Raw genomic sequence first — 230,686 nt, 5'->3', positions numbered from 1 at the left:
CCCATACACCTTATTACGGTACAGTTGATGCTACGCCTTTATGGTTAATGCTGTATGGCGAGTACTACAGTTGGACAAATGACCACGAAACCTTAGAACAGCTTTGGCCAAATGCTTTAGCCGCAATGGAATGGATTGACCGCAACTTGCAAGCAACTGGCTATTTGAGTTACTATCGCAAATCTAAACGCGGTTTAGCTAACCAAGGTTGGAAGGACTCTGGCGACTGTATTGTTGACCGTAAGGGAGATTTGGCTAACGGGGCGATCGCTTTGTGCGAAGTCCAAGCTTATGTTTATTCTGCTAAAATCCGTTTGGCTGAAATCGCCAGAATGAAGAAGCGGTTAGATTTAGCAGACCGTTGGCAAGAAGAAGCCAAAAATCTGAAGTTGCGGTTTAATCGTGACTTTTGGATGGAAGACCAAGATTTTTGTGCCTTGGCTTTAGATGGTGATGGCAAACAAGTAGATAGTATTACATCTAACCCTGGGCATTGTTTGCATTTGGGCATCTTTACCCCAGAAAAAGCCTACAGTGTGGCGGAAAGGTTACGCGCACCGGATATGTATAATGGTTGGGGCATTCGGACTTTAAGCAGTTTATCGCCTGCATACAATCCAATGGGTTATCACATTGGTTCGGTGTGGCCTCATGATAACTCTTTAACTGCGACGGGTCTGCGATCGCTCGGTTTAATCGATCAAGCCTTGGAACTTTTTCAAGGTATACTCGACATGACTAATCAGCAACCTTATCAACGTCCTCCAGAACTGTTTTGCGGCTACGAACGCAATGGCGACAATGCCCCTGTACAATATCCCGTGGCTTGTACACCCCAAGCTTGGGCTACGGGTAGCGTGTTTCAACTGCTACAAATGATTGTCAATTTAGTTCCAGACGCGCAAAATAACTGCCTACGAATTATCGACCCTGCTTTACCAGAGTCGATTAATCATCTGTCTTTCCACAATTTACGAGTCGGTACAACTATTCTGGATTTGGAGTTTGAGCGTTCTGGTAATACTACTGCCTGCCGCGTAGCAAAAAAAACGCGGCAATCTCCGCGTAGTTATTGAAGCTTAATCAAACAATATGAAGTATCAATGAGGCTAGGGGTTAGAGGTTCAAGGTTGGAGGCTAGAGGTTAGAAGCCCAAATTTCATACTTTTGTGTGGCTTTAGCTATAACTGTCTAGCCCATAGTCCCTAGCCCCTAGCCCCTACTTTTCATGATTTTCACTCTTTTGTCCTGGAGAAGCTTCATAAATTGCATCTAGTTGTTGTCTAGCGTCTTCAACATTAATAGAACGCATAACTAATAATGGTTCTTTAATGATATTGCCATCGCTATCTAATAATTCTGGATGGGGTACTGATTTTCTGCCTGAACGATAATTTCGATTTGCTGAAGGTGTGGCTGGATAATTTCGCTCTCTGTCAATAAAACTAAACATAACTAAGTTGCGAATTAAGTTTGCCACTGCAATGCAAGCCAAAATCGTAAAAGCAAGAATATAAAGTAGGTGCAACATAATACGGGTTTCCTCCAGGGCAGCAAGTTTAAAAACCTTATACTGAAAAGCTTCGCTGAGGTTGGGAATCGCAGCGGGTGTAAATGTTTAACGCACTTATGATGCGCTTATATGATTAATATGAAAAATTTGTCAAGGCTATTCAATTAACGGTAGCATAGGATACATTATTTGTTAATAAAAATTTTATTAAGTATTTTATAGTATCTATGCAAACTATGTGATGTGTCATCCACACCAACTAGTCGCTACGACTTTTCTTTTTCTTGATGAAAGCGCATCCCTACATTCCAACATTCCGTAACCAATTGATGCCAAGGCGCTAAGGTTGTCATATCCAATCCGACTTGTTTATCAGTGGCTGCAAATAGCATTTTTGCTGTGTTTAGTTCTGTTTGTGCTTGCTTGACTCGTAACAGCAGGTCAGATTGTTCTTGATGACTCATAAATGAGAGTTGCTCAGTTTCTAAAAGGTGGCGCGATCGCCCAAACCAATAGTCAAAGTCTTCTAACAAAGGCTCTAAGACCGTTTTCAGCAACTCAGTCCCTGGTAAATTTGAGTCTTGCATAGATATGAAGGATACTTCTATTTTTCTTATTAATATTAACGTTTTTTTACAAAACTTAACGTTATTATATGCTATGTCCTCAGAAAGATTGTTAAATAAATCTGTCATAATAGTTACGAAAAGCAAATCTTCATAAAAAAACACAGTAATTTAACCTAAAAAAAATTCAGGCTAAAGACTGTAGACATAAGAAAACACAGTCGGCAAGCTAAGATCAAGTTTCATACTTCAGACTTCACACTTCATACAATGCTAGAGTGCATCCAGGACAGCTAAAAATCTGTCAAGCTGAAATATAACCAGATGTTATATTTGGGTAAGTTTTTCAGCATTTTAACTAATAAATTACTTTTTGCAATTACTTCGCCAATGGTTCAGCAGCCAATGTCGCCTAATCAAAATCTGCATCAAGCAGAACAACCAGAAAAAATCTATTTACCCCGTACCAGCGAATCAGAGACTTTAAAAAAGATTCGCCACACAACTTCTCATGTGATGGCAATGGCAGTGCAGAAGCTGTTTCCCAAGGCGCAAGTTACAATAGGCCCCTGGATAGAAAATGGATTTTATTACGATTTCGACAGTCCAGAGCCATTTACTGACAAAGACCTCAAAGCCATCCAAAAAGAGATGGCGAAGATTATTAATCGCAAATTGCCAGTAGTTAGAGAAGAAGTCAGCCGGGAAGAAGCCGAACGCCGCATTAAAGAAATCAACGAACCTTATAAATTAGAAATCCTGGCAGATTTAAAAGAACCCATTACTATTTATCACTTGGGTGATCAATGGTGGGATTTGTGCGCCGGGCCTCATGTGGAAAATACTCAAGAATTAAACCCGAAAGCCATTGATTTAGAAAGCGTTGCGGGTGCATATTGGCGCGGGGATGAAACCAAAGCGCAACTACAGCGCATTTACGGTACTGCGTGGGAAACTCCAGAACAACTAGCTGAGTACAAGCGCCGCAAAGAAGAAGCACAGCGCCGCGACCATCGCAAACTCGGCAAAGAATTGGGTTTATTTATCTTCTCTGACTTAGTAGGGCCGGGTTTACCTTTGTGGACTCCCAAAGGCACTTTATTGCGGAGTATCTTAGAAGACTTCCTCAAGCAAGAACAGCTGAAGCGTGGCTATTTACCTGTGGTTACTCCCCACATTGCGAGGGTAGATTTATTTAAAACTTCCGGCCACTGGCAAAAGTATAAGGAAGATATGTTTCCTTTGATGGCTGAGGATGAAGCCGCAGCAGCACTTGAGCAAGGCTTTGTCATGAAGCCAATGAACTGCCCCTTCCACATCCAAATATATAAGAGCGAGTTACGTTCTTATCGAGAACTACCGATGCGTTTGGCAGAATTCGGTACTGTCTACCGCTACGAACAATCAGGGGAATTAGGCGGTTTAACCAGAGTGCGCGGCTTTACTGTGGATGACTCGCACTTGTTTGTCACCCCAGAACAGCTAGACGCAGAATTCCTCAACGTAGTGGATTTGATTTTATCAGTGTTCAATAAACTGCAATTGAAGAACTTCAAAGCCAGACTGAGTTTCCGTGATCCTGCGAGTGATAAATATATTGGTTCCGATGAAGCTTGGGAAAAAGCTCAAGGTGCGATTCGCCGCGCTGTGGAACAATTAGGAATGGATCATTTTGAAGGTATTGGCGAAGCTGCATTTTACGGGCCAAAACTCGACTTTATCTTCCAAGATGCGTTGGAGAGAGAATGGCAACTAGGAACTGTGCAAGTTGACTACAACTTACCAGAACGCTTTGATTTGGAATACGTCGCTGAAGATGGTTCGCGCAAACGTCCTGTGATGATTCACCGCGCACCTTTCGGTTCCTTAGAACGGCTGATTGGCATATTAATTGAAGAGTATGCAGGCGATTTCCCCTTGTGGTTAGCACCTGTACAAGTGCGATTGCTATCTGTGAGTGATGCACAGCTAGACTTTGCGAAATCTGTAGTAGCCAAAATGCAGGCTTTGGGTATCCGTGCGGAAGTTGACACCAGTGGCGATCGCTTGGGTAAATTAATCCGCAACGCCGAGAAAGATAAAATACCTGTAATGGCAGTGGTAGGTGCAAAGGAAGTAGAAACCAACTCCTTAAGCATCCGCACCCGCGCTTCTGGGGAATTAGGCGCAATTTCTGTACATGAAGTGGTACAGAAATTGCAAGATGCGATCGCTAATTTCGATAACTTCTAATAAAAACTAGGCTGGGTCACACCCAGCCAAAAAACTAATATTAAATATTCAGTCTATGAGTACCACAAAAGATAAAGTTAAATCTCTTTTGCAGCAACTACCAGATGATTGCTCAATTGAAGATATTCAATACCATTTGTATGTCATAGAGAAAGTTATGCGAGGATTAGAAGTAGCCAAAACAGAAGGCACTATTACTCAAGTAGAAGCGGAAGAACGGTTGAGTAAATGGCTTATCAAGTAGTTTGGTCTTCCACAGCTTTTGTGCTGATGGGATTTGCTTGAAAACCTATTTTTACCAAAATAAAATATATCTTATGGTACAGTTCTATGATATGTCCAATTCTGTTCAGCATTTTACTGCTCAAAAAAATCTAATTCACGAGCTATTCAAGCAGGATGACTGGCTAAAACTCTGCAAAAAAGAGCCAAATTATCCAGCAGTAAAAAGGTATAAAATTTGTGAACAGATAATTGCACAAGAGGGAATTATTAAATTCCCTGAAAATAGAAATATTATTCCAGAACTTACTTCTATCTTGCTTGATAACTATATATTTTCAAAAGTTAGTGATGGTAATCCAGCAAGTTTCTCTCTAGGAAATTTTGCTAATTATGGCGATGCCAAGGTAAGACAGCAAATTGCATCTCAGTTAAAGAAGACAAATGGTTTTCAGAGCTTAATGACAGAACTTTCTTTTGGAGCTTGGTTTTTAAGTAAGAAAGGGTTTCAAATAACTGCTACAGAAGATGAAGGTCTGGCCGACTTTAAAATAGATATATATAACCACCCTATTTCTATAGCTGTGGAATGCAAGCATATTGATACAAATACCAATGATACGAGATATCAAGAGGTAATTAAAAAAGCAAATAAACAAATTAAAAACTGGAAAACTCATTTATCAACAGAAGCAATATATGGAATTGTTTTTATTGATGTGTCTAATAAATTTAGATATATAAATAGTGACTTTGGTAAGCTTTTATATTCCTTAAAAGAACTTACTAATAAAATACAAAGTATAATTAGAAGAGATTGTTCATCTGTAAATGGAGTCTTACTCATTTGCGACTCATTTCAAATGAGTAATGAACCTGGAGATACTTCATCTACTAGCTTTTGCTTTGCCAGAAGTGGAATATTTATCAGACATTTGAATCCTGTTCAACCTTTACCTGATTATCTTGCTGAACCTTTTGAAAAGCAATGGGGATATCAGACTGGGTACAAGGTAAATTGGAAGCATAGAGAATTCATGGCTACCAACTAATAACTGTGATAGGCGATACTTTCGCAAATTCCTGATCCGCAGTTACCAGTTTTGCATTTGTTTGAATTGCCATTGCTGCGACGATCGCATCTGGTAGTTTTAGACGATATTGCTGTCGAAGTTGAATAATTCGCTGAATTAACACTGTATCACCAGCCATTAAACTAACAACTTCAACTCTTTGAAGAAATTGCTGAAAAACTTGGATATCGCTAGGACTCAACCCAGAAAATGCCAGAAATTCAAGTTGACTAATAATCGAAATGCCTATCCAATCAGCATTTTGTAAAAGTTGCAGTAGTTGTGAATTACCTTGTAGGAGTGCGATGATCGCATTGGTATCCAACAAATAGCGATTACCATTCATCTCTCAACACTTTTTGCATTGCTAGTGCATCTCCCTGCCAAACTAATTTACCAGCAAGATCGGAAAAATCATAATTAGATTTCTGTGTGCTGTCTGATGTAACTGGACTTAGCACAACCACAATATTTACCTGTCCAGGCGATAGCTGTGTTGGGATGTCAAGATGCAAATGCCCAGATGCATCAATAATTGTCGTCAGTTGCAGAACTTCCATATATATCCCATATATACCCCATATATACCCCATATATATCCCAAATGAGGTTAGCCAATGAACAAATCAACCAGTTACATGGGATGCTGGTTGATTGGTTAGGTGAGTATTTTCAGATGTCTGTTATTTCTTCTGTTACGGTTAAGGTTCCCGCTACAACTGCTAATCTGGGGCCTGGTTTTGATTGCATCGGTGCAGCTTTGAGGCTTTGTAACCAGTTTAAGTTTACACGCATAGATAAAGGCGGTTTAACTATTCGTGTCACTGGTGCAGAAGCAGAACGAGTGCAAACTGATGAAAGTAATTTACTTTATCAGGCGTTTTTGAAGTTATATCAACATATAGATCAGACACCGCCGCCTGTGAAAATCGAGATTGATTTAGGTGTACCACTGGCGCGGGGTTTGGGTAGTTCAGCGACAGCAATTGTCGGTGGTTTGGTTGCAGCAAATCAACTAGCGGGTGAACCTCTATCTCAGGTGCAGGTGATGGAGATTGCGATCGCAATGGAAGGACATCCTGATAATGTAGTTCCGGCATTAATTGGGGGATGTCGTCTAGCTGCTACTAGTGAAACTGGTTGGGAAATTTGTGATGTGCCTTGGCATGAAAATATCATCCCAGTAGTAGCAATTCCAGATTTTGAGTTGTCTACCTCAGAAGCGCGGCGTGTTTTACCCACCGAATTTAGCCGTGCAGATGCAATTTTCAATACTGCCCATTTAGGGTTATTGTTACGCGGCTTGGAAACTGGAAACCCAAAATGGCTAAAAGCAGCTTTACAAGATAAGTTGCATCAGCCTTATCGTAAAGCTTTGATTCCTGGTTACGATGCTGTGAATGCGGCGGCGGTGGCGGCTGGCGCTTATGGCATGGTGATTAGTGGTGCAGGGCCGACACTGTTGGCTTTATCTGATGTGGCACATTCCCAAGCTGTAGAGTTGGCAATGGTTTCAGCCTGGAAAGCGGCAGGAATTGATGCCGAGGTGCGATCGCTTGCTTTAGACACCAAAGGCGCAACATATAAAACAGAGGCTAGAGACTAGGGACTAGAATTTTTACTCAAAACTCAACACTTTAACTATGGAGCAGATTCAAGCCGAGATAGCAGCCATCAAATCTCAAATTCAAGTTCTTCAGCAAGAACGGGCTGCTCTCAATATTAATAATGAGATATCTGGCGATAATACACCTTCAGCGATTGTTGAAGCTTACCGCCGCCAAGCAAGAGAAAATCCGCAATTATCTGCTGAACTTAAAGGTATAGATGATGCGATCGCTGCTTTGACAAACCAGCTACAACAAAAACAAGCCCAATTGGCACGCTGGCAAGTTGAATCTAAACAACTTACAATCCAGCAGCAACTAGAAGAAGCGAAAAAAGTAGCACAGGTTCACGCCGATCGCGTTAACGAACTAGCGGCGGAATTAGCCGATGAAATCCGCCAGTTAAAAGCCACTGCTGATTATCTCAGTCCTTTATATTGGCAGGTTTATTACAAACCTTTCATCACCGGATTCAAAACTATCTCCGTTCCCTATGTCCGTTCTGATGGGGAAGTTTGGACGATTGTCAACCGTATTGTTTAGCGCGTGACTCAATATCTTTAGGGTAAACTTTCCCTTGAGGCAGATAATTTATTAAGAAGTGTAACGGTGGTATAAGCCACCGTTTTTGTTGACGTTACAAAACTTTATATCTAGAATGGACTAGCCATCTAATTCTATGAGTATTTATTCCTGATTCTGGGCAGAATAGGAGAAGTGATGAGTATATATTCTCAGCGAAACCCAAAATTTAATATTTCCAGAGATAAATAACGTTTACAAAAGTAACGATTCCTTAATATAATGTAATTAAAAGCGAAAACAAAAAACGATTGTCAGAAGTGATGAATGCTATGGAATTTCCTTGGCTAACTGCCATAATTGCCTTGCCCTTGGTGGCTGCCCTAGCCATCCCCATAATTCCAGACAAAGAAGGAAAAACAGTCCGTTGGTATGGTTTAGGTGTAGCGATCGCGGACTTTTCCTTAATGATTTACGCCTTTTGGAGCAGCTACGACTTCCAAAGTTCAACTTACCAATTCGTCGAAAAATACTCCTGGGTTCCCCAAATCGGTTTAAATTGGTCTGTAGCAGTTGACGGCTTATCGATGCCCCTCATCTTGTTAACAGGCTTAATCAACACCCTCGCAATCTTCGCGGCTTGGAAAGTAACCAACAAGCCGCGATTGTTTTATGGGTTGATGTTGGTGATGTACAGCGCCCAGTTGGGTGTGTTTCTTGCCCAAGACTTGCTCTTGTTCTTCCTGATGTGGGAAATCGAGCTAGTTCCTGTATACCTGCTAATTTCCATTTGGGGTGGTGCTAAACGCCGTTACGCTGCTACCAAATTTATTCTCTATACTGCTGCTGCTTCCATATTTATTCTTGTAGCCGGTTTTGCGATGGCGTTCTCTGGTGACACCTTCACCTTTGACATCGCATCTCTGGGAATGAAACAATATCCTAAAGCTTTTGAATTATTAGTTTACGCTGCTTTATTAATTGCCTTTGGTGTGAAGTTGCCAATCTTTCCCTTACACACCTGGCTACCCGATGCTCATGGTGAAGCATCTGCACCTGGTTCTATGATTTTGGCTGGCGTGTTGTTGAAGATGGGTGGTTATGCCTTAATTCGCTTCAACATCGAAATGTTACCTAACGCTCATGTTTACTTTGCTCCAGTTTTAGCAATCTTAGGTGTCGTTAATATTGTCTACGGTGCTTGTTGCGCCTTTGCTCAAACCAACCTCAAACGCCGCTTGGCTTACTCTTCTATCGCCCACATGGGGTTTGTGCTGATTGGTTTAGCTTCTTACACAGAAGTGGGTATCAGTGGAGCCGTGTTACAAATGGTTTCCCACGGTTTGATTGCTGCTAGTTTATTCTTCTTATCTGGTGTAACTTACGAACGCACCCACACCTTAATGATGGATAAAATGGGTGGCATTGGTAAGGTAATGCCAAGAACCTTCGCTTTGTATACTGCTGGTGCAATGGCTTCTCTGGCTTTACCTGGGATGAGTGGTTTCGTAGGCGAATTGATGGTTTTCCTCGGTATCGCTACCAGTGATGTTTACAGTTCCAGCTTCAAGATTGTAGTTGTACTACTTTCCGCAGTCGGTGTGATTTTGACACCAATCTACTTGCTGTCTATGCTGCGCCAAGTATTCTACGGCAAACAAAGCGAAGAGTTACATCTAGATGCTGTAGTTCCTGATGTTAAACCTCGTGAGTTGTTTATCACTGCTTCTCTGCTACTTCCCATCATCGGTATCGGTTTGTATCCCAAACTAGCAACGCAGACTTATGACGTGAAAACCGTAGAAATTGCTACTCACGCTCGCCAAGTTCTACCAGTTGTAGCTCGTCAACAACCAGCAAGCCTTTACTCTCAAATTTTTACTGCCCCAACTTTAGCTAATGCTCAAGTGGACAGTTTAGTTAATATTTCAAAGTAAAAATAGATTCTCAACAAGGGTGCTGAAAGTAAATTCTAATATGAGGGGAATATGGGGGTGATTACCAAATCACCCCTTAAATTTTTTTGAATTTATATTAGGACTCATATAGCAGTCCTAGTTGATATGTGAACAAGAAAGATAAGGGAGACAAGGAAGACAAGGGAGAGGTGTTTATAAATCAATACAGTTCAGTTAAGGCGATTTTTATTTCTTCTGTTCCCTGTTCCCTTCCTTCACAGAAGAACTTTTTTTGACTTTTGACTTTTGCCTTGTTGTACTAGTTCTATAGGCGATTTTTGCTGGGGATAACAATCATGGCGAAATAAGGTACTTCCGCCGGATTAACTTCATCTAAGGGGACAATTTTCTGCTGTGTCATAGTTGCACGCTCAATATATAATGCTCGTGATGCTAGTCCTAATTGATGCAAGATGTTTCGTACTTTGGTAAAGTGACGGCCTAGTTTCATGATTGCGGCGGCATCGGTGGTTAGCAGTTGGGTAATGAGTTCTTCGGCTGGGAGTGGGGCTGGTAAAACGGTGAGAATATCGTTGTAGTAGGTGAAGGGTACACCTAAAGCTACAGGACAAGCCATGAGAGAGGAAACACCAGGAACAACTTCTGTGTGGTAGTGCTGAGATAGGCGTGTGTATACATACATGAATGAGCCGTAGAAAAACGGATCGCCTTCACACAGTACAACGACATCACGTCCAGCCGCGAGGTGTTGGGCAATTGGCTCAACTTCTTGGTCGTAAATGGCTTTGGCTTTTTCTGGTTCTAAGGCGCGGGGGAGGTGAAAGGCGACTTCGATTTGGTTGCCTGTTAAATATTGGGAAACGATCGCCCGCGCTATACTCTCTTTATCGGTGGCTGATTGATAGGCAATTACAGGTGCAGCCTGCAACAGCCGCAGTGCTTTAATAGTTAACAGTTCGGGGTCGCCAGGGCCTACACCAACTCCATACAGACGGCCTTTGGTTGTCATGATTATTCTTCCTCCGTTGCCAAGGCGTTAACTGCGGCGGCGGCGATCGCACTACCACCCCGCCGACCATATAATGTCATAAATGGTACATTCCGGCTATCTGCTGCTAAGGCGGCTTTTGATTCTGCTGCACCCACAAATCCCACAGGGAAACCCAAAATCACCGCCGGTTTCGGCGCTCCTTCGTCTAGCATTTCGAGTAACCTAAATAGGGCGGTGGGTGCATTACCAATGGCTACGACTGAGTTTTCTAGATGCGATTGCCATAATTCTAAAGCTGCGGCTGACCTTGTATTACCAAGTTTTTGGGCGAGTTTTGGGACTTCGGGATAATTCAAGGTGCAGATAACTTCGTTATTGGCTGGTAGTCGCCGCCTAGTAACTCCCTCCGCCACCATCCGACAATCACATAAAATTGGTGCGCCGGCTTTGAGTGCGGCGCGTGCTGATTGTACTGCTGTGGGTGAATATCCCAATTCAGTCACAATATCCGTCATTCCACAGGCATGAATTAGACGTACAGCAACTTTTGCTACATCTAGCGGCAGTGCATCTAAGTTAGCTTCTGAGCGAATGATGGAAAAAGAATTACGGTAGATTTCGTTAGCGTTGCGGATATAGTCGGACATTTTCAATTAACAACCACAGATGAACGCAGATGAACACAGATGTTGGGAATCTTAAATAACTGTTTTAGTTGGGTAGTCTCGTATCGATTGACAAATTCGGTAAAAGATTCGTCATGGTGCAGGCGATGATTTTTATACACTGTGAGCATTTGTTCTATCCGTGCAGGTAATTCTGTAAAACTTACGTTTTGATAGATTTGGCGACCGAATTTTTCGTGACTATCATGATCGCCGACGTAAATGTGATAGGTTTCTATGTTGCGATCGCTCACACCCAGTAAAGTGATGTCACCTTGATGATGTTGGGCGCAAGATTTTGCACAGCCGCTCAGGTGAATGTTAATCGGGCGATTTAGCTGAACACGATTTTTGAAATAATCGGCTAATGCTAAAGCATGACCTTTAGTATCGGTAGCTGAAGCCGCACAACCGCGTTTACCAGAACAAGCAACTAATGAACTTTTAATATTAGTGACGGTGAAATCTAAGCCTAAGTCTGCTATTTCATTTTCAACATCAATAACGCACCCTTGGGGAATATCAGTGATGAGTAAATTTTGCCAAGGTGTGAGTCTGGTGGTTCCATTACCATATTTGGCGGCTAAATCACCCAAACGCCGCAACTGCTGACTTTCTAACCGACCAAGCGGTAAGACTACACCAATATAAAATAAATTTTCCTGGCGTTGGGGATGAGTACCAATATGCCAGAAACCTACTTCTTTTGTTGCTGGGGAAGGTTGAGAACGCTGCAAAGTAAAAGTTAAACGCTGTTCAACTTGCTGAAGATAATTTTCATATCCCAAACTGTTGATAACTTCTTGTAAGCGTGGCTTGCGCTTAAGTTGAACATCAGTATGTTGTAAATAAATATCTGCTAAAGCTGCCAAAACAGACAAACATTGTTCTGGTAACAAGATAATTCCTGTATCAATGGGTGGTTTGCTTTTGATGAAACTTAGATATAAGCGGAAGTAAACTTGAGTGTCGCTTAACTCAGCCCTCAACAGGATATCATTGAGGCGATCGCTTACCGAAACTTTACCGCCGCCATCAAAGCAAACACTAAACTTAGCCGAGAGTGCTGATAGTTCCGAATGTTCTGCTAAATAAGCATCCCAGCTTTGAACGAAAGGACGAGTGTCGATTAATTCTTCAGGATCGATACCTGCTGTCGGACTGGTCATAATATTACGGATGTGGTCTATAGCGGAATTGTGAGAGCCTATACCCAAATCCTGTAGCTGTTGTAAAACTTCGCTGCTGATACCTTTGCTAATTTCTCTGATTTGCAGGTTAGCGCGATTCGTGACATCCACATAACCACCACCGTACATATCTGCGATCGCTGCGATCGCCTGACATTGTTTACTATTAAGTATCCCACCAGGTATTCTCAGGCGAGATAAAATTCCATCTTGGGCAGATGTAGCGTAGAATAACCCCGGACAGGCTGTAAATCCCGAAACCAACTTCTCAACTCCTTCTCTGTGCAACGCAGAGAGTAGATCATCATGATGTCTTATAGACACACCCGGAGTTGGCATTCTGACTTGGGATTTCCCTTCACAGCTGCGGCACAGTCCCGGAATTTCACCGGAGTTTCCCAACTCCAAGTCTTAGTAATTTACCATGAGACCGTCTTCGCTATGCTCTAGGCTTCACATTTTTTTTCATCAATGATTGGTGAATTAACAGATACTTGGCTTTTTGAGGACTTGGGGTATCTGAGTCATACAATTTGCGTACATCAAATATGATTGCATAAACTGTACTGCTATCAAATATTGCTCTTCAAGTTGGGAAAACTAACTTTAGTGAAAGTGTAATCTACTACGCCGCTAAAGGAGATACGAATGAGTACATTTACCATTCAAGCTAATCAACTTCCTATTCACAAAGTATTTAGTGATGATTTTATTTTTACGATTCCTCTATATCAGCGTCCCTATGCTTGGACAACGGAACAAGCAGGAGAACTTTTTGAAGATTTAATCAGTGCTTTGGGAGATGGTGACGAGAAGATTGATGATATTAATCCATACTTTTTAGGTAGTATTGTACTTATTAAAGGAGATACAACAGATGCTAAAGTCATTGATGGTCAACAGCGTTTGACTACAATTACTTTACTATTAGCTGCTTTAAGAGCATCGGTTAGTAAAGAATATAAACATATATTAACTAAATATCTATACCAAGAAGATCCTTTTGAACCAGAAAATAATATTTATAGGTTGACTTTACGTGAAAAAGATACACCATTCTTTAAAGAATATATTCAATCTGAAAGTGGTCTTGAAAAATTGAATGTTTTGATTGATAGCAAACTATCGGATAGTTGTAAAAATCTAAAGCAAAATGTCTTGCTTTTTCTAGATAAGCTGAAAATTATCCCAGAATTTCAACTTCTTCGCTTTATTCAGTTTCTTATTAAACGTTGCTTTATAGTATTAGTGTCAACCCCAGATATTGAATCTGGTTATCGAATATTTTCAGTGTTGAATAATCGAGGTCTTGATTTATCACATGCTGATATTTTAAAAGCAGAGATTATTGGAAAAATCCCCTCAGAATATCAGGATAAATATAGTGAGAAATGGGAAAATGTAGAGGAAAGATTGGGGCGTGATACATTCAAAAGTCTCTTTTCTCACATTAGAATGATTCATAGTAAATTAAAACTACGTGAAAGCATACTCAAAGAGTTTAAGAGAGATGTTCATCCATCACCTACAGAATACCCTCAGCAGTTTATTGATAAGATTTTACTGCCTTTAGCTGATGCTTTTTATGATATCCAGCATCAAGTTTACGAAGGAAGTTTATGGACAGATGAAATTAATATATTATTCCAATGGTTGCAATTAATTGACAATTCCGATTGGATACCACCAGCTATTTTTTATTTATCGCAAAATTATCATAATCCTGAATTGTTATTCCGATTCTTTTCAGATTTAGATAGGCTGGCTTCTTGTTTAATGATTCAGCGTGCTAATATCAATGAACGTATTGAACGTTATAGCAAGTTACTACATGCTATTGATAATCGAGAAGATTTGGATACACCAGACTCACCATTACAATTGACTTATAAAGAAAAAGAAAATATCCTCAAAATTCTAAATGGCGACCTTTATTTAATCAAGAAAATCAGAAGTTATGTTTTGCTGCGCTTAGATTCTGCCCTTGCCGAAGGAAAGCCTGCTTATACTTTTTCTAATATTACAGTTGAACACGTACTACCACAAAATCCATCTGCTGATAGTGAGTGGTTAACCTTGTTTCCTACTCAGGAAGATAAGGAAAAATATGTACATCGGTTAGGTAATTTAGTTTTATTATCTTCTGGTAAAAATAGCATGGCTCAAAACTTTGATTTCGAGACTAAAAAGCAGAAATATTTTACGACTAAGAAAGGTATTTGTAATTTTGCACTCACTACACAAGTGTTGATGGAAAAAGAATGGACATCTGAAATTATTGAAAAAAGGCAAAAAGTTTTAATTGACAAGTTGAAAGAACTTTGGCGTTTATAAGATTAGGACTTACGCAAAGCACCTCTCAAACTCTTATTTCTCTGTGAACTCTGCGCTTCTGTGGTTAGTTTTTCCTTAGCCTGTGCGTAAGTCCTGAATATTAGGTTTTAGTAATGCGATCGCTTCAGTATTGGTGCGTTAGGAACTCGGATATATTTGTGATGAATTACTCACAACCTGCACCTAACACACCCTGAGAGAATTTGGCTATTCTCCTAAATAAATACCTAAACCGCGAGCAGTTTGAACCAAAGTATCTTCGGGATTGACGGCTTTGTACTGTGCGATCGCTTCTTCGATGGGTACGGTGATCACTTGGCGATTTTGCCAAGCAACCATGTGATCATATTTACCTTCCTCAATCAAATTGACTGCGGCTACCCCAAAAGCAGAGGCGACTAATCGATCTAAAGGTGAAGCTGTACCACCGCGTTGGATGTGTCCTAAGACGGTGACTCGTGTTTCTGCGCCGATGCGATCGCTAATTTGGTCGGCTAGATATTCCCCAATTCCCCCATATCGTGATTGACCCAAGCGATTAGTTAAGGTGCGAGTTTCCCCTTCTTGAGTCCGCACCGCTTCAGAAACAATCACTAAACAATAGTTTTTGCCATCTTCTTGACGGTTTTTAATGTGATAGCAGATATCATCCATACTGTAGAGGATTTCAGGAATTAAAATCACATCTGCACCCCCAGCAATTCCCGCAGCTAAGGCGATGTGTCCCGCATCACGACCCATGACTTCTAAAATCATGACTCGACTATGGGAAGCGGCGGTGAAATGTAATTTATCTAATGCTTCAGTCGCAATATTAACGGCTGTATCAAAGCCAATGGCGTGTTCAGTAATACCGATATCATTATCAATGGTTTTTGGGATACCGACTAAGTTGATCCCGCCTTGTTGTGCGAGGCGACGCAGAATCGCTAAACTACCATCCCCACCAATGCCAATCAACGCATCTAAACCTAATTGATGATAGCCTGCAATGATTTCTGATGAGCGATCGCAAAAACTACCATCAGGCATAGGAAAAGCAAAAGGATCACCTTTATTAGTAGTGCCTAACATTGTGCCACCAGAAGTTAATAACGGATCAACTTGCTCAATTTCTAATTTAGTAACTTGTGGTGGCTGTGCCATTAATCCTAGAGTTGCTTGTCGAATGCCTAAGACTTCCCAACCTTTACCACTAGCACAATGAACAACCGCTCTGATGACTGCATTCAAACCAGAGCAATCTCCGCCACTGGTAAGAATGCCTATACGCTTACTTTTACCCATATTTTTGAACACTGCAAACGTGAAATAATTTCACTCACTACCAGAGTTAGCTAACACTTGAAAAATCTGATTAAATGCTATGATTTGGTTGATTTCAGCCCAAAATCACACCATAAAATTGATAACAGCAAAGTTTTACTGTCATCTGACTAGAAGCTCAATCTCAAAGTATAGTTTTGATTATTTCATTACTTTCAAAGTCTAGAATGATTTGTGTATGCACTATTTTCTCTAAACAAAAATTCATTCTTTGTTGTATTTTATAATTTAATGTTGCGAATTTTAACTATTGCCAACTTATGTCTTAATACTTGATTTTGTGTAACAATCCAGGAGTCTGAATATGGGAAAAAGAGCGCGTCTACGATTTTACCTTGCCTCTCGGTAATTCCTGTCTACTATGAAACTCCCTAGTGCTTCACCTTCTTATTTTGCCAACGGTATTGTGATTGTCTTGTATTATCTTGCAGTTTTATTCATAAATAAAATCAAATTTCTATAGTTTTTATTTGTAGAGTCTGATACTATATCTCTAAGTGCTGTTCGATGAACTATAGACGTTCTTGCATATATAAAAAACGACAAAAAACAGTATTTAAATACTATTTTTGCAGGTAACTAAATAACTTAAGAGGTATGAATTAGCGATTTAAATTCATGCCTAATCTGATGTGCAGTGACTTGTTATTTGTCGCCATACCAAATTACTTTCATCAATAGGTGTAAAGCCTGAACTTTCTAGCCTTCAGTCGAGAAGCAGCACAAGAAAATTCTAGGCTTGAAGAACACAAATTGTTGCAAATGCGGGTAAGGCGAATGTGGATGACACTAATATATTTCCACTAAATTTAATTTTTCACTGTACAACAAGATTTTGGTGAAAAGAATCCGAAATTATACAATTTGTATGTGAATTTAGTGACATTGCAACAGAGATGGGATGCACACCTTATGCCAAAATATAGCGTTAATGAAGTTTTAGAAATTATCAAAAATCTGACAGTTGAAGAAAAATTGGAATTGCAACAGTCTCTACCTAGCGTGTTAGGAAATATGTTGACTGCTGCTAAACCAGCAGAGTCTCATTCTCAGAATCTTGAGGGGATTAATATTGGGAATGGTAACTCTGGTATTGCCTTTAATCAACTACAAGCAGACCGGGGAAGTAATATCAATCAAAGTCAGAATGAGTTGAAAATTCATAATGCTGAGGTACAAGAAGCACTGAAATTACTAGAAAAATTAAAACAGGATATTAATACAAATAATGCTTTAAACTCGATTGAAAAGAAAACTTTAGAAGTGCCACTACAAACAATTGAAGGAGAATTGAAGAAACCAAAGCCAGATAAAAACTTAGTAGAACAAGGTATGGAAGCCTTGAAAAAAGGTTTAGTAGGGGTTGCTGAACTAGCTGATCCTGTGATGAAACTAGCTCCTTTAGTTGCTAAGGTGTGGGTAGGTCTATGAACCGTGAACCTACTAATAATCAGTATGAAACGAAGCAAAATATTAGTAATATTTCAATCGGTGACAGTAATGTTGTCACTTTTAATCAAACTCAGATTTTGCAAGTTTCTGTTGCTGAAATTAAAACCCGTGAATTTAGAGCGACTTCACCCTACAAAGGCTTAAAGAAATTTGAGCCTGAAGATAAAGACATTTTTTTTTGGTCGTGACCAGTTTCTCACAGGTATAGTCAATAAACTAGAACAAACCAATTTAATTTTGCTTTTAGGCGCGTCTGGGAGTGGCAAATCATCAGTAGTGCGTGCTGGTTTAATTCCCTGGCTATCACAAAAATGGGGAACAAAATTGGTCAATCTGACTTTTACGCCAGATATTGATCCTTTTGAAGCTTTCTATGCAAGTTTGCTGAGTAAATATAAACAATCAGTAGCCCAAATTGCGCGAGAGGCTCAAACTGACACCTTAACGGAAGTAGTCAATAGGCTCAAGCAGCCTGATGATTACTGGTTTATTTTAATTGACCAGTTTGAAGAATTATTTACGACAACTCAGCCAGAAAAGCGGAATAAGTTTATCTCTAGCTTATTGCAGTTAAGTAAAATTAACGTTTCTAACGTCAAAATTATGGCAACTATGCGGGCTGATTTTCTAGACAGATTCAGCCCTTATCCTGCCTTAGTCAAAGCTACAGATAACCATCGTCCTATAATTGCAGAGATGCAACAAGATGAGTTGCGTTTGGCAATTGAACAACCTGCGGCTCATCATGGGGTAGTGTTGGAAACGGGCTTGGTAGAGGAAATCATTAAAGATGTTCAAGGACAAGCTGGATATCTACCTTTATTACAGTACACACTCAATCTCTTGTGGGAGACGGAAGTTAAAACCGGCAGTATTAATGACCGGACTTTAAATTTGAATACTTACCGGATGTTAGGCGGTGTGAGAGGGGCGCTGCAAGAACATATAGATAAAATCTATGGTGCGTTTTCTCAACCAGAACAATTAGCAACTCAGAAAATTTTCCTCAAATTGGTAGATATTGGTGGAGATTCGGAATCAAGTAGCGATTGGAAGCCAGTTCGCAGACGGGCTAATCGTTTTGAGTTTAGCGAGGAACTAGAGCAAAGTGTATTGAGAAAGTTGATCGATGAAAATCTATTGGTAAGCAATGCACCTCAAGAGACGTTACACGATCGCCTACCACCAGCGCCAGTATCTACAGTAGAAATTGCCCATGAAATCTTGTTAACATCCTGGACAACACTCAACACCTGGATTGAAGAAAATCGTCAGGCGATCGCACTTTTTAACCGACTTAATGATGATGTTGCACGCTGGCAGACTTTGAAAAATGACGATGAACTGTGGAGTGGATCAAAGTTAGCAAAGGTTGTAGAACTGCGACAAAACCCAGCTTTGAACCCAGCATTGGGTAAATTTAGTAAGAAAACTGCCGAGTTTATTGATGCTAGTGTCAAAAGACGCGATCGTCAACGTCGCCGCAGCATGATTGCACTCTCAGCTTTTTCTACGGTAGTGTCATTATTCGCAATTTTTGCCGGGATTCAGTACTATAGAGCCGAAACAGGACAAATTTCTGCTATCAATCAAACTGCCGAAGCCCGTTTGACTGCTAATAAAGCTAAGTTTGATGCTCTATTAAGCGGTTTAGATGCTGCCAAACGCTATCAATCGCTGATTTTAAGCAACACTAATCCACAATTGCAAACAGAAATCAAAGCCCAGTTAGGGGAAGCAATCTACTGGACAAGAGAACGCAACCGTCTGCAAGGACATCAAAGTAATGTTCAAAGTGTGAGTTATAGCCCAGATGGCCAAATAATTGCCACCGCCAGCTACGATAACACAATCAAGCTCTGGCAAGCAGACGGTAAACTGATCAAAACTCTAGAAGGGCATACCCAACCCGTCAGGAGTGTCAGTTTTAGCCCCAAGGGAGATATGCTGGCTTCAGCCAAGCGTGATGGCACAGTCGAACTTTGGGATCGCAATGGTAATCTACTCAATACGATTAATGCTCATAAAAGCTTGGTTTTGAGTGTAAACTTCAGCCCGGATGGCAAAACAATTGCGACTGGAAGCAAGGATAAAACAGCCAAACTATGGCGTATTGACGGTACAGAGATTAATACCTTCAAGGGACATCGCTCATGGGTGATGCAGGTAATTTTTAATCCTAAAACTTATCAGATTGTTACTACTAGCGGTGACAAGACTATTAAATTGTGGCAACAAGACGGCAAACCACCGCAAACCCTGACTAAACATACTGACACTGTGATGAGTGCAGCTTTCAGCCCAGATGGGAAAATGTTAGCAACTGCCAGCCTAGACAAAACGGTTAAACTTTGGAGTTCAGATGGGAAACTGCTCAAAACCTTTCCCCATCCAGAACAACTATATAGTGTCAGCTTCAGTAAAGATGGACAGATCGCCTCTGGTAGTGTTGATGGAAATGTCAGGCTGTGGACGCAAGATGGCAAACTATTAGATACCTGGGCAGCTCATGATGGCAGAATTCATAGCTTGACCTTTAGCCCTGATGGACAAACTCTCGCAACAACTGGTAGCGATAACATTACCAAGCTCTGGCAAGTCCATCGCCAGTGGCTGACTGTTCTGAATGGACATCAAAATGCGGCGACTATTGTCAATTTCCGCCCTGATGGGAAGCAAGTAGTAAGTGCTGGTATTGGTGATTTGCTTTACTTCTGGAGTCCAAAGGGTAATTTACTCTTTACCCGCAAAACAAATCAACGCAGTGTGTATGGTGTCAGTTTCAGCCCAGATGGCCAAACCATAGCCTCTGCTGGTGATGACAATACTATCCGAATCTGGGATGCCAAAGGGAAAGAATTAAGAATATTACGAGGTCATAAAGATAGCGTTAATAATGTCAGCTTCAGCCCAGATGGGCAGAAAATCGCCTCTGCTAGCTATGATAAAACAGCTAAACTTTGGAGCCGAGAAGGTCAACAACTAAAAACTTTCACAGGCCACAAGGGCAGAGTTTTAGGTGTCAGCTTTAGCCCAGATGGGCAGAAAATCGCTACTAGCAGTGATGATCAGACAGTGAAACTGTGGGGAATTGATGGTAAAGAACTGAGAACTTTAAAGGGACACACAGACCGAGTTTGGAATGTCAAATTTAGCCCAGATGGAAAAACCATCGCCTCTGCTAGTGCGGACGGGACAATCAAACTGTGGAGTTTAGAGGGAGAACTGATCAAAACCCTACATGGACACACGGCGGCGGTTCTTGATGTTAGCTTCAGTCCAGATGGAAAAGCGATGATCGCTTCTGCTAGTAGTGACAAAACTATCAAACTTTGGCGGGCAGATGGAACTTTAATCACAACTTTGATGGGACATCAGTCGGAAGTCAACGCTGTGAATTTCAGCCCCAATGGAAAATTTTTAGCCTCTGCTGGAAAAGACAAATTGGTATTGCTTTGGAATGTATCTGATTTAAGTTTGCAGGGGTTGTTAAAACAAGGATGTCAACAGATACATGATTACCTCAAAACTCACCCAGAAGTTTCACACAACTTCTGTAATTAAACTCAATTTTGTTTTTTATAAGGAGAAAGAAAATGACAAAGAAAGGAACAGGCTGGATTCCTGATTACCCCGATGTTAGAGACTTCACATTAGATAATGATGAAATTCAAAGTTTATCGGAAAAAATTCAAACTCAAGGCTCTAATGCTGATGTTGAGAGCCTAGCTAACACTCTGCGTGAAGCGTTAAAAAATTATTGCACAGCAACAAGAAAAGATTACTGCACAGCAACAAAAGAAGAATGAAGATGATAATAACAAGATAAATACACTAATAGATCAGCTTTCAGGCAAACTTCATTTTGTAAACGTAGAACTGAATAATGTTCTAAAAGTGGGAATGTCCGACTCAGAAGTTTTACTGATAAAAAATTATTTACAACGCATTATTTCCACATGGAAATTATTTCAACCAACTACTGAAGAATCAAATAAACCAACAACAACAGATACAAAAAATGATGAACAGACAAATACTAAATCCAAATATGAAGTCAACTATAAACCAACAATAAACGACACAAGATTTGATGAAAATACTCGTCAAGCTGTTATCAAAATATTTCAATTTCTACAACTAAAACATGATTGTTCTCAAGATCAACAACATGATGGTTTTATAGATAAATATGATATGGAACTTTTAAAGTTATTGGCATCAGGTGCAGACCTTGCTCGTGATATAGAACCATTTAAGAAATTAATTAAAGAAAATGTTGAATTTTATGAAGGCGAAATTAAAGGAAAATTTTGTCAGCAATGTGACTGTTGTTTTAAAAAAAATGGAAATATTTCTAGCAATTGCCTAGTACTTTTTCTTGAAAAAATAAATGAATTTGATATACCAGATTATCCTGTAATAAAGGTTCAAACATACCAAGGAATTTTATGTGTATTCTTATACAGAATGCTGGAGAATATAGAAATCTTAATTTTATTTTTGAATGATATAATTACATCTGAAAATGATATAAAAAAACTAAAATATGAAGATTTTAATAGAAGCATCCAAGAAATTGGGATTTTAATTTCAGGGATTCTTGCAAACAAAAGTCACTTGGTAAAATTTATAAGCTCATTCACTGAAAGCTTAGAAATTCCAGATTTCTCTTTTAAAGATTATGAATTGACAGAATTAACTGAGATAACCAAAAGTAATATTTTAACCTTAGAATCTTTTGGATTTAGTAAGGAGTTATCGGATAAATATTCTACTATTTTAGACATAGAAATCAGAGAAATACTGACAAAAGAAGATTCAGAGATCAAACCAATACTGAAAAAAGAATTACCACAAATCCTCAGCAGGCTTAAATATTTAATGGGATTGCTGTATACAGTTTGTCCACCAAGAATCCCAGAATCTCTATTCCGAAAAACAGAAATATCTATATCGACACCAATTCCGAATATAGTGAATAAATTATTGATCAATAAATTATATGAGCTACAGCCAAAAAATACAGTAGATAATTCATCAGCTAATAAAGAAGAGATAAATCTTTTCTTGCAGGAGAATAATGATAACCAAGCTTTACCATTATTAAATGGGTTAGATGAAATTTTACTGCAAGTATTAATGCCATTAGGTCAATATAATAATTTAAGTAAAGCCGTGGAAGATGGAATAGTTAAAATTCAGTCTTTCTTAAGCAAGAACACAGAAAATTCAGAAAAAAGCAAGAACAAGAAAAATTCAGAAGACAATATCAGAGAAATAATTCGAGAAACGATGCGGAAATATAATGTCACAATAGCCCAAGATTATAGCTTGATAAATGAAATATATTGGCAAGGATGGAAGTCTGAAAATTTTAATGAAAAAAATTGCTTATATCTTGATAGAAATTAAATCTATCTTGAAAAGTAGCAAGAGAGATAGCACGATTCAAGACTCTCCAGAAACCCAAAATTTACTGACGAATAATACTACAACTCCTAGTAATCCCCTAAAAAATAAACCCCTGAAAAAACCTTTATTTAAAATTAGTACTTCGTCACTCGAAGAGGAAAATATTCCACAAAACAATCCTGTTAATACCAGTGAAGAGCTTTCAGGAAAATTAAATAATAGTTTGTTGTTTCCGATTGGTAGCAGTCTCCTTCAGAAAATTAAAACAGAGATAGACCAGCCAAAAAAAGCAAAAACAAATGAAACAAAAAATAAACCAAGTAATGAGCAAAGCGTATTTTTATTCTTACCAGAATTTGTAGATTTAAGCTATTGGTGTTCTCCTGTGGAGGATCAAGGTTCCTTAAATTCTTGTACAGCCCATGCGGGAATTGCCTTAATAGAGTATGCACAAAAAAAGAGTAGTGGTAACTATACAGATGCTTCTCCTTTGTTTCTCTACCAAGTTACCCGTAACTTGATGCAACGAGAAGGCGATTCAGGAGCTTCTGTAAGAGATACAATGAAGGCGATGGTTGCATTTGGAGTTTGCCCAGAAGAGTACTGGCCTTACAATGAAGATAAGTTTAATGAAGAACCAACATCTTTTTGTTATTCCTTTGCTGAAAACTACAAAACAATCAAATATTTCCGCCTAGACTATGGTCAAATCTCTAAATATGCACTCCTCTCGCAAGTCAAATTGCTGCTAGTTTCTGAAATTCCTTGTATATTTGGATTCACCCTTTATAATTCTGTCTACGATGAGGTGAATTTCAGTAGAGGACATATCCCTTTGCCCAGCAAACGAGATAAAGTCATTGGTGGTCATACTGTAGTTGCAGTTGGCTATCATGACCGCAAGATTATCGAAAATGAGGATGGTGAGCGATTTGAAGGAGCTTTGCTAATTCGTAACTCTTGGGGAAATCGTTGGGGTCAAGGTGGTTACGGTTGGATGCCTTATGATTACATCACTAGAGGACTTACAGCTGATTGGTGGTCACTCCTCAAAGCAGAATGGTTAGCAACTGGCCGTTTCGGCGCAAGCGCAAGTGCTTGGAACGCAAATAAAGGAAATGGAGATGGGAATAATACGGGAGATGATCAGCCAAAAGATGAGGAATCTAACTAAGCATACTTCCACCAACTTTTGAATAACTCCAATACTTACCCACAAAGGTTGTCTGTTGGAAATGGGTGTAACACTAATTCTATAAGAGGTTGTATATACACTCCTCAGACTGGAACTGAGGGGTTTATTGCCATTTTATTTTTATACTAACTACAGCAGAGAAAATTCAGATTTTAATAAACATTTATCAAGTTTCTCAAAAGTGTTTGACTTGCAACTTTCAAATGGCAGATTGTTGGTTAAACTTTAAACGCTATTATTGAAATTTATTAAATCTATTATGCACTGGTTATTATCTGGGCCGTTGAGTGTAGAAAAATTAACGGTGAAGATTGCGGGTTTACCTGCATCGTTACAAGGTAAGAAGTTGGTGCAGATGTCAGATTTTCATTATGATGGTGCGGGTTTATCGGATGAGATGTTGGAGGAAGCGATCGCTCTTAGCAACCAAATCAAACCAGATTTAGTCATCTTAACAGGTGATTATGTTACCACAAGTCCCCAGCCAATTCATGACTTAGTTTTAAAACTCAAACAATTGCAAACTCAAGCAGGTATTTATGCTGTCCTGGGTAATCATGATATCTATTACCGCTACTCAAAAACAGAAATTACCAAGGCTTTAACTAAAATTGGCGTGCATGTTTTATGGAATGAAGTCGTTTATCCCTTTGGGAATGAATTAGCATTAGTCGGACTCGCGGATAGGTATTCACCAGAGTTCAACCCTGCACCTGTAATGGAGCAGTTAAACCCAAATATACCCCGCATTGTGCTATCCCATAACCCCGACACGGCGGAAATATTACAAGCTTGGCGGGTAGATTTGCAATTATCTGGTCATACTCATGGTGGTCAAATAGTCATTCCGGGACTAGGGGCGGTGGTTGCTTATCGTAAAAACATACTGCAACTCATACCCTCCAAAATCCGGCGTTGCTTTCCCTTATTACGCCGAGATAACTTTGTCCTCCGTCATTGGGAATGGGCGCAGGGTTTACATCGTGTAGGAAGGAATCTGCTATATGTCAACCGTGGTTTAGGAACTTATTCTCCCGGAAGGCTATTTTGTCCGCCAGAAGTAACAGTTATTACCTTACAAAGAGAATAAGTTATGGTGTCAAGAATTCAGAAGTCAGGAGTCAGAATACAGTATAAATTATTTGCAAGTAACAGAACAGAATCTTTCATTTATTGATTCTGGATTCTGGCTTCTGTATTCTGTATTATTCTATATTTTTTACAATTTCTTAAGATGGATTTTGATATTTGATAAGCTGTAAACGCTACTATGAGGAGTGTTTTTGGCGCTATGCACTGGTTGTTTACGGGACGTTTAAGTGTAGATAAAATCACGGTTAAGATTGCCGAACTTCCACAATCTTTAGAAGGGATAAAATTAGTACAATTATCAGATTTTCACTATGATGGGATGCGACTTTCAGAAGAAATGTTGCAAGAAGCGATCGCAGTTACCAATGAAGTAGAACCTGATTTAATAGTGTTAACTGGTGATTATGTCACTGATGATCCTTCCCCAATTCATCAACTTGTGATGCGACTGAAACATTTACAAAGTCGCTGTGGTGTCTATGCTGTACTCGGCAATCATGACATACACTACAATCATTCCCAAGCAGAAGTTACAAATGCTTTTACTAGTATCGGCGTTCATGTTCTATGGAATGAAATCGCCTATCCTTTTGGCGAAGAATTACCAGTTGTCGGTTTAGCTGATTATTGGTCGCGGGAGTTTAATCCTATACCAGTTATGAAGCAACTCGACCCATTAACACCGCGCATAGTTTTATCTCATAATCCAGATACTGCCAAAATCTTAGAACAGTGGCGAGTTGATTTACAGTTATCTGGTCATACGCATGGTGGTCACATTGTTATTCCTGGTTTTGGCCCTGCGGTGTTTTATTATAAAAAGTTACTCAAACAATTACCAAAAAAAACTCCGGCGTTGGGTTCCATTTTTATTTGGTGATTGCTCGAAAGTCGTGAGATATTGGGAATGGGCGCAAGGATTTCACAAAGTCGCCAATAATCAGTTATACGTTAATCGTGGCTTAGGAACTTACAGACCAGGACGCTTATTTTGTCCACCTGAAGTTACGGTGATTACTTTAATGAAGTCTGAAGTGTGAAGTATGAAGTATGAAATATTAGTTTGTGAGTTTTTAGTCTGGGAATATTTGTGCTGAAAACTATTAACCGCCTAAGTTACGACCGATGAATGTCTGTAACTTGAGGCGGTTGATCAAATATAAGGGTCGTCCGAAAAGACTGAAAAAATTGAAAAAACAGAAGAATTAACTCAAATAAGGTGGACAAATGCAATCGTTACTCTCAAACTTCTTTCAGCATCCTTGATTCTAATAGGCAGGCATTTCTGGCTGTATGTTTAAAAACCTCCAACAAAATCAATCAATAGACTTAAGGCGAAAACACTTCCATAGGATGCCATGTTTGATTTGCGATCGCTCATTTAGATTTTAGAGCGGGAGGTACAAGCTCTAATCTCAAGTTGTTAACTTCACTTAAACTTAACCTTTCTGTACCTTGACCTTAATCTAGCACGCTGTAATTTTCCGTGGTATACCTATTTACTAAATTTGAATACCGTTAATGTGTCGCAATAGTATAGGAAATTTTCTTAAGCATCGTGAGGCTTTTTAATCACATTTATATTAAGTTTATTTAAGTATTGGCGACTGGAAGTCACCGCTACACAAACAAAACCCACCTGCGTGGGTTCAATCGAAAATTATTTGATAGCAATCCATTGAGTCACAGGAGCCATTGCTCGCCATCCCAGAAATTTACCAATGGGTTCTGCTCGTTGAATGGCGATGCGGGTAAAACTGCCGCCGACTTTTTCATACCATTGAAATAAGGTTTGCTCGCCTTCGATGGTGACAACGTTTGCAACTAAACGACCGCCAGGGGGTAGTGCTGACCAGCAAATATCAAACAATCCGGCTGCTGTCACGCCACCACCAATAAAAATCGCGTCTGGTGTAGGTAAGTTTTGCAAAGCTGGTGGTGATTTCCCTGAAATAATTTCTAGGTTTGGCGTACCCAAAGCGGCGGCGTTATCGGCAATATATTGCAGTCTAGATGAATTTTGTTCAATGGCGATCGCTCGACATCGGGGATGAGTCCGCATCCATTCAATGGAAATAGAACCGCAACCCGCACCAATATCCCATAAAAGTTCCCCTGGGAGGGGTGCTAAAGTTGATAAAGTAACTGCCCTTACTTCTCGTTTGGTTAATTGTCCGTCATGGTGAAAAGCATGATCCGGCAATCCTGGTAATCTGGGTAAGGCTGTAACTCCAATCTCAGCAATACATTCAACGGCGATGGTATTTAAGTCAGCAATTTCTGTTTCATCCCAAGCGGCGGCTGTATTCGCAATCATCCGTTCGTGAATGCCACCTAGACGTTCTAGAACAATCATTTTACTCTGACCATAGCCCCGATTTTTGAGGATTTCTGCGACAATTTGCGGTGTTTCCTTCCCGGCGCTCAAAATTAATAACTTGGCTTGGGGATAAATATAAGCCTGAAGTAAATTTGCAGGACGACCACATAAACTTAAAGTTTCTACCTCAGTTAATGACCATCCCAGTCTGGCGCAGGCGAGGCTAAAGGCTGAAGGTGCGGGAATGATTGTGATTTCCGAGATCGGAATATGTCGAGTTAAGGTCACACCCACGCCGTAACACATAGGATCGCCACTGGCTAGAATGCAGATTTGCTGACCACGACGGCTGATAATTTCGGCGACTGATGCACTAAAAGGAGAAGTCCAAGGAATTTTTTGGCGCTGATCATCACTGGGAAGCATCGCCAAATGCCGATCGCCTCCCATAATAACTTCAGCTTGGGCAATTATAGAACGGGCGATCGCACTTAAACCCTGTAATCCATCTTCGCCAATACCTATAATAGAAAGCCATTTCAATGTTTTATTCACCTGAATCTTCACCGTAACGAGAAAACCTAAAAAAATCTTCTTCTCTAGTACAACGCGGCGTAAATAAAGATACCATTTCAAGTTAATTAAAAGCTTGTGATATGAGCTTTTTGACTTTTGACTTTTGACTTCCGCGTAGCGGTACTAGCCTCTATTTTCCAACTTCTTACACAAAAGAATACACAAAGTCACTGCCACACAGGCGACTTCTGCTAACAAAAATGCAGCGACGGATGTTATACCAATTTGCTTCATTAATAATGAAACGATCGCAGTTCCGCCAGCACTTCCACCCAAATATAAACCTATACCCAAGCCAGCCTGAGTTGCGGGTAGTTTTCCCAGTACTAAGGGAATTATGCTCATTAAGATGAAACTTAAACTAACACCGAAAGCGAGAATTAAAGCGATCGCCAGAATCGAACTATCATTTAATACTGTTAACCCCATCAAGCCTGTCATTGTTCCGACACCCAGCAACATCGACTTGTTTGCACCTAAATCTGCTGTCCAGTCGCCTAAAGGTACAGATGCGATCGCGGAAACTAACAGTATTTCCGAAGCAATCAATTCTACTGAAAGTCCTGTTAGCTGAGTTTGCAACTTTTGGGGAAAAATCCCAAATAACAAGTTCATTTCAAATCCTGTCGCTAAACCGATGATAAAAATTAGGACTAATAATATAGAGGGTGCAGTAGCCGATTTATCTGGATGAATTGCGGGAATCAAAGTATGTTTGGGAGTGAATAATTGCAGAATATATGCGCCCAAAACTAAAGCGATCGCACCTAACATGAAGGTAATCGACGCACCCATACTATCAAGTAAGGTGTGTAATAACGGTGCGATCGCTCCCACTGTACCAAATATCAGTACTAAGATGGCATTAACTTGCGGTAATTCTGTTGTCGGGACAAACTGAGTTAAAAGTGCGATCGTCGGGCCGCGAAAAATAATCATCGCCATCACCCAAGCTGTCATCAGTACGGGAATTATCCACCGCATACCTGTGGGTAAATTGTGGTTAGCCAACAACGAAACACTGACAAAAATCACACCAGCTAACAGCACTCCCGTACTAATCATCGGTAAGCGACTACCCAAACGTTGCTGGAGGCGATCGGAAATTCCCCCATTCAAAGGTTCAATCACTGCAACAATTAACCCTTGCACAATTCCCAGCCAACCCGCTAATTCAACCAATTCTAAATTTTGCAATATCCTTGGTTGATAAAAAGTGTATGCCATCCAACAGAGGATGATAGCTACTAATAAAGCAGCTAATCCCCAAACTTGTCGCCATAATATTTCCCGGTTAGTGTTGCAAGAGTTAACCATGATTCTGCCTTATACCCGTGGAGTGATTTTAAGACAAATTCTTCAATATAAATCGCATTTAAAGTTGCACAATTTAGAAAATATAAAATCATTATTTTGTACAATTTATCACATTTAACTTAATTGATTTTAGGTGTGTATGAGAGAAAATACTAATAACAATCCTGCTAAAAATAAACCTTAAATCACCTACTCAATCTAGCAGTTATGGCAGTCTAGAGAATAATTGTGTTATTTACTGCACAAAGCCGCCATCCAAATTTTCATTAAAATCTTGAAAAATAGTAACTTTCAGCATAATTTCAACACTTTTGTATTTTCCACCAATTTACCACATTAAATAATTTATCTTATCTAGCTGAGTATATAATCAATTACGTAAACAGTTAGTTAGTTTGCATCAATCAAAGAAATCTCATGTTAATTTAAATGCAGGTAGAGAATTATTGATAAGTTATATTAATGACATAATGACGATTGATTTAGTTATTTATTATTTAACCCAGCACCCAACTTCTCTATATGGGTAAGGATACAATGTGACAAAGTTAAATTTTTTTATTTTTTCACTCAGTATGTTTAGAATGTGTTAGGCGTAAGCCATAACGCGCCAAAAGCTTTGCAGTAGATGTGTTACGCTGTTGCCAACACATCCTACGTGTATTTCAAACATTAAATATATATAAATAATAGAGATGCAATTAATTGCATCTCTACATAATGATGGAATACCAAATCGATATGAACAAGCATATAATTAGCCTGCAAAGGTGGTCACTGACCTTGTCGGAGAGCAGGCTTTGTTTGTATAGTCCCAGACTGGAAGTCTGAGGGGTTTATATGCTTTACTATCTCCCAACAAGAACTGATTTTTCAGGCTGTTCCTGTGAATTAATTCCTGATTTTAGCTGCTGACAAAGTTCGTCTAATTCCGAATCTCTTTGCTCAATAATCTGTTGTGCTAATGTTATCAATCGAGCAATATTTTCTGGACTAGTATCATCCATATTGTCATTAGCTTTAGTTAACTGTCGTTGAAAACGATAGTATTGTTTAGGATAACCGTCAGCTTGTGGTAACATCTGCTCTAATTGACAAGCTACCGACTCACTACTACCATCCAAGGTAATATTCAGCAACGGCTGTACCCACTGAACCAAACCCCAATCTACAGCTTGATCGTAATTATATCGGCGATTCAGAGAGCCTGTACCTAATGAAACTACGAGAATATCATTGATAGTCAGAGGTTGTTTGTCTGGTTTTTGTGGGTCAGGTCTAGCAGAAGAAATTAAAGCTTCCATAATTGCCAAAGATGTAGGATTATTGGCAAATACGCCACCATCCACCAAGGCATAGTAACCGCCATTTGTCGGGTCGGCTGTGTCAATTTTATAAGGTTTGAAATAAGTTGGTGCAGCAGAAGTAGCCATTCCTGCTTGCTTCATGGTGTAACCATCACAAACTTTGCGGAAGTTTTCACCTAATTTTTGATCTTTGACATTATTGACAAAGAAAACTGGCATCCGCAATTCAATATCATAACTAGTAATAAACAAGTCAGTTAGTGCTTTCTTGAGGAAAGTATCTTGCAAATATTCTGTTAAAACTTCGTCTCTGCCTTTAGAAGAATATTTTGCCTTTAAAATATCATCAATTTTGAGACTTTTTGCTAGTGGAGATTCGGCAAAAATCCGCTTTCCTTCTTTGCGATAGATATCAATTAAATCGACCGCCTTAAAATGTGGTTGGTTGGGATTGCTAGGATGTGGCTTAGTTAAAGCAGCAGATAAAATCCCTCCTGTGGAGGTTCCAGCAATTAAATTAAATAGCTGACAAATCGGTTTACCTGTACGTTTTTCAATTTCCGCCAGAATAATTCCGGGGATGATACCGCGAATACCACCACCATCAATCGACAATATTTTGTAGCGATAAGCCATGTAATCTCCTTTTTTGGCTGTTGTTTGCGAAATCAACTAGCCAACTAGCTGTAGATGTCTCCCATAATATAGTTGTTATAAATACTATGCGTTCAGTATTATTACTAAGTATTCACATAAAAACAGAGACCTGAATTATTCAATAATCCAAGTCTCTATTTTTGATTTTGTTAATTCAGTTTTATCGGCCAGAGCATCATAAATTCAGGCAAAAATCTCAAATTATTCTGCCCGCTGTTATAAGTTACAGTGTTAAAGATTGGGCGTTAGTTTCAATCAACTTAGCCAAGTCTTGCAGGAAGGCGGCGGCGTGAGCGCCGTAAATAATACGGTGGTCACATGTGATATTCACCTGCATTTGTTGGCGTACTCCAAATAAACCATCAGAAGTAGCAACTAGTTGGGGACGAGCCGCACCGATCGCCAGAATTGAACCTTGTCCTGGTGGTAAAATGGCATCAAAAGTATCGACACCAAACATCCCCAAATTAGACAGGGTAAAAGTCCCACTGTTGTATTCATCTGGTTGTAATTGTTTGGCGCGAGCGCGGTCTACTAAAGATTTCCAATTGCGTGAGAGAGAATAAATATCTACCATGTCTGCATTCCGCAATACAGGTGTTATCAATCCTCCGTCATCCATTGCCACAGCCACAGAAATATTAATATCAGAATGGTAGACGATTCCTTGATCGGAGTAGCTGGCGTTGATTAATGGATGTTTTTGCAATGTGACTGCAACAGCTTTCGCTAGTAGTGCAGTCATGGTCACGCCTTTTGATTTAATTTGTTTGTAAAGCTTATCTAAACCATCGGTGGTAATTGTATAGCCGACACGGAAAACAGGTACAGCTAAACTCGCAACCATACCCCGCACTACAGCATTTTGCAGAGTAGTGAAAGGTACGACTTGACCAGAAACTGCGCTGCTGACGGCGGCGGGAACTGGTGCGGGTGCTGCTGGTACTGGTGCTGGTGGTTGAATTGGCGCAACAGTTGGTGCAGGGGTGACGGGGGCTGCTGGTTTAGCCTTACCCACTACAGCTTCCACATCTTCAGCCACAATGCGACCGTAAGGGCCACTACCTTTAAGGCTAGTTAAATCAACTTTTAATTCTTTCGCTAACTTGCGGGCGCGGGGGGAAGCGACGAGTCTACCTTCTTTGTGGTTCGAGCCGTTACCGTTTTGAGCGGCTGTGGTGGGTGCGCCGACAGATGCTGTCGCTGGTACTTTTTCAGGTGCAGGAGTTGTCGCCGCAGTGCTACCAGAGTTACCTAAAGATTTTGCGGCTTCAATTTCCGCTTCAGTTTCAGCTACATAAGCGATCGCACTACCTACAGCCGCAGTGCCACCAGCATCTACAATGATGTGAGCTAGATAACCTTCATAAAAGGTTTCTACATCCATGTCTGCCTTATCTGACTCGACAACCACCACTGTCTCGCCCTTTTCCACTTTATCCCCTGGCGATTTTACCCAAGAAACAATTTTACCTTCGGTCATGGTGGAACTAAGCGCCGGCATGAATATTTCGTGAATGCTCATATATGGTGGTTTCAGAATCGATAAATAATTTATGGACTTTAACAGCTTTTGCCAGATCGAATTGTATCTTGGCTAGAGAGTTTTAGACTTTCTATTTTATGTCACCGCGCAGTCAACAATATCTGGGCGACACTGAAAATTATTAATTCTCGCCTATTGTTGCAGCTTACAGCCGAGGTTTAGGACACAGAGCCGGGTTGCACCAAGGGGCTGGATTTGCACACCAATGAGGGAGTCGAGGCTTACCAATTCCCCCTGCACCCTACCCCCTACCCCTTTTCCTCTTATTCGTTTAAACTTAGGCTTAACGTATAAATACTATATTTTTTTTAAGAGCTGGGCATCTGATAACTGTTGACTGTCCACTGTTAAAATTCATCGGCTTGGATAATCATCGTAAAGACCTTCTTCTTCTGGTGCGTAGCCGTTCAAAAAAGCATCATGGCTAAGGATAGATTCGGGTGGTTCTGCTTTTTGTTGAATAGTGATTACCCAGCGTCCCGCAGCGACATTTTCAAGTACTGATTCTGGGAGATTCAGTTTTTCCCCTGGTTGAAGTTCAATTTCATAAATCAGCTTAATCAATTGACCATTTATCATTTTTGTTAGCTATAGCCTCTTTAGAAATTATTTTAATTTATTTTTCTGATTTCCACTTTGTTATTGATTAGGTGTCACAAATATTTTAATTGCTCAGTAGTTATCCTTGAATCAATGCTTGAAAGCGTTTATCATGTCGAATATTATCAAAAACAGAGTTAGTTTTTGCGCTTTCTCGATATTTGTCATGACTGAGATATTGTCCTAATTTCTAAAACCAATCAACTTCAATAAACCTTTCCAGACCTGAGTTAATTTATTCCATCCCAATTTTTGCCGTATATTCGCAAGAAGTTTCTTCTTCTGAGCCTCAGCAAAATCAGGATTAATTTTAATAGCTTTATTGACACTAGCAATTCCTTCTTTCCAACGACCTAATCTTATTAATGCAACACCACGGTATACCCAAGCTAGATAGTTATCAGGTTTAATTTCTAAGGCTTTGTCATAAGATGCGATCGCTTCTTCATAGCGTCCTAGATTCTCTAGTGCATTCCCCCGGAAGTTCCAAGCTAGGTGGTAATCAGGTTTAATTTCTAAAGCTGTTTCATAAGATGCGATCGCTTCTTTATAGCGCCCTAAATTTGTGAGCGCATACCCCTGGAAATTCCAAATATCGTGGTCATCAGGTTTAATTTCCAAAGCTTTGTCGTAGGATGCAATTGCTTCTTCATAGCGTCCTAAATCATCTAGCGCATACCCCCGGAAGTTCCAAGCTAGGTGGTAATCAGGTTTAATTTCTAAAGCTTTGTTGTAGGATGTGATTGCTTCTTCATAACGTCCTAAATTTCTGAGCGCATTCCCTCGTAAGTTCCAAGCTAAGTGATAATCAGGTTTAATTTCTAAAGCTTTGTTGTAGGATGTGATTGCTTCTTCATAGCGTCCTAAATTTCTGAGCGCATTCCCCCGGAAGTTCCAAATATCGTGATCATCAGGTTTAATTTCTAAAGCTTTGTCGTAGGATGTGATTGCTTCTTCATAACGTCCTAAATTATCTAGCGCATTCCCCCGATTGTACCAAGCTAGGTGGTCATCAGGTTTAATTTCTAAGGCTTTATCGTAGGATGCGATCGCTTCTTCATAGCGTCCTAAATCATCTAGCGCCTTCCCTCCGGAAGTTCCAAACATCGTGGTAATCAGGTTTAATTTCTAAAGCTTTATCGTAGGATGCGATCGCTTCTTCATTACGTCCTAGATTATCTAGCGCATTCCCCCGGAAGTTCCAAGCGTAATGGTCATCAGGTTTAATTTCTAAGGCTGTGTTGTATGAGGCGATTGCTTCTTCATAGCGTCCTAAATTTCTGAGCACAATCCCCCGAAAGTTCCAAACATTGTGGTCATCAGGTTTAATTTCTAAAGCTTTGTTGTATGAGGTGATTGCTTCTTCATAGCATTCTAAATCATATAGTACAATCCCCCGATTGTGCCAAGCTGCGTGGGAATCAGGTTGAATTTCTAAAGCTTTGTCGTAGGATGTGATTGCTTCTTTCATAGCGTCCTAAATTCCTGAGCGCAATCCCCCGATTGTGCCAAGCTGCGTGGGAATCAGGTTGAATTTCTAAAGCTTTGTCGTAGGATGCGATCGCTTCTTTGTAACCTTTTCCAGCAAAATGCAAATTTCCCAGGTTAAACAGTAAATCACATTGTCGTTCAGATGTTTGATTGTCTTCTGCAATTAATTCTTGAATTCTGAGTATTTCTTTAGTTCTTTCTTCTGGGGACAGAATGAGATATCTATTATAATCTCCCTCCTGAATAACCCGTAATGACTCTTGTTCTAAAGTTTCTGAATCTATAGGAAATTCAAACAAACCAGAACGCCAATCAAAGAAGTCTGGCGCACGTTGAAGAAAATATTTAATTGCAAATATTGGTAGCAAGAATACAAAACAGATATTAAAGTTATCCTTTAACCGTTCTCGTTGTTGGTTCAGGTTAATTAAAACAGGCGGTACACCTTTCCAACTGTATGTATAAATATCTTTACTCTGCCAACCATGTAAGCTTTTACATTCTTCATACTCATAAAATGAATGCTCTAAACCTGTAATAAATAAAATATTGATTTCTGCTTTATTATCTAAATTATCAATAATTTCATATAAATTATTTACCGCTTGCTGGAGTCGTAAAACTTGAATATTTTTATTACTAATATCTGCTTTTACCTTGGTAATTAACTGCTCACCCCCAGCCGGAGAGCAACGCACAAATAATAAACCAAATCCTTCTGTAAAATTAAGTGTACGCACTAAGGCTTGATATTCTTCTTCTGCTTGTGATGGTAAATCCTGATCCCAATCAGTTAGTTCTAGCGACATAATCTTAACCGTAACAGAACGTTTTAGATCCCCCCAACCCCCCTTAAAAAGGGGGGCTATTTTTCTGTTTACCCCCTTTTTAAGGGGGTCGCCGTAGGCGGGGGGATCTTGCAGCAATTACTATGGTGTTGTATTTATCTATGCGGGATACAATCGATTAAAGGTATCTTGAAATTCTTTAATTCCCTTAATCAGAGGATGAATATCATACCAAACTTGACTTTCTCCATCTCCATTTAAATAACGATATTCTAAAATACAGCGATTAAATAATAAATCTCGATACAGTGAATCATTTACTATCTCTTTAGAATAATGCACAGTTGCCAGTGCTTCCCATTGATTAGAAAAAAACTGTATTGCGATAAGTATTCCTCAACTCGCTCACAGAACGCAGTAAGGCTCTAGTCGGAATGGGTAAAGTGTTAGTGTATTTAATCGCCTCCTTCATTAATAATAATGAATTTCTCACATGACCTCCACTCATTAAGCATAGTCTTTCTAACGCTCCTCGCTCTTCAAACATATCGACGATAGATAAACTAGGGTCTATCAAATTCAGGCGTTTTTGTAAAATTTCTGTAACTTTATTAATACCCCGTTGATATGGTTGATTATCAGGTGTTTGCACCATAATCATGGGCAGAATATGGGTATTACCATAGGTGTTAGAGAGGTCGGCGGCGCGATTAGAATATAGTAAAGAAATTGGTACTGTATACAGCAAATGACAATCTAAAGCTTGGAGTTGTTCACTACGATCTAGAAAAATTTGGTCGTGATTAGTGCGTCCATCTTCTTGCGGTATGGGTACAATTCGGTCTAAGTTATCAGCAATTAATACTAGTTGAGAATATCCTTCAGGTAAGTGTTTTTTAGCATCTTGAATAAACTCATTTAACGCCGCAATTAAAGTAACTGTATGGGGGTTAATCTGTTCTCGAATTTTTTGGCGTTGAGTTGGTTCTGTTCGTAAATTTGCTGTTAATTTGGCAAATTGGGAAATTTGAGCTTCGATACTTAAACTTTCTAAAGATACTTTAGTGAGTGCTAAATCTTTTAAATCTTGCCAACGTTCTTGTAACCAATTCAATAAAACAGTTGGGGAAGTGCTATCTTTTAATGCTTCTACTAAGTGGCGGGTACAAGCTAATAAAATATCAGTATATTGAGCATCTTCTGGATCAATATCTTCTTCATCGGCGGGAAAATAAACTACAAAGCAACCTTCGTCATCTAAAAATTTCTGTAAACGCAGCAATTCTGTAGATTTCCCCGCACCGCGATGACCTGCATACAGTTGCGAGGTCATTCTATCTGAGTATAAAATCTCTCTGCCGATTTCTACTAATATATCGCCGTCGCCCCGCACTTCTGAACAATCAACATAAGCCGGATCACCTGCTGGTAGAGGGCGGAATGGGTCAAAAACATTGTATATCCGCTTTAAAAGCGCAAAATTCGAGGTCATAAAGATGAGTCGCTGAATTTAGCGTCATATTATCGCAAATTTACGGAGATAGGTAGGTTTAGGAACTTTCAGTAGCAATAAAAGTCTATATTAATTGCTTTTTGACAGCACATAGCCCCGACGAATGGAATTCGCACGCCAGTTGCTTCAGTCGTTTGGCGCAAAATGTGTATATATGTTTATATTCTGCATCTACCCTACACTTGTATCAGAATTTTGTTCTTAGCGAAGTGTAAAGGATCAATGGTTTAACTTGAATTTAAAATTCAGAATTAACAATTAGTTCTGTAGGAAATTTTTGTAAGCTTATGCTTTCAGGAAAATGGAAGTTTCTGCGGATTTTATTACTCAGTATTTTTATTACTGCTGCTACTAGTGTTTATATCAGTCAACATCAACCTCCGGCAACAGTTGTCAATACTGAAACTCCCGAAAAATCCCAATTTTCAGTGATACAACATGCTGAAAATCATCTGGTTTATCCAGAACGAGTTAACTATCAATCTATACCATTAACAAGTTTAAATTCGTCTCTGCAAGGGAGTGACCCCAAAACTCTGGCGTTAAATGCAATTGAAGATGTCGGGGAAGAAAAAGGAACTCGTAAGGTAGAAGTGATTTATCCGCAAAATAATCAAGCGTTAGTGACGATTACACATATTCCCCAAAACAGTGCTTCTGTGACGGCGATTAAATATCGGGTGGAAATGAATACTTTTGGCCGATCGCTTTTAGTTAGTTCCCCGCCTGTCTGGGAAATTATCTGGGCTGGCTCCCAGATACAATGTAAACCTGGGAGCCACCAAAGTAAAAGTCTGAAGTGTGAAATATGAAGTATAAAATTTTCAGATTTCATACTTCATACTTCACACTTTATTAGATGTCTCCGCGAATATCTTCAATAATGCCGTCACGGATGACAATTTCAACTTGCATTTTGCTGATTAAGTTATCACCTTTTTCGACACGGAAAAATCCTTCCATTTGAAATTGGTTAACTTCTTGATCTAACTCCAGCAGTTGTACTTGCTGAAGGTTTTGCAGCATTTGATTTTTTTGCTCTAGGAATTCGCTTTTCTTTTGATTAACTTGCAGTTGGATGTTGTCGATTTGTTGCAGAGTTTGGGGGCTAGGTGGTTGGATACTTTGCTTTTGAATCGCTGCGATCGCTCTTTGTCCTTCGAGGTCTAGTTGCTGCAATTGCTGATCAAGTTGATTGATCTGGGCTTGCAATTGTTGTTGTACTTCTTCTTTCCACAAAGGAGTTACAATCACTTTGACATTGACGATGCGCTTCAAAAGTAGTTGGGGGTTGGAAAGATCCATATTTCGCGTTCACTCTATAAAGTTTGTATTGGAAATTATCAACAAAGAATTCAGGAAGGTCAGTAGCCAGAAATCAGAATGTAACTGTTTTTCATCAATTCTGAATTCTGAATTCTTGATTCTGAATTCTGCTTTATCAGGCAAACATTTCGTTAATCAGGTCGCGGTAGCGTTCTGCAACAATGTGTCGCCGGATTTTTAGTGTTTGGGTCATCAAGCCATTTTCAATAGAAAACGGTTCTAGAATCAGCCTGAATGGCCCAATGCGATCGTCTAAACGATAACCTGGACGATTCTGAACTTCCCGATTCAATTCTTGGCGAAACAAATCCTGGATTATTTTACTCTCTAGGTCAACAGATGTGCTGGGTTCAGAGTTTTGTTCTGGTAGACGTAGTTGCACGTTCTGATTCTCAGCCCATTTTGCTAAGGCTTCAAGGTTGGGGACAATTAAAGCACCAATACTGCGCTGATCTTGCCCTACTAGCATGATTTGGTCAACATAAGGCGATCGCAAACACGCATCTTCAATTGGCTGTGGTTCGATGTTTTCCCCGTTGGTCAAGACAATTGTATCTTTGGCTCTGCCAGTCAGTACCAAGTCATTTTCTGGTGTGACCCAACCCAAATCACCGCTATCAAACCAACCTTCAGTATCGATCACTTTGGCAGTTGCTTCCGGGTTTTGGTAATAGCCTTGCATGATTTGCGGCCCTTTCAACAGCACTAAACCTCGTTTTCCTTTTGGGAGAGGCTGGCGATTTTCAGGATCTACAATTTTTACTTCTGTTCCTGGAATTGGTTGACCGGATGAACCACGGAAATTTCGCCAAGGACGACGGGCATTAGTCACGGGAGAAGTTTCGGTTAAACCGTAACCTTGTAAAATGTCTACACCAATAATTTCAAAAAAGTTATCAATGTGCCTTGGTAATGCACCACCACCACTAATTACATGCTTGATCTGTCCGCCTGTGGCTTCTCTTACCTTGGCATAAACTATCTTTTCTCCTAAAATATGCAACGGCAACAAGGCCAATGCTTGAATTTTAGCCAAAGTTCTTTCCAATCCTGAAGCCTGAATATGATCTAAACACAATCCTTGGGCAATGCGTTGCGCTTTGATATACTTTTCGCTCATCTCTACTAAGAAGTTAATCAGGCGTTGCTTGTTGGCTGGTTGTTCTCGAAACTGCTTCTGCACACCTTCATAAATCGATTCCCACAACCGGGGGACAGCAATCATATAATTTGGTTTAAATTCTCTCAAGTCGCGTTTAACAGAACGCAAGTTTGTGTAAACTTGGGTGCAACCTTGTGATAATAAAAAGTATTCACCACTACGTTCGTAGCTGTGCCAGGTTGGCAAAATACTCAAAACAACATCGCCTGGGTGTGGTTGGACTATTGCTCGCAAATATTTCACCTGGTGCATTAAATTGCTGTGGGACAGCATCACACCTTTGGGTTTACCTGTGGTTCCAGATGTATAAATTAAAGTTGCCAAGTCATCGGCAGACTGTTGCGGCCGCACTAAGGTATGATTTGCCCCAATTTCTTGTAGCTGGTTGAAATTCAGGATTTTCAGTGCGTCGTCTGTTGGTGGTGTTTCGTCGGAAAGTAAAATTACCAAGCGAATCGGCAAGTCATTTAGGCGTTCTCTTAATTTACCGAGAGTTTTTAAATCTTCAACTACCAAAACTGTACTGCCACTGTTGGCAATAATAAACAGCAGTTCTTCTTTTTCGGCTTGAGAACTACGCACTGCATCCACACCGCCAGCCGTAATAATACCTTGGTCAGCAATGAACCAGCGAGGACTGTTATCAGCAATTAAGGAAATGCGATCGCCTGCTTTGACTTCTAAGGCTTGCAAACCTGCTGCAAATTGTTGAATTTGTTCTGCTAATTGAGTATATGTAACGACTGTTTCTGGTTTGGAATGGGGATTTCGCAACGCCACAATATTACCAAATTCTTTTGCAGCTAAAGGCCAAATCTCCGAGAGTAAATTTACTTTTGAGTAATCTACAGAACCTTGTAATGCCAGCCTTTCTCTCTCACTGATGTTAGATAATATGGAAGATGCAGGTTGGGTCTTGGACATAACACATTACCTAAAGTGTAGTAATTTTTGAGTTCTAGTTTATTCTGCTATTCACACTACAATACTCTCCTAAATTCCTACATCGCCGATTGTGTCAGTTATTTCGTAAGGTCAACGATTGTATTGATAAAAATTTATGTTAGAGTGAAGTTATATAAACTTTAAGCAATACATTCACCAACAATTGCTTAATTTTTGATGGCAAACATCAAAAACAGTGACCACCTAACTTTTCAATGGGGGTGATTACCTATAGATTTCACAGATGCAATATGCCTCACGCTGATCAATTGCATTGCTTGTTTGGCATTTCCTAAGTTTCTGTCTGGGATTCTAGCTAAAATCAGGTCTAATCAAGCATCTACAACAGCGCCCACATCAACAAAAGCTACAGTTACAATTACTAGTTTCCCTTATTGTACGGTTTATGCAATAACAGGCAGCCAATATTGTAAATTCAGTCCTCATTTTTGTTCCAGATGTTCTAGTTATTAATTAATCTCTGCACCATAAGACTTAGAACCCCAATTTCTGTTAGAAATTGGGGTTCTAAAACGTAAGAATTCAGCACACAGAAGTCAGAAGTCAGAATTTAAGAGTAATTCAATATATTTTGAGTACTATTTATTTTTATTTACATAGTTTGGTTTTATTGCATACTCTAATTTTCTAGCGTCCAATCTTCAAATCTCAACCCAGGTACACGGCAAAAATCACGTTGATTCCTGGTTACTAAAATAGCATTGTTAGCAATTACAATTGCCACAATTCGTAAGTCTTGTGTACCAATCCGAACTTTCTGCTGCAAAAATTGGGTGTAGTAATTAGCGGCTGCTTGAGTAAATGAAATTAACTGAATACTATGAAAATAATTGTAGGTAGCTTGTAGCCTGGCATAAGCAATAACTAGTTTATCTACAGAATCAGTTTGTCTAATTACATTAAATCTACCGCGAACTTGTTCTTCAAATGTAATAATTGTCACAGCTACATCAGCAGAAGAAACTTGACTAATTCGCTTGCTGATCTGAGGATGTCCATTTTGAAAAAGAGAGACAGAATCCGTATCTAATATCCACAAACTCACACTTATTTATCCTGTTCTGCATTGATTATGCTGTAATGTTCTGCCATCTCATCATCCAGTTCTTTACGATATTCATCAATATAGGTCAACACTTCATCAAACATAGGATCATCCTTAAACATTCCAGCAAATTTCATCCAAGGATGTTCTGATGTAGAGGTTTCTATTTCTTGAGTAACTATTTCGATATTTTTTTAAGCGTTTATTTACAAGTTCCTGTAAATTATATAGTGCATCTTCCTTGGTAGCTGCAAATACTTGACAGTCTGGTAAACCCCAAACAGTTGCTTGATATCCATCATTTTTTGCTTCAACTAATACCGAATAATTCAGTTTTGACAAGTTATTTGCTTCATTTTTGATTAAATTAGTACTCATAAAAGTTTCCTGAATTATTTAGACTGGCGTGAGTTTTTTTATTTTTTATTTTACAGTATTAGAACAGCGTAGGCACAAAGCTATTCACCGTGGGATATTCAGTATAGAAAAAAAATTTACAAAACTAAATATTGAACTAGCTTATGGAAATGAGAAGAAAATCAAAAGGACTAATGTAGTTCATTTGACAAAATATGTTTCACACTAGATAAATAGCAAACAAAATTTTGCAAAAAGGGGCATATACATGAGCTTTACAGATGGTTTATTGCTGACACTGGTAAATACTGTGGCTTGTTTGATGTTGCCAAAGCTGTTGTCTGTGATTTTGACTGACAAAACTGAAGCTAAAGTAGCGACTCAACCTGTGTCTAGTTCGGAAATTTCCTAAAATCCTGATTGCTGCTGTCGGGCGATCGCTCTGGAGAGAAACATGGAATAATATCTGTTGAGTTGGTGCGATCGCTAAAAATTTATTTACGCTTTTCTTGTCGCCATTTTTCTTTGACTAAGCGAATTTCATCAAAAGTATAAGCTGTACCCAGTTGTTCTTTCAGGGGTGTGAGAGGAATATCACCGAGAACTTCTAGCACTTGCCATATTTTTTGGTGATGTTCTAAAGGTACTATTTGATATAAGTCTACAGGCTGATTTTTCTCGATTAATCTTGCTAAATGACCAACAATTGTAGCTGGGCTAAGTTTGCGATGTTTGGCAATTTCAGCGACACTTAAACCTTGTTGATGTAAATGCAGTGTTTGTAATTCAGTCCCCGAAATTAAGCTGACTGAAGGTAGCACCTCAACATCAGAACTAACTGAATTTTTCGCATCACGGTAAGACCGAATTTCAGCTAAGAATTTTTCGCCATATTGGGCAAGTTTATGACTCCCTACACCAGACAACTTGCCAAATTCAACTAAGGTTTTAGGCTGTACCTGTGCCATCAATTTTAATGTCGAGTCATGAAAGATGACATAAGGTGGAACAGATTGTTCATCAGCCAATTGCTTACGCAGCGATCGCAACTTATATAATAGTTCTTCAGTCTCAGCAGCTTTGGGACTATCTTCGATTAAACTTAATTTTTGGGTTGCAGACACAGCAATTTCGACTTTGCGCTGTCGTCGCATCACTTCCCAACTGTGGGCGTTTAATTTTAAAACAGAGTAACCATCACTAGTTTGTTCAAGTAAACCTTGATGTAATAGCGATCGCCCTAACATTCGCCATTCTTCCACACTTCTATCTTTACCAATACCATAAGTAGATAATTTGTCGTGTTCGTATTGGGTAATCTTCTGATTTTTTGCCCCCCGCAACACATCAATAATATGTAGCATTCCAAATCTTTCTTTGCAACGCGCCACACAAGATAAAAACTTCATCGCTTCAATTGTCCAATCTTCCACAGGTTTGGGATGACGACAATTGTCACAGTTAGCGCAATTTCCCAGAAACCTTTCGCCAAAATAACTGAGTTGAATTGTCCGCCGACAATCTGTCCCCTCAGCATAATCAATCATTTGTCGCAGTTGTTGTTTAGCAATCAACTGTTCTTGAGCATCGGTTTTTTGATTAATACTCCATTCAATAGTTTTAATATCACCAAAACTAAAAAAGATTGTACAGCGTGATGGTTCACCATCTCTCCCCGCCCGCCCAGATTCTTGATAGTAGCTTTCTAAATTGCGGGGAATATCAAAATGAATTACTAGCCGGACATCGGGTTTATTAATTCCCATCCCAAAAGCAATAGTCGCCACCATCACCCGCGCATCATCTCGAATAAATCGCGTTTGATTATTGCTGCGTTCTTCGTCAGTTAATCCCGCATGATAAGGCAAAACTGAAACTTTATCATTTTGCAGTTTAAACGTTAATTCATCAACTTTTTTTGCGAGTTAAACAATAAACAATGCTGCGCCTTCAGTTTCTCGAATTAATTCTAATAATTCTGCGTAAGCATATTTAGTTTTAGGGCGGACTTCGTAATAAAGATTTTGGCGATTAAAACTCGCAATGTGAATACTAGGTTGCCTTAAACCAATTTGTTGAATGATATCAGAACGCACACGTTCGGTAGCTGTGGCGGTTAGCGCAATTGTCGGGACATTGGGATAACGCGATCGCAATGAGCGCAACTGACGGTATTCTGGACGAAAATCATGTCCCCACTCCGAAACACAGTGCGCTTCATCAATGGCAAAGGTAGAAATCCCGACTTGGTGATGTACTAAATCGAGAAAAGGCAAAAACCTTTCACTCATCAGCCGTTCCGGGGCGACATAGAGTAATCTTACCTTACCGTTAAGAATGGCTTCTTCCCGCGATCGCACCTGATAAGGATTCAAACTACTATTGAGAAACGTGGCGCTAATATTATTATTTCGCAGTGCTTCCACTTGGTCTTGCATCAACGCAATTAACGGCGATACCACCACCGTCAATCCCTTTTTGATCAACGCTGGTAACTGAAAACACAAAGACTTACCGCCACCAGTGGGCATAACTACCAGCAAATCTCGATTTTGTAGCGCATCTTCGATAATTTTTCGCTGTCCAGGACGGAAATTATCATAACCGAAGTGATATTTTAGCGCCTGTTCGAGATTGGGATACTGAAGCATAGCGATCGCTTTTTTTGGCTGCATTCTGCGTAGGTAGTAGATAACAAGATTATAAAAGCATAAAATCCTGTCTGTGGTGTGAATTAAAATATGTACAGGCATGACCCCAGCAAAACCTTACTAGGAGAAATCAAATTATGGTCAGTAGCCTGACAGAACTTTTAAACGAGCCAGAGTTATCTCAAATTGATGACCCAGAGGAAAAATTTACCACTACTGGCGTAAGCTGGCAAATGTATGAAGCATTACTAGCCAAACTAGAAGATAACTCTCATTACCGTATCACTTATATAGATGGAATATTAGAAATTGTGTCACCGTCTATCAGGCATGAAAATATAAAAAAAAACGTTTAGCTATTTTAATAGAACGCTATCTCTACTTAAAGCGAATCCGCTTCAGCCCAATGGGAAGTTCCACTGTTAAAAAACAACTCAAACAAGCTGGAGTTGAACCTGATGAATGCTACGCCATTGGTGAGAAAAAAAATATTCCAGACTTAGCTATAGAGGTAAATATTACGAGTGGTAGCCTGGATAAGTTAAAAATTTACCAACGTTTAGGAGTAGCCGAGGTTTGGACTTGGCAATTTAATCAACTCAAACTTTATCATTTACGCGAAGAAACACCATCGCAGTTTTTAGATACCCACGGTTACGAACAAATTACTGCAAGTGAAATATTACCTGAACTCAATATTGCTTTATTAGAACAATGCGTTCAGATTTCTGATGATATCGAAGCCATTGACCAATTTGAACAAGATGCGTAAGTTCTAATTAAAGATTGATTATTCGCGGTTTTTCACTTTTACGTGAGACAAAAATATTTCAGTGCGATCGCTTCGCATCAATCCTGATTCTTTCATGAATAAAATAAAGATGTACTCATAACTGAGGAACGGGATATCAATCATGCTAAATTACAATCCATTAGCTTGTTTGCCTTCATCTGAGGAATTACCAGACTCTGACGATACCCCCGTGGATAATGAATTACAAGATTTAATTCCCGGTTTACTCAAAGTCCTTTTGGCGATGGCTTGGCCAGAACGCATGGATTGGTTTTTTGGCGTAGATATGGGTATTTATTATGATCCAGATTTACCAGCGATCGTCCCAGATGGATTCCTGAGTCTGGGCGTAGAGAGATTTTATGATCAAAACCTCCGCCCCAGTTATGTGCTTTGGGAAGAGAAGAAACTACCATTATTAGTTCTGGAAGTAGTATCTCAGACATATCGTGGTGAATACTCAACTAAAAAAGCAGAGTACGCCAAGTTAGGGATTTTGTATTACGTGGTTTACAACCCATTTCGCCGCCGCAAGCCACGGTTAGAAGTTTATAAATTAGTTAATCATGCTTATGAATTACATGATGGTAATCCAGTTTGGCTACCAGAAATTGGTTTAGGAATTGGTATAGAACAGGGGACTTATCTTGGTATTCCCCGCGAGTGGATGTATTGGTATAACCAAGAAGGACAAAGGCTTTTAACACCAGAAGAACAAGCACAGCAAGCTCAACAACAAGCACAGCAAGCTCAACAACAAGCGCAACAAGCACAGCAACAAGCGCAATTATTACGAGAAAGATTAAGATCGCTCGGCGTAGATCCTGATTCTCTCACCTAAATTGCCGTCAAGATTCATCAACGAAGCTCAAAGATTCATTAATGGAGTTCAAAGACTCATTCACGAGTATTAAACACTCTCCTGCGAATATCAAACACTCGCCCACGAGTATTAAACACTCTCCCGCGAATATCAAAGACTCGTCCACGAGTATCAAAGACTCATTCACGAATATCAAACACTCTCCCGCGAATATCAAACACTCTCCCGCGAGTATCAAACACTCTCGCATGAGTATTAAACACTCGTCCACGAAGATAAAACACTCATTCACGAGTATCAAAAACTCATTACAGCAACTTCCATTTACTCAAACCACACACTCACCTTCCTCTCTGCGCCTCCGCGCCTTTGCGTGAGACAAAAATCTTCAAGAATTCCCCATCACCCTCTCAAGAATCGCCCGCACACTTTCAGCATCCGGTGACTGTAGTCGCTGCAAAATCTCTAAAGCTGGTTGCAAATAGGATATCGCTTTAGTGTATTCACCCTGCTGTTCTGCCAAACCTCCTAACCACCCCAGAGTAATTGCTTTGCCTTGGACATTACCAATGCGTTCAGTAATTTCCAAAGACCGATTGAAAAGTGCGATCGCTTCATCCACTTCCCCTTTGTTGGCGTAGATATATCCCAGTTCGTGCAAAGCTGCCGCTTTGCCTTGGACATTACCAATGCGTTCATTTATTTCCAAAGACTGATTGAAAAATGCGATCGCTTAATCCACTTCCCCTTTGTTGGCGTAGAGATTTCCCCGATTGTTCAACGTCGCCGCTTTGCCTTGGGCATCACCAACGCCTTCAAATATTTGCAAAGACTGATTAAAAAGTGCGATCGCTTCCTCCACTTCCCCTTTATTGGCGTAGATATATCCCAGTTGGTACAACGTCGTCGCTTTGCCTTGGACATCACCAATGCGTTCAATCTATTTCCAACGACTGATTGTAGAAGGCTATCGCTTGTTCTACTTCCCCTTTATTAGCGTAGATATATCCCAGTTGGTACAACGTCGTCGCTTTGCCTTGGACATTCACCAATGCGTTCAATTATTTCCAAAGACTGATTGTAGAGTGCGATCGCTTCATCCACTTCCCCTTTGTTGGCGTAGATATTCCAGACAGTGCAACGTCGCCGCTTTGCCTTGAACATTACCAATGCGTTCAGTTATTTCCAAAGACTGATTGAAAACTGTGATCGCTTAATCCACTTCCCCTTTGTTAGCGTAGATCATTCCCAGTTGGTGCAACGTCGCTGCTTTGCCTCGGACATCACCAATACGTTCAAATATTTCCAAAGACTGATTGAAAAGTGCGATCGCTTCATCCACTTCCCCTTTGTCGGCGTAAATATCTGCCAGATTGTACAACGTCACCGCTTTGCCGGTACAGCAGGCAGGAGGGAAGAGGAAGGCAGGGGGCAGGGGGCAGGGGGTAGGGGAGAAGGAATTTCTCAGTCCCTATCACCGCCGAAGCCCAAGAAGCAGCGTCAAGCTTATTTTCCTAACCCGAAGGTGCGGGCAACTCATGTGTGGGGAAAATTGACGAAGCGGTATCCTTTTTTTGAACAACAAAGTGCCGCAGATTGTGGTGCAGCTTGCTTGGTGATGGTGAGTCGCTATTGGGGTAAGCGTTTAAGTATTAATCGACTGCGAGAGTTAGCGAATGTGAGTCGTGGTGGTGCTTCCCTGAGAGGTTTGACAGCTGCTGCTGAGAGTGTGGGTTTTGCGACTCGTCCGGTGAAAGCGAGTTTAGATAAACTGGCACAACAAACTCTACCTGCGATCGCCCATTGGGAAGGTAAGCATTACGTAGTTGTTTATGAGATTACCAAAAAAAGGGTAATTATTGGTGATCCGGCGATCGGGCAACGCACTCTGACAGTCGGCGAATTTAAAGCTGGATGGACTGGTTACGCTTTATTACTCCAACCCACAACTTTACTCAAAGAAACTGAAGAAGAAAATCTGCAATTTTGGCAGTTTTTTGATTTAGTTAAACCCCATTGGCGAGTGCTGTTAGAAGTGTTCACTGCTTCGGTATTTATTCAGGTATTTGGATTAGTGACACCTTTATTTACGCAGTTACTTTTAGATAGAGTCATTGTTCAAGGAAGCAACCTGACATTAAATGCTGTGGGTTTAGGGTTACTGATTTTTGGATTATTCCGCGTTGCTATCAATGGACTGCGACAATATCTTTTAGACCACACAGCCAATCGGATTAGCTTATCTTTATTGGTAGGATTTATCAAACATACCTTTCGTTTACCTCTGGCATTTTTTGAATCACGTTATGTTGGTGATATTGTTTCTCGCGTCCAAGAAAATCAAAAAATTCAGCGTTTTTTGACTGGAGAAGCTTTATCAATCACTTTAGACTTACTGACAGTATTTATTTATGTCGGGTTGATGTTTTGGTACAGCCCATCAATGGCTTTACTCAGCTTATGTATTGTCCCACCGTTTATGCTGTTGGCGCTGGTGGCTACACCTTTTCTCCGCCGCATTAGTCGTGAAGTATTTACCGCCACTGCCAACGAAAACAGTTATTTAATTCAATCTCTCACGGGGATTCGTTCAATTCGCTCGATGTCCATTGAGCAAACAGTTCGTTGGCATTGGGAAGAACTCTTGAATAATTTGATTAAAAAGACATTTAGCGGGCAAATTGTCGGCAATCAACTGCAAATTTTTAGTGCCACAATTGAAACCGTGGTTAGTACAGGTTTATTGTGGTTTGGGGCATCATTGGTAATTCAACATCAACTGACAATCGGGCAATTAGTAGCTTTTAATATGCTTTTGGGTAATATTATTCGCCCTTTTCAAAGATTGGTGGTGTTGTGGAATCAAGTACAAGAAGTAATGATTGCGACTGAGCGCATTAATGATGTTTTAGAAGCCGAACCAGAAGAAGATTTACAACACCATCCCCGGCAGACTTTATCCAGATTGCAAGGACATATTAAGTTTGAAAATGTCACCTTTCGCTATCATCCAGATAGTGATATTAATGTCTTAGAAAATCTCAGTTTTGAAATTAAACCCCAACAAACCGTGGCTGTAGTAGGGCGGAGTGGTTCGGGCAAAACTACCTTATCTAAATTGATTTTGGGGTTATATCCGCCGACAGATGGTAAAGTTTTAGTTGACGCTCACGATGTGACTAGTATATCTTTGCGATCGCTGCGTTCTCAAATTGGAGTTGTTGATCAAGACACCTTTTTATTCGGCGGGACAATCCGCGAAAATATCAGCATTGCTCACCCCGAAGCTAACTTAGAAGAAATTATCCAAGCGGCGCGTTTAGCAGGTGCAGATGACTTCATTAAACAGTTACCAATGGGTTACGAAACTCAAATTGGTGAAGGTGGCGGCATGTTATCTGGTGGACAGCGACAAAGAATTGCGATCGCTCGTGCTTTATTAGGTAATCCGCGTTTATTATTATTAGATGAAGCCACCAGTCACCTCGACGCTGAATCTGAACGCATCATTCAAAATAACCTGACAACCATCCTCAAAGGACGCACAAGTTTAATCATTGCTCATCGCCTTTCCACCGTGCGTCACGCAGACTTAATTCTGGTATTAGATCGCGGCTTATTAGTTGAAAGTGGCACTCACGACGAATTAATTGCCAGAAAAGGTCATTATTTTTATCTCAACCAGCAACAACTGGCGCAAACATAGGACTTATCTCTTGTTCAGTGAAAGACTGATCATGAAGTCTGTAGGGGTATAGCGGTGTAAGGGGTTAGGGGTATAAGGGAAAGAATAAAAACGACCATGAAATAGTTATAAATTAGTACTCTTCTCCTACACCCCACACCCCTATACCCCTACACCCAATCTAAACAAATCCTGACCTTTATAAGTCCTAAATCAAATTGAGCATCTGGGAAATTTGCACATGAACAGTTAACAGTCAACAGTAAACTGTTGAATTACCTATGCCAAATTCTTATTCCGATTTCTCATCCATACTTACTCAACCACAGCAAAATGAACTTCGCCAGTTTGATGATTCTGATGTAGTTGTCGATGAATCAATCAAGACAACTGAAATTAATGATTGGTATTACGGTACAGAAGAACTTTTAGATGCTTTACCCAAGCTCTGGACACGTTCAATGTTGTACTTGCTAGTCGCCTTTGCAGCCATTGTGATCCCTTGGACAATGCTCGCTAAAGTAGACGAAACAGGCTCTGCTAGAGGACGTTTAGAACCCAAAGGTGCAACGCAAAAATTGGGCGTTCCGGTTACAGGTGCAGTCAAAGCCGTCAATGTCCAAGAAGGCGCGACGGTGAAAGCTGGACAGGTTTTGATGCAGTTAGACTCGGATGTGTTGCAAACAGATTTGCAACAAACACAAACGAAACTAGAAGGGTTAAACACTCGGCTATCACAGTTGGAATTACTCAAAAATCAACTGATGCTGGCGATTAACATTCAAGAACAACAAAACCAAGCCCAAGCCTTAGAAAAAGTTGCCCAAGTTAACCAAGCACAACAAAATCTCGATGCTAAAATCAGCAGCTATAACCTGCAAAGACTAGAAAAACTCGCCACTGTAGAACAGGCTAGACAGAAAATTAATTCCACACGGATTGACCAAAAATTAGCTCACAGTCGTTTTAATCGAGATGTATCAGAAGTTGACCGCTATCGTCAACTTTTAAACGAAGGTGCGATCGCGCAAGTTAAAGTAGTGGAATTAGAAAAAATTGCCGAAGAAAGTCAACGCTTGCGAGAACAAGCAAGCGCCGAACTCACACAATCAGAATTAAGTTTAAAGGAGGAAGTTACCCGCTATCAATCCATTATGAGTCAAGCTTGGGCAGATATTCAGCAAGCCAAACTGCGCCTAGAAGAACAGCAAAGTAGCTATCAAGGCGTAGTGCAAGCCGGGAGACTGGCGCTGCTGAAAAGCCAAGAACAACTCAAAGATATGCAGAACCAAATTACTACCCTGCAATCAGAAATTGCCCAAACCAAGAGTCAGATTACCTCACTCAAACTGCAATTACAGCAGCGTGTAGTGCGATCGCCAATTGATGGCACAATCTTTGAATTACCAGTCACCAAACCAGGCCCCGTAGTCGAAGCCGGACAAATCGTCGCCCAAATAGCACCTAAGAATAGTGAGTTGATTATCAAAGCCCAAATGCCCAGTCAACAAAGTGGCTTCTTGAAAGTCGGTATGCCTGTCAAAGTCAAATTTGATGCTTATCCCTTCCAAGATTATGGAGTTGTCCAAGGGCGCGTTCATTGGATTTCACCTAGCTCGAAAATCCAAACTGATAGCGAAGGCAAAGCCACTATCGAAACCTATGAATTGGATATTGTCTTAGATAAAAACTATATCCAAGCTGGTGATAAACGCATTATCTTAACACCTGGTCAAACAGCAAATGCTGAAGTAATTATTCGTCAGCGTCGTGTCATCGACTTTATCTTAGATCCATTTAAGAAATTGCAAAAAGGCGGATTAGAACTGTAATGATTATGGCTCCTTTGTTTTGAAATGTGAATAAAAGGGATAAGGGAGATAAGGAAAACAAGGGAGACAAGGCAGAGAGGATTTAGTATTGCTATAAAATCATGTATCTTGATTTTTAATAGGGTAGGCTTTGATAGTCTGCCCTAATTTTACTTTTCATTTTATGTGTGACATTTAGATACCCGACTTCTTCAAGAAGTCGGGTATCTGAATTTTTATGTCTAACAGAAAATATTAATTAGCAGGCGAAACTTCCACTAGATAGAGATAAGAAATACTCTTGCTAGCCAACATATATAGATATGCGATTAACTTCGATACGCCCCATAAAACACTAATCAGAATTAGTGGAGGAATTAATTATGGCAAAGCTATTAAATATTGCTGTGGAAGACATTATTGAATACATCAAATTGTCTTGTCAAGTTCCTAGTATATTAGATGCGATCGCCACTCAGAAAATTATTGCTGAAACAGTCGAAAAACTTGGAATTACCGTCGAAGTTGAAGAACTACAACAAGCCGCAGATAGTATGCGTTTGGCCAATAAACTCCTCAGAGCGGAAGACACTTGGGCTTGGCTAGAAAGATATCATCTTTCTTTAGATGATTTTGAAGAAATCGCTAAAGCCAATATTTTATCTACAAAATTAGCGAATCATTTATTTGCTGAAAAAGTCGAGCCTTATTTTTATGCTCGTCAATTTGAATATTATGCCGCAGCAATTTATGAAGTCATTTTTGATGATGAAGACTTAGCATTAGAGATATTTTATGCACTGCAAGAAGATGAAATCAGTTTTCAAGAAATTGCCCGTCAATATATCGAAAATCCTGAAATTCGTCGGGCTGGAGGTTATCAAGGAATCCGCACCCGCGCCGACTTAAGACCAGAAATCGCTGCTGCTGTGTTTGCTGCGACTCCGCCACAAATTATTAAGCCAATTGTCACACCCAAAGGAGTGCATATAATTGCTGTTGAGGAGATTATTCAACCGCAATTAAATGAGCAACTACGTCTGCAAATTATCGGAGAGTTTTTTAGCAACTGGTTACAACAACAAATTGCTAATTTAGAAATAGTGACAAAGCTCCCAAATAATTCTCCAACATCCCAAAATTTACCAAGACCTGCTTAATTATGAAATTTTTAAATCCCCGAGTTTTCAAAGAATTCGGGGATTTCTTGAAGAGTGTTATTAGAGGATGTATGAAAACTTTCTGGTGTTGTATTTAAGAATAATAGATCCTCCTAAAAAGGGGGGCTTGAAGAAAATTACCCCCTTTTTAAGGCTAGGGGGGATCTAGAGAAATATTTAATTTTTCTCAGACATCATCTTAGAATTACGCTAAAGAGAAAGGTGTATATATATCCGCAGAATTAGCATTTAAATAAGGGCGTTGTAATTCCACTTGGAATAGGGAAAATTGTTCGAGAATTGCTGTGAGGCGATGGGCTGGTGTTTCATCACCTTGCTCCCAAGCATCCAGCAAACCATTAGCGATAATTTGACAACGATGTGTCCCAAAACTTTCTTGTTCAGCAAATCTGCGGTTTGGTTCTTCTGCGATCGCTAACCCCGGTGCCATAAACTTAGTAAATAAAGGTACTTCCGGTTGAAAATAAGACTGACATTCGACATACACCCTCTCTAACACTGGATGAACTGCCTCATAATCTTTTTTATCAAAGTAAAATACTGCGGAATCGTAACGTTCGTAATCGGAAGGATTGTATAAGGCTTTCAATGAGAAAGGAATCTCTAGAAAATTGAGTTGCGTAGTCAAAGTCTGCATAACTGCAACCGCACCTTCGGGAGTGACATTAAAGTAAACACGCACCAATCTTTCTCGATTTGTGGCAGTTCCAGCGTTCGCCACCGCCATATAAAATCCATTCTGTACCAAATTTTTAGGCATTTTGATTGCAACATACTTACCCACAGTAGCAGATTGATGCTGGGGTAATAAATGACGACTGCGTTCAATATGCAGAGTTAAACCATCTTTTTGAACTGCCAAAGTATGATCAAGGTTTTCTTTGACTACCTGCCAATTGTAATACCAATAGCCATCGCCTTGATTGCTTTCGTGTAGGCGATCGTAAAAAGCCACATCCACACCAAGCAAAGTATTATTTTCCAAATTCTGATTTAAAGCTACAGTGTTAGTCTCTGTATTAGCAGCCAGAGAACTTTTTAAAGAGCCATTGTAATAAATGCCATAAAGAAAACCTCGCAATTGCATACTCAAGAATTTCTTTTTTAACGTCGCAGGTAATTGCTGAAAGCGGGAAATTGCTGATTCTGGCAGTTGCAATGGTTTGTAATTTGGATGCTTAATACAATAATCAGACTCAATTTCAATCTGAGAAATAATATCTTGTAGCGATGTCTGCAATGACTCAGGCATTTCTGCAAGTTGAGTGGCGACGGAATCTAGCATTTGCATAAAAGCTTACCTGTAATTGAAGAATTCAGAAGTCAGAATTCGGGAGTTAGGAAGCAGTTTTGATGAAGAAGTTTACAACCATGAATCAAAAAAGTATTTAACCTACTCCCCACTCCCTACTCCCAACTTCCCTTATTTCTCTAGAGATGGCTAATTCTGATATATGCTTGACGGTAAAAGTTCTAAAGCTTCTACACCAAAAATTGTTTTCATTGATGCTTGGGGACTACATAGCAAACTCTTAGCGACTTGTAGCATACAAATTCCAACATTTCCAAAAGTTTTTTCATGCTGGAGTCCGGCTTGAATGGCGATAATTAAAGCTAAACCGCAAAATTGCACAACTCTTTCTAAGAAATCTGGACGACGCTGCAAAATTTCTGGGAAATAAGCTAAATAAGTTGACATCAGCGCCGCAATCGAAGGCTGAAGTAATTCTAAGGGTGTTGTAGCAAGGCGTAATGACTCTTCAATAGCCATTGACTTACTAGTTGTCATACTATACAACCAAAATTGCAAATAGCTGGAAATCAGCATTCCTAAATCATGAGCTGGATCTCCCCAAGCTCCGCGTTCCCAGTCAATCAAACGAATTATACTTTCACCAGCGAAAGAGTTATTTGCAACAGCTTCTTCCCAATTTAAAGATAAAAGTAGATTGTTCAGTTTTAGGTCATGATGAGTCAGACAATAGCGGGTGTAAGAACGGCTCAATTCTGCGATCGCCTGCCCCAAACTATCGTAACGTTGATATAAGGCAAAAAATTTCAATCCCTCACTTGGAACTATGCCAAAAATTTCTGGGGTAATTCTATCTAGTCCTAAATTTAGATTGGGATTTTTGAGTGGCGATACTTGCTCGGTTTTTTGAAAGAATGCTTCATATTCTGGATGGTCAATTGTAGCACGATGAAGTGATGCCAAAGTTGCACCAATCACTTTCGCAATCTCAGTAGGAAAGACATTTTCTTTGAGATAGAAATCAGCCAAATCTCGATAGTTAGTCAAATAATTAAAAGCAATGATGGAATTTTCTCCATCAAAATGCACCGCTTCTGAACAATAAGCGTGAAGATGATTAATTTCTGGAAAAGTTTGTAAGAACTGATGCACTCTCCATTCGTCAACAAATTCTCCAGCCGTTTTTCCTTCTCGATTCAGGCGCTCTTGTTTCACTAAAAGTTGCCGATTATCGGGTAAAGTCACTAACAAGTTAAAGTTTTTCGCTGGTTTTAACTCAATCTTTGTTAATGACTGTTCTGCTTGAGAACAAAGTCCAACTGTAAGCAAGTATTCCAATACATTTTGAGAGCTTAATAAAAATGCCATAGTCTTAGATGTGGAGAGTTTTTGCAAAGATTAACTATGATTTCTATGATCACCGTCTCAATTGTGATGCAACAATTAAAATAACTTAAACACCGAATAGGTAGATTTAGGATGAGGAATTTTGAAGGATTTTGCTATTGATGAAATACTGTAGATTGCATAAGTAGATAGGACAAAATTCAAGAATATATAAGCAAAATTCAGAAGTTGCTGCAATTCCGATTCCCCACCATATATAAATAGAGAATCTAGTTCATTTACTTCAGTCAGGTAGCTGTCTAAGTCAAGAGGACTTAAATCAGTAATGATAATCTTGGCCATTTCATCATTCCCAGAACAGATATAGCTGACTCTCTTGGATTTGATTTTTACGTTCCAATCCATGAGAGCCATCTAGCAGAGTAGTAAAATAAACTTATTAGTAATCAGACTTACTAAATGATTTAGCTAGGCTAAAAATATGCTGAATAGCATAGACATCCACAAATCCCTCAATCAGTTTATTAAATACACTGATATAGGAATCAGAGCCATAACCGTAGTCATAAGAATTAGGGTTATTTCCACCGTATGCAGCACTCATGTCAACATCACTCAAATCATTAAGAAAGCTTTCAGAATCGTGGAATAGTTGAGAACCAGCAACATTTAGTTCCGAAAGAGTGATATTAGCCATAATTTTGTCCTCAAAGACTTGGTTGGAATCAGGTTTATTTTTAGGTAATGAAGCTGAACTGCACTTCATTGTTAGAGTGCTGACTCATATTAATTCTCTGTGATGTGGTATTTTATTTCAGCCTTCAGTTGGAGAAATACAGCCTGCATACCTACATGAATACCTGATAGTATCAAATGCAGGCTGATACATTACATTTTTACAGAGAATTAGTATTTAACTACAAAGCTATTAGTAGTAGCCGCCGTGGCTGAAGGATTTAGCTATGCCATAGACATGTTGAATAGCATAGACATCAACAAATCCTTCAATCAATTTATTGAATCCGTAAAAGTCGCTAATATAACTATTGGAGTTACTATCAGCACCATGTGCAGCGATCGCATCAACTTCGCTTAGTTCATTGAGAAAGCTTTCAGAATCTTGGAACAATTGAGAACCAACAGCATTTAATTCTGAAAGAGTGATATTCGCCATGATTTTATCCTCAAAAGCGATAATTTGTGCTGGGATTTAAGCTATCTTTCACATAAGAGAGAAAGATAGCTTAGTAGTAAATTACAAAGCTATTACTAGGCAGCAGAGATATAGTTGCCACCGTGGCTGAAGGATTTAGCTATGCCATAGATATGTTGGATAGCATAGACACCAACAAATCCTTCAATCAATTTATTGAATCCGTAAAAGTCGCTAACATAACTATTGGAGTTACTATCAGCACCATGTGTAGCGATCGCATCAACTTCGCTTAGTTCATTGAGAAAGCTTTCAGAATCTTGGAACAATTGAGAACCAGCAGCATTTAATTCTGAAAGAGTGATATTTGCCATGATTTTATCCTCAAAAGCTTGCTGACATTTGATAATTTGTGCCGGGATTTAAGCTATCTTTCGCTTAACTATAATGCGAAAGATAGCTTAGTAGTAAATTACAACGCTATTAGTAGGCAGAGTTACTGTAGCCGCCGTGGCTGAAGGATTTAGCTATGCCATAGACATGTTGAATAGCATAAACATCAACAAATCCTTCAATCAATTTATTGAATCCGTAAAAGTCGCTAATATAACTATTAGAGTTACTATCAGCACCATGTGTAGCGATCGCATCAACTTCGCTTAGTTCATTGAGAAAGCTTTCAGAATCTTGGAACAATTGAGAACCAGCAGCATTTAATTCCGAAAGAGTGATATTTGCCATGATTTTATCCTCAAAAGCTTACTGACATTTGATAATTTGTGCCGGGATTTAAGCTATCTTTCGCTTAACTATAATGCGAAAGATAGCTTAGTAGTAAATTACAGAAAGATAGCTTAGTAGTAAATTACAAAGCTATTAATAGGCGGAGACACCGTAGCCGCCGTGGCTGAAGGATTTAGCTATGCCATAGACATGTTGAATAGCATAAACATCAACAAATCCTTCAATCAACTTATTTAATCCAAAGCCGTCGTAACCATAGCCATAGCCATAGCCAGAACCACCAGCGATCGCATCAACATCGCTGAGGTCATTCAAAAAGCTTTCGGAATCTTGGAACAATTGAGAACCAGCAGCATTTAATTCCGAAAGAGTGATATTAGCCATTATTTACTCCTAATACAGTTGCTTGTCGTCAAGTAGTTTTTGCAGGCAATTAAGCTTTGTTTGGCTTAACTGTTACTGCCATTTTTATTTAGGCAAACTGTAAAAGTCAACGCTGAAAATGCCATTCAAAAGACATAAATAAATGTCTTACGTCTATTAAGAATATTAGTGAGATATATTGGCTTGTCTGAAATAGGAATAATTTGCATAGCAAGTCATAATTCAAAAATTATAAATGCTAAAGCCTGCTGTATTGCTCTTGAATTATATTTCGATAAATAATTAAAACCTGCTTAGAATGGTAGTAAATGATTTATCAACAAAAAATCCCCAACTTATCAAATAAGTTGGGGATATACAGCAGTTTGTATATTTATAGAGACTTTATATGTAACATCTCTACATGATTTTGGGTTTTAAGCTTGTGCTTCATTTACCCACAATACGCTGTAAGTCTATCAATTTTTTATCAATGCGCTAATTATTGAAACAGAAAATCGTGCGCTTTCAGACTAATACAAGTCATAGCACACGATCATCAAGAATAAATGAGCTACTAGCATGTTGATATCAATTCACCCAAAATCAATAATCAGTGTAGTAACCTCCATACCGTGATCTTTGACCATAGCGGTTGTTAGGTTGTTGTTGTTGTTGTTGCAAGTTAGAAATTGTTTGTTCTAGTTCTACTGACACATCCCGCAGAATACTATTAATATTTTGCTGCGTTTTTATGAGGTCGTTCGTGTCAATTGTGATAAAACTTGAGCTTGCACCTGCTTCCACCTTTGTGGCTTCTCCAGCAGTTAGTTCAGTAATATACTGTTCATCACTACTAGGATAAAGGTCTGAGATAGTTATCCTTGCCATTTCTTTACCTCCACAAATCTGGTGATATTAATTAACGCTGCACAACATCTAAAATGTCTCTCTTATATTCTGTATACACATTAAAAAAATTCAAGATTTTTGAGCTGATTTTTTAGACACAATTCAAGGAGTTCCGTCTATAAAAGCTCAAAATTAATTGTGGTGTAAGTTGTTAAGTCTAGAGTATAGCAGTCCTGTTTGGTATGTGAACAAGGAAGACAAGGTAGACAAAGGGACAAAAAAGAGAGATGTTTATTTAAACACCTACCCATCCGCGCGATCGCCAAAACTGCCAAAATTAATTCAACACCAAATTTGTAACACCCTACCTTGTAATTCTTGCCCCAACCAAGGTGTATTACTCGAAAGTGTATGTAAATTTTTCCTTTCTATTTTCCATGTTTGCGAAGGATCAAACAAAGTTAATTCAGCCTTTTGATTAGCCGTCAATGTACTTAATTCCTGTGCCAAACATTTTGCGGGATTAGTGCTTAAAGCTTGCCACAATTCTAAAGCTGTAAATTCTCCAGTTACCACCAGATTTTGCCACAACAAAGGTAGAGCTAATTCTAAACCAACTGCTCCTGCTGGTGCTTCGGCAAAAGCCTGGACTTTTTCTTCATAAGTATAAGCTGCGTGGTCGATCGCGATCGCATCAATTACCCCCGTGCGGACACCCTCACGCAAAGCTTTTAAATCGCTAGGATTACCCAAAGGCGGAGCTAAATGCAAACTGGTATCGTAACTTTGAATAGATGTAGTGTCCAATAACAAGTGCATCCAAGTAGTGCTGGCGGTGATGGGTAAACCAGCAGCCTTAGCAGCCGCGATTAATTCCACACTCCGCGCCGTAGAGACACGCATAATATGAACTTGCAAATTACCAGTCGCCGCCACTAATTCTAACAAAGAGGCGATCGCAGTTGTTTCGGCACTGGCAGGAACTGGTGGTAAACCAAAACGCAACGCATCTACCCCTTCACGCATGACCCCATTAGAGGTAAGCTGGCGATCGCAAGGCCAAAAAGCTACAGGTTTACCCAACGGCTGTACATATTCCAGCACTCGCCGCACCAACCCCAAATTATCCAACGGATGACTATCAGTAAAACCCACCACTCCCGCAGCCGCCAAATCAGCCAACTCCGTCATCTGCTTTCCCGCCACATCTAAAGTAACTGCACCCCAAATATTAAGCAGGGGAGCAGAGGAGCAGGGGAGCAGGGGAGATGCGCTTCTCATCTTCTGCAACTGCGCCACCAGCGCCGGATGATCAATAGCTGGAGATGTATCCGGTAAAATTCCAATTCTGGTAAAGCCGCCAGCCGCAGCCGCTTGCAACAAAGAAGATAAAGTTTCTCTGTCTTCAAACCCTGGTTCGCCAGAGTGACTATATAAATCTACTAACCCAGTTCCTAAAACTAATCCCTGACAGTCTCTAACTTGAGTATCAGTACCAATTTCCGAAATTTGTGCAGCTACAGCTTGAATATGACCATCAGCTATCAAAACATCTGCTATTTGGTCAGTGCCAGCAACCGGATCAATTACTCGTACTTGTTGTAAAAGTTCAGTCATAAAAATCATACTTTGGGAGTGACAAGTCAGGAGTTAAGAGTTATGAGTATTTAGGTTTGACTATTCACACCTAATTTATTACCTCAATTCTGACTCTTGACTCCTCCCTGTTTTATAATGCTCCAGCTGCGGTTTTATCGAGAACACCACCACCCAAATGAGCCGTGATATTCATTGCTTGTAATACCGGAAAACCATCGAGTCCATTAGGATAGTCAATTACGCTAACTGCGCCATTACCTTGGCGGAAATTCCAAAAGTTTTCTGCGGTTAAACCGAGAATATGACAAAGCAAGGTTTTATTAGTCGCATCGTGAGCCACTACTAATCCCGTTTTGAGTTGATTATCTAATGCGGTTTGCACAATAGATTGCCACGCAACAACGCTACGTTCCCACACCTGTTGTAGATTCTCACCTTCTGGCATTTGTACCTCAGCCGGCACAGTCCGCCAACGGTGTAATTCTCCCGGAAATTCTTGTTCAATTTCCTTCTCTAATTTCCCTTCCCAAAGGCCATGACTAATTTCTCGCAAACCATCTTGCAGGTCTAACTCAATGCTGGGATGCTGACTTAATATAATCTCGGCTGTTTCTTTCGGACGTTGCATAGAACTACTCACAGCAAAGTCAATGGCTACATCCTTGAGAAATTCTCCTGCTTTTTGAGCTTGATTTCTGCCATTGTCATTTAAAGGAACATCAATTTGTCCTTGAAATCTGGTTTGACGGTTCCACTCTGTCTCGCCATGACGCACCAATAACAACCGCACTCCTCGGTGATGTGGACGCAATGAAGGTAAAGCCTCCCCCATGTGCTGCGTCTGGTTCATCGATTCTAGTTGGACTGGTTCACCCAAACCGCCAGCGAAATTCAATACAGTCACACCACAGTTAGATTGCTGAATAGAATGATAACGACTGGGAGGAATACCCAATGCAGTGCTAATCAAGGCGCGATTAATCCCGTTATGCCCAACTATTAAAATCGTTTTACCTTGATGCTGTGGCAAAGTTGCTTGCCAAAATTGCTGTGCTTGTTCGTACAAAGCTAGAACTGGAAAATGCTCTCTTGTTCCCTCAGCATCTTGAATTTGCATCACCAATTGGTGAGGATTTTCATGCCAAATGCGATAGTCTTCAGCAAACTTCTGCTCAACATCAGCAGTTAACATCGTCTCCCACAAGGGCAAATCAATTTCCAATAACTTATCCGAAGTTTGGACAGCAGCAGACTCTTGAGTATTGGCTAACTCACTTTGAATAATCTCGGCTGTGAGTTTAGCTCGTTGCAGAGGACTGCAATAAATTGCCTGAAATGAAATATTGCTGAGGGCTTTGCCTACTTTACTGGCATCATTACGACCTTTTTCTGTTAATTTTGACGCATCTGTGCGCCCTTGAATACGCCGCTCGGCGTTGTAGCTACTTTGACCGTGACGTACAATGATGACACGAGTCATCGGCTTTGCCCTCCTCTATCTAAAGGATTAATTTTACTCTAAAGTGTTGGCAGAATAATCTTTTTAGATAGATTGGATACTGTCAAGTGTCCATATAAAATTCCTGTATTGAGTCATCCTTAAGATAGCTGATGGTTCTATCTCTAGGTGGTCGTATCCCAATATCAAGCCAAAATATGCTGGAAACTAAGGGAAGTTTCTCAGCAATGCAAAATATTCAATCATGGGAAAACCCACAATCAATCATGAAAAAGAAGTATCCCGACTTTCTTTTTAAGTTAGATGGACATTAATATGCAAACAGAAACAGACGCAAGAACCTTAGTACCATCGCTTCACGCAATTGGTAACACTATTCGTTTGACAGGCTGGATTACTTTTTGGGTACAACTAGGACTGGCTGTGGTTTCTGGGATAGCTGTGTTGTTTGCTTCAACTGGGCGTGGCTTTGCTGACCAACCAAATGCAGGTTTGGGAGTTGGGATATTTTGGGCAATCTGTGGGATTGTAGCTTTATTATTTAGCGTATACTGGGACTTTCGCTATACTCGCCTTGGTAAAAGATTAGAAAATCCGAATCATGCTTTACACCCTAGTAAGGCAGATACAATCGCCGCTATCAGATTAGGCATAATTGTTAGTTTAGTCGGAATACTATTAACTCTTTTAGGTGCTGGCTCTACTTTAGGCGTTTTAGTCGCCAAATCTATCTCCCAACCACCAGGGGTAGCAATTACAGACCCCAATAAAATTATTCGGGCGTTAGATGTGTTTGTCGCCGTAGCTAATATTAACGGGATTACTGCTCACTTTGTTGGTGCGATCGCTTCTTTGTGGTTGTTAGAAAGGGTACATAAGCATTAGAGCGGAGGAAAGGAATCAAGTCAAAAGTTAAAAGTTAAAAGTCAAAAATTCTCTAACTTTGTAGGGTGAAGGTATTCACAACCCTTACACCCTTCCCCACAACTTTTATTGCCGATTAATCCGAATCAATTCCGTTAAGATGCTATCTAAGCTGCCATTAACTTGAATTTTTTCAATCTTCTCAGCAATTCGCTCTAATACTTCTAATTCTTTCAACCGCAATGCAACCGGGTTATCTTCCATAACTCTGGCAGTATTTAACATACTACGAGTTGCAGCAGTTTCTTCTCGCCGACGCACTACGTTAGCTTGGGCGGCTTTTTCCGCTTCTACTACTTTGCTCAAGATGGTTTTAATTTCTCCAGGCAGGATAATATCTTTTACCCCTACTGAATCAACTTCAATTCCATAGTCGGCGGTTTTTTGACGGATGTATTCAAAAATACTTCTATCAATTGCGCCTTTATCTTCTAGTAACGCATCTAAGGTTCTTTCGCCAACTGCACCACGCAAAGCAAACTGAGCTTCTTTATATAAGTAACCAACAATATCTGACAAACCATTTTTGGCTCTCAGAGGGTCGATGATGCGGAAACCAGCAGTTAAATTCAAGCGCAATGGTACTTTGTCTTTAGACAAAATGTCTTGACCAGAAACTTCTAGAGTTTGCTGACGCAGGTCAAAGACTTCGGTTTGCAGAGAACGCCCGAATAGCCACCAGACGTGCTTTCCTGGTTGCAGTTGAGTTTGAAACTCTTGATTGATGTACAGTAACCCAAGGTGTTGTGGGGGTACTTCGCAGATATGCAAAAAGCTGCGGCTCAACGCCAGAGTTTCTGGTAAACCTGAAACTAACTCAGCAATTAAACGCGGTGGTAATGTCGCCTCGGTGTTGATGTCAATGATTTCTATTTCTACACCTTGCCAAAATAGTTTGCGGCTACATGGCTTGAGGATAGAAATTACTTTACCTTGATAACGTGCGATCGCTATTTGTTGATTCTGCAACTGCACTACCTCACAATAAGCCGCCACAAACTCAGGATGTCGCTCAATCAGCACATCCTCTAAAGGAAAATCAGGATTTGGCAAAATGCGGCTGAGAGTCCGCACCGTCACATCTCTATCAACAGCCCAGAAAGCATACTCCCCAGGTTCTAGCGGCTGTACAAAGTTATTCTGCACATACAGCAAACCAACCTCATACTCAGAAATCAGAAATTTCTTGATTCCGTTCAAAGCAATTCCGCGTAATTGTTGAACAAACTCCGCCGGTAACACTAAACTTTGATTCAAGTTAAACAGATGAGTTTCTACCTCAATAAAACCACGCCAAAAAGCCCGGAGTTGATTAGGCGGAATGCTCACCCAATTCTGCCCCCAGTGGACTAAAGCCGCTTGACCAAAACCAGTTCTCACAATTACAAGATGTTCCTGTAACTCAGAACTATGATTTCGCAGCAATAGTTCTAGGTTGTCAATCTTAGCTTCTGGTTGGTTGAGGTCATAGGTTTTAATTTGCCAATGCTTACCAAAATAAGTGTAAGTACCGGGCTGCAAAATTTTCTTAAAATCACTGCGGTGATATAAGATACCAATTTCGTTAGGTTTGATATAAAAAGTTTTCCACATAGTAATTTGCATAGATAACTGAGCGAGTTTTCGCCCCTGTAGCAGATTGAATAAAAACATTTAGTAGTTCAACTTGTGTGTTGATGTATAAAATTGCCTAGAACACACTTGGATTGAGCTAATAAGTTTTTAACATTTGTAGTATATATACTACATTGTAATTTTAAACTCCGCAAATGTAATAATGACTTAATGCAAAACTCAGCACTTTTCTAGGGAGATTGATCGGTGATTGTTAAACCTACACAAAATGGTTGGGAAGTAATTTATCATCGCGCTCATGCTTTACTTGCAGCACAGTTAGCAGGACAGTGGCGGCGGAAAAATGCACCACCAAGGTTATATGAAACATTAGCTGCAATTTCTCATCATGATGATTTAGAAAAAGAGTGGGAAGAAGATAACCTGACAGAAGCTGGCGCACCAATGGATTTTATGTTGAATCCAGAAATTGATGTGGAGAAGTTAGCTAATCTAGTAAAAAATGCTCACTATCGGGGACGTTGGGTAACTCTGTTAATTTCTAAGCACCTGTGTCGGATAAATCAGGCTAAACGAGGTAAGTCGCCAGAATTAGACAAGTTTTTAGACGAACAAGTAAAAAACCAAGAACATTGGCGTAAAGAGTTAGGGATTACGGAAGATGAGGTGGATGCAGCTTACGCATTTATGCAATGGTGCGATCGCTTATCTCTAATTCTCTGTCAGCAAGAATTACCTGCTGATGAACGGTTTTTAGAAATTAGCAAAGGGCCTGATGGTCAACGTTATGACATTATGCAGCGCAGCGATTCTTTAGTCACTGTCCAACCCTGGCCGTTTGAAGACGAAAAATTCACAGTCAATGTCGAAGCTTGTGAATTATCCCAAGTCAAGTTTGCCAGTCCCGCTAAACTGATTCAAGCCCTCCAAGAAGCGCCAATCAAAGTACTAGAGTGGACTTTTGTCGCTAGTTAAACCCATCAATCAATACAAATGAAAAAGCGTCCGGGAGTGTTGCCGTGTTTCCACCCCAGACGCTCTTTCTTTTCAACTTGCTCCTCACACACAACTATAAAATAGCATTTGTTTTTTGAATTAGTAAATCTGTTGTGTGACAGTTTTACGCATTGCACAAAGTATGCTAGAATATACGCCCCAAATAAAAAGCGCCTGATGGTGTTGCCGTGTTTCCACCCCAGGCGCTTTTTATTTTCAACTTGCTCCTCACACACAACTAGAAGTTATCACTTGTTTTTGGAAATGACAAGTATATTATGTAACACTTTATTAAGTCTTTAAATTACCGACCTTCGGTCAAGGGAACAGGAGACGGGGCAAACTTCTCCTGCCGGAGACGCTAGGCGAACGACAAGCTCAGTGACCACAGGGAACAGATAAATCAATCACAAAAGCTGTTTTTTACCTGTTCCCTCGACCACAAGCGGTTTTGAAGCCCCGAATTTTCAGCCGATTGTGTTGGGCAAAGACTGAAATCCCTTTTTCTATTGCCTGCTGCCTGTTCCCGGTTAGCCGTAATTTATGCAATTGATACACATACAACCTAAATATTTAGATAAGATATAACTCAGGATGGTTGTCTACCAACAATAAAAATTTTATGTCTTAGAGACAGGTGACTGCCAAGGATTAATCGCAGTATGTCAAAAATCCAGCTCTTCTATTTGCAGCGTTACTTTGTTTCTGTGTTCTCGGTGTTAATGGCGCTGCTACTAGGCTTAACGCTGGATAACCTTTTAAAATTGGAAGTCTCGCCAATTTTTTTTTTGTTGCTGTAGTCTTTAGTAGTTGGTATGGGGGATTAGTTTCTGGCTTATGGGCCACCGTTTTGGCGGTTGTCGTCAATAACTACTTTTTCATTTCGCCCATCTATTCTTTACTACCCAAAACCAGGGCTGATGTATTACAGCTAATTGTGTTTGGGTTCACAGCTCTATTTATTAGTTCTTTAAATTCAGAGTTATATATTGCCAAGCAGAAATCTGAGTCTAAGTTGGCAAAATTGAAGGTGAACTATCGCCGTCTGTTGGAGACTGCTTATGAAGGGATATGGATATTTGACCAAGATGGACAGACAGAATCTGTTAATTCCCGACTAGCTGCAATGCTTGGTTATAGTGTAGAGCAGATGAGCGATCGCTCAATTTTCGATTTTTTAGAGCATGATGCTCAAACTGAAATTCGGCAATGGCTAGAACAAAATCAGCTACAGCACCAGGAAACAAAACGACAATTTGAACTTTGTTTACACCGCCAAGACGCAGCAGAACTTTGGGTGATTGCTTCTCTTAGCTCAATTTTAGATGAGCAAGGAAAATTCTCTGGTATGGTTGCAATGCTAACTGATATTACCGAGCGCAAGTATTCCGAGGCGATTTTAGCGCAAGAACAAGCCAAGCGCGATCGCGAAGGACAATTGCTGCGTGCCATGCTCGATATTTTGCCTGTAGGAGTTGTAATTTCTGATGCTAAGGGCAAATTTATCGAAGTTAATCCAGCTATCAAAATGATTTGGGGAGAAAATGCCCCTTTTTTGGACGACCCCAGTCAATACCATGAATATAAAGGATGGTGGGCAGATACAGGTAAACCAATTGCCGCCCACGAATGGACACTAGCTAGAGTTTTAGCTACAGGTGAGACAGTCATTGGGGAAGAAATTGATATTGAAAGTTTTGATGGACAACGCAAAACCATTCTCAATTCTGTTATACCCATCCGCGATGAAACTGGAGCAATTATTCATGCTGTCGCCGTGAATGTAGACATTACCGAACGTAAGCATTCCGAAGCCAAATTGCGCCAAAGTGAAGCACTTGCCAAAGCCAGGGCTGAAGAACTGGAAACCATCATGGAAACTGTACCGGCCGCAGTTTGGATTGCTCAAGATCCCCAATGTCATCAAATGACGGTCAACCGTAGTGCTTATAAATTAATGCGCCTACAACCAGGCTCAATTATGACAGCAACTCCGGCGAGTGGAGAATATCCTTTTCCCTTTAAAATTCAAAAAAATGGTCAAGATGTCCCCCTCAATGAATTACCAATGCAGCAAGCTGGTTTAACTGGTGAGGAGATGGAGGGAGAATTTGAATTTGTTTTTAGTGAAGATGATGTGCAATTTATTTACGGTAAAGCAGCACCCTTGCGTGATTCTGCGGGTAAGATCAGGGGTGTCGTCGGAGCCTTTTTAGATGTAACTGAACGTAAGCGCAATGAAGAAGCATTAAGGCAAAAGCAAGAATGGTTAGATTTAGCCCAAGCTGTGGGTAAAATTGGCAGCTTTGAGTGGCATATCCCTAGTAATGTTAATATTTGGTCAAAAGAATTAGAAGCCATTTACGGTTTACAACCCGGTGAATTTGGTCAAACTTACGAAGACTGGAAAAAATGGGTTCATCCGGATGATTTAGATCAAGCACACGCATATATACTCAATGCCTTAAAAACAGGCGAGTTCTTCACAGACTTTCGCGTGATTTGGCAGGATGGCAGCATCCATTGGCTTCATGCCAGAGCGAAAGTTTACTATGATCGCGAAGGTAAACCTTTACGGATGGTGGGAGTTAATGTTGATATTAGCGATCGCAAACAAGCCGAAGAAGCTCTCCAGCAAAGTGAGTCACGGTTGCGGCAGCTATTACAATCAAGTATCATCGGCATTATTGAAGCCGAACCAGACAAAATTACCTTTGCCAATGATGCCTTTTTACAGATGCTTGGTTACACCCAAGAAGATGTATTAGCAGGTAAACTGCGCTGGCAAGACATGACACCACCAGAATATAAAGAACTTGATCAAGCCAAGGTAGAAGAAGTATTTGTTTCTGGTGTTTGTACTCCATTTGAGAAAGAATATATCCGCAAGGATGGCTCCCGTGTGCCGATTTTATTAGGTGCGACTCTATTAACGCGCAGTCCATTTAGATGGGTTTGTTTTGTGCTTGACCTCAGTAAACGTAAGCAAACCGAAGCAGCCTTGCAACAAAGCGAATTGATGTTTCGCACATTGGCTGACACAATGGCGCAAATGTTTTGGATTACCCGACCAGATGGCTACCATGAGTATTTTAATCAACGTTGGTATGACTACACAGGCACAACGTTAGAACAAACCCAAGGTGAAGGCTGGTTAAATATTTTACATCCTGATGATGTGCAATTTACTATCGACATCTGGCTAGATTGCTTGCAGACAGGGAAAAAGTATGAGATTGAATATCGTCTGCGTCGCGCTGCGGATGGCGAATATCGCTGGCATTTAGGATTAGCATTTCCATTAAGAAATCCAGATGGACAGATTATCAAATGGTTTGGTTCATGTACTGATATTCATGAACAAAAAATGATGGTAGAAGAACGGGCGCAGGCTTTAGAACGAGAACGTGCAGCCAGAATAGAACTCGAAACAGCCAACCGGATGAAAGATGACTTTTTAGCAATAGTTTCTCATGAATTGCGATCGCCACTAAATCCGATTCTTGGTTGGACAAAACTGCTCAAAAGCCGCCGATTAGATGCAGCCAAGACCATCCAAGCCCTAGATACTATCGAGCGCAATGCTAAATTACAAGCAAGATTAATTGAAGATTTACTTGATGTTTCACGGATTCTGCGCGGTAAGCTGAGTTTGAATATCTGCACAGTTGACTTAGTAAGCTGCTTAGAAGCTGCACTAGACACTGTGCGTTTAGCCGCCGAAAGCAAATCAATTCAGCTACAAACAGATTTTGCCGTGAGTGCGGTAAAAGTAGCAGGTGATCCCAACCGCCTACAACAAATCATTTGGAACCTACTCACCAATGCCGTGAAGTTTACACCAGAAGGCGGTAGAGTGGAAGTCCGACTAAAAACAGTTGGTAGTTCTGCCGAAATTCAAGTTACAGATACAGGCAAAGGTATTAGTGCAGAGTTTCTGCCATTCGTTTTTGACCGCTTCCGCCAAGCCGATGAGGTCACAACCAGAAAATTTGGTGGACTAGGATTAGGATTAGCAATTGTGCGTCATCTTGTGGAACTCCACGGTGGTACTGTGCAAGTCACAAGTCCCGGAGAAAACTTAGGCGCAACTTTTATCGTGCAGTTACCATTAATTGTGGCTGCGGCTGAAACATTGCCCAACTATCCTTTAATTGAAAATGTCCCAAATCTTCAAGGTGTGCAGATAGTCATCGTAGATGATGATCTTGATACGTTGAATTTACTAACTTTTATTTTGGAACAGTATGGTGCGACAGTCCAAGCGGTAAACTCAGCCCCAGATGCACTACAAGCGATCGCTCAAACAAAACCAGATTTACTGTTGAGTGATATTGGTATGCCCACAATGGATGGCTATATGCTGATTGAACAGGTAAGAAAGACTACTCCTGCCAGTATATTACCTGCGATCGCTTTAACTGCTTTTGCCGGTGAGGCTAACGCCCAAAAAATTATCTCCGCAGGCTTTCAGCGACATCTCACCAAACCCATCGAACCAGCAGAATTAGCAGTAGTCATAGCCAGTTTGATTTATAGCAGGTGACAGAGAGATGATTCAATCTTCGTTGAGCCAACGTAAAATACTAGTTTTGCTATCTACTAAACCTTTGTATATCAGTGACTCTGGTGACATCGATTCAATTGCAGCGCATAACTTACCCCGTAATAGCGGATCTTGTTTCAGCAAAGTGCAGTCTCTAAAATAAGTACGAATAGTAAACAAAGCGGCTTGATACTGTGGTATTCCCCAAATAACTTGTCGTTCAATTCGTAAATAAAGCTGGGGATGCTGGGGATCAAAGCTTCTACCTTGCCACTGATTAACCAATACACCAACTGGTGGTTCAGGATGATGATTCAGGCGCATATCAGTACTTAAACCCCAAGCAAAGCGCACCATTGGTTGACGGTTAATCATAGTATGAACGATCGCATCTGCACGGCGATTAATTTTTTCCATACCCGCCACAGGTGTATGTATGCTGGCAAAATCTTGACCAATTTTTTTCTTCGGCTGACCAATGGTTGGGGTAACATAAATGAACTGCACTCAGCCAATTACCACCATCTTTACCACAGCAAATAACTGTAAAATCTTCTTGTACTTGGGCGGCTAAAGCATCAAGACTAGAAGTGTAAGCTGGAACCTGTGAACTACCTTCAACTTTTTGTAACTGCCAGTCTGCATCTAAATAAAGTATTTCTTGGGTAAGTTGGCTATAAAATCTCCAGGTATTGGCGGTTAATTGTTCATAGCTAAAGTATTGAGGATGTTCTTGAGTGAGGCGTTCAATAATTAAACGAGCGATCGCACCTGCCACAGCCTTAGAATAATTGTGAGTCTGGTAATATTTGCTCAACCGTTCTGCACGAGCTAACAGTTTAGCCTGACGGTAATCAGCAAAATTCTCATCAATTTGAAATACTTGCTTATCAGCTTGACCATTACCAAAACACGAGCCAAGCAGCGTCATCCCTGGCTTGACTTCGTAGCGCCCATTCATCAGAGGGAAGTAGCAAGCCGGACTATTTACAGCCGCGACTTTCTGCATTTCCACAAGCCACTGATTTCAAAAAGTGCCATGTATTCTTGATGGTTACATAAAATCAGGATAAATACTAAAAAGCGTCTGGGAGTGTTGCCGTGTTTCCACCCCAGACGCTCTTTAATTTCAACTTGCTCCTCACACAACTAGAGAATAACACCACCGTTAAATAAGGGCAAGTGTTATGAGTGACACTTTGATAACTGCACTATCTGGATTGAGTTAGCACCCAAAATTTTTGGTTGTGATTGGGTGTAACATTACACCCTTGCACCCTTAAACCCTTACACCCAATCTCCACAAATAACCTTTGTGCATCAATCCTTATTAATGTAAAAAAGTGCCTTACTCCTGTCAAAACCATTACTAAACCCAGTTCATTAGCTGCTTTGATAGAATCTTGGTCGCGCAAACTACCTCCTGGTTGGACAATGGCAGTAATTCCGGCGGCGGCGGCGGCTCTGATAGTATCATCAAAGGGGAAAAATCCGTCACTAGCGAGAGTTGCGCCTTTCGCTTTGTCACCAGCTTGTTCGAGAGCAATTTTAGCAGAACCAACGCGGTTCATTTGACCTGCACCAACACCAAGAGTAGTGCGATCGCTTGTGAGTACAATGGCATTAGATTTAACATGCTTGCAGACTTTCCATGCAAACAGCAATTCGCCTAACTGGTCAGGGGTAGGTTGCACTTCTGTTACCACTTGCCATTTACTTGTATCAGCCACAATATCATCCGCAGCTTGTACTAAGAAACCGCCAGCAATTTGTTTAACTAAAGTTTTCGGGCCACTACTCAAATCTGCTAATGTCAAAACCCGTAAATTGGTTTTCTTCGAGAGTATTTTTTGTGCTTCTGCGTCACAGTCAGGCGCAACCACACATTCTAAAAATGTTTTAGTTAACTCGCTGGCTGTCGCTGCATCAATGGAACGGTTTAAAGCCACAATTCCCCCAAAGGCGGAAGTCGAATCGGCATTAAAAGCTTTTTGATAAGCTTCGACAATGGTATCGCCCAAAGCTGTACCGCAGGGATTAGTATGTTTAATGATGGTTGCGGCTGGTGTGTCGGTAAACTCAGCAATAATTCGCCGTGCTGCTTCTAAGTCAACTAAGTTATTGTAGCTGAGTTCCTTACCTTGGAGTTTTTTGGCGGCTGCCCATCCTGTGGGTGTAGCGCCAGTTTGATACCAAGCCGCACTTTGATGGGGGTTCTCGCCGTAACGCAGAGATTGTAATTCTGTACCACTGAGGGTATGTTTTGGTGTACCTGCAAGATAAGATGCGATCGCCTGATCATAACTCGCCGTATGTAAAAATCCTTTTAAGGCTGCTTTTTGGCGAAATTCTAAGGAAGCTTCACCATTATTTTGCCGTAACTCTTGCAGATATTCATCATACTGCGCCGGATCACATAATACCGTCAGATGAGCAAAATTCTTGGATGATGCCCGCAACATCGCCGGGCCACCAATATCAATTTGTTCCACAGCTTCAGCTAATGTCACCCCAGGTTTACCAATAGTCTCCTCAAACGGGTAAAGATTGACTACCACCAAATCAATTGGGCGAATTTGGTTATTTTCTAAATCTGTAATATCTTGAGGAACGTCCCGCCGTGCCAAAATTCCGCCATGAATGCGCGGATGTAGCGTTTTTACCCTTCCACCCAAAATTTCCGGCGAACCAGTGTAATCAGAAACCTTCGTTACTGGTATTCCCGCATCCTTGAGGGCTTTAGCTGTTCCCCCACTGCTGATGATATCAAATGCAAATTCTTCTACCAAGCTACGAGCTAGGTCAATTAAACCAGTTTTGTTAGATACACTCAGCAGTGCTAGACGCGCCATGTCTCAATTCCTCAGATGCGAAAGACCCCAATTTTTGCATAACCCTTGGTTCACTTCAAGATCATAAAAAAATAAGTCCATCTCTATTGACGAAGAAAGGCAGAGGGCAGAAGGGAAAAAAATGCTTGTTGGGTTCAAGCCCCGCCCTTTGTGGGTGGCTTTCTCCTCCTTCTACCTCTTGCCTCCTGTCTTCTGCCTTCGCTTGACTTTGAAAATTCTTGGTTTTGAGCCTACGTGGGTAGGCTTCGTTTATTTAGCCGCGATTGTAATCGTCTGCTGCAAGCTAGATAAATCCTATCGAAATGAAGAGGGCAGAATCAAGTTTCATCAGCCATTCTAGAAATAAACCTAAAAACAACCTCAGATGTAAAAAATTATGACTATCTCTTTGAATCACACTATAGTTCCTGCTCATGACAAACAAGCATCTGCCCAGTTCTTTGCTGATATTTTTGGTTTAAAAGTTGAACCTGCTGGTCATTTTGCTGCGGTGCGAGTGAATGACACATTAACACTCGATTTTGATGACAGAAACTCTTTTGAATCTCATCATTATGCTTTTCATGTTAGTGATGAGGAATTTGACACCATCTTTGCTAGAGTCAAACAAGCTGGTTTGGAGTATACTAGTGACCCTATGCACCAACACAAAGGCGAAATTAATCATCGCCAAGGTGGGCGCGGTTTTTATTTCTATGACCCAAATGGACATAACCTAGAACTATTGACTCGTGATTGAAGAAGGCAGGAGTTGAAAGGCAGGAGGCAGGAGGAAAAAGGGATGAGGGTTTTAAGCTAATTCATTTTCTTTACATAGTTTGGTTTATTTGTGCCTATCTACTGAGCTTTTTTTCCTAAAGCGATCGCCATCGAACCAGCGACTACCAACACTGCACCAATCGTACCAGTCAGGGTGATATTTTCTGCGGGAATCAATCCAGGTATTAATATTGCTACTAACTCAACAGCAATTAAGGTCACAATCGGCGCTAAAGTCAACACAGCACTGACGCGGGATGCTTCCCAATGTTCTAATGATTCGGCAAAGGCACCATAAGCAATTAAAGTATTAAAAGCACAAAAAAATTAACATCCCTAGCTGTAAATTATTTAATTTTAAAAGAGTGTCTGGTTTTGCCAAAGGTGTCAATAATAAAGCCGCACCGCCATAAATCATCATCATGATATGGGGCGAAGATAATGATTGTAATAACTGCTTTTGTGCTAAAGCGTAAATAGCCCAAACTGCTGCACCTAAAACTATCAAACCACTACCAAAAATATATGTGCTGTGTGCGGTAATTAAATTAGTGATTTGGTCGCGGAAAAATATTATATAACCACAAATTAATACACCAACCCCAAGCCATTGGTTGAGTGTGTAACGTTCGTGAAAAATCACTAACCCACCCAAGCCTAATAACAAAGTTGCTAATTGAATTAATACTTCTGCGTTGGCTGGAGATGTTAACGCCAAACCCTGCATGAAAAAGAAGTAATTAGCTCCTAACATAATTGTAGCGATCGCCAATAACTTCCAAGTCTGAGAACGCCATTGACGTAACTTTGGTAACTCGCCACGCGTTCCTAAATATACACTTAGTAACACAAATGACAGTAAAAACCGAAACCAAATCACCGTATAGACATCAAGTGCTTGCAGTGTTATCGCCAGCGCGATTGGTAAAATTCCCCACAATAAAACAGCCAGTAGAGATAATGCCAGCCCTAAACGCCAGCGGCCAGAGTTTTGATGTAATGACATGCAGTTAAGGTATGAAAAATTTTCTAACAGAAAATCCAAAAGATAGAAGTATAAAGTAGTATGTATATCTTATTGACGAAAGTACTGAATTAAAGCTAAATTTCAGGCAGTAATAATTTATTTTTAGGTTTAACAGTTATTATTTATCAGGAAATTTATATTTTTGAAAATTATTCGCCAAAATTGTGTAATTTTTACCAATATCTTGATTTTTCTGGTGACACAATCATACTTACTATTGATTCGCTAAGGAACTGTTAGGAACAATACTCTACAACTAGATAATAATCCAAAAAACTGAAGCCAAAAGTCTGTTTGTAAATTTCAGACAACTCCAGGTCTTTTTAGGTTGCTTTTACTGATGGCAGCCAAAAATTTCATTTGTCAAAATTAAAAATTAACTCGTAAATCTTATCAGGGCGGAACTAAATGAATAAAGTAACTTTTTATGTAATTTTGTTGCACGGATTCTTATTAGGGATAGCAACTGCCAATGCTGAGTCGCCACGTAGTTACAAAGACACAAAAGCTGTACGTGTTAACCAGATTGCAGAAGTTACGCCTAACAAAAATAGCACAAACCCTGCCTGGAAAAAACTACCATCACCGCAAGTTTGGGTGATTAATCAAGATAAAAAAGTCGAAAGTCAGCCTTTTACTTGGGTAGTTAACAACCTCAAACAAGCAGACAAACAGCCATTTTTAGAAGTTGCTAAACCCAGCAATCAACAAGAAAAAAAGCCGACTTCACAGGCAAAACCAGCAACTAAGGATGATTTACAAGCCTTTGATGAAGTAGTTAAAGATACAGAAAAAAAAGAGGGATTATTCACCATCTATCGCAGTACCAAAAAGAATAAAATTTATCTGGAAATTAAACCAGAACAATTAAATAATAATTTCTTAGCTACAGCCACCCTGGAATCGGGAATTGGCGAACGTGGTATTTACAGTGGTATACCTTTGCAAGATTTTTTGTTTTATTGGCAGAGGGTGGATGACAAATTACACTTTGTGGTGCGTAATGTTAATTTTCGCACGCGGGAAGGAGATCCCCAAGCGCGATCGCTTGCCCGGTCATTTAGCGATTCGATTCTCTACATGCTACCCATCAAAAGCATTCATCCCCAACGCAAAACTATCCTTGTTGACTTGAGTGATTTGCTACTTTCTGACTTAGCAGGATTATCAGCGAGTTTGGGTGTGACTGCCACCACAGACCAATCATACTTCGGTAATGCCAAAGCTTTTCCCTACAACATCGAAATTGAGTCAGTATTAAATTTTTCTAGTAGTGCAAGTAGCATTCGAGATAATCAACGGCTGAATTTCGCCTCTCTGGCTGATGACCGTGGCTTTACCTTGCGTGTCCATTACAGTCTCTCACAATTACCTAATAATAATTACCGCCCACGTTTAGCAGATGAACGAGTTGGTTATTTCATCACCGCTTACCAAGATTTAACCAAAGATAGTGGCGATCCTTTTGTGCGTTATATTAATCGCTGGAATTTAGAAAAAGCCGACCCCACAGCCGCGATTTCCCGCCCCAAAAAACCGATTGTTTTCTGGATTGATAATGCAGTTCCTTTAGAATACCGTGATGCCATTCAAGAAGGCATCTTAATGTGGAATCAAGCCTTCCTCAAAGCCGGATTTAAAGATGCCATTGAAGCCAAACAAATGCCAGATAACGCCACTTGGGACCCGGCAGATATTCGCTACAACACAATTCGCTGGATAAACACCGTCGATGGTTATTTTGCAATGGGGCCATCCCGTGTTAACCCCCTCACCGGAGAAATTTTAGATGCAGATATTTTAGTTGATGCGAGTTTTGTGCGGGCATTAAAAAGTGAATATCGCAAAATTGTCCAACCGAACCAAAACCAAAATCGCACATCTTTATCAGCTTGGATGCAAAATCGCTTTCTTTGTGGTGGCGAAAATTCCCAGCCTAAAGAAAATGGCTTACTCCGCAATTTATCAAAACTCGCTGGGGAATATGATTTGTGTTATGGCATGGAAGCCGCTAATCAATTTGCCTTTGGTTCTTTGGCAATGACACTGTTAAAAGATGGTACACCCAGCCAAGACCAACAAAAAGAATATATCAATCAATATTTACGGTTAATTATTGCCCACGAAGTTGGTCATACACTGGGTTTGCGCCATAACTTTCGCGGTAGTACCCTGCTACCACCCCAGGAGATGAACAATAAAGATGTCACCCACCGTAAAGGTTTGACAGCTTCGGTGATGGATTATATTCCCCCGAATATTGCACCCCAAGGCACAAAGCAGGGCGATTATTTTCCGAGTGCAGTGGGGGCTTATGATGAATGGGCAATTCAATATGGTTATATTTCCACTAAGGCCAGTACTCCTATTGCCGAAAAACCATTGTTGCAAGAAATTGCCAACCAATCCTCTAAACCAGAGTTGAGTTATTCCACAGACGAAGATGTTTATGACCTCGACCCCACCGCCGATGCTTGGGACAACAGTAATAACGTACTGGTTTATGCCCAATGGCAGTTAGATAATTCGCGGCTGATGTGGGAACGTCTCAACCGGGGTTATCCGACGGCTGGGGAAAGCTACAGCGATGTCAGTGAACGCTTTAGTACAGTGTTGGGTAATTATTTTCAGCAAATTTATTATGTTAGTAAATACATTGGGGGACAGTCTTTTTACCGCATCAAAGGTGCTGATGTGGACTCTAGTAAACTGAGTGGACAAAATCGTTTACCATTTCAACCAGTCCCCGTAGAAGAACAAAGGCAAGCTTTAAAAACCCTGCAAAAGTATGTGTTTGCCGAAGATGCCTTAAAATTTTCTCCAGACTTATTGAATAAATTAGCACCTTCACGTTGGCGGCATTGGGGCAGCTATCCCCGCGTAGGACGTTTAGATTATCCGATTCATGAGTTGGTTTTATTCTTGCAGAGTGCGGTTTTACGCGATTTACTTTCAAGCGATCGCCTCTACCGCCTCAAAGATTTGGAACTCAAAGCTCAATCAGGACAAGCACTGACATTACCTGAATTATTTGACACTTTGCAATCAGGGATTTGGACAGAAATCCTCAAACCCCAAAAATCTGCTTTGCAAATCTCCAGTATGCGACGAGGTTTGCAACGAGAATACCTCGATATCTTAATTGGGATGGTGTTGCGGAAAGATAATGTCCCAGAAGATGCGCGGACTTTAGCTTGGTACAAACTCAAGCAATTAGATGAAAAACTCGCGCAGGTAAGCTCTCAAGATGAATATAGCAAAGCCCATATTCTTGAAACACGCGATCGCATTGAAAAAGCCTTGAATGCACCATTGCAAGGAAATTAACTAGGGGCTGAGGTACAAAGGTTAGTTGTTGAGATTGGGTGTAAGGGGATAAGGGTGTAGGGTGTAAGTAAGCAAAACCCTTACACCCCTATACCTTGCACCCTTCATGAATGATCATTCTTTCACCTGACACGATATGATATGTCATTTCCTCCTGAAATAGTTCAGACTGGAAGATAAATTCCAGTACAGACAACAATCTATGACAATTGCGGTCTCACCCAAGTACAACTTCCTGCCTCGCTTTTACAAACTGGCCAGCATTAGTATGCTATCTAACATGATGGTTCCCTTAGCCGGTTTGGTAGATATTGCCTTTTTGGGACACTTGGCAGACATCCGTCACTTGGCAGGAGTGATTTTAGCAACAATTATTTTTGACTACCTTTATCGGGTGTTGAAATTCCTGCGTTCTAGTGTGAATGCGCTGACTGCACAAGCTGTTGGACTTGATGACCACAAAGCCGTACTCTTGGCGGGGATACGCAGTGGCTTGATTGCTTTGGGAATTGGCTTATTAATTTTGTTGTTACAATACCCCTTACAAAAAATTGGCTTTACAATTCTGAGCGGTTCCCCAGAAATTGAAATTGCTGGGGCTGATTATTTTCAAGCCAGAATTTGGGGATCGCCAGCCGTATTGCTGAATTTTGTCTTAATTGGCTGGTTTATGGGGCAAGAAAAGAATAGCGTCGTCCTCGCTATGTCGGTGATTGGTAATGGCTCGAATGTGGTGCTGGACTATTTGATGATTTCGCTTTGGGGTTGGGAAAGTATGGGGGCTGGACTAGCCACAGCCATCAGTCAATATCTGGCATTATTAACAGGCATTATCTATGCCAGCTTTACTATTCCCTGGCAAACATTACCCGCAGCTTTCCAAGAAGTTTTTGATTGGGTGGCTCTCAAAGATACGGTGGCGCTGAAAAGTAATATTCTCATCCGCTTTGTTGTGCTGATTTCCACCTATGCCATCTTCACTAACTTGAGTGCAGCAATGGGAACGGAAATCTTAGCCGAGAACGGTTTGCTCTTACAAATTGCTTTATTAAGTCAGTTCACAGTCCAAGGTGTGGGAATGACAACTCAAACCCTGACTGGTAACTTTTACAGCAAAGGTGCAAAAGAACAAATGAGTGCATTACTGACTGTCTCTGTATTGACCAGTTTAGTGATTGCTTTGGGTTTTGCTGTTGTTTCAGTGCTGTTTCCAGATACAGTTTTTGGGCTATTAACTAATCACGCCGAAGTCAACAAACATATCAGTACTTATACAATTTGGTTGCTACCATTGTTGGGATTAACCGCCATTGCCTTTATGTTAGAAGGTTATTTTATTGGTTTAAAAGAAGGCGCTACCTTACGCAATGCAGTCTTAATTGCTTTTAGTTGTGGCTTTGTACCTGTAGCGATCGCCGCTTGGTATATTCACAATAACTCCTTACTGTGGATGTCGCTGGTAGCTTATATGGCAATTAATCTGACAGTTTTGGCTGTCCAAATACCCCGGACACTTGGTAGCTCAACTCTCGACAATCAACAACCCCTACCATCTAGTTAGTTGAAGTAGAGAACTGCACTCACACATACCACTAATATTAAAAACAATTCTTACTTTTGCCTTTTGCCTTTTGCCATAAATCATGACTCCAGTAGATATTCTCATTCTTTCTAATGGCCCTGGAGAAATCACAACCTGGGTGCGTCCAGTCGTCAAAGCATTACGCCAACAACTAGGAGATGACCGTTCTTTAGTCAGAATTTCTGTAGTTTTATCACCTTGTCCTAATGCTAGTGGCAAAGAAGCAGCGATCGCTCTATCTTACCCAGAAGTTGATCGAGTTCAAGGAGTAGAACATTTTTGGCAATTTTTACTCTGGGGAAAAACATCTGACAATTGGGACTGGAGAAGCCACGGCGTTGTCGTTTTCCTCGGTGGGGATCAGATTTTCCCGGTGATTATTGGCAAAAAACTCGGGTATTATACCGTAGTTTACGCCGAATGGGAAGCCCGTTGGCATAATTTAATCGACCGCTTCGGCGTAATGAAACCACAAGTCGCCCAAAAAGTCTCCCCCAAATACGCTCATAAATTCACAGTCGTCGGCGACTTAATGCTAGAAGCCCAAACCTCACTTCCCACTCCCAACTCCCAACTCCCCACTCAGCACTCAGTACTTATCGGTATTCTCCCCGGTTCAAAAGCTGCAAAACTCACCCAGGGAGTCCCTTTAACTTTAGCTATTGCTGAATATATCCACGCCCAACTACCCCAAACCAAGTTTATTATTCCAGTTGCACCAACTTTAGATTTACAAACCTTAGCCAGCTTTGCTGATCCCCAAAAAAATTCTTTTGTCGAAACTTTTAAATTTTCTGGCGGTTCTTTAATAATTCCAGAACAAAACCATGAGTACCCGCTACTGAAAACCAACCAAGGATTAAACGTCGAACTACATCAAGAAAATCCTGCATACAGCATCTTGTCACAATGTAGTATCTGCTTAACTACAGTCGGCGCAAACACAGCCGAACTTGGTTCTTTAGGTGTACCAATGATTGTGTTATTGCCGACTCAACAGCTTGACGCTATGCGTTCTTGGGATGGTTTGCCAGGATTATTAGCAAATTTGCCAGGAGTTGGAACAACATTTGCCAAATTAATTAACTGGCTATTTCTGCGACGCAAGGGTTTATTAGCCTGGCCAAACATCTGGGCGCAGTCAGAAATAGTTCCAGAATTAGTAGGGAAACTCCAAGCAAAAGAAGTTGGCGAAATGGTCTTAGACTTGTTAAATCATCCTGAAAAGTTAGCACAAATGCGTCACAAACTAAGACAAGTTCGCGGCGAAAGTGGCGCAGCCGAAAAAATCGCTCAAATTGTCTGTGAGGAAATTGATTGAAGACTTCAGAAGCCAGAATTTAGGAGTCAAACAATTTTGGATTTTAGAGATTGGATTTACCCGATAGATACATCAGTGTTGCTGATTAAGGGGATGAATTTTGTTTCGTTTACTATCAATGAACTATGGGGACTATGTTAAAACCCGCGCAGGCGGGTTTAGTTTATATAGCCCCAGACTTCAGTCTGAGGGCTACGTGCTGAAATTGAATGCACTCTTGTGATTTAACTAGAAAAAATTTTGATTCGAGAGAGTGTTTGTTTTAAGATTTTTGGTAGCCAGAAAAGATAATCATATACTTGTTGAGCTTGACTGTACAAAGAAAATAATTTTGTTTCACTCAATAAAGTATATGGTTGAATTATTTGTAACAAAACTGAAAATTTATCTGTTGTTTTAGTTTGAGTTACACCACTAACATTATAAGATTGCAAATGTGGTGGTAAGCGCCAATTAATTGTATTATCTGGCTGGTGTATTACAGGCTCAACATTTCCCCGCCATGCAACTCCCATAATTTGCATAGTTTGATAAACCATTGTCTGCCAACCTTTAGCTTTCAAATAATCTAATCCTTTGCCGACATCAGGAGCAGTCAAATCATGAAATAAAATGAGAGCATCTGCTTCGGCAAATTGTTCGCAAATTATTGCATCATCCAGTGGTGCTGGCGCTTCATGATGACCATCGATAAATATTAATGACCATTTTCGATGCAATTTATTAGCTGTTTCTGCTACTGTTTGGGGGCTATATCCAGGGATGAGATTTACAGATTCTTTCACACCTGCTTGCTTGAGTGAATCTGTCACACTTTCATAAAATAGTTGTTCAGATAACATCGGATCAATGACATCTAGTTCTACTCCACCTAAAGCTAAATGACAAGCTGACCAACCCATCCAACAGCCTATTTCTAAAGCTTTTTTACCTTGAAATTTTAAGGCGGTGTTGTAGAGAATATGTGCTTCATCACGGCTGACAAATCCCACATCAGACCGACGCTGATCAACATACCAGTATGAGGAATATCTCGTCGTAAATATAGCCAAGAAGAATCATATTTATTTCCTAAAACCATGTTAGGAAAATATAAATCTGGCTGAATAGTTTCAAGCCCTGGTGATACATAATCCCCTTGGGGAAATGAAGTAGATTGAATATCGTTGACCGTTATTTTGTTCATTTAGTATTCTCATTTCATATTTGAACTTATCCAGCTTTTACTGCTTTTAGTCGAGAATAATTTTCTCAACCAGCATAGTTAAGAGACAAAATCAGGCTGCGATCGCATAATTTCCAATTTCGTCTCACAGCAGGATGAGTCACATAGGTAAATTCCCTGAGATCCCATCAAAGTCAGAATTCTCAAGCACCACCTGAAAATACCAAATTTCCCAAATTAACGGTTCGATTTTTAAGCTTGACTAAAGAAATGAGCTAAAAATTAATCTGACTGGCCATCCCGTCGCCCTAGTTCATAAATCCCAGAACCAATACAAGCCAGTATCCCCATACTAATTGCCCAACTGCGACCTAAACTGATTTCTACCCCCCAGTTACATAAACTACCTATCACCAAAAACGGCACAATGCTAAATAGTGAGGCGTAAAAAGCGTTTTGGGATTCTCTGGCTTTACGAGTTTTTTCAAATTCCGTCTGACTAGTGTACAGCGATCGCTCGGCAAAATTAAACCAACGATTCAACTGCTCAATTACCCATTCACTACAGGGGAAAAAACCTAAGTACAATGCTAAAGACCACAGACTAGCGCCAGCGATCGCAACGGTATCAATTTCAAACGAGAAAGGCAATATATCAGTCAACATGGCTTGGGTGCGTCCTGCAAATGGTCATCTTGGCCTTTTTTCAAGCTCCATCGACCTATTCAGCAATTTTAAGCATAAATGCTTGCACGATTTCAACTATCTAGAGCAGAAAGTCACCCTTCACAGCACAAGGGAAACACTCAGCCAGCAATAATTTTCTAGATTCCTGATTATTGGGTATTACTTAAGTATATACATAAGTATGGCTATAGTTGCCATAACTGTAAACTGTCATTGTCGATGATACGGCAACTAAGCGCATATTGTAAAAAATTATATTTATCAATTAAAAAAATCTGCAAAATAATGACTCGCAAGTATTTTTTTTAATAGCAAAATCTGATAACATAAACGGGGCATTCCAAAGGCTGATACCCTGAATATATATGCAATGTTAGAAAATAAATTATACAAAACCATGTTGTTTATTCATAAAATAACATAAAAAAAGATAGGAAAAAACCTGATATTCTTGTAAAAATTAAGGGCTAAAAAATAGCTATTTTCTTAATAAATTAGAGATAATACTGTGTAAATAAGGAATCAAATAATGGCTCAAAGACCAAAAAAAGTATTGCTTTCTGGAGCGACATTATTAGTATTGGGTTTGAGTGTTGTTGGTATTAGCACTTTCGGGTCAAATGTCGAAACAGTTACAGCCAGAGAAGTACAACAAAGAACAGCAGCTAGAAACAATGGTTGGTTAGCGGCTTCTTTCCCCGTGGAAAACTTTCAAGCATACACATCTCCCTTTGGTTATCGCCGTTCTGCGACTGGTGGGGCGAATTGGGAATTTCACGGAGGCTTAGATATAGCCGCGCCACAGGGCAGTTATATTCGGAATTGGTGGGTAGGTACAGTAGTCAAAGTAGGCGATCGCACTGCTTGCGGAACTCACATAGTCATAAAATCTGGTGAGTGGGAACATACCTACTGTCACATGGAAGGCCATGTCGAAACTGCTTATGGTCGGCGCTATTTAATCGACAGAGCTGGCGGAATTCAAATTTGGGAAGGTCAAGTTATTCCTACCGGAGTCAGAATTGGCCGCGTTGGAATGACAGGACGCACCACCGGGCCGCACCTCCACTGGGGCTTGAAATATGCCAAGAACTATGTAGACCCAGCATTGGTGCTAAGAGAAATGTTTACTCAGCAACAAATTGCTAGCAGAGAATCAAGAATCGTCATTCAAGAGTCCAAAAATCAGCGTGACTCTGGTTATTGAAATACTTTTGAGAATTGGTGATGCGATGGCGTAACCGCCCAGCGTAGCTGATCGCTCTTACTGTATCAGTGTAAGGGAAAGAGGGGGCGATCGCATAATCACATAACTTGACGGCTGGCATCATTCATATCTTCTAATGATTTGGGTTTACCTTGATATTTTAAGCAGCCTGCAACATCTTTGAATGTAGTTTTTGCAAAAGGCTTCTTGGGTTTGAAAAGAATCCCATCACCCATATTAATTACTATTAATTCCTGTCCAATTTTCCAGCCAGATGCTTTTAGTAATTATTCCTGAATAATTACTTTTCCTTCATTTGTTAACTTGGTTATTGCCATATATCGCCACAATAAATTTAATGATTATCAATGGAAAATCTGTTGGCACTTTACTTTTATTTTCACATTTTTTTATACCTCAATTGTGCCTATTTTGCACCTGAAGATTAAAATCGAGGTTCATCTTTCACACAAGCAAAGTCTACTAAGGCAGACTTCAAAACTATTAGTTTTATGTTAGTTCGAGTAGGCAGTTTTCATACCAGTGAGGTATATTCCTCTAGCCTAAGCGCCTCTGTTGCCTATCTACTTGTACTGTAATCAACAAAAAAAACGCTGTATACATATTTTTACAGTACTAATGGCTCATAAAATTAAGGATTAATCAGCAACGATATTTTTAATAATTTATTTATCTCTCTTTGGCTTTTCTTAAACATTACAAGTTGATAGTAAACAAAACTTAATAATACAGAAATTATTGTAAACAAAAGTGATGCAAATTGATGGGCAGAAGGTATTAAATCCAGAGATAATACTAAAAACGTAAGAGCAAGAAGAACCATTAATTTTGACAGAGCATTGATGACAAAAGCTGCTTCGGCTTCAGGGGAGAATTCACATAAGAAGACTCCGGCGGAATCAACCTGAAGGTAATTTTGTCGCAGCAAAAGATAGATGAAATCGCAAAAAGTTAACAGAGAGTTTAGACTTGTATGGCTAATAGCAGTGCAATGACCGCATCGTTACGTTTAAGTGAAAAGATGCCCTTTCCCCTCAAACGTTTAGCAGATTTAGCTTATAACTATTGGTGGAGTTGGAGTAGCGATCGCATATCCTTATTTCAAACCATTGATCCCCAAGAATGGGAACGTTGTGGGCATAACCCAGTGGCAATTTTAGAGTCAGCAAGTTACGAACGTCTGACTCAGTTGGCAGAAGATCCCCTTTACCTGAAGCAGATTTCTGCCTTAGTCCGAGAATTTGACCAGTACATGGCACAGCAAGATACTTGGGTGAATCGTGTTGCACCGCAAGTTTCGGCTGAACATCCCATTGCTTATTTTTGCGCCGAATTTGGCATCCATGAATCCCTACCTGTTTACTCTGGTGGCTTGGGTATTTTAGCCGGGGATCATCTGAAATCATCATCCGATTTGGGTGTGCCGATGGTGGGTGTGGGTTTACTGTATCGCCAAGGTTACTTTCGCCAACGCTTAAACCGCCACGGTTGGCAAGAAGATTACTATCTGGATAACCCCTTCCACAAAATGCCCCTAGAGTTAATTAAAAACGAGCAAGGGGAACCCCTCACCATCCAGATAGAAATTCGCCAACGCCAAGTGCAAGTGCAAATTTGGCGAGTGCAAGTCGGGCGTGTAACCCTATATTTACTAGATAGCGATCGCCCAGACAACGATCCCGTTGACCGTTGGTTAACAGGCCACTTGTATGGTGGTAACTTAGAAACCCGCATCGCCCAAGAAGTCGTCTTAGGTATTGGTGGAGTCAGGGCTTTAACCGCCTTGGGAATCAAACCCTCCGTACATCACCTCAACGAAGGACACGCCGCCTTTTGTACCCTAGAAATTGCCCGTCAAGAAATTGAACGTACCGGAAAATCCTTCTACGACATAGAAACCAAGGTGCGGCAAACTTGTGTCTTCACCACCCACACCCCTGTTCCCGCCGGTCATGATGTCTTCTCCCCCGACTTAATTGACTCTTATTTTGCCCAGTACTGGCCGCAATTGGGACTATCCCGCGAACAATTTCTAGCCTTGGGTGCTAGACGACTGGGTGATCCTTGGGAACCCTTTGGCATGACCGTTTTAGCATTGCGAATGTGTCGTGCTTGCAACGGCGTAAGTGAATTACACGGCAAAGTATCTCGCAAAATGTGGACTGTTCTCTACCCACAACATAACGAAGATACAGTCCCAATTGGTTATATTACCAACGGCGTTCATGCACCCACCTGGACTGCACCTTTACTCGCAGACTTGTATGACCAATATTTAGGTAAAGATTGGAAAACTCGCGCCATCGATCCCCAGATGTGGGCGAAAGTTGACGACATTCCCAACGAAGAACTCTGGGCAAGACATCAAATTCTCAAAGAAAGACTGATTGCCTACACTCGTTATAAAGTCAAAAAGTCAAGAGAACAGCGCGGTGAAGATTATCAAAATATTCAAGCCGTTGATAGTTTACTCGACCCGAATGTATTAACCATTGGCTTTGCGCGGCGCTTCAGCCCTTATAAACGTGGTGATTTAATTTTACGCGATGCTGAACGGGCTGTGAAGATTTTTGCTAATGCTCAACATCCAGTCCAGATTATCTTTGCAGGCAAAGCACACCCAGCCGATGAAGAAGGTAAACGTATTATTCAACGTTTGATGGAGTGGTGTCGTAGTTCCGGCATTATTCACCGTGTTGCCTTTATTGAAGATTACGACATTTACACCGGACAAAAACTCGTCCAAGGCGTTGATGTTTGGTTAAATAACCCCCGTCGTCCCCTAGAAGCATCCGGGACAAGCGGTCAAAAAGTCTGTTTTAATGGCGGTTTGAATTGCAGCGTCCTTGATGGTTGGTGGTGTGAAGGCTACCAAGCTGACGCAAATGGCAAAGGAATTAACGGTTGGGCTATTGGTGAAGATGCTCACACAAGCGATCAAGAATTGCAAGACCGCATAGATTCTCAGTCACTGTATCAGCTTTTAGAATCAGAGATTGTTCCCCTATACTACGATCAAGACAATCAAGGTATCCCTCATGGCTGGATACAGATGATGAAAGCATCCATTAAGACAAATGCACCACTGTTCAATACAGATCGCATGATTGCTGACTACGTTTCTCAGGTGTATGTCCCAGAAATTGCTACCCGTGTTGAACCAATTTTGGCGAAGGTTCTGTTTTAAAGTCTTAAAAGAATTGTAATTTTCCTGGTTCAATAGAGGGGTGGGCTATCCACCCCTTTTTTTTATGGAAAAATGTTTTAAATCATGAAAATTTGGCAAGCTGATTTTTATCGGAGTTCGCAACAAGATATATCTGAAAAAATTGTATGGGAGTTGTTGATTTGTAATGCAAATCGCAGTTTTGAGTATACAGCTACCTGTTTGCAGTCAGAAGCAAATTCCAATTGGCTGACTACTCAAATTCAACAAGCCGCAGGTGCAGAATTACCAGATGTCATTCAAGTTTTTCGTCCCCAGTCGTTGAGTTTAATCGAAACAGCCGGACGCAATTTAGGTATTGCAGTAGAAGCAAGCCGCCGGACTTTAGCATTAAAACAGTGGTTAAAAGAAAGACATTCTGATTTTAGTTTGGAAAAACCTGCACCCTTACCATTACCGGAAAATCTCTGGGGTGAACAGTGGCGCTTTGCGACTTTAGCGGCTGGTGATTTAGAAATAGAATTTAGCGATCGCCCCATTCCGATTTTATCTATGCCAGAATTTCTTAAACCGATAAATCTGGGTTTAGCTTCCACAATACCCGTTCCTGGTGTGGTAATTTATGGTGGCAGACAATCTATGCGTTTAGCACGTTGGTTAGCCACAACACATCCTGTAGCCTTAAATTACATCCCAGGTGCGCCCGATGGCTTAATTTTAGAAGCGGGTTTAGTTGATAGATGGGTATTAGCCACCTTTGAAGATGCAGAAGTCGCCGCCGCCGCAAAAATTTATCAACAACGCCAACAACAAAGCCAAGGATTGCACTTTTTATTAATTCAACCCGATGATTCTGGGATGACTTACAGTGGTTTTTGGTTATTACAAACCGAGTAGGAAATTATTTTTATGGCTCAAACTATACAAGCTAACTCCTCTCCCTTGTCTCCCTTGTCCACCTTGTCTCCCTTATCCCCAGATAACTGAAAACTCCAACCCCTCACCCCTTCACCCGCGCCTGCTTAACCATCGCAATTAGAGTTTGATGAGCATCTTCCGCATCAGCCAAAGTATGGTCAAATTTGATACGCACTGGCATAGATTCTTCATTAACTTGCGCGGTTAAATCCATTCCCTGTGAATCAATTGCTAACATTTGGGCTGATGTAGCCTCAGTTACATCACCAAAAATCTTGGCATACAAAAGTACAGCATCAGCATGATCTTCGTTCATGTGATTGCAGATACGTGAGCTAATTTCAGGAGAAAATTGTTCAGACATTGGGCAAACTAAAATTAAGATTACAGCCTAAATTTTAAGTTAGCGTGTGTAAGTAAATTGATGATTTTTGGTGCAGATAAAACTTTAAATAAAATTTAAATTTACTCAAGTAATATTTATCTTTATTTACGGAATAACCTGCGGTTATAGTGTAGCAAAAATATTAAACTAATTTCATTTCAACTAAATGCAGATGAGCAGAACTAGGAAACGTCGCATAGTTATTGGGGATGTGCATGGTCATTATGAAGGCTTGATGACTCTGTTAGAGGCGATCGCACCCACATCAGATGATCAAGTTTATTTTCTCGGCGACTTAATTGATCGTGGCCCCCACAGCTACCATGTCGTGAATTTTGTCCGACAGAGCAATTATCCCTGTCTGCTAGGTAATCACGAGCAGATGCTATTGAATATTCTCACCCAAAAAAAATATTCCCGCCCCAGCTATGCAAGCTTGGTTGTATAGCGGTGGACAAGCCACTCTCAGCAGTTACCAAGCATCTACTATTCCCCAAGACCATTTAGAGTGGTTTCAGTCTCTACCCACCTATTTAGATTTGGGCGATATTTGGTTAACTCATGCCGGATTAGACCCGAATCTGCCCCTAGCCGAACAAACTGCCGAGCAGTTCTGCTGGATTAGAGATGAATTTCACGGCATGGAAAAGCCTTATTTTCCTGATAAACTCATTATTGTTGGGCATACTATAACTTTTACTTTACCAAACGTCCCGCCGGGTAAACTAGCCGAAGGTAGAGGATGGCTAGATATCGATACCGGAGCTTATCATCCCCGTAGTGGTTGGTTAACTGGATTTGATGTTACCAATCATTTAATTTATCAAGTGAATGTATTTCAAAATACCCAGCGTACATTACTGCTAGAAGATGGGGTGGTGACAGTAGAGCCTTCCCAAATCAAAGCTCGCCGCCAACCGCAGCGAGCATAGGTTTTGGTTGTAGTTTGGCACAGTGAAATCAAACTAAAGTAATGGTCGAATTCTAGCTCGATAAGCAGCATTATCTAGACCGTCACGCCCACTACTGGGTTGAGCATTAATTGCACGTTTAAGATTAGTGATGCGATCGCTAGTAGCTGGGTGCGTACTCAAGAAAGTTGGCCCAGAACCACTTTTGAGTAGCTTTTGCATAAAGGAAACCATACCAGATTGAGCATAACCGGCTCTTGTTAAAGTTCTTAAACCTCTTCTATCTGCATCAAACTCATCTTGACGACTGCGAGGACGGTTGAGGGCTAAGTCCACACCAATAGCCACAGCTTGATTACGGTCTAAACCTGCTACTGTAGCTAATCCACTCGCCACAGCCCTTTGCTGCATTTGTTTAACTAAGTGTTTCCCGCCTATGTGACCAATTTCATGAGCCATCACACTGGCTAGTTCCGCTTCATTGTCGGCTGTTTTGAGTAAACCCGTGTTGATATAAACAAAACCGCCAGTAGTGGCAAAAGCATTCACAGAATTATCTTCTACTACCTGAAAGGTAAAAGGAAGATTGGGGCGATCGCTATTGGCGGCTAATCTTTGACCAACTTCCTGCACATAACGATTCACCGCTTCATTCCTGTACAGACGAATTTCCCCATTCTTGAGTTCATCATTCATCTGTTTGCCAAGTTCTACTTCTTGGTTAGCGGATATATTAGACAGCTGAAGTATTTGCGCTCCTTGGAATAACAGTGGTAATAAATCTACAGCCCGTCCAGGTGAGGGTGTACTCAGACACAAACTGAGGGCGACCACCACCGAAATTATTGGATATAACCAACTACGCCGCCAACGACGATAATTTGCCGTAAAACCTTTCCAAGCCATCATAAGCATTTCTGATAGTAATTGCGGGACAAGCGAAAATCACAGGACAAAATACAAGACGGATTTACTGCGCTTGAAGTTGCATTTTCATCTTATGACTACGGATGCGATCGCCCATATTATCCCTAGAAGGATTTATCTGAATGAGATGTGAAGGATGTGCCGACTTTATGCCGATTTTTTCAACTCGTGATACACTGTCGCCAGACTAAAAGACCTAGCCATCTTTTAGTCAGACCTCAGTCGGGAAATTGTCATGTTCCTGATAAAGTTTGTTGCTACAATCAAATACTTTGTTTGTATTTAGGAAAAGTTTTTATGGCTATTTTTGATTCCAAAGGTCGCTTGTTCGGTAAAGTCAATATTCTAGATTTAGGCGCTGCACTCGTAATTCTGCTAGTTATAGTGGGAATCTTCTTTTTTCCGGGAACTTCTGGTTCCGTCGCTCAAGTTGGTTCAAAAACCGTACCCATTGAGGTAGACTTAGCCGTGCGGGGTTTGAATGTGCGTGACCCAGAACGCTTATTTGACAATGGATTTAAAAAAAGGCGGTAAAACTAACGTTATTATCCGCAATCAGCCTTACGGTCAAATTGGGATTAAATCTGTGCAATTGCTACCAAGAACCATAACTGCGACTCAACCAGATGGTTCTGTCAAAGAATTACCAGACCCCAGAAGTAATAATTTCAGTACAGATATGCTGTTAACCCTGGAAGGTAAAGCGCAAGTCACCGAAAATGGCCCAGTTTTAGGTAACAGCAAAGTCAAAATTGGTATGCCTTTTGAGCTAGAAGGTTATAACTATAACTTCAATGCCACTGTAATTGATGTCCGTGTAGAAAATAAATAATCGAAGTGTGAAATTATTTCCAGTGCTGAGTGCTGAGTGCTGAGTAGTTAAAGGCATCTCCACTTATAGCGTTAGTCAGATATGTTAGGACAGTGTGAAAGCTTGAATGCAAGGGATAGTAAGACTTTTCCTCCTGCCTTCTGCCTTCTGCTATATTAGCGCCACAGGCGCTATCCTAACTCAGCACTCAGCACTTTCAACTCAGCACTCTTCATTAGCCATTGATTAAAGGCAAAAACTGGCGAATTAATCCAATGGTGACGGCTGGTAATTCTAACTGTGGTGTTAATCCCACATCTTCTAATTGTTGAAACACACGAATTGCTTGGGGGTTTTTCTCTGCCAAACGACGACCAATTTCGGGGCCAGTAAATTGGGATTTCTGCCCCCAAATAATCGCAGTCGGAGTGGTCAGCTTTTCAATGTCAAGGGATAAATCAAAACACAAATCACCCCGCACAAAAGAGAGTGCAGCATATTCCGCATTAGGCTGTTGGGCAGATTGAAGATAAGCCTCAATAATTTCTTGATAGACTCGATTAGCCTGGGCAAATTGTCTCTGCTCTAAAAAACTGCGAATGCCTGCTTCTGTCGCTACACCAGTACTGTACAGCAAGCGGTCAATTATCGGTACGCTGACTAACTGAGCAAAAAAAACTGCGGGAGTAGTCTTCGCCAAAATCAGATAGTCCGGCTGGTGTGGTAAGAATTAAAGACTTGAATAATTCAGGATGAGCGATCGCTACTCGAATTGTCAACGCGGCAGTCAAAGAAGAAGCAATCACCGTGACTGCTTCTGTACAAGTTTGCTGCAAAAATTCCTGAATCATCGTTAAATAATCTTCAATCTGGTAGTTTCGCACTGGATGTTCTGATTTACCCCATCCAATTAAATCTGGTGCAAGAATGCGATATTCACTAGCAAAAGCTGGGTAAACCTTCGACCACTCATAAGCCGAAGATCCACCACCAAAACCATGTAGAAATACTAAAGTTTCCTTTGCTCCTTGGGCGATCGCACTACCTTGCCAAAGCGACCCCGCAGTAGTGTAATATACTATTCTCCCTAGAGAAGTTGTAATTGAGCTTTGTTCAAATCCCTGTGGTTGAAACATAATATATATGCCGTTCATTTCGTATGTGTTCAAGCCGCAAATTCTTTGGTTGAGACTGTCATGAGTAATTTGTCTTCACAAATGACCAATGACCAAAAATTAATTTTATGCGTGCTTATGCAATCTAGATGTGTGTTAGCTAAGTAATTGCTGTTAGCAATCTCTTCACCCCAAACACGCTGTACTTATAGGGGATTTCCCGGTAATTATCCATTGCTATTTTTAGCAAACCCGCAATTTTCCCACCTCTAGCCTCCGCCAGATTAAGGGGATGTAAAATCACTGGCTTACGTGTAAAGATTCAGTGATTTTTTTGTCTCTAAATTGCAGGGTATTTGCCTGGAAATACAGTTAAGCAAGGCTTTTGCAAAGTAGCCTGTATTACTTTGATCATATAAAAGGCATTAGTTTTTTATGGTAATCTATCAGAAAACTCACGTAAAGTTTTGAGCGTCCAGAATAGTTGAAATACCTAAGATTAGCAACGATTCTGGATTTAGGAAAAACAGCTTTAGATATAATTACTTATCTAAATCGTTCTCTAGGTAATGGTAAGGCGGGGCGTTGTGGTAAAGCAGGCTACTCTTCAATCGGATAAAGCACCAGCGTTGGTAGATTTTAAAGACGTATTAGAAAACTGTGATGTGCATATAGCATCTGCTTGGCGGGGACAGTTGGCAGACACTCTAGAAACCTCCAAAGTAGGTGTTCCTATTTGTGTATGTTTAAACTTAGAAGATTTAAAGTGTTTTGAATCGGTCGAAACACAATATGAACGCTGGGGTGTCGTTTTCCGTAATTCAATCGCCATACAACCTTCTAACCCCGCATTTCCTAGCCATTCTGGTCTCATAGTATTAATGGGTTCGCCCAAAGGCGGGTTTCTGGAAGCTAGTTTTGTACATCCAGTCAACTATGTTAGTGCTTATGTAACTAGTTCCCAACGGCTGGTAATGTCTGCTTATGATAGCGATCGCCAACTGCTTAGTCAAACCGTACTTCCTGGCGCTAATCTCGCTAACTCTGATTCAGCAGTACCTCCCAACATCTTATTGTCTGTGACAGCCAGCAATATTCACTCTGTTACCTTCTGTGCTTTTGACGGTCAATTCACCATTGACGACTTTCGTTTTTGTATTTAAGAGCAGTCCCAAAGACTATCAAAAATGAGTAATATTAACTTCATCATGCACCTAATCCCTGGTAAAAGATATATTAGAAAATCTCGTCAACAAAATTAGGTAAATACTGTGGCAAAGGCTTCGTTTTCTTTGCAGCAACTAATTAACCAGATACCCAACTGGTCGCTTCCAGCATTGTCGCCAGGAAGTTCCAAGCAGCAAAATTTCAAGCCTTTTTCTGGTTCTGGAAGTGTTCTCGGCTTCCTGACAATAGTCGTGGCAATGCTTTTATGGAACTGGAAACTGCTATTAGCTTTGATAGTTGGTGTGGGAGTAATGTTAATTACCTACTCCACCCAACAATGGAACTGGCAACAACGTTGGGTAGAAATTCAAAAATTCCTCAACGGGCCAAATCGTCGGTTAGTTTTAGCTGTTGCTATTGGTGGTCTGGCAACTATTAGCACTTATATGGCGGCTGCTATTTGGGTTGACTCTCATAGCCCTTGGATAGCAACTGGTACAATTTTGCAAGGTTTGGGAACTTTATTAACTGTAGTTTTGCTACTTTGGCAACTTCTCAGCCGTAATCGCAATCAAGAACAAGATACCTTTGAGCAATTGTTACTCAATTTAACAGAATCAGATCCCTTAAAGCGGTTGCTGGCTATACGTCGAATTACCAAATTTATCACGCGCCAGCCAGTGAATGCGGCGTTACAGCAAGAAGTCATCCAATGTTTGCAACTGCTTTTAACTAAAGAAGAAGAAGTCATCATTCGAGAGGCAGCATTTGAGAGTTTACAAATTTTAGACAAGCTATCGAATCTACCATCCAGCACAGCCACTCCCCTTAAACCAGTCAAGTTAAAAGTCCAAACTCAAAAATCTCAAATTTTGAACTATTAACTTATTTCCGATACAATCTGCCATTACAGACTTGTACCACAGGATGATTGCAACGCCGCACAAGTTGTTCGTCGTGAGTAGTCACAATCACTGTAGCCCCAAAAGAATTTAACTTTTGCAAAATTTGGATGACTTGCCAAGAATTATCGGGGTCGAGGTTTCCTGTGGGTTCATCAGCCAAAATTAATGGCGGTGTTCCCACAATGGCGCGTGCAACACTCACCCGTTGTTGTTCTCCCCCCGAAAGTTGATCAGGAAAACAGTTAGCTTTGGAAAGTAAACCCACTAGCTTTAACGTCGGTTCTAAACGTCTTTGAATTTCTTTGCGAGTGAAACCTTGTGCTTGCAGTACAAATGTCACATTCTCTGCTACAGTTCTTTGGGGAATCAGTTTGTAATCTTGAAATACAATGCCAATGCGTCGCCGCAACAGTGATAAGCGATCGCCCCGCAAATCTGTTACATTGCAATCATTGACAATCACCTCTCCCTGAGTAGCCAATTCTTCGCCATACAAGAGTTTCAACAGTGTTGATTTACCCGAACCGCTAGGGCCTGTAATCAACAAAAATTCTTTCTGTTTCACCTCTAAACTCACATCCAACAATCCATGACAGCCATTGTTGTAAGTTTTAGTTACAGAGCGTAACTGCACAATGGGAGCATTACTACTACTTTGTGGGGAAGATGTACTATCCTTTGCAGGAATATGCTGATCAGTTTTAACAACAGTTCTCATTGGCAGAATATATACACTTGCTTAGAACTAAACACCCGAAGAACTTCAATTTAAGATTCTCTTAAAAATAAGGATTCCCAGGACAGCCCCAGGAATCTCAAATTCAAAAGCAAAAATTAAATTTTTTGGAAGTTTTCAGTACTATCCGCAAGTCATCAGTTATGGAGTGTGAGTAGGGAGTAGAGAATAGTGGATGTTTATTTTCTCCCAACTCCCGACTCCCAATTCCCAACTCCCTATTCCCTAGACCGCACTTTTGGCTGTCAAGCGGTAAACAAATGCTTTCACGGCAAATTCTGGCAAAGCTAACATCCGTCGCCAACGCCAAGGTTCTTTATATAAGCGATATAGCCATTCCAAGTTATTATTGCCTAACCAAGCAGGAGCGCGGGTTTTGCTTCCTGACCAAATATCAAAACTACCACCAACACCAATCCAAATTGCTTGGGGACATAAATGACGGTTTTGGGCAATCCATAATTCTTGACGTGGTACTCCCAACCCGACCAAAATAACTTGAGGCTGTAATTGAGTCAGTGTTTGGCTTAATATCTCTTCTTCTTCAGGAGAATGATAGCCAGAATGAGTACCGACTATGTTTAAATCTGGGGCTTGCTGCTTCCAGAAATCTGCGGCTTTTGTCGCTACTCCTGGTGCGCCGCCATAAAAAAAGACTTTTGTACCTTTTTGCTTTTGTCCCAGTTCTCGCAGTAATGTTTCTGCTAGTTCAATTCCTGGACAACGTTGAACCTTTTGCCAGAACAGCCACTGCAAATACAAAACCACACCAGCACCATCAGGTATCACCAACTCAGCATCGTGAATTACCTTGGCTAGTGCGCTGTCTCGTTCTGCTTGCATGGTCATTTCTGCATTCAGCGTCACTACATGAGTACCTCTGCTGTGTTGCAGGCATTCTAGCAACCAGCCTGGATAGTTACTCATAACATGAACTGGTATTCCCAGCACCGAAAATACTTTAGGCGGTTTAGACATAGCCTATTTTAATTAGCCTCACATCACACCAGATTGTCTCGAACGATAGTTTATCAAATATTTTAATCAGTCGCCTGGGCAATTTTGGGCAAATAGTAGTGAGAAAGTTACAGGGGTAAAAGTGCTTTCGGGCTTTATATGGGCGGTTACTAGTCCACCAAGTTGTTATGTATACCAAAATTTTTTATGATTAAAATTTCTAATGAATATAAAATTATCAATTTGTTATATTTCATCACGAATCATCAGAGGAATGCAATTGTTACTAGCGATCGCATTTTCGTCATCGTAATCAGTAGTTGACAAATATGAATCTGTCGTAAATCAGCCAGTATACTCATAAAAAAGGAGGTTAGCTTTTCTCTAACCCAAAATTTAAGTTTGCTTACCAGTGAAAATATCTAACAAAATAAAACTAATTACTTACTAGGCAAAACTTCTATATTTATTCTTTATCAGTGTATTTCCATAACGATCCATTAAGATTTTGGCATCAAATCGGTTTGACAGTTCAGTTAGTTTAACGGGCAGAAGTTGACAATGAGTAAAATCCGTATTGTTTTGATCGAAGATCATGACCTTACCCGTGTTGGTATTCGCACAGCACTACAGCAAAGAGACGAAATTGAAGTACTAGGTGAAGCTGGCAATGCTGTGGAAGGCTTAAAGCTGTTAAAAATCTTACAGCCAGATATTGCGATCGTCGATATTGGTTTACCAGATAAAGATGGAATTGCGCTGACCAGAGAAATTAAAGCGATTGCTACAGGTGAAGATGCAACCAAAGTGTTAATTTTAACCCTTCGAGATAATAAAGAAGCCGTTCTGGCTGCTTTTGCTGCTGGGGCTGACTCTTACTGTATGAAAGATATTAAATTTGATAATTTGCTAGAAGCTGTCAGAGTTACTTACAATGGCAACGCTTGGATTGATCCAGCGATCGCCAGAATTGTGTTACAACAGGCACAAGAAAATTCTCCTAAACCGGAGACTGTTCCCAGCGAAAATAAAAATATCCCCCAAAATCAAGACTCTGGGGAAAGTGAGGAAATAATTGACCCTTATACCCTGACAGAACGCGAGTTAGAAGTGTTACAGTTAATTGTCGAAGGTTGTAGCAATGCTGTTATAGCTGAACGACTTTATATTACAGTTGGGACTGTAAAAACGCATGTCCGTAATATTTTGAATAAGCTATGCGCTGATGACCGTACCCAAGCAGCAGTTAGAGCTTTACGTTCTGGGTTGGTTGGATAAGGTGATTTCAGGGTTGAACAAGCTTGGAAGAAATTGAGGAAGAAGCTAACGTTGAGTAAATTTCTCAGTTCAAACCATGTAACTTCTATGATAAGAGCGATAGCTTTTTGATTTGTTTGTAAGTTGTAACTGGGTGGGATAAAAATTCCATTGTCTCGCCACACAAGTATCGGAAATAAAAGTCAAATATGACTGAGACAGAGGTAGAAAAACTCAAGCTCATGATTGTCGATGATGAGCTAGATAATTTGGATTTACTCTACCGCACTTTTAGGCGAGATTTTCAAGTATTTAAAGCCAATCATGCCCTAAGTGCGCTGGACATATTGGAGAAAGAAGGTGAGATGGCCGTGATCATCTCAGATCAAAGAATGCCAGAAATGAATGGCACCGAATTTCTCAGTCGCACAGTAGAAAGGTTTCCCGATACGATTAGGATTCTTTTAACTGGCTTTACTGATGTGGAAGATTTGGTCGATGCTATCAACTCCGGTCAAGTTTTCAAATACATCACCAAGCCTTGGAATCCTGAACGGCTCAAGTTACTAGTTGAACAAGCTACTGAGACATATCGTTTAGTCAAACAACGCACCCAAGAGTTGCGTCGGGCGCTACGCCGAGAATCTTTGTTTAATGAGGTGACAACAGCAATTCGAGAATCTCTCGATTATGGCAATATGTTGCAGAAAATTGTTGCCACCATCGGACAAACCTTTGATGCTACTTGTTGCTTGCTGATCCCGGTAGAAGGCGATCGCTTAACCAATGATAAATTTTCTTATCAAGATGCCAATTCCTCTATATTAAATTTTGCTTTTGACCATAGTCTGTTTGAGAAAGTTGTCGAAACTCGTCATTATCAACTCAATCAAGAAACCTTTGATGGCAACCCCTGTAACTATCTGGTAGTGCCTCTTACCTATCAGCAGCAACTATTAGCCGTACTTGCACTGTATCAAGTAGGACGTGATGAGCTTTGGCCCGATGAAGATATTAAATTGATTACCGGTGTAGCCGACCAAGCCGCTTTAGCTCTTTTTCAAGCGAAACTTTATCAACGCCTACAAGAAAAACAAGAGCAAATTCACGCCGAATTGGAAGTCGCACGCCAAATTCAACATAATTTGCTCCGCCAAAGCTTACCTGATATCAAAGAGGCAAAACTACAAGCCTGCTGCTATCCGGCGCGAGAAGTAGGAGGCGATTTTTTTGAGGTATTTGTTCACCCCAAAGGCGATTTATGGTTAGCAGTGGGTGATGTTTCCGGGAAAGGTGTACCTGCGGCTTTATTCATGGCTAGTGCAATTTCTGTACTGCGGCGCGAATTATCTCAAGAAACACCAGCCGAACCCCATATCATCGTCCAAAATCTGAATCATGCTTTATGCAATGACTTAATTAGTAACAATTGTTTTATTACTCTCGTATTAGCTTGTTACACACCTAGTACAAAAGAACTAGTATATGCTAATGCTGGACATATCTACCCTCTACTATGGTCTCGCCAAACTGACTCAAACCAGCAACCCAACTATCTCAAAGTCCGTGGCATTCCTTTAGGTATCTTACCTACTTGGAAAGCACAGTCAGGAAGATTGCATCTTTCTACTGGAGATACTTTATTGTTAGCTAGTGATGGGATTACTGAAGCATCAGTATCCAGTGAGTTACTAAAATGCGAACAAACAGATGCTAATCTTTCGCCAAGTAGCCACCCTATGCTGAACCAAGAAGGTCTTTGGCAACTTCTCCAAACAGAGCCACAACCACTTTCTCTGAACCATTTACTAGCTCGCATCCAAGCAAATAATCAAGTTCAAGAAGACGATCAAACTATACTTTCACTAGAGGTTTTATAAGTAATGAAAAGTGAGCTTCATGTACCAAGTGATTTGAATTATTTAAACATCGTCGAAAGCTGGTTGCTGGGATGCTTGAAAGTCAAGCTAGGAGATTCTGTAGATTGGTCTCGGCAATCCAGTCGTTTACGATTGGCTTTGGTAGAAGCCTACTCTAATGTGGTGCGTCACGCCCACAAAGAGCAGCCAAATTTACCAGTATTGCTGCGTTTAGAACTCAAAGACCGAGACATTTCCCTAGAAATTTGGGACTATGGTGAAGGCTACGATATGTCTACTTACCTAGCACCGAATCCCGTAGATAAACAAGAAGGGGGTTATGGGTGGCTGATTATGAATCGGTTAATGGACAAGGTAGAGTACCAATTACAAGTTAATGGCGCTAATTGCTTGAAATTAGAAGCTACAATTCCTGAATTGGTGAAATAAACTAGAATTACTAGATGAATTTAGTTTGACAGATAAACATACTTGTTTAGGAATAAATAGCAAAGAAGGCGAATGTTCTACACATTAATTTGTGCTGGTGCAGCGCCTTATGTTGTTTATTTTTGTGTTAATCAGGCATATAGGAATCCGGTTTGATTTCCGAATTTACTCATGTAGTCAGGGAGTAGGGAATGTTGGTTCGGCTCCGCTCACCAAGCAGGAGTGGGGAGTAAAAAAGAAGCTTTATTTGGGTGTACTGATTTTTTTACAAATCCAATATGAGTCCTATAGGTGATAGGGAGATATTAAGAAGAGTTAAGTAAAATGCTAATTTTTATTAAATTTATTTGATTTATAGGGGCTACTCATCAAATCCTGTAAAGGAAGAGTTACCAAGGGATTAGAGATTAGCGTTTTTGACGCTGCACTGATAAGTCTTGAAAAGAGAACTAAACAAAAAAAACTTCTTTTCTCGCCCCTAGTCTCTAAACTCTATACCCTCTTTTCTGACCGCAACGCTAATAGTTCTTGGGGAGAAGCTAAGAGTTTGATTTTGGTGTAGGTAATTTGTCGTTGTTGGTTCAAGATAAATAGCCAGATGACGTTCACACCACACCAAGAGGTTTGAGCTTTACCTGTTACCTGAACTTGGATGCTGTGATTTTCTATATTATCAATAATTCCTTCGCGGGGATAGGCTTGAATACCTTGGGCTTCTTGTTGTAAATAGGCTGCGATCGCCTCTTTCCCTACAATACCAGATTCAAAAGGCGGATACATCATACCGTCTTCAGCAAACAGTGCTGCTGTTTGCTGAAATTGACCCGCATTGAGACTGGCAAAATAATCTAAGATGCAAGGTTCTGTAATTCCTGCAATTTGAATTCCACCTAGAGATTCAGCAGTTTTCATAAAATTAGTAGTATTAAGACGACTAAAAAGTAAGTATTCAGAACAAAGAATATAGAATTCAGAAGTGGTCACGATTGGATAAATCGCAGTTTGAGACTATGAGAATCTCTATCTAGTCAAGCCCTGATTTATTAATCCTTCTGAATTCTGACTCCTGAATTCTTTCACTCAAAATTAATTTGAATATAAAAGTAAAAATAAAAAAAGCTGCTTTTGAAGTAGATTGTTAACTTGCACTATTCCCAAAGAAAGAACTTGTTCCCAGATAAAAATTTGGGAACAGTGTTTGACAAATCATTGAGGTTGGGAGGATATCACAGATTTAGTCAGTTAAAGGGTCAATACCCATTTCAGCGAATACTTTGCGAAGAACTGACATCACAGTTTATTAGTTAAGTGTGCGGAGAATCTAGTCAGAGGTTTGCAGTATTTTTTGTGGTTTTGCTTCTAACATTTTTATCTTGCATTATTTCTTTACAAACTGCAAATAAAATTTACAAATAGGTAGATTGGTAAATTTTATATGGCAGATTTGACAGTAAAGTGTACAATTAAGCAGCCAAAATTTGAGCAGAGTTTAGCTCAAACACATGAATCAAGATTCTGTAACTAACCAGGCAATCAAAGAAAAAGCTGTAGAGTTAGGCTTCCACAAAGTGGGAATTGCTGCTGTAGAAGGGGTAGATCATACAGAAGTTCAAAGACTGCAAGCATGGATAGCACTGGGTTATCACGCTGATATGAAGTGGATGGATAACCCAAAGCGGCAAGATATTCGTTTAGTGATGTCAGAAGCGAGATCGCTTGTGTGTGTGGCGCTGAATTATTACACTCCGCATCAGCGTCCAGAAGGTGAAGAATATGCAAAAATTTCCCGCTATGGCTGGGGACGAGATTATCACAAGATAATGCACAAGAAACTCAAGCAGCTAAATAGCTGGTTAGAATCTCTGGGTGAAGGTATAAAAGCGAGGTATTATGCAGACACTGGCCCTGTGCAGGATAAAGTATGGGCGCAAACAGCTGGAATTGGCTGGATTGCTAAAAATGGGAATGTGATTACCAGAGAGTATGGCTCTTGGGTATTTTTGGGTGAAATTGTGACCAATTTGGAACTAGAATATGATCGCCCCCATACACAACATTGCGGTAGCTGTACTCGTTGTTTAACAGCTTGTCCCACTGGTGCAATTACCCAACCCTTTGTAGTAGATGCTAATCGCTGCATTGCGTATCATACAATAGAAAATCGGGGGGAAAAATTACCAGAGGCGATCGCATCACATTTGCAAGGCTGGGTGGCGGGTTGTGATATTTGCCAAGATGTTTGTCCTTGGAATCAGCGATTTGCCCAGACAACCGACGTGGCAGATTTTCAACCTTATCCTGGGAATATCGCGCCCAAGCTGATAGAATTAGCAAAAATCTCAGATGAGGAGTGGGATCAACAATTTCCGGCATCAGCGTTGCGGCGGATTAAGCCAGAAATGTTAAGACGGAATGCCCGTGCTAATCTTGACGCATCTAGGCAAAATAATGACTCAGAAAGTAATTGTTTTTGATTTTGATGGCACAATTGCAGATACAGTAGATGCTCTTGTTGGTATTGCCAATCGTTTAGCTACAGAATTTGGCTATAAACAAATCACTCCTGAACAACTCGCTCATTTAAGAAATTTAACTTCTAGAGAAATTATCAAATATTCAGGTGTATCTCTACTTAAAATTCCCTTTCTCCTCAGAAAAGTTAAATCGGAACTCAAGAATAAAATTCACGAATTTCATCCAATTCCCGGAATCAAAGAAGCACTCACAGAATTGCAAAATCATGGTTATAAGTTAGGAATTATCACATCTAACTCTAAAGAAAACGTTACAGCATTCCTCAATAACCACGAATTAGATAACTTATTTGATTTTATTTATTCTGGAGTCACAATTTTTGGCAAAACAACGATCATCAATAATTTATTAAAACAAAAACAACTTTCCACTCAAGCTGTGATTTACGTTGGTGATGAAACCAGAGATATAGAAGCATCCAAAAAAGCTAATATTAAGGTAGTCGCTGTGACTTGGGGATTTAACTCTCCAGAAGTCTTATTAAAGCAAAAACCTGATTTTTTAATTAATCATCCTAGCGAACTCCTAGATGTTATTCAAAATTGTTGTTAACTGTTACTGTTTTATATAGAAAAGTACTGAGTAGAACCCCAGTAATTTAAAGACCTTAAGGAATCAAAACTGTGATTATTTATGAGAATACAGCTATAAATTAAAAATGAAGCATGAAACATAAAGTATAATAATTAATACTTCACACTTCATACTTCATACTTTAGATAACTATTTTTTAGGTTGACCCTTTTCTATAGCTTGTTTGACTAAATCATCACTAACATTAGAAACACCTTCATTATCAGAACGGCCAACTTCCTTCGCTAATCCTAAATAATCATCAGGATTCCCTGTAGGCTGTGCTTCAGTAGTTCTATCTTCGGCTTCGGGAACTTCTAATTTAGGTGCAGTTGCAGCTTGCGCGGCGGCTTCTCCTTCGGGAGTGCGATCTATTTCACTAACGCTAAATTGCTGTGCGGCTGCGTAATCAGCATCAAAATCGACTTTTTGTAATTTCTCGTCACCACTAGCCATGTTTTCTGCTGCTAATTGTGCATCATGGGTAGTAGCTTCATTGGGATTGGGTTTTATTGTATCAGCCATAATTTAACACCTTGTGTAATTTTATTAAATGCTGGGGCGATTGTATCAAGGTGAATTTATGAATTACTGCCATCTAGGGAGAGATTATTACCTCTATTCAAAGATAGAGATAAGTTTTAATTAACAATTAAAAGAAGTCTTTCTCTGGGAGGGAGATTTAAATAATTAAATATTGTTAACTCTTAGTTTGATATGTTAATTTCTCGGTGATAAATTATGACTGCCAGTTACGAAAAAAACTCTTCTCAAGCATTAAGCAATGAAACCCAAAGTGTTGTAGAAGCCTTTAATAAGTTAAATACTGATGCTAAACTAGCATGGTTTTATCTTGTTTATGAAAACATGGGAGACTCTATTACTCCTGCGGCTCCGGCTGCTGCTGAACCTGAATTAGCACCACTTTTATTAAATGATTATTTACAAATTTCTGGTGAAGAACAATTAAATGTAATGCGGGATATAGTTAACCGCAAAGACACAGAATATTCTCGTGCTTATGGTGCATTAAAAGAAAATAATCAATTATTAGTTTGGTATGTTTGGGCAGTAGCAATGGGTGATACAGTAGTTGATTTTCCTGATAATTACGAACCCGGTAACGCAATTAATGATTTGCTGTCTCAAATTCAAAAATTAGATTTTGAAGCACAAATGTCAGTGTTTAGAACCATAGCTGGTGAAATGGGATACAGTGATGTCCAGCCAATTGAAACGCAAGCAGAAACTGGTAAAACTTCCAGTCTGTGAAGAGGCTAGGAATTAGGGGCTAGATAAAAAGAACAATGCGAAATAACGTATAAAGAGGAGGCTAGGGGCTAGGGACTAGAGGTTAGATAAAAAGGCTGTAGTGGCGTAACTTCAAAATCTCAAGATTAATACCTTTCCTAGCCTCTAACCTCTAGCCTCTAAACAGCTACTTGCGTTAAATCGTTGGGTGTTAGGTGGGAGTGTATGACTTCACCATCGCGGAACCAAACGATGCGCTGAGTTTGTCGGGCGACATCGGGTTCGTGAGTTACCATGACTACGGTGATCCCACTGGCGTTTAATTCGGTGAAAATGTCTAACACTTCTTGGGTAGTGCGAGAGTCAAGTGCGCCTGTGGGTTCATCAGCAAGGAGAACAACCGGACGGTTGACAATGGCACGAGCGATCGCTACTCTTTGTTGTTGTCCGCCTGAGAGTTGATTTGGTTTGTTGTTCAGGCGTTTTTCTAAACCAACTCGTATGAGGGCGACAACGGCGCGATCGCGTCTTTCTGTGGGGTTAACATTAGCATAAGCCATTGGCAACATCACATTTTCTAAGGCTGTGAGTTGAGGTAAAAGGTGAAATTGTTGAAAAACAAACCCCAATTTCTTGTTACGGATATGTGCCAAAGCTTTATCATCCATTTGGGCAACATCAACATTATCTAAATAGTAATGTCCGCCTGTAGGACGGTCTAAACAGCCAATAATATTCATGGCTGTGGATTTACCTGAACCGGAAGGCCCCATAATTGAACAATATTCGCCCTCGTTGATCGTCAAATTGACATTGTTCAGTGCTTTAACCTCGGTTTCGCCACTACCGTAGACTTTAAAGATATTTTCTAAACGAATGATTGCCGATTTCGGTACAGGATTAGGAACTAGGGAATCGGTAATTGAAGCAGTTGTCATAAATATTGATTTATTAGGAAATGGGACAAGAAAGACAAAGAAAAATCAAACCTCAGTAGCTTTCAAACTTTTTACCTGTTCGTTCCCTGCCATATCACTCTACAGAGAGAATAGGTTTTATCTAATCATAATGATAAACTTTTTCAATAAATTGCGTAGTTTTGTGACTGACTGATCTAGCTATACTACCGAAGAGTGTTGGTTTGACAGGCTTTTATCCCTGAATTAACCAGCTCAGTTTTCAACTTGACTATTCTAGAAGGTTAAGAGAGACTAACTAATGACAGATGTACCGACTTATTAAAATAATAACTTTTGTAAATTTTCTGAGATATTTATATTGAGAGATGGAACATTAGTTAAAAAATGGCAAGTTTGTGTCTAAGTAACAATGTTCCCCGGACAGGATTCTTAGCATTGTGCTAAGGGGTACAGTCCAAGCTTACTATCGTGGTTGGCCAAAAGCATGGAGACATTAGAATTCATAATTTATCCAGACGGTCGGGTACAAGAGAAAGTCACTGGCATTGTGGGTGCTTCTTGTGCTGAGGTAACAGCGGCAATAGAAGCACAGCTGGGGCAAGTACTTAATCAAGAGCCAACCTCAGAATATTTCGCCAATCAGTTACATCAATCTAATCAGGCGAATACCCAAGCTACTTACAGCGAATGGTAAGTTTTCTAACAGTTTATTTTCGTTGATTTACAACCACCATGTCACACTTTAGCCAAATTAAGACTCAAATCCGTAACCTTGATTCTTTAAAAGATGCGCTAACTGATTTGGGCATCGACTGGAAACCAGGCCCCCGCGAGGTACGTGGCTATCGCGGTCAAACCCATCCTGCGGAAGTCACCATTGAGCAGGAAAATGGCTATGACATCGGCTTTAGATGGAATGGCAAAGAATATGAATTAGTAGCTGACTTGCAATACTGGCAACAAAATCTGTCTGTAGATGGTTTCTTGCGGCAAGTCACCCAACGTTATGCTTACCAAACAGTTGTTAAAGAAACTGCATTGGCTGGCTTTCAAGTTGCTGAACAACAAAAGAACGAAGACGGCTCTATTCGCTTAGTAGTACAACGCTGGAGTGCGTAATGGCTGATTTTCTGCCTCCGCCGGAAGAACAGGAAGATAACCGTTCCGGTTTGGAACCAGAATTAGGGGGTTTTTTGCGGGATAACCCAGAACGTTCTGGTTTAGAACCGGAGTTGGGTGGAGTTTTACGCCAAAAGGGTGTTTATGTTGACGAAATCACCTGTATTGGTTGTAAACACTGCGCTCATGTTGCGCGAAATACTTTTTACATTGAACCAGATTACGGGCGATCGCGCGTAATTCGCCAAGATGGGGACGCGGAAGAAGTCATCCAAGAAGCAATTGACACTTGTCCGGTTGATTGTATCCATTGGGTAGATTACACAGAATTAAGAAAGTTAGAAGATGAGCGCAAATACCAAGTAATTCCTGTTGTTGGTTATCCGGTAGATATGGCAGTTGCCACTTCTGAAAAACGGCGTAAAAAACAAAAACTCAAAACCAAAAAATCCCGTTATTAAAATAAACAAATTAAATAATTACAAAAAAGGGCTGGTTTATCCAGTCCTTTTTTAGTACCTAGGGAGTAGGAGAGCTATATGCTGATTTTTCCTCCTGCCTCAACCGCATAGCGGTAAGTCAAAAGGCAAAAGTCAAAAGGCAAAAATGAAGAATACTTTTGACTTTTGCTTTTTTACTTTTGACTTCTCCGGCAAAGCCGGAGTACCTCCTGCCTCTAGAATGTGTCACGCTGGTAGTACATATTTTCATGCCTTGTTTCCAGTCCCAGCGAGAATGTCTAATCAAGTTTGGTTATCACAGTTGCGAAAAAACAGAGCGATCGCTGTTATCCGTGCGCCCAAAATCGAATTAGGAGAAAAAATGGCGATGGCGGTAGCATCTGGGGGAATGCAGCTAATAGAGATTACTTGGAATAGCGATCGCGCCGCAGAATTGATCGCTAAATTACGGATGAAATTACCAGATTGTCTGATTGGGACAGGTACACTGTTCAACGTGCAGCAGTTACAAGATGCGATCGCGGCTGGGGCGCAATTCTTATTTTCACCCCATATTGATATCGAAATGATTCACTCCGCAGTCGCCAAAGATGTACCAATCATTCCAGGGGCGCTGACTCCTACAGAAATTGTCACAGCTTGGCATCAAGGTGCTAGTTGTGTGAAGGTATTTCCTGTACAAGCAGTAGGCGGAGCTAGTTATATCAAAAGTTTACAGGCTCCCTTGGGTCATATTCCTTTAATTCCCACAGGTGGAGTCACCCTAGAAAATGCTTCCGAATTTATCCAAGCTGGGGCTGTTGCTGTGGGCTTAAGCAGTGAATTGTTTCCGAAACAGTTGGTAGCAGCAGAAAATTGGCAGGCGATCGCTCAATCTGCCAGCAACCTGATGCAGCATTTAGCGTAGCAAAATACACATCTACTGATTTTTTAGGCTACAAAGTAAAAAGGAAAAAATTCTTAAGACTCCCTTGTGAAAGTGCATACATCATGAAAAGTCTGATTAATTCTCACCCAATGCACCACTTAAAAAAAATAGTTATCGGTGCAGCAATATTTTTGAGTGTGATTGGTGTTTGCACAAATACAGTCACAGCCAGTTCCAAAAACGAGACGATTAAACAAAACATCCAAACCTTACAAAAATCAGACCAGCGTTGGATACAAGTCAATCTTGCCACTCAAAGATTAACAGCCTGGGAAGGCGGAAAACCTGTTTACGCAGTTACTATTTCCACAGGCAAACAGTCAACTCCCACACGTACAGGTAGCTTTAAAATTCAGTCTAAACATAAATCAACCCGAATGCGCGGCAGAGATTATGACGTTCCCAACGTCCCTTATGCAATGTTTTACCAAGGTAACTACGGAATTCACGGTGCTTATTGGCATAAAAAATTCGGTACACCTGTAAGTCATGGTTGTATTAATGTCGCACCTAACCATGCTAAATGGTTATTTAATTGGGCATCTATCGGAACACCTGTTGTCATTCACCAGTAACTTGGACTAACGCATAAAGCTAGGGTGTAAGGATTTAGGATATAGAGGTGTATGTATCCCTATATCCTTAAATTTTATACCCTTTTACCCTTATACCTAATCTTGACCGACAATTTTTGTACGTAAATCCTGAATTGTCTAGAGAAAGAAATACAGCATAATTTTAACTATTGACCAATGATCAATAACCAATGACCAAAAAGCAAAAATTCCCCTACTTAGTAGGCTCTAAGTGGACAGCGCAGAAAAAAGTAGACGGTTGGAGACACTTTCAAGTCGTTAACCGCAAAAATCAAGGTAAGTGGGTTTATGCCGAAATGGTTGCTTCCTGTGACCCCAATGTTCGTTTCTGGATTAACGCCAAACTGTTACAAGACCGTTCTCAATGGTTGGCTGGCTGGCAATCATTACAAGAAATGGAAGCAATTTATAGTGGTTCTAATTTTATTGAGAGGTGAGGGGCTAAGGCTTAGAACAATGACCATCTGCGCGGTGTCTAAATCATTTATTTTGTGTTAGTCCGCGTAGGTGAACTTAGTGTTTATAGCCGAGCCAGTGCGTTGGGCGGCTCTGCCGACTTGTAGACGCGCTCTGTGCGGCTTCTCGCAGAGTAGCATCTGGCGTGCGAATTAATTCCATTCTTTAGGGCTAGGTGTTAGCAGAATTGACTGAGCATAATTACTCAAATTTGCAAAAGTTTTAGTCAAAAGCCTAAATTTTATAATTTTTCACAAATGTAGCATCAAGCTTTAAAAATTAGTCTTGAGACAGTCCACTCAACGTCTAAACAAGCCTAATTTATGCTCTAAAAAACTGGTATTGCTACTCATCGTATGAGGTTGGAGAATTTCCTCTTCACTGCCAATCCTGCACTCATCTAAATTAGGCATCAAAATGAGCAAATTTAATCAAAACCTTATCCCAAGGGAGTTTTTATATTTTTGTTTATTGTAACTATTTTTATATAAATAAAAAATAAAAATTTATTAATTTTGCTTTTTAAGCTTATTAAAAACTTTATATCTGATTTATTAACAAAAACAAATAAATTATATTTAATAAGCTTTATAGCTTGATTTTTTGTATTTTTGCCCCCTTTATTTTCTATCTAATTTCGTCAATAATGACACTCAACTACCTCACACATTGCCATCGGCGGCTAGGTGAAGGCCAATGTTTGAGCCAAAAGTTTGACAAAAAACTATAAGAGGCAAATAACAGTGAAACTAGCAGTCTACGGAAAAGGCGGTATTGGCAAGTCAACAACTAGCTGTAACATATCTGTCGCTTTAGCCAAACGGGGCAAAAAAGTGCTGCAAATTGGTTGTGACCCGAAACATGACAGCACCTTTACCCTGACTGGATTTTTGATTCCGACAATTATTGACACTCTCCAGTCCAAAGATTATCACTACGAAGATGTTTGGCCAGAAGATGTCATTTACAAAGGCTATGGCGGTGTTGATTGCGTAGAAGCTGGCGGCCCGCCTGCGGGTGCAGGCTGTGGTGGCTATGTAGTTGGCGAGACCGTAAAATTACTGAAAGAACTCAACGCCTTTGATGAATATGATGTAATTTTATTTGATGTATTGGGTGACGTAGTTTGTGGTGGCTTTGCAGCGCCTTTAAACTATGCAGATTACTGCATGATCGTTACTGATAATGGCTTTGATGCTTTATTTGCAGCGAATCGAATTGCCGCTTCCGTCAGAGAAAAAGCCCGGACTCACCCATTGCGTTTAGCTGGTTTAATTGGTAATCGCACATCCAAGCGTGACTTGATTAATAAATATGTAGAATCAGTCCCCATGCCAGTTCTAGAGGTTTTACCTTTAATTGAAGATATCCGCGTTTCTCGCGTCAAAGGTAAGACATTATTTGAAATGGCGGAGTCAGATCCTTCCCTGAACTACGTTTGCGACTATTACCTCAACATTGCTGACCAAATTTTGGCAAGACCAGAGGGAGTAGTGCCGAACGACGCTCCCGATCGCGAATTGTTCTCTTTGTTGTCTGATTTTTATCTAAATCCGCGTAAACCACAGGTTCCTAATTCAGAAGAGGAATTAGACTTGATGATTGTATAAATCACCAAGTTCTCAGGATGAGGGACAAATATGGCTTTCTTTAGTAGCTTTACAGATTCAATTAGACAAAAGTGGTTGCAGTTCTTCCAGGTTAACCGTGACTGGATTACCTTGCACATGGAAGTCGAGTCAGTGTATACCCCCGATGGCGGCAAGCGACCACCTTCTTACCTCATCCTGGGAGTTGTAAACGCGCTAGAACCAAAACTAGCGCAGTTGATGATGCCCTTTTCCAAACTGAATGCTGATGCTGACACCTTAATTGAAGTGTTGGAACTGCATTTTGACCCAGATATTGCCCTTGGTAATCGCCTGAGTAATCCTCTAGTAGAGCCAGAGACAAATCAAGAAGAGTCAACAGTTGTGCTGCCAGAGGACAATGTTGATGATGAAACCTTAGCAATTTCTCACCTCAACGGTTTTGGTTTAGATGCTAGTGAAGTAAACGACAACGAAACCAACCAAGAATTAAGTGATGTTTCCTTGTCCAATGAACAGAACGGCAAACATGAGCCTCCATCTGCGATGCCTTTGGCAGCGTCTTCGGCGATCGCACCTGAGACTGATGATTTTGGCGATGTTTCCTTTAATAGTGACACCACATCAGCAACCAAACTGGATGAAGAAATTCTCGGCGACTTAAACACACCAGATGAAAACGCTTTTAATGATGTTTTGTCTGATGTTTGGGGTGATGAAACCGGATTGCAAAAGGGTGAAGAAAATAATGATTTTCTAGGGGAAGAATTACCAACTGGTGTTTTTGATGACTCAGAAATTGCCCGTCTCTTCCCCAACAGTTAATAGTTACTGTTTCAGTTGAATTTAGGGATTGCTCACTGTGCTGTACAGAGTAGGGAGTAGGGAGTAAGCAGTAGAGAGTAGGGTATGATCATCCTCTCACTACTGATTCACTCCCCAACTCTTCCTATTGTTGACCCTACATTCATCTGCCTTTAAATTACAAGGGGAGAAAAACCAAAATGACTGTCGCGCAACAACCAGAAGCTTTAAACTTTGAGTGCGAAACTGGGAATTACCACACCTTCTGCCCGATTAGCTGCGTGGCGTGGTTGTACCAAAAGATTGAAGATAGCTTCTTCTTGGTGATTGGGACAAAAACCTGTGGCTATTTTCTCCAAAATGCAATGGGAGTGATGATTTTTGCTGAACCCCGTTATGCAATGGCAGAGTTAGAAGAAGGTGATATTTCAGCACAGTTAAATGACTATGCAGAATTAAAGCGGTTGTGTGAGCAAATAAAACGCGATCGCAATCCCAGTGTAATTGTCTGGATTGGCACTTGCACCACAGAAATTATCAAAATGGACTTGGAAGGGTTAGCACCCAAGTTAGAAAGCGAAATTGGCATTCCCATTGTTGTCGCCCGTGCCAACGGTTTAGATTACGCTTTTACCCAAGGTGAAGACACTGTTTTAGCCGCAATGGCACATCGCTGTCCTAGCCAAGCGCCCGTAACCGAAAATGAGAAAAATGAGCGCAACGCCATTCAAAAGCTACTCCACTTTGGTAAGAAAAAAGAAGATGTAGTTCAAGAAGAATCAGAATACGTAGATCATCCACCTCTAGTTCTTTTCGGCTCCCTTCCTGATCCTGTCGTTACACAGCTAACCCTAGAATTAAAGAAACAAGGCATCAAAGTTTCTGGCTGGTTGCCTGCTAAACGCTTCACAGAACTACCCGTGCTAGAAGAAGGATATTACGTTGCAGGTGTTAACCCCTTCCTCAGTCGCACAGCTACCACCTTAATGCGTCGCCGCAAATGCAAATTAATTGGCGCACCCTTCCCCATCGGCCCTGATGGGACTCGCGCCTGGATAGAAAAAATTTGCTCAGTATTTGGCATCACACCCAAAGGCTTAGAAGAACGAGAAGCACAAATCTGGGCAGGCTTAGAAGACTACGTAAAACTCATTCGGGGCAAATCTGTATTCTTTATGGGCGATAACCTCCTAGAAGTGTCCTTGGCACGGTTTTTAGTGCGTTGTGGAATGACAGTCCATGAAGTTGGCATTCCTTACATGGATAAGCGTTACCAAGCAGCAGAATTGGCAATGTTAGAGAAAGCCTGCCAAGAAATGGGTGTACCTTTACCCAAGATTGTCGAGAAGCCAGATAATTACAACCAAGTGCAGCGCATTTATGAGTTAAAACCCGACTTAGTAATTACTGGAATGGCTCATGCTAACCCATTAGAAGCACGGGGTATTAATACCAAATGGTCTGTAGAGTTTACCTTCGCTCAAATTCATGGTTTTAGCAATGCTCGTGACATCTTAGAGTTAGTCACTCGCCCACTACGCCGTAATAATAATTTGAAAGACTTGGGTTGGGATAAGTTAGTCAGAGAAGAAGCCAAGATTTAAGATTTACTTTGTGAATAAGTTCATACAATTATGATTTTTAAGGCGAACCTTGTTTAGTTCGCCTTTTTTATTTTTATTCGCGCCAAGAGGCAAAAGCTATGACAACAAAACCCATCATTGAAACGCCAAGATTTAGTATGCTGTTGGCAGTAGTTACCTGCAAGACTCCTTGAGTTAATTTCAGGCTTTGTTCGATTCCTCCTAACTGCTCTTCAACAACACCTAAACGTCCATTAAAATTGGTAAGTTCTTTTTTTGTAGCAGCTGCACTAGCAACTGTGGCAACAAGATTTGCTCCTGACACAGCAATATTACCTAAATTTGCTTGTTCAACCCCACCTAAACGTTGATTAACATTAGCAAGTCCATTTCCTGTAAAAGCTGCATTAGCCCCTGTAGTAACAAGATTAGCTCCTGAAAAAATCAGGTTGAGCAAATTATTAGACTTATTAACTTGAGCAGGCTGTCCAGTTATTTCTCTTAACCAAGTAACAACCTGTTTAGTGCCGACTTCTCGAATTACACCGCCAACTCTTTCCAATGTTCCGTTTGCTAAACCTTTAACAACCCAATCAGCAAGCATAAAGGTTACTGTAACTGGTAGACTCACAATTTTCTCCTCATTCTCGACATTCACAATCTCTCTTCAATTAAGTATTCCCAGTTATACCTACTAAAATTGATGACTACACTCAGCGAACAAGTCTAAGCAGGTCAGTGGGGCGTTGCATAAATGCGGTATGAGTTCAGGCGGAATTGCTGTGTATGTTTTCCCGACTTGAGCCAAGTAGCGTGTGTAGATGTTCAAAATCTTTACACCCCTTCTTAGCAGATAACCTTGGTACGTAATTACTATTAGAGTGAAAGCAAATTTTTAACACTCTTACTTAAATAGTTATATTTTTAACATACTTAAGTAGTAATACAGAAAATTTTAAAATTACAATATTTGTTTTCCGAGAAATTGTTTAGACAAAATAAACTACTCATTCAATATTGCTTAAAACCTTTATCTATTCAGCAATAAATATCAAATTAATTATCTATTACATACTTAAATATCTTTGCATAGGTATTCAAAATACTTACTTTATAAAGTTAAAGATTTGAATTACTATCTGGATATTTAATACCAGCTATGTCAAGATAAATTTCTAGCTTCTTCTTCTTATATTCGGAACTTTAGATGATAATTTCACAAGCTAGCTTAAAAAATACTTACGTTAACTTGCTGAACAAATATCCAAATCTAGAATTATTCATTTTAGGATGAATCGAGGTTACTACAGGTTTTCTATCGATTATCAATTCTATCTCTTTTGAAGATGAGCTGCTTTTTAATAAAGAAATCTTGAAGAGAAATATCTTGATATCTGATTAGATTCAACCGTATACCTTTAAGTACGCAGGTAGTTAATGTACAAGCTATAATCACACTCAAACTTGCACTGCTCTGACATCTCAAAATAACAATTGAAAAAACCAGATATTCTAAATATCTTGACTCTCAAATCATCCCAGTAAATACTTCGATTTTTAGTTTTATCAACGTCATCTACCCATATTTAATCTCGCATTTCTTGAACAAAAACAAATCTGTAAATATAATGAATACTCAAAATTTTTCCACACCTAAAACTGTTGTTTCCTTAATCGATTTTGTTTTTCAAAAATATCACGACGAATTGGCTGTCATTGTAGAAGATCAGCAGTTTACTTACGGGGAATTGCAACGACGGACAGAACAGTTATCTCAATATTTAACAGCTCAAGGTTGGCTACAACCAAACAGTTTAGTGGGAATCTGTATTGAACCTTCTTTTGAAATGATCGTTGCAATCTGTGCCATTTTAAAAGCAGGTGCAGCGTTTGTGCCGCTTGATCCTGATTTACCTCGTCAGCGACTCAGCTATATGATTGCTGATGCTAAATTAACCACGATTCTGACACAGCAAAAGTTTGCTTTTGACCTTGAGCCAGCTATGCGGCAGAGTGGTTTGGATGGACAAATGTGTTTTTTAGACACTCCTGCTGTCTGGCAATCTTTCACTACATCCTTTGCGTTAGCACCCGTAGAGTCTGAGCAATTAGCATACATAATTTATACATCCGGATCTACAGGCATACCTAAAGGGGTAATGTTGACCCATCAAGGTTTGCTCAATCTTGCAGAAGCTAGTTGTAGCACTTTTAATATCACCCCTGGCTTACGCTTACTTCAGTTTGCTTCTATCAGTTTTGATGCCGCAGTTTGGGAAATTTTCACAGCATTATCTGGTGGAGCAACTTTGGTGTTAGGTGCAAGAGAGCAAATGCTTCCTGGACAACTCTTAGCAAACTTCATTGCAAAACATCAGGTGCATTGGGTGATGCTATCTCCTTCTGTACTTGCAACACTCACTCCTTTCCGTAATCATTTAACTGATTTACGTATGGTTGTGGTAGGTGGTGAAGTTTGTCCTGTCTCACTTGCTCAAGCTTGGGTATCACCCCAAACTCGCTTTTTCAATGCTTATGGGCCAACGGAAATCACTGTTTGCTGCACAATGTATGAGTTTCAGCAACAGGATATGAATCTGCCTATTGGCTATGCACTGCCAAATGTAGAGCTATATGTTCTTGATGAAGAACTTAAACTTTGTCAGGCTGGTGAAAAGGGTGAACTATATGTAGGTGGAATGGGAGTAGGCAAAGGCTATCTCGACAAACCTGAAATTACAAGTTCTCGTTTTCTGGATAACTCGTTTGGTGTAGGGAAAATTTATAAAACGGGCGATATTGTTTATGAAGATGCCGATCATCCTGGATTAATACACTATGCAGGTAGGTCTGATCATCAGGTGAAAATTCGGGGCAAGCGCATAGAAATAGAAGCTATTGAAATGATACTTGCTCAACATCCAGGAGTACAGACTAATGCAGTTAAACCAATTAAAACTACACGTATAGAAAGTAGTGATGTAGCAGGAAATTATGGCGTATCAATGCTGGTTGCATACGTTGTTCCAAAAGCTGGGCATTTTTTGACAGAAAAGCACTTACAACGTTTTGCTGCCGAGCAATTACCAGATTATATGGTGCCTACACGTTTTGTATTTATGGATGAATTACCTTTGCTACCTAATCGCAGCAAAGTAGACCGAAATGCTTTACCCGAACTGCCTACAGCACCATCTTTTGTCACCGATACGATGGATAGCTCCATCAAAATTGCGGTAGTATTTGACGAAGCTTTAGAGTTACCGACTGGAACTTGCAAACCTCACTCTAATTTCTTTGAGATGGGTGGCAGTTCTCTGTGCATAGCTCATGTTTTATATGGACTTGAACGGGATTTTGGTGTGACTATTCCTTCTCGCTTAATTTATGAATATCCCACACCATCGGATGTAGCAAGATTATTAGAGCAATTTAAACTCAAAAGTGAAACTGTCGCTCATGATAGACACATTGATTTAAAGGCAGAAGCCGTACTTTCGCCAAATTTGAATACATCGATTTGGCAACAACCACCACAAGCTAAATATGACTGTGCATTGATTACAGGTGCAACAGGTTTTCTAGGCGCACACTTGCTGGATGAACTTTTGACAAGAGGTAGCTATAGCAAAATCTATTGCTTGATTAGAGCAGAAAGCCAGGCCATTGCGATTGAAAGACTACGTACAACCTTCATACAATATCAGTTACCAACAGCAAAACTGGAACGGGTAAATATCATTAATGGCGATATCGAACAACCGCAGTTAAAACTGTCAACACAGTTATTTGACCAACTGGGTGAGGAAGTTGATCAAATCTATCATGTAGCTGCTGATACTAATTACATCAAACCTTACTCACTAATCAAAAAACCCAATGTCGATGGAACTGCAAATATTCTGGCGTTAGCAGCACATCGTCGGCATAAAACTCTGCATTACTTATCTACTTTGGCTGTTTATGGCTCAATCACTTCATTGCTGGGTATAAATGATGTTGTAGAAGACCTTGACATTGACCTATGTGAAGGAATTATGTCTGTAGAGTATGGATATGTACGGGCAAAGTGGGTTGCAGAAAGAATGTTACACTCAGCCAAAGAACAAGGATTAGCAGTTTCTATTTACCGTCCTGGTTTTATTTCTGGACACAGACAAACCAAAGTCGCTAACCTGAATGATATGTTTTACCGCTTTGTGAGTGGTTGTATTCAGATGGGTATGTATCCAGATTTTCCTGAAAAGCGTTGGGTTCCAACACCTGTGGACTATGTGGCTGAAGCGATCGCTCATCTTTCACTGGATACAAAATATACTGGTGGTCAGTACAATATCCTTGTCCCTCAAGAAAAAGAATTAAGCCATTTAGAAATATTTGAATACATTCAAGAGTTGGGCTATCCTCTACAAAAGATTTCGCCAAAAAACTGGTTGAATGCACTTTCTACTCTGCCAACCACGAATCCTTTACATCCATTAATTTCTTTCTTCCAAGAGAAAGTTTATCAAGACCGCAGCACTATTTTAGAGGTACACCATCGCACTCCCAACTTTTTGACAGAAAATGTTCTTCAAGCTATCGAGGGTACTAATATTGAATGTCCAACAATAGACAAAAATCTGATTAAACAATACTTACCCAACTTTGATAGACATTTCTTGACTAGACAATTTCAAAATCCAGCAGCCCTCAATTATTAGTAGTTAACTAGATTCCCAATTTTAAATAAAAATTGGGAATCTGAGTCTTATACTTCTACAAGAGAATAGGCTGAATAGAGTATCAAAATTTTTAATTTGTAACTCAGGAAAAAATAGTTAAAAGGTTAACTATTTTTTGTTTATTCACAAAGGTAATAATTATGTTAGCAGTAGATTCAATATCAGGGTATGACTTAAACGAAATGCTCCATGAAGGAGATGATACCATTATTTATCGTGCTAGATCAGTATATGACCAACAACCGATTATTCTCAAAATACTGAAAGCCGATTATCCTTCTATAGATGCGATCGCTCGTTTGAGGCATGAATATAAAATTACTGCGAACCTAGATTTAGCTGGTGTGATTAAAACCTTAAGACTAGAAACTCATAAAAATCGGCTGGCGATCGTATTTGAAGATATTAATGGCTATTCATTAAAACAAATGCTAAGTCAGAGCAAACAAGACTTAAAGAGTTTTATGAGCATTGCCATTCAATTAGCTAAAGCTCTCGTATCTGTACATAGTTGTAATATTATTCATAAAGATATTAAACCTGCCAACATCATCATTAATCCCGAAACTAGAATTGTCAAACTCACTGACTTTAGTATTGCATCACGTTTAGATAAAGAAATCACCCAACTAGCTAATCCCAATCAACTAGAAGGTACTTTGGTTTATATGTCTCCAGAACAAACAGGGAGAATGAACCGTAACCTTGACTATCGCAGCGATTTTTACTCTCTGGGAGTGACTTTTTATGAAATATTGACAGAGCAATTACCTTTTCAAAGTGATGACCCTCTAGAATTAGTTTACTCTCATATTGCCAAAGAACCTATAGATATTGAAACATTAAACCCTGAAATTCCTAGTGCCATCTCCGCCCTAGTTAAGAAATTGATGGCAAAAAATGCAGAAGACCGCTACCAAACAGCTAAAGGACTATTAGCAGACTTAGAAATTTGTCGGGAACAGTTAGAAACAACAAGTAAAATCTATGATTTTACACCTGGTCGCTTAGATGTTTTAAGTCAATTACTAATTCCTCAAAAACTGTATGGTAGAGAAGCTCAAGTGAATTCACTTTTAGATGCTTTTGAGCGTGTTAGCCACGGCAAACGGGAATTGATATTAGTTTCTGGCTATTCAGGAATCGGTAAATCTTCAGTAGTCAATGAAGTCAATAAACCCATCACTCGTGCTAAAGGCTTTTTTATTAGTGGTAAATTCGACCAGTTTCAACGTAATGTTCCCTACGCTTCATTGATTCAGGCTTTTAGTTCATTAATGCAACAATTGCTGACAGAAGATGACAACAAGTTTGAAACATGGCGGCGTAAAATATTAGCAGCGGTGAAGTCCTATGGCAAAGTTATTATTGATGTGATTCCCGAAGTGGAATTAGTGATAGGCAAACAACCAGATGTAACACCACTAAATACAGCAGAATCACAAAATCGGTTCAATCGTGTTTTTACAGATTTTATCCGCGTTTTTGCCACAAAAGATAATCCATTAGTCATATTTTTAGATGACTTACAATGGGCTGATGCTGCTACTCTCAAGTTAATAGAATTGTTAATTACTGACCCAAAAACCAAATATTTATTGTTAATTGGTGCTTATCGCAATAATGAAGTTAGCATTACACATCCTTTAATTCAAGCAATCGAAGAAATTAGTAAAAAGCACAATTTTGTCAATAATATTGTGCTACAAGCTTTATCAATTGATAACTATCAACAATTAATTGCTGATACACTACATGATAATTCAGTAAGAATCAAAGCTCTAGTAGATTTGCTATACAATAAGACGGCGGGAAATCCGTTTTTTTCTAACACAATTATTACTGGTACTACATCAGGAAAAACTATTTGAATTTGATTTTAATCTTGGTTCATGGCAGTGGGATATAGAGAAAATCCAAAGCATTGGCATTATTGATCAACGTATAGTAGAATTAATTGCTAATAGAATTAAAAACCTGCCGATCGCTACACAAGAAATATTGAAACTAGCTGCTTGTATTGGTAACAGATTTTCTCTGGATATCCTTTCTATTGTTAGTGGCAAATCTCTGACAAGTGCGGCAAATGATTTGTACTCTGCATTGCAATGTGGATTAATTTTACCTTTAAGTGATGCTTACCGCATCCCATTAGCTTTTGAACAGGAAGAATCTGCTAAACTAATTTTTGATTCTAAGCAAATTGCTTATAAATTCTTACATGACCGCATCCAGCAAGCGGCTTATTCATTAATTCCTGAAAATCAAAAACAAGAAACACATTTACAAATAGGTCGTTTATTACTAGAACAAACACCTGCTGAATTAATTTCAGAAAATATTTTAGATATTGTTAATCAATTGAATGTTGGCTGGGATTTATTAACTGAAGAATTAGAAAAATATGAACTAGCAAAGCTGAATCTTATCGCAGGTAAAAAAGCAAAAGCTGCTACTGCTTATGAGGCAGCTGCAAGATATTTAAATATAGGTTTAAAGCTTTTGGCAGCAGATAGTTGGCGAACCAGCTATGGACTCACGTTGAATTTATATACAGAAACCACAGAGTTAGAATATTTAAATGGGAATTTTGAACAGTCTAATTATTTAGGAAATATTGCCCTTAATCGAGCTATTAACATTCTGGATAGGGTGAAATTATATGAAGTAAGAATGCTAATTTGTATGGCACAAAATCAGATGCCAGAAGTTCTTGATATTGGGGTAAAAGCTCTCAAAGAATTAGGTGTAACCTTACCGAATAACCCTACACAACTACATGTTTTATCAGCATTAGTTGAAACAAAAATAGCATTGATAGGGAAACCAATCGAAAAGTTAGCCTTATTACCTGATATGTCTGATCCTTATAAACTAGCAGCTATGCAAATACTATTGCAAATTGTGCCTGCTGCTAGTCAAGCAGGCTCTTTTCTATTTCTGTTATCTGTATTAGCAATGGTGAGATTATCCATTAAATACGGTAAATCGCCTGTTTCGGCTTATGGTTATGCAGCTTACGGTACTGTTTTAACTGACAAATTCAACCAATTTGAAACAGGGTATAAATTAGGCAAGCTCGCAGTGGAATTACTAGAAAATATGGCTGGTAACTCACTCAAAGCGACAGTTTATTTTGTACATAATGGTACAATTAGTTTTTATAAAGAGCCACTTAAAGACACAGTCCCACCACTTTTAGAAGGAATGCAGAGTGGACTAGAATTAGGCAATATCGAAAATGCTGGTTATTGTGCTGTAATTGCAGGCTATCATGCGTTACTTTCTGGAGAAAATTTAGAATTAGTAGAACAGAAAATATCTGGCTATGTTGATTTAATGCAGAAACTAAAGCTGGAATCTCTAGCAGCAGCTACCAGCCTGTTTAGACAAGCTGCTTTAAATTTACGAGCCAAATCATCGCCAAAAGCTATGTTAATTGGTGAGGCTTTTGATGAAATTACAATGGCATCAGATTTATTAAAGAATTATTCCTTTAAAGGTTTTTATTATGGATGTAAAACAATTGTATGTTATTTATTTAACGAATATCAACTAGCAATAGAAAATGCTATTTTAGCAGAAAAAACTCATGCAGATAATGTAGGTCTGCTAATTTATGTGGCTAATAATTTTTATTACTCTTTAGCTTTGACAGCACTTTATAATCAAGCGGTGCCTTTACAAAAACAGCAATATTTAAAGCAAGTAGTTACTAATCAAAAACAAATGAGAAAATGGGCTACACAAGCACCATGTAACTTTCAGCATAAATATGATTTAGTGGAAGCTGAAAAAGCTAGAGTATTGGGTAAATTCCAAGTAGCAGTAGACTTATATGATCATGCTATTGCAGGAGCTAAAAATAATGGTTATATTGCTGAAGAAGCTTTAGCCAATGAACTCGCAGCCAAATGCTATGTAGAGTTTGGTAAAGAAAAAATCGCCAAGATGTATATGACAGAAGCTTATTATGTTTATATTCATTGGGGTGCCTTAGCGAAGGTTCAAGCCTTGGATGAAAATTATAATCATTTAATTATTCGTAGTATAAATCATAAACAATCTACAATAGATGTTACCCGCACGATCGCCACAACCAAAATTAATTATACAGGCACAACAAGTAATAATGATGGTGTTTTAGATTTAGCAACAATCCTGAAAGCTTCACAAGCAATTAGTGGTGAAATAGTTCTTGATAAACTCTTAGAAAAGCTTTTACAAATAATTTTAGAAAATGCTGCGGCTCAAAAGGGATGCCTGATTTTGCAGAAAGATAATGAATTATTCATAGAGGCAATTAATGATATTGATAGCAACTCAATTATTTTGCAATCAACTCCAGTAAAAGCAAGTGCAGATATCCCAATTTCTATAGTTGAGTATGTTGCTAGGACTCAAGAAGTTTTAGTCATCAATGATGCTCTTAGTGAAGCTAATTACCAATCTGATTGTTATATTCAAAAGCATAAACCAATTTCAATATTGTGTAATCCTATATTCTATCAGGGTAAATTTATTGGACTCTTGTACTTAGAAAATAGACTTATTGCTAGTGCATTTACCAAAGAAAATATCAAAGTATTAAATTTAATTACCTCTCAAGCAGCAATTTCTTTAGAAAATTCTCGATTATACCAGCAAGCTCAAAACTACGCTAAACAATTAGAGTCTTCGCTGTCTGATCTTAAGGAAATGCAATTGCAATTAATCCAGAGTGAAAAAATGTCTACTTTGGGTAATTTAGTTTCCGGTATAGCTCATGAAATTAATAATCCCATTGGATTTATTATTGGCAATTTAAAACCTGCAAATGAGTATATACAGGATTTGTTAAAGGTAATTGATTTATATGAAAAATACTATCCCCAACCAACACCAGAAATTACTAAAACTCTGCGAGATGTCGATGTAGAATATGTACGGGAAGACTTACCCAAACTAATTGCTTCTATGCAAGAGGGAGTCAACCGTATTTATGATGTCAGCTTAAGTTTGCGTACCTTCTCTAGAGGAGATACTCAAAAACCCAGCGTTTGTCATATTCACGAAATTATCGACAGTACAGTTTTAATCCTCAAACATCGCTTGAAAGCTTCACAAGCTCGTCCAGCAATTGAAGTTGTCAAAAATTATGATGACTTACCATCAGTGCGCTGTTTTCCTGGACAACTTAGCCAAGTGTTTATGAATTTGATAGCTAATGCCATCGATGCGTTGGAGGAGTCAAATATGGGACGTAAGATGGATGAGATTAAAGCTCATCCCAATCGTATTACACTCACTACTAAAGTAAATGAAGAGCATGATAGGGTATTAATTTCTATTCAAGATAATGGGATAGGGATATCTCCTGAAGTTCAACAGAAGATTTTTGATCATTTATTTACTACTAAACCAGTAGGTAAAGGAACTGGTTTAGGATTAGCGATCGCTCGTCAAATTATCATAGAAAAACACGGTGGAAGTATTCAGGTAAATTCTCAACCTGGTGAAGGAACAGAGTTTATCATCCAGTTACCAATATAAGCCTGAGCAGCAAATAAGTTTTTTTTCGCCTGAAGCTAAAGCAAGTCTGACGTTTAGCGTGAGTGCTTTCGTACTGATTGATGTGTCTTTCCTCACAAAATCCTCAAATTTCTTCCGTAATATCTATAACCAAGCCAAATACAAGTTTTCTATAACAGTTCGACAAAAATCACAGGCTTATGGAAAGATGCTATGAAAGTTGAACGACTATTATCTCAGAAACCGACATCAGAAGAAGTGCGGGAACTAGAAAAATTGAAAACCATGATTGAACAGTATGTACAAGATGGTGAAATTACTCACCAAGAAATTCAAAACTTTTACTACACAATGTTCGCTCATGGAAAACCTAGTGCAGATCAAATTTACCGTTCACTAGAGTTGTATAGAAACATTGTTGGAGAAAAACTTAACAAACTTGAAGTTTGGTATGAGCCACCCACTAATTAATCTGTAATCTACATCAATATGAAGAATCTCATCGCCATTTTGCTACAGGATCACGAATAACTTGCTGTATTCTGTAGAAAGTGGCTTTCTATTTGTAGCAGTAGCCAAGCTGGTTAGGACATTGGTCAATTTAGTAAGACAGCAAAGCACTTTTAACTCTGTTATCTGTCTACTGCTATATGTCTCGTTTAAATGTAAAGAATTAATAACTTTTTCTAAGCTTAAAATATTAATTTTGTTACAATAGAAACATAATTTGCTAAAATTTTAGCCACAAAGTCTCTCTTTTTAAATCCTTTATTATTGCTCTGATACTCAGTGATTAGCTTTGAAGATACTTTGATTTAAAAGTATCTTTTTTATTGTGAATATATTTTGTGCAGGAGCAATATTTTTGTGATTTTGCCATTTTACTTCAGCCAAATTACACAACTACCTATCAAATTTATCCTGATTATATTAGTAACTGCTATTTTGATTTTTTCTATTCAGTATCAAAATTAACAATTATCATTAAAATTTGCTCTAAAGCCACAAAACTGATATTAATACTAATACTGTTGATTGATAACTTTGTAAAATAGCTAATCTAGTTAACGATAGATTGACTATGGTATCCAAATTTTATCAATCTGACAGTTAAAGACTAGCATAACAAAATTCAATTAATGCTGAGATTTCAACAGAAATATCACGCAAAGTTCCTAAAAGCTTGGCCTTATTACATCACAATTTTAATTTTGTTGGTGGTTTTTGCTATTTACAGCTATTCAATTTTCACAGAAAAATTATATTTAGGCAGCTTTGTCGATAAAGGAGCGCGTTTCTTAATTGCTATGCAATATGCTCAGGAACCAAGCAAAGCTTTAGAGCTAAGTTCTTGGGTAGCAATTTGGCCGCCTGTTCCTTTTATTATACAGTCATTTATTCTGCGCTTGGTGCTGTTTCAAGGAGTATCTGATATTAGTTTAGGCATTAAAGCTATTGAGTTTACTAGTGTTACTTTTGTCTTGCTAGGTTTATTTTTTATTAGTCGTTCTGTTGCCTTACAAACTAATGATAGCACTGGCGTTGTAGCTTTTTTAATGTGTCTCTGCACGCCTTTACTATTGGATTTAGCGCATACTCCGATGTCGGAGGTATATAGTTTTTTCTTTGTATCTATAGCTATTTACAGTGTATTCAATTATCTGAAATCGAATAACAAAATTAGTTATGTAATTGCAATATTTTGCTTTGTTTTAGCCTATTTTTGTCGGACAGAAAGTCTATTGTTTTCCTTGATTGCTGGAGTTTTTTTTGATTGCACATAAACGTTGGAAGCCAGCATTATTACTTGTCAGTATCACAATAGCAGTAGCATTAGCTCAAATATTAGGAGCTAATTTTTTGATCCAAGGTAACAAAATTTATGATAGGCAAATCTGGGGAGAGCCACCCTTAGAAAGGTTAAGACAAGCACAACAAATGCTTCTGGCATTGTTGCGATATAATAAAAAGCTGGTTTTCTTGTCTTTAATATGGATTATCCCTCTAATTTATTTTCAATTCAACCAAAGAAATAAGGCGCATAATACAATCATTACTGCTCCCAGAAACATTAAACCTAATTTTATCTATACTCTAAGTCGGTTCAGAAATTGGGTAGTTAATGACTCTATTGCTATTTGGACTATTTTGTTTGTATTTTCATTATTATTTCCAATTATTCTCATAATTAAAGGTGGGCTGACTTATCAACCAAGATTTATGTTTTGGGCTAACATTTATATGAATATGATGCTGTCCCTCATAATTGCACGGAATAATTATATTATTTCTTCAATAAGAAATAAAAAATTAGCGAAAAAGTTAGTGATTGCAAATCTGACATTAGTAACAGTATTCTCTTTATCATCTGGATTGGCTTATGCGAGTGCAAGTGTGAAAATCCAGAAAATGCCATCTGATGTGAAGGATGTGATTCATTTTATCTCTGAACATCAAGTTTCAAATACTCGCATAGCATTTGATTTTTTAAAATGGGAAGAATATAGTTTAGCTGCGTATTTATTAGATCCGAAAATTAAGACAGTTGCTACACAATTTTCCTTGAGATGGACTGTGTTTCCGCGAGAGATTGACCCAGAAGTGACATCTTTGTTAAGTAAAAAATTTGATATCCCTAATCCAGAGAATACACCTGAAGGACAGATTGCGCTTGTTCATGCCTATATTCATACTAAACAGCCTGGCTATTTTGTCATAGCTAGTAATAGTTTGTATGAAAAGCTCAAGCAAAAATATAAAAATCAGGAGATAGTGAATGGGGCTGGTACAATCAACCGTCTGCGGAAGTACCTAACTCGAAAAGATACGGCTAACTCAATCTTTGATTTTCAATCGCCTTATATTTTGCCTGACCAGAAAATTACTTTGACGAAAGTTTATGAGAATGATTCTTTTATTGTTCTCAAAAATTAATTAACTAGAGGAACCCAGTTTGGTTTGTGAAATTACTTGTTTAGCTAGGGTTCATTAGGGGACAAGGGAGATAAAGGAGACAAGGAAGACAAGTGGAGATCAATTACTGTCGCGTTTCTCTAGCCATCAAGTGGCTGTGTAATGTAAGATTCTGGATGTAAAAATTCGGAACCAAAATTAAGGCGATCGCACTGACTAACCCTCAAGGCGATCGCTTCTTAATTGGGTAAGACCCAAGAGTGGCTTTGTAGATTTTAGTTTTAGTCTAGATTTTTACTCAGCGATTCAATATAAAATCTAAAATTCACTATTGCAAAATCACAATGGCAGACCTAACTCCTAATTCCAGTTTTAGTTTGACTTTGCGGTTGCAGATTCCCAACCGCGTCGGGATGTTAGCATCGGTGACACAGGCGATCGCAACTTGTGGTGGTAATCTGGGTCAAATAGATTTAATTGAACAAACTCGTCAAGAATCTACCCGCGATATTACAGTTGATGCGGCTAGTACAGAACATGCTGAAACGATTGTCGAAGCAATCAAAGCTCTACCAAACATTAAGGTGATAGATGTTTACGATCGCACTTTTAATTTACACCGTGGTGGCAAAATTAGCATTGCTAGTCGCATTGCCCTCAAGAGTGTTTCAGATTTAGCAATGGCTTATACTCCTGGGGTTGGCAGGATTTGTAAAGCGATCGCCGCCAACCCAGAAGAAGTTTATAATCTGACGATTAAACAAAATACTGTCGCCATTGTTACCGATGGTAGTGCAGTTTTGGGCTTGGGCAATCTCGGCCCAGCGGCGGCTTTACCCGTGATGGAAGGTAAAGCTATGCTATTCAAGGAATTTGCTGGTATCGATGCTTTTCCTATCTGTCTAGCTACGCAAAATACTGATGAGATTGTTCAGGCGGTGAAGCAAATTGCGCCTGTGTTTGGTGGTGTGAATTTAGAAGATATTGCTGCGCCCCGCTGTTTTGAAATTGAACAAAGATTGCGGCAGGAATTAGATATTCCAGTATTTCATGATGACCAACATGGCACAGCGATTGTCACTTTAGCGGCATTATATAACGCGCTGAAATTAGTTAACAAATCAATGGCAGACATCCGCATTGTAATTAATGGTGCGGGCGCTGCGGGTGTGGCGATCGCGCGGTTACTGCGGAAAGCTGGGGCGCAAACCATTTTGATGTGTGACTCCAAAGGTATTCTTTCTGTTCACCGCACTGACTTGACAGAAGAAAAACAAGAATTTGCCGTCAAAGCCCAAGGGACATTAGCCGGTGCAATGCAAGGTGCAGATGTCTTTATTGGTGTCAGCGCCCCAGGAGTATTAACTCCAGAAATGGTGCAAGCAATGGCGAAAGACCCCATTGTGTTTGCCATGGCCAATCCCATTCCCGAAATTCAGCCAGAATTAGTTAGCAAAATTGTGGCGGTCATGGCGACAGGACGCAGTGATTACCCAAATCAAATTAACAATGTTTTGGCTTTTCCAGGAGTCTTTCGGGGTGCTTTAGATTGTCGCGCCGAAGAAATTACTACCACAATGTACTTAGAAGCTGCCAGCGCCATCGCTTCTTTAGTCAACCCAGCCGATTTGAGTCCCGAACATATTATTCCTTCTGTGTTTGATGCTCGTGTCGCCCCGGCTGTGGCGGCGGCTGTTCAAAGGGCAGCCCGTGAAGAAGGGATTGCCAAGAGTTGAGTATAATTCTTGTGGGATAGGCAAGTTGCCTGTCCCAGAGAAACAACAAAAAGAGAGGGAATAAATTCACCGCCGATGTCCGCAGCGAAAAGTTTGCCCGTCCAGGTTTCCCGGCGCAAAACTTTGAAAGACAGATGCACGCAGATAAAAGTCACTTATGTATAGCCCCTTTGGAAGTGAGTTTATTGCAGAACTGCCGCTAATTTTGGCAGGGCCGATGCTACAACATACTGAATCAACAGCCGTGACGGTATGGATAGCCCTCAAGCAGTCTTGTCGGGTAGAACTGAAGGTTTATGAAACAACAAATCAAGGCGCAACATTAGGAAATTGTTTGTTTACCGAGCAACGCGCTACAGTTGCTTTGGGTGAATATCTGCATGTTGTGGCGGTGACGGCTGAATGTCAGGATGGCAATCATCTCGTAGGCGATCGCATCTACGCCTACACTTTACAATTTATCTGTGGTACAAAACAGCAAACTCTATCCCAAGCATTAAGTTCTGAGAATTTTGTTGCAGACAGCATTAGCTATTTTGACCATCAACAACCAACCTTTGTGTTACCTCCCAGCCGTCTGCAAGATTTAAAAATTGTCCACGCTTCTTGTCGCAAACCACATGGACATGGGTTAGATGCGTTACCAATTCTCGATGGTTTAATTGCAGCTACAGCAAATCAACCCCAACACCGCCCCCAGCAATTGTTTCTCACTGGCGACCAAATTTATGGTGATGATGTTGCTGATCCTTCCTTATGGGTGGCGACTCATTTGGGTGATATGTTACTGGGTTGGGAAGAAAAGTTACCAGTCAGCCCAATTAGCTGCACTCCCAAGCAATTACCTACAAGACAACGGGCAGAAGTGGCGACAGAACAAGCGGGTTTTACCGCCGGATTGCATAACAAATATAGTAAAGTTAACAGTCATCTGCTCAGTTTGGGGGAATATTACGCGGCTTATATATTAACTTGGTCGCCTGTGTGCTGGCCGCGAAAATTCCCTCCAGGAAAAGAAGTAACTAGCGATCGCCAAGGTATCAAAAACTGGAATCGAGAAGTCAAAGATTTACAACAATTCATTTATACGTTGGGAAAAGTGCGGCGTGCTTTGGCGAATATTCCCACCTACACAATTTTTGATGACCACGATGTTAGCGATGACTGGAATTTGAATCAAGCTTGGTGTTTGCGCGTTTTGGGTAAACCCTTGGGGCGGCGGGTGGTGCAGAATGCCCTGTTAGCTTACAGTGTGTTTCAAGCTTGGGGAAATACACCCGAACAATTTACCTTTGGTGAATCTGGGGAAAAACTGCTGGCGGCGGCGGAAATTTGGTCAGCTTCCCACGGTACAGATAGTTATGCCGATCAAGCGATCGCGCTTTATCTTGGTCTGCCAGATACCGATTCTCTCACAGGCTTACCAACTTTTGCTCAAGATAACTCCACATTAGTTTTAGCCAGACATCCCCAATCTCTTAATTGGCATTACACCATTCGCAGCCCAATTCATGAAGTAATTGTTCTCGATACCCGGACTTGGCGGGGTTATCCAGCCGATAAAAAACCCATCGCCCCACCCAGGTTATTATCAGACCAAGCGATAAAACAACAATTGCTGACACCTTTACAAGAAAAAACCAATATTCCTGCCACATTTGTGATTGCACCTACCAATGTCTTTGGCTTAAAAGTTATCGATTGGGTTCATCATTGGCATTTAAAAAACGACAAGGTTTTTTCTACAGATGTGGGTGATGCGTGGAATATTCATACAGAAGCATTGGCACAATTTCTCACAACTTTATTTGCCCAACGTCAACAAGTCATTGTCTTGTCGGGAGATATTCACTATAGTTCTGTGGTACGTTTATCTCATCAAGATATTGATTCGCAATCGTTATCTGTACTGGTGCAGTTAACTTGTAGCGCCTTAAAAAATGAAGAATTTCTGACGCGGTTAATTCATACCAAATTGAAAAGTTGGCTATTACCAGAAAAAGTCCGATATTGGTGGGGCTGGAATCATCCTGCTGATATGGTGGAAGTTACTGCTAAAAAATTACCGCGCCAAAATTCGTCCCAATCTAACTGGCGTTGTGCGTTAGAGTTGATTCCTCGGCAAAAAACCAAAACTGCGAATTTAGCCATTGATGTATTAAGTTTTATTGCTCCTTGGAACCGCCCAGAAAAAGCGAAGTGGCGATCGCTACAATTTTTAATGTTTTGGAAATCCCCTTGGTTTCAAGATGGAAAAGAAGTAGTAGGCGTGAATAATTTAGCATTAGTGCAGTTTGAACCAACTGATGAAAGTCTTGCGAGTACAGTTATTCAAGATTTATACTGGTTTTCTTCCTGGTATACAACTGAACTGGTTTACTCCCGGTTTGAAACTCAACTGCTACCTAATAATGATGTATTTCATGAGGAATAGCATCAAAGGTTGGTGTAGCTAATGTTAACCAATAAAACCCAATTACTCAGTAATTCAATCTTGCAGCCTGAAGATATGGAGCTTTAGTAAATATGATTACCTATAACAATGCTCAATTCCGTTCTGTTTTATTTGGATTAGGATATCTAGCTCAAGATTTTGCTGCTTTAGGGCAGGGGTTTCCGGTTAGTAAAGATAATTCGCCACTCACAACCATCAAAACTGTACAAGCCATCAAAAACTTTCAGGCAGATTATGGACTACAGGTAGATGGTGTAGTGGGGCCAAAAACAATGGCGAAAGCGGAAGAAGTGATCAGAATTTTGCAATATGAATTGAATGTAGTAGTCAAAGCAGACTTACCCAAAGATTATCCCTTTTATGGCCCTAGAACTGTAGCCGCAGTCAAAAAATTTGCCGCCCAATATTCGGCTGAGGACGAAGGCGCAATCACTGGTGTCGCCACTTTAGAAATTCGTAAAAATCTTGATAGGGTGGCAAAACAGTTAATTTAAATTTGTTAAATATAGGGAGTAGGGAGTTGGGAGTAGAGGATTAGTGATACCATTCTCAATCTAAAATCCCATCTTGCAGAGACTAGCGATCGCTTCTACTAATTGTTCCAGATCCACAGGTTTAGATAAGTGTTTTTGAAAACCTGCGACGAGGGCTTGTTGGTGATCTGATTCTCCAGCATAAGCTGTGAGGGCGATCGCCGGGATCTGTCCACCTTGTTCTTTAGGCCAAGTTCTGATCTGACGGATGAGTGTGTAGCCGTCCATCTCTGGCATAGCAATATCACACACTAAAATATCCGGCTGAGATTGTTTTAAAATTTCTAATGCTTCATCAGCGGATGCAGCAGCTTTGACTTGTGCGCCATACTCCTGAATTGTGAACACTAGTAATTCTCTGGTATCTTGTTCATCCTCGACTATCAGCACTTGCACACCGTGTAAATCCAATAATTTTTTGGCTAATGGGGGATTTTGATGGGATTGAAGAACTTTAGTGATCAGTGGTAACTTGACTGTAAAGGTAGCTCCTGTATCTTCTCCGAGACTATGGGCGTGAACTGTACCACCGTGCATTTCCACAATATGACGCACAATTGCTAATCCTAATCCTAGTCCACCAAATTTCCGAGTTGTGGCACTATCGGCTTGACGGAAGGTTTCAAAAACATAAGGTAAAAACTCTGGCGTAATGCCTTTGCCTGTATCGCTCACTTGAATCTGGACATAATTAGCAGCAGACTCCAACTTGATTTTAACCTCGCCGCCAGTTGGAGTAAATTTCACAGCATTCGTCAGCAAATTCCACACTACCTGTTGCAGACGGCTGGCATCTCCCATAAAAGGCGAGATATCCGGTGGGATTTCGGTATAAATTTCAATTGATTTAGCTTCGGCTGCTAACCTCACTGTTTCTTGGGCTGCTGCAATAATTGTCGCTAAATCAACTGGCGTAATCGTCATTGTTAATTTGCCTTGCAAAATGCGAGAAATATCTAATAAATCACCAATGAGTTGAGTTTGTAATTTAGCATTGCGTTCGATGGTTTCTAAGGCGATGGCTGTTTTTTCTGGATCTAATTTGCGAGTCCGTAGTAATGTAATCCAACCAAGAATCGGATTCAGTGGTGTTCGCAATTCATGAGACAATACCGCTAAAAATTCATCTTTGATGCGGTTAGCGGTTTCAGCTCCTTCTCGCGCCGCTTGTTCACGTAACAATAATTCTTCTCGTTCTGCTTCGATTTGTTTGCGTTCACTAATGTCAATGTTGACTCCTAAAAACCGTTCAGCTTCTCCATCTGCATCGCGGATAATTTTACCTTTGGATGCTAACCAAACAATTGTGTGATCTCTGCGAACAATGCGAAATTCGTCATAATATTCTTTACCCGCCGCTAAGACTGTTTCAACGCTTGCCATGATGCGTGGGCGATCTTCAAGGTGGATAAAATCAACCCAAGGTTTGAATCCAGGTGCTTCTGAACCTACTTCCAATCCCAAGATATCCCAGATTCCTTCCGACCAATATACCTCACCAGTTCTTAAATTCCACTCCCAAGTGCCAATTTTGCCCGCTCTTTGTGCCAGTCGCAGGCGTTGTTCGCTTTGGCGTAGTGCTTGTTCAGTTCGCAGACGTTCACGCAGTGCAGCTTGCCGTTCGCTAATATCACGGGATATGGCAATTACACCAGCAATCGCTTGCTCAGGATTGTATAGAGGAGCCAAAACATATTCGTAACAATGGACTCTATCAGCGCCACAATATTCACTTTCTGCTTTGATGGGTTGTCCGGTAGCCATGACTTTTTCTCTTTGGCTATCTAACTGATCCATCGTTGCCAAAGTTTCTGGAGGAAAATTCAGTTCTTGCCAAGTCTTACCTAACATTTCCTCTGGTTTCCAGCCTAAAACGGCAGCACCGCCGATACTGACATACTGATAACGACCATCCCGATCAAAAATAAAAATATGATCCACTGAAGCCGAGAGAATCGCATTTAAGATATTGGCTTGTTCTTGTACCTGGCTCATCAATCGATGTGTGCGTTCTTCAGTTTGCTTGCGTTCAGTAATGTTTAAAAAAGCTGCTACCGCTCCCCTAGGATTACCTTGCTGATCAACTAGGGGCGCTGCATAACCAAATAAATTAAATATGCTACCATCAGCCCGCACAATATCAACTTCTGTGCCTTTAACTTCGGTATTATGCAAGGCCGCATAGCGTAGCGGATATTCTTCTGGAGAAAGTTCCTGGCCATCCCGCAGAATTTGATAATTTGGCGGCGGTGCATTTACAGGAGTCGCCGAAACATTAATGTTCGGAGAGATACCTAACATTTCAGCAAATGCGGGGTTAGATTTAACCTCCTGAAATTCCATATCTTCTGTGATCAGAATGCCGATAGGAATTAACTCAAATAAAGTTTGCATATTTTGGCTTAAAGAAGCGATCGCCATCTCCCGTACTTCTAGTGCGGCGGCCATTTCGTCAATTGCTTGCGCCAGTTGACCAAATTCTCCCGATAGATGAGACAGTCCAGTACGTGTGTTGAGTTGACCACTACCTAATATCTTGGCTGTTTGTACCAAAGATTGGATTTGTCTGAGAAAGAACACATCTCCACCTATCCAAGCAGCGGCGATCGCCAAAAAAGTCACCGCACCCAAACTAATTAAATTTTTGAATAATAAACTATTAACATTTGCCAGAACTGCCGATTTGGGAATTCCCACTCGAATATATCCATCGGGGTTGAGTGGATTATTGCCTATAGGAACAAAAGCAAAAATTCGCTGTACTCCATCCAGGCTCGTCACGTCATCAATACCCTCACCCTGAGCATTTTTCATCCTTGTGAGAGCATTTGGTGGTAAAGATTTGCCAACCCAAGCATTTGGATGAGGATAGCGGACTAAAAGTACTCCATTGTTATCAACCACACTCAACACTGAGTCTGGAGGCATTTTGACTTGCGCCGCCAACTGGTTTAACTGTTCTAAATCTAGTGCCGCAACAACCAAAGTTTGCACACGCCCAGTTTTATCTAAAATTGGGTAAGCAAAATTTAAGGTAGCTTTTTTAGTGCTACGACCGATTTGATAATCACCAACTGCGAATTTCCGGGTTTGCACAGCACGTTGAAAATAAGTGCGGTCTTTGGGATTTAGCAAGCCAGAGTCAGGCAACCCAGAACAGATAATATTTCCCTGAGAATTCAGTACAGCAAAATTAGCATAAGCTGAATGTTGTTTGAGGATATCTGCCAGTAATTGATTACACTCTGCTGACTTTCCCTGACGCACAACTGCTAACTGTGCCAAGATCATCAGCAGTTGACGAGTTCCTTCTACCACCTGCTTTTGGTTATTAGCTGCCAATCTCGCCAGCCTGAGTGTTTGTTCTTGTGCTTCTACTGTAGCGGTACGCCGTTGTTCGGAAGCAGTGTGCAGAATTAATCCTAGTGCTGGAACAACAGCTAAAAGGACAAGAAATACTAGGCGAATGCGAAGTGTACTATTTAACCAAGAGCGCATTATGATTTGGTTTGGCTATCTAAACATAATTGTGAACCAAAATCTACAATCTGCAATTGTGAAAAGTTTATACCCAATCTCGACAGATAATTCTGCGGTCTAAGTTTTGATTGTGATTATTTAGCGATCGCAATTTCCATTGCAGGCATTATTAGGTGGTAAGTCTTGACGGGAGCTTAAATCCCCCGTCACAGATAGTCCCTGTTACTTACTCCCTGTTTCCCGTTAAGTCAAAGCCACAGCGGGTTGTGGCCAGCGTCCTACAGCTTTGCCAACTACAGCCAATTCTTGCATTAACTGGTCAAAACGTTCTGGTGTCAAAGATTGTGGCCCGTCAGATAAGGCTTTTTTCGGGTTGGGATGCACCTCAATCATGAGAGAATCAGTACCAGATGCGATCGCCGCCATTGCCATTGCAGGTACAAACTCCGCCCAGCCGACACCATGACTAGGGTCAATCATAATTGGCAGGTGTGTGAGTTTTCGCAACACAGGTACTACCGATAAATCTAGAGTGTTGCGAGTGTACTGGCGGTCAAAGGTGCGAATACCCCGCTCACATAAAATCACATTCGGATTTCCCGCCGCCAAAATATACTCAGCCGCCATTAACCACTCTTCAATTGTGGATGACATTCCCCGTTTCAACAGCACTGGTTTGGGTTGTGCGCCTACTTTTTTCAGCAGCGAGAAGTTCTGCATATTTCTCGCCCCTACTTGCACAACATCGGCAATTTCAGCAATTTTATCGAGTTCAGCAGCGTCCATCACTTCAGTAATTATACCTAACCCACTGACTTCTCGCGCCTTGGCTAGTAAATCCAAAGCACTTTCACCATGTCCTTGAAAAGCATAAGGAGAAGTCCGGGGTTTGTATGCACCGCCACGCAAAAACTTAGCACCTGCGGCTTTAACTCGCTGTGCGGTTTCCACAATCATTTCTTCGTTTTCTACAGAGCAAGGGCCAGCCACAACCACCAAAGGGTGTTGTTCCCCAAAAACAACGGCACCATCAGGAGTATTCACCACCACTTCTGAGGCTTCACCATGACGAAATTGACGACTAGCGCGTTTGTAAGGCTGTTCTACCCTTAAGACTTGCTCAATCCACGGGCTAATTTCTTGAATTTGTAGGGGATCTAAATCAGCAGTATCACCTACCAAACCAATTACGACTTTGTGTTTACCTATAATTTTTTCTGGTGTTAGTCCCCAGCTAGTTAGTTCCTCGTCAATGCGGTTGATTTCCGCCTCTGGGGAACCAATCTTCATGACTACGATCATTTTTAATTACCTAATGATTTGAGTGAAATATCAATTGAATAAGCTTAACTATATTGTCGTACTTCTCAGTGTTGCGCGTAATTTTTAATGATGAGAAATTAACATTTATTAGGCTATAAGTTACAGAGCTAGAAGTCTTTTGCTGCCGTTCATGTTTACTGATATCCTAATTACCTTGGCAACATCTATATAAAAAATAAGGCGCTCAGTCTTGGAACTACTGAATATTGAGTGACATCAGATAGTAGATTTCTGGATTAGCAATGTTGAAGTTATATAACTTTAACTTCAACATTTACACGTAAATTACCCAATACTGAGTTATCTGAATACCTGAGCGCCAATTATCAGAGGTTCTTTTGTCGAGTTTCGCGCCAAACCGCTACCATACGTCCGAAATTGGTGGAAAACTCGCTGATTCCGAGTAAACCTCCAGGTCTTTCTTCATCCCAAGAGGCTGAAAGAACGCCGTAAGTAATGCCTAGCACACCTAAACCAAATAGCCCCATATTAACCAGTAATACGGCAACAGGAGCTAATTTGATTTGGGCTTGCGTCGCCAGTAGATAGCTAACTACTAATGTAGTAATCCCTAAAGCTGTGGGGACACCACAAAAAAATGCCACTCGCCGAATCATCCGCTGACTCACCACTTGGGGAATAGCCATTTCTTCTTTTGTAAATGGCTGTTTCTGGCTGGCTGATTCTGCGGGATTATTGGACTTGATCGGATTTTTTTGAACTTTTACAGATTTTTGGCGTTTTTTTGTTCGGTTCAAAAGGCAAACGACTGCGTTCAGATTCTTCAGCAGACATAAGCGATAGTCCCTATCCACGAATACCAAGGCGAGCAATCAAAGCTTGATATTTTTCCCGATTTTCTTGTTGGAGATAAGCCAGCAGGCGTTTACGATGACCAATAAGCTTAAGCAAACCACGTCGGGAAGAGTGGTCTTTTTTATTAGCTTGGAGGTGTTCGCTGAGGCGGTTAATTCGCTCGGTCAACATTGCGATTTGGACATCAGCTGAACCAGTATCGGTTTCGTGAACTTGGAAGTTGGAAATTATTTCTTGTTTGCGCTGTTGCGTCAGAGCCATGATCTATTTTTCTAGTTTTTCTAAATATATGCAGCAGTCTCCCATAATATCACAGCCATAAAGCTGTATGGGGAATTGGTTGGCAGTGATTATTAATCTATGAGTATTTTGGCTAAACTTTCACAGTTATTTTAACTCATACCATTTCACGAAAAACCTGATATAGATGTAAACCCTAAAATCCTTGCTACAGTTAAACATACATCACTAACTTTATCGATTTACTGTATTTAAAAACATAACTCAAAAGGGGAAACCCCCGCACTTTTGGCAAAATCTAAAATCCAAAATAGTATTAGATCAATCATGGTTGACGACTATATTCAAGCCACAATGGCTAAAAACCAAATTCCTGGACTGTCAGTTGCAGTTATCCAAGAAGGCGAACCTGTTTTAGTTAAAGGCTATGGCTTGGCAAATGTCGAACATTCTGTACCAGCAACCGAACGCACAGTTTATGAAATTGCTTCTGTGGGCAAAACATTTACCGCCACAGCTACTATGATGTTGGTAGAGGAAGGGGTAATTTCGCTAGAGGAAGCGATCGCCAAAAAAATCAACCCTAGAAACGATGTGGACTCCTCATCCTCCAAAACGAGGCGATAATTGGGATAAGTTGAGATATATAGCAGGGTTGGGTTGGCAGGTATTGAATTATGGCGATCGCCGAGTAGTCGGACATAATGGGGAAATTTTAGGATTTGCCAGCAATATCACTCGCTTTATAGATGACAAAATTACCGTAATTGTCTTTCTTAATTCAGATAATATTTCCCGACCGGATGCGATCGCTAAAGAAATCGCCGGATATTACTGTCCATCTCTGAGGAAACTAGAACTTCAGCCACCACTTAACTAATACCTTTTAGGTAGTAATACCATTTCACCAGCATTGCGATCGCTCAGTGCGTTTGATTCTCGGTTAATGATTCAATCTTACAATTCCTCTAAATCCATTGCTTATTTATGTAAATATTGAATCTGGTTCATTATGACTATGAATCAAAAAAACTCATTCTCGCCAATTATCGATTACTAAAGCGTATCCTAACTCTTGGATTTTTTGATAATGTTTAGTATTACCTGTGACTAAAACTAAGTTGTTTGCGATCGCTGTAACAGCTATTAAGACATCTGCTAATCCGATTGGTTGTCCTGATGTTTCTAAATCCGCTTGAATCAAACCTGAAAATTCTGCACATCTGTGGTCTAAAGGCAAGGCAAGATTTATAGTAGAGACAAATCTGCTAAAAACTCTTGAATGCGATCATTTCGATTTGTTTTCCTCCATCCCTTGATGATTTCGGAAACAGTAATCACAAAAATTGTGTTCTGTGTCCATATAGCTCTATAAGTAATAGATTTAGCATTAATTTTAAAATTATCAATTAAAGATTTTCTCACACCTAACTTTAATTTCTATAATTCCTGTGTTTTAAAATATCTGCAACCATTTCATCAACTAATTCAGCGTCATCAGCCCATTTACCGATAAATTTATCATTAAGAATTTCAGGTTGAGTGAGATGCCCAATCATGGCTGCAATTAAGTCTGACACTTGACAATTATAGGTTTGTGCCAATTGGTTGATTTTGGCAAATGTTTCTTGATCAAGTTCTATTTCTAGTTTTTACATAGGTGATTAAGACGTTGAAAATTAACAGCTTATATTAATTATACGTGAATGGATTTTGTTTACCGCCGAAACCACCCCCAAAAACTACGGCGGTTCAGGGGCATTGAGATTGCTCAGTGCGTTTGATTCTCGGTTAATAATTAAATTCTAAAATTCCTTGCTAGGCAATAAAGCCTATAACTATAGTTTGGCTGAATCAAATTCAATACCACGACGTGCAAAATATTTATCAATGTTAATCTGCACAAATAAATCCTTGAGTTCTTCGGCAATCTCTTGAGGCGGATTGCCTGATAAAGCTACGGCAATTAAACGTTCTGCTGCTGCAATTTCTCCACAGTCAATTGCTAAAGTTGCGGCACTACGATGTAAGACTGAACGTGTAGGTTCTGCTGCAAAATTATTGACAATTAATTCTGCTGCTAACCGTTCTTTTTCAAATGCTTGTTTAGAGAGTTGTAAAGCTAAAACAGAGTCGCCTTTGAGTTTAGCAACTTGTGCCATTTCAGCTAAATCCATTGCTTGTTTATGTAAATCTTGAATCTGGTTCATTTTTTCATTACAAAACACAAAGGTTTACTAAACTCAACAATCACAATGTAAACTGGTAGACTACTATCAACAGAGTTTACTTGCTCCAATTTTTGTTTAGCTCTAGCTTTTATCTTACTGTCATCACCCTGACGGATGGCTGAGACTTCTAACCTAACTGCATTTTGGAATGGCAGTTGATTATTGTCACCTTTTTTGCCTAACCAGTAATCAAATCCAGTTCCTCTGCGAGAACGTTCGACAACTGTATATTCAGTAAGTTCTTGAATGATTAACAGGGTAATTCCATAGGCTGCCTGTTCTGTAGTGTATTCATTGTCATTCCAACATCGCAACATTTGATCTGTGACTTCTTGCCAATAAATTTTGAAAACATCTGTTAAGTCTCCTTGAACTTGAAGTTCTACACCTTGGATATTTCCTTGATCATTCAAGCAAACAGCACAAGCTTCTGCTAACGCTGCACCAAAGGCTGGAGTAATAGCGGGTAATCCCTGCTCCAGTTTGGTGATGATCAGTTCTTTTGGCTTGAAATTCATTAAATAGTATCTCTATAAAGTTTCTTCTCTGTGGCTCTGCGACTCTGCGTGAGATAAAGTCACCGCCGCAACCAAGAGCGAAGCCAACGCCACAACCGCCGCAACCACCCCCAAAAACCACGGAGAGAAACTACAAGCGTTTGTGGTTGCGAAATTCGCTCGATTTTATTGTTGCAACGTTGTACATAAGCATCAAGTTCCATTTTTTGAAATAGTTCACGAGCATTGCGATAAGCACCAAGCGCGTCTGATTCTCGGTTGACTTTTTCTAATGTCAAACCTAAATTAAACCAGACTGTCGCTTCCCCTCGAATATCGCCAATCTCCCTTGATATTTCCAAAGACTGCTGAAAGAACTCAATCGCCTGTTGGTACTCTCCCAGGGAACAGTAAGCATTGCCTAAACCGATTAAGGAATTACCAACGCTATTGCGATCGCCAATCTCCCTTGATATTTCCAAAGACTGCTGGTAGAACTTAATCGCCCGTTGGTACTCTCCCAGGGAATTGTAAGCATTGCCTAAATTGTTTAAGGAACTACCTATGCCATTGCAATCGCCTATTTCCCTTTTGATTTCCAAAGACTGCTGGTGGAACTCAATCGCCCGTTGGTACTCTCCCAGGGAATTGTAAGCATTGCCTAAATTGTTTAAGGATTTACCAACGCCATCGCGAGCGCCTATCTCCCTAAATATTTCCAAAGACTGCTGGAAGAACTCAATCGCCCGTTGATACTCTCCCAGGGAATCGTAAGCATTGCCTAAACCGATTAAGGAATTACCAACACCATTGCGATCGCCTATCTTCCTTGATATTTCCAAAGACTGCTTGTGGAACTCAATCGCCCGTTGGTACTCTCCCAGAGAACGGTAAGCATTGCCTAATGAAGTGAGAGCAGCTCGATAATTCCAATTTTCTCTATCACCAATTTCTGCCCATTTACTTACTAACTGCCCATATAATTCCACTTGGTCGATGTAATAACCCCGCAAGGTTAAAAAATCATCGCAAAACCAAAGCGCATCAAAAGCAGAATCATAATCTTGCAACTGATAAAAGTGATGAAAGATTTCCAAGTATTCTTGAACGTCGTCTTTTGTTGTCCAAGGTGATTGTTTAGCAATTGAGCGATAATAGTCAATGGCTCGTTGATGTGCTTCTGTCTGTTCACCAGCTTTATACCGCACATACTCCAAAACCACAGGCTGAAATTCAAATCGCCGCTTACCATTAAGTTTTTCTACCAATAAAGAACGCTTAACCAGATTCCTTAATTCTGCTTCAATCTCTGGTTCTGTACTTCCCGGCAACAATGCCACAGATGCGGCACTGTCAACCGCACCACGATAAACACTAATATTCAGTAATAACGCCTTTTGTAACTCACTCAATCTTGCAAAACTGGCATCCAACACCAATACCATCCCCACATTTTCCCGGCGATGCACACCTACCACTTGGGAATCTGTTAATAACTGCCGCAAATTTCCTAAGCCTAAATCTGCTAATCTGCTTAAATCCGGGTCTTGTGAGTATTCTTCCTTTAATAAGTCTGCTACCAATCTCAACAATAGGGGATGCCCATCTACTAATTCCACAAACTCCCCTAAATCGCCTTTAATGCCCAATTCTGCTAATAGTGCAACCCCTTCATCTACTTGCAAACCTTTCAAGGGTAGCCATGCAAAGCCTTTTAATTCCGGTCTTTCCCTTGTGGTGACTAACACCTTACTATTACCACCAGATTCTATCCATGTTTGGAAAAACTCACCGTAAAATAAACTTCCCCACTGTCGATCAGGTTGTAATAAACTTTCCAGATTGTCAATAACCAGTAAAAATTGCCCAGAACGCAGACACCTAACTAACGCTTCTACTAACTGCGCTTCTTGTTCTGGCACAGGAAAACCAAATTGTGTTAATACTTCTCTGGCTACATCGCTAAAACCTTCACCATTACTGACATCAGCCCAAAATCGCTTGGGGAACCCGGCAATTTCAGCATAAATTTTCGCTGCCAGCATCGATTTACCTGTGCCACCGATGCCTTCTATGCCAATTAAACAGGTATTTTCATCAGTTAACCATTGCTGAACTTGGGCAATTTCGGTTTTTCGCCCTTGCCAATAAGCCAAGTTTTTAGGGGAGTTACCCGCTTTGAGAACTCCCGGTGATTCAGCTTTGGTACTGCGTTCTAGCCACTCTACTATTTCTTGCTGTGCAGTACCATAAACAGCAATGTGGTTAGTTACTTTGGGCTATTGATATTTCGGCTGAAATCATAGTTTGGCTGATTAACATCACCTGCTGTATTTATCTGTATACTTTCGTCGTAAGCTTGAGCGTTGAGGCTAACAGAGCTATCATCAGATTTTGTTGCCTGCAAAATCTGGGCGATTTCCTCAGCCAGTGTTGTATCAGCATCCAAAATCTTTTTTAGTTGCACTCGCAAACTTGCTTGTAAATCTTCATCATCTGGAGTTTGTGCTACATCCACAGCAGCTTCTTTGGCGGCTTCCTTAGCTTCTACTTTGGGTTGTAACTTTCCCCAAATAGCTTTAGCTTTATTCCAAACATCCTCACCAACTTTTTGTGATGCGCCTTCTGCAACTTTACCACCCACGTTGAGCAGAAATGGCAGACAGGGCGCGAGAAATTTGACGATCAGCGCGATATCCATTTATATACGCAGTTAACTAAAGTTATTTATACAAGCTCATATTAACGTAATTGTAATTAATTTTTGTTTTTTGGCTCAAAATCTAAAATTGTGTACGCAAAATCTATTTCTGCAACTTCAGATAAGTAGGTAAGCATCAATAAACCCAACTATGTAAAGGAGGCTAAAACCCTCTTCCCTTCTGCCTCCTGCCTCCTGCCTCCTGCCTCTTGCCAATGTTATTACACCTTCTCTTTGGGAGGAGTAGCGATACCCTGCTTGAGTAAATTTGCTTCTAGTTCTTTGATGAATTGACAGTCTTTTTCTAACCAAGGCTGACTTTCTGAACTGACTGATGGCTGCTTTTCTAAGAAACTAAATGCTTGTCGGAATTGCTGGGGAGTGGTAGCAATAGGCGCATCAAAATGACAAGAAATAATCTGTTGAAAATTCCATTTTGCAACTTTGTTAGCCCAGTCGATGACTTGTTGCGGTGCTTGGGGCAGAATGAGAGTTTGCAAAATTGGGGCGACAAATAAACGACCATTACCACTCAGGGCATAAAATGACTGCTGCCAATTTTCTTGCCAACGAAATGGATATAAACCGAAGTATGCTTGGCGAGAATGGTTTGGTGCTTGTAAAGCTTCGCGAAAACTTTCACCGAGTCCTGCTATATCTAATGCACTGGGACGGAAATAAATCGCAAATAAGGCAATACGCTGCCATCCTTGAAGGCGGTTTGCGGCGTTATCTTCAATGGGTTGGAGGGCATTTTCTCTGGCGTGGAATAGCAAGGGGTATGGGTCTAGTTGCAAGATAGCCGGAGGATTTTCGGGTATGGAGATGATTGTATCGGTTAACAGTAGGGTGTGCGATCGCTTGTGAAACAATGCCACTTCCCCAAAAGAACCTCGTCCCAAGTTAATATCTAACACCTCATACTCAAAATCATCGGCAAACGGCGCAAGACTAGCATCTTCTGGTAGTTCCTGAGTCCGGTTTTGGGGAAACCCTAACCAACTCAGTGGTAAGTTGAACGGAAAACTCCATTGATGAGGCGCAACAAACACCTGCGCTTGCGGAAAGTTTCTGGCAAAGGGGCCGACGAAAACCTTGTGTTCAAGACCAGAACTGGTTGGGAGAATGATGTACTTCACCTCACCATGCTTTGCTACCAACTCCTGCACCATCCGCACACATTCTTTAGTTGGTGCGACAGGTGCATACACCAACAAACCACCACCTGTCAGCTTAATCACCGTCATCCGAATCGGGACAATAGTATAGAGAATGCCATGCAGTTGGTCGAATGTCCAAATTGCATCTTTCACAATTTCTTGGCAATGTGTCCGCCGTTGCTTGTAGGGATAAAGGGGAACAACAGGCCAAAACGGCCATGACCAATCTTTTGGGTTGTTGCTGAGATCCATAGATGAATTGACCCAATCCTAATCTCTTGCCATGTCCTTATCCTAAAATACTCAGAGCTTGTAGGCATAGTTTAAATAGTTTGTCATTGGTTAGCTTGTGAGACACATAGGACTTACAAACAAAGGTAATACCAATACCAAATCGATATGAAGAAGCACATAATTAGCCTAGACCCTTTATTTTTCTACTACCGCATAAAATAAATCTTAATACTGTACACCTCAGACAGAAAAACAAGATTTTGGCAATTTGGCAGAGCAAATATTTTTGCTACTGGTATTTTGTGGATTGTGCAAAAAATGTAGTAGAAGTTGCCACAACGGAGAGGGTGCTATTTTTGCGGTGCTTCTGAAATTAACAAAAACATTAATTGCCACTAGTTAAATCAACTTGTACGTAAATGTATCAGCTCATCAGCAGCTAATACAGGAGATTATTTATGCCCAGAGTAATAAAACGTCGTCAATTCCTGCAAGCATCCCTCGCCGCAACTGCAAGTATAGGTTTATCTTCAGTTGGTGCAAATGCTCATCGTCTGGAAGAAAATATCGAGGCGCTGGTGATTGGTAGTGGTTTTGGGGGAGCCGTTGCAGCGTTGCGCCTTGGTCAAGCTGGTATTGAAACGATAGTTCTAGAAAGAGGAAGACGCTGGCCAATTACCAATGCTGGTAATACTTTCTCTACATATCAAAACCCCGATGGTCGCTCAACTTGGCTGAGTCCAACGACAGTTATCTTCAATCAAACGCCTATTGATATCTATACTGGTGTGTTGGATGTCAAAGTTGGTGATGGTATCCTGGCCTATCGTGGTGCAGGTGTAGGAGGTGGTTCACTAGTTTACAACGCTATTAGTTATCAACCAACCAAAGAAAATTTTTATCGAGTTTTTCCCCGCAGTATTAAATATGAGGAACTTGATGAAGTTTACTACCCCAGAGTACGTTCTATTATCAAGCCATCTCCCATACCTGATGCAATTTTAAATACAGAATATTACTTAGCCAGCCGGATATTTTTAGAACAAGCAGCAAAAGCAGGTTTCAAAACCCGCAAGTTGGACATTGCTGTTGATTGGAATATTGTGCAGCAAGAAATTTTAGGTCAAAAAGTTCCTTCGGCTATTACAGGGCAAGTGTACTACGGTCTGAATAGTGGTGCTAAAAATAGCGTAGACCGAAATTACTTGAGTATGGCGGAGGCTACTGGTAATGTCGAAATTCGCCCTCTACACGTAGTGACAGCGATAGAAGAACATTCTGGGGGACGTTTTCGGGTTACTTGCAATCAAATTACAGAACAAGGCGCTGTAGTTGCCAAAAAAACCTTTGTTTGTCGCTATTTGTTTTTGGCGGCTGGTTCTATTGGAACTACAGAATTATTATTACGCGCTAAACAGAACTGCACATTACGTCGGCTTAATAATCAGGTAGGACAATTTTGGGGAACTAATGGTGATGCAGTCACTGGAATTGCGACATCTATGCAAACTAATCCTACATTAGGCGGGCCTGGCACAGCCGTCATTGAAGATTTTGACAATCCCATCGCACCTTTAGTGATTGAGCCAGTGCCTTTCCCCATTGTCCCCCAAGGTGTTTATGCTGCCCTCGCTTTAGCTATTACTAAACCAGAAGGCTATCTCACATATAATCGCGCCACACAATCTGCTAATTTATTTTGGCCGAAGAATTCAGCCAACAATCAGAAAATTCTTCAGGCTAACTTAGATGCTTATCAAAGACTCAATCAAGCTAATGATACAGCTTTAGCCATACCACCAGACTTTAGTTCTACGGGTCATCCTCTGGGTGGTGCAGTGATGGGTGCAGTCTGTAACACTTATGGTAAAGTGCGTGGTTATCCTAACTTATTTGTGGTTGATGGTGCGCTGATTCCTGGTTCGACAGGTTGTGCTAATCCTTCATTAACCATTGCAGCTTTAGCCGAAAGGGCAATGGATCGTTTTTTGAATAAAATTCCCCAAGATAAAGAATGGGATTAAAATTCATAAACTGATAGATACGAAAAAAGATTTCATATAAGTTGGCGCAATTAAATCAAGACTGACCCACAAAGGTAGGTTCTCTGTGGAAAATGGGTGTAGGGGTGTAAGGGTTGTGAACACCTATACCCCTACACTTTTGCTTTATTTGATGTTTTGATATCTGCCTAAAGCAATTAATGGGAAATATTGCTGATACATGTGATATTTGAGATAAAAATGACAGGGGAAGCCAGTACCAGTAAAGTCGGCTTCAAACCAAGTACCGTCTGATTTTTGGGTTTTTACTAGGTAATCAATTCCGCGTTCAATGGTTTCCATCGCAAATTTGCCAGTGGCTTCACCGGCGGCGATTAACCCAATTAACGCCCAAGCTGTTTGAGATGCGGTGCTGCGTCCTTGGCCTTTGAGGCTAGGATCGTTGTAAGTACGGCAAGTTTCGCCCCAACCACCATCAGAATTTTGACATTCAACTAACCAAGTTGCGCCTTTTTCGATTTGGCGTTGATACTTTTGCGGGTTGATTAATGCTAAAGCTGAGAGAACACCGCTAGTACCATAAATGTAATTTACGCCCCAACGCCCAAACCAACAACCTTCGGTTTCTTGTTCTGCGAGGAGGTAAGTCAGGGCGCGTTCGAGGTTATGGGAATCAATTGATAAGTTACAAGCACCCAACATTTCAATGACTCTGGCGGTGACATCGGCGGTGTTGGGGTCAATCATGGCTTTTAAGTCACCATAGGGGATAGCATTTAGCCATTCTTGATCATTATCTAAATCAAACGCCGCCCAACCACCAGGACGACACTGCATAGATGCAACCCAGTTTAAGGCGCGGGCGATCGCAGCTTGTTTTAAACTTTCATTAGGCAGTTTGGCAGCGTGTAAAGCCATAACCACCACGGCTGTATCATCCACATCAGGATAAAAGCGATTGTCAAATTCAAACGCCCAAGCACCTGGTTTACCTTGGCGATTTTTCACCACCCAATCACCATAATCCAGGATTTGCTTTTGCAATAACCATTCTCCAGCTTTCACAATTGCTGGATGATCAGGTGCATAACCAGAATCAATCAACGCCCGCATTACCCAAGCAGTATCCCACACAGGTGATACACAAGGTTGAACGCAATAGTTATCTTCCGTTTCAATGCCAAAATTATCAATGGCTTGAAGTCCCCGTTCCACAATGGGGTCATCTGGGCTATAACCCAAGCACTTCAACGCCAGCATCGAATTTAACATCGCCGGAATAATCCCGCCCCAGTCGCCTGTAACTTCTTGGCGTTCTAAAATCCACTTTTCGGCGGCTTTAATTCCTTCTGCTCGGAAGGGTACTAAATTCAAGCTTTCGGCTAATTTAAATCCTTGATCCAAAGTTAAGAATAAATCAGTCCAATCACCTTGGCGGGGTAATTCATACTGGACTTGATTAACTCCTTCGGCGTATAACTCATCTAAGTTAATTGCTTGGTCAAATTGATAAACAGGTTTGCTGTCACACACAATCAACAGTGGTACAGTGCTAGAACGCGCCCAGCTAGACATTTCGTAAATATTCACGGGGAAAGCTGGCGGTAACAGCATAATCCAAGGCGGGAGAGAGGGGATACCACGCCAGTCGTAACAGCCAATCAAGGCGAGGTGTAATTTGGTAAAAATGCGAGTTTTGCTGATTCCGCCCCGTTGTAGAATAAATTCTCGCGCCCGTACTAAGGCTGGGTCAGTGGCGGGAACACCCAACAACCGCAGCGCCATGTATGCTTCTACGGAAGTGCTGAGTTCACCACCATCATCATAAAACAGTTCCCAGCCGCCATGCTGCCGTTGCTGAGAACGCAAGTAGGTTTCGATTTTAGCTAATGGCCGAGTTTTATCGGTTCCCCAAATTTTATGCAGTAGAACCACTTCCGCCGTAATGGTGACGTTAGATTCTAACTCCGCCCACCAGTAACCTGCGGGATATTGCATTGACAGCAGATATTTTTGGCTGGCTGCGATCGCATCTGCAACTTGATTGACTTGTACCCTGTCTTGTGTTTGCATTAAATCTCTCTCAAACTCAACACTCACTCAACATCCAATTCGTTTCGGTCAACATTTCAATTTAAGATCCCCCCAACCCCCCTTAAAAAGTGGGGCTTATCGCTCTTTCACAGAATTAATATGACAGCCTACCTACCCAAAAGTCCAAACCCTCTTTTTAAGGGGGCTGATCACTTTTTCACCCCCTTTTTAAGGGGGTCGGCCGCAGGCGGGGGGATCTTTACCGAACTATACGGACTCAACATCCAGTTTTAAACACGGCAATACGGAGAAAAAATTTTTTCCCACAATCAGCAGACATAGTATTCTGTCTGAGACACTGAGAATTTGCAAGAGGTTATTGTGGCAATTGTACTAGGGTTGATGGTCTTATCCTTAATAATTTGGTTAGGATTACTAAGTTTGCGGGGACAGTTTTGGCGTTTAGACCAGCAATTAGAAGTCATCCAGCCGCAGCGAGAATCTTTACCGTCAGTGTGTGCGGTGATTCCAGCCCGGAATGAAGCGGATGTTTTGCCGATGAGTTTGCGATCGCTTTTACTGCAAGATTATGATGGTAATTTTAATATTTTCTTAGTAGACGATCGCAGTACTGATGGCACAGCCGCCTGTGCTGAAGGAGTCGCCCACGCTGTTGATAAACCCCAGCAATTGCAAATTATCTCTGGTGAGCCTTTACCCTCTGGTTGGTCTGGTAAACTTTGGGCAGTGCAGCAAGGTATCCAACAAGCCAAAGCACTCACCCCAGAATATTTTTTACTTACCGATGCAGATATTGAACACGATGTCAATAATCTGCGCCGACTTGTCACCAAAGCCGAACAAGAAAATTTAGATTTGGTTTCTGTGATGGTGCGACTACGTTGTGATAGTCGGTGGGAAAAATTTTTAATTCCGGCGTTTGTTTTCTTCTTTCAAAAACTCTATCCTTTCCGTTGGGTAAATCATCCCAAAAATCCCACGGCGGCGGCGGCGGGTGGTAGCATTTTAATTCGGCGCACCGCTTTAGAAAGAATCGGTGGTATTGCAACCATTCGTCAGGCTTTAATTGATGATTGTGCTTTAGCGAATGCGGTGAAATCCAGTCAAGGACGTATCTGGTTAGGATTAAGTAGTTTAACTCGCAGTTTACGCCCTTATGATTCCCTAGAAACAATTTGGAATATGGTGGCGCGGACTGCCTATACCCAATTAAATTACTCACCTGTATTGTTATTTGGAACCGTCATTGCCATGACCTTGATTTACCTCTTACCACCTTTGGGCGTGGTGATTGGTGCCATTTTTGGCAATTGGATGATTGCAATTACTGGTGTAGTGACATGGTTATTAATGGCATTAGCTTACTTGCCAATTATCCGCTTTTATCAATGCTCACCATTATTAGCTTTGAGTTTACCTGCGATCGCCTTTCTCTACACTTTAATGACTATCGACTCAGCCATTCGCCATTGGCAAGGACGCGGCGGTGCTTGGAAAGGACGAGTTTATCCTGGTTGAGAACTATTTCACTCACCTTCTGTTAACAACTCATCCAAACTATAGCACTCCTAAATGATTTATACACATCTCGCTCCCTTAGCTACCCTGTCTTCCTTTTCTCCCTTGTCAGGTATTAATTACGAATTAATTGTTATCGCTTTTGCTGGTTGACCAGATGCGTAAATCTCCCACATTTTCAGGTAAGATTGCTCTAAATTGCGAGTATAAAGCGGAGTATCAAACAGTGGATATGTGGTACGATTTTGGGCTATTTTCTGTTTGATTTGTTGTAATTTCTCAGGATATGTTGCTAAGTGAATTGCTAACTGTTCATAAGTTTCTAAACTGTTAGTTATCAACTCAGGTAAACCAATTGCCATTAACAAACTAGCGGCTACACGCGAAGGAAAAGTTTCACCAAAACAGGTAATTACTGGCAATCCAGCCCACAAAGCATCACTCGTAGTTGTGTGAGCATTGTAATATAAAGTATCTAAAAATAAATCTGCTAATTTATGTCTAGCTAAGTGTTCAGCTTTGGCTTCGGGTGGGGCAAAAATTAAGCGATCGCCATTTATTCCTCTGGCTTCGGCTTCTCTTTGCAAATTAGCTTCGTTAATTGGAGATTTGGCAATTAACCACAAAACGCTTCCTGGTACAGCCGCTAAGATTCTCATCCAAATATCAAAGATTGTTGGTTCAATTTTATAGTGATTATTAAAGCAGCAAAAAACAAAACCTGATTCTGGTAAACCGTATTGTGAACGGGTGACAGGATTATTAGATATTACCTGTTGGTAATCGTTAACTTGGTAACTGTGTGGTAAAGTAACAATTTTTTCGCTAAAGGTATTAGCAAATTCTGGGGGAGTAACTACTGCATCGCCAATAATGTAGTCTACAAAATCACTACCCATTGTTCCAGGGAATGCCAAATAGTTGACTTGAATGGGTGCTGGACGCAAAGCAAGAATCTGACTGCGGGAACCAAATGTATAAGCATTAATATCAATTAAAATATGAATTCCATCATTAAAAATGAGTTCGGCACTTTCTTCTATGGATAAATTCGCAATATCTTGAAAGTGTTCACAGGTGTCGGCAATATGTTGACGGTATTCACTATGATCATCTGGGCCACAAGAATAAGCAAAGATTTCAAAATCTGCTTTATTGTGTAAGCTGAAAAGACTCTTCATTAAATGGCTAGTAGCATGAGTGCGGAAGTCATTTGATAGATAACCAATGCGTAATCTGCCATTCAAATAACGGGAATGTTGAAAATTTAAACTTTGTCGTAATTGTTCCCATTTTTGAGATATGGTATTGCCATAAGTTTTAGCTACTTGCCATAATAACTTTCTATCCCAAGGCTTATTTAATGCGTTGAACGGATCAAGTGTTGTCTGTTTACCATCTGCTAATTCTTGAATTGTTTGTTCCCACAGCTTAGTTAAATCAGACTGACGCGATCGCCAGTCACAAGTCATTTCTTTGAGATAAAATAAATTAGTAAACGCCTCAGCCGAACCTGGCTGCATTTCTAAAATTCGCTCAAATATCCGCTTGGGTTCGTTAACATCACCTTTGTTAAACATAGCTAACATTGTTAGTACTACCCCAAGGCGGTTGAGGGCTTTAATATAATTTGGTTTATATTGAATCGCCGAACGAAAACAAGCGATCGCACCTTCTAAATTATTTTGTGCTTCTAAGACAATCCCTAAATTTAAATAAGCTTCGGCATACTCTGGATTTATCTGCAAAGCTTCCCGAAACTTTGTCGCTGCTGCGGTGAATTTACTCTGCATTTGCCAAACTAAACCCAAATTATTATGAGCAAAAGCATAATCTGGTTTACTTTGAATAGCAGCAGTAAAACATTTAATTGCCTCATCTAAATCTTTGGCATCTACTCGTAAAATACCTAAGTTATTATGTGCTTGAGCATGATGAAGATTAATTTCTATAACTTTTTCATAAGCTAAAATCGCTTTGTCAGTTTGTCCTAGACGTTCTCTAATTACTCCTAATTGATACCAAGCTGGAGCATAACGAGGATGTTGAGAAATTAGTTTTTCGTATTGCGCGATCGCTTCGGGAATTTTCCCTTGTTTTTGTAATGCTAATGCTTCTTCGTACAGATGATCAGCCGTCGGATAAATCAACTCTGGTTGCGAAGTTTCTGGGTAGTAAGGAATAGTATTTAGTTGTTTCTCTTCAGTTAATTTGATAGCAGGTGATTGCACATTTTGTTTAACTAGCGGCGAATGAGGATCTAGGTTAATTAACTGATGAATTTCATCAGAGAGAAATCCCATAACTTGGGGACGGCTAACTTTTGATAATATCTGCACATCAAAAATTTCTGTGACTTCCCCTTCTAAACGCAACCAGTGAACCATTGCACCAGTTTTAATATCAATTACCATCAAACCGCATTCAGTTTCGGCGTTGTTATTGACTAGCTTGACACTATGATGGCTAGTTTTAGATAAACCAACGATCGCATAATCGCCAACAAACGCCAACCCCCGTAACCAACCAGAACCCAAAGTAACCGCTTGAAATTTTCCACTATATATATTGATATAACCAAATTCTCTTGTACCAGCATTCAACAACCACAACTTATCTTGATAAAATCTTGGCGAATGCGGCATAGATAAACCCGTAGCTACAACTTCGTCAGACTGAATATCTACAACACAACCGCCATTTTGCCATGTCTGCTGCCAACCATTCGCCACATCAGATTGGCTGTAAGCTGTCACATAGCGGGGTTTACCGTTCACTATCGCTAAACCATTCAACTGACAGCGATTTTCATTCACCAAACTAGAGATAAAACGAGGCTTCCATAAAGGAATGCAACTATAGCGATCGCTCACTGTTGCCACGCAGTTTAACAAACTACTGACAAACACAATACGATTATTTTCCGTCTCTACCGCCAAATCTTGAATTTCTAAATTCCCGGTAGTATAGCCAATGCGTGGGATATATAGCTTGTCATAGCCATCATAAAGTTGCCCAGATACTAAAGCATTATCTAACTGCCAAATTTGCCCTTTAGTACTTAGATAAATCCTGTCGTCGGTTACGTATAACCCCGCAGCTTGCTCAAACACCCGTTCAAAACCGGAAATTTGCCCTTGGTGATTTACACCCAACAACATCAACCGCGAACTTTGAGGCGTAGTAATAGCGAGACTAATCTGTTGAGATTGTAACCAATTAACAAAATCAGGGGAAGTAGAAATTGCAAGAGCAATTTGGCGTTTGAGTGCGGGTGTGACAACCATATTTTTCAGTTTGGGAAGGTAGATGAAAATCCCTCACCGAAGAGGCGGAGGGACAGGGAGCAGGGGGAGCAAGCTCTTTCCCTGAAGCGTGGAGCGTAGCGAGATAGGGATTCAACAGCCTTACACCTACCTGACTAACTCACCGCAGATTTTACCGTCCAGTCGCAGAGAAATAACATCTGTATTATTACTGATATATAACAATCAAAATATAGTTTTTACGTAAAAATACTAGGTAAATTATTATTAAGCATCATCTCTGTCTAAATCATTCAGATAGAAGAAAATTAATCTTTTTATATTAGAAATTATTTTGACATCTATCCCAGGTAAGAGTTATTAAAGATACAGCTAATTGGAGGTTCAGCAAACCAGATTGTTCTGAAGCACAGAACAGAAACACCTCACGCTCCCATTCACAAATCTGGAATCTGCCAAGCCTTTAGCTAGTTAGTCAGTAAACATCTACACATAAACACACAATGACAACATCAGTAACCTTCGCTCCCGTCATTAACTACAACAGTTCCTCCTTTGCTGGTTATCCAAAGGTAGTTGGAGACTTCAACAAAGACAACATTTTGGATTTAGCATACTTAGAATATGGTAAGTTATACGTTGCATTTGGCAATAGCTCAGGTAGCTTTAACTTTGCTTCTGCCCAATATTACAGCGTTGGGTCTGGAAGTAGTTATAGCTATTCCCCCAGTGATGTAGCAGTAGGAGACTTCAACGGTGACGGCTACCTAGATTTGGCAACCGCCAACGACAATAGCCCAACTGTATCGGTGCTACTCAACAATAAATCTGGTGGCTTTAGCCCTGCCATTACCTTCAACGTTGGAACTTATTTTGATGACGTAAGAGTAGGAGACTTTAACAACGATGGCAAAGATGATATTGCCGCTGGCGGCCGTTCAATCACATCAGTACTGTTAGGTAATGGCTCTGGTAGTTTCAGCTCTTATAGTATCATCGACGTTGGCTCATATCTTGGAATGTATGATGATTCTGAAGATGTGACATTTGGCGACTTCAACAATGACAATATTTTAGATTTAGTAACTCCAAATGGAGATGCCAACACAATATCAGTGTATCTTGGTAATAGCTCAGGAAGCTTTGGTATTCCTACCACGTACGCCGTTGGGCATTATCCTGATGCAGTAGCAGTAGGAGACTTCAATGGCGATGGTATCCAGGATTTAGTCAGCGTCAACTATGATGACAACACTGTATCTGTGCTGCTAGGTAATGGTAGTGGTAGTTTTCTTAATGCAACTACTTTCGCTGTCGGGAGTGGCCCATACTATGTAAAAGTAGGAGACTTTAACAACGATGGCAAAGATGATATTTACACAGAAAATGATAATGGCATCTCAGTGCTGCTAAACAACACCATCTTCCAAGGCAACCTCACCAACCCCAACAAAGACGACATATTCCAAATTGGTGGCAGCAAGTCCACCAAAATCAAAATCAAAATCCAAATCAAAGGGCGCAGTTCCGCCTTACTCAATGAACTCGGTGTCTTCAACGTTGATGACAGCGAAGGAAAAATCGATGGCGTTGCACCAGGCGCAGCAGGTTATCAAGAAAAAGCCCTCGCCCGCGCCAAAACTATCTTCTCAGTTCTAGTCAACAACCCCACAGGCTTTAGCCCCGAAAACCTCAGCCGTATTCTAGAATTTAACGGTGGTACACAACTACGCTTTTACTTGAAATCTCAAGGTAGCATCATCTTCTCCAGCACTACCACCCAGCAAATCACTTCGTTAAGTACAGGTGGCTTCTCCATCGGTTGGAAAGATGGTTCACGCGGCAATTCTTTATTTGACGACTTGCAAATCAGTGTCCAAGAAACCAATGAAGATTTAGCCATCGGTATCGGTTTACAAGGAAAATCAGAAGGTGAAGCGATTGATTTGCGCGAATATAGCAGTGATAGCCTAATTGCTGGTAATTTTAGCGTTTACCGCGAAGCATCATACAACAACTATGTCGGCTTTTATAAAGTTGTTGATGAAAGCGGTGGTATTGATACCAATGGTGATGGTACAGCCGACGTTCTTGTTGGAGACGCTGGTTATCTGCAAGCCGCCATTAACCAACGGGTGACAGGTATTGGTTTATCGGTGGCTAATCAAGGTCAAGGTAATCATAATGGTAACTTTGCAGGTGGTGGCATCTATGTGCCGTTCTTAATTGTCAACGGTGGTGTTGATGCTTTGTTAGATAGCAATACCAGCAATGATCCAACTGTATTCTTTACGTTTTTAGGTGCCAACTCTGACAAAACTCAGCATGTGCGGATATTAGGTGATAATACCTTCGGCTTTGAGGATTTGGTTGGTGGCGGTGACAATGATTTCAATGATTTCATTGTCAAGATTAATTTGACTGCTTCAGCGTAATTAGTACAGGACTGTCGCAAGAAGATAATTGGTTGAAATTATAGCGGTTCTTACTTGCTTGTAATACAGTCGGAACCCCACCCCCCATTTGCTAACGCAAACGCTCCCCTCCCCGCACGCGGGGAGGGGTTGGGGGTGGGGTTGAAATGTACCTCATCCAACCGAGAACCGCTATAGATTTGACATACTCCCCACCATTCAATGGTGGGGATTTTATGTTTAAATAATTAACTTATTTCTAAATCACTCAATGTTAAAGTAAAGGTTGTCCATCCCTGATGGCTGGTGACTTGGATGCTACCTTGCAGTTGTGTGACTAACTTCTGCACAATTGCTAAACCCAAACCTGTACCACCTTGGTTCCAAATGTCTGCATCAGGGAAGCGGTAAAATTTTTCAAAAATTCTGGGTAATTCATCAACGGGAATTTCTGCTGAGTTACTGATGGTAAAAATTATTTTGGCGGGAATTTCAGCAGTTTCGTGGCTGACACTCAATACAATTTCACCGTCAGCAGGTGTATATTTACAAGCATTATTTAGCAATTCTACTAAAATGCGTTCTAAGCTAGGACGGTCAGAAAATAATGCGGGTAAATTTTCCGGTAGATTGAGTTGCAAGGTTTGTTGATGTTCTTGAGTGCGAATTTGAAATGGCTCGATGAGCCAAGGTAGCCACTGTTGTAGAACTAATAAATCAGGAGCCAGCAGTAGATTTGATGAATTTTCCAGGCGTTGTAACTCTAATAAGTCGTTAATTAGTGCCATTTCTCGATCGCACTCTGCTTCTAAAATGTTCAGAAAGTAATGCTGTTGTTGAACAGCCGTTGATATCTGCAACATTTGAATCATGCTTTTCATGTGATAAAGTGGCGATCGCAATTCGTGGGAAACTAAATTTAAAAAGTCATTTTTAAATTGATTGAGTTGCTCCCATTGGGCGACAAGTTGCTCTTGCTGTATTTGCTTTTGTCGCGCTGCCATTGCTTGTAGTCTTTCTGTCACATCCCGAAACACTAACACCGCACCTACGAGATTATTTTTGTCGTCTTTGATGGGTGCTGCACTGGTGTCTATTGGTGTTTCTGTACCGTTTTGAGCAATTAAAATAGTTGTGGTTGAAAAAGGTGCGAGCGCCTCTGATTCTAAAACTACTTTAATGGGATTTTCTAAAGGTTCTCTAGTATTGATATCAATAATTTTAAATACTTCTGCTATATTTTTGGTGATCGCTTCTGCCTGTGTCCACCCTGTCAACTGTTCTGCTACCGGATTCATAAAGGTGATCAGTTGATTGCGATCGCTAGATATGACCCCATCACTAATACTATTGAGTAATGTCGTCAACCATTGTTGGTTAGTTTTCAATTGTTGTTCTAATTTATGCTTCGTCAGCACAATTTCAATATTAGTTTTTAGTTCTCTCTCTTTAAAAGGTTTGAGTAAATAACCAAATGGTTCGGTTATTTTAGCTCTCTCCAATGTATCTTCATCTGCATAAGCAGTTAAATAAATTATCGGTATATCTAAATATTTATGAATTTCTGCTGCTGCTTGTATGCCATCCATTTGCCCTTTTAAACGGATATCCATAAGTACTAAGTCAGGACTAAATTCCATAGCTTTATTAATTGCTTCTTGTCCAGAAGAAGCAATCGCAGCAACTGTATAGCCAAATTTTTTCAGTCTATTTTGTAAATCCTTAGCAACAATAGATTCGTCTTCAACAACTAAAATATTCGCGTCTGTCATGTATTTGTATTATAAAATCAATTACCTATCATAGACAAATTAAATATCGAAAAAACAATTATATGTAATTAGATTTTTTTTCTGAATCCTCCTGCTTAAATAGTATTTCTTTTAATTTAAATTAAGGGAAATGTTATTTGAAACTCTACACCAGCATGACTGTTAATCTTAATGCTTCCTGAGATTTGTTGAGTTAATGCTTCAACCAACTGCCAACCTAAAGAGGCTGTATTTTGAAAATTAAAATTAGGTGGTAAGCCAACACCATTATCGCTAACAAAGATAGTAAATTGCTGGTCTAAATCTTCTCTAATTCCTACATAAATTTCTCCAGCTCTCCCATTAGGGAAACCGTATTTTAAAGAATTAGATACTAATTCATGTACAATTAACCCACAGGGAATCGCCAAATCTAAACCGAGTAAAACTTGATTTTCAACATTAAATCTTAAAGAAACTGCACCTGCATTAATTCCATAAGTGCTAAATAAACTTGCAACTAAATCTTGAAGATATTCACTAAAATCAATGCGAGCTAAGTCAGGAGATTGATACATTTTTTCATGTACCAAGGCCATTGATTCGATTCGCTGCTGACTTTTTTGAAAGACATACATATCTTCTTGGTCTTGAATATAATCAGATTGCAAATTTAGCAGACTAGAAATTACTTGTAAATTATTTTTGACTCTGTGGTAAATTTCTTTGAGCAAGACTTCTTTTTCGAGTAATGATGCTTGAATTTGTGCTTGAGATTGTTTGCGATCGCTAATATCTTCAATCACAGCAATAAAATACTTTGGTTCTCCCGAAGTATGGTATGTTAACGAAACAGTCAAGTTAATCCAGATGACAGTACCATCTTTGCGAAAATAACGTTTTTCGATTGAATATGTCTGAATATTACCTAGTAATATTTCATCAACATATTTTAAAGATTCATTTAAATCATCTGGGTGAGTAATTTCCTGAAAGGTGCGTAACTCTAATTCCTCGGCTGTGTAACCAACAATATCGCAAAGCCTTTGGTTAACTAATAACCATCTGCCATCTAAACCTACATGGGCAATTCCCACTGCTGCTTGATGAAATGCCGTCCGAAATCGCTCTTCACTATCTCTTAATGCCTTTTCTGTTTGTTTACGTTTAGTAATTTCTGCCTCTAATGATTGGTTGATTTTTTTTTAACTCTGCTGTGCGTTCTTCTACTTTAGTTTCTAGTTGTGCGAGTATTTTACTTAAAGTTTCTTCGGCTTGCTTACGTTCAGTAATATCTGTATGCGACCCTACCATACGGATGACATTATTATTTTCATCCCACAAGGCTTGACCCCGATCTAATATCCATTTATACTTCCCATCTTTACAAAGCACCCGAAATTCTTTAGCGTAAAATGGTGTGAATTTTGCAAAATGATCTTGAACAGCTTTGACTACAGCATCTAAATCATCTGGGTGAATTCTTGTCCAAATTTCTTGCAGATGATTTTTAATTTCATCGTCTTCATAACCAAGCATTTCTTTCCAACGAGAAGAGAAAAAAACTTGATTTGTTTTGATATTCCAATCCCAAATCCCATCATTATTGCCACGCAAAGCTAATTGCCAACGTTCTTCACTTTCTCTGAGTACTTCTTCTGTACGTTTGCGTTCAGCAATTTCTGTGGCTAGTTGAGAGTTTGCAGCTTCTAGTTGTGCATGGCTAGGTAAAGCTAATGCTTGAGGTATTAATGGCACAAGTTGTACCGCTGTAGTGACTGAAATCAAAGCTGTAATGGCTTTAATCAACCCTGATAACCAATAAGTTGGATACCAAAGTGTCCAAACATCCATGACATGAGTTGTACCGCAAGCAATGATAAATGCACCAAACATTAAAAATATCCAGTCAAACGGCAAATCTTTGCGTTTGCTGACAAAATACACCAGCATGAATGGAATTGAATAATAAGCTATTGCAGTTAGTGAGTCGGAAACAACGTGCAACCAGACTAATCCCGGCTTCCAGAGATAGCAATGTCCGTGGGGAATAAACTGGTTAGGAAAAAAAAAATTATCTAAAAACGCCATCCTCAAAACCTGTTAATTGTAAAAGTCTTTACCGGAGGGTCATGGTTGTAGAAGAGTTTTCTCACTTCTCAGTGTGTAGCCACTCCTAAAGTACTTATATCCTTCATACTGCATAAGAATCAGCTTTTTAACTAAGTAATGTAATAAATATTGATTGACATCAACTTATCTCAAAAGGCAGTTGCTTGTTACCGTAAATTTTCTGAAATTAAGTTTATATTGTATAACAAATATAACTTAGTTTTGATAACTTTTGTCTTGATTAGTTATCTTAGGAGCAGTTAAGTCACATTTTCAGAGAAATGCTCAGTTAAATTGGAGGATAAGAACAAAATGAAGCGTTTTTGGACTGGAATTATCGTATTATCTAGCCTATGGATAGCACCTAGTTGCTCATCAGTCACAAAATCTGACAAAACGCAGGTATCTGGTGGTGAATCACAACATACTGATCATCAGGATAATATGTCGAGTCAACATCAGGGACACTCAATGGAACATCCTGGTGATGAAGCTAAAACAAACATTACTACCCAAGCAAAACTAACTACGCCAAAAAATTTGTTACCAAATCAGCCTGTTAATTTAGTGATTAATGTTCAAGATACTGTCGGTAAATCTATAGACAAGTTTGATACTTTCCAAGAAAAACTGATGCACTTAATTATCGTGCGCGAAGATTTAGCCACTTATGATCATATTCATCCCACTTACAAAGGTAATGGACGTTTTGAAGTGAGTGCAAATTTCTCCACTCCTGGTAACTATAGTTTGTTTAGTGACTATAAACCCTCTGGACAAAATGAGGCATTATCATTAATGCAAGTTAAAATTCCCGGTTCAATTCCCTTACCAAAAAGTTTAGAAAAGTTTGAAAAAACTAAAGTTATATCTAATACTAAAGTTAATCTTGATGTTGCAAATCAAAATATCCAGGCTGGTAAGGAAGTTACTTTAAATTTTGATATCAAAGATGCGGCAAATAATCAGCCAATTAAAGATTTAGAGACTTATTTAGGTGAAAGAGGTCATTTAGTAATTGTGAAAAGTTCATCACCCTTGACAGTTAATGATTATATCCATGCTCATGCTCTCAAAAATAGTGCAGATGGACAAATAAAATTCGTCACTAACTTTCCTCAGCCTGGAACATATAAACTGTGGATGCAGTTCCAGCGTCGTGGTAAAGTTGGTACAGCAGATTTTTGGGTAAATGTAGTGTAAGTTCTGCGATCGCCTATTACAGTGTTACTAATCGCATCATTATCAGTAAACATAAGGCGATCGCTACTATGTTTATATAATAAGAACTATACATCTATCTAAAAGTAGATTTTGAGAATTATTTAAAATAGCTGAATATGATATTAAATTTGTTGCATGAGGATTGCAATTAAGTATTAATCAGTTTATTGTGTTTGATTAAATCACGTAAATTTGTACTGTTTGTTGAGAAAAGTAGGTAAAAAAAGTAGTAGGGAGAATAAATCTATCATGTTCACCCTACTATCTTAGTACTCTATTAAAACTTAACTTTGCAGTATTTCAATTCAACAGAAAGTGATAAAACCGTGTTGCAAAAGTGTTCTGTGTAATTGAATGTACAAGAAACTATAAGGGCTTGCTGGCATGAGACTATCTGAGCTAGATCCACTCATACCGCTAAATGATTTAAGAGAAGAACTCTTGAAGTTACCAAAGGGCTACTTGTTTTACGAAGAAGAACTGGTAAATTTTTTATCTCGCAGAAGATGGCCTGAGAGCGATCGCCGCATTGACCGAACAACTTTTTGGCGCTGGCGAAACGATAACGGAATTGAACGCCAAAAAGTATTTAGTCGATTGGATTTGCTCAAACTCTGTCGCATCTGCGACCACTACCGTGTAGATGGAACTCGTAATGAGTATTTATCAATTATGAAACAAAAAAAAGAGTTAGCATTAAACAGATGAGGCTGAATATTTAATAACAAAATACAAAAAACCCGATTTTTCTGACTAAATCGGGTTTTATTATTATTCAAAACTTATCTCAAATAATAGAAAGCCACTAAGTAGCTCAGTGTTAAAAATTATCATTATCGTAAAGCTTTTGGTGCATTACGGCTAAAATCAGATTACATCTATCGATAGTTAGAGAATATATGAAAATAGGGTAAAGTAAATCATCCTATAAGTATGAGGTTTTCATTTAATTATTTATAGAGAATTTAAAAAACTCATCTAGTTGTAGACGTTGAAAGTGCCACTATGTTCACCATTGGTGATTATGTGCTGAATCAACAAACGGGTCATCTAGGAAAAGTGATTGGTTACGGACGGCAAACTATGAATCATAATATGCAAACCGTAACTCTTAGAGTATTAGTAGCTGAGACTGTTAATTCTCGAAGACGAGAGTTTGTTTTTGAGGATCAAGTTTCAGCATGGGTAAAGTGGTCAACTGAAACTTATCAGTTCAGGAGTGCTGAGTTGAAAGTGCTGAGTGCTGAGTGAAACCCTATAACTAAAGTTAGGGGATTGAAATTAGGGCTTTAAACCCTATGTCCTGAGTGTAATTAATTTTACTTCTTACTCATCACTTATCACTGTTTCGGTAAAATACAATAATCAAAACCCAAAATTCAATATCAATTTTGTAAAAATCACGAATGAATAATTAGTTTATCTAGATGACCAAAGGTTCCATATATATGATGCAGGATGTAATTTTCTGCCTCCAAGAAGCGGCTGCTGAGATAATATTAAAACCCTCTTCCACACCTAAACAACTAACCGAATGCTTGATTTCACCTCTTTGTGGCTGTGCTAATCCTGGCGAAGAAATCAAATGTGAAGATTGCCCTTATCTTGAGGCTTGCTTGTCTAGGATTAAGCTAGAAAATAGCGAGTAATGCTGGTGATTACATCTAGCATTTTTAATCCAATAAACTAGCAGAATTGACATCTAAAAATAAAGTTGCCTGTGATTGACGGCGGAGAATTGATGCTGGACAATCGGTACTGATTATTTGTTGTAACATCTGTTTTACTATCTGGGCTTTGCGTTTTTTCTGGTGCTAGGCAGATAATTTTTTTTGGCTGTACAAATTAATGGCAGTGTGACAGTAAAAGCATACTGTGGCACACTGTCAATATTGGGGAAATGACCAGTATTTACTTGTTGTTGGCGATTGACTATATCTAATTTCACCAACTTGACACTATAAGGATCATGAAAATTAGCCACATCAGGATCATTAAAAGCTAAGTGTCCATTTTCGCCAATACCTAAGCAACATAAATCTATTGGCTGTGCTTGGAGTAATTGCGTGTAGCGATCACATTCAGCCACAGGCTCTAATGTATCACCTTCTATATAATGAAATTCCTGCGGAGTCAGTTTATTTTCTACCCGTTCTCGCAGATAACGTCGAAAACTCGCGGGATGATCAGCCGTAATTCCTAAATATTCATCTAAGTGAAATAAAGTAATTTTTGACCAATCTACACCACCCAACTGAATTAACGCATCTAAAAATTTGAGTTGGGAATTCCCTGTTGCTAACAAAACAGCAGCTTTACCCTGTTTTTCTAAAATATCCTTTAAATATTTCCTGGTAATTTGTGCAACATTCTCAGCCATTTCAGCTTCAGAATTGTAAACTTGCACTTGTAAATCATCAACACGAAAAAAAGTTTTTGGCAGCAACCATTTTGAAGTATGAAGTGTGAAGTCTGAAGTTTATTAGCAATGTAGGATTTGAGCGTGAGACAAAGTAGAAATTTGCTGTAACGCACTACCACCTACCAACAAGATAACGGTTAAAACATCATCTCCGCAGTGCGCCACCCTATTTAATTATATGAACTTCTTCTTTTCATACTTCACACTTCTTAAGGTAAACTGTGTAAAGTAAAGTTAATATTTATTTACACTTAAAGAATTATGCTGGCAGCAGTTCTCTTTGACTTGGACGGCACTATTGTCAATACTGATCCGATACATTACCAAGCTTGGCAGCAAATGTTGGCAGACTACAACATTGAAATAGATGAAAAATTCTACAAATCTCGGATTAGTGGCCGCTTGAATCCAGAAATTGTCAAAGATATCTTGCCGCAATTATTACCAGCAGAAGGGCAGAAATTTGCCGACGATAAAGAAGCACTGTTTCGTGAACTAGCTTCCCATCTGCAACCGTTGAGTGGATTTACTGAACTCCTAGCTTGGACAGAGACACATCAGCTAAAACGGGCATTAGTTACCAACGCCCCTCGGTTGAATGTAGAATTTGTGCTTGAGGTTTTAGGAATTAAAGAAGCTTTTCATACAGTGGTTTTGGCAGAGGATTGCACCGCAGGTAAACCTGATCCTACACCTTATCAAGTGGCTTTAAACAAATTACAGATTAACCCGGAGAAAGCCATTGCTTTAGAAGATTCACCTTCTGGTATTCGTGCGGCTGTTGCGGCTGGTATTCCTACCATTGGTATCGCCTCCACCCACGATCCACAAAATCTGCAAACAGTCGGCGCGTTTATGGCAATTCCAGATTTTACCGATTTGCAGTTGTGGACGTTTTTAAATTCTTTGACTGAACCAGATTTGAGTGCGATTAATTTTTAGAGTTTAATCGCTCCTAGGGGCTGTTTTCAAACTCTCTGATCCCCCCAACCCCCCTTAAAAAAGGGGGCTAAGAGACATCTTAAAGTCCCCCTTTTTAAGGGGGATTTAGGGGGATCTAAAAAATTAAAAAGCTAAATGAATAGTTTGAAAACACGCTCTAGCTCCACTTTAATCTAAAAAACTTGCCTGCACAGGTTTCGATAATGTGTGGTGACAAGATGGCGATCGCACAAACTCTAATTTTTAACACAGTAACAGTTTCTGCTTTCTGTGTAAGAGCTTCTGCTTTCGCATTTCCGTGTTACGCGCAAGGTGTAAGAGCTTCTGCTTTCTGTGTAAGAGCTTCCGCTTTCGCATTTCCGTGTTACGCGCAAGGTGTAAGAGCTTCCTCTTTCGCGTTTCCGTGTTACGCGCAAGATGTAAGAGCTTCCGCTTTTGCGTTTCCGTGTTACGCGCAAGGTGTAGCAACTTCCACATTCACGTTAAGAATAACAGACTTGTGTTATGTCATGTCTGTCTAAGTATTTTTCGTTACATAGCTGGCTGATCGTTCGCCGTTAGACGTTGTTTAAGGGTAGGTACGTAGCGATTCGCAATTTATTTGCGTCAACATTTTTGTCGGCTATAAATTACGAAGTGCTGGCGATCGCTTGACTTTCAAGACAGTCGCTACACCTAGTCAATAAAGCGTAGCATTCTATCTTCTATTTCTGCCCAAGTTTGAGGCGATACTATCACTGCGGCTTGTTTGCACTGCAAGATTAAATAGTTGGCATATAGATAGTTGTCCCAAGCTTCTAATTCTTTTGTAGATAAACTCACCATTTTTAAATTTAAATTAAAGGCTTTGAGCAAGGTTTGTCGGATTGTTTTGGCGAATTTACGCTTTACAGTTAATAATTGATTATTATCAGGAATAGCTGCCTTTAAATCTTGTAGTTGCTTTATTAAATTAGTAAAGTGTAAGTTATTGAAGATTTGTAATTTTTCAAGAGCGCGGGTAGCTTCGATAGATTGAGCAATGGCGATGGCGTTAGCGATGTCTTTGGCGTTGGCGTTGGCGTTGGCAATGGCGATGGCGTTGGCAATGGCTTTGGCGTTAGCGATGGCGTAGGCGTTTGTGTTGGCTTTGCCGTAGGCGTTAGCGATAGCGATGGCGTAGGCGTTTGTGTCGGCGTAGAAGTTTGTGATGGCGTAGGCGTAGGCGTAGGCGATGGCATAGGCGATCGCTCTTTTACCGACAGGTTTTATACCTCCTAGTGATCCGGTTGTTTCTTGCTCTGCCCATTTTAGTAGAGCTTTTAACTTCGGCGTGTTAATGTATTTTTGTGCTGCTTTTTCCATTTGCAGCAATAGCTTATCCGCATTGGGACGCAGCAAACCTGATATTAATAAAAATACCTCTTTCCAAGTTATATCTATTAAATGATGACTAACTAACTCATCAATTAATTGCCAGTCGCAAATATATTTAGCAGTTAAATACTCTTGCAGCGTCAAATGAGAAAACGCATAGGCATCTCGTACCCTTTCCACTAAAATCCCTTGTTCTATTTGAATTGCTTTTAAAACTGCTTCTCTGTTTAGAGTTTTAGGTGCGTTTTCATTTTTGTTTAAATTATTTTGAATTTGTTTTATTAGCTTATCTTTGGTAAAAAATAGCCGATTTTTTTCAAATCCGCGATAAGCTATTTCTGCTAGCAAGCTTTCTTCGATCTCAATGGTAAAATCCTTAAAAACCGGGTCACGTTTGACTCTTTTTTCAGCCAACCATTTATCTAATAAAATATCTAAAGCTTTTTTATATAATTCGCTGCGATTGTTAGTAAAACTGTGATATTCATCGTAGTAAAGGCATATAAAAGTCAGCAATAGAGGAGTTCTCCCTAATTCTTTGGCAGCCTCATTTTCTTGCAGTAATTCCCAACATTGCCTCGCAGTATCAGCTTTAATATCTTCTTCTGTCTGAAACCAATTATGTATAAATTGTTTTATTTGTTCATCTGTAAATTCAGCAATCTCGACATTTTCAAATTTTTTAAATTGTTGATGATAAGCAGCAGTGCGACAAGAAACAATAAAACGATTTTTTTGATATTGATTAACAAAAGCTTGTATTTGTGCAACGGCTGCATTCAAGTTTTTAGTCGGTACTTCATCTAATCCATCAAATAAGATTAGTAATTTTCCTGCCTCTAAAAGCTTTTTGGTTAAAACTTCGTTTGCAACAAAATCACAACAGTTAAACTCTTGATACACTAATTTCTCAATATTAATCTTATCGCCACTTAATCTTTTCAATTCAATCAAGACAGGAAGGCATTCATATTTCAATTTACCTTGTTTTCCTCTGAGTGTTTCTAATCCCATCTTGCGTAAAAATGTGGATTTACCACTTCCAGGCGCACCTAACACCATTAAGTATTGATTTTGATTAGCAACTTCTATACCTTCTTTTCTCGCAGTGTTCTCTGAGCTAATTCTTCCCCTTTTAGCTGTTCTAAAAACTGCTTCTAAATCCTGGAGCGATAATGAATTAGCTATTTCCTTATCGCTGAGAAATTGAACAGCTGTATAAATATAATCCAAGGGTACGAACTGTTTCATTCCCAAAACTCTTAATTTGCCATATCGCTTGTAATAATTTTGGTAATATTGCGAGGCAGACTTGAGAACTTTTGGCGGAATTTGTGGGTTTGAGGTATCAATTACTTGGCTTAGAATTGTGGCTAAATATTTACTAGCATCGTTAATTGCAATAGCTTGATCTAAACTAGCACGGCGCACTGCTGCTAATTCCAAGCTACTTAAAATTTGCCTAGCTTCTCCTCTTGCTATTACTGTTTCGCTCATTTCACCGCCAGTAATAGTCAATCCTAAGCTTTCTAATTCTTTAATTGTCTCACCAACAGCATTTTTTACTTGCTGCTTTTGCAGATCAATCAATGCTTGGCGATATGCTTGGCGATTAGGAAAATCTGCGGGTTTGAGATTAGGAACGAAGTTATTTTCTGGTTGTGAATCTTTGCCTTCAAGCCGCATAATCACCAGTAATTCTTCATCGCCTCTGGCTTCTTCTAGCTCTTGTTTTAGCAAGTCGTCGATTTTTTCTAGATGCTGAGGTTCTAGTCTCATAATTGCAATAAATTTCGGTTAACATTTCAATCTTCTTTAGATCCCCCCAACCCCCCTTAAAAAGGGGGGCTAAAAAAATTTCTTGTACCCCCTTTTTAAGGGGGTCGCCGTAGGCGGGGGGATCTGAATCTAGGATGATCCAACCTTTATCCGAAAAGTATTGCTCATAATTGTACTTGAATTAAGCCGTAGCCTTGGCGGTCTGATGGAGCTTGTAAAGTTTCACATCTAGCAAATAATTCTTCTTTCAAATCTAAAACTTCTATATTTGGATATTCTTCTAAAATTAAGGCAGCAATTCCTGAAACAATCGGTGTAGCCATTGAAGTACCGCTAATTGCTTCGTATTTATCTCCTGGTATTGATGAATAAATATCTTTTCCTGGCGCAACTAAATTCGGCACTAGATATTGATGGGAACCTATATTTAATGTAGCACTGCCACTAAAGCCAGCAATGCGCTTGTCAATAGTTGAACTACCAACGGAAACTACATCCCGATAGTTACCAGGGCTGCGGGTACGATTTCTGCCTTCATTGCCCACAGCACAAACCGGTAAAATGCCAGATAAAAGCAAACTTTCAATTGCTGTTTCCATATCTGGTAAATAGCCAATAAACCCAGCCGATATATTGACAATGCTAATTTCTGGTTGTTGGCTTACCCAAGACAGCGCCAAAACAAAATCAGAAAGATTGCCAGTACCACCAGGAATTATTACCCCACTAAAAATATTAGTATTGGGAGCAACACCAATTTGATTGCCGCAAATTAATCCCGCAACATGAGTACCATGTTTGTGTGTATCAACACTAGGATTCATGGGCAGTATCTGAGAATTTTGGGCATCAAAGGTCAAGGCTTTGGTTATTCTTCCCTTTAATGCTGGGTGGTTGCCATATACCCCAGTATCTAAAACTGCAATGGTGATATCTTGACCTGTGTATTCATAACCTTTTTGACGGCAATTATCTAAATTAATTGCTGCTAAATGCCATAAATCAGATTGAGAAATTTCTGTTTTTAAATCAGTTGCGCTGGCTTCGGGTTGAATTAACTCAATTGGTCGGTCTTCTGTGATATCAGCATCAGGTAATTCTTCACGCATCCTGGCTGCTTCTTCTTCGGTCATTTTTACAATAACCGTACCTGTAATCACCGTTTCTGCTTGAGCAATTTGAATTACACCATCCTCTCGCGCGTCGGCAATCCAGCGTTGAATTTCTTGATAAACTGAGTCTTGCTGCCAAAAAGCTTTTACTTCCGCCGCTTGCATCCTCCGACTTTGAGGCGTTAATTTTCTTGACATCAGGGAAAGAGAGCGAGTAACTGAGGAAGTTTTAGGGCGAATAATATACAGCTTCATGAAATTGAAGGGATTTTAGCAGCTATTCTTTCACTCCTCAGTCTATGTGACTCTAGCTATAACTAGATAAATCTTTAGACATTCTTCTTCTGGTGTCATAGCTATTACTCTGCTCTGTCGCTGCGCTAATTTTCTGATATGGCAGACGCATCACCATTACGAATTAATATTACTGTACTTGTTCGCTGCTGAGGTGAGCGATCGCTTGTTTAATCCAATCTTCCACATAAGCATCTTTGGGTAGTCCAATGTCTTCACTAACAACGTGTAAGGCGTGGCTGACTTCGTGGGCTGTGTAACCCAAGGCAAACAAAGTCATCTGCACTTCTTCTAAAATTCCTGGTGCTGGGCCGCCTGTAGCGACGAAGAACCCTGCTGATTTGCGCCATTCAATCAATTTACTTTTCAGTTCTAAACAGATGCGTTCTGCGGTTTTTTTGCCCACTCCAGGGGCTTGAATTAAGATTTGGGTGTTACCTGCGATGATGGCTTGGACTAAATCGGGTAATTCCAAAGTATCTAAGAGAGCGATCGCCAAGGCTGCACCAATCCCGCTAACCGTTAGCAAGTGGCGAAATAAGTCCCGTTCTGCTGGTGAAGCAAAGCCATACAGTAAAGGCACTTCCTCCCGAATTTGGTAATGAGTGAAAATTTGCACCACTCCGCCTGATTCTGGTAACTGCTGTGCTAACCTTTGGGGAACTTGCAAATCGTAACCAATACCATTGACTTCGATCGTCAAAATAACGCGACTACCGCCAATTGTCTGAACACCCGCAACAAGACCTTTGAGATAACTAATCATAAGAATCCACAATATTACAAAACTTTTAGAATTCCCTCAACACAAGGGTTTTGTACTTAGTACCGATAGTCAGTCGGATTTTTAGTATGCCATTGAGCATTACCAAATATGATTCCCTCTTCATAGCCCACAGCGAACAATGCAATATCATTACCTGAATCACCGCAGACAACTGTTTTTTCTGCTGCAAATTGCTATCTTTGCCGAAGAAACTCCATTGCCTGACCCTGAACGCTGAAAAACGGTACAATGTCGAGGTCAAAACCGTTGTGAGAGATTAACTTTATATTTAAAGCATACTTTCGTGATTTTGTCTCAATCTGTGGTAAAATTTTATCTGCAAATTCCGATTTTAAGAGAAAAATTATCTGACACAGACCTTGTTGGGGTTGTGCGATCGCTGCAATCAGGAAATTGATTCGTGACTCTACTGGACTGACAAGAAGAAAATTAACCGCAGATAAACGCAGATGGACGCGGATGAATTTCGGTAGTCTACTACTTATATGTAGGACTTATACCAACTCTGTGTGAAGTTACACTGAATCAGATAACGAACCACAAAGGGCGCAAAGAACACAAAGAAAGAAGAGATAAAATATTTACAGAGATTGGTGTACTACCCTACGGGAAGCCGCTTGCGCGTCTACGTTTTCTTATGATTAACATCTCTCTACCTTGCCCCCCTTGTCTACCTTGTCGCCCTCATCCCCCTCATCTCTCCAAACAGGCGCTACACTAACAAGCTGACTTTTCCAAAGTTCAGACAAGGAAGTTTAATTAACCTTTTGCTAGGTATTTCTTAACCTAGCTGGGATAGCGTGAAGCACTGAATCTAACAATCATCTCATGGTGCGATCTCCCAAGCTGTAAAGTGCATCTTTGCGGTTTATATTTTCATGGCAAATTTGCGTAGACGCGCAGCGGCTTGCCAGGGGCATCGCCTGTTCACAAACTCACAAATTGTTAGTGAGTAAAAGTGGAAATCGCTTCTCTGAATCCTGATTTATCCATACCCAAAAATATGCAAGCTGGTAAAACTATCACCAACATAGAATTTTTAGGACAACAGATTTTTGCTACAGGTTTTGTTCCTTCTGGTGTAGCAGGAATTGTTAATGGTACGCCAACTCAAGTAGGTGGTTTATCTGGTCTTGCTTACGATGCTGCTAATAATCGTTACTATGCCATTTCGGACGATCGCTCCCAAATTGGCCCCGCTCGCTTTTATACTTTCACTGGTGATCCTGCCAATAATAGTGTGACTTTTACTAATGTCACTCCCCTGAGAGATACCAATGGTAATTTCTTTACGGCTTTGAGTTTAGACCCAGAAGATATTGTCTTAATTACCAACAATACAGTTTTCATTTCTTCGGAAGGAGAAGTCAATCCTGGGGCTGGTCGGGTAACAAATCCGTTTGTCAGGGAATTTTCTCTGACTACAGGTCAAGAATTGCGATCGCTAACTATCCCGACTAAATTCTTACCAGTAGTTCAACCAGATAATAGCCAAACATCTGGTGTCAGAAATAACTTAGCCTTTGAAAGCCTCACCATCACCCCAGACCAAACAACTTTATTCACCGCTACAGAAAACGCCTTATTCCAAGATGGGGCGGTGGCTTCTCTGACTGCGGGTACACCTTCGCGCATTCTGCAATACAACTTAGCTACAGGACAGCCAACTAAAGAATATCTGTATGTCACTGACCCAGTAGCAGAAACATCTAATCCTGAAACTGCATTTAGCACTAATGGCTTAGTAGATTTACTAGCTATCGATAATCGCGGGACAATACTCGCTGTAGAACGTTCCTTTTCTACAGGCGTTCCCGGTACAGGTAATACAATCAAAATCTACGAAATCTCTCTCCAAGGTGCAACTGATATCAGCAGCATTGACTCACTCAGTAGTTTGACTGCGGAACAATTAGCTGCAATTCAACCAGCCCAAAAACGCTTAGTGTTGAATTTGAATGATTTGGATTTACCAACGGGCTTGGATAACATCGAAGGGATAGAGTTTGGCCCCACCTTACCAGATGGTCGTCAATCTATTGTTTTGGTGAGTGACAATAACTTCAGCGCCACCCAATTTACCCAAATTCTAACTTTGGGTGCAGATTTAATTCCTACTGTTGCGCCGACTGTCGAAACCAGCCCCGCTTTGTTGGATGATGATATCCAAAATGCTGATGCAGATGACCCAGCGATTTATGTCAACGCCACCAATTCTGCTAACAGTTTGGTATTAACCTCGGTGAAAAATGGCGGGTTGCGGGTTTACAACTTGTCTGGTGAATTGTTACAAACAGTCAATCCAGGAGATATTCGCTACAACAATATTGATTTGCAATATGGATTTAAACTGGGTGATACCACAATTGATATTGCCGTAGCCAGCGATCGCGAAAATGATAAACTGGCAATCTTCAAAATTAATCCCAACCCCACAACCCCCGGTGAATATTTAGAAGAAATTACCGATAGCAGTCTTGGTACTATTTTCCAAGCAGCACCTTTTGAACCGCCTTATTCATCCAACGAACGCAGTGCTTATGGTTTGGCGCTATACCGCAGCCCCCAAAGCAATGATTACTATGCCTTTGTTAGCCGTCGGGAAACTGGAGACGTTGCTCAATTAAAACTAATAGACAAAGGTAATGGTCAAATTGGTGCAGAACTAGTCAGACAGTTTACCATTCCGACTACAGCAGGGCGATCGCCCCAAACCGAAGGGATGGTAGTAGACCAAGAAACGGGCTATTTATACATCGGTCAAGAAGATGTCGGTATTTGGAAATTTGACGCAGAACCCTACGGAAGCAATACAGGTACACTCATTGATCGCGTCCGAGATTTGGGTGGTAGTAACCTTAGCGATGATGTGGAAGGATTGACAATTTACTATGGTAGCGATGGTCAAGGCTATCTATTAGCTTCTAGCCAAGGCGATAACACCTTTGTGGCTTACAACCGTGCAGGTAATAACGAGTATATAGGTAGCTTTGCTGTCGGTAACAACGGGTCAATTGATAGTGTGCAGGAGTCTGACGGTGCAGATGTGATCAATGTACCTTTAGGCGCTAACTTCCCTAATGGTGTGTTTATCACCCAAGACGGTTCTAATGATCCCGCCGTACTTGTAGAAGATGATGGGGAAATTGAAAACATCAGCAGTAACTTTAAATTTGTTCCTTGGGAAAACATCGCCAACGCTTTCCCAGAAGCTTTAACCATCGATACCACAGGTTACGATCCCCGCAATCCTGATACTTCCCAGTTTGTCCCCAGAGTCACCCTCAAAGGCTTTGCTTCACTTCCGGCTGATACCTTTGCTGAAGGGCCAAGGTCTGGTAGTGCAATTACCGGAACCAACGGCCGGAATGTCCCCTTCGCCGCCCAACCGATACAAGGGTTTAGTGGTGTCCAAAGGGCTGATGATAATTCCTTTTACTTCCTCTCTGACAATGGTTTTGGTAGTCAAAATAACAGCGCAGACTACCTACTGCGGATTTATCGTGCTGATCCAAGTTTCCGGGGTGCAGAACCAGGGGGTAACGGTAGCGTCAATATTTTGAACTTTATTCAGTTATCTGACCCAGATAATAAAGTTCCTTTCCGCATTGTGAATGAAAACACCAGCGATCGCCTGTTAACTGGTGCAGATTTTGATATTGAATCTTTCGTGATTGCGGAAGATGGTACTTTCTGGATTGGTGATGAGTTTGGCCCTTACTTGCTGCACTTTGATGCAACCGGCAAACTGTTAGATGCACCAATTCCCACACCCAACATTACCAACCTCAACACCCTCAACGGTCAAACACCAATTGTCATCGGACACCGGGGCGCAAGCGGTGAACTACCAGAACACACCCTTGGTTCTTATATGTTGGCGATTCAACAGGGTGCAGACTTCATTGAACCGGACTTGGTGGTGACAAAAGATGGTGTCTTAATTGCCCGTCACGAACCGAATATCATCAACACCACCAATGTTTTAGATCATCCAGAATTTGCTGATCGCCTTAGAACTAAAATTGTAGATGGTATCGCTGAGGAAGGTTTCTTTGTTGAGGACTTCACACTCGCAGAAATTAAAACCCTCCGCGCCAGAATCCAGCCGAGTTTCCGCACTCAAGCCTTTAACGACTTGTACGAAATTCCTACCTTGCAAGAAATCATTGATTTAGTGAAGCAGGTAGAAGCAGATACAGGTAAGAAAATCGGCATTTATCCCGAAACTAAGCATCCCACCTACTTTGCATCCGTCGGGACAAAACTCGATGGTACTCCCATCAATCAAGATATCAGTCAAAAGTTAGTAGACCTCTTAGTTGAGAATGACTTTACTGACCCTGATAGAGTATTTATTCAATCTTTTGAGGTCGGTAATCTTAAGCAACTCAATAATGTCCTCTTCCCGGCTGCGGGGATTGATTTACCGTTAATTCAGTTATTGGATGCGCGTGATGTCAGAGTTGATGGTTCCTTGATTGAATATCAACCTTTTGATTTTGAAGTTAGTGGTGATTCTCGCACCTACGGCGACTTAAGAACACCCGAAGGTTTGCGAGAAATTGCTACCTACGCCGACGGAATTGGCCCTTGGAAACGGATGATAGTTTCGGTTCGCGGTGTGGATGCTAACGGTGATGGTCAAGCCGATGATGTCAACGGCGATGGATTAGTTAACGACGCAGATAAAACCTTAACTGCACCAACCTCTTTGGTAGGCGATGCCCATAATGCAGGCTTGTTAGTTCATCCTTATACTTTCCGCAACGAAGAGCGTTATCTGGCATCAGACTATAACGGTGATCCTCAAGCGGAATTTCGCCAGTTTATCAATTTAGGTGTGGATGGTTACTTTACAGATTTTCCTGGTACTGGTGATTTGGTGCGTGACCAGTTAACTGGGCAGTTTGTCAGGTCGCCGCAAAACCCTGATGTCCGCAACCTGCGAGAATTTAATACTTTAAGTGGTGATGCACCATTAGTTATTGGACATCGTGGTGCGAGTGGTGAACGACCAGAACATACCTTAGAATCTTATCGACTAGCGATCGCTCAAGGTGCAGATTTCATCGAACCTGACTTAGTAGCAACCAAAGATGGACGTTTAATCGCCCGTCACGAAAATGCGTTGGCAATTCTCAACAATGATGGTTCAGTTAATCTGACTGACACCAGCACCGATATTTACCTGCGTCCTGAGTTTGCTGACCGACTGACGACCAAAGTTATCGATGGTAGAACTATCAGAGGTTGGTTTACCGAAGACCTCACCCTTGACGAAATCAAAACTCTAAATGCAATTGAACGCTTACCGGGCTTGCGCGGAACCAGATTTAACAATGATGGGTTGAAAGTTCCTACCCTCGAAGAAATCATTGATTTGGTGCAGCAAGTAGAAGCTGAAACTGGTCGGAAAATCGGCATTTATCCCGAAACCAAACACCCGACTTACTTTGCTGTTGAAGGTAGACGCATTGACGGTACACCCATCAATACCAGTCTGGGACAACTGCTAGTAAATGTTTTAGTTGCGGAAAACTTTACTGATCCCGACAGAGTATTTATTCAATCCTTTGAGGTGGGTAATCTGCGGGAATTGAAACAAAATATCTTACCCGCCGCCAGAATTGATATCCCCTTAATTCAGTTAATTGGTGGCGCGACAGATCAGCCTTACGACTTTAGATTTAATGGTGACACTCGCACCTACGGCGACTTAATTAGACCGACAGGACTAGCAGCGATCGCAACTTACGCAGTCGGGATTGGGCCTAACAAACGCCTGATTATCCCCGCTACAACGGTAGACCGCAACGGTGATGGTAGACCAGATGACCTTGATGGTGATGGTTCAATTACCGATGCAGATAGAGTCTTGGGTACGCCCACAACCTTGGTACAAGATGCCCACGCCGCAGGTTTGCAGGTGCATCCTTACACTTTCCGCAATGAAAGTGTGTTCTTAGCATCCGATTACAACGGCGACCCACTAGCAGAATACAGACAGTTTATCGAGTTGGGTGTAGATGCTTACTTTACCGATTTTCCTGGTGTCGGTGATTTAGTCCGCGACCAATTTGTGGGACAGCCAGCCGTTGCTAACCTTGGTGGTTCCAGAGGCTTTGAAGGTTTAGCCATCAGTCCCGACAGACAAACTTTGTACCCATTATTAGAAGGTACTGTGGCTGGCGACCCTGCTGGTTCACTGCGGATTTATAAATTTGATGTCGCATCAGAACAATATCAAGGTTTGGTTGGTTACTACCGTTTGGATAACCCCAGTTATGCCATTGGTGATTTCACCGTCATCAACGAAAATGAATATCTGGTAATTGAACGGGATGGTTTGCAAGGTAGCGCCGCCCAATTCAAGAAAATCTTCAAAGTAGACTTCTCAAAACGCGATGCTAATGGCTTTGTGGAAAAAGAAGAAGTCGCCGATTTACTGAATATTCAAGACCCCAATGACTTGAATCGAGACGGTAGCACAACATTTACCTTCCCCTTTGTCACCATTGAAGATGTGTTGGTACTGGATGCGAACACTATCTTGGTTGCCAACGATAATAATTATCCCTTCTCCCAAGGTAGACCAGGAGACATCGACAACAACGAAATTATTCTCCTGCACCTAGACAAGCCCCTGAATTTAACTACTGGTGTGATTAGTGTTACAAGCACCACATCCAATACAACAGAAGGAAATTCCACCCCTGCAACCTTCCGCATTTCTCGTGCTGGTAATACCAATACGGCTTTAACCTTTAACTATACTGTTGGTGGTACTGCTACTAACGGTAGTGATTACGACAGCCTCACAGGTACAGCAACCATTGCGGCTGGTAGTTCCTACGTCGATATTGCCGTTAAACCAATTGATGATAATTTGGTAGAAGGCAATGAAACCATAACTTTGACGTTAGTTGATGGTAACAACTACGACCTTGCCAGAACTAACACCACTGCTACTGTTAGTATTAGTGATAGCGATCGCTCTCTCGCCCAAATTCCCAACAGTGATATATTCACAATCAAGGGTAGTGGTGCCAAAACCCAACTGCAAGTAGACCTCACCAGACGCAGTACTAGCCGTACCAATGAAATCGGTGTGTTTACTGTAGATGATGCCGCAGGTAGAATCAACGGTATCGCCCCAGGCGAAGCAGGTTACACTGAAGCCGCTTTAGAAAGGGCAAGAACCATCTTCTCTGCGGTGAATCGTGGCTTAAACAACGCCGATGTTTCGAGATTACTAGAATTTGATTCAGGCGACCAACTCAGATTCTATGTAGTTAGAAGCGGTACTAGTGATGATGTCCGCGCTGGTAATATCTCTAGCAACAATGTCATTTTCGCTAATCCCAACACCCAAAGAATCACCGACTTAGGTAACGATACATTCTCCCTCGCTTGGGAATTTCAACCAGGAAATGGTCAGCCTTTCCAAGATTTAGTGGTAAATATCCAATCGACCGACACAGTTTTACCAATTGGTACAGTTTTGCAAGGTCAATCACAAGCCGAACTCATTGACTTGCGTAACGTGACAGAATTGGTCACTGCTGATTTTGTCGTTAGCAAAGATGCAGGCTATAGAAACTACGCCAGTTTCTACCGAGTCACCGATGTGAATGGTGGTATTGACCTCAACGGAGATGGCCAAGCAGATATCTTACCCGGACAAGCTGGTTATACCGAAGCGGCTGTCCGCAACCGTGTTTCAGGAATTGACTTAACAGCCAACCGTGGAACAGCAACCTACTCTGCAACCCTGCAAGGAGGTTATATCTATGCGCCATTTATTATTGCCAATGGCACACCAGAAGCCGTTTTAGATAGTAACCCCAGAAATCCTGCGGTTTACTTCCCATTCTTAGGTGCTAACACCAGACAAACAGACCAAATTGCTTTGTTAGGTAGTAATATCTTTGGCTTTGAAGACTTGCCAAGAGGAGGCGATCGCGATTTCAACGATTTAATCGTCCGCGTTGATTTAAACATCGCCTAACAATCAATTTCAGCAGAGATAAATCATAGCGATTAGCCCTACTTAAAAAGGTAGGGCTAATTTATTTTTATAAACATTTTTGCGCCTATATACTGAATTTTAGTAAGTTTTTGTATAGTTAATTAATAAATGCTATAAAATACTTTTACGATAATTTACTTATGCCTAATATCCTTAACTCAGCCGAAATTATCCTACCTGAGAATATCAAAGTTAAACTTGAATCTTTAGATTTTATCAATCTAACTAAATCAAATTCAGAAATTAATTTCGATGATCATCATGATTTGGATTTAGATTTAGATAAAACTTTTAAACTTCACAGTACAGTGCCATACATGAATGTGGCACTTGATAATATCATAAATGCCATCTTTGGCAGCCATAAAATTAGTATATCTACGCCAAAATATATAGTTTTTCAAAATGGACAGAAAATCGAAATCACTGTTAAAGGCTTACTGAATAAACAAAAAATAGAAGTAAATTTTGGAGATAAAACCACATTAAAATATAAATTATCTAAAAATTTCAGCTTTAAGTTTTTAACAAATACAATACCTATTATCACCGATTTAGACCTTGTTAATACAGAGCTAAACATAACTGATACTAGCTATTGTTTTACTCATCAAAAGTTAGGCGGTATCAACTTAAACCAAGGATTGAATTTTATTGGTGACATTGATTTAAATAATTTACCTGAAAATTTTAGTAACTTTATTTGTGGAAATTTAGGTATGGCTGGCTTCACAGCCATGATTAGCTTTAATCCTGTGGGACAAGTGAGTTTAACAGGTAGTATTCCTGGCGATGTTCAACTCTTGTGCCAGCAACAACTTAAGGCTAATTTTAATAATTTACTGATCAATTTAAATATTGGAACTGATTTAGAACCAAACTTTGGACTAACAGGAAACTTAATTATTGAAGGCTACGATATCACTCAAGAAAATGAACCGAAACTATCGCTATCTGGTAGCCTTTCTCTAGAACCAGAATCTTTAACAGCATTCTTCAGCCAGCAAAGCGAAAAACCTTGGTGTAATCCTTATGGTTTAGTTGGAACTGAACTTCGTAATGTTAGATTTCAAGGAGGCGGAACATATTTACCTCCTTATTTTGATAATTTTGGTTTTATTGGTGATTTGAAATGGGAAAAATCTGATTTGGAAGTTGCATTCCTCATGGATACTAATGATCCTGAAAGATTAGCGTTAATTCTAAACCCCAAACAGATGGTTAATTTAATAGAGTTGTGGCGGGGGCCAGTCACATCTTTTATTAATAAACAAGTAGGTTATTCAATTGATTTAGTTAATCAAGCTTTAGGATTTTTAGAAAACTTACTCAACTTAAGCATTGAACCACTTGATAGAGATGGAGACGGCATACTTAATCCTTTAATTAAGTATGTACCTTTCCCAACCACAATTGCAGCACAACCCATATCAGAAGGTTTAGAAATTAATGGCAAAGTTAATGCTTGGGGTCATGAGGCAATTTTAAGTTTGCAAGGTGATAAAGCTTTTAAGCATATTGAGGGTTCCTTAAAAGTTCCAGAAATTGATTTAGAATTTTTGAAAATTAAAGGTACAGATGACGATAGTTTAGATTTATCTCTCAAAGTAACTCCTGATGAGCAGTATCTTCAAGGAGATGGTTATGTAGAGATGATGGGCAAAGAAATTGCCAATGTAGAATTTAAAATTACACCTGAAGCAGCCATATTTAAAAATTTTGATATTAGTTTAGCGCATCTGTTGAGTATTGATGTTGATGCCTTGAGTATTGATAGAAAGTCTGGTAATGGCATTGGTTCAGGAACAATTTTATTTTTAGGTAATACTTTAGCAGGTATCACGTTTGATGTTAGCAAAAATCATATTAATTTGAAAAATGTCCAGCTAGGTTTAATCGGTTTCCTAAATTTAATGATTCCGAACCTGACAGTTGACTTTATCAACCAAAGCGCCACAGGCACAGCAAATATTTTCGCTTTTAATCAATCCTTGGGTAAGGGAACATTATCATTTGATTCACAAAACATAGAAATTAATCATGCAGCGATTAATCTAGGAAATATCCTAAATGTCAGTGTGCCACATTTTCAACTTGATTTAATGAAAAGAAAGCTAGTTGGATCAGGCGATGTCACTGTCTTAGGAAAACAATTTACTGCATCAGGTATTAGCCTCAGCAAGAGAGGTTTGCAAGCTACAAGTAATTTTAATTTTGGTATTTTAGCTTTCAATGGTGCTACAGTCACCCTGCTAAAAGGTAATAATGGTCAGATTAATAATTTTGCTAGTATTGCTGGAAACCTCAAGTTTTTAGGTTATACATTTGCGGATATCAATGCTAGTGTTAATAGTAATAAATTAGTTACATCAGGCAGCTTTAATTTTGCTGGCATTTTTATCCTTAAAGGCGTAAATAATCAAAGACATGCAACAATCACACTTAAAAACGCGCAGAATGGAAGATTTAATTCTGTTAAAGTTATGGGTAGCTTTTATTTGTTGGGTCAAGAGTTGACTGCTCTGACGATTAGTGATTATCACGAAACTCTGAAAATTTTAGGGATAAAAGTTATTAGTAACAATAGCCGTAGAAAGTAATGTTCAGTGAATTAAAACAATTTCTTGCCACTTCCCCTCATGATTTATCGGTAATTTTGTCCAAAATATTCATCTGGAGTGTGTGGTTAGTTTATGTTGGCTATTTATTATTAAGTGATATTCCGCCAGGAGAATCACTGCTGCATATCACAACCAAAACATTAGAAGAAATATTCAATTTGAGTATGAATTTTTGGTTGGTATTACCAATCATTTTTCCTACTGAAGCACCAGTTAGTAATCCCACACTAGAGGGATTATTCAACATTGTGATGTCTTGGGGATTATTATTTTGGGGTTTTATAATTGATGGTCGCAATCAGCGATTTCCAATAATTACATTCTTACTTGGTACAGCATTACTGACCAATGTATTTTTTCTCCCTTGGTTGGGGTTGCGTCAAGCAAATCCACAAGCACCAAAAAATGCTTTAACATTTGTCGAAAAAGTAGGTGAAAGCCGAGTTTTACCTTTGGTTTTAGCTGGGGTTTTTGTGGTTTCATTGAGTTGGGCTGTATTAGGTCGTCCTGAGTACGGTGATATTACAACCCGTTGGCAAGGTTTATTAGAATTATTATTTAGCGATCGCCTCGCATATTCTTTTGTGGTAGATATGTTAGTATTTTGGTTATTTCAGTCATGGCTAGTTAAAGATGATATGGCACGTCGCCAATGGAATAACGAGAAAATACTTTGGCTAGTCCGCTTGATACCATTTTGGGGACTGATTATATATTTGTGGCTACGTCCGTCACTAAAACTCGAAGAACAGGAAAACAGTTAGCTTCAAGCATAGCGACCATGAATTTTTAATTGTAAGACATCCGAGATAAAGTGCTTAAAACGTAGCGTTTACATGCTTCCCTGTCAGCAAAAATTTGTAATAATTTGTTCACTTTAGTGATTTCAAACAACATGTTAACCTGATCACTAATAGAGCAGACAAAAAATTTGGCGTTAGCATTACTTACCATTTGCATTGCCGACACTAGATAACCCAAGCCAGAACTATCTATAAACTTAATTTCTTTCATATCAATCAATATAATGTTAGTACCATTGTTTATCAAGGTGCTAATTTCATTATGTAATTGATGTCCGCTAATTTTATCTAAAATACCTGATGGCTCCAGTACCGTTAGCCGAAGTTTATTATTCATAACTTAGTTACCTTTTTGAGAAATTCAAGTTATACCAATTTGAAAAAATAATGCGACAAATCTATTAGACTCCTCCTCAACTCTCCCCTTGGCAATGAGAGAATACAGTCAGGCGGGAGGGGTATCTGTTGCCAACATTATTTCATTTGGTGTTAGTTATAAGAAGTGATCACTTGATAAATTACAAGCGATATGATGTATATTTCCTATACTTTCAAGAAAAAAGCTTTGACTGTTGGTTTGAAACTTACCCCCGTTTCTGACTCAACGCAATGTGTTTTTTGAGAGTATAGAAATTATAGAAAATATACTATCGATGCTTATAAGGACTTTTGCCCTAATACAAACGATGTTGATATCGCTATGAATTAATTGCAATTTATATAAATCTTTGATGCAAGTAATGCAGTCAAAGCAATTACTTTAAGTCCTGAAAAATTAATTGTATTGGAGTTACTTTTTTCTGGGTACATACTTTATACCGCAATTAGCTATTCAACGTCGATGCTGGAGAATTGTTTTTGCTAACTCTTTATCAACGAAGTAGCAAACAACCCATAATTACATCAAGCACATATATTTTAAATAAAGATGTATGATTTTTTTACAAAATTTAACGTGTAATTACATAAAAAATATCTAGAATTTTTCAGAAAATTATGTGAAATCCAGTGTTTATCAAACTTCAACGGCTATGTTAGCCAGAGGATGTTTATCTGACTTAATAGGTAAAGTGATGATAAATTCTGTTCCTTGACCTAATACAGAGTTGAGATGAATTGAACCGCCATGTTTTTCTGTAATCACTTGATGGCTGATGGACAATCCTAAACCTGTACCTTTACCTACAGGTTTGGTCGTAAAAAATGGGTCAAATAAACGAGATTGGATATTTTCTGGAATACCAACGCCATTATCGGCGATGATAATTTGGACTTGCTTTGGTTCAGTTGAGAGAGTCCGAATCAGAATTTGATTGGGGTTGGCTGTAATTTCTTGTAAGCTGTGATGACGACTTTTTTTCTTCTAAGGCATCGATCGCATTGACAATCACACTAATAAATACTTGGTTAATTTCTCTAGCGCAGCATTCTACTAATGGTAGTTTGCCATATTCTTTGATAATCTCAATTGCTGGACGATTAGCTTGAGCTTGCAGACGATATTGCAACATGACTAATGTATTATCAAGGCCTTCATGTAGATCCACCGCTTTATATTCTGATTCATCTAAACGAGAGAAGTTGCGTAAAGATAAAACCATTTGTCGAATGCGTTCAGAACCCATGTGCATAGATTTGAGGATATTCGGTAAATCTTCTTTCACAAAGTTAAAATCTAGATTTTCGATTTCTGCATTTAGGGATTCTGGGGGATGGGGGTAGTGGGATTGATAGGCATCTACTATATGTAATAAGTCATTTGTATATTGCTGAATGTAATTTAAGTTGCCATGTATAAAAGTAATGGGGTTATTAATTTCGTGGGCAATACCAGCAACTAATTGCCCTAAAGCTGACATTTTTTCACTTTGTACCATTTGTGTTTGGGTACGATGCAATTCTTTTAAAGTTGTTTGTAGTTGCTCATTTTTGTGGTTGAGTTCTTGAGTGCGTTCTTCGACTCTATCTTCTAATTGCGCGTACAATCGAGCATTTTCTAAAGAGATGGCGGCTTGAGAAATTAATAACTGTAAAATTTCTAGGCGATCGCGGGTAAATGCTCCCACTGTCAGGTTATTTTCTAAATACAAAATGCCAATCAATTTACCTTGATTCAAAATTGGCGCACAAAGCACGCTTTTGGGTGCATATTGCAATATATAAGGATCAGCTGCTAAGGCTTGTTCTATAGCGGCATTTTCAATCACCGCTAAGGAGAGGGAATTTTTTCACCTGATTAATCAGACTCAGGGGTAGTATTTGATGATCATCAAAGGGGAGAGAACGCAAAATGCAACTGGGTTGTTCGAGTTGATAAAGTGCTTCAATAAACCAGGCATTACCTTTTGGCATTAGTAAGGCACATTTATCAGCACCAGCGTTTTGGAGGATGACTTCTAGTAAAGTCGAAAGTAATTTTTCTAACTCAATTTCACTAGAAAGTGATTGCGAAACTTTGACAATGCTGGCTAAATCTAGACTGGTTGAAAGACTACTTTTACTGAAACTAGAACTATCAACTTTCTCTGAGGAGGTGGAAATAATGGTTTCTGTGGCGTTAAAAGATGCTTGTTGTTTGTGCAGAATTGTGACTAGTAGTAGAGGATAGCGATTTTCTAAATCGATGACTTTGGCTTCTGCACCCCAACGGGTATAACAATAATACGCTTCCAGCATATAGGCTTGAGCGATTTTTGTTCTACCCCAAGCAAGATAAAATTTGGCAGCTAGTTCATTTGCTAAAGCTTCTTCATTGAGAAATTTGTTGTCTTTGGCAAGAGTAATGGCGCGATCGTAATGTTCCATTGCTGCTAATTTTTGACCGCGAACTCGACATTTTTCTGCTTCCACTAAATGCCACTTATGTAAATGATTCAATGGGGCAGATTGCGCCCATTGATGCAGAGTTGTTTGATGATTTTCTACCTCAGCGAGAATTTGGTCTATTTCTGGTTGGGTGGAAATAATTGCTAAGTGAGTGAGGGCTGCATAGAAATGGAAAACAGGAATATGAATTAGTCCTGATAATGCCACTCTTAAATAAGGTTTGACTTGGGTAATGTAGTCAAGCGCATTGGCATAATTACCATAAGAATAGGCCAGCAACAGTTTGTAAATATAAACAAAGGCAATTGCTGAGAGATCATTATCTTGTTTGTGCTTTGGCAACATCACCGTTTCATCATATATCTTGCCAATTAAGCAATCTGGTTGATTGACGGTTTCTTTCAATTGCTCGACTGTTTGCTGTATCATGTCTAAATAAACACGCGCTGAATCTTGTTTAATTTGAGCTAAAACAGCAGTAAAAGTAGGAAATTCCAGCGTTAATGTGTTCAGGTCTACACCAACAAACATTTTTGTAAAGGCATAACTGACTATGCTATAGCCAACATAGAGAAAATCACCAGTTTCCATACCAGTTCTTTGGGCTTCTTTTAATATGGAAAAGGTTGTCAAAAATGCTTGTCGGCGATGTTGAATAAAACAGGCAAACAGTGTGAAAGTGCAGGATTGCCAGCTTTGAGCATTTAATTTATCTAGTACGGAGAGTGCTAATTTCCCGAACTTATAGCCAGTTTCAACTTCGCCTAAAAAGGCACACAATACCAAACCCTGAGTTACATATCCTACAGTTGAGGCGGGCGCATTGCCAAACTCCAGCGATAACCGCACCATTGTTGTACCCAACAATGGCAGTAAACTGGGGTTCCCCAGAAAAATTGGTGCAAACAACATTCCCAGAAGCTGCATTACAGCTTGAGCTGTAGGTTCACTCATCAGGGGTAAATTAATCAGTTCAGCAATTTCTCTGTTGTTGAGTTGCTGATTTACCTCTGCTAAAGCTTTGCCAAGATGAACTTCGTCTAATTCTCTGGGGAATTCAATTCCTAGTTGTTTTAAAGCTTCTCTACCAACTGCGATCGCTGCTAACATTTGACTCTGAGAAGTTTGGGCGGCGATTTGAATTTCATAGATTTTCACTTTGTCAAGGATGGTTTTAGCTTGTTGCAATACCAATGCAGCAAACTTCTCCATCCCAGCAAAATCACCATTTAAATAACTGGCTTCGGCTGCTGCTATATGTATTTCTAAGGCTAATTCATACTGGGTTCGCCAGCAGTCAGTTTCCAAAAGTGCGATCGCAGTTTTTAAATAAGCAACAGCAGCAGCATAAGCTGTAGCTGTTTTTGCTTTAGCACCGGCTTTTAAGTTCAGTTGGGCGAGGATTTGGCGATCGCTATTTTGGCTAATTAATGCTTGACCTTGATTTAAATGCCCAACAATATCAAACAGCTTTTCTACTTGTTCAGTTTCTGATAATTTTTGCTGAAGTAATTGACCAATTTGCCAGTGAGTTGCTTGTTTTTGATTATCAGGAATTAGAGAATAAGCGGCTTGTTGTACACGGTCATGTAAAAATTTATAAGCAACCGTTATTTGTCTTGATTCAGTTATTTTTTCTTCACTATTTTCTAACGCAAAACTAACATTACTTTGTTCGGCAACATAATTACTTGTATTAACTAATGACTCTTGTTGATAGAATTTATAAACATCGTTAATTGGTAGAATTAATCCTTCTTTTAAGGCTTTCCACAAAGCAGTAGCAGTATCTACTTCTGATTGTTCTGAAACAATTGCTAAAGTCTCTAAATCAAATTGATTTCCAATACAAGCAGCTAATTTTAATACTTGTTGCGTCGCTGGTGGGAGTTTTCGCAGTTGCGAACTCATGAAATTGACAACATCTTCTGTAACTGCTTGAGTTGTAATTTGAGCAATATCACATTGCCAACAACCTAAAGTTGCATCAAATTTTATCAGACTATCTTGATATAACGCTTTGAGGAATTGTGTGGTAAAAAAAGGATTACCTTGAGTTTTATGATATATTAATTGAGAAATATTTATGACCAAATTTACAGGACATTTGAAAGTGTCAGCAACTAATTGATTAATATTTATCTGATCTAGAGCTGCTAGAGTAATCGTATTAATTACTACTTTTGTTTTGCGGATTTCATTTAAAGTAAAAATTAATGGATGTCCAGGGTTAACTTCATTATCTCGATACGCACCAATTAATAAAAGATGATTTGTATCAGTCATTAATGTTCGCATTAACTTTAATGATGCTGAATCTGCCCATTGTAAATCATCTAAAAATATGACTAAGGGATGTTCTGCACTGGTAAAGACTTTAGTAAATTTTTGAAATAACAAATTAAAGCGATTTTGAGCAGCTTTACCGAATAACTCTAAGGCGGGTGGTTGTTCGCCAATAATACTAGCTAATTCGGGGATAACTTCAATAATTATTTGTCCATTTTCGCCGACTGCTGCTAATATTTGGCTTTTCCATGCTTGTATTTGGGCATCACTTTCAGTTAACAATTGTCCCATTAAATCTCGGAAGGCTTGCACAAAAGAATTAAATGGAATATCCCGTTGAAATTGGTCACATTTACCTTTGATAAAATAACCATGTTGGCGCACAATTGGTTTATGAACTTCGTTGACAACTGCGGTTTTGCCAATACCAGAAAACCCAGCGACTAATACCATTTCTGTTGCGCCATTACTAACTCTATCAAAGGCTTGCAACAGAGTTTCTACTTCTGTTTGTCTGCCGTAAAGTTTATCAGGAATAATAAAGCGATCGCACACATCTTGTTGAGCAATTTCAAAGCTAGGAATTTTCCCGTTAGAATTTAGCTGCTGTAAACATTTTTTCTAAATCAGATTTTATTCCCAATGCACTTTGATATCTATCTTCCGCATTTTTCGCCATCAATTTGTTGACGATTTCTGCAAGTACATTAGGGATTTGGGGATGAATTTGATTGACTAAAGGTGGTTTTTTGGCAATGTGACAATGCACCAGTTCTATTGGATCATTTGATTGAAAGGGTAATTCACCTGTGAATAATTCGTAAAAAGTAATTCCTAAAGAATAAAAGTCAGTCCGGTAATCAATTCCCCGGTTCATTCTCCCTGTTTGTTCTGGTGAGATATAAGCCAGCGTACCTTCTAAAATGCTGGGATTCAGGATAGTATGATTTTCTCGTGGTAATAAAGATGCAATACTAAAATCGATTAATTTAACTTGTTGAGTTTCGGTATTAATTAATATATTGCTGGGTTTAATATCTTTATGAATAATGCACTCTTGATAAAGTATTTCTAAACAATTGCAAAGGGCGATCGCTATCTGTAAAAATTCCTTCAGAAACTCTACGCTTACCCTCCCTCCCGCCTCCCGACTCTTAATTCCCCATTCCCGCAGCGAAATTCCACTAAAATCTTCCATGACTAACGCATAGCCATTTTCATAATTTTCTAGACTATAAGTTTGAATAATTCCGGGAGAGTTGAGATTTTTAGCAATTGTATACTGATTGCGAAACTGCACAAGTTCATTAAAACTCGGATAAGGGTTCTTCAGCAGTTTAATGATTACCGATAATGAATCAACCTCTCGAATAGCGCGATAAACTAAAGTTTTAGAACCGTTGTAAATTTCTTTACGCAATTTATAACCGGGAATTCTCAGCATAGTATCAAATTGACATAAATACTAAACTTAGTATTCCCATCTAAACAAAAAGTTTTATCATTGAAGCAAAAATTGCTACTTGTATTTACAGAGATTGGTGAGCATTCAAAAACTTTAACCATCAAACTGTATGAGTCAGTAAAATGTATTTTCTAACGCAGATATCAAGACGAGATCAAATTAATTCAACTTTGCCCAGACAAGTTGATTTGACAAAATCCTAAATCTCCAACTCAAGACTATAGCCGCACTAGCTAAACCTATGGCTAATCCCCACCACAGACCAATAGTTCCATAACCAAACCAAATTCCCAGTGCATAACCAGTTAATAAACCAACACACCAGTAGGCAAAAACACCAATTAACAGTGGGATACGAGTATCTTTTAGTCCGCGTAAAGCTCCAGAGGCGGTGACTTGGATGCCATCAACGATTTGAAAAATTGCTGCAACTGCTAGTAATTTTATTGTTAAGTTGACCACATCTTGATTGTCTGAATTATTAGTGTCTAAATAAAGCGAAACAATTAATTTTGGAACTAACCAAAATATTAGAGCCGCGATCGCCATTGATAAAGCCCCCAAGGCAATACCTACATATCCAGCCAAGCGGACACCCTGCAAGTCTTTCTCTCCCGCTAATTGCCCAACACGTACTGTAGTTGCCAAAGAAATACCCAAAACCATCTGAAATGACATCGAAGCTGTTTGCAAAGCAATTTGATGGGCGGCGAGCGCAGTTGTTCCCAATTGCCCAATAATAAAGGTGACAACAGTAAATAATCCGGCTTCTACAGCAACTAATCCGCCAATTGGTAAACCAATTTGAAAAATATCCCAAATAATGCGCCGATTTTGTTTGCTAAAGTGGGAAATAGGTGAAAACTGAAATATTTTGTAAACTGCAAAGCGACGTTGACTAAATATATAAATAGCCAGAGTAATAAACATACTCCACAGTGACAAAGTACTCGCCCAACCAATACCAGCTAGTCCCAGGGCGGGTAGTCCGAATTTGCCAAACATTAAAACATAGTTAGCTGTAATATTGAAAAGCGTACCCAAGACAACAGTTACCATAACTAACTTTGGTTGGGAAAGGGCAGACAGAAAGCCTTTGAATACAGCAAAACCCAATGCAGGGATAAAACCCCAAGCGATCGCTCTTAAATAGGTTTGTGCTAATGCGGCTGCATTCACATTTTGTCCCAACAGCACGAGCAAAGTACTGCCATACCAAAGTAATACTGTAATTGGGATGCCTAATAGCAGAGATATCATTAACCCTTGTCGCACAATCTGACCAATTTGTTCAGGCTTACCAGATCCATATACTTCTGCGACTAAGGGACTGATAGCAGTAATAATACCTGTAGTAATCATCAAACAAAAGGTAAATATTGCCGCACCCAAGCCTCCAGATGCGATCGCTTGACTGCCTAACCAACCCATCATCACTGTATCGACAAAGCCGGTTGCTGATTGGGCTAATTGGGCTGCGGCTAGTGGAACAGCTAACAGCAGACATTGTTTAACTTCAGAAATCAATCTGGAGCCACTGGTATTGTCCTTGCTCATGGGAAATTACTTGAGTATGGGGAAATTTGCCATCTTTTACTTTTGCAGAAGATGGCAAATATTAACTATCAACAGCAGTTTATGTTGTTGGTAGTTAATTTCACTCCTCTAAATGGTCTATTTCCCCAGTTTCATATTCATACTGCTCAACCACTTCTTCCTCGTCGTCTTCCTCATCTTCGTAATAGTGTTCCACAAATACATAAGGTTCTAATCGACCAGTACTTGCTAACCAATCAAGCAAAGATTGTTCTTGCTTGAGCGGAATAATCGCTGCTGGCTGATAACGGGGTTCTTCGTGGAGAGCAGGGTTAGATAGCTTAACCATCGTTTTTATCCCCGAAGAATCTATCTGTGTACCAAGTTGCCTTGAGCAATGGCAACTTGGTATGATTAACGATCCGCTATGTGTAATCTCCAAAACCTCTGACTTTTGGCAGATGTTCTTCTCTCCACGAGAACGATTTGCGGTTAATTTGCAAAGTAAATTTTTTGGCGTGCGATCGCCTACATGATTTGATAACTCTTGATGGGTGCTATGTAGACAAACAGATTTATCTGTCAAGTTCCTATTTAATTCTTCCTATTCCCTGTTCTCTCTTCCCTCCCTAAACATAAACACAACAACCAAGCAACGCCTGATTGTTGTGTAAGGGTGTGGCACTTACTGTGAAGCTCTGCTTAAGAAATCAGAGCGAGGGCTTACTTGTAAAGTTCTGTCGCTAAACGCCAAGCCAAAACGCCTGGAATTAGCGCCACAACTAGAGCAATATAAACTTGGGTATCTGAGATGGTCATTGTTGAAAACCTCCTAAGCTCAAATCGATTTTCGACAGTTCGTTTACTACTTTTCCTTGTTTTGCCGATTTTGGGGAATATCTTGTTACAAGATGCAACAATAGCCCTGGTGAATCAGTAGTCTATAGTTATCTTTCATTATAAAAATTTATAAAAATATGGATTTGTATTTAGGGATTGATTATGGAACCTCTGGTGCAAGGGCGGTGGTAATTGATGAGCGAGGGAATGTGCAAACAGAGGTGCGCTATCCTTGGCAGAAGCAGATGACACAACATTGGAGTCATGCGTTATGGAGTTTATTAGCCGAGATTCCTGAGCCATTGCGGCAACAAATCAACGCGATCGCCATTAATGGGACTTCCTCTACTGTTTTGCTTTGTGATGGCGCTGGTAAGCCTATAGATGCCCCTTTACTTTACAACGATGCGCGGGGTGCAGTAGTACTAGAGCAGCTTAAAGAAATTGCACCACCAAACCATACAGTATTAAGTGCTACTTCCAGCCTCGCCAAACTTCTGTGGATGTCACAGCAACCATTTTTTTCCGAGGCTCGATATTTTCTCCACCAAGCCGATTGGTTAGCTTTTTTGCTGCATGGACAATTGGGTATTAGTGATTACCATAATGCTTTAAAGCTGGGCTATGACGTAGAAGCCTTGCAATATCCAGAATGGTTAAAACAGTTAGAAATACCGATTCAGTTACCGCAAGTTTTAGCACCAGGAACACCCATTGCCGAAATTCGCCCAGATATTGCGATGCAATTTGGTTTTCGCCGTGATTGCTTAGTATGCGCGGGTACAACTGATAGTATTGCGGCTTTTATTGCCAGTGGGGCAGAATTACCAGGGGAAGCTGTGACATCGCTGGGTTCAACCTTGGTACTGAAATTATTAAGCCATACTCGAATAGAAGATGCCAGATATGGAATTTATAGTCATCGTTTCGGTGATTTGTGGTTGACTGGCGGTGCGTCTAATACAGGTGGCGCGGTGTTGCGGGAATTTTTTACGAATGCAGAGTTAGAAAATTTGAGTCGGGAAATTGATCCAGCCAAAGTCAGCAACTTAGATTATTATCCCTTGTTGCAACCAGGCGATCGCTTTCCGATTAATTGACCCCAAATTACCACCACGACTCACACCGCGCCCAGAAACACCAAAAGAATTTTTACACGGTTTACTAGAAAGTATTGCTCGGATAGAAGCTAGGGGATATGAACTATTACAAAGCTTGGGCGCAAATCAAGTACAACGAGTATATACAGCAGGTGGCGGTGCAGCAAATTCTACTTGGACTGCTATTCGTCAACGACATTTAAAAGTACCTGTTGTTGCTTCAGTTTACACCGAAGCTGCTTACGGGACAGCACTTTTAGCTAAAACAAAATATCGCAATCCTCAATGATTTATAAATGTGGCAGAAGGCAGGAGGTAGGAGGTAAAAGTCTGACTATGCCTAGCATTTGTGCTTTTTAAATTTTCTCACCTATACTTCAGCTGCTATATCTTTCTACCTTGTCCCCCTTACCTCCTTTATCCACGTATTAAAACTAATTCGGAAATGCTCAATGTTATCACTGACAAACATTCGCTGGCGCACCATTCTTTCTCTGATTATTGTTCTGCCTATTGGACTTTTATACAGCCACTATCGCTATTCTATTGAGGGGTTTAACCAAGAAATAGGAGGAATTTTGTATGAGATATTTTGGTGCTTGTTGGCATTTCTATTTATTCCGACTCGCAAGGCAGTTTGGCAAATTCCTTTATGGGTATTAGCCATTACTTGTTTATTAGAATTTATGCAGTTGTGGCATCCACCTTTTTTAAACTGGGTGCGTTCATTTTGGTGGGGAAGAATGTTAATTGCTACTACCTTCACTTGGGTAGATTTTCCCTATTATTTTATTGGTAGCGGGTTAGGGTGGCTGTGGTTACGGCTGATAGTTCGGGGGGCAAAGTTAAAATAATTGAGAGCAGGAGGCAGTGGTTCGGCTGCGCTCACCAACTAGAGGGAAAGGTATTACTATACCCAGCATTTGTGTTTTTTAAATGTCCTCACCTATACTTCGACTGCTATATCTTTGAAGGAAGAAGTTAGCCCTTCAACTACGCTCAGGGCTAACTTCTTCTATGGCAAAGCTATGTAATCACGGTAAAATCATTACTACTCAGTATGTGTAGGGTGTGTTAGGCGTAAGCCGTAACGCACCGAAAACTTTGCGGTAGATGCGTTACGCTGTCGCTAACGCATCCTGCGTACATTTCAGAAATCAAATATTAGTTCTATATATTGACTATAGAATTGATTGTGATTTGATATCAGTGTCGTAAATCTCATAACAACCGACAGGAATCTTATGAACAAGTTTCAGTCTTTATGTATTGGGGCAATTTTGGGTATTTTACCCTTGAGTGTTGCTACCAAACCAGCGGCGGCGATAAACATAGTTCAAAATGGTGGATTTGAACAGCCTGACATACCAACCGGTACCTTTAAAATTCAAAATCCCATCCCTGGTACATGGACTTTAACACCTGATTCTGATCCCAATGCGGGTATTGAAGTGCAGGACAATGTCGCTGGAAGTCCATATGAGGGTAATCAATTTGTTGAGTTAGATGGTACGGCCGTTAGTGGTATTTATCAAGACCTAACTACGGTAGTTGGTCAAGCATACACACTAAGTTTTGCTTTTTCACCGAGTCCTGACGTAGCAGATAATAGATTGAATGTTTACTGGGGAGGTAATCTAGTTGATAATCTCTTTGCAAGTGGAGTTGGAAAGACAAACACTGATTGGAAAACTTACGCATATAATCTAATTGCAACCAGCACAACAACGAGATTGAGGTTTGATAACTTAGATGAGTTATCTGATGGTCTTGGCCCATACATAGATGATGTAAGCGTGACTCCTGTTCCTGAACCTTTAACTATGGGTGGTCTAACCATAGGTTTAGGGTTTGGAGCATTCCTCAAAAATCGTTATGGCAAAAAAAACGAGCAAATAAAGAAGGCTTAAAAGCAACTTTTGAGCTAATTGGTAATCGTGCTAAACGCAAGGCTCTAACCTAAGTTTTGCAATTTACCATGATTTGAATTTCCTTAGTGAAAAAACTAAAAATCACAAAGGCTCGGTTAAATTTCAGTTTTCTTAATGTGTTTCTATAAAAAATTTGAGTTGTTTGAACCAACATCCTCTAACTCTAGAATGTTTTGAACTGTGTTCTTGAATTGAGAGCAAGCTGTTGCATAAGTAAAGACGAGATAAGTACTCTTGATTTGGTTTTTGAGCCATGAATAAAGCATTTGTATTGGGATGACGATTTGCTCAACTCCATTTAAAGTCAAAATATGAATTCCTTGAAAACATTGAAATATCCATCTAAGTGTGGGACTGCTCGTTAATTTACCGAGTTGATCTTTGACTTCAACTTTGGCTCTTGTTTAAGCTATTTCTCAGTTGCCTTTACCAGAGGAAGTGATTGGTATCAATATTTTGTGAATTGGTATTAGCCCTTCGACTACGCTCAGGGCTAACTCCTGCTGTGACCGAGCTACGCAATCACAGTAAAATCGGTATTGCTCAGAGTTGGTCGATTAGACAGTTGGGCTATTTGAACTTTGGCGACACTACCAATACCATCTTGATCAAAGAATAGTTTACCGCTACTTCTGTCGTAGATAAAGCGATCGCTTGCTGTAGTTGCACTGGTACCCAAACGGAATAAACTAGGCTCAAGTGTACCTATTGCTTGGTTCAGTCCAAACTCTGACTGAGAAATCACCAAGCTATCAACACCAGATACAAAGTCAGTGATAATATCGGCATTTCCAGCCCCATTATTCAGATAAAAGCTATCTCTACCATTTCCACCAGCCAGAATATCTCTACCTAAGCCGCCGATGAGGGTGTCATTACCAGCATCACCAAGCAGCATATCGTCACCAGCACCACCATTCAAGGTGTCATTACCATCGCCACCATAAACGATATCACTGCCTTTTTCACCATAGAGGCTGTCATTACCAGCCCCGCCGTCTATTATGTCATTACCATCGCCACTATAGATGACATCATTATTACCTAAGCCGCTAATAATATCGTTACCCCCCAAACCGCGGATAACATCGATTCTGCTAGTTCCCAGTAATACATCACTACCGTTAGTGCCGTTAATCTGGTTGCTACCAAGGGTAACTGTCAAGTTAACTGTGGCTGTACTAGTTAAATTGCCATCACTCACGGTGTAAGTAAAACTGTCAGCACCAGTGAAGCCAATTTGTGGTGTGTAGGTAAAGGTGTTATCGTTATTTCTGACCAAATTACCCGTTGTCGGATTGGTAAAGCTGTTGATAGTCAACGGATTACTATCTGGGTCGCTATCATTGGCGAGAACATTAATAATTACTGGTTGAATATCCGTAGTTGTGGCGCTGTCATTCCTAGCGGTTGGTGTTTCGTTGACATTATTGACAGCTAAGGAGAAATTAGTAGTAGCATCGGGAGTAGCACCAACTGTCGGATCATCTACGGCAACTGTCACACTGTAGTTAGAACGGGTTTCAAAATCTAAGTTAGTGTTAGCCCGCAGATACAGTACAGAATTGTCGATTTCAAAGAAACTAGCATCTGCACCAGTTAAACTCAGGTTATTTGTGCCTCGTCCATCATCGGTAATGGCGATGTCTGCAACTTTGATGCGGTTGGTGGTATTAGTATTTTCGTTGATGCTGGCGATCGCATTATTAAATGTCACCGCCGTTGGTGCTTGGTTGGCTGGTGGTAAATTGAACCTGGCAATCACAGGATCATGGTCGCTATCTTGATCAAAAAACTCTGAGTTGATGTGAACCACATCATAACCATCTAAATTATTGACCAAGTTCTGACTTGCCAAAATGTGGTCAAGTACCTGGGCGTTACCCTGAAAATTATAGGTGTAACGCTCGTTTGCTGGTAGCGTTTCAATTAAAGAAGTTAGCCCTGCACTTTCTAATGTGGTGAGAGGATTAGAAAACTCAAAATCATTCAAATCACCTAGCACTACCACATTCGCATTCGGGTCAATTGCCAAAATCTCTTGCACAAAGTCTCTCACAATTGTGGCTTGTTGCTGGCGTTGCGCTTCACTACTGAGAACTGGCGGTTGACTTGGGCCGAATAAAGGTTGGTCGCCACCTTTGGAGTTAAAGTGATTGCCAATGAGATAAACACTTTGACCGTTAAAAACAAACTCACCAACTAAGGGTTTACGGCTGCTGTTGAAAGCGGGGTTTGTCGGGTCAATTAACCCAGGACTAGTAGAAAGGGTGGGAGTACCATCAACATTAGTGACGGAAATATTCGTAGTGGAACCACCACCAGGACGGTCTACAAAGCTGACGCGATTGGGGTTAAACAAGAAGCCGACGCGAATATTACCGCCTGGTTCACCACCGTTGGTATCATCCACTGGGTTAATCTGACGATATTGATATGTCGGGCCGCCAGCTTGGGCGATCGCATCTATCAATGTCTGAAAAGTTACACTGGCATCAACTACACTGTCATTCGTCGCCCCGTTATTATCCTGAATTTCTTCTAGAGAAATAATGTCAGGCGATCGCAAGTTATTCACAATTCGGTTAGCCAAGTTATTAAACTGGGTTTCACCATCACCCGGATCGAGGTTTTCCACGTTGAAAGTAGCAACTGTCAATTGATCAGCATTACCTGTTAAGTTTGTAACTTCTCTTTGCAGAGTTGATGGCTGTACTACCGTAGGCGCAGATGGAACCAGGACTTCATAATTGTTAAAATCGTAGTTAACAATACCTGTAATTGTACTGAGTTGAGCTCCGACATTTACACTTGGCAATGTCACTGAGCCATTGATTAAATCATCAATTTGAATCCGTTCTGGGTTACTGTCGGTAGCTGTGATCAAGCTACCGCCTCGCTCAGTCCGGCTTGTGGCATTAACTCCATTGTCAGCCAGCACCCAGATTTCCTCAGAAGTACCAAAGTTGGCACTTGGAGATGTCGTCACAGGATTGTCAACCTGAACTAACATCCCTTCTAGACTTTCGTAAAAATCGATACCTTCATTTACTGGATCGAAATCTCCACCTGTTTCTACGTTACCGCTAGTAGCAAAGTCATCATTGATCACCTGGGTGGGAATTGCCCGTCCGCCATTGCCCAGTATTGTTGGGGTAATAGTTGTAGTCGGTGCATCTGTCCAAGCACTCACACTCAAACTCTGCACACTGTTGTTGTTGCCGATTTGTGTGATGGTGAGGTTGTTGGAGTTGTTAGCTGGGCGAAACTCCGATACTGTACCACTAACTAATACTGCTTCTCCAACGGTGCGGGCGCTGAGGATAGCAGAAGTAGTACCTGTGAAGATGAAAATCCCTTCGGAGGTTGCATCATTGTTATCAGGAGTAGGATCTTGGATGTAGAAGCCGTTAGAAGCGATCGCTGTAACAATCCCGGCGACATTTACTACACCCTGTCCATTGAGGGGTGAAATATGTGCTGTGCCTTGAATATCATGAATACGAACTGCCCCAGGCGCAACATCATTATCAGCAATTGTGACTGTAGCTGTGGCGATTGCGCCTAAATCGTAATCAGCAGTATCCACCAGCGTCAACGTAACAGTTTCATTCCCTTCCACCAGCGAATCATCCACGGGTGTAATTGTGATATCCACAAAGGACTGTCCACCAGGTATTGTCACACTACCCGTCAGGTTTGGTGTGTAGTCTGTCTGATCTGCACCACCAGCAACAGTGTAGTTAATAGTCAGCGCATTGGTTGTATCGCCTGTGCGGATGATGCGGAAAGTTCCGGGGTCGCTTGCTGCTTCGGCGGCGGTTGCATCGGTAGCTGCGATCGCTACTGTGGGAACCGCAGGCGGTGTGACTCCAGTAGAAAGGGAAAAATTGTCAATCGCCAAGCCATCATCTGCGTTAGCAACATCAAAATCTAACCAACGAAACCAAAAAGTTGCACCATTGGGGATATTTAGCCCTGTAATACTTGCTGTGATTTGGTTGCTATTAGTATTTCCATCCAGCGCCCCTACAGTTCCGGTAGTTACGGGAGAATTGAAATCTAAATTATCAACATCTACCCAAGCTCCTGTATTTAAAGACGTTGCATCCAGACTGTACTGAAAATCTAAGCGATCAGCTCCTCTGTTGGCTGCACCCAAACGCCATTGTTCACCTCTATAGGACAAATTCAACGTTGTAATTGTGCTACCTGTTGTATTCGTAAAGCTTGCGCCGATTGAGGGGTTGAGAGTACCTGAGCGTAGAGTTCCAAAAGCTCTCTCACTAGAACCTGTTGCGCCGAAACTATATATATCGCCTGCGTTATTAGAGCCAGTACCAGCCGTGTACTGTCCGTTTACATTTGCACTGGTTCCAGTTTCCAACAATGCCCAACCAGAAGGAAGTACACTACTGCTACCAGAAGATGCCAAACTATCAAAGTTCTCAGAATAAGAGCCATTAAATTGAATTGACATTACTATTTGTCCTCAGAACTATTTGCAGAGACATGAAATTTAGAGCGATAGCCAGATGCGCTTCGCCCGTAAACATAGAATTACGCTTTAATCAGGCAGCCCCGATAAAACAAGTTTCATCAGACTTGCCACACTACTGCATCGAGTATTTTTGTATATGCTGCAAATTAAGTGGAGAATAATTTTTTTTGCGTAAATCGTCCCCGAAAATTTACAGAATCAAGGTTAAGGAAATACTAGGAACAGGTAAATTTAGAGAATATTTCAGGACTTACGCAATAACTCTCTCAAACTCTTATAACTTTGTGTCCTTTGCGGTTCGTTTTTTCATATTTTTGCGTAAGTCCTATATTTATGAAAAAGCAAAAAGCAAGTGAGTTATGCTCACCTGCTTTCTTTGCATTTTGGATATTGTATCAAGCTGCTCAGTCGTAGTTAGGTCGGCGGAAACAAATCAAACTATGGTATGAAAAGTCCGACAATAACATCACTGACCACGACTAACTGGAGCTACACCAGCAAAAGTTAACAAATCAGTCATCCGAAAATCTTGAGGTTTGCCTGTTTTAGTTGGTAAAGTCGGCACCCAAGACGGATTTACATTGAGATAAGAATTTGGGTCAACCTGAAGCAGACCGATAATTACCTCACCAACAATCCGACCGCCCACTTGGCCTAGATGTAAGCCTTTTTCTTTCAGTTCAGCTTCTTTGAGGATGTAGTACCAAAGTGGTGTGGAGGTGTCGAAGGTAGGGTAAATACTCCGAAGCTCGGCCAAGTCGTACTTACTTAGTACGGGTACACCCATCTTCTGAGCGATGCTTTGACCAGATGGTAGTAGCCAAGTTAGGTGTCGGAGCAGGTTACGTTGGATAAGTGAAGTCGGAGGAGTACCTGAACCAATAGTCTGAAGTGGCAAGTTAAACAGTGGGCTAGAAATTTTCGTATCGATTAATTTATTCGGTCTGACTTGATTATCTCCAAAGTCGAAGAATGTCTGCCATCCAATAAAGCGTCGTGCTGCTCTTGCTCGACCGCGGAGGTCATCTGGATCAGGTTTTCCCTCTTGAGAAGGATCGAAAATGAATGCAAAGAAGGGCTTGCCATTGTCACCAGCCAAGTTGGCTCGGTAAGAAGGCCGGATCATACTGTGACCGATACGATAACCAATTTGGAACTCAACTGGGATAAATCCTCTATTTGGCAAGGGATTATAAAATTTACGCCCATTTTTTAATATGTCATTCACCATATCCTGACCAACTACCAGTGGCAAAAATTCATGGAGGATTGTCCATTGGTAGTGCCATGTGGTCAATTGACGAGCCTGACGAAAAACATCATCGTCCGAGATATTAGGAGACTGGGATCTAACCAAATCCACCAGATGGTTGTGAAAGCTATAGAACGCAGTTACCAACCCACTGATAATTAAATGCTGATCACCGCGTGGGTCTGCAATAATCGCTCGATTGTTTGCGTCTCTCGGTAAATCCTCAAACAAGCCGCCACTTTCAAGTTTCAGCTTAATTGGATCTTTAAGGTCGTATAGATTTGGCGAACCTATCGGCCCAGAACCGTAGATATTATCAAGGTCAAAGGCTGCGGTTCGAGAGTTCGTTGCCGAGACTGGAGGTGTTACTTGCCCTAGTCGAGATGTCGTATCAAAGGTTATGTCAAGATCCAAAAACTGGGACATAAAGGTTGTACCAGCTGTATGGGTAGGGTTGTTGGGATTGTTAACGTTGAGAGTAGGATCAGTGATCAGGGCTATTGGCCCTGCGGCTAAATTGTCTTTAGCATCTAAGATACCCCCTGGTTTGCCCATTTCCATCAGAGCATTTTTAACAATCGGGCTGGGTGGCGCAAAGGGTGGTAGATTACGAAACATCCGGCCGAATCTACTGGGTAGAGTCGCATCAACAGACTGTGCTTTCACTTCTCTATCAAGAAAACCACCCACTATCACACCGATAGAAAAAATAGCAGTAATAGCGATCGCTAACACAGAAAGGATTTTCTTTTTCAAAAGTGCTTTATCTTTTGAGCCTTTAACTTTTGGGCTATTCATAATTTTCATTAGGACTATTTAACAAAAAACCAAGTATGTGCAGTTATGACATCTACACAAAACTGACTCTATCCATCTACGTCAGCCACAGTCCTTGTAAAACACAGAAGTAATCTCGGATTTTACTTTTAAAAACAAGGGAAAACACAAAAAGAATAAAAACCTAAAGGCAATACTAAACCTTTATCTTTGCAAGCTAATCCAACATCAACCTGTGCTAAATTTGCACATTAAAATGTATAACAACAGCAAACTTATAGGACAGTGGTAATTATTTTCACAGAGAAAATAGAGATTTTTATTAGTTTATTTAAAAATTTAAAATTAATTAACGTGAAGGTATATGATATTCGTACTCCATTTATAGGACTTACGCATGAGTTTACCTGGTGTCAGGGTGTTGGGTACATACATCCATACACCCTTTCCGAAATCCTTGATTGCTTATCTCACTACATAAGTCATACATTACTTTCAGTGATGATTAACGAATAGAAAGTAATAGATGAACAAGGTTCATTAATTAAATGCAGATTGTCATATCTACCACTACCACGATCAAATTTATTCATAAGCGTAGTCAACTCAGTTTTCTTTAATGACTCCAAATCATGTAAATTTTATGAACCCTGATAAATCATTAATATAGAGACAATTGAATACCAACTTCAATATATAAAAATTGAATTTGATATTTATCTTTTTAAGTTCAAACATCATAATATTATATTGATGTGCAACCTTCGTGTAGAGTTTGTGTATAATTCGTGTAGATAATCCTGGCTAAGTTTTCAACGCTGCTGATGAGATGAGCATCATGATGACTATTTCAAGCGATACCCTAGTCCATGAACAGTTTCAATAAAGTTTTCTGCTGCACCTAACGCCTTCAGCTTTTGTCGAATACACCTAATATGGGATCTAATTGTTTCTTCAACAGGCGATTCATCAACTGACCAAACTTGTTCAATAATGCTAGAACGACTTAGTACTCGTCTACCATTAGCAACCAGTAATTCTAAAATTGCATATTCTTTGAGAGTTAATGATAGGGGATAGCCATCGTAAGTAGCTTCATAGGTGCTGGGATTTAGGTACAATTTTTCCCATAACAGATTCACTGTGCTGCTGGAACTACCTCGTCTAAGTAATGCACGAATCCTAGCCATTAACTCTTCTAAATCAAATGGTTTGGCTACATAATCATCTGCACCAGCATCTAACCCAGCAATCTTGTCAGCTACGGTATCACGGGCTGTTAACATTAACACTGGTATAGTTGCATTACGATGTGCAGCATTGTTTATGCCGACAGTACGTAACTGGTGACAAAACTTAATTCCATCTAGTTTAGGCAAGGTTATATCCAGAACTATCAAATCATATTTCATGGATTGTGTAGAGTTCCAAGCTGCTTCTCCATCTTTAGCAATATCCACTACATATTGCCGTCGGTTGAGTGCTTCTGCTAGTACTTCTGCGAGTTGAATATCATCTTCAACTACTAAAATCCGCATATTTTATCTTTTATTGAGTAACAGGCAAATATATCAGCAATGCCTTAAATTTATCATGTATAAGTAACTATTGTTTAACTCAATCTATGACTCAGCAATTAATCAAAAGGACTTTCCCAGGAAAATGGATTATGGGAGGTTTTGGTTTAACCCTGTTGCTGATGATAATGGTCTGTTTTGTTTCGTTGAAGAACACAGATGAAATCAAATCTGGCGCTAACAGGGTGCAGCAAACATATCAAACTCTCAATGCTTTGACAAATTTTTATGGCGCAATGACTGCCGCAGAATCAGCTAGACGAGGATATATTTTTTTAGGTAGTAGTCAGGATTTGCAACGTTATGATAATGCAAAGGCAGATATGCGCTCGCAACTGCAAATATTACAACAACAAATACATCCGTATGGTAGTCAAGAAAAACGATTGATAAGTTTAAATTTATTAGTCAATCAAAGATTATCTCTGTTAGAACAATCTATAGAACTTTACCAAAAAGATAAAAAAGCATTTTTATTACAAAATAATATTACCGTTAGCAGTGTTCAGATTCGAGAAAAAATATTGAATGTTATTGCAGAAATTAAAGCCGAAGAACAAACTCATCTCCAAGATTCATTAGAACAATCCAAACAGAGTATTTATTTCCGGATTTTTATAGAAATTTTTACAACGTTTTTAATTTTAATTATAATTCTTGGTTTATGTATAATTCTGGAAAAACAATGGATTAAACGTGAGCGAATTAGAGAATTAGAATCTTCTTTAGCTCAAGAAAAGAAAATAGGTGATTTAAAAATTCAATTATTTTCTATGATTTCTCATGAATTCCGGACACCCTTAAGTATAATTCTACTATCATCACAGTTATTAAGAGAAAGCCTCGAAAGTTTAGTAGATGAACAGCACTTAAAGAATATTTTTCGTGTTCAATCTTCTGCTAAAATCATGAATCATATATTAACGGATATATTAATTTTAATGCGAGCCGAAGCAGGTCAGTTGGAGTTTAAATTACAAGTAATAAATTTAGAAAATTTTTTGTTTAAATCTAGTAGAAGATTTACAACTTTTTGCGACAAAAGCAAATATGATCCGATTTCAAAAAATTGGTTCTATTTTTAAAGCTAATATTGATGAAAGGCTTTTGTATTCTATTCTTAGCAATTTATTATTAAATGCTCTCAAATATTCAAATAACGAAACTGCAATTTATTTAATACTAAAATCCGAAGCGGCTCTGATAACTTTTCAAGTTATTGATCAAGGAATTGGTATTCCATTAGCAGAGCAACATAAAATATATGAGCCTTTTTACCGATGCCAAAATGTGGAAAATATTGCTGGAACAGGGTTAGGGTTAGCAGTTGTCAAAAAATGTGTAGAGCTACATCAAGGAGAAATTATCGTAGAAAGTAAAGTAGGTACAGGTACGACATTTACGATCATGATTCCTCAAGAAAACACATAAGGATGTCAGATGGTGAAACTATACTCCCAGCTTGAAAGTCACCGAAGTTTGCTCAACGCGGGGAACCAGCGCACGCAACTTCTCGCTGAGTACTGAGCAAAAATCCTAGTACATTAATTACGCAAAAATTACCGAAAAGCTTAATTTATCGAACCGCAAAGGACGCAAAGGACACAAAGTGATATTTGCTAACAAAACCATTGTTCTCACGGGTGCATCGGCTGGAATTGGCAGAACGCTGGCAATTTCGTTAGCCCAACAGGGTGCAAATTTAGTTTTGGCTGCTCGCAATCAAGAAGGATTAGAACAAACACTGAGTGCTTGTACAAATTATCCTGCGGAGGTGATTGCAGTACCAACAGATGTCACTCAACCAGAAGCTTGTCAGCAGTTGATGGAAAAAGCGATCGCCACGTTTGGAAAGATTGATATCTTAATCAACAATGCCGGAATTGGAATGCTGACTTGCTTTGATGAAGTGACTGATCTTTCGATTTTTGAACGGGTAATGCAGGTTAACTATCTGGGTGCGGTCTACTGTACTCATTATGCCCTGCCCTACCTGAAAGCTAGTCGAGGACTATTGGTGGCAATTTCTTCAATTTGCGGCAAAACAGGTGTACCCACTCGTACAGGTTACGTTGCAAGTAAACATGCTATGCAAGGCTTCTTTGATACATTGCGGATGGAATTGCACCAAACAGGAGTAGATGTAGTGGTTATTTCGCCAGGTTTTGTCGCCACAGATATTCGCCAACGAGCCTTGGGCGCAGATGGAAAACCATTAGGTAAAAGTCCGCGTGATGAAAGCCAAGGCAATATGTCGGTGGAAGAGTGTGTGCGTCAAATTATCTGGGCGATAGAGCGCCGTAAACGGGAACATATCATGACTTTTAAAGGTAAGATAATACCTTGGGCAAGGCTAATTGCGCCAGGATTGGTTGATCGTATTACTGCTGCTACCATTCGCAAAACAACTGCCACTCAAAAGTAATGAGTAATGTATGTTCCAGATTCGACCGTTTCTTGTCGCAAGAAGTTTTCCACCCTTTAAGCTCCTCAAATACAATTTCCTAATCTCTATCTTGAACAGTCACGTTAAGTCTCTGGTTATTAAAGGAGCTAAGGCTAAAGTCTGTGCAGGATCAGCCAACAGAAAGCGATCGCATATCTGAAAAAGTTCAACTTCGGTCTGCGCTTGTCGCATTAGCCGCAGGAAATTACCTTGGCTGTCAACACTGAGAGCAATGTAGTTGAGAAATAGTTTGAGGTAGCCGACACGCGCTCGTTCTGGGATATTGGGTGCTTCTGGGGTTTGGTACAAACGGTCAATGTAGTGGCGTACTTCTGTTAAAGGAGGGGGCGTAATTGGCTCAGAGCGCAATGCTTGGCGAATTTGATGAAAAATCCAGGGATTACCAATTGCCCAACGGCCTACCATCACACCAACCGCACCTGTTTGCTCAAGCACCGACATTGCTTGTGCCGCCGAGTAGATGTTTCCGTTAGCCAGGACGGGACAATTGACGTGTCTGACCGCTTGGGCAATCAAAGCGTAATTCACTCTGCCTTGGTATCTGTCTTTTACTGTGCGACCATGTAAACTCAACAAATCAATGCTGTGGCGATTGATGATATCGAGAATTTGGAAAAAAGTATCGCTATTTTCAAAGCCCAAGCGCATTTTGACACTCAAGGGTCGGTCATTAACTGCTTGTCTGAGTTCAGCCAAAATGCGATCTACTTTTTCTGGCACAAGTAGTAATCCACCTCCAGCTTGTTTACGGTAGATTCTCGGTGCGGGACAACCCATGTTTAAGTCAACTCCAGCGATATTATAAGTGCAGAGTTCCTTCGCTGTTCGGACTAAATCAGGAATGCTTTCACCAATCATTTGAGCAAAAACAGGGCGACCAGTATCGTTTTCTGTGATAGATGCCAGAATCTTGGGATTAAGCCGTGATGTTTCATTGACGCGAAAATATTCAGTGAAAAAGTAGTCAGGGTTGCCGTAATGAGCAATGACCTTCATAAACTTGAGATTTGTCACATCTTGCATAGGTGCAAGGGCAGTGAGAGGTAAATCTGAGTGGAGAGATTGGGGAAGCGATACCTGGAACATATATTAAGTAGGGCTTGCTGAAAATCCTAAGACTTACGTAAGAACTCTCTCGAACTCTTACAGCATTTTTCATCCCAATCAGGTACATTCATCTAGTCTTGCAGAGACGCAGAGATTATGTTGTCTGCGTCCGTCTGCGGTTGATTAACTATCAAACAAACCTAAATCTGTGACTGCACCAAGGCTGCTGGAAGATACCAACTTGGCATATTTCGCCAGTACGCCTTTAGTGTAGCGGGGTGGGCGGGGTTGCCAATTAGCACGGCGGCGGGCTAATTCTTCATCCGAAATATTCAACTGTAAGAGCCGCGATGGTGCATCAATGGTGATGCTATCACCTTCTTCGACTAAAGCGATCGCTCCTCCAACAGCTGCTTCTGGTGCAACGTGACCAACTACCATCCCATAAGTACCGCCAGAGAAACGTCCATCGGTAATTAATCCCACAGAATCACCCAAACCAGCACCGATAATTGCCGAGGTGGGAGCCAACATTTCCCGCATTCCTGGGCCACCTTTGGGGCCTTCGTAACGAATCACAATCACGTCACCAGCTTTGATTTTGCCTGCCAGAATCGCATCTAAACAAGATTCTTCCGATTCAAATACTCTGGCGGGGCCAGTGATGATGGGTTTTTTCACCCCGGTAATTTTCGCCACAGCACCTTCTGTAGCCAAATTACCTTTGAGAACTGCCAAGTGACCTTGAGCATACATCGGCTTATCCCAAGGACGAATCACATCCTGGTCTGGGCTGGGTTCATTCGGCACATCGGCAAGAATTTCGGCGATGGTTTGACCAGTGATGGTAATACAGTCACCATGTAGCAAATCATGTACCAGCAGCATTTTCATGACTTGAGGAATACCACCAGCTTTGTGTAAATCTGTAGCGACGTATCTACCACTGGGTTTTAAATCGCACAGTACAGGCACGCGACCACGGATAGTTTCAAAGTCATCGATGGTCAATTCCACACCAGCCGCACGAGCGATCGCCAAAAAATGCAATACTGCATTTGTAGAACCGCCCACTGCCATAATTACCGAAATAGCATTTTCTATAGATTTGCGGGTGATAATCTGGCGCGGTAATAATTGCTTGCGAATTGCTTCGACTAACACAAAGGCAGATTTTTCCGTACTGTCGGCTTTTTCGGCATCTTCGGCTGCCATTGTGGAAGAATAAGGCAAACTCATCCCCATTGCTTCAAATGCCGAAGACATGGTGTTAGCTGTGTACATCCCGCCACAGGAACCCGCACCCGGACAAGCATTTTGTTCAACTGCTGTTAATTCAGCTTCGTCAATTTTGCCTGCACTGTATTGTCCGACTGCTTCAAAGGAACTGACTACAGTTAAATCACGACCATTGTAGTGTCCGGGTTTGATTGTACCACCGTAGACAAAAATCGCTGGAATATTCATCCGCGCGATCGCCAGCATTGCCCCTGGCATATTTTTATCACAACCACCAATTGCCAATACGCCATCCATGCTTTGTCCAGTACAAGCAGTTTCAATGGAATCGGCAATCACTTCTCTTGATACTAGGGAATATTTCATCCCTTCCGTTCCCATCGAAATACCATCACTGATGGTAATTGTTCCGAAAATTTGCGGCATAGCTCCAGCACTTTTAATACCAGCTTCTGCCCTTTGTGCCAATTTATTTATCCCCATATTACAAGGGGTAATAGTGCTGTAACCATTGGCAATACCGACAATTGCCTTGTTAAAATCGGCATCTTCAAAACCAACAGCCCGGAGCATCGCTCGATTTGGCGATCGCTGTACACCCTGTGTTACAACCCGGCTTCTCAAATTATCCGACATCTTTCTTCCTTTGACTTTATCGCTTGTATTGCGATCGTATTATCTGATTTTCTCATGCCAACGCAGCACACAAGAGTATTAACCTCAGCGTTGATCATTTATTTATTGCTAAGTTTCCACCACAGTGTTTTGTCAGGATTTTATTACCAAATATATTGGTAATAACTGCTAACCCTGGTAGGATTACCCATAGCATATTACCAAATATATTGGTAAACAACCCCTGTGGTTGGTAATATACGCCTGCTTCAAACTTACACCAACTAAACGATTCAGCATGTTTCTAACTCGAAGAAGAGGTTTGATCACCTGGATAACTGCGGCGATTACCAGCTTGGTTTTAGTAATAGGCTTACCGCTGCTAAATCAGACAACCGAAAAGGCACAGGCGGCAGTTACCTTACGAGTTTTTGCCGCAGTTAGCTTATCAGAAGTATTGCCAGAAATTGAAAATGACTTCATTGCTGCTAACCCCAGCTTGGGAGCTACTTTTGTCAACACTTTTGATTCGTCTGGTGCGTTGCTCAATCAAATCAACTTGCCAGCAAATCAGTCAGCAGGTATCCCAGATATTTTTATCTCGGCGGCGACAACGCAAATGAATAGCCTGCAAACAGCAGGACAATTAGCTTCTGGTTGGCCTGTGACTGTTGCAACTAACCGTCTAGTCTTAATTAGACCAAATACACCAACTTCTCCAGCTCCCAGTCCGACGATCGCAGGTATTGACAGACTGACAAACAGCACCACCAGCAGTCCTCCCAGAACTGGCATCAGAGGGATTGCTATCGGTGATCCCGCAACCGTCCCCGCCGGAGCCTATGCTCAACAAGCTCTCCAAAGCACCCTCAGTGGTTGTGGTGCAGGTAGCTACAACACTCTCCTAAATAGTACGACTGCCAACAAGTTAGTATTTGCTAGTAATGTCCGTAACGTCTTGACGGCAGTGCAGAATAAAACACTGAGTGGCAACACTATTGATGCAGGTCTAGTTTACACAACTGACCAAAGAATTTCTAATAGTACTACCTTCATCACAACTGTGGCACAAAACTGCCACAGTTCGATTGTCTATCCGGCGGCTGTACTCAACAGAACTACTAATCTTACGGCTGCAACTAGTTTTGCCAACTTCTTATCAAGTTCTACAGCCAGAGGTAGGTTGACTGCTCGTGGATTTGGTACTCCCTAACCGCAGAGTAACTGCGATCGCTTTTTCAGTAACTTTTTATTCTCGTGACATTTAAACTATTTGGAGTTAAATCTGATGAAATCAGCGAAAAATATAGGACTGCTTGTTGTTGGTATGACTAGCGCCATTGCTATTACTGGTGCTTATATTCCCCAGGCGCAAGCAGTAAGAGTAAATCTAGTGCAGAATGGCGATTTTGAAGCAGATCCACTGGTAAATCCTGATTATGACCCCACTCTACCTAATCCTTTTATTACTGGCTGGAATAATAACAGTCTGATTGGTGTTGATATCTTTGCGAATCGTTTGTCAAATTATCCCAACCCAGCAACCAATGGTATCCGTAGTGTCGAACTTGGCTACACTCCGCCTGGAACATTGGCGTACCTTTCCCAAAATCTAGCTACAAAAAAGAATAACGAGTATCAACTCAGCTTTTATCTAGCCTCTGTAGAAGAAGCACCCCGTCTTGATAACATATTTCAAGTATTTGTCGGTGGACAAAAGCAGTTAGAACTAACAAACCTCACCTTAAATCCTGATTCTCTACTGAATTTCCAAAAATACACCCTTAACTTTGTCGCTACATCAAGAGTTACAGAGTTAAAGTTTGCTAGTCACACTGGATATGACTGGTTAAACCTAGATGATGTCAGTGTCTACCGTGTAGAAGATGATAATTCACAGGGTTCTGGAAACCAATCTGTACCTGAACCAACAACTGTTGGTGGTATTGTCATTGCTGGATTGTTAGGTAGTTGGTTGAAGCGTAAGAAAGCTGCGAGTTGTTAATTTTAGGTAGGGTGAAGGGGTGTAAGTGTTCAAAACCCTTATACCCCTGCTCCCCATACATTATGCTGTCAAACTATTGCTGGCTGTAGCTGTGATGATCTTACGTATTTGGGCATCAGTGAGATTTTTATTTGCACTGAGCATCAAAGCCACTACCCCAGCAACATGAGGCGTTGCCATAGATGTTCCGTTCCACGAAGCATACTTATTACCAGGAAGTGTGGAAGAAACTCCAACACCAGGGGCTGTTACATAGCTCAGTAGTTCAGAACCGGCGCGATTAGAAAAGTCTGCTATATTCCCATATTGATCAACTGCTCCCACCGCCAATCCCCAATTTTGGGCATAGCTGGCAGGGTAGTATGGTGTGGAACCACTGGCATTTCCCGCCGCCATAACGACGATCGCACCTTTACTGCTGGCATATTCAACGGCTAATGGTATGTCGGTGTTTGGCTGATCATTCCCGATACTGACGTTAATTACATGAGCGCCATTGTCCACCGCATAACGAATACCATTGGCGATCGCACTATCAGAGCCGGAACCATTATCGCTCAAAACTTTCACTGGCATAATTTTGGCATCATAAGCAATACCAGTCACACCAAAGCTATTGTTTACGCCAGCGATTGTACCTGCAACATGAGTACCATGACCATTCTTGTCTAGGGTGTTGTTGTTCTTACTAACAAAGTTCCAACCATAAACATCATCAATATAGCCATTGCCATCATCATCCTTACCGTTACCTGCAATTTCTTTGGTGTTTTTCCAGATGTTAGAACTTAAGTCTTGATGGTTGCGGTCAACGCCACTATCTACAACTGCAACAATAATTCCTGCGCCGGTATATCCTTTAGCCCAAACTTCTGGCGCTTTGATCAGGTCTGCGCCCCAATTGCGCCCTCCCAAATCAGGTACATCTGCAAAGGTTGTCTGACCTAAAGCTTGAGCCACGGCTGCGGCGGCATTAATCAAGCCATAACCATTGATTGAACTAAAACTATTCTTGAGTGCGATCGCTTTAGCAACAATATTATTGTTTTCATTGGTTTCTACCACATTGTTGTTAGCATCTGCTTTGTACAACAGATAATAACTACCTGCGGTGACATTCTTCTCAATGCTAAAAGTGGCTGTTCTGGAACTATAAGCACCTGCATTTAGACTAGCAATTTCATCAGAGCCTAAATACAAATCATCATCACTGACTGTTTTATCTCTAGATAGATAAAAGGCTGTAGAGCTAGGAAAAGCTTTGCCAATACCTTGATTCTTGACACGATAACTAACTTTAAAGCTCTTTCCCACAGATATAGAACTGGGAGCGACAGCATTTTGAATGATTAAATCTGTCTTCATCTGAGTCACATTGATAGTCTGAGCAAAAGTATTATTATTTACATTGCTTTCAAGAGCATCGCCATTACCATTAGCTTGATAAAGTAAATAATAACTACCAGCAGTAATATTATTTTCAATTTTAAGTGCGACTGATTCTGAACTATAAGTACCTGCGGCAATACTATCAACATAGTCCGAGCCTAAGTACACATCATCATCACTCACAGTTGCATCGTGAGATAAATAAAACAAAGTGTAGCTAGAAAAAGCATTCTCTGAGCCTTGATTTTTGATCTGATAGTTAATATTGATCGTACTACCAGCAGCTACCGAACTTGGAGCCACTGCATTTTGTACTATCAAGTCTGGTGGAGTAAAAACTTGGTTCGTTTGATTATTTAACGTAGTTGCATTAGAGCTAGTACTACTAGTTGTGAGAGGGGATGTTTGTGCTATTGATATATGATTTGTTACCAAACTCAAGCTCAATGGATGATGAGATTTATTAATTAAGCTGGAAATAATATTGAGATTTTTTCGTTCAGAAATCATAGGGAATATTTTCACAGAATAAGTTGCTGCTAACTTAAAAGTTGGGAGTAGAAGAATTTCAATTAATTAAAGAAGAACTCAGACTTCAGGAATGATGCTATGAGCTTTTGAAAGAGAAGCAGTTTATTCATCTTCTCCTCCCTCCCAATTGAATAAGTTAATTTTTGGAAGTCCCTGAATTCAAGATTTCCAATTACTACCATAAAAGTTGGTATAAAAGCTATATAGTTGGTATTGCTAGTACTACACAACGGAACTCCAAACAAAAGTAAAGCCAGACAAACCGAAATTTTTGGGGATTCTTCTAATTTTTCTGTAAAAAAATATGAAGATAGATAAGACAGTTAAGCCACAAATTAAGAACGATTATCAGACAGATAAGACAGTTAAAATTTTTTTGTAATTTTTTATACTATTTTTTGTCAAAAAGCATTAAAAATATTATTTTGTTAATTCGTATTAATAGTAAAAATAAACTCTTAATTGTGCCAGATAGAAAATCATGAAGTCAGGAGACTGAATATGCCGATCAAAGCATACCCTGAAAGAGTGCTTGCAGGGGCATTGCCTTCACTCACAACCACTTTCAGCAATTCCTGTGAACGACAGATTTATCAGTTAGTTTAATACTGAGATGAAAAGCCATCGCCTCGCTAATGATTCCCTACCTGTTATGTGATTAGCATCACACAAAAACCAGATATAAATCATTGAGACTTAAGTAAGTCTGACGTAGCCTTTGGGGTAATCATAATCTATACTTATGTAAGTATAAGTTTCAATTATTGTGTGGTGGATGTGGGGGAGGGGGTCATGCTAGAAAAACTCTTACTTGCAACTCTTTTAACTTTGGTTTTACGCTTAATTGCAGAGATAGGTTGGTCTGTTCCCAGCAATACAAGTCAAAAAATAGATTTTTACCAGCCTGGAGATTTTGCTGTTATGCAAATTCATTAACTCATCTAGGCATCTACTGAGGGCAAATTGCTCAAACTCTTCATATCATAGGCTGAAGTATAAATTTATAGCCTAATTGTGAGTTTTGAGCAGTAAATATTGCCACACCCAAGTATGAAAAGCCCAATTTTAGCCACAATTATATTTGTTACCGCCATCAGTGCCAGCTCAACTGCCCAAGCAGCCAATCCCGAACATTTGACACAGTTATTAGCTACAAAACAATGTCAAAACTGTGATTTGACTGGTGCAGGTTTAGTTTTAGCTGATTTATCTGGGGCAAATTTGAGTGGTGCAAATCTCACTGGTGCAAATCTCAGCCGCGCTAATTTAGCTGGTGCTGATTTACGCGGTGCAAACTTAGCTGGTGCAGGATTATTTGGTGCTAACTTAACCGAAGCTAAATTCAATGGGGCGAATCTTGCCGGTGCAGATTTAAGAAACACTTATTTGGGGAATGCGGAATTTACCAAGGCTTACCTCCAAGGAGTAAATTTTCAAGGTGCTATTGGTATCCCATTACAAATTGCTACCCCAGAAGAGTTTTATGCTTGGGGCATAGCAGAAGGGCAGAAAGGCAATCACCAACAAGCAATTAGTTACTTTAGTCAAGCGATCGCCGCTAAACCAGAATATGCAGGTGCTTACTTAGCCCGTGGTATCGCTAAATACCAACTTTTTGACCGTCAAGGTGCTTTTGCAGATGCCCAAATTGCCGAAAAGCTATTTAATACCCAACAAAATGGCGATGGAACCCAAACAGCCCAAGCGTTTATCAAAGAATTGCAAACACCTTATAAAGAAAATGTGACTACAGGTAAAGCAAGTTTCTTTGATTTTGTTGGTAGTGTTGGCTCAATTCTGCTTCAGTTCTTACCCTTTTAATCGATCAACTAATAACCAATTACCAGATAAATTGAGCCTTCCCCACACAGTAATCAATTGTTCATGTACAGCAATGTGTAGCTGTTCATTTATGTGCGATCGCAACGTTACTAGTTGCCAAATTTGCCCTTGATAAGCTGTTGGTTCAGTCACTACAAGTTGGTAATTCTGCTGATCTATGCGTTGGAAAATACCTGTCAAAAAGTCACAATTTTGGGTTGAAACTTCCTCAACCAATGATATTTTAGGGCAATTACCGCTGATAGGATAATCTTCGGGATGATCTAAATAATCTAGTTGCGTCGATAACCATTGTGGATGGCTGGGAGAAAAATCTAGATTAAATAAAGGTGCGATCGCCGCAGGTGCTTGTTTATCCTGTAATAATGCTTGCTGTAAAGCCCTAACTGGTAAATCTCGCGGCTGTACACCCAACTCTACACACATAGCAGCCGCCATACCAGCAGCTTGACCGATACCCATCACCACAGGCTGCAATCTTGTTGAACCATTAGCTATATGCGATACAGAAATATTTTTTTTCACACACTAATAAACCATCGGTAGTCGCCGGAACCAAACAACGGTAAGGGATAGTAAACGGCGTTCCCGTCCAGCGTCCGCCCCAACGGATTGATTTTGGTTGTAATGGTAAATCAAACCCTGGATAATGATGGTCGTTGGCATAGTTACCAATTGCAACTGCATCTGTAAACAAAGATGCAACTTTACCCCCAGCCACAGGTAAAATATCCTGTTCTCGAATGGTTGTGAGTCCTACTAAACGGCGACTTTCTCGGTAATAGGGATGTAACGCAAAAGCTGTGTCATTCCACGGAAAAACCTTATCAGCCAAACCATAGCGGCGACCTAACTGATTTTGGATGAAATGAGCGAAATTTTGGCTGTGCCAACGACATTCCTGGAAAAACTCAGCTTTAGATGCTTCTGACTCTACCAAACGCCCGACACCTTCAGCATAATCATTACCCTTGATGGGCCAGTTAATCATAAAGCGATCGCCCGGCAAACGTCCATAATTCAAAAACTTCTCAGCACCATAGTTTTCCCAAGCCCCCGCAAACAACGCCGGATTATAATTAGGTGCAGCCGGAATTTCTGGTGCAACAGCATCACCAAAATCTTGCATAACTACTACCCAAGTGGGTGACTGCACTGGATATTTCTCTGTCAGCGGATTATAACTAACTGGGGCGCTGGGTTCTCCCCATTCACTTTGCAACTCCCAACCCCAGCGGTAAGGAATTTCCACCAACGCCAATAAATCACCCAATTCTGTACCATCAAGAATTATCTTGGCGTGAATCGTAAAATCCGCAAACCGCACCCCAGTAATACAATTTCCCTCTTGTACAACCTCTAATGGGACTTGTCCAGCCATCCATTGCAGATTCGCCAACTCCTTTACCCAATCAGCAAAAATCTCCGCTCCCACCGCAGGATTGTAACTAAAAAAACTCACCCAACTATTATCTAATCCTCCAGTTTGGCGATGTCTTAATTCTTGTAAAAATGCCCCCCACAACCCAGTTTGCCAAGCAATTAATTCATTCCCATCCGGTGCCGATACTCCAGCAGCAGTCAGCATTCCCCCCAACCAAGCAAACTCACTCACCAAAATAGTTTTAACGCCTCTCCTCGCGGCTTGAATCGCCGCTGCCGTTCCACCAGTTCCCCCACCCACAACTAAAATATCAGTTGTATATATTTGATGAGTCATAGTTTATATTTGGATGTTGTTATAATTATTTTTTGCTACAAAAGTGCAAGGTTCAAGTAAATATATATTAATTTATAGTAGTTAGGAAAAATTTTACTTAAAAACAAATTAACCATTTTAAACACCCAGTAAAATCAACCATAATGTATATAAATACAAGCAATTTTCGGCTCACTGTTCATTTAAAGAGATGAGTCAAATGCTACTAACCATGTGTTTAGCGGCTATGGACTTCATAAATACTGTTGTTAAAAATGTACTCTTAAATATTAGCTTTGCTAATGTTGAAGCCTGGTTTTTTCAAATTTTTGGTCAGTCTTCGCTCTCGAAATGAAAAATCTTATTTTCCCCTGATTGCGAAGACACAAAAACTGTATGAACTTTTTTTCTAAAAAGATTCCAGAATCAACAGCCTAGCCCTTACTCTTTTATTTTCCTTGTCTTGTCATTGAATCAACACCCTAATTGATCAAATCAGTACGGGGTTTAAAGGTTTCAATTTGTCGAATTTTTTCGTAAAGTTCTTTTTCTTCAAGGCTAATATTTTTGGGTGTAACTATCTGAATCTCCACTAATTGATCACCGCGTTTACCGTTATCGGTGGGGTAGCCTTTATTTGCCAAGCGGAATCTCTGACCAGACCTAACTCCGGGTGGGATAGTCATTTTCACGGGGCCGTCAAGGGTAGGTGCTTCGACAGATCCGCCGAGGACTGCTTCGCTAGGAGTAACTGGTACTTGACAGGAAATATTTGTGCCTTCTAGTTTAAACAAAGGATGCGGCTCGACAGTAATTTTGAGGTATAAATCGCCACCGCCAATACCTTGATTTTTCAGCCGAATACTTTGACCCGTGACCATAGCGGGAGGCATTGTCACTTCTAGCGATCGCCCATCTTCTAAACGAATACGTTCGTTACCACCTTGATAAGCTTTTTCTAAGGGTAAGGTTAATCTCGCTTCAATATCACGCCGTGCTGGTTTGGGGGGGTTTTTCGGAACTGTGTATTCAACTCTACTATTAGGCGAACGGAAAGGATCGGTTTTAGTACTACTACCATTTCTGCTGCTTTGGCGACTACCAACCCCGACGACTTGATTGATAAAGTCTTCAAAATTGGGAAATTGACTGGGGTCTACTTGATTAGCGTTGCTGCGATCACCTGGTTTTTCTCCCCAACCTTTGCCCTTGGGCGGCTGTTTACCTGCAAAGTCTTTTTGCTTCCAATAGCGGCTAAACTGGTCGTATTGCGCTCTTTTAGCAGTGTCAGAAAGCACTTCGTAAGCTTCATTCACATCTTTAAATTTTTCTTCGGCGGCCTTGTTCCCTGGATTCAAATCAGGGTGATATTGTCTAGCTAATCGCCGATAATTCTTTTTAATTTCTTCATTAGAGGCATCTTTAGGTACTCCCAAAATCTCGTAGTAATCGCGGAAATTCTGCAAATTTTGCATAGTCAGTTATTTAAATTTAGATTTTAGATTTTAGATGTTGGTGATACTTTTTAAGTAACTAGTAATACTCTTTACCAATTACTTAATACTTATCACCAATGACTAAATCCGTATTTTGAATCAAGTTTCTCAATCAAGTAAAGGCGGTTTTTACCATTTGTGTAAGTTTGTGTGGGAGTGAAAAACCAACCTATAACGTTTCTTAATCTGCTGAGGGACAAATTTATCTGTTTCCATCGGCGTTCATCTGCGTCCATCGGCGGTTAATTATTCTTGCTTGTATGTCACTACAATGAGAAACGCTACACTCCCCACTCCCTACCTGTATGACTACTACAACCAATCATCGTCGTCATCCCAATTATCTTGATAGCTGGGACGAGATGGGCGGCGTGTGGGGCGGCTATCGTAGGCGGAAGAACGGCTATCTCTATCTCTGCCATAATCTCGGCCGTAATCTCTACCATTGTCCCTACCGTAGTCGCGGCTGCTGTAGGAATCCCTTTCGCGGTAGCTATCACGGTAGTAATCTGGTTCGCGATCGCGTTCTTTGTCGCCACCGCCTGTGAAGATTTCTTTAATTGTGCCTAACAAGTCATCATCTTCGTCTTCAGCGTAATACTGACGGACTTCTCGGTTGAGTTCATAAAGGGCATCTTGTAAATCGGCGTAGGTTTGATCAATGCCGCGATCGTCGTTGGCTTGTAAACTTTCTTTCAGTTCGCGGCAAATATTATCAATGCGTTGACGGCGACTGCGGGCAAATTGCATTCCAAATTCTAAAGCTACTTCTCGCAGTTGGCGTTCGGCTTGTAAAATCAATGCTTCCGCACGGGTACGTTTTTCGACACGTTCTTTACGTTCGCGGTCAACATCAGCGTATTTTTGTGCATCCTGAATCATCCGGTTAATTTCTGATTCAGTCAAGGTAGAAGCGCCTTGAATAGTAATACTTTGTTCTCTGCCTGTCGTCCGGTCTAAAGCTGTTACCTGTAAAATCCCGTTGGCATCAATATCAAATGATACTTGGACTTGGGGAATGCCGCGCGGGGCTGGGGGAATGCCATACAACTTGAACCGTCCCAGAGATTTGTTATCTCCTGCCATATCCCTCTCACCTTGGACTACGTGAATTTCCACGGTGTTTTGGTTATTTTCGGAAGTGGAGAAGATATCAGAACGGCGAACGGGGATGGTTGTATTGCGGGGGATGAGTTTTTTCATCACACCGCCAATGGTTTCTAATCCCAAAGATAAAGGTGTGACATCTAATAACAGCAAATCTTTCAGTTCTCCAGCCAAGATACCTGCTTGAATGGCTGCACCTACGGCGACGACTTCATCCGGATTAACGTTTTCGTTGGGTTCAATGCCAATTAAGTCGCGGACTAATTGTTTCACCATTGGCATTCTTGTAGAACCGCCAACTAACACCACTTCTTCGATGTCTTCTGGCCGGAGTCCTGCGTCTTTTAATGCCCGTTTCACTGGAGTGCGGACACGTCCTAGTAAGTCTGTACACAAAGCCTCAAATTGAGAACGCGTCAGGCGGGTTTCGATGTGTTTTGGCCCGTCCTCTGTCGCGGTGATGAAGGGTAAGTTAATATCGGTAACACTCACCGCCGATAGTTCAATTTTAGCTTTTTCGGCGGCTTCCATTAACCGTTGTAGAGCTTGGCGATCGCGTCTTAAGTCTACACCTTCCGTCTCTAAAAATTGTTCTGCTAACCAATCAACTATCTTTTTATCAAAGTCATTACCCCCCAGTTGGGTATCACCACTGGTTGATTTAACTTCAAATACCCCATCGCCAACATCTAAAATCGATACGTCAAAAGTCCCACCACCCAAGTCAAATACCAAGATGGTTTCAGTGTCACCCCGATCTAAACCATAAGCTAAAGAAGCGGCTGTGGGTTCATTGAGAATCCGCAACACTTCCAAACCAGCAATTCTGCCAGCATCGCGGGTGGCTTGTCGTTGAGAATCGTTAAAATAAGCCGGAACTGTCAAGACTGCCCCGGTAACAGGTTCCCCTAAATAACGACTGGCATCATCGGCTAATTTTTTCAGTACCATTGCCGAAATTTCTTCAGGGGCAAAATCTTTACTCAACCGGGGACAAGCAACTTTGATATTGCCGATGTCGTCTTTGCGGATGGTGTAAGGTACACGTTTCGATTCGGGGCTGAGTTCACCATACTTCCGCCCAATAAAGCGTTTAACTGCAAAAAAAGTATTTTGGGGGTTGAGGACGGTTTGTCGCCGTGCCATTTGCCCAACCACTCTCTCACCATCTTTGCTGAAACCAACTACGGAGGGTGTTGTCCGCATTCCTTCTGCATTGGCAATCACCACCGGCTTGCCACCCTCCATCACGGCGACTACTGAGTTGGTTGTACCCAAGTCGATGCCGACTACCTTGCCCATGCGTTACTCTTCTCCTAGTGCGTCTTATATCTATTAATTTATTATGATTGTCCAAGACTACCAATAGCAGGAAGCTATTAGTGGGAAACACCTCAATGGTATAATAATCAATTGAGGCAAAAGGTGAATAAATTTAAGGTTAAAGAGCTAGTTGCAAGACTAGGATAGCATTCCCGATGCTAAGTATGTCCAAGCATTGGGAAGTCTCCATAGTGGAAAAACTCTACTTTATCAGTGCTTTAAGTTGGGGAATCCACACTTCTGTAATTGATTTTTGGCAGAACTACTAATTATTAGTGCGTTAATCTCATACTTTATCCTTAATACTTCCGTTGAATCTACAAGAGCAATTACAAATCCATCTCTCTGAAATTGCTAGAGAACGTGATCCTTTCTTGGCAACAGCAGGACATTTCTTTGTTCAAGAATATATTCGTCAACAATTTTCCCAATGGGGAAGTGTGGAAATCCACACCTTTAAAGTGAATGGAAAAAGCTGTAAGAACCTGATTTTAAATTTATCTGCTGACGGGAAGCACCAAGATTTACCCCCAATTTTGATGGGGGCGCACTATGATGCTGTGCCAGGAACCCCAGGGGCTGATGATAATGCGACAGGGGTGGCGGTGTTATTAGAATTAGCCCGGAAATTTGCCGCAGAACCAGCTAAATATCCCTTGCGGTTAGTAGCATTTGATATGGAAGAATATGGCTTACTCGGTAGTGCGGAATATGCAGCTTTATTGCATCAACAACAGCAACCTCTCCGGTTAATGATTTCTTTGGAAATGCTGGGTTATTGCAACTCTATCTCTGGTTCGCAAAATTATCCCTCGCCTCTGGAAAAGTTTTATCCCAATACAGGCGATTTTATTGCTTTAATTGGCAATTTGCGGACAATCCGCGATTTAATCAGCCTCAGCCGGAGTATTCGCAAAGTAGGTGTATCTAGCCAGTGGTTGCCAGTACCCAACCGAGGCTTGATTGTACGTCAAACTAGACTTAGCGATCATGCACCATTTTGGGATTTGGGCTATCCCGCAATTATGGTGACAGATACGGCATTTTTACGGAATCCCCATTATCATCAACCCAGTGATAATATTGCTTCCTTAGATTTAAATTTTCTCACTGGTGTTTGCCAAGGTTTGGAACAGGGTATCAGGCGGTTAAGTTAAGTAGTTGTCGCAACAGCGATTTTCACTTGGGTAGAATACAAATTCATCCGCGTTTATCTGCGTCCATCTGCGGTTAATTATTTTTTCCCATACCTCATACCAATTCACAATGACGCTCCTTCGTCGCTAACGCAATGACGCTCGCTCTCTCGCTACCGCTTCGCTAACGCAATTAAAAAAATTAGATGTAGCAAGGATTTTAGGGTTTACATCTGTATGAGATTTTTCGTGAAATGGTATCACTGGATCGAGAACTGCTATAGTTTTAACTTCAATTGCAACTCATCTTTAATGCGGTTGAGAATTGAAGCTTCATCGAGATTCGCTAAAATTTTGCTGATGACTGCTTTTGGCCCTTCTGGCCCCCAAGTTGCGCCATTGGCTAAATAAGCTTTTGTGACTTGACCAATACCGTAAGAAGAGACACCCGCTACACCTGCTTGGGTGAGTGCAACTGTGACGTAAGGTGCTAGGGTGACACCTGCTGTAGCTGGTGCAGAGATACCTAATAAAGTTTTCAAACCACTTAAGCCCAAGTTGGCTAGTAATTCACTCACACCAATACCGCCCATACTCAAGGCTATTCTTTGCAATAGTTTCACAGCCCCAGCTTCGGTCATAGGGATGGCGTAGAGTTTCGATAAACCTAAAATCAAAGCAATATCAATGGCTATACTACTCAGTATATCTACGACCGTCACCGGATTGAGGGCGATCGCTAGGGCTTTAGCCATCACAGCTTTCCAAATCAATTGATTGGCGTTCTGTTCCCTAATTAAGAGTTTGCGTTGTACCAGTTGCTCATTTACAGTGTCAGCATACAACATCGAGTTCAGTGCGACTAAAGCTTTACCCTCACGTTGCAAAATCTCCAATATCTTCAGCTTGAGTTCTTCGACTTGGGCGTTTCCTTGACGTAACTGCAAACCCCGACTACCATCAGGGCGAACTACCGCCGTTTTTACCAATGGTGAAGCGGCTGACATGACAATTTCTAAAGGCGTGAGTAATTCTTTTACCCGTTCATCTCGAATTTTTTCATAAATTGCCAAGCGATCGGCGGCGGGATATTGGTCTACTTTATTAAACACCAAAATTATCGGTTTCCCTGCTTCTCGCAATTGCGAAAGGGCTTGGTGTTCTATCTTCGTCATGTCTCCCGAAATCACAAACAAAATTAAATCAGCTTGTTTGGCGATTTGTTCTGCTAAGGCGGCGCGAGTATCACCATCAACTTCATCTAACCCAGGGGTATCAATGAGTTCTACCTGGGATTGACCAACACTCGGTAAAGTAACACGCAAAGCCCGTTCATTTGTGCCGATGATTTCTTCGTGAATACTCCAATTAACCCTTTGTGCTGCACGAGTTACACCATGCAAAGGGCCTGTTTCAAATACTGGTTGTCCCACCAAAGCATTCAACAGCGATGATTTACCTCGTCCTACCATCCCAAAAGCCGCAATCTGCACAACCATCCGGTCTAACTTGGCCAGCATAGTTTCTAAATCAGCCAGTTCAGTTTCTAACCCTGTCTTTTCTTGTGGTGTCAAGTCAAGATTATTCACCAAGTTTCGCAGTGCTGTTTGGGCTTGTTTATAATTCAGTTCCGCTTGAATATCTTCAAAGCTAAAAATAGCACTATCTAGTTCTTCCTCCCAGTTAGGCGAGTTACTTTGGTCTGGTTCTGGCAATTTAGAAGGCATGATAACCGGAGATTGTTGATTTACCTCATTTTTATCCTAGTTATTTTTTACAGGATATGGGGCGAGAAAATTCAGTGTTCAACCTGCTTTTACCATCCACACCAAAAAACTCAAGATTGTTTCAACAGGAGGCAGGGGATAATCGCTAAAATCAATTGTGACTGTTTGTCCTTCTAGTTTGAGAAATCGCCATTGTGTTCCACTGCTGACAGTACCGTAAATTGTTGTGATAGGCTGTCCCTTAGTTTCATTGAATCTTTGTGCAGCCACCATTTCGGCAATACACTGTCCAAGTCCTGATTTTAAATCTGATTTTTTCGCTTCAACAATTACAATTGCTGGCGCTTCCACTGTTAATTGTTCAGGCGAACGACTAATAAGAAAGTCACAGACACCGTTAAGTCCAATACTCGCATCAACGTTAAACTCCTCTCCTGAAAATACACTGATGGCAGAATGGAGAATGCGGCGCACTTCTAAAAGCACAGGATTTATAATTACCTCAGAACGGGCTTTTTCTGTATCAACTGCAATTGCCCAAGGCAAATCATCTAAAATAGCTTGCAGTCTGGAACTGGGATGCACAGGTTCAATATTTTCGGGAAAAAACCGCACTCCCTCTACAATCATCAGGCGAAAATCTTGTTTCAACCTGTCAATAGTAAATTGACTATAAGGCATAAGCTATTTGGCGTTTAAACTGCACATTCTTGAGTTGGGACTGTCATTAGTTTAGTTATTTAGTCATTTGTCATTTGTATTAACCAAAGGACAAATAACTAATGACAAACTTTTTAGATATTAAGGTCTTATTCTTGATGAGTTTCTTATGTAGCAATTCTATGTCATCTTTTCCCAGCGTATCGGGTGATCCGAAAAAGTAGTAGAGTGAAGAGTGCATCTATTAGCGTTAGGAATTTGACTACATCACCTGTGCGGAAAATTGTTATTGCCGGTAACTGGAAAATGTTTAAAACCCAGGCAGAGACTCAAGATTTCTTGCGAGGGTTTCTGCCTCATTTAGACAACACGCCCGAAGAGCGAGAAATATTATTGTGTCCTCCATTCACCGATTTAGGCATTTTGTCTCAAAGTTTGCATGGTAGCCGTGTACAACTTGGAGCGCAAAATGTTCATTGGGAAGACTCTGGAGCTTATACTGGTGAAATTGCCGCTCCTATGCTTACAGAAATTGGTGTCCGTTATGTAATTGTTGGTCATAGCGAACGACGGCAATATTTTGGTGAAACGGATGAGACAGTTAATCTACGCCTGAAAGCTGCTCAAAAACACGGTTTAACCCCAGTTTTATGTGTAGGGGAAACAAAGCAACAACGCGATGCGGGGCAAACTGAATCACTAATTACTACTCAGCTAGAAAACGACCTAGTGAATGTAGATCAAGATAATTTAGTGATTGCTTATGAACCCATTTGGGCAATTGGGACTGGTGACACCTGTGAAACTACGGAAGCTAACCGAGTTATTGGCTTGATTCGCAGTCAGTTAAAGAACCCTAATGTTCCGATTCAATATGGTGGCTCAGTCAAGCCAAACAATATTGATGAGATCATGGCTCAACCAGAAATTGACGGCGTGCTTGTGGGAGGAGCCAGTCTGGAACCTGAAAGTTTTGCCCGGATTGTCAACTATCAATAGTCTCATGTGCAACGCCTTTTCCCTGGCAGCGCCAGGGAATGGGTTTAACTAAATTAAAAGTTAAAAGTCAAAAGTTAAAAGAATCAGACTTTATCGCTTTGTATGCCCAGTAATTTAATTATTCGTGGGCGTTGTTTCGATTGGGGACAACGCACTTATTTAATGGGTGTGCTGAATGTAACACCTGATAGTTTTAGCGATGGTGGAGATTTTAATAGTACAACTGCGGCTTTAGCTCAAGCCCAAGCAATGGTAGAGGCTGGTGCTGACATCGTTGATGTTGGTGGACAGTCAACGCGGCCGGGGGCAGAGCAAATTAGTTTTGCAGAAGAATTAGATCGAGTTATCCCCATAATTAAGGCAATACGCGCTGAAATGACAGTGCCGATTTCTGTAGATACAACTAGAGTATCTGTAGCAAAAGCAGCAATAGAAGCTGGGGCAGATATTATAAATGATATTTCTGGCGGGACATTTGATGATGAGATGTTGCCAACAGTTGCGAGTTTAGGTGTGCCGATAGTTTTGATGCACATTCGGGGAACACCAGAGACGATGCAACAAATGACAGAGTATGAAGATTTACTTGGAGAAATTGCCAGTTTTTTAACAGGACAAATTTTGGCTGCGACCAAGGCAGGCATCGACCAAGAAAAAATTATTATTGATCCTGGGATTGGTTTTGCTAAGAATTATGAGCAGAATTTAGAGATTTTGCGTGACTTGCGATCGCTCACACAATTAAAGTGTCCTATCTTAGTAGGCGTATCTCGTAAAAGTTTTATTGGTCGCATTCTCAATCAACCAAATCCCAAAGCACGCGCCTGGGGAACAGCAGCGGCTTGTTGTGCTGCTATTGCTAATGGTGCGGATATTTTGCGAATTCACGATGTCAAAGAAATGCGTGAAGTCTCGCTAGTTGCGGATACGTTGTTTAGGTAAGAGGGCTAGGGGTTAGTACAAGAAGGCAAAAGTCAAAAGTAAAAAGGAAAAAGAAAGAATAGTTTTACCACAAGCCTTTTAGAAATTCCAGATGGTCTGTTTATTTACGCCACACTGTACTAGAGGTTGGGGGCTATAGGTTAGTTTTTTGACTCAGCACTCAGCACTTTTTTAAGCCTGACCATTCCCATTCCCTTCAGTACTTACCGTATCACCCAGCATTTGGTCTAATGCGCCTTCAGAGACACTGGGGTTGAGAAATACAATTTTGGCATTGCTACTAGCACTGAGCTTTTGACTAGCTTCTAGATGTTCTTGGGCTACTAAATACCGGAGAATGTCTTTGGTTTCTGGTTTAGCAGTGATAGCTTCTGAAAGAATGCGGATAGATTCTTTCGTGGCTTCGGCGCGTTTAATAGCTGCTTGTCTATCACCTTCTGCTTCTAAAATAGCAGCTTGTTTTTTAATTTCCGCCGCTTGTTGTTCTGCCATTGATTTCTGGACACTTTCGGGGGGTGTAATGCTTTGAATATCTACCCGGATAATCTTCACACCCCATTTTTTACTAGTCTCATTGACAATCTGCAACAGCGATTGATTCATTTGATTTCTAGAAGAAGTTGTTTCGGCTAGGCTTCTGTCGGCAATGTGAGTACGGAGTTCAACTGTGACTAAGTTAGAAAGAGCGACTTGGACATCTTCAACTTTATAAAAGCTGTCTTCCATACTGGTAATTTGCCAAGTGACAACACCATCCACTTCTAAATAAACGTTATCTTTAGTAATTACTTTCTGGGGCTTAATGTCTAAAATCTGTTCTCTGGTGGTGTCTTCCATGACAATCTGATCCACCAAAGGCACGATAAAGTTTAAGCCTGGTCTAAGTGTGCGGTGTCTTTGTCCTAAGCGTTCGACTAAGGCTTCATTACCTTCATTAATAATTTTGGCTGACCCTAACGCATAGCCTACAAGGGCTAAGACTATAGCAATAATTGGCTCCATAGATGCTCCTATTTAGCAATTGGGAGAATTAACTGTTAAGGATATGGTATTTGTCCTACCTTTTAGTCTAGTCTCTTGAGTTTGTGCTTTTATACGCACTCGCTCACAAACCTAGCATCTGTGTATTTGCTACGTTTTAAGTAGATAAAACCGATTGGCAGAATGCGATCGTTATTAAAGCACCTTGATAACATACTGGCAAGAAATTTACCGCAGAAGAATTCAGTTTGGGGATTTTATTCTGAATTCTGACTCCTTCTAATTCACTTCACCGCCAAATCGAGCCAAGGTTTGACGTTACTGGGTAAGTCGCAGTTCAGGCGTAGGGGGATTTCTGGTGTTGATAGAGACTGTGCGTATGCTGCTGTTAAAAATGGTTGGTAAGTTTTTGCTTCTGGTGTGAGTTGCTTGACAAAGGCTAAACTGACACCGCGCAGGAGTTGGCGCAAGGCTTGGGTTTCTGTACCACGTTTTTCTTTGACAATTGTGGCAGCTTCGCCTGCTGAATATGTGGGGTCAAGAATGCTCAAATGAGTTGCACCAATGGCGGTTAATAAATATTTGTTACCCCGTAACTGAGTAAAAGGTCGGATTTGGTGAGTTAAGGCAGGGGTTAACGCATCTTCTGTTGAAGTCAAAATTAATACAGGCTTGTTAATTCGAGACAGTCCCTGTTTACCAAAGAGTTTACCTGTGAGGGGGTTAAGAGCGATCGCACTTTTGACTCGTTCATCCCGCAACTGAAGTTTGTTTTCTTTTAACGATGCGGCGGCGCATTGCAACCAATCACCAAGGGGATCAACCACACTAAGAGAAGTTTTACAAAATTGTCGCACTTGTTCTAAATTGATTTCTCCACCTACCAAAGCCAAAGCTGTATAACCTCCCAAGGAATGACCAATCACAGTCACTTTTTCTGTGTTGAGTTTGCCTTGCAGTTGCCCTGGTTGCTTGTTAAGATTTGCCAGTTCGTTGAGTAAAAAACTCACATCCTTGGGTCGCTCAATAAATTCTTTCGCTGGGAGTAATTTAGCTAAATTTCCTTGGTTCGCAGCATTATTAATGGCTACACCATTACTCCCTGGATGTTCAATAGCAGCAACAGTAATGCCATAACTAGCTAAATGACGCGCTAAATAGCTGGCAAATCTGCGGTTAGCGCCAAAGCCGTGGGAAATTACTACCAATGGTGCTGTAGTGTCGGTTTTTTGACTCCAGTAAATATCTACCGGGATACTGCGTTGACGTTGTTTGTCTTGTAAGGTGAGAGTCTGCTGTTCTACTACTTCTGTCCCAGTGGCGGCGGGGTCGAAACTCGGCTGAAAAGGGGTATTGGTTTTAACTGTTAAATTTCGAGCTAGGATACTGCCAAGGGCTTGGCTTTGTAAATTATTGGGGTTAAATTCTGTAGCAATTTGTAATATTTGAGTTGCATCTAGGTCAATATTTTCCGTGGGGTAGGCTTTGAGGAAACTGACAACGCTCAAACCATTCACTTGACGCAACCCGATACTCATTGTGGCTTGTAGGCTTTCGACGGTACTACCGGGAATAGCTGCGGCTAAGGATGTAATTAATTGTTTGCCTTGGGGTAAGAGAACTAACTCATCCACAAATTTGTCAGCAAATTTAGGATCTACTTGCACTCTTCGATTGAGTAAGCCGCGTAATTCTGGAGTAAAGATAGATTCGTAAGCTTGCAGAGTTTGGGATAATGCTCCAGTTTTAGCAAATTTTTCGATATCCGCGATCGCCACAGATTGCTGGAACGGGCCGAAACGAATAGTTACTGTTTCTGCGGCTAAAGTAGCGGGTATCGCCCAACCCCAACCCAACACAAGACTTGCACTAAACAACAATCCTTGCAAGGGTTTTTTCTTGCAAGGATTATTTTTGGGAAACTGCAAAGAAACTGCCATTTTCTTTGAACCAAAAGATTACCAGCTATGGGGACGTATAAACCTTGATTATTGTCCCCAATTTTTAGCTGTATCCTATACTAAAATCCTGTGAATAGACGCAGCACGTTCAAAATTACACCAAAGGGGCCAGAGATAGCACCTAAAGTTTCACTAGTCTTAGTCAGACCATTACGACTAACGATAACTACATCGTTATTTCGCAGTATAGGATTAGTTGCCTCGTTAATTCCATCAGCAAAATTGACTTTGACAACGCGTTTGGTAACAGAACCATCAGGATTTAAGCGTACCAAATCTACCGCCGCTCTGCTGGCGCGGCTATCATTAAAACCACCAGCCGCCAATAGAGCTTGGTTTAAAGAACTATTGGGCTTAAGTTCTGTCGCGCCTGGTCGTTTAACTTCACCCACCACACCAACTTGGATAGTGTTTGGAGATAAAGTTGTATTCGCCAGTTGAGTTGCTTCTGCGGCAGTCACGTCAGTAGCAGTCGGGATAACAATTGTATCTCCGTCCTGGACGATAATATCTTGATTGACATCACCACTCTGGAGTAATTGCCAGAGATTAATATCAATAGTTTGTTCACTACCAGTTCTGGTTGGGCGGCGGAGTTTCAGGCTGCGAATATCGGCTTGTCCGGTGATTCCACCTGCTAATTGAATGGCTCTGGTGACAGTAGGTAAACCACCTGCGCCCCCTTCTGCACCACCGCCACCTGTGGTCACAAGATAAGAGCCAGGACGGTTGACTTCACCAATAATGGCTACTGTGCGGGGTGTGCTGGGACTAGCAGCAAAGTTGCTGGCGGCTAAATTACGGGCTTCAGCTTTGTCGAAGCTAGACGCAGTTGGGACAAAGATGGTATCGCCATCCCGTAATGTGATATCTTGACCGACTTGACCAGTCTGTACAGCCTCTTTTAAGTTGAGGGTGACGCGCTGTTCCCCTCCTCTGCCGACTTTGCGTCGTACTTCCACTTGGGTGACATCTGCGGCTAAGGTCACACCTTGGGCTGTCGTTAACGCTGCTAATACAGTTGGGTATTGTACGCCAGGGTTATCTCCTGCACCACCACTCAAGCTCAGAGTATAAGAACCCGGTCTTGTGACTTCTCCCGCCACAAAAATGTTAATCGGGCGTGATGATAACAGGTTGACAGAAATTAACGGTCGTTTGAGATAGCGGGAGTACCTTCTAGCAATTTCATCCGATGCTTGTTCAGTGGTTAACCCCTGCAATGGCACACTACCAATTAAAGGTAAAGTAATTGCTCCACCGGGAGGAATTTGATATTCTCCTGTGTATTCTGGTACTTCAAATACGTTCACCCGGATGCGATCGCCGCCACCTAAAGTATAAGTTGAATCTAATTGTTGAGATGTTGCTGATGGTACCTGTTGTAGCGTTGGGATGACAGGTGTTCTGTTCGGCGGGATTGTTTGTGAAGTTGGAATTACTGGTTTTGCAGTTGGTAATACTGGTTGTCCCTGAGCTAGGCTGACGGGCGACACAGCGAAATTGATAGCTGTACAAAAAGCCACACCCATAGATGACTGGGTGAGGAATTTCAATAAACCTGTGTTAAACATATTTACCTTAGACTCTGAGACTACGATCGGCAAAGTACTGTCTAAACATTTTAATCTTGACTATACTTAAGTATTCTTGTTCCCCGACAATCTTATTTTTCTAGTAAGGATACTCTTTTCCGGAAGCATAATTATTTATAAGATTTGAATTTTTGATAAAGTTAGCTTAAAGACTAACTTACTTAGAAGGCACTTAAGCATTTATTAATACAAGTTTTGATAGCAATTTACTACCTACGTAAGTGGTTCAGATCCCCGACTTCTTGAAGAAGTCGAGGATCTAAAATCAAAAATTTAAAATGCGTCATTGAATATCAAAAATTACTAAACAGATGTATTTGGTTGTTGAATCTTTTGAATAAAAAAGTCTTCTAAGGAATGTCGCGCTAAATCCAAAGAAACGATTTTACCTTCCATTAAACGAAGACTATCGAGAAAATCATAGTAGTCTTCTGATAAAGTACCTTGCCAAGAACCATCATGGCTAAAGGTTAAATTAGACAGCCATTTATGTAAAACTTCTTTGTCACCACCTTTACCTTTGATTTGGTAAGCATGATTATTGCCTAACAATTCATCTAAAGAACCAGCACAAACTAATTCACCTTTGGCGAGAATGGCAATGCGATCGCAAATTTGCTCAACTTCACTCAAAATGTGACTATTAAAAAAGATAGTCTTACCGGCGGCTTTTAACCCTAAAATAATTTCCCGCATTTGGTAGCGTCCAAGCGGATCAAGACCAGACATCGGTTCATCCAGAAATATCACTTCTGGGTCATTAATTAACGCCTGCGCCATACCCACACGCTGTAACATTCCCTTAGAATAACGCCGCATTTGTTTTTTACGGGCATCCGCTACAGGTAAACCGACTAGTTCTAAAAGTTCTGGAATGCGCCGACGCTGGACACTCCGTGGAATTTGGAAGATTCCCGCCGCTAACTCTAAAAACTCCCAGCCAGTGAGATAATCATACAAATAAGGATTTTCTGGCAGATAGCCGATACTTTGCTTGACTTGGCGATCGCCCAATAGTTTACCTAATAATAATCCCCGCCCTGCCGTTGGTCGAATAATCCCCAACAACAATTTTAATAAAGTCGTTTTTCCCGCACCATTTGGCCCCAATAAGCCAAAAGTTTCCCCCTGATATACCGTCAAAGAACAACCTTTGAGAGACACTATCTTTTGATTTAACCAAAAGCCAGTGCGATAAACTTTTCGCAAATCATAAGTTGCAACAACTGGTGGTACACCGATAGGTTGCGGTTGAGATTCTGGAGTATCTATAACAGATGTCATTGTCAAAATTAAGAGAATGTTTAGAAAAGTTCTGGGCGTTAATACATAAATAAAGTCCGCCTGCGCTGACTTGCAGAACTAAGCCCTAAGAAATATAGTTGTAAACTTGTTTATACTAAGTTGCTTGCCAAAATATTATTCCTACTCCCATCTCAAGTAGAGACGTTGTATGCAACGTCTTGATAACTTTGACTACAACTTAGTATCAGTACCTTTATAATAGACAAATTAAAAAATGGCACGTTTTTTCTGAAATTATCAGAGGCTATTTATAGAAGAAATATTTAAGTAGTGGCGTGGCAAGCCTTAAATTTTGCATTAAAGTTCTCTTGTGGGATAGGCTTCTAGTCTGTCCAGTGCGGGCAGGATGCCCACATCACAAAACTATATTTTGCACTATTTTAGCCTTGTCACGCCACTACGTACATTTCAAAAATCAAATATTAGTCCTATAGTGCAGAAATTATAGATGATTAATATATTTACAATTTGTTGAATTTAATTTGATTTATACTTCAGTTTTAAACATAAGATTATCAGGTTAAAAATAAATGATATGGCATTAGCAATAATAATTGGTAAGGCTTGTAAAGCAATGCCATAAACCAACCATAATAATAAGCCACTCATAAATGTAATTAACATCACAAAAGATACATCTTTTGCTGATTTGCTTTTCCATGTTTTAAACATCTGGGGCAGAAATGCAATGGTAGTTAATGCCCCAGCAACTAACCCTAAAATTGTCAAAAAATCCATTAGACTTGAGTAATATTTGTAAATATATGCAATGAACATATATTAACATAGATTAATCTGGCAAAATTTTAGTTATTCATCATTTTTGGGTGTTTTGAGGTAAGATTTAGCCCAAGCATACCTGTGTGGGTCTTTCTTGAGTAAATATGTTGCCGCTTCATGACGTTGTTCCTCATCTTTTTTATTGCGGAATATTCGTTTAATTTCATAGTCTATCTCTTCAGTTTTAGCTCCACGTTTGATGGCTTCATCAAAGTAATAATCACCCTTAGTATAGTCACCGATATCGTAATAAATTGCGCCCAGTAAGGTATAGGGTTGATAACTATCTGGATGTAATTCCATAGCTTTAACTGCACATTTTTCAGCTTCTACCAATTTACCTGTATCTCGGAATGCTGCGCCTCTAGTAACTAAAATTGCTGACTTGAGTTTATTTTCTTTAATCTTATTTAAATCTAAATTAGTTAACTTTAATGACTGTTCTGGTTCATTAGCTTTACGCCAATAACTACTAGCTGTTGGTATCTTCCACTTATTGCCAGTGCGACTATATTCTTGCTCATAAAATTCAGCTTCTAATTTATAATGTGCAGTTGCAATCCCACCACCAGAAGATAACTGCTCTTGTTCGATTAACTGAACAACTAAAATAATATCTAGACGTTCTTTATTCTCCAATTTCACCATGATTGTGTAAAATGGCTCTATTGATGGGTTGAAGTCTACGAATCGATATTTTTTTCTTGAGATAGTTGTAATGCTTTTGTTTAGCTAAGTTTATAATATCTTCACGCCCATTATCTTTTAGCCATTCAATTTCAGAATTATCTAATAATTCTCCTAAATCGATTTTAGATTTTAGCAGAGATATATATTGCTCATTGGCAATTTTTATAGTATCCGTGAGCTTGCGTTTTTTGAGAAAGTTGATATCTTGTTCACCTAACTTATTTCTCGCTTCAAGACTTTTGAGAAGTTTATATAAATGGCTTTTCGGTGAAGAGTCTTGATATTGACTAGCTTTATACTTCTTTTTTAAAGAAATAAATTCTTTGGTTTGTTCTATTTCTTGAACAATAGCGATTGTTTCAGTTAGTTGCTGCTGTTCCAGCCATTTCAGTTCGTCATCACCTAACTGTTGTTGAGCATCAATTTTCAATAAAATATTATATAACCTATGATAGAGAGATTGAGTTTGGTATTTAGTGGCTTGATATTTAACTTTAAGTGCGGCAAATTCCGCCTCTTTAGCTGACTCTTGTTGTTTAAAAATTTCTGCTGTTTCCCACAGTTGATTATTTATAAGCCAATCATATTCAGCCTGAGTTAAGCTTTCACTGATATTTAATTTTTTCAGGATTGAATATAAATTGCTAGTAGGAAATGAGTTTTGATATGAATTAGCTTTATATTTAGATTTAAGTTGAACAAATAGTTTAATTTCTTGAGCAAGGGAATTTGTATCTTCTAAATGATTTGATTTTAACCAATGACATTCTGAATTAGTGAGATATTGTCCAGATTCCAGTTTTAACAGTAGATAATACAGAGGGCTTGATTGCCAATATATATCATGTTTTTTGACTTTATATTTAGACTTTAATTGAGAAAATTCATTTTCTAGATTTATCAATTCTTGCAATCTATGTTGTTGTTCTTGTTTGATAGTTTTTAAAGTTTGATCAAGCTGCGATTCTTTTAAGCAATTAATTTCTGATGCACTCAGTTCAACTCCTAAATCAGCCTTTCGGAGTATAAAGTATAAGATATTCTGAGGTAATAAGTCTGGACATTGAGTTACTTGGTATTTAGATTTCAGTAGATTAAAGTGTTGTAAGCTGTTTTGCGACTGTTGAGCCATGTTGATAGTAGATGTGATCGCACTTAGTTAAAGGTGTCATTCGCTACTATAGCAACACTACAAAAAAAGGGCGAATAAAATATCCACCCAGAAATAATAAGTATTTACCGCATTTAGAGCAGTCTTTATTACAACACTTTACATTGGCCATGATGTCGCAACAAATGGTCACACAGCACTAGCGCCACCATTGCTTCTACCATTGGCACAGCACGGGGTAACACACAAGGATCATGTCTGCCTTTGCCGGCTAATACGGTTTCTTCACCTTCATTAGTTACTGTTTTTTGTTCTTTTCTAATAGTTGCGGTGGGTTTAAAAGCAACTCGTAAAATGATATTTTCGCCGTTGGAAATACCGCCTTGGATACCACCGGAACGGTTAGTTACAGTCCGAATTTCACCATTTTCATCGATATAAAATTCGTCGTTATGTTCAATTCCCGTTAATAATGTGCCGGCAAAACCCGAACCAATTTCAAAACCTTTACTGGCTGGAAGTGACATCACGGCT

The 230,686-nt window shown here is 40.2% G+C and carries 170 protein-coding genes, 19 pseudogenes and 1 riboswitch (2 of these 190 only partly in view); of the genes and pseudogenes, 88 read left to right on the top strand and 101 right to left on the bottom strand.

The genetic code is table 11. The features are described 5' to 3' along the window. Window positions 1-1,083, top strand: a pseudogene (locus ACX27_RS20545) (amylo-alpha-1,6-glucosidase); it begins 1,210 nt to the left of the window's first position. Between the two features lie 136 nt (window positions 1,084-1,219). On the opposite strand, the gene ACX27_RS20540 reads toward ACX27_RS20545, so the two are convergent. Then, a complete protein-coding gene (locus tag ACX27_RS20540) occupies window positions 1,220-1,531 on the bottom strand; it encodes a DUF2973 domain-containing protein (RefSeq protein ID WP_062295215.1) in 312 nt (103 codons plus the stop codon). Window positions 1,532-1,779: 248 nt separating this feature from the next. Continuing rightward, window positions 1,780-2,100 carry a DUF2605 domain-containing protein gene (locus ACX27_RS20535; protein WP_062295214.1) on the bottom strand — a complete coding sequence of 107 codons (321 nt, stop codon included), beginning with the start codon at window positions 2,098-2,100 and terminating at the stop codon, window positions 1,780-1,782. Between the two features lie 369 nt (window positions 2,101-2,469). On the opposite strand from ACX27_RS20535, the gene thrS reads away from it, so the two are divergent. The 3 genes from thrS to ACX27_RS20520 all read left to right on the top strand — a co-directional run bounded on the left by thrS (window position 2,470) and on the right by ACX27_RS20520 (window position 5,585). Next, complete coding sequence (thrS, locus tag ACX27_RS20530) at window positions 2,470-4,311, top strand: threonine--tRNA ligase (protein WP_062298461.1); 1,842 nt, start codon at window positions 2,470-2,472, stop codon at window positions 4,309-4,311. 55 nt (window positions 4,312-4,366) lie between these two features. Then, a complete protein-coding gene (locus tag ACX27_RS20525) occupies window positions 4,367-4,555 on the top strand; it encodes a hypothetical protein (protein WP_062295213.1) in 189 nt (62 codons plus the stop codon). Window positions 4,556-4,646: 91 nt separating this feature from the next. After that, on the top strand, window positions 4,647-5,585 hold the full coding sequence (locus ACX27_RS20520) for a hypothetical protein (RefSeq protein WP_144427492.1): 939 nt from the start codon (window positions 4,647-4,649) through the stop codon (window positions 5,583-5,585). On the opposite strand, the gene ACX27_RS20515 is transcribed toward ACX27_RS20520, so the two are convergent. Next, on the bottom strand, window positions 5,575-5,952 hold the full coding sequence (locus ACX27_RS20515) for a type II toxin-antitoxin system VapC family toxin (RefSeq protein WP_062295211.1): 378 nt from the start codon (window positions 5,950-5,952) through the stop codon (window positions 5,575-5,577). The genes ACX27_RS20520 and ACX27_RS20515 overlap by 11 nt on opposite strands. Further along, the gene (locus tag ACX27_RS20510) at window positions 5,942-6,166 is read right to left on the bottom strand and encodes a hypothetical protein (protein WP_062298459.1); all 225 of its coding nucleotides are present in this window, start codon (window positions 6,164-6,166) and stop codon (window positions 5,942-5,944) included. The genes ACX27_RS20515 and ACX27_RS20510 overlap by 11 nt, the downstream gene beginning before the upstream one ends. A gap of 116 nt (window positions 6,167-6,282) precedes the next feature. Here ACX27_RS20510 and thrB point away from each other — a divergent pair, with 116 nt between their 5' ends. From thrB to ACX27_RS20495, 3 genes are all read left to right on the top strand, one after another. Beyond that, on the top strand, window positions 6,283-7,212 hold the full coding sequence (thrB, locus tag ACX27_RS20505; RefSeq protein ID WP_062298458.1) for a homoserine kinase: 930 nt from the start codon (window positions 6,283-6,285) through the stop codon (window positions 7,210-7,212). Between the two features lie 37 nt (window positions 7,213-7,249). Further along, window positions 7,250-7,756 (top strand): hypothetical protein, encoded by a 507-nt coding sequence (locus ACX27_RS20500; RefSeq protein WP_062295210.1) that lies wholly within the window; start codon window positions 7,250-7,252, stop codon window positions 7,754-7,756. Window positions 7,757-8,058: 302 nt separating this feature from the next. Further along, window positions 8,059-9,672: an NAD(P)H-quinone oxidoreductase subunit 4 gene (locus tag ACX27_RS20495; RefSeq protein ID WP_062295209.1), complete on the top strand. Its 1,614-nt coding sequence runs from the start codon at window positions 8,059-8,061 to the stop codon at window positions 9,670-9,672. Between the two features lie 286 nt (window positions 9,673-9,958). Here the strand turns inward: ACX27_RS20495 and ACX27_RS20490 are convergent, their stop codons facing one another. The 3 genes from ACX27_RS20490 to cobG are packed head-to-tail and all read right to left on the bottom strand — an operon-like array spanning window position 9,959 to window position 12,788. Further along, on the bottom strand, window positions 9,959-10,663 hold the full coding sequence (locus ACX27_RS20490; protein WP_062295208.1) for a precorrin-2 C(20)-methyltransferase: 705 nt from the start codon (window positions 10,661-10,663) through the stop codon (window positions 9,959-9,961). 2 nt (window positions 10,664-10,665) lie between these two features. Next, complete coding sequence (locus tag ACX27_RS20485; RefSeq protein WP_062295207.1) at window positions 10,666-11,292, bottom strand: precorrin-8X methylmutase; 627 nt, start codon at window positions 11,290-11,292, stop codon at window positions 10,666-10,668. Window positions 11,293-11,294: 2 nt separating this feature from the next. Next, complete coding sequence (gene cobG / locus ACX27_RS20480; RefSeq protein ID WP_235526288.1) at window positions 11,295-12,788, bottom strand: precorrin-3B synthase; 1,494 nt, start codon at window positions 12,786-12,788, stop codon at window positions 11,295-11,297. 25 nt (window positions 12,789-12,813) lie between these two features. Further along, window positions 12,814-12,942, bottom strand: a riboswitch (cobalamin riboswitch). Window positions 12,943-13,148: 206 nt separating this feature from the next. On the opposite strand from cobG, the gene ACX27_RS20475 reads away from it, so the two are divergent. After that, the gene (locus tag ACX27_RS20475; protein WP_062295205.1) at window positions 13,149-14,834 is read left to right on the top strand and encodes a DUF262 domain-containing protein; all 1,686 of its coding nucleotides are present in this window, start codon (window positions 13,149-13,151) and stop codon (window positions 14,832-14,834) included. Window positions 14,835-15,041: 207 nt separating this feature from the next. Here the strand turns inward: ACX27_RS20475 and ACX27_RS20470 are convergent, their stop codons facing one another. Further along, on the bottom strand, window positions 15,042-16,121 hold the full coding sequence (locus ACX27_RS20470) for an ATP-dependent 6-phosphofructokinase (protein ID WP_062295204.1): 1,080 nt from the start codon (window positions 16,119-16,121) through the stop codon (window positions 15,042-15,044). Window positions 16,122-17,072: 951 nt separating this feature from the next. On the opposite strand from ACX27_RS20470, the gene ACX27_RS20465 reads away from it, so the two are divergent. The 8 genes and pseudogenes from ACX27_RS20465 (at window position 17,073) to ACX27_RS20430 (ending at window position 26,354) form a co-directional block, all read left to right on the top strand. Continuing rightward, complete coding sequence (locus tag ACX27_RS20465; RefSeq protein WP_062295203.1) at window positions 17,073-17,591, top strand: hypothetical protein; 519 nt, start codon at window positions 17,073-17,075, stop codon at window positions 17,589-17,591. Then, entirely contained in the window at window positions 17,588-17,800 is a 213-nt protein-coding gene (locus ACX27_RS20460) for a hypothetical protein (RefSeq protein ID WP_062295202.1), read from the top strand. Before ACX27_RS20465 ends, ACX27_RS20460 begins: the two co-directional genes overlap by 4 nt. After that, complete coding sequence (locus tag ACX27_RS20455; RefSeq protein WP_062295201.1) at window positions 17,763-21,176, top strand: WD40 repeat domain-containing protein; 3,414 nt, start codon at window positions 17,763-17,765, stop codon at window positions 21,174-21,176. Before ACX27_RS20460 ends, ACX27_RS20455 begins: the two co-directional genes overlap by 38 nt. A gap of 32 nt (window positions 21,177-21,208) precedes the next feature. Then, the gene (locus ACX27_RS20450; RefSeq protein WP_062295200.1) at window positions 21,209-21,421 is read left to right on the top strand and encodes a hypothetical protein; all 213 of its coding nucleotides are present in this window, start codon (window positions 21,209-21,211) and stop codon (window positions 21,419-21,421) included. Window positions 21,422-21,515: 94 nt separating this feature from the next. Continuing rightward, a complete protein-coding gene (locus ACX27_RS20445) occupies window positions 21,516-23,027 on the top strand; it encodes a hypothetical protein (protein WP_062295199.1) in 1,512 nt (503 codons plus the stop codon). Then, a complete protein-coding gene (locus ACX27_RS20440; RefSeq protein WP_062295198.1) occupies window positions 22,993-24,201 on the top strand; it encodes a C1 family peptidase in 1,209 nt (402 codons plus the stop codon). The genes ACX27_RS20445 and ACX27_RS20440 overlap by 35 nt, the downstream gene beginning before the upstream one ends. Before the next feature lie 280 nt (window positions 24,202-24,481). After that, window positions 24,482-25,312 (top strand): metallophosphoesterase, encoded by an 831-nt coding sequence (locus tag ACX27_RS20435; protein WP_062298456.1) that lies wholly within the window; start codon window positions 24,482-24,484, stop codon window positions 25,310-25,312. 201 nt (window positions 25,313-25,513) lie between these two features. Then, a pseudogene (locus tag ACX27_RS20430) lies at window positions 25,514-26,354 on the top strand (metallophosphoesterase). A 620-nt stretch (window positions 26,355-26,974) separates the two neighbouring features. Here the strand turns inward: ACX27_RS20430 and ACX27_RS20425 are convergent. From ACX27_RS20425 to ACX27_RS20390, 10 genes and pseudogenes are all read right to left on the bottom strand, one after another. After that, window positions 26,975-28,177 carry a bifunctional cobalt-precorrin-7 (C(5))-methyltransferase/cobalt-precorrin-6B (C(15))-methyltransferase gene (locus ACX27_RS20425; protein ID WP_062295197.1) on the bottom strand — a complete coding sequence of 401 codons (1,203 nt, stop codon included), beginning with the start codon at window positions 28,175-28,177 and terminating at the stop codon, window positions 26,975-26,977. A 156-nt stretch (window positions 28,178-28,333) separates the two neighbouring features. Further along, the gene (locus ACX27_RS20420) at window positions 28,334-29,527 is read right to left on the bottom strand and encodes an MFS transporter (RefSeq protein WP_062295196.1); all 1,194 of its coding nucleotides are present in this window, start codon (window positions 29,525-29,527) and stop codon (window positions 28,334-28,336) included. Between the two features lie 848 nt (window positions 29,528-30,375). Then, the gene (locus ACX27_RS20415; protein ID WP_062298454.1) at window positions 30,376-31,470 is read right to left on the bottom strand and encodes a patatin-like phospholipase family protein; all 1,095 of its coding nucleotides are present in this window, start codon (window positions 31,468-31,470) and stop codon (window positions 30,376-30,378) included. A 244-nt stretch (window positions 31,471-31,714) separates the two neighbouring features. Then, on the bottom strand, window positions 31,715-33,016 hold the full coding sequence (locus ACX27_RS20410) for a dihydrolipoamide acetyltransferase family protein (RefSeq protein WP_062295195.1): 1,302 nt from the start codon (window positions 33,014-33,016) through the stop codon (window positions 31,715-31,717). Between the two features lie 375 nt (window positions 33,017-33,391). After that, window positions 33,392-33,616 (bottom strand): hypothetical protein, encoded by a 225-nt coding sequence (locus tag ACX27_RS20405; RefSeq protein ID WP_062295194.1) that lies wholly within the window; start codon window positions 33,614-33,616, stop codon window positions 33,392-33,394. 100 nt (window positions 33,617-33,716) lie between these two features. Next, window positions 33,717-33,794, bottom strand: a pseudogene (locus tag ACX27_RS35805) (tetratricopeptide repeat protein); the annotation flags it as partial. Window positions 33,795-33,820: 26 nt separating this feature from the next. After that, on the bottom strand, window positions 33,821-34,744 hold the full coding sequence (locus ACX27_RS20400; RefSeq protein WP_062295193.1) for a tetratricopeptide repeat protein: 924 nt from the start codon (window positions 34,742-34,744) through the stop codon (window positions 33,821-33,823). Then, window positions 34,710-35,108, bottom strand: a complete 399-nt coding sequence (locus ACX27_RS34110) for a tetratricopeptide repeat protein (RefSeq protein ID WP_144427491.1) — start codon at window positions 35,106-35,108, stop codon at window positions 34,710-34,712. The genes ACX27_RS20400 and ACX27_RS34110 overlap by 35 nt, the downstream gene beginning before the upstream one ends. Further along, window positions 35,059-35,937 carry a tetratricopeptide repeat protein gene (locus ACX27_RS20395; RefSeq protein ID WP_144427490.1) on the bottom strand — a complete coding sequence of 293 codons (879 nt, stop codon included), beginning with the start codon at window positions 35,935-35,937 and terminating at the stop codon, window positions 35,059-35,061. The genes ACX27_RS34110 and ACX27_RS20395 overlap by 50 nt, the downstream gene beginning before the upstream one ends. A gap of 138 nt (window positions 35,938-36,075) precedes the next feature. After that, window positions 36,076-37,408, bottom strand: a pseudogene (locus tag ACX27_RS20390) (ATP-binding protein). A 308-nt stretch (window positions 37,409-37,716) separates the two neighbouring features. On the opposite strand from ACX27_RS20390, the gene ACX27_RS20385 reads away from it, so the two are divergent. Next, complete coding sequence (locus ACX27_RS20385; RefSeq protein ID WP_062295192.1) at window positions 37,717-38,241, top strand: hypothetical protein; 525 nt, start codon at window positions 37,717-37,719, stop codon at window positions 38,239-38,241. 43 nt (window positions 38,242-38,284) lie between these two features. Here the strand turns inward: ACX27_RS20385 and ACX27_RS20380 are convergent, their stop codons facing one another. The 4 genes from ACX27_RS20380 to ACX27_RS20365 all read right to left on the bottom strand — a co-directional run bounded on the left by ACX27_RS20380 (window position 38,285) and on the right by ACX27_RS20365 (window position 42,306). After that, a complete protein-coding gene (locus ACX27_RS20380) occupies window positions 38,285-38,734 on the bottom strand; it encodes a YlqD family protein (protein ID WP_062295191.1) in 450 nt (149 codons plus the stop codon). A 136-nt stretch (window positions 38,735-38,870) separates the two neighbouring features. Next, complete coding sequence (locus ACX27_RS20375; RefSeq protein WP_062295190.1) at window positions 38,871-40,841, bottom strand: AMP-dependent synthetase/ligase; 1,971 nt, start codon at window positions 40,839-40,841, stop codon at window positions 38,871-38,873. Window positions 40,842-41,502: 661 nt separating this feature from the next. Then, complete coding sequence (locus ACX27_RS20370; RefSeq protein WP_062295189.1) at window positions 41,503-41,928, bottom strand: type II toxin-antitoxin system VapC family toxin; 426 nt, start codon at window positions 41,926-41,928, stop codon at window positions 41,503-41,505. A gap of 114 nt (window positions 41,929-42,042) precedes the next feature. Beyond that, on the bottom strand, window positions 42,043-42,306 hold the full coding sequence (locus ACX27_RS20365) for a type II toxin-antitoxin system HicB family antitoxin (protein WP_235526287.1): 264 nt from the start codon (window positions 42,304-42,306) through the stop codon (window positions 42,043-42,045). 247 nt (window positions 42,307-42,553) lie between these two features. Here ACX27_RS20365 and ACX27_RS32965 point away from each other — a divergent pair, with 247 nt between their 5' ends. After that, window positions 42,554-42,697, top strand: coding sequence for a hypothetical protein (locus tag ACX27_RS32965; RefSeq protein WP_190983689.1), 144 nt, complete (start codon window positions 42,554-42,556; stop codon window positions 42,695-42,697). An 82-nt stretch (window positions 42,698-42,779) separates the two neighbouring features. On the opposite strand, the pseudogene recQ reads toward ACX27_RS32965, so the two are convergent. Continuing rightward, a pseudogene (recQ, locus tag ACX27_RS20360) lies at window positions 42,780-44,936 on the bottom strand (DNA helicase RecQ). Between the two features lie 137 nt (window positions 44,937-45,073). Between recQ and ACX27_RS20355 the strand changes: the two are divergent. Then, a pseudogene (locus tag ACX27_RS20355) lies at window positions 45,074-45,708 on the top strand (Uma2 family endonuclease). 18 nt (window positions 45,709-45,726) lie between these two features. Here ACX27_RS20355 and ACX27_RS34940 read toward each other — a convergent pair. After that, window positions 45,727-45,852 carry a hypothetical protein gene (locus ACX27_RS34940; RefSeq protein WP_256364348.1) on the bottom strand — a complete coding sequence of 42 codons (126 nt, stop codon included), beginning with the start codon at window positions 45,850-45,852 and terminating at the stop codon, window positions 45,727-45,729. Here ACX27_RS34940 and ACX27_RS20350 point away from each other — a divergent pair. After that, window positions 45,851-46,570, top strand: coding sequence for a Uma2 family endonuclease (locus tag ACX27_RS20350; RefSeq protein WP_062295188.1), 720 nt, complete (start codon window positions 45,851-45,853; stop codon window positions 46,568-46,570). The genes ACX27_RS34940 and ACX27_RS20350 overlap by 2 nt on opposite strands. A 370-nt stretch (window positions 46,571-46,940) precedes the next feature. Here ACX27_RS20350 and ACX27_RS34105 read toward each other — a convergent pair whose 3' ends face one another. From ACX27_RS34105 to ACX27_RS34095, 4 genes are read right to left on the bottom strand one after another with little or no spacing between them, the layout of a single operon-like run. Then, the gene (locus ACX27_RS34105; protein WP_235526286.1) at window positions 46,941-47,261 is read right to left on the bottom strand and encodes a tetratricopeptide repeat protein; all 321 of its coding nucleotides are present in this window, start codon (window positions 47,259-47,261) and stop codon (window positions 46,941-46,943) included. A gap of 24 nt (window positions 47,262-47,285) precedes the next feature. Further along, window positions 47,286-47,453: a tetratricopeptide repeat protein gene (locus ACX27_RS34100; protein ID WP_235526285.1), complete on the bottom strand. Its 168-nt coding sequence runs from the start codon at window positions 47,451-47,453 to the stop codon at window positions 47,286-47,288. 34 nt (window positions 47,454-47,487) lie between these two features. Continuing rightward, window positions 47,488-47,574, bottom strand: coding sequence for a tetratricopeptide repeat protein (locus ACX27_RS31085; RefSeq protein ID WP_235526685.1), 87 nt, complete (start codon window positions 47,572-47,574; stop codon window positions 47,488-47,490). Next, window positions 47,546-47,716, bottom strand: coding sequence for a tetratricopeptide repeat protein (locus ACX27_RS34095; protein WP_235526706.1), 171 nt, complete (start codon window positions 47,714-47,716; stop codon window positions 47,546-47,548). Before ACX27_RS34095 ends, ACX27_RS31085 begins: the two co-directional genes overlap by 29 nt. On the opposite strand from ACX27_RS34095, the gene ACX27_RS20340 reads away from it, so the two are divergent. From ACX27_RS20340 to ACX27_RS20330, 3 genes are all read left to right on the top strand, one after another. After that, window positions 47,709-50,258 carry a peptidase domain-containing ABC transporter gene (locus ACX27_RS20340; RefSeq protein ID WP_470381961.1) on the top strand — a complete coding sequence of 850 codons (2,550 nt, stop codon included), beginning with the start codon at window positions 47,709-47,711 and terminating at the stop codon, window positions 50,256-50,258. The two genes, ACX27_RS34095 and ACX27_RS20340, sit on opposite strands and share 8 nt — an antisense overlap. A gap of 260 nt (window positions 50,259-50,518) precedes the next feature. Beyond that, entirely contained in the window at window positions 50,519-52,069 is a 1,551-nt protein-coding gene (locus ACX27_RS20335) for a beta-barrel domain-containing protein (protein WP_062295187.1), read from the top strand. A gap of 362 nt (window positions 52,070-52,431) precedes the next feature. Then, window positions 52,432-53,208: a peptidylprolyl isomerase gene (locus ACX27_RS20330; RefSeq protein WP_062295186.1), complete on the top strand. Its 777-nt coding sequence runs from the start codon at window positions 52,432-52,434 to the stop codon at window positions 53,206-53,208. A 205-nt stretch (window positions 53,209-53,413) separates the two neighbouring features. Here ACX27_RS20330 and ACX27_RS20325 read toward each other — a convergent pair whose 3' ends face one another. The 10 genes from ACX27_RS20325 to ACX27_RS20275 form a co-directional block, all read right to left on the bottom strand. Then, a complete protein-coding gene (locus tag ACX27_RS20325; RefSeq protein ID WP_062295185.1) occupies window positions 53,414-54,520 on the bottom strand; it encodes a T3SS effector HopA1 family protein in 1,107 nt (368 codons plus the stop codon). Window positions 54,521-54,670: 150 nt separating this feature from the next. Next, window positions 54,671-55,849 (bottom strand): phosphotransferase, encoded by a 1,179-nt coding sequence (locus tag ACX27_RS20320; protein WP_062295184.1) that lies wholly within the window; start codon window positions 55,847-55,849, stop codon window positions 54,671-54,673. Window positions 55,850-56,267: 418 nt separating this feature from the next. Continuing rightward, window positions 56,268-56,525: a hypothetical protein gene (locus ACX27_RS20310; protein WP_062298452.1), complete on the bottom strand. Its 258-nt coding sequence runs from the start codon at window positions 56,523-56,525 to the stop codon at window positions 56,268-56,270. A 231-nt stretch (window positions 56,526-56,756) separates the two neighbouring features. Further along, window positions 56,757-57,002, bottom strand: coding sequence for a hypothetical protein (locus ACX27_RS20305; RefSeq protein ID WP_062295182.1), 246 nt, complete (start codon window positions 57,000-57,002; stop codon window positions 56,757-56,759). Between the two features lie 95 nt (window positions 57,003-57,097). Beyond that, a complete protein-coding gene (locus tag ACX27_RS20300) occupies window positions 57,098-57,355 on the bottom strand; it encodes a hypothetical protein (RefSeq protein WP_062295181.1) in 258 nt (85 codons plus the stop codon). A 109-nt stretch (window positions 57,356-57,464) separates the two neighbouring features. Next, window positions 57,465-57,722 (bottom strand): hypothetical protein, encoded by a 258-nt coding sequence (locus tag ACX27_RS20295; protein ID WP_062295180.1) that lies wholly within the window; start codon window positions 57,720-57,722, stop codon window positions 57,465-57,467. 135 nt (window positions 57,723-57,857) lie between these two features. Then, window positions 57,858-58,109 carry a hypothetical protein gene (locus ACX27_RS20290; protein ID WP_062295179.1) on the bottom strand — a complete coding sequence of 84 codons (252 nt, stop codon included), beginning with the start codon at window positions 58,107-58,109 and terminating at the stop codon, window positions 57,858-57,860. A gap of 585 nt (window positions 58,110-58,694) precedes the next feature. After that, on the bottom strand, window positions 58,695-58,979 hold the full coding sequence (locus ACX27_RS20285) for a hypothetical protein (protein WP_062295178.1): 285 nt from the start codon (window positions 58,977-58,979) through the stop codon (window positions 58,695-58,697). A 303-nt stretch (window positions 58,980-59,282) separates the two neighbouring features. Then, complete coding sequence (locus ACX27_RS20280) at window positions 59,283-60,557, bottom strand: dihydroorotase (protein ID WP_062295177.1); 1,275 nt, start codon at window positions 60,555-60,557, stop codon at window positions 59,283-59,285. A gap of 112 nt (window positions 60,558-60,669) precedes the next feature. Then, window positions 60,670-62,019 carry a histidine phosphatase family protein gene (locus ACX27_RS20275; RefSeq protein WP_062295176.1) on the bottom strand — a complete coding sequence of 450 codons (1,350 nt, stop codon included), beginning with the start codon at window positions 62,017-62,019 and terminating at the stop codon, window positions 60,670-60,672. Between the two features lie 294 nt (window positions 62,020-62,313). Between ACX27_RS20275 and ACX27_RS20270 the strand changes: the two genes are divergently transcribed. Continuing rightward, window positions 62,314-62,883, top strand: a complete 570-nt coding sequence (locus ACX27_RS20270) for a DUF3611 family protein (protein WP_083468921.1) — start codon at window positions 62,314-62,316, stop codon at window positions 62,881-62,883. 105 nt (window positions 62,884-62,988) lie between these two features. On the opposite strand, the gene ACX27_RS20265 is transcribed toward ACX27_RS20270, so the two are convergent. After that, window positions 62,989-64,515 (bottom strand): slipin family protein, encoded by a 1,527-nt coding sequence (locus ACX27_RS20265; protein WP_083468920.1) that lies wholly within the window; start codon window positions 64,513-64,515, stop codon window positions 62,989-62,991. Window positions 64,516-64,743: 228 nt separating this feature from the next. On the opposite strand from ACX27_RS20265, the gene ACX27_RS20260 reads away from it, so the two are divergent. Continuing rightward, complete coding sequence (locus tag ACX27_RS20260; protein WP_062295174.1) at window positions 64,744-65,472, top strand: DUF3891 family protein; 729 nt, start codon at window positions 64,744-64,746, stop codon at window positions 65,470-65,472. Between the two features lie 784 nt (window positions 65,473-66,256). Continuing rightward, window positions 66,257-70,039, top strand: coding sequence for a PAS domain S-box protein (locus ACX27_RS20255; protein ID WP_235526684.1), 3,783 nt, complete (start codon window positions 66,257-66,259; stop codon window positions 70,037-70,039). Between the two features lie 12 nt (window positions 70,040-70,051). On the opposite strand, the pseudogene ACX27_RS20250 reads toward ACX27_RS20255, so the two are convergent. Together ACX27_RS20250 and purH are read right to left on the bottom strand one after the other, a co-directional pair. Continuing rightward, window positions 70,052-71,048, bottom strand: a pseudogene (locus ACX27_RS20250) (heme-dependent oxidative N-demethylase family protein). Window positions 71,049-71,379: 331 nt separating this feature from the next. Continuing rightward, a pseudogene (gene purH, locus ACX27_RS20245) lies at window positions 71,380-72,891 on the bottom strand (bifunctional phosphoribosylaminoimidazolecarboxamide formyltransferase/IMP cyclohydrolase); the annotation flags it as partial. Between the two features lie 376 nt (window positions 72,892-73,267). Between purH and ACX27_RS20240 the strand changes: the two are divergent. After that, window positions 73,268-73,630, top strand: coding sequence for a VOC family protein (locus ACX27_RS20240; protein WP_062295173.1), 363 nt, complete (start codon window positions 73,268-73,270; stop codon window positions 73,628-73,630). 98 nt (window positions 73,631-73,728) lie between these two features. Here ACX27_RS20240 and ACX27_RS20235 read toward each other — a convergent pair. Beyond that, window positions 73,729-74,656 (bottom strand): annotated as a pseudogene (locus tag ACX27_RS20235) (DMT family transporter). 429 nt (window positions 74,657-75,085) lie between these two features. Between ACX27_RS20235 and ACX27_RS20230 the strand changes: the two are divergent. The 3 genes from ACX27_RS20230 (at window position 75,086) to ACX27_RS20220 (ending at window position 80,907) form a co-directional block, all read left to right on the top strand. Beyond that, the gene (locus ACX27_RS20230; protein WP_062295172.1) at window positions 75,086-78,004 is read left to right on the top strand and encodes a zinc-dependent metalloprotease; all 2,919 of its coding nucleotides are present in this window, start codon (window positions 75,086-75,088) and stop codon (window positions 78,002-78,004) included. A 202-nt stretch (window positions 78,005-78,206) separates the two neighbouring features. After that, the gene (gene gntT / locus ACX27_RS20225) at window positions 78,207-79,565 is read left to right on the top strand and encodes a guanitoxin biosynthesis MATE family efflux transporter GntT (protein WP_062295171.1); all 1,359 of its coding nucleotides are present in this window, start codon (window positions 78,207-78,209) and stop codon (window positions 79,563-79,565) included. 82 nt (window positions 79,566-79,647) lie between these two features. Beyond that, complete coding sequence (locus ACX27_RS20220; RefSeq protein ID WP_062295170.1) at window positions 79,648-80,907, top strand: glycosyltransferase family protein; 1,260 nt, start codon at window positions 79,648-79,650, stop codon at window positions 80,905-80,907. A gap of 224 nt (window positions 80,908-81,131) precedes the next feature. On the opposite strand, the gene ACX27_RS20215 is transcribed toward ACX27_RS20220, so the two are convergent. From ACX27_RS20215 to ACX27_RS20210, 3 genes are all read right to left on the bottom strand, one after another. Beyond that, a complete protein-coding gene (locus ACX27_RS20215) occupies window positions 81,132-81,899 on the bottom strand; it encodes a class I SAM-dependent methyltransferase (protein ID WP_235526283.1) in 768 nt (255 codons plus the stop codon). Continuing rightward, window positions 81,848-82,093, bottom strand: a complete 246-nt coding sequence (locus ACX27_RS34090) for a hypothetical protein (RefSeq protein WP_235526282.1) — start codon at window positions 82,091-82,093, stop codon at window positions 81,848-81,850. The genes ACX27_RS20215 and ACX27_RS34090 overlap by 52 nt, the downstream gene beginning before the upstream one ends. Before the next feature lie 261 nt (window positions 82,094-82,354). Then, window positions 82,355-82,738 (bottom strand): hypothetical protein, encoded by a 384-nt coding sequence (locus ACX27_RS20210; RefSeq protein WP_062295169.1) that lies wholly within the window; start codon window positions 82,736-82,738, stop codon window positions 82,355-82,357. Between the two features lie 550 nt (window positions 82,739-83,288). Here ACX27_RS20210 and ACX27_RS20205 point away from each other — a divergent pair. Continuing rightward, entirely contained in the window at window positions 83,289-83,966 is a 678-nt protein-coding gene (locus ACX27_RS20205) for a M23 family metallopeptidase (protein ID WP_062295168.1), read from the top strand. Window positions 83,967-84,064: 98 nt separating this feature from the next. On the opposite strand, the pseudogene ACX27_RS20200 reads toward ACX27_RS20205, so the two are convergent. Next, window positions 84,065-84,304 (bottom strand): annotated as a pseudogene (locus tag ACX27_RS20200) (AbrB/MazE/SpoVT family DNA-binding domain-containing protein). 314 nt (window positions 84,305-84,618) lie between these two features. Next, on the bottom strand, window positions 84,619-84,915 hold the full coding sequence (locus ACX27_RS31860; RefSeq protein WP_144427489.1) for a hypothetical protein: 297 nt from the start codon (window positions 84,913-84,915) through the stop codon (window positions 84,619-84,621). A gap of 45 nt (window positions 84,916-84,960) precedes the next feature. On the opposite strand from ACX27_RS31860, the gene glgP reads away from it, so the two are divergent. After that, window positions 84,961-87,174, top strand: a complete 2,214-nt coding sequence (gene glgP / locus ACX27_RS20195; RefSeq protein WP_062295167.1) for an alpha-glucan family phosphorylase — start codon at window positions 84,961-84,963, stop codon at window positions 87,172-87,174. 84 nt (window positions 87,175-87,258) lie between these two features. Continuing rightward, on the top strand, window positions 87,259-88,050 hold the full coding sequence (locus tag ACX27_RS20190; RefSeq protein ID WP_062295166.1) for a Tab2/Atab2 family RNA-binding protein: 792 nt from the start codon (window positions 87,259-87,261) through the stop codon (window positions 88,048-88,050). A gap of 103 nt (window positions 88,051-88,153) precedes the next feature. On the opposite strand, the gene ACX27_RS20185 is transcribed toward ACX27_RS20190, so the two are convergent. Beyond that, window positions 88,154-88,435, bottom strand: a complete 282-nt coding sequence (locus ACX27_RS20185; RefSeq protein ID WP_062295165.1) for a DUF2470 domain-containing protein — start codon at window positions 88,433-88,435, stop codon at window positions 88,154-88,156. Window positions 88,436-88,628: 193 nt separating this feature from the next. Here ACX27_RS20185 and ACX27_RS20180 point away from each other — a divergent pair. Then, window positions 88,629-89,388, top strand: a pseudogene (locus ACX27_RS20180) (metallophosphoesterase family protein). Window positions 89,389-89,421: 33 nt separating this feature from the next. Here ACX27_RS20180 and ACX27_RS20175 read toward each other — a convergent pair. Next, on the bottom strand, window positions 89,422-90,276 hold the full coding sequence (locus tag ACX27_RS20175) for a M48 family metallopeptidase (protein ID WP_062295164.1): 855 nt from the start codon (window positions 90,274-90,276) through the stop codon (window positions 89,422-89,424). 315 nt (window positions 90,277-90,591) lie between these two features. Between ACX27_RS20175 and ACX27_RS20170 the strand changes: the two are divergent. After that, window positions 90,592-91,126, top strand: a pseudogene (locus ACX27_RS20170) (DUF4330 domain-containing protein). A gap of 214 nt (window positions 91,127-91,340) precedes the next feature. Here the strand turns inward: ACX27_RS20170 and ACX27_RS20165 are convergent. Then, window positions 91,341-92,241: pseudogene (locus ACX27_RS20165) on the bottom strand (alpha/beta fold hydrolase). Between the two features lie 566 nt (window positions 92,242-92,807). Between ACX27_RS20165 and ACX27_RS20160 the strand changes: the two are divergent. Next, entirely contained in the window at window positions 92,808-93,383 is a 576-nt protein-coding gene (locus ACX27_RS20160) for a hypothetical protein (protein WP_062298449.1), read from the top strand. 108 nt (window positions 93,384-93,491) lie between these two features. Further along, window positions 93,492-94,271, top strand: a complete 780-nt coding sequence (locus tag ACX27_RS20155) for a hypothetical protein (RefSeq protein WP_062295163.1) — start codon at window positions 93,492-93,494, stop codon at window positions 94,269-94,271. A gap of 1 nt (window position 94,272) precedes the next feature. Here the strand turns inward: ACX27_RS20155 and ftsE are convergent, their stop codons facing one another. After that, on the bottom strand, window positions 94,273-95,010 hold the full coding sequence (ftsE, locus tag ACX27_RS20150; RefSeq protein ID WP_062295162.1) for a cell division ATP-binding protein FtsE: 738 nt from the start codon (window positions 95,008-95,010) through the stop codon (window positions 94,273-94,275). A gap of 243 nt (window positions 95,011-95,253) precedes the next feature. Further along, entirely contained in the window at window positions 95,254-96,006 is a 753-nt protein-coding gene (locus ACX27_RS20145) for a WecB/TagA/CpsF family glycosyltransferase (RefSeq protein ID WP_062295161.1), read from the bottom strand. Window positions 96,007-96,546: 540 nt separating this feature from the next. Here ACX27_RS20145 and ACX27_RS20140 point away from each other — a divergent pair. The 3 genes from ACX27_RS20140 to ACX27_RS20130 all read left to right on the top strand — a co-directional run bounded on the left by ACX27_RS20140 (window position 96,547) and on the right by ACX27_RS20130 (window position 99,551). Next, window positions 96,547-97,263 (top strand): response regulator transcription factor, encoded by a 717-nt coding sequence (locus tag ACX27_RS20140; protein ID WP_062295160.1) that lies wholly within the window; start codon window positions 96,547-96,549, stop codon window positions 97,261-97,263. 188 nt (window positions 97,264-97,451) lie between these two features. Continuing rightward, on the top strand, window positions 97,452-99,122 hold the full coding sequence (locus ACX27_RS20135) for a SpoIIE family protein phosphatase (protein ID WP_062295159.1): 1,671 nt from the start codon (window positions 97,452-97,454) through the stop codon (window positions 99,120-99,122). A 3-nt stretch (window positions 99,123-99,125) separates the two neighbouring features. Then, entirely contained in the window at window positions 99,126-99,551 is a 426-nt protein-coding gene (locus ACX27_RS20130) for an ATP-binding protein (RefSeq protein WP_062295158.1), read from the top strand. 492 nt (window positions 99,552-100,043) lie between these two features. On the opposite strand, the gene ACX27_RS20125 is transcribed toward ACX27_RS20130, so the two are convergent. After that, window positions 100,044-100,463 carry a ketosteroid isomerase family protein gene (locus ACX27_RS20125; protein ID WP_062295157.1) on the bottom strand — a complete coding sequence of 140 codons (420 nt, stop codon included), beginning with the start codon at window positions 100,461-100,463 and terminating at the stop codon, window positions 100,044-100,046. A gap of 590 nt (window positions 100,464-101,053) precedes the next feature. Between ACX27_RS20125 and queG the strand changes: the two genes are divergently transcribed. Continuing rightward, window positions 101,054-102,025: a tRNA epoxyqueuosine(34) reductase QueG gene (queG, locus tag ACX27_RS20120; protein ID WP_062295156.1), complete on the top strand. Its 972-nt coding sequence runs from the start codon at window positions 101,054-101,056 to the stop codon at window positions 102,023-102,025. Then, window positions 102,000-102,638, top strand: a complete 639-nt coding sequence (locus ACX27_RS20115; protein ID WP_062295155.1) for an HAD-IA family hydrolase — start codon at window positions 102,000-102,002, stop codon at window positions 102,636-102,638. The genes queG and ACX27_RS20115 overlap by 26 nt, the downstream gene beginning before the upstream one ends. Window positions 102,639-102,809: 171 nt before the next feature. On the opposite strand, the gene ACX27_RS20110 is transcribed toward ACX27_RS20115, so the two are convergent. Continuing rightward, on the bottom strand, window positions 102,810-103,184 hold the full coding sequence (locus ACX27_RS20110) for a hypothetical protein (RefSeq protein WP_062295154.1): 375 nt from the start codon (window positions 103,182-103,184) through the stop codon (window positions 102,810-102,812). A gap of 216 nt (window positions 103,185-103,400) precedes the next feature. Between ACX27_RS20110 and ACX27_RS20105 the strand changes: the two genes are divergently transcribed. Further along, a complete protein-coding gene (locus tag ACX27_RS20105; RefSeq protein WP_062295153.1) occupies window positions 103,401-103,931 on the top strand; it encodes an orange carotenoid protein N-terminal domain-containing protein in 531 nt (176 codons plus the stop codon). 158 nt (window positions 103,932-104,089) lie between these two features. On the opposite strand, the gene ACX27_RS20100 is transcribed toward ACX27_RS20105, so the two are convergent. Continuing rightward, window positions 104,090-104,848 carry an ABC transporter ATP-binding protein gene (locus tag ACX27_RS20100; RefSeq protein WP_062295152.1) on the bottom strand — a complete coding sequence of 253 codons (759 nt, stop codon included), beginning with the start codon at window positions 104,846-104,848 and terminating at the stop codon, window positions 104,090-104,092. A 466-nt stretch (window positions 104,849-105,314) separates the two neighbouring features. Between ACX27_RS20100 and ACX27_RS20095 the strand changes: the two genes are divergently transcribed. From ACX27_RS20095 to ACX27_RS20055, 9 genes are all read left to right on the top strand, one after another. Next, complete coding sequence (locus ACX27_RS20095) at window positions 105,315-105,524, top strand: DUF2997 domain-containing protein (RefSeq protein WP_062295151.1); 210 nt, start codon at window positions 105,315-105,317, stop codon at window positions 105,522-105,524. A gap of 38 nt (window positions 105,525-105,562) precedes the next feature. Next, window positions 105,563-105,949, top strand: a complete 387-nt coding sequence (locus ACX27_RS20090) for a DUF1257 domain-containing protein (protein WP_062295150.1) — start codon at window positions 105,563-105,565, stop codon at window positions 105,947-105,949. Continuing rightward, complete coding sequence (locus ACX27_RS20085; RefSeq protein ID WP_062295149.1) at window positions 105,949-106,410, top strand: ferredoxin; 462 nt, start codon at window positions 105,949-105,951, stop codon at window positions 106,408-106,410. The genes ACX27_RS20090 and ACX27_RS20085 overlap by 1 nt, the downstream gene beginning before the upstream one ends. 274 nt (window positions 106,411-106,684) lie before the next feature. Next, window positions 106,685-107,317 carry a bifunctional 4-hydroxy-2-oxoglutarate aldolase/2-dehydro-3-deoxy-phosphogluconate aldolase gene (locus ACX27_RS20080; protein WP_062298447.1) on the top strand — a complete coding sequence of 211 codons (633 nt, stop codon included), beginning with the start codon at window positions 106,685-106,687 and terminating at the stop codon, window positions 107,315-107,317. Between the two features lie 83 nt (window positions 107,318-107,400). Beyond that, window positions 107,401-107,913: a L,D-transpeptidase gene (locus ACX27_RS20075; protein WP_062295148.1), complete on the top strand. Its 513-nt coding sequence runs from the start codon at window positions 107,401-107,403 to the stop codon at window positions 107,911-107,913. Window positions 107,914-108,104: 191 nt separating this feature from the next. Continuing rightward, window positions 108,105-108,371 carry a TIGR02450 family Trp-rich protein gene (locus ACX27_RS20070; protein WP_062295147.1) on the top strand — a complete coding sequence of 89 codons (267 nt, stop codon included), beginning with the start codon at window positions 108,105-108,107 and terminating at the stop codon, window positions 108,369-108,371. Window positions 108,372-109,133: 762 nt separating this feature from the next. Beyond that, window positions 109,134-110,000, top strand: a complete 867-nt coding sequence (gene bchL / locus ACX27_RS20065) for a ferredoxin:protochlorophyllide reductase (ATP-dependent) iron-sulfur ATP-binding protein (RefSeq protein ID WP_062295146.1) — start codon at window positions 109,134-109,136, stop codon at window positions 109,998-110,000. 30 nt (window positions 110,001-110,030) lie between these two features. Beyond that, the gene (locus ACX27_RS20060) at window positions 110,031-110,804 is read left to right on the top strand and encodes a DUF5331 domain-containing protein (protein ID WP_062295145.1); all 774 of its coding nucleotides are present in this window, start codon (window positions 110,031-110,033) and stop codon (window positions 110,802-110,804) included. A 179-nt stretch (window positions 110,805-110,983) separates the two neighbouring features. Further along, window positions 110,984-112,387 (top strand): ferredoxin:protochlorophyllide reductase (ATP-dependent) subunit N, encoded by a 1,404-nt coding sequence (locus ACX27_RS20055; RefSeq protein WP_062295144.1) that lies wholly within the window; start codon window positions 110,984-110,986, stop codon window positions 112,385-112,387. Window positions 112,388-112,460: 73 nt separating this feature from the next. Here ACX27_RS20055 and ACX27_RS20050 read toward each other — a convergent pair whose 3' ends face one another. Continuing rightward, the gene (locus tag ACX27_RS20050) at window positions 112,461-112,997 is read right to left on the bottom strand and encodes a hypothetical protein (protein WP_200929827.1); all 537 of its coding nucleotides are present in this window, start codon (window positions 112,995-112,997) and stop codon (window positions 112,461-112,463) included. A 997-nt stretch (window positions 112,998-113,994) separates the two neighbouring features. On the opposite strand from ACX27_RS20050, the gene ACX27_RS20045 reads away from it, so the two are divergent. The 9 genes from ACX27_RS20045 (at window position 113,995) to ACX27_RS20005 (ending at window position 130,199) form a co-directional block, all read left to right on the top strand. Further along, window positions 113,995-117,069 carry a non-ribosomal peptide synthetase gene (locus ACX27_RS20045; protein WP_062295143.1) on the top strand — a complete coding sequence of 1,025 codons (3,075 nt, stop codon included), beginning with the start codon at window positions 113,995-113,997 and terminating at the stop codon, window positions 117,067-117,069. Between the two features lie 161 nt (window positions 117,070-117,230). Further along, window positions 117,231-118,961 (top strand): ATP-binding protein, encoded by a 1,731-nt coding sequence (locus tag ACX27_RS35445; protein ID WP_335337725.1) that lies wholly within the window; start codon window positions 117,231-117,233, stop codon window positions 118,959-118,961. Between the two features lie 130 nt (window positions 118,962-119,091). Beyond that, window positions 119,092-122,622: a trifunctional serine/threonine-protein kinase/ATP-binding protein/sensor histidine kinase gene (locus tag ACX27_RS20040; protein ID WP_335337724.1), complete on the top strand. Its 3,531-nt coding sequence runs from the start codon at window positions 119,092-119,094 to the stop codon at window positions 122,620-122,622. 192 nt (window positions 122,623-122,814) lie between these two features. Beyond that, on the top strand, window positions 122,815-123,072 hold the full coding sequence (locus tag ACX27_RS20035) for a hypothetical protein (protein WP_062295142.1): 258 nt from the start codon (window positions 122,815-122,817) through the stop codon (window positions 123,070-123,072). Between the two features lie 668 nt (window positions 123,073-123,740). Next, window positions 123,741-124,385 carry a glycosyltransferase family 39 protein gene (locus ACX27_RS20025; protein WP_062295140.1) on the top strand — a complete coding sequence of 215 codons (645 nt, stop codon included), beginning with the start codon at window positions 123,741-123,743 and terminating at the stop codon, window positions 124,383-124,385. Beyond that, window positions 124,372-125,535, top strand: a complete 1,164-nt coding sequence (locus ACX27_RS20020) for a 3'-5' exonuclease family protein (protein WP_062295139.1) — start codon at window positions 124,372-124,374, stop codon at window positions 125,533-125,535. Before ACX27_RS20025 ends, ACX27_RS20020 begins: the two co-directional genes overlap by 14 nt. A gap of 323 nt (window positions 125,536-125,858) precedes the next feature. Next, window positions 125,859-127,250, top strand: a complete 1,392-nt coding sequence (locus ACX27_RS20015) for a malic enzyme-like NAD(P)-binding protein (protein WP_062295138.1) — start codon at window positions 125,859-125,861, stop codon at window positions 127,248-127,250. Between the two features lie 157 nt (window positions 127,251-127,407). Next, window positions 127,408-129,684, top strand: a complete 2,277-nt coding sequence (locus ACX27_RS20010; RefSeq protein ID WP_062295137.1) for an alkaline phosphatase D family protein — start codon at window positions 127,408-127,410, stop codon at window positions 129,682-129,684. Between the two features lie 92 nt (window positions 129,685-129,776). Next, a complete protein-coding gene (locus tag ACX27_RS20005) occupies window positions 129,777-130,199 on the top strand; it encodes a peptidoglycan-binding domain-containing protein (protein WP_062295136.1) in 423 nt (140 codons plus the stop codon). Between the two features lie 60 nt (window positions 130,200-130,259). Here the strand turns inward: ACX27_RS20005 and ACX27_RS20000 are convergent, their stop codons facing one another. From ACX27_RS20000 to rpsO, 4 genes and pseudogenes are all read right to left on the bottom strand, one after another. Beyond that, window positions 130,260-133,736 (bottom strand): PAS domain S-box protein, encoded by a 3,477-nt coding sequence (locus tag ACX27_RS20000; protein WP_062295135.1) that lies wholly within the window; start codon window positions 133,734-133,736, stop codon window positions 130,260-130,262. A 225-nt stretch (window positions 133,737-133,961) separates the two neighbouring features. Continuing rightward, a complete protein-coding gene (gene aroF, locus ACX27_RS19995; protein ID WP_062295134.1) occupies window positions 133,962-135,020 on the bottom strand; it encodes a 3-deoxy-7-phosphoheptulonate synthase in 1,059 nt (352 codons plus the stop codon). A gap of 347 nt (window positions 135,021-135,367) precedes the next feature. Next, a pseudogene (locus ACX27_RS19990) lies at window positions 135,368-135,836 on the bottom strand (photosystem II biosynthesis protein). Window positions 135,837-135,848: 12 nt separating this feature from the next. Further along, a complete protein-coding gene (gene rpsO / locus ACX27_RS19985) occupies window positions 135,849-136,118 on the bottom strand; it encodes a 30S ribosomal protein S15 (protein ID WP_062295133.1) in 270 nt (89 codons plus the stop codon). Between the two features lie 306 nt (window positions 136,119-136,424). Here rpsO and ACX27_RS34085 point away from each other — a divergent pair, with 306 nt between their 5' ends. Together ACX27_RS34085 and ACX27_RS34080 are read left to right on the top strand one after the other, a co-directional pair. Further along, window positions 136,425-136,724, top strand: coding sequence for a serine hydrolase domain-containing protein (locus tag ACX27_RS34085; RefSeq protein WP_062295132.1), 300 nt, complete (start codon window positions 136,425-136,427; stop codon window positions 136,722-136,724). Then, a complete protein-coding gene (locus ACX27_RS34080) occupies window positions 136,690-136,977 on the top strand; it encodes a serine hydrolase domain-containing protein (RefSeq protein WP_235526281.1) in 288 nt (95 codons plus the stop codon). Before ACX27_RS34085 ends, ACX27_RS34080 begins: the two co-directional genes overlap by 35 nt. Before the next feature lie 153 nt (window positions 136,978-137,130). On the opposite strand, the gene ACX27_RS34075 is transcribed toward ACX27_RS34080, so the two are convergent. The 7 genes from ACX27_RS34075 to ACX27_RS19940 all read right to left on the bottom strand — a co-directional run bounded on the left by ACX27_RS34075 (window position 137,131) and on the right by ACX27_RS19940 (window position 142,938). After that, window positions 137,131-137,337 (bottom strand): PIN domain-containing protein, encoded by a 207-nt coding sequence (locus ACX27_RS34075; protein ID WP_235526280.1) that lies wholly within the window; start codon window positions 137,335-137,337, stop codon window positions 137,131-137,133. Window positions 137,338-137,530: 193 nt separating this feature from the next. Next, a complete protein-coding gene (locus tag ACX27_RS19965) occupies window positions 137,531-137,701 on the bottom strand; it encodes a hypothetical protein (protein WP_235526279.1) in 171 nt (56 codons plus the stop codon). A 234-nt stretch (window positions 137,702-137,935) separates the two neighbouring features. Then, window positions 137,936-138,307: a hypothetical protein gene (locus ACX27_RS19960; RefSeq protein WP_062295130.1), complete on the bottom strand. Its 372-nt coding sequence runs from the start codon at window positions 138,305-138,307 to the stop codon at window positions 137,936-137,938. Next, window positions 138,304-138,846: a hypothetical protein gene (locus ACX27_RS19955; protein ID WP_062295129.1), complete on the bottom strand. Its 543-nt coding sequence runs from the start codon at window positions 138,844-138,846 to the stop codon at window positions 138,304-138,306. Before ACX27_RS19955 ends, ACX27_RS19960 begins: the two co-directional genes overlap by 4 nt. 59 nt (window positions 138,847-138,905) lie before the next feature. Then, entirely contained in the window at window positions 138,906-140,981 is a 2,076-nt protein-coding gene (locus ACX27_RS19950; RefSeq protein ID WP_062295128.1) for a tetratricopeptide repeat protein, read from the bottom strand. A gap of 113 nt (window positions 140,982-141,094) precedes the next feature. Further along, complete coding sequence (locus tag ACX27_RS19945; RefSeq protein ID WP_062295127.1) at window positions 141,095-141,526, bottom strand: hypothetical protein; 432 nt, start codon at window positions 141,524-141,526, stop codon at window positions 141,095-141,097. Between the two features lie 221 nt (window positions 141,527-141,747). Then, on the bottom strand, window positions 141,748-142,938 hold the full coding sequence (locus ACX27_RS19940) for a DUF4336 domain-containing protein (RefSeq protein WP_062295126.1): 1,191 nt from the start codon (window positions 142,936-142,938) through the stop codon (window positions 141,748-141,750). A gap of 440 nt (window positions 142,939-143,378) precedes the next feature. Here ACX27_RS19940 and ACX27_RS19935 point away from each other — a divergent pair, with 440 nt between their 5' ends. Continuing rightward, on the top strand, window positions 143,379-144,944 hold the full coding sequence (locus ACX27_RS19935) for a GMC oxidoreductase (RefSeq protein ID WP_062295125.1): 1,566 nt from the start codon (window positions 143,379-143,381) through the stop codon (window positions 144,942-144,944). A gap of 144 nt (window positions 144,945-145,088) precedes the next feature. On the opposite strand, the gene shc is transcribed toward ACX27_RS19935, so the two are convergent. Then, window positions 145,089-146,996, bottom strand: coding sequence for a squalene--hopene cyclase (gene shc / locus ACX27_RS19930; RefSeq protein ID WP_062295124.1), 1,908 nt, complete (start codon window positions 146,994-146,996; stop codon window positions 145,089-145,091). A 339-nt stretch (window positions 146,997-147,335) separates the two neighbouring features. On the opposite strand from shc, the gene ACX27_RS19925 reads away from it, so the two are divergent. Continuing rightward, window positions 147,336-148,496, top strand: coding sequence for a glycosyltransferase (locus ACX27_RS19925; protein WP_062298446.1), 1,161 nt, complete (start codon window positions 147,336-147,338; stop codon window positions 148,494-148,496). 119 nt (window positions 148,497-148,615) lie between these two features. Here ACX27_RS19925 and ACX27_RS31070 read toward each other — a convergent pair whose 3' ends face one another. Beyond that, window positions 148,616-151,783 carry a TIGR03032 family protein gene (locus tag ACX27_RS31070; protein ID WP_083468785.1) on the bottom strand — a complete coding sequence of 1,056 codons (3,168 nt, stop codon included), beginning with the start codon at window positions 151,781-151,783 and terminating at the stop codon, window positions 148,616-148,618. Window positions 151,784-152,265: 482 nt separating this feature from the next. Between ACX27_RS31070 and ACX27_RS19910 the strand changes: the two genes are divergently transcribed. Continuing rightward, the gene (locus ACX27_RS19910; RefSeq protein WP_062295123.1) at window positions 152,266-154,197 is read left to right on the top strand and encodes an FG-GAP-like repeat-containing protein; all 1,932 of its coding nucleotides are present in this window, start codon (window positions 152,266-152,268) and stop codon (window positions 154,195-154,197) included. Window positions 154,198-154,424: 227 nt separating this feature from the next. On the opposite strand, the gene ACX27_RS19905 is transcribed toward ACX27_RS19910, so the two are convergent. The 3 genes from ACX27_RS19905 to ACX27_RS34935 form a co-directional block, all read right to left on the bottom strand. Beyond that, window positions 154,425-155,948 (bottom strand): hybrid sensor histidine kinase/response regulator, encoded by a 1,524-nt coding sequence (locus ACX27_RS19905; RefSeq protein ID WP_062295122.1) that lies wholly within the window; start codon window positions 155,946-155,948, stop codon window positions 154,425-154,427. Window positions 155,949-156,064: 116 nt separating this feature from the next. After that, complete coding sequence (locus ACX27_RS19900; RefSeq protein WP_256364405.1) at window positions 156,065-157,102, bottom strand: PAS domain S-box protein; 1,038 nt, start codon at window positions 157,100-157,102, stop codon at window positions 156,065-156,067. Beyond that, window positions 157,095-158,018: a PAS domain-containing protein gene (locus ACX27_RS34935; RefSeq protein WP_062295120.1), complete on the bottom strand. Its 924-nt coding sequence runs from the start codon at window positions 158,016-158,018 to the stop codon at window positions 157,095-157,097. The genes ACX27_RS19900 and ACX27_RS34935 overlap by 8 nt, the downstream gene beginning before the upstream one ends. A gap of 333 nt (window positions 158,019-158,351) precedes the next feature. Between ACX27_RS34935 and ACX27_RS19890 the strand changes: the two genes are divergently transcribed. The 4 genes from ACX27_RS19890 to ACX27_RS31065 all read left to right on the top strand — a co-directional run bounded on the left by ACX27_RS19890 (window position 158,352) and on the right by ACX27_RS31065 (window position 160,912). Beyond that, a complete protein-coding gene (locus tag ACX27_RS19890; protein ID WP_062295119.1) occupies window positions 158,352-159,242 on the top strand; it encodes a hypothetical protein in 891 nt (296 codons plus the stop codon). Between the two features lie 405 nt (window positions 159,243-159,647). Beyond that, the gene (locus ACX27_RS19885) at window positions 159,648-159,971 is read left to right on the top strand and encodes a hypothetical protein (RefSeq protein WP_062295118.1); all 324 of its coding nucleotides are present in this window, start codon (window positions 159,648-159,650) and stop codon (window positions 159,969-159,971) included. A gap of 297 nt (window positions 159,972-160,268) precedes the next feature. Then, window positions 160,269-160,514: a hypothetical protein gene (locus ACX27_RS19880; protein ID WP_062295117.1), complete on the top strand. Its 246-nt coding sequence runs from the start codon at window positions 160,269-160,271 to the stop codon at window positions 160,512-160,514. Window positions 160,515-160,711: 197 nt separating this feature from the next. Further along, the gene (locus tag ACX27_RS31065) at window positions 160,712-160,912 is read left to right on the top strand and encodes a hypothetical protein (RefSeq protein ID WP_083468918.1); all 201 of its coding nucleotides are present in this window, start codon (window positions 160,712-160,714) and stop codon (window positions 160,910-160,912) included. 24 nt (window positions 160,913-160,936) lie between these two features. On the opposite strand, the pseudogene ACX27_RS19875 reads toward ACX27_RS31065, so the two are convergent. Beyond that, window positions 160,937-161,709 (bottom strand): annotated as a pseudogene (locus ACX27_RS19875) (glucosamine-6-phosphate deaminase). 237 nt (window positions 161,710-161,946) lie between these two features. On the opposite strand from ACX27_RS19875, the gene ACX27_RS19870 reads away from it, so the two are divergent. Continuing rightward, on the top strand, window positions 161,947-162,627 hold the full coding sequence (locus tag ACX27_RS19870) for an HAD family hydrolase (protein ID WP_062295116.1): 681 nt from the start codon (window positions 161,947-161,949) through the stop codon (window positions 162,625-162,627). Between the two features lie 675 nt (window positions 162,628-163,302). On the opposite strand, the gene ACX27_RS19865 is transcribed toward ACX27_RS19870, so the two are convergent. The 4 genes and pseudogenes from ACX27_RS19865 to ACX27_RS34060 form a co-directional block, all read right to left on the bottom strand. Continuing rightward, the gene (locus tag ACX27_RS19865) at window positions 163,303-165,762 is read right to left on the bottom strand and encodes an NACHT domain-containing protein (protein WP_062295115.1); all 2,460 of its coding nucleotides are present in this window, start codon (window positions 165,760-165,762) and stop codon (window positions 163,303-163,305) included. Window positions 165,763-165,926: 164 nt separating this feature from the next. Beyond that, window positions 165,927-167,072 (bottom strand): S8 family peptidase, encoded by a 1,146-nt coding sequence (locus tag ACX27_RS19860; RefSeq protein WP_158507407.1) that lies wholly within the window; start codon window positions 167,070-167,072, stop codon window positions 165,927-165,929. Window positions 167,073-167,298: 226 nt separating this feature from the next. Further along, a complete protein-coding gene (gene ruvA / locus ACX27_RS19855; RefSeq protein WP_062295113.1) occupies window positions 167,299-167,934 on the bottom strand; it encodes a Holliday junction branch migration protein RuvA in 636 nt (211 codons plus the stop codon). A 56-nt stretch (window positions 167,935-167,990) separates the two neighbouring features. Next, window positions 167,991-168,266, bottom strand: a pseudogene (locus ACX27_RS34060) (HAD family hydrolase). Window positions 168,267-168,913: 647 nt separating this feature from the next. On the opposite strand from ACX27_RS34060, the gene ACX27_RS19850 reads away from it, so the two are divergent. The 3 genes from ACX27_RS19850 (at window position 168,914) to ACX27_RS19840 (ending at window position 179,372) form a co-directional block, all read left to right on the top strand. Beyond that, complete coding sequence (locus tag ACX27_RS19850) at window positions 168,914-175,966, top strand: phytase (protein WP_235526278.1); 7,053 nt, start codon at window positions 168,914-168,916, stop codon at window positions 175,964-175,966. 161 nt (window positions 175,967-176,127) lie between these two features. Then, a complete protein-coding gene (locus ACX27_RS19845; RefSeq protein ID WP_235526277.1) occupies window positions 176,128-178,587 on the top strand; it encodes a hypothetical protein in 2,460 nt (819 codons plus the stop codon). Next, window positions 178,587-179,372 (top strand): hypothetical protein, encoded by a 786-nt coding sequence (locus ACX27_RS19840; RefSeq protein ID WP_062295112.1) that lies wholly within the window; start codon window positions 178,587-178,589, stop codon window positions 179,370-179,372. The genes ACX27_RS19845 and ACX27_RS19840 overlap by 1 nt, the downstream gene beginning before the upstream one ends. Before the next feature lie 25 nt (window positions 179,373-179,397). On the opposite strand, the gene ACX27_RS19835 is transcribed toward ACX27_RS19840, so the two are convergent. The 4 genes and pseudogenes from ACX27_RS19835 to ACX27_RS19820 all read right to left on the bottom strand — a co-directional run bounded on the left by ACX27_RS19835 (window position 179,398) and on the right by ACX27_RS19820 (window position 187,876). Beyond that, window positions 179,398-179,748, bottom strand: a complete 351-nt coding sequence (locus tag ACX27_RS19835) for an STAS domain-containing protein (protein ID WP_062295111.1) — start codon at window positions 179,746-179,748, stop codon at window positions 179,398-179,400. 678 nt (window positions 179,749-180,426) lie between these two features. Continuing rightward, window positions 180,427-185,970: pseudogene (locus ACX27_RS35800) on the bottom strand (trifunctional serine/threonine-protein kinase/ATP-binding protein/sensor histidine kinase). A gap of 180 nt (window positions 185,971-186,150) precedes the next feature. Beyond that, window positions 186,151-187,548 (bottom strand): MATE family efflux transporter, encoded by a 1,398-nt coding sequence (locus tag ACX27_RS19825; RefSeq protein WP_062295110.1) that lies wholly within the window; start codon window positions 187,546-187,548, stop codon window positions 186,151-186,153. Window positions 187,549-187,648: 100 nt separating this feature from the next. Continuing rightward, on the bottom strand, window positions 187,649-187,876 hold the full coding sequence (locus ACX27_RS19820; protein ID WP_062295109.1) for a DUF3134 domain-containing protein: 228 nt from the start codon (window positions 187,874-187,876) through the stop codon (window positions 187,649-187,651). Between the two features lie 61 nt (window positions 187,877-187,937). On the opposite strand from ACX27_RS19820, the gene ACX27_RS34930 reads away from it, so the two are divergent. Further along, window positions 187,938-188,063: a hypothetical protein gene (locus ACX27_RS34930; protein ID WP_256364347.1), complete on the top strand. Its 126-nt coding sequence runs from the start codon at window positions 187,938-187,940 to the stop codon at window positions 188,061-188,063. Window positions 188,064-188,250: 187 nt separating this feature from the next. Here the strand turns inward: ACX27_RS34930 and psaM are convergent, their stop codons facing one another. Then, on the bottom strand, window positions 188,251-188,346 hold the full coding sequence (psaM, locus tag ACX27_RS19815; RefSeq protein ID WP_062295108.1) for a photosystem I reaction center subunit XII: 96 nt from the start codon (window positions 188,344-188,346) through the stop codon (window positions 188,251-188,253). 158 nt (window positions 188,347-188,504) lie between these two features. Here psaM and ACX27_RS19810 point away from each other — a divergent pair. From ACX27_RS19810 to ACX27_RS19800, 3 genes and pseudogenes are all read left to right on the top strand, one after another. Then, window positions 188,505-189,756 (top strand): annotated as a pseudogene (locus ACX27_RS19810) (FGGY-family carbohydrate kinase). Between the two features lie 163 nt (window positions 189,757-189,919). Beyond that, entirely contained in the window at window positions 189,920-190,321 is a 402-nt protein-coding gene (locus tag ACX27_RS19805; protein ID WP_062295107.1) for a ribosomal maturation YjgA family protein, read from the top strand. Between the two features lie 390 nt (window positions 190,322-190,711). Further along, window positions 190,712-191,377, top strand: coding sequence for a PEP-CTERM sorting domain-containing protein (locus ACX27_RS19800; protein ID WP_062295106.1), 666 nt, complete (start codon window positions 190,712-190,714; stop codon window positions 191,375-191,377). 535 nt (window positions 191,378-191,912) lie between these two features. Here the strand turns inward: ACX27_RS19800 and ACX27_RS32960 are convergent. The 3 genes from ACX27_RS32960 to ACX27_RS19785 form a co-directional block, all read right to left on the bottom strand. Next, window positions 191,913-195,878 (bottom strand): Ig-like domain-containing protein, encoded by a 3,966-nt coding sequence (locus tag ACX27_RS32960; RefSeq protein ID WP_062295105.1) that lies wholly within the window; start codon window positions 195,876-195,878, stop codon window positions 191,913-191,915. Window positions 195,879-196,365: 487 nt separating this feature from the next. Continuing rightward, window positions 196,366-197,949, bottom strand: a complete 1,584-nt coding sequence (locus ACX27_RS19790) for a peroxidase family protein (protein WP_062295104.1) — start codon at window positions 197,947-197,949, stop codon at window positions 196,366-196,368. 824 nt (window positions 197,950-198,773) lie between these two features. Continuing rightward, window positions 198,774-199,466 carry a response regulator transcription factor gene (locus ACX27_RS19785; RefSeq protein ID WP_062295103.1) on the bottom strand — a complete coding sequence of 231 codons (693 nt, stop codon included), beginning with the start codon at window positions 199,464-199,466 and terminating at the stop codon, window positions 198,774-198,776. An 86-nt stretch (window positions 199,467-199,552) separates the two neighbouring features. Between ACX27_RS19785 and ACX27_RS19780 the strand changes: the two genes are divergently transcribed. The 3 genes from ACX27_RS19780 to ACX27_RS19775 all read left to right on the top strand — a co-directional run bounded on the left by ACX27_RS19780 (window position 199,553) and on the right by ACX27_RS19775 (window position 201,930). Continuing rightward, window positions 199,553-200,590: a sensor histidine kinase gene (locus ACX27_RS19780; RefSeq protein ID WP_235526276.1), complete on the top strand. Its 1,038-nt coding sequence runs from the start codon at window positions 199,553-199,555 to the stop codon at window positions 200,588-200,590. Then, window positions 200,556-200,936 carry a sensor histidine kinase gene (locus tag ACX27_RS34055; protein WP_235526275.1) on the top strand — a complete coding sequence of 127 codons (381 nt, stop codon included), beginning with the start codon at window positions 200,556-200,558 and terminating at the stop codon, window positions 200,934-200,936. The genes ACX27_RS19780 and ACX27_RS34055 overlap by 35 nt, the downstream gene beginning before the upstream one ends. A 178-nt stretch (window positions 200,937-201,114) precedes the next feature. Continuing rightward, window positions 201,115-201,930, top strand: a complete 816-nt coding sequence (locus ACX27_RS19775; RefSeq protein ID WP_062295102.1) for an SDR family oxidoreductase — start codon at window positions 201,115-201,117, stop codon at window positions 201,928-201,930. A 99-nt stretch (window positions 201,931-202,029) separates the two neighbouring features. Here the strand turns inward: ACX27_RS19775 and ACX27_RS19770 are convergent, their stop codons facing one another. Continuing rightward, window positions 202,030-203,058: a tRNA dihydrouridine synthase gene (locus ACX27_RS19770; RefSeq protein WP_062295101.1), complete on the bottom strand. Its 1,029-nt coding sequence runs from the start codon at window positions 203,056-203,058 to the stop codon at window positions 202,030-202,032. 144 nt (window positions 203,059-203,202) lie between these two features. Next, the gene (gene ilvD, locus ACX27_RS19765) at window positions 203,203-204,894 is read right to left on the bottom strand and encodes a dihydroxy-acid dehydratase (protein WP_062295100.1); all 1,692 of its coding nucleotides are present in this window, start codon (window positions 204,892-204,894) and stop codon (window positions 203,203-203,205) included. 277 nt (window positions 204,895-205,171) lie between these two features. Between ilvD and modA the strand changes: the two genes are divergently transcribed. Together modA and ACX27_RS19755 are read left to right on the top strand one after the other, a co-directional pair. Beyond that, a complete protein-coding gene (gene modA / locus ACX27_RS19760; protein WP_062295099.1) occupies window positions 205,172-206,086 on the top strand; it encodes a molybdate ABC transporter substrate-binding protein in 915 nt (304 codons plus the stop codon). Between the two features lie 75 nt (window positions 206,087-206,161). Then, a complete protein-coding gene (locus ACX27_RS19755; RefSeq protein ID WP_062295098.1) occupies window positions 206,162-206,878 on the top strand; it encodes a DUF642 domain-containing protein in 717 nt (238 codons plus the stop codon). A 60-nt stretch (window positions 206,879-206,938) separates the two neighbouring features. Here ACX27_RS19755 and ACX27_RS19750 read toward each other — a convergent pair whose 3' ends face one another. Then, window positions 206,939-208,777 carry a S8 family serine peptidase gene (locus ACX27_RS19750; RefSeq protein WP_062295097.1) on the bottom strand — a complete coding sequence of 613 codons (1,839 nt, stop codon included), beginning with the start codon at window positions 208,775-208,777 and terminating at the stop codon, window positions 206,939-206,941. Between the two features lie 813 nt (window positions 208,778-209,590). On the opposite strand from ACX27_RS19750, the gene ACX27_RS32515 reads away from it, so the two are divergent. Both ACX27_RS32515 and ACX27_RS19745 read left to right on the top strand, forming a co-directional pair. Then, window positions 209,591-209,734, top strand: coding sequence for a hypothetical protein (locus tag ACX27_RS32515; protein ID WP_158507406.1), 144 nt, complete (start codon window positions 209,591-209,593; stop codon window positions 209,732-209,734). A gap of 114 nt (window positions 209,735-209,848) precedes the next feature. Beyond that, window positions 209,849-210,619 carry a pentapeptide repeat-containing protein gene (locus ACX27_RS19745; protein ID WP_062295096.1) on the top strand — a complete coding sequence of 257 codons (771 nt, stop codon included), beginning with the start codon at window positions 209,849-209,851 and terminating at the stop codon, window positions 210,617-210,619. On the opposite strand, the pseudogene ACX27_RS19740 reads toward ACX27_RS19745, so the two are convergent. The 3 genes and pseudogenes from ACX27_RS19740 to dnaK form a co-directional block, all read right to left on the bottom strand. Continuing rightward, window positions 210,608-212,360: pseudogene (locus ACX27_RS19740) on the bottom strand (FAD-dependent oxidoreductase). The gene ACX27_RS19745 and the pseudogene ACX27_RS19740 overlap by 12 nt on opposite strands. Before the next feature lie 461 nt (window positions 212,361-212,821). Next, window positions 212,822-213,814, bottom strand: coding sequence for a DnaJ C-terminal domain-containing protein (locus tag ACX27_RS19735; RefSeq protein ID WP_062295095.1), 993 nt, complete (start codon window positions 213,812-213,814; stop codon window positions 212,822-212,824). A gap of 333 nt (window positions 213,815-214,147) precedes the next feature. Next, entirely contained in the window at window positions 214,148-216,244 is a 2,097-nt protein-coding gene (dnaK, locus tag ACX27_RS19730; protein ID WP_062295094.1) for a molecular chaperone DnaK, read from the bottom strand. A 332-nt stretch (window positions 216,245-216,576) separates the two neighbouring features. On the opposite strand from dnaK, the gene ACX27_RS19725 reads away from it, so the two are divergent. Further along, complete coding sequence (locus ACX27_RS19725) at window positions 216,577-217,422, top strand: M28 family peptidase (RefSeq protein WP_062295093.1); 846 nt, start codon at window positions 216,577-216,579, stop codon at window positions 217,420-217,422. Window positions 217,423-217,679: 257 nt separating this feature from the next. Here ACX27_RS19725 and ACX27_RS19720 read toward each other — a convergent pair whose 3' ends face one another. Together ACX27_RS19720 and ACX27_RS19715 are read right to left on the bottom strand one after the other, a co-directional pair. Beyond that, window positions 217,680-219,128: a GTP-binding protein gene (locus ACX27_RS19720; RefSeq protein WP_062295092.1), complete on the bottom strand. Its 1,449-nt coding sequence runs from the start codon at window positions 219,126-219,128 to the stop codon at window positions 217,680-217,682. A gap of 78 nt (window positions 219,129-219,206) precedes the next feature. Further along, on the bottom strand, window positions 219,207-219,809 hold the full coding sequence (locus ACX27_RS19715; protein WP_062295091.1) for a hypothetical protein: 603 nt from the start codon (window positions 219,807-219,809) through the stop codon (window positions 219,207-219,209). Window positions 219,810-220,061: 252 nt separating this feature from the next. Here ACX27_RS19715 and tpiA point away from each other — a divergent pair, with 252 nt between their 5' ends. Next, complete coding sequence (tpiA, locus tag ACX27_RS19710) at window positions 220,062-220,787, top strand: triose-phosphate isomerase (protein WP_062298441.1); 726 nt, start codon at window positions 220,062-220,064, stop codon at window positions 220,785-220,787. A 102-nt stretch (window positions 220,788-220,889) separates the two neighbouring features. Further along, a complete protein-coding gene (gene folP, locus ACX27_RS19705; RefSeq protein WP_062295090.1) occupies window positions 220,890-221,729 on the top strand; it encodes a dihydropteroate synthase in 840 nt (279 codons plus the stop codon). A gap of 171 nt (window positions 221,730-221,900) precedes the next feature. On the opposite strand, the gene ACX27_RS19700 is transcribed toward folP, so the two are convergent. The 8 genes from ACX27_RS19700 to aroC all read right to left on the bottom strand — a co-directional run. Further along, complete coding sequence (locus ACX27_RS19700) at window positions 221,901-222,731, bottom strand: SPFH domain-containing protein (protein ID WP_062295089.1); 831 nt, start codon at window positions 222,729-222,731, stop codon at window positions 221,901-221,903. A 263-nt stretch (window positions 222,732-222,994) separates the two neighbouring features. Continuing rightward, window positions 222,995-224,650: an alpha/beta hydrolase gene (locus ACX27_RS19695; RefSeq protein WP_062295088.1), complete on the bottom strand. Its 1,656-nt coding sequence runs from the start codon at window positions 224,648-224,650 to the stop codon at window positions 222,995-222,997. An 80-nt stretch (window positions 224,651-224,730) separates the two neighbouring features. Further along, window positions 224,731-226,245, bottom strand: a complete 1,515-nt coding sequence (locus ACX27_RS19690; RefSeq protein WP_062295087.1) for a polysaccharide biosynthesis/export family protein — start codon at window positions 226,243-226,245, stop codon at window positions 224,731-224,733. 324 nt (window positions 226,246-226,569) lie between these two features. Beyond that, on the bottom strand, window positions 226,570-227,550 hold the full coding sequence (locus ACX27_RS19685) for an ABC transporter ATP-binding protein (RefSeq protein WP_062295086.1): 981 nt from the start codon (window positions 227,548-227,550) through the stop codon (window positions 226,570-226,572). A 498-nt stretch (window positions 227,551-228,048) separates the two neighbouring features. Then, window positions 228,049-228,309, bottom strand: coding sequence for a SemiSWEET transporter (locus ACX27_RS19680; RefSeq protein ID WP_062295085.1), 261 nt, complete (start codon window positions 228,307-228,309; stop codon window positions 228,049-228,051). Between the two features lie 72 nt (window positions 228,310-228,381). Further along, window positions 228,382-228,999, bottom strand: a complete 618-nt coding sequence (locus ACX27_RS34050) for a tetratricopeptide repeat protein (protein WP_235526274.1) — start codon at window positions 228,997-228,999, stop codon at window positions 228,382-228,384. Next, on the bottom strand, window positions 228,980-230,173 hold the full coding sequence (locus tag ACX27_RS19675) for a hypothetical protein (RefSeq protein WP_235526273.1): 1,194 nt from the start codon (window positions 230,171-230,173) through the stop codon (window positions 228,980-228,982). The genes ACX27_RS34050 and ACX27_RS19675 overlap by 20 nt, the downstream gene beginning before the upstream one ends. A 128-nt stretch (window positions 230,174-230,301) precedes the next feature. Continuing rightward, window positions 230,302-230,686: the 3' end of a chorismate synthase gene (gene aroC / locus ACX27_RS19670; RefSeq protein WP_062295084.1), read on the bottom strand. The gene runs 704 nt beyond the window's last position; the window shows 385 of its 1,089 coding nt (coding positions 705-1,089); its start codon lies beyond the right edge, outside the window; its stop codon occupies window positions 230,302-230,304.

Source organism: Nostoc piscinale CENA21, from assembly GCF_001298445.1.
GTDB classification, from domain to species: Bacteria; Cyanobacteriota; Cyanobacteriia; order Cyanobacteriales; family Nostocaceae; genus Nostoc_B; species Nostoc_B piscinale_A.
Note: the sequence above shows the minus strand (reverse complement) of the source record. Positions and strands in the feature narration are given on the sequence as shown.

Bases quoted from the DNA above. Each gene is read 5' to 3' on its own strand.
- ACX27_RS19845 (WP_235526277.1), top strand. From the start codon at position 176,128: ATGCCTAATATCCTTAACTCAGCCGAAATTATCCTACCTGAGAATATC.
- ACX27_RS20270 (WP_083468921.1), top strand. From the start codon at position 62,314: ATGCAAACAGAAACAGACGCAAGAACCTTAGTACCATCGCTTCACGCA.
- ACX27_RS20495 (WP_062295209.1), top strand. From the start codon at position 8,059: ATGAATGCTATGGAATTTCCTTGGCTAACTGCCATAATTGCCTTGCCC.
- ACX27_RS20055 (WP_062295144.1), top strand. From the start codon at position 110,984: ATGACTGTCGCGCAACAACCAGAAGCTTTAAACTTTGAGTGCGAAACT.
- ACX27_RS34090 (WP_235526282.1), bottom strand. From the start codon at position 82,093: ATGAACAAAATAACGGTCAACGATATTCAATCTACTTCATTTCCCCAA.
- ACX27_RS20010 (WP_062295137.1), top strand. From the start codon at position 127,408: ATGTATAGCCCCTTTGGAAGTGAGTTTATTGCAGAACTGCCGCTAATT.
- ACX27_RS20060 (WP_062295145.1), top strand. From the start codon at position 110,031: ATGGCTTTCTTTAGTAGCTTTACAGATTCAATTAGACAAAAGTGGTTG.
- ACX27_RS32960 (WP_062295105.1), bottom strand. From the start codon at position 195,878: ATGTCAATTCAATTTAATGGCTCTTATTCTGAGAACTTTGATAGTTTG.
- ACX27_RS19945 (WP_062295127.1), bottom strand. From the start codon at position 141,526: ATGGATATCGCGCTGATCGTCAAATTTCTCGCGCCCTGTCTGCCATTT.
- ACX27_RS20500 (WP_062295210.1), top strand. From the start codon at position 7,250: ATGGAGCAGATTCAAGCCGAGATAGCAGCCATCAAATCTCAAATTCAA.
- ACX27_RS20035 (WP_062295142.1), top strand. From the start codon at position 122,815: ATGAAAGTTGAACGACTATTATCTCAGAAACCGACATCAGAAGAAGTG.
- ACX27_RS20470 (WP_062295204.1), bottom strand. From the start codon at position 16,121: ATGGGTAAAAGTAAGCGTATAGGCATTCTTACCAGTGGCGGAGATTGC.
- ACX27_RS20395 (WP_144427490.1), bottom strand. From the start codon at position 35,937: ATGTCGCTAGAACTAACTGATTGGGATCAGGATTTACCATCACAAGCA.
- ACX27_RS19800 (WP_062295106.1), top strand. From the start codon at position 190,712: ATGAACAAGTTTCAGTCTTTATGTATTGGGGCAATTTTGGGTATTTTA.
- ACX27_RS20450 (WP_062295200.1), top strand. From the start codon at position 21,209: ATGACAAAGAAAGGAACAGGCTGGATTCCTGATTACCCCGATGTTAGA.
- ACX27_RS20085 (WP_062295149.1), top strand. From the start codon at position 105,949: ATGGCTGATTTTCTGCCTCCGCCGGAAGAACAGGAAGATAACCGTTCC.
- queG (WP_062295156.1), top strand. From the start codon at position 101,054: ATGAATCAAGATTCTGTAACTAACCAGGCAATCAAAGAAAAAGCTGTA.
- ACX27_RS20420 (WP_062295196.1), bottom strand. From the start codon at position 29,527: ATGGTTAACTCTTGCAACACTAACCGGGAAATATTATGGCGACAAGTT.
- ACX27_RS19675 (WP_235526273.1), bottom strand. From the start codon at position 230,173: ATGGCTCAACAGTCGCAAAACAGCTTACAACACTTTAATCTACTGAAA.
- ACX27_RS20140 (WP_062295160.1), top strand. From the start codon at position 96,547: ATGAGTAAAATCCGTATTGTTTTGATCGAAGATCATGACCTTACCCGT.
- ACX27_RS20485 (WP_062295207.1), bottom strand. From the start codon at position 11,292: ATGTCCGACTATATCCGCAACGCTAACGAAATCTACCGTAATTCTTTT.
- ACX27_RS20435 (WP_062298456.1), top strand. From the start codon at position 24,482: ATGCACTGGTTATTATCTGGGCCGTTGAGTGTAGAAAAATTAACGGTG.
- ACX27_RS19860 (WP_158507407.1), bottom strand. From the start codon at position 167,072: ATGTCAAGAAAATTAACGCCTCAAAGTCGGAGGATGCAAGCGGCGGAA.
- ACX27_RS20095 (WP_062295151.1), top strand. From the start codon at position 105,315: ATGGAGACATTAGAATTCATAATTTATCCAGACGGTCGGGTACAAGAG.
- ACX27_RS19880 (WP_062295117.1), top strand. From the start codon at position 160,269: ATGTTCACCATTGGTGATTATGTGCTGAATCAACAAACGGGTCATCTA.
- ACX27_RS34050 (WP_235526274.1), bottom strand. From the start codon at position 228,999: ATGGTGAAATTGGAGAATAAAGAACGTCTAGATATTATTTTAGTTGTT.
- ACX27_RS19825 (WP_062295110.1), bottom strand. From the start codon at position 187,548: ATGAGCAAGGACAATACCAGTGGCTCCAGATTGATTTCTGAAGTTAAA.
- ACX27_RS20285 (WP_062295178.1), bottom strand. From the start codon at position 58,979: ATGGCAAGGATAACTATCTCAGACCTTTATCCTAGTAGTGATGAACAG.
- ACX27_RS20475 (WP_062295205.1), top strand. From the start codon at position 13,149: ATGAGTACATTTACCATTCAAGCTAATCAACTTCCTATTCACAAAGTA.
- ACX27_RS19910 (WP_062295123.1), top strand. From the start codon at position 152,266: ATGACAACATCAGTAACCTTCGCTCCCGTCATTAACTACAACAGTTCC.
- ACX27_RS19960 (WP_062295130.1), bottom strand. From the start codon at position 138,307: ATGAACCAGATTCAAGATTTACATAAACAAGCAATGGATTTAGCTGAA.
- ACX27_RS20525 (WP_062295213.1), top strand. From the start codon at position 4,367: ATGAGTACCACAAAAGATAAAGTTAAATCTCTTTTGCAGCAACTACCA.
- ACX27_RS19805 (WP_062295107.1), top strand. From the start codon at position 189,920: ATGTTATCACTGACAAACATTCGCTGGCGCACCATTCTTTCTCTGATT.
- ACX27_RS19745 (WP_062295096.1), top strand. From the start codon at position 209,849: ATGAAAAGCCCAATTTTAGCCACAATTATATTTGTTACCGCCATCAGT.
- ACX27_RS34055 (WP_235526275.1), top strand. From the start codon at position 200,556: ATGATCCGATTTCAAAAAATTGGTTCTATTTTTAAAGCTAATATTGAT.
- ACX27_RS20365 (WP_235526287.1), bottom strand. From the start codon at position 42,306: ATGAGTACTAATTTAATCAAAAATGAAGCAAATAACTTGTCAAAACTG.
- ACX27_RS20240 (WP_062295173.1), top strand. From the start codon at position 73,268: ATGACTATCTCTTTGAATCACACTATAGTTCCTGCTCATGACAAACAA.
- ACX27_RS19890 (WP_062295119.1), top strand. From the start codon at position 158,352: ATGAAGCGTTTTTGGACTGGAATTATCGTATTATCTAGCCTATGGATA.
- ACX27_RS20320 (WP_062295184.1), bottom strand. From the start codon at position 55,849: ATGGCATTTTTATTAAGCTCTCAAAATGTATTGGAATACTTGCTTACA.
- ACX27_RS34085 (WP_062295132.1), top strand. From the start codon at position 136,425: ATGGTTGACGACTATATTCAAGCCACAATGGCTAAAAACCAAATTCCT.
- ACX27_RS20490 (WP_062295208.1), bottom strand. From the start codon at position 10,663: ATGACAACCAAAGGCCGTCTGTATGGAGTTGGTGTAGGCCCTGGCGAC.
- ACX27_RS31070 (WP_083468785.1), bottom strand. From the start codon at position 151,783: ATGGTTGTCACACCCGCACTCAAACGCCAAATTGCTCTTGCAATTTCT.
- gntT (WP_062295171.1), top strand. From the start codon at position 78,207: ATGACAATTGCGGTCTCACCCAAGTACAACTTCCTGCCTCGCTTTTAC.
- ACX27_RS19680 (WP_062295085.1), bottom strand. From the start codon at position 228,309: ATGGATTTTTTGACAATTTTAGGGTTAGTTGCTGGGGCATTAACTACC.
- ACX27_RS20465 (WP_062295203.1), top strand. From the start codon at position 17,073: ATGCCAAAATATAGCGTTAATGAAGTTTTAGAAATTATCAAAAATCTG.
- thrS (WP_062298461.1), top strand. From the start codon at position 2,470: ATGGTTCAGCAGCCAATGTCGCCTAATCAAAATCTGCATCAAGCAGAA.
- ACX27_RS20100 (WP_062295152.1), bottom strand. From the start codon at position 104,848: ATGACAACTGCTTCAATTACCGATTCCCTAGTTCCTAATCCTGTACCG.
- ACX27_RS20185 (WP_062295165.1), bottom strand. From the start codon at position 88,435: ATGTCTGAACAATTTTCTCCTGAAATTAGCTCACGTATCTGCAATCAC.
- ACX27_RS20460 (WP_062295202.1), top strand. From the start codon at position 17,588: ATGAACCGTGAACCTACTAATAATCAGTATGAAACGAAGCAAAATATT.
- shc (WP_062295124.1), bottom strand. From the start codon at position 146,996: ATGCAAACACAAGACAGGGTACAAGTCAATCAAGTTGCAGATGCGATC.
- thrB (WP_062298458.1), top strand. From the start codon at position 6,283: ATGTCTGTTATTTCTTCTGTTACGGTTAAGGTTCCCGCTACAACTGCT.
- ACX27_RS20110 (WP_062295154.1), bottom strand. From the start codon at position 103,184: ATGGCTGATACAATAAAACCCAATCCCAATGAAGCTACTACCCATGAT.
- ACX27_RS19750 (WP_062295097.1), bottom strand. From the start codon at position 208,777: ATGATTTCTGAACGAAAAAATCTCAATATTATTTCCAGCTTAATTAAT.
- ACX27_RS20210 (WP_062295169.1), bottom strand. From the start codon at position 82,738: ATGTTGACTGATATATTGCCTTTCTCGTTTGAAATTGATACCGTTGCG.
- ACX27_RS20535 (WP_062295214.1), bottom strand. From the start codon at position 2,100: ATGCAAGACTCAAATTTACCAGGGACTGAGTTGCTGAAAACGGTCTTA.
- ACX27_RS20070 (WP_062295147.1), top strand. From the start codon at position 108,105: ATGACCAAAAAGCAAAAATTCCCCTACTTAGTAGGCTCTAAGTGGACA.
- ACX27_RS19935 (WP_062295125.1), top strand. From the start codon at position 143,379: ATGCCCAGAGTAATAAAACGTCGTCAATTCCTGCAAGCATCCCTCGCC.
- ACX27_RS20295 (WP_062295180.1), bottom strand. From the start codon at position 57,722: ATGGCAAATATCACTCTTTCGGAATTAAATGCTGCTGGTTCTCAATTG.
- ACX27_RS19690 (WP_062295087.1), bottom strand. From the start codon at position 226,245: ATGTTTAACACAGGTTTATTGAAATTCCTCACCCAGTCATCTATGGGT.
- ACX27_RS20145 (WP_062295161.1), bottom strand. From the start codon at position 96,006: ATGTCTAAACCGCCTAAAGTATTTTCGGTGCTGGGAATACCAGTTCAT.
- ACX27_RS20415 (WP_062298454.1), bottom strand. From the start codon at position 31,470: ATGGCTTATCGCTACAAAATATTGTCGATTGATGGTGGTGGTATTCGC.
- ruvA (WP_062295113.1), bottom strand. From the start codon at position 167,934: ATGATTAGTTATCTCAAAGGTCTTGTTGCGGGTGTTCAGACAATTGGC.
- ACX27_RS20015 (WP_062295138.1), top strand. From the start codon at position 125,859: ATGGCAGACCTAACTCCTAATTCCAGTTTTAGTTTGACTTTGCGGTTG.
- ACX27_RS20115 (WP_062295155.1), top strand. From the start codon at position 102,000: ATGACTCAGAAAGTAATTGTTTTTGATTTTGATGGCACAATTGCAGAT.
- ACX27_RS20410 (WP_062295195.1), bottom strand. From the start codon at position 33,016: ATGAGCATTCACGAAATATTCATGCCGGCGCTTAGTTCCACCATGACC.
- ACX27_RS34935 (WP_062295120.1), bottom strand. From the start codon at position 158,018: ATGGCGTTTTTAGATAATTTTTTTTTTCCTAACCAGTTTATTCCCCAC.
- ACX27_RS20075 (WP_062295148.1), top strand. From the start codon at position 107,401: ATGAAAAGTCTGATTAATTCTCACCCAATGCACCACTTAAAAAAAATA.
- ACX27_RS20290 (WP_062295179.1), bottom strand. From the start codon at position 58,109: ATGGCTAATATCACTCTTTCGGAATTAAATGCTGCTGGTTCTCAATTG.
- ACX27_RS19720 (WP_062295092.1), bottom strand. From the start codon at position 219,128: ATGCCTTCTAAATTGCCAGAACCAGACCAAAGTAACTCGCCTAACTGG.
- ACX27_RS20380 (WP_062295191.1), bottom strand. From the start codon at position 38,734: ATGGATCTTTCCAACCCCCAACTACTTTTGAAGCGCATCGTCAATGTC.
- ACX27_RS20305 (WP_062295182.1), bottom strand. From the start codon at position 57,002: ATGGCGAATATCACTCTTTCAGAATTAAATGCTGTTGGTTCTCAATTG.
- ACX27_RS20330 (WP_062295186.1), top strand. From the start codon at position 52,432: ATGGCAAAGCTATTAAATATTGCTGTGGAAGACATTATTGAATACATC.
- ACX27_RS34930 (WP_256364347.1), top strand. From the start codon at position 187,938: ATGATTAACGATCCGCTATGTGTAATCTCCAAAACCTCTGACTTTTGG.
- ACX27_RS19865 (WP_062295115.1), bottom strand. From the start codon at position 165,762: ATGAGACTAGAACCTCAGCATCTAGAAAAAATCGACGACTTGCTAAAA.
- ACX27_RS34095 (WP_235526706.1), bottom strand. From the start codon at position 47,716: ATGTTCAAGGCAAAGCGGCGACGTTGCACTGTCTGGAATATCTACGCC.
- ACX27_RS20230 (WP_062295172.1), top strand. From the start codon at position 75,086: ATGAATAAAGTAACTTTTTATGTAATTTTGTTGCACGGATTCTTATTA.
- glgP (WP_062295167.1), top strand. From the start codon at position 84,961: ATGGCTAATAGCAGTGCAATGACCGCATCGTTACGTTTAAGTGAAAAG.
- ACX27_RS20515 (WP_062295211.1), bottom strand. From the start codon at position 5,952: ATGAATGGTAATCGCTATTTGTTGGATACCAATGCGATCATCGCACTC.
- ACX27_RS20310 (WP_062298452.1), bottom strand. From the start codon at position 56,525: ATGGCTAATATCACTCTTTCGGAACTAAATGTTGCTGGTTCTCAACTA.
- ACX27_RS20125 (WP_062295157.1), bottom strand. From the start codon at position 100,463: ATGAAAACTGCTGAATCTCTAGGTGGAATTCAAATTGCAGGAATTACA.
- ACX27_RS20400 (WP_062295193.1), bottom strand. From the start codon at position 34,744: ATGTTTGGAACTTCCGGAGGGAAGGCGCTAGATGATTTAGGACGCTAT.
- ACX27_RS31065 (WP_083468918.1), top strand. From the start codon at position 160,712: ATGATGCAGGATGTAATTTTCTGCCTCCAAGAAGCGGCTGCTGAGATA.
- ACX27_RS20090 (WP_062295150.1), top strand. From the start codon at position 105,563: ATGTCACACTTTAGCCAAATTAAGACTCAAATCCGTAACCTTGATTCT.
- ACX27_RS20350 (WP_062295188.1), top strand. From the start codon at position 45,851: ATGCTAAATTACAATCCATTAGCTTGTTTGCCTTCATCTGAGGAATTA.
- ACX27_RS32515 (WP_158507406.1), top strand. From the start codon at position 209,591: ATGCTAGAAAAACTCTTACTTGCAACTCTTTTAACTTTGGTTTTACGC.
- ACX27_RS34080 (WP_235526281.1), top strand. From the start codon at position 136,690: ATGTGGACTCCTCATCCTCCAAAACGAGGCGATAATTGGGATAAGTTG.
- ACX27_RS19840 (WP_062295112.1), top strand. From the start codon at position 178,587: ATGTTCAGTGAATTAAAACAATTTCTTGCCACTTCCCCTCATGATTTA.
- ACX27_RS34110 (WP_144427491.1), bottom strand. From the start codon at position 35,108: ATGAAAGAAGCAATCACATCCTACGACAAAGCTTTAGAAATTCAACCT.
- ACX27_RS19870 (WP_062295116.1), top strand. From the start codon at position 161,947: ATGCTGGCAGCAGTTCTCTTTGACTTGGACGGCACTATTGTCAATACT.
- ACX27_RS19770 (WP_062295101.1), bottom strand. From the start codon at position 203,058: ATGTTCCAGGTATCGCTTCCCCAATCTCTCCACTCAGATTTACCTCTC.
- ACX27_RS19755 (WP_062295098.1), top strand. From the start codon at position 206,162: ATGAAATCAGCGAAAAATATAGGACTGCTTGTTGTTGGTATGACTAGC.
- ACX27_RS20205 (WP_062295168.1), top strand. From the start codon at position 83,289: ATGGCTCAAAGACCAAAAAAAGTATTGCTTTCTGGAGCGACATTATTA.
- ACX27_RS20520 (WP_144427492.1), top strand. From the start codon at position 4,647: ATGTCCAATTCTGTTCAGCATTTTACTGCTCAAAAAAATCTAATTCAC.
- ACX27_RS19735 (WP_062295095.1), bottom strand. From the start codon at position 213,814: ATGCAAAATTTGCAGAATTTCCGCGATTACTACGAGATTTTGGGAGTA.
- ACX27_RS20105 (WP_062295153.1), top strand. From the start codon at position 103,401: ATGACTGCCAGTTACGAAAAAAACTCTTCTCAAGCATTAAGCAATGAA.
- ftsE (WP_062295162.1), bottom strand. From the start codon at position 95,010: ATGAGAACTGTTGTTAAAACTGATCAGCATATTCCTGCAAAGGATAGT.
- ACX27_RS20385 (WP_062295192.1), top strand. From the start codon at position 37,717: ATGCTTTCAGGAAAATGGAAGTTTCTGCGGATTTTATTACTCAGTATT.
- ACX27_RS20135 (WP_062295159.1), top strand. From the start codon at position 97,452: ATGACTGAGACAGAGGTAGAAAAACTCAAGCTCATGATTGTCGATGAT.
- ACX27_RS20190 (WP_062295166.1), top strand. From the start codon at position 87,259: ATGAAAATTTGGCAAGCTGATTTTTATCGGAGTTCGCAACAAGATATA.
- ACX27_RS20375 (WP_062295190.1), bottom strand. From the start codon at position 40,841: ATGTCCAAGACCCAACCTGCATCTTCCATATTATCTAACATCAGTGAG.
- ACX27_RS19955 (WP_062295129.1), bottom strand. From the start codon at position 138,846: ATGAATTTCAAGCCAAAAGAACTGATCATCACCAAACTGGAGCAGGGA.
- dnaK (WP_062295094.1), bottom strand. From the start codon at position 216,244: ATGGGCAAGGTAGTCGGCATCGACTTGGGTACAACCAACTCAGTAGTC.
- aroF (WP_062295134.1), bottom strand. From the start codon at position 135,020: ATGATCGTAGTCATGAAGATTGGTTCCCCAGAGGCGGAAATCAACCGC.
- ACX27_RS20130 (WP_062295158.1), top strand. From the start codon at position 99,126: ATGAAAAGTGAGCTTCATGTACCAAGTGATTTGAATTATTTAAACATC.
- ACX27_RS19785 (WP_062295103.1), bottom strand. From the start codon at position 199,466: ATGCGGATTTTAGTAGTTGAAGATGATATTCAACTCGCAGAAGTACTA.
- ilvD (WP_062295100.1), bottom strand. From the start codon at position 204,894: ATGTCGGATAATTTGAGAAGCCGGGTTGTAACACAGGGTGTACAGCGA.
- ACX27_RS19885 (WP_062295118.1), top strand. From the start codon at position 159,648: ATGAGACTATCTGAGCTAGATCCACTCATACCGCTAAATGATTTAAGA.
- ACX27_RS20175 (WP_062295164.1), bottom strand. From the start codon at position 90,276: ATGATGGCTTGGAAAGGTTTTACGGCAAATTATCGTCGTTGGCGGCGT.
- ACX27_RS35445 (WP_335337725.1), top strand. From the start codon at position 117,231: ATGTTAGCAGTAGATTCAATATCAGGGTATGACTTAAACGAAATGCTC.
- ACX27_RS20405 (WP_062295194.1), bottom strand. From the start codon at position 33,616: ATGATAAATGGTCAATTGATTAAGCTGATTTATGAAATTGAACTTCAA.
- ACX27_RS19940 (WP_062295126.1), bottom strand. From the start codon at position 142,938: ATGGATCTCAGCAACAACCCAAAAGATTGGTCATGGCCGTTTTGGCCT.
- ACX27_RS20300 (WP_062295181.1), bottom strand. From the start codon at position 57,355: ATGGCAAATATCACTCTTTCAGAATTAAATGCTGCTGGTTCTCAATTG.
- ACX27_RS20325 (WP_062295185.1), bottom strand. From the start codon at position 54,520: ATGCAAATGCTAGATTCCGTCGCCACTCAACTTGCAGAAATGCCTGAG.
- ACX27_RS20080 (WP_062298447.1), top strand. From the start codon at position 106,685: ATGTCTAATCAAGTTTGGTTATCACAGTTGCGAAAAAACAGAGCGATC.
- ACX27_RS19700 (WP_062295089.1), bottom strand. From the start codon at position 222,731: ATGGAGCCAATTATTGCTATAGTCTTAGCCCTTGTAGGCTATGCGTTA.
- ACX27_RS20045 (WP_062295143.1), top strand. From the start codon at position 113,995: ATGAATACTCAAAATTTTTCCACACCTAAAACTGTTGTTTCCTTAATC.
- ACX27_RS20335 (WP_062295187.1), top strand. From the start codon at position 50,519: ATGCCAAATTCTTATTCCGATTTCTCATCCATACTTACTCAACCACAG.
- ACX27_RS20220 (WP_062295170.1), top strand. From the start codon at position 79,648: ATGACTCCAGTAGATATTCTCATTCTTTCTAATGGCCCTGGAGAAATC.
- ACX27_RS20280 (WP_062295177.1), bottom strand. From the start codon at position 60,557: ATGACTGAACTTTTACAACAAGTACGAGTAATTGATCCGGTTGCTGGC.
- ACX27_RS19790 (WP_062295104.1), bottom strand. From the start codon at position 197,949: ATGAATAGCCCAAAAGTTAAAGGCTCAAAAGATAAAGCACTTTTGAAA.
- ACX27_RS34940 (WP_256364348.1), bottom strand. From the start codon at position 45,852: ATGATTGATATCCCGTTCCTCAGTTATGAGTACATCTTTATTTTATTC.
- ACX27_RS20445 (WP_062295199.1), top strand. From the start codon at position 21,516: ATGTCCGACTCAGAAGTTTTACTGATAAAAAATTATTTACAACGCATT.
- ACX27_RS19905 (WP_062295122.1), bottom strand. From the start codon at position 155,948: ATGACAGACGCGAATATTTTAGTTGTTGAAGACGAATCTATTGTTGCT.
- ACX27_RS19685 (WP_062295086.1), bottom strand. From the start codon at position 227,550: ATGACATCTGTTATAGATACTCCAGAATCTCAACCGCAACCTATCGGT.
- ACX27_RS20440 (WP_062295198.1), top strand. From the start codon at position 22,993: ATGAAAAAAATTGCTTATATCTTGATAGAAATTAAATCTATCTTGAAA.
- ACX27_RS32965 (WP_190983689.1), top strand. From the start codon at position 42,554: ATGAGCTTTACAGATGGTTTATTGCTGACACTGGTAAATACTGTGGCT.
- ACX27_RS19820 (WP_062295109.1), bottom strand. From the start codon at position 187,876: ATGGTTAAGCTATCTAACCCTGCTCTCCACGAAGAACCCCGTTATCAG.
- ACX27_RS19835 (WP_062295111.1), bottom strand. From the start codon at position 179,748: ATGAATAATAAACTTCGGCTAACGGTACTGGAGCCATCAGGTATTTTA.
- ACX27_RS20510 (WP_062298459.1), bottom strand. From the start codon at position 6,166: ATGGAAGTTCTGCAACTGACGACAATTATTGATGCATCTGGGCATTTG.
- ACX27_RS20265 (WP_083468920.1), bottom strand. From the start codon at position 64,515: ATGTGGAAAACTTTTTATATCAAACCTAACGAAATTGGTATCTTATAT.
- rpsO (WP_062295133.1), bottom strand. From the start codon at position 136,118: ATGGCTCTGACGCAACAGCGCAAACAAGAAATAATTTCCAACTTCCAA.
- ACX27_RS20000 (WP_062295135.1), bottom strand. From the start codon at position 133,736: ATGCGCTCTTGGTTAAATAGTACACTTCGCATTCGCCTAGTATTTCTT.
- ACX27_RS20005 (WP_062295136.1), top strand. From the start codon at position 129,777: ATGATTACCTATAACAATGCTCAATTCCGTTCTGTTTTATTTGGATTA.
- ACX27_RS20540 (WP_062295215.1), bottom strand. From the start codon at position 1,531: ATGTTGCACCTACTTTATATTCTTGCTTTTACGATTTTGGCTTGCATT.
- modA (WP_062295099.1), top strand. From the start codon at position 205,172: ATGTTTCTAACTCGAAGAAGAGGTTTGATCACCTGGATAACTGCGGCG.
- ACX27_RS19695 (WP_062295088.1), bottom strand. From the start codon at position 224,650: ATGGCAGTTTCTTTGCAGTTTCCCAAAAATAATCCTTGCAAGAAAAAA.
- ACX27_RS20025 (WP_062295140.1), top strand. From the start codon at position 123,741: ATGCTGAGATTTCAACAGAAATATCACGCAAAGTTCCTAAAAGCTTGG.
- ACX27_RS19780 (WP_235526276.1), top strand. From the start codon at position 199,553: ATGACTCAGCAATTAATCAAAAGGACTTTCCCAGGAAAATGGATTATG.
- ACX27_RS20275 (WP_062295176.1), bottom strand. From the start codon at position 62,019: ATGACTCGTGTCATCATTGTACGTCACGGTCAAAGTAGCTACAACGCC.
- ACX27_RS19715 (WP_062295091.1), bottom strand. From the start codon at position 219,809: ATGCCTTATAGTCAATTTACTATTGACAGGTTGAAACAAGATTTTCGC.
- folP (WP_062295090.1), top strand. From the start codon at position 220,890: ATGCCCAGTAATTTAATTATTCGTGGGCGTTGTTTCGATTGGGGACAA.
- psaM (WP_062295108.1), bottom strand. From the start codon at position 188,346: ATGACCATCTCAGATACCCAAGTTTATATTGCTCTAGTTGTGGCGCTA.